Origin of the sequence: Paraburkholderia pallida (genome assembly GCF_004524855.1) — a bacterium.
Classification (GTDB): Bacteria; Pseudomonadota; Gammaproteobacteria; order Burkholderiales; family Burkholderiaceae; genus Paraburkholderia; species Paraburkholderia oxyphila.
Map to the genome: position 1 here is coordinate 991,893 of NZ_CP038150.1, position 230,686 is coordinate 1,222,578.

General features: G+C 63.9%; 201 protein-coding genes and 6 pseudogenes (2 of these 207 only partly in view). 67 read left to right on the forward strand and 140 right to left on the reverse strand.

From position 1 onward, the window contains the following. Positions 1-697 carry the end of a cytochrome ubiquinol oxidase subunit I gene (locus E1956_RS30960; protein WP_134757912.1) on the forward strand. It extends 698 nt beyond the left edge of the window, so only the last 697 of its 1,395 coding nucleotides appear in the window; its start codon lies off the left edge, out of view; the stop codon is at positions 695-697. 34 nt (positions 698-731) lie between these two features. Further along, the gene (locus E1956_RS30965) at positions 732-1,721 is read left to right on the forward strand and encodes a cytochrome d ubiquinol oxidase subunit II (protein ID WP_134756408.1); all 990 of its coding nucleotides are present in this window, start codon (positions 732-734) and stop codon (positions 1,719-1,721) included. A gap of 118 nt (positions 1,722-1,839) precedes the next feature. Here the strand turns inward: E1956_RS30965 and E1956_RS30970 are convergent, their stop codons facing one another. The 3 genes from E1956_RS30970 to E1956_RS30980 all read right to left on the reverse strand — a co-directional run bounded on the left by E1956_RS30970 (position 1,840) and on the right by E1956_RS30980 (position 4,949). After that, positions 1,840-2,625 (reverse strand): alpha/beta hydrolase, encoded by a 786-nt coding sequence (locus E1956_RS30970; RefSeq protein ID WP_134756410.1) that lies wholly within the window; start codon positions 2,623-2,625, stop codon positions 1,840-1,842. Between the two features lie 177 nt (positions 2,626-2,802). Continuing rightward, positions 2,803-4,275, reverse strand: coding sequence for a heavy metal sensor histidine kinase (locus tag E1956_RS30975; protein ID WP_134756413.1), 1,473 nt, complete (start codon positions 4,273-4,275; stop codon positions 2,803-2,805). Beyond that, positions 4,272-4,949: a heavy metal response regulator transcription factor gene (locus E1956_RS30980; protein ID WP_134756415.1), complete on the reverse strand. Its 678-nt coding sequence runs from the start codon at positions 4,947-4,949 to the stop codon at positions 4,272-4,274. The genes E1956_RS30975 and E1956_RS30980 overlap by 4 nt, the downstream gene beginning before the upstream one ends. A 562-nt stretch (positions 4,950-5,511) precedes the next feature. On the opposite strand from E1956_RS30980, the gene E1956_RS30985 reads away from it, so the two are divergent. Then, positions 5,512-7,242 (forward strand): alpha-keto acid decarboxylase family protein, encoded by a 1,731-nt coding sequence (locus tag E1956_RS30985; RefSeq protein WP_134756417.1) that lies wholly within the window; start codon positions 5,512-5,514, stop codon positions 7,240-7,242. A gap of 20 nt (positions 7,243-7,262) precedes the next feature. Here the strand turns inward: E1956_RS30985 and E1956_RS30990 are convergent, their stop codons facing one another. Together E1956_RS30990 and E1956_RS30995 are read right to left on the reverse strand one after the other, a co-directional pair. Continuing rightward, a complete protein-coding gene (locus E1956_RS30990; RefSeq protein WP_134756419.1) occupies positions 7,263-8,774 on the reverse strand; it encodes a M81 family metallopeptidase in 1,512 nt (503 codons plus the stop codon). Positions 8,775-8,855: 81 nt separating this feature from the next. After that, positions 8,856-10,145 (reverse strand): MFS transporter, encoded by a 1,290-nt coding sequence (locus E1956_RS30995; protein WP_134756421.1) that lies wholly within the window; start codon positions 10,143-10,145, stop codon positions 8,856-8,858. A 130-nt stretch (positions 10,146-10,275) separates the two neighbouring features. Here E1956_RS30995 and E1956_RS31000 point away from each other — a divergent pair, with 130 nt between their 5' ends. Together E1956_RS31000 and E1956_RS31005 are read left to right on the forward strand one after the other, a co-directional pair. Beyond that, a complete protein-coding gene (locus tag E1956_RS31000; protein ID WP_134756423.1) occupies positions 10,276-11,190 on the forward strand; it encodes a LysR family transcriptional regulator in 915 nt (304 codons plus the stop codon). 39 nt (positions 11,191-11,229) lie between these two features. Next, the gene (locus E1956_RS31005) at positions 11,230-11,433 is read left to right on the forward strand and encodes a hypothetical protein (RefSeq protein ID WP_134756425.1); all 204 of its coding nucleotides are present in this window, start codon (positions 11,230-11,232) and stop codon (positions 11,431-11,433) included. A 35-nt stretch (positions 11,434-11,468) separates the two neighbouring features. Here E1956_RS31005 and E1956_RS31010 read toward each other — a convergent pair whose 3' ends face one another. The 4 genes from E1956_RS31010 to E1956_RS31025 form a co-directional block, all read right to left on the reverse strand. Beyond that, on the reverse strand, positions 11,469-12,827 hold the full coding sequence (locus tag E1956_RS31010) for an MFS transporter (protein ID WP_134756427.1): 1,359 nt from the start codon (positions 12,825-12,827) through the stop codon (positions 11,469-11,471). Between the two features lie 166 nt (positions 12,828-12,993). After that, a complete protein-coding gene (gene leuD / locus E1956_RS31015; protein WP_134756429.1) occupies positions 12,994-13,647 on the reverse strand; it encodes a 3-isopropylmalate dehydratase small subunit in 654 nt (217 codons plus the stop codon). Next, positions 13,640-15,058, reverse strand: coding sequence for a 3-isopropylmalate dehydratase large subunit (gene leuC, locus E1956_RS31020; RefSeq protein WP_134756432.1), 1,419 nt, complete (start codon positions 15,056-15,058; stop codon positions 13,640-13,642). Before leuC ends, leuD begins: the two co-directional genes overlap by 8 nt. Before the next feature lie 55 nt (positions 15,059-15,113). Next, complete coding sequence (locus E1956_RS31025) at positions 15,114-16,037, reverse strand: alpha/beta fold hydrolase (protein ID WP_134756434.1); 924 nt, start codon at positions 16,035-16,037, stop codon at positions 15,114-15,116. Positions 16,038-16,153: 116 nt separating this feature from the next. Between E1956_RS31025 and E1956_RS31030 the strand changes: the two genes are divergently transcribed. From E1956_RS31030 to E1956_RS31040, 3 genes are all read left to right on the forward strand, one after another. Next, a complete protein-coding gene (locus E1956_RS31030; RefSeq protein WP_134756436.1) occupies positions 16,154-17,116 on the forward strand; it encodes a LysR family transcriptional regulator in 963 nt (320 codons plus the stop codon). A 567-nt stretch (positions 17,117-17,683) separates the two neighbouring features. Then, positions 17,684-18,394, forward strand: coding sequence for an SDR family NAD(P)-dependent oxidoreductase (locus E1956_RS31035; RefSeq protein WP_134756438.1), 711 nt, complete (start codon positions 17,684-17,686; stop codon positions 18,392-18,394). 76 nt (positions 18,395-18,470) lie between these two features. Continuing rightward, positions 18,471-18,707, forward strand: coding sequence for a tautomerase family protein (locus E1956_RS31040; protein WP_134756440.1), 237 nt, complete (start codon positions 18,471-18,473; stop codon positions 18,705-18,707). Between the two features lie 308 nt (positions 18,708-19,015). Here E1956_RS31040 and E1956_RS31050 read toward each other — a convergent pair. After that, positions 19,016-19,743, reverse strand: a pseudogene (locus tag E1956_RS31050) (aldehyde dehydrogenase family protein); the annotation flags it as partial. Between the two features lie 181 nt (positions 19,744-19,924). Then, positions 19,925-20,386: a MarR family winged helix-turn-helix transcriptional regulator gene (locus tag E1956_RS31055; RefSeq protein WP_134756444.1), complete on the reverse strand. Its 462-nt coding sequence runs from the start codon at positions 20,384-20,386 to the stop codon at positions 19,925-19,927. A gap of 379 nt (positions 20,387-20,765) precedes the next feature. On the opposite strand from E1956_RS31055, the gene E1956_RS31060 reads away from it, so the two are divergent. Together E1956_RS31060 and E1956_RS31065 are read left to right on the forward strand one after the other, a co-directional pair. Continuing rightward, a complete protein-coding gene (locus E1956_RS31060; protein ID WP_134756446.1) occupies positions 20,766-21,185 on the forward strand; it encodes an organic hydroperoxide resistance protein in 420 nt (139 codons plus the stop codon). An 89-nt stretch (positions 21,186-21,274) separates the two neighbouring features. Next, complete coding sequence (locus tag E1956_RS31065) at positions 21,275-21,559, forward strand: hypothetical protein (RefSeq protein ID WP_134756448.1); 285 nt, start codon at positions 21,275-21,277, stop codon at positions 21,557-21,559. A gap of 176 nt (positions 21,560-21,735) precedes the next feature. Here E1956_RS31065 and E1956_RS31070 read toward each other — a convergent pair whose 3' ends face one another. Further along, positions 21,736-22,068: a DUF4148 domain-containing protein gene (locus E1956_RS31070; protein ID WP_134756450.1), complete on the reverse strand. Its 333-nt coding sequence runs from the start codon at positions 22,066-22,068 to the stop codon at positions 21,736-21,738. A gap of 657 nt (positions 22,069-22,725) precedes the next feature. Between E1956_RS31070 and E1956_RS31075 the strand changes: the two genes are divergently transcribed. Beyond that, complete coding sequence (locus E1956_RS31075) at positions 22,726-23,931, forward strand: porin (protein ID WP_134756452.1); 1,206 nt, start codon at positions 22,726-22,728, stop codon at positions 23,929-23,931. Positions 23,932-24,126: 195 nt separating this feature from the next. Here E1956_RS31075 and E1956_RS31080 read toward each other — a convergent pair whose 3' ends face one another. From E1956_RS31080 to E1956_RS31100, 5 genes are all read right to left on the reverse strand, one after another. Further along, positions 24,127-24,492 carry a copper-binding protein gene (locus tag E1956_RS31080; RefSeq protein WP_134756454.1) on the reverse strand — a complete coding sequence of 122 codons (366 nt, stop codon included), beginning with the start codon at positions 24,490-24,492 and terminating at the stop codon, positions 24,127-24,129. After that, a complete protein-coding gene (locus E1956_RS31085) occupies positions 24,489-27,698 on the reverse strand; it encodes an efflux RND transporter permease subunit (RefSeq protein ID WP_134756456.1) in 3,210 nt (1,069 codons plus the stop codon). The genes E1956_RS31080 and E1956_RS31085 overlap by 4 nt, the downstream gene beginning before the upstream one ends. Then, the gene (locus tag E1956_RS31090) at positions 27,695-29,251 is read right to left on the reverse strand and encodes an efflux RND transporter periplasmic adaptor subunit (RefSeq protein WP_134756458.1); all 1,557 of its coding nucleotides are present in this window, start codon (positions 29,249-29,251) and stop codon (positions 27,695-27,697) included. Before E1956_RS31090 ends, E1956_RS31085 begins: the two co-directional genes overlap by 4 nt. Positions 29,252-29,262: 11 nt before the next feature. Further along, positions 29,263-30,555 (reverse strand): TolC family protein, encoded by a 1,293-nt coding sequence (locus E1956_RS31095; RefSeq protein ID WP_134756460.1) that lies wholly within the window; start codon positions 30,553-30,555, stop codon positions 29,263-29,265. A gap of 94 nt (positions 30,556-30,649) precedes the next feature. Further along, positions 30,650-31,018, reverse strand: coding sequence for a hypothetical protein (locus tag E1956_RS31100; protein ID WP_134756462.1), 369 nt, complete (start codon positions 31,016-31,018; stop codon positions 30,650-30,652). A 287-nt stretch (positions 31,019-31,305) separates the two neighbouring features. Between E1956_RS31100 and E1956_RS31105 the strand changes: the two genes are divergently transcribed. The 3 genes and pseudogenes from E1956_RS31105 to E1956_RS31115 all read left to right on the forward strand — a co-directional run. Then, positions 31,306-31,623 carry a DUF4148 domain-containing protein gene (locus E1956_RS31105; RefSeq protein WP_134756464.1) on the forward strand — a complete coding sequence of 106 codons (318 nt, stop codon included), beginning with the start codon at positions 31,306-31,308 and terminating at the stop codon, positions 31,621-31,623. Between the two features lie 228 nt (positions 31,624-31,851). Then, positions 31,852-32,556: a cytochrome c biogenesis CcdA family protein gene (locus E1956_RS31110; RefSeq protein WP_134756466.1), complete on the forward strand. Its 705-nt coding sequence runs from the start codon at positions 31,852-31,854 to the stop codon at positions 32,554-32,556. Positions 32,557-32,578: 22 nt separating this feature from the next. Next, positions 32,579-32,683 (forward strand): annotated as a pseudogene (locus tag E1956_RS31115) (thioredoxin); the annotation flags it as partial. A 46-nt stretch (positions 32,684-32,729) separates the two neighbouring features. Here the strand turns inward: E1956_RS31115 and E1956_RS31120 are convergent. From E1956_RS31120 to E1956_RS31180, 13 genes and pseudogenes are all read right to left on the reverse strand, one after another. After that, positions 32,730-33,233, reverse strand: a complete 504-nt coding sequence (locus tag E1956_RS31120; protein ID WP_232071908.1) for a 4-hydroxylaminobenzoate lyase — start codon at positions 33,231-33,233, stop codon at positions 32,730-32,732. Positions 33,234-33,273: 40 nt separating this feature from the next. After that, positions 33,274-34,275: an amidohydrolase family protein gene (locus E1956_RS31125; RefSeq protein ID WP_134756468.1), complete on the reverse strand. Its 1,002-nt coding sequence runs from the start codon at positions 34,273-34,275 to the stop codon at positions 33,274-33,276. A gap of 38 nt (positions 34,276-34,313) precedes the next feature. Beyond that, a pseudogene (locus tag E1956_RS31130) lies at positions 34,314-34,463 on the reverse strand (aldehyde dehydrogenase family protein); the annotation flags it as partial. A 151-nt stretch (positions 34,464-34,614) separates the two neighbouring features. Then, positions 34,615-35,577 (reverse strand): LysR family transcriptional regulator, encoded by a 963-nt coding sequence (locus E1956_RS31135; protein WP_134756470.1) that lies wholly within the window; start codon positions 35,575-35,577, stop codon positions 34,615-34,617. Between the two features lie 80 nt (positions 35,578-35,657). Beyond that, positions 35,658-36,197: a 3-hydroxyanthranilate 3,4-dioxygenase gene (locus E1956_RS31140; protein ID WP_134756472.1), complete on the reverse strand. Its 540-nt coding sequence runs from the start codon at positions 36,195-36,197 to the stop codon at positions 35,658-35,660. Between the two features lie 27 nt (positions 36,198-36,224). Beyond that, on the reverse strand, positions 36,225-36,659 hold the full coding sequence (locus tag E1956_RS31145; RefSeq protein ID WP_134756474.1) for a RidA family protein: 435 nt from the start codon (positions 36,657-36,659) through the stop codon (positions 36,225-36,227). Between the two features lie 193 nt (positions 36,660-36,852). Further along, on the reverse strand, positions 36,853-37,551 hold the full coding sequence (locus E1956_RS31150) for a flavin reductase family protein (protein ID WP_232071910.1): 699 nt from the start codon (positions 37,549-37,551) through the stop codon (positions 36,853-36,855). A gap of 18 nt (positions 37,552-37,569) precedes the next feature. Beyond that, entirely contained in the window at positions 37,570-38,661 is a 1,092-nt protein-coding gene (locus tag E1956_RS31155; protein WP_418789328.1) for a porin, read from the reverse strand. A 243-nt stretch (positions 38,662-38,904) separates the two neighbouring features. Beyond that, positions 38,905-39,708 (reverse strand): IclR family transcriptional regulator, encoded by an 804-nt coding sequence (locus E1956_RS31160; protein WP_134756480.1) that lies wholly within the window; start codon positions 39,706-39,708, stop codon positions 38,905-38,907. A gap of 38 nt (positions 39,709-39,746) precedes the next feature. Then, the gene (locus E1956_RS31165; RefSeq protein WP_134756482.1) at positions 39,747-41,048 is read right to left on the reverse strand and encodes an MFS transporter; all 1,302 of its coding nucleotides are present in this window, start codon (positions 41,046-41,048) and stop codon (positions 39,747-39,749) included. A 94-nt stretch (positions 41,049-41,142) separates the two neighbouring features. Then, positions 41,143-42,321 carry an alpha/beta hydrolase family protein gene (locus E1956_RS31170; protein WP_134756484.1) on the reverse strand — a complete coding sequence of 393 codons (1,179 nt, stop codon included), beginning with the start codon at positions 42,319-42,321 and terminating at the stop codon, positions 41,143-41,145. 127 nt (positions 42,322-42,448) lie between these two features. Beyond that, on the reverse strand, positions 42,449-43,429 hold the full coding sequence (locus E1956_RS31175; protein WP_134756486.1) for a fumarylacetoacetate hydrolase family protein: 981 nt from the start codon (positions 43,427-43,429) through the stop codon (positions 42,449-42,451). A 628-nt stretch (positions 43,430-44,057) separates the two neighbouring features. Further along, positions 44,058-44,900 carry an alpha/beta fold hydrolase gene (locus tag E1956_RS31180; RefSeq protein WP_167760181.1) on the reverse strand — a complete coding sequence of 281 codons (843 nt, stop codon included), beginning with the start codon at positions 44,898-44,900 and terminating at the stop codon, positions 44,058-44,060. A 459-nt stretch (positions 44,901-45,359) separates the two neighbouring features. Between E1956_RS31180 and E1956_RS31185 the strand changes: the two genes are divergently transcribed. The 7 genes from E1956_RS31185 to E1956_RS31215 all read left to right on the forward strand — a co-directional run bounded on the left by E1956_RS31185 (position 45,360) and on the right by E1956_RS31215 (position 51,669). Beyond that, positions 45,360-45,692: a BufA1 family periplasmic bufferin-type metallophore gene (locus tag E1956_RS31185; RefSeq protein ID WP_134756490.1), complete on the forward strand. Its 333-nt coding sequence runs from the start codon at positions 45,360-45,362 to the stop codon at positions 45,690-45,692. Positions 45,693-45,768: 76 nt separating this feature from the next. After that, positions 45,769-46,659 carry an MNIO family bufferin maturase gene (gene bufB, locus E1956_RS31190; RefSeq protein ID WP_134756492.1) on the forward strand — a complete coding sequence of 297 codons (891 nt, stop codon included), beginning with the start codon at positions 45,769-45,771 and terminating at the stop codon, positions 46,657-46,659. Next, complete coding sequence (locus tag E1956_RS31195) at positions 46,656-47,633, forward strand: hypothetical protein (protein ID WP_134756494.1); 978 nt, start codon at positions 46,656-46,658, stop codon at positions 47,631-47,633. The genes bufB and E1956_RS31195 overlap by 4 nt, the downstream gene beginning before the upstream one ends. 7 nt (positions 47,634-47,640) lie before the next feature. Continuing rightward, positions 47,641-48,537: an HvfC/BufC N-terminal domain-containing protein gene (locus tag E1956_RS31200; protein ID WP_134756496.1), complete on the forward strand. Its 897-nt coding sequence runs from the start codon at positions 47,641-47,643 to the stop codon at positions 48,535-48,537. Further along, complete coding sequence (locus tag E1956_RS31205) at positions 48,534-49,049, forward strand: DoxX family protein (protein WP_134756498.1); 516 nt, start codon at positions 48,534-48,536, stop codon at positions 49,047-49,049. The genes E1956_RS31200 and E1956_RS31205 overlap by 4 nt, the downstream gene beginning before the upstream one ends. Beyond that, positions 49,036-50,439 (forward strand): dihydrolipoyl dehydrogenase family protein, encoded by a 1,404-nt coding sequence (locus E1956_RS31210; protein ID WP_134756500.1) that lies wholly within the window; start codon positions 49,036-49,038, stop codon positions 50,437-50,439. Before E1956_RS31205 ends, E1956_RS31210 begins: the two co-directional genes overlap by 14 nt. Positions 50,440-50,685: 246 nt before the next feature. Then, the gene (locus tag E1956_RS31215) at positions 50,686-51,669 is read left to right on the forward strand and encodes a helix-turn-helix domain-containing protein (RefSeq protein WP_134756502.1); all 984 of its coding nucleotides are present in this window, start codon (positions 50,686-50,688) and stop codon (positions 51,667-51,669) included. A 99-nt stretch (positions 51,670-51,768) separates the two neighbouring features. Here the strand turns inward: E1956_RS31215 and E1956_RS31220 are convergent, their stop codons facing one another. The 3 genes from E1956_RS31220 to E1956_RS31230 form a co-directional block, all read right to left on the reverse strand. After that, positions 51,769-52,509 carry a 3-oxoacyl-ACP reductase family protein gene (locus E1956_RS31220; protein WP_134756504.1) on the reverse strand — a complete coding sequence of 247 codons (741 nt, stop codon included), beginning with the start codon at positions 52,507-52,509 and terminating at the stop codon, positions 51,769-51,771. A gap of 287 nt (positions 52,510-52,796) precedes the next feature. Next, positions 52,797-53,213, reverse strand: a complete 417-nt coding sequence (locus E1956_RS31225; protein WP_134756506.1) for an SRPBCC family protein — start codon at positions 53,211-53,213, stop codon at positions 52,797-52,799. A 24-nt stretch (positions 53,214-53,237) separates the two neighbouring features. After that, positions 53,238-54,260 carry an aldo/keto reductase gene (locus E1956_RS31230; protein WP_134756508.1) on the reverse strand — a complete coding sequence of 341 codons (1,023 nt, stop codon included), beginning with the start codon at positions 54,258-54,260 and terminating at the stop codon, positions 53,238-53,240. Positions 54,261-54,371: 111 nt separating this feature from the next. On the opposite strand from E1956_RS31230, the gene E1956_RS31235 reads away from it, so the two are divergent. After that, a complete protein-coding gene (locus tag E1956_RS31235; RefSeq protein ID WP_134756510.1) occupies positions 54,372-55,283 on the forward strand; it encodes a LysR family transcriptional regulator in 912 nt (303 codons plus the stop codon). A gap of 121 nt (positions 55,284-55,404) precedes the next feature. On the opposite strand, the gene E1956_RS31240 is transcribed toward E1956_RS31235, so the two are convergent. From E1956_RS31240 to E1956_RS31250, 3 genes are all read right to left on the reverse strand, one after another. Continuing rightward, the gene (locus tag E1956_RS31240; RefSeq protein WP_134756512.1) at positions 55,405-56,298 is read right to left on the reverse strand and encodes a pirin family protein; all 894 of its coding nucleotides are present in this window, start codon (positions 56,296-56,298) and stop codon (positions 55,405-55,407) included. 154 nt (positions 56,299-56,452) lie between these two features. Then, positions 56,453-57,574 (reverse strand): porin, encoded by a 1,122-nt coding sequence (locus E1956_RS31245; protein ID WP_418789329.1) that lies wholly within the window; start codon positions 57,572-57,574, stop codon positions 56,453-56,455. Positions 57,575-57,667: 93 nt separating this feature from the next. Continuing rightward, positions 57,668-58,306 carry a hydrolase gene (locus E1956_RS31250; RefSeq protein WP_134756514.1) on the reverse strand — a complete coding sequence of 213 codons (639 nt, stop codon included), beginning with the start codon at positions 58,304-58,306 and terminating at the stop codon, positions 57,668-57,670. 215 nt (positions 58,307-58,521) lie between these two features. Here E1956_RS31250 and E1956_RS31255 point away from each other — a divergent pair, with 215 nt between their 5' ends. Beyond that, on the forward strand, positions 58,522-59,418 hold the full coding sequence (locus tag E1956_RS31255) for a LysR substrate-binding domain-containing protein (RefSeq protein WP_134756516.1): 897 nt from the start codon (positions 58,522-58,524) through the stop codon (positions 59,416-59,418). A 112-nt stretch (positions 59,419-59,530) separates the two neighbouring features. Here the strand turns inward: E1956_RS31255 and E1956_RS31260 are convergent, their stop codons facing one another. The 3 genes from E1956_RS31260 to E1956_RS31270 form a co-directional block, all read right to left on the reverse strand. Continuing rightward, positions 59,531-60,469 (reverse strand): VOC family protein, encoded by a 939-nt coding sequence (locus tag E1956_RS31260; RefSeq protein WP_134756518.1) that lies wholly within the window; start codon positions 60,467-60,469, stop codon positions 59,531-59,533. A gap of 12 nt (positions 60,470-60,481) precedes the next feature. Then, positions 60,482-62,281, reverse strand: coding sequence for an FAD-dependent monooxygenase (locus E1956_RS31265; RefSeq protein ID WP_134756520.1), 1,800 nt, complete (start codon positions 62,279-62,281; stop codon positions 60,482-60,484). 97 nt (positions 62,282-62,378) lie between these two features. After that, entirely contained in the window at positions 62,379-63,230 is an 852-nt protein-coding gene (locus E1956_RS31270; RefSeq protein WP_134756522.1) for a fumarylacetoacetate hydrolase family protein, read from the reverse strand. 159 nt (positions 63,231-63,389) lie between these two features. On the opposite strand from E1956_RS31270, the gene E1956_RS31275 reads away from it, so the two are divergent. From E1956_RS31275 to E1956_RS31300, 6 genes are all read left to right on the forward strand, one after another. Then, positions 63,390-64,136, forward strand: a complete 747-nt coding sequence (locus tag E1956_RS31275; RefSeq protein ID WP_134756524.1) for a GntR family transcriptional regulator — start codon at positions 63,390-63,392, stop codon at positions 64,134-64,136. Between the two features lie 364 nt (positions 64,137-64,500). Further along, complete coding sequence (locus E1956_RS31280) at positions 64,501-66,195, forward strand: FAD-dependent oxidoreductase (protein WP_134756526.1); 1,695 nt, start codon at positions 64,501-64,503, stop codon at positions 66,193-66,195. A 91-nt stretch (positions 66,196-66,286) separates the two neighbouring features. Beyond that, positions 66,287-66,736 carry a nuclear transport factor 2 family protein gene (locus E1956_RS31285; protein WP_134756528.1) on the forward strand — a complete coding sequence of 150 codons (450 nt, stop codon included), beginning with the start codon at positions 66,287-66,289 and terminating at the stop codon, positions 66,734-66,736. Between the two features lie 61 nt (positions 66,737-66,797). Then, on the forward strand, positions 66,798-67,532 hold the full coding sequence (locus E1956_RS31290) for an SDR family NAD(P)-dependent oxidoreductase (protein ID WP_134756530.1): 735 nt from the start codon (positions 66,798-66,800) through the stop codon (positions 67,530-67,532). A gap of 149 nt (positions 67,533-67,681) precedes the next feature. Beyond that, positions 67,682-68,761 (forward strand): porin, encoded by a 1,080-nt coding sequence (locus E1956_RS31295; RefSeq protein ID WP_134756532.1) that lies wholly within the window; start codon positions 67,682-67,684, stop codon positions 68,759-68,761. 15 nt (positions 68,762-68,776) lie between these two features. Further along, on the forward strand, positions 68,777-69,169 hold the full coding sequence (locus tag E1956_RS31300) for a BON domain-containing protein (RefSeq protein WP_134756534.1): 393 nt from the start codon (positions 68,777-68,779) through the stop codon (positions 69,167-69,169). A 58-nt stretch (positions 69,170-69,227) separates the two neighbouring features. Here the strand turns inward: E1956_RS31300 and E1956_RS31305 are convergent, their stop codons facing one another. Then, a complete protein-coding gene (locus E1956_RS31305) occupies positions 69,228-70,130 on the reverse strand; it encodes a LysR family transcriptional regulator (RefSeq protein WP_134756536.1) in 903 nt (300 codons plus the stop codon). Between the two features lie 102 nt (positions 70,131-70,232). Between E1956_RS31305 and E1956_RS31310 the strand changes: the two genes are divergently transcribed. The 4 genes from E1956_RS31310 to E1956_RS31325 all read left to right on the forward strand — a co-directional run bounded on the left by E1956_RS31310 (position 70,233) and on the right by E1956_RS31325 (position 74,365). Beyond that, the gene (locus E1956_RS31310) at positions 70,233-71,471 is read left to right on the forward strand and encodes an MFS transporter (RefSeq protein ID WP_134756538.1); all 1,239 of its coding nucleotides are present in this window, start codon (positions 70,233-70,235) and stop codon (positions 71,469-71,471) included. Positions 71,472-71,577: 106 nt separating this feature from the next. Further along, positions 71,578-72,384: a 2,5-didehydrogluconate reductase DkgB gene (gene dkgB / locus E1956_RS31315; protein ID WP_134756540.1), complete on the forward strand. Its 807-nt coding sequence runs from the start codon at positions 71,578-71,580 to the stop codon at positions 72,382-72,384. 85 nt (positions 72,385-72,469) lie between these two features. Continuing rightward, positions 72,470-73,591, forward strand: a complete 1,122-nt coding sequence (locus tag E1956_RS31320) for an alkene reductase (RefSeq protein ID WP_134756542.1) — start codon at positions 72,470-72,472, stop codon at positions 73,589-73,591. 234 nt (positions 73,592-73,825) lie between these two features. Further along, positions 73,826-74,365, forward strand: a complete 540-nt coding sequence (locus E1956_RS31325) for a cupin domain-containing protein (RefSeq protein WP_167760182.1) — start codon at positions 73,826-73,828, stop codon at positions 74,363-74,365. Between the two features lie 118 nt (positions 74,366-74,483). Here the strand turns inward: E1956_RS31325 and E1956_RS47970 are convergent, their stop codons facing one another. The 7 genes from E1956_RS47970 to E1956_RS31360 all read right to left on the reverse strand — a co-directional run bounded on the left by E1956_RS47970 (position 74,484) and on the right by E1956_RS31360 (position 83,119). Next, positions 74,484-75,644 (reverse strand): methyl-accepting chemotaxis protein, encoded by a 1,161-nt coding sequence (locus E1956_RS47970; protein ID WP_269467645.1) that lies wholly within the window; start codon positions 75,642-75,644, stop codon positions 74,484-74,486. A gap of 401 nt (positions 75,645-76,045) precedes the next feature. Continuing rightward, positions 76,046-76,525 carry a carboxylesterase family protein gene (locus E1956_RS46720; RefSeq protein WP_335930022.1) on the reverse strand — a complete coding sequence of 160 codons (480 nt, stop codon included), beginning with the start codon at positions 76,523-76,525 and terminating at the stop codon, positions 76,046-76,048. Between the two features lie 900 nt (positions 76,526-77,425). Further along, entirely contained in the window at positions 77,426-78,490 is a 1,065-nt protein-coding gene (locus tag E1956_RS31340; protein WP_134756546.1) for a porin, read from the reverse strand. A gap of 925 nt (positions 78,491-79,415) precedes the next feature. After that, a complete protein-coding gene (locus tag E1956_RS31345) occupies positions 79,416-80,213 on the reverse strand; it encodes an alpha/beta fold hydrolase (protein WP_134756548.1) in 798 nt (265 codons plus the stop codon). A 149-nt stretch (positions 80,214-80,362) separates the two neighbouring features. After that, positions 80,363-81,322 carry a glutathione S-transferase family protein gene (locus tag E1956_RS31350; RefSeq protein WP_134756550.1) on the reverse strand — a complete coding sequence of 320 codons (960 nt, stop codon included), beginning with the start codon at positions 81,320-81,322 and terminating at the stop codon, positions 80,363-80,365. Next, positions 81,315-82,367, reverse strand: a complete 1,053-nt coding sequence (locus E1956_RS31355; RefSeq protein ID WP_134756552.1) for an Atu2307/SP_0267 family LLM class monooxygenase — start codon at positions 82,365-82,367, stop codon at positions 81,315-81,317. Before E1956_RS31355 ends, E1956_RS31350 begins: the two co-directional genes overlap by 8 nt. Positions 82,368-82,504: 137 nt before the next feature. After that, on the reverse strand, positions 82,505-83,119 hold the full coding sequence (locus tag E1956_RS31360) for an FMN-dependent NADH-azoreductase (protein WP_134756554.1): 615 nt from the start codon (positions 83,117-83,119) through the stop codon (positions 82,505-82,507). A gap of 218 nt (positions 83,120-83,337) precedes the next feature. Here E1956_RS31360 and E1956_RS47055 point away from each other — a divergent pair. Together E1956_RS47055 and fusA are read left to right on the forward strand one after the other, a co-directional pair. After that, positions 83,338-83,598: pseudogene (locus E1956_RS47055) on the forward strand (hypothetical protein); the annotation flags it as partial. A 597-nt stretch (positions 83,599-84,195) separates the two neighbouring features. Further along, on the forward strand, positions 84,196-86,244 hold the full coding sequence (gene fusA, locus E1956_RS31370) for an elongation factor G (RefSeq protein WP_134756558.1): 2,049 nt from the start codon (positions 84,196-84,198) through the stop codon (positions 86,242-86,244). A gap of 50 nt (positions 86,245-86,294) precedes the next feature. Here fusA and E1956_RS31375 read toward each other — a convergent pair whose 3' ends face one another. Together E1956_RS31375 and E1956_RS31380 are read right to left on the reverse strand one after the other, a co-directional pair. Beyond that, the gene (locus tag E1956_RS31375) at positions 86,295-87,272 is read right to left on the reverse strand and encodes a SphA family protein (RefSeq protein WP_134756560.1); all 978 of its coding nucleotides are present in this window, start codon (positions 87,270-87,272) and stop codon (positions 86,295-86,297) included. 355 nt (positions 87,273-87,627) lie between these two features. After that, a complete protein-coding gene (locus E1956_RS31380; protein WP_134756562.1) occupies positions 87,628-89,259 on the reverse strand; it encodes an MFS transporter in 1,632 nt (543 codons plus the stop codon). 208 nt (positions 89,260-89,467) lie between these two features. Between E1956_RS31380 and E1956_RS31385 the strand changes: the two genes are divergently transcribed. Continuing rightward, positions 89,468-89,935, forward strand: a complete 468-nt coding sequence (locus E1956_RS31385) for an MEKHLA domain-containing protein (RefSeq protein WP_134756564.1) — start codon at positions 89,468-89,470, stop codon at positions 89,933-89,935. A gap of 36 nt (positions 89,936-89,971) precedes the next feature. Here E1956_RS31385 and E1956_RS31390 read toward each other — a convergent pair whose 3' ends face one another. Beyond that, complete coding sequence (locus tag E1956_RS31390) at positions 89,972-91,039, reverse strand: purine-nucleoside phosphorylase (protein WP_134756566.1); 1,068 nt, start codon at positions 91,037-91,039, stop codon at positions 89,972-89,974. Between the two features lie 980 nt (positions 91,040-92,019). On the opposite strand from E1956_RS31390, the gene E1956_RS31395 reads away from it, so the two are divergent. Continuing rightward, positions 92,020-92,859 carry a GNAT family N-acetyltransferase gene (locus tag E1956_RS31395; protein ID WP_134756568.1) on the forward strand — a complete coding sequence of 280 codons (840 nt, stop codon included), beginning with the start codon at positions 92,020-92,022 and terminating at the stop codon, positions 92,857-92,859. Positions 92,860-92,902: 43 nt separating this feature from the next. Here E1956_RS31395 and E1956_RS31400 read toward each other — a convergent pair whose 3' ends face one another. From E1956_RS31400 to E1956_RS31425, 6 genes are all read right to left on the reverse strand, one after another. Beyond that, positions 92,903-94,072 (reverse strand): lipocalin-like domain-containing protein, encoded by a 1,170-nt coding sequence (locus E1956_RS31400; protein ID WP_134756570.1) that lies wholly within the window; start codon positions 94,070-94,072, stop codon positions 92,903-92,905. A gap of 4 nt (positions 94,073-94,076) precedes the next feature. Further along, positions 94,077-96,737, reverse strand: coding sequence for an FtsX-like permease family protein (locus E1956_RS31405; RefSeq protein WP_134756572.1), 2,661 nt, complete (start codon positions 96,735-96,737; stop codon positions 94,077-94,079). A gap of 3 nt (positions 96,738-96,740) precedes the next feature. Next, positions 96,741-97,427 (reverse strand): ABC transporter ATP-binding protein, encoded by a 687-nt coding sequence (locus E1956_RS31410; protein WP_134757916.1) that lies wholly within the window; start codon positions 97,425-97,427, stop codon positions 96,741-96,743. 30 nt (positions 97,428-97,457) lie between these two features. Continuing rightward, positions 97,458-98,438 carry a Vgb family protein gene (locus E1956_RS31415; RefSeq protein ID WP_232072152.1) on the reverse strand — a complete coding sequence of 327 codons (981 nt, stop codon included), beginning with the start codon at positions 98,436-98,438 and terminating at the stop codon, positions 97,458-97,460. Between the two features lie 30 nt (positions 98,439-98,468). After that, positions 98,469-98,948 carry a ferritin-like domain-containing protein gene (locus E1956_RS31420; protein ID WP_134756574.1) on the reverse strand — a complete coding sequence of 160 codons (480 nt, stop codon included), beginning with the start codon at positions 98,946-98,948 and terminating at the stop codon, positions 98,469-98,471. A 166-nt stretch (positions 98,949-99,114) separates the two neighbouring features. Continuing rightward, positions 99,115-99,594 (reverse strand): SRPBCC family protein, encoded by a 480-nt coding sequence (locus E1956_RS31425; RefSeq protein WP_134756576.1) that lies wholly within the window; start codon positions 99,592-99,594, stop codon positions 99,115-99,117. Positions 99,595-99,757: 163 nt separating this feature from the next. Here E1956_RS31425 and E1956_RS31430 point away from each other — a divergent pair, with 163 nt between their 5' ends. The 3 genes from E1956_RS31430 (at position 99,758) to E1956_RS31440 (ending at position 102,262) form a co-directional block, all read left to right on the forward strand. Then, the gene (locus E1956_RS31430; RefSeq protein ID WP_134756578.1) at positions 99,758-100,342 is read left to right on the forward strand and encodes a DUF1571 domain-containing protein; all 585 of its coding nucleotides are present in this window, start codon (positions 99,758-99,760) and stop codon (positions 100,340-100,342) included. A gap of 66 nt (positions 100,343-100,408) precedes the next feature. Then, a complete protein-coding gene (locus E1956_RS31435) occupies positions 100,409-100,981 on the forward strand; it encodes a cytochrome b (RefSeq protein WP_134756580.1) in 573 nt (190 codons plus the stop codon). A gap of 60 nt (positions 100,982-101,041) precedes the next feature. Continuing rightward, complete coding sequence (locus tag E1956_RS31440; protein WP_232071912.1) at positions 101,042-102,262, forward strand: AraC family transcriptional regulator; 1,221 nt, start codon at positions 101,042-101,044, stop codon at positions 102,260-102,262. Positions 102,263-102,301: 39 nt separating this feature from the next. Here E1956_RS31440 and E1956_RS31445 read toward each other — a convergent pair whose 3' ends face one another. Beyond that, positions 102,302-102,484 (reverse strand): helix-turn-helix domain-containing protein, encoded by a 183-nt coding sequence (locus E1956_RS31445; protein WP_154671437.1) that lies wholly within the window; start codon positions 102,482-102,484, stop codon positions 102,302-102,304. A gap of 194 nt (positions 102,485-102,678) precedes the next feature. Between E1956_RS31445 and E1956_RS31450 the strand changes: the two genes are divergently transcribed. Together E1956_RS31450 and E1956_RS31455 are read left to right on the forward strand one after the other, a co-directional pair. Beyond that, positions 102,679-103,920, forward strand: a complete 1,242-nt coding sequence (locus E1956_RS31450) for a cystathionine gamma-synthase family protein (RefSeq protein WP_134756584.1) — start codon at positions 102,679-102,681, stop codon at positions 103,918-103,920. A 350-nt stretch (positions 103,921-104,270) separates the two neighbouring features. Further along, complete coding sequence (locus tag E1956_RS31455; protein ID WP_134756586.1) at positions 104,271-104,669, forward strand: hypothetical protein; 399 nt, start codon at positions 104,271-104,273, stop codon at positions 104,667-104,669. A gap of 78 nt (positions 104,670-104,747) precedes the next feature. On the opposite strand, the gene E1956_RS31460 is transcribed toward E1956_RS31455, so the two are convergent. Beyond that, positions 104,748-106,106 (reverse strand): sensor domain-containing diguanylate cyclase, encoded by a 1,359-nt coding sequence (locus tag E1956_RS31460; RefSeq protein ID WP_134756588.1) that lies wholly within the window; start codon positions 106,104-106,106, stop codon positions 104,748-104,750. A gap of 350 nt (positions 106,107-106,456) precedes the next feature. Here E1956_RS31460 and E1956_RS31465 point away from each other — a divergent pair, with 350 nt between their 5' ends. Both E1956_RS31465 and purU read left to right on the forward strand, forming a co-directional pair. Beyond that, positions 106,457-106,951: a molybdopterin-dependent oxidoreductase gene (locus E1956_RS31465; RefSeq protein ID WP_134756590.1), complete on the forward strand. Its 495-nt coding sequence runs from the start codon at positions 106,457-106,459 to the stop codon at positions 106,949-106,951. 154 nt (positions 106,952-107,105) lie between these two features. Next, positions 107,106-107,984, forward strand: coding sequence for a formyltetrahydrofolate deformylase (purU, locus tag E1956_RS31470; protein ID WP_134756592.1), 879 nt, complete (start codon positions 107,106-107,108; stop codon positions 107,982-107,984). 770 nt (positions 107,985-108,754) lie between these two features. Here purU and E1956_RS31475 read toward each other — a convergent pair. Further along, positions 108,755-109,165 carry a hypothetical protein gene (locus tag E1956_RS31475; RefSeq protein WP_335930010.1) on the reverse strand — a complete coding sequence of 137 codons (411 nt, stop codon included), beginning with the start codon at positions 109,163-109,165 and terminating at the stop codon, positions 108,755-108,757. A 225-nt stretch (positions 109,166-109,390) separates the two neighbouring features. On the opposite strand from E1956_RS31475, the gene E1956_RS31480 reads away from it, so the two are divergent. Further along, the gene (locus tag E1956_RS31480) at positions 109,391-110,503 is read left to right on the forward strand and encodes a GlxA family transcriptional regulator (protein ID WP_134756594.1); all 1,113 of its coding nucleotides are present in this window, start codon (positions 109,391-109,393) and stop codon (positions 110,501-110,503) included. 39 nt (positions 110,504-110,542) lie between these two features. On the opposite strand, the gene E1956_RS31485 is transcribed toward E1956_RS31480, so the two are convergent. From E1956_RS31485 to E1956_RS31545, 13 genes are all read right to left on the reverse strand, one after another. Beyond that, positions 110,543-111,535, reverse strand: coding sequence for a GlxA family transcriptional regulator (locus tag E1956_RS31485; RefSeq protein WP_134756596.1), 993 nt, complete (start codon positions 111,533-111,535; stop codon positions 110,543-110,545). Between the two features lie 112 nt (positions 111,536-111,647). Continuing rightward, entirely contained in the window at positions 111,648-112,544 is an 897-nt protein-coding gene (choW, locus tag E1956_RS31490) for a choline ABC transporter permease subunit (protein WP_134756598.1), read from the reverse strand. Then, complete coding sequence (locus E1956_RS31495; RefSeq protein WP_134756600.1) at positions 112,537-113,706, reverse strand: quaternary amine ABC transporter ATP-binding protein; 1,170 nt, start codon at positions 113,704-113,706, stop codon at positions 112,537-112,539. The genes choW and E1956_RS31495 overlap by 8 nt, the downstream gene beginning before the upstream one ends. A 903-nt stretch (positions 113,707-114,609) precedes the next feature. Further along, positions 114,610-115,473, reverse strand: a complete 864-nt coding sequence (locus E1956_RS31500) for a glycine betaine ABC transporter substrate-binding protein (RefSeq protein ID WP_134756601.1) — start codon at positions 115,471-115,473, stop codon at positions 114,610-114,612. A gap of 284 nt (positions 115,474-115,757) precedes the next feature. Then, positions 115,758-116,906: an FAD-binding oxidoreductase gene (locus tag E1956_RS31505; RefSeq protein WP_134756603.1), complete on the reverse strand. Its 1,149-nt coding sequence runs from the start codon at positions 116,904-116,906 to the stop codon at positions 115,758-115,760. 13 nt (positions 116,907-116,919) lie between these two features. Further along, positions 116,920-118,173, reverse strand: coding sequence for an aromatic ring-hydroxylating oxygenase subunit alpha (locus tag E1956_RS31510; protein ID WP_134756605.1), 1,254 nt, complete (start codon positions 118,171-118,173; stop codon positions 116,920-116,922). 51 nt (positions 118,174-118,224) lie between these two features. Further along, positions 118,225-119,022, reverse strand: coding sequence for an electron transfer flavoprotein subunit beta/FixA family protein (locus tag E1956_RS31515; RefSeq protein ID WP_134756607.1), 798 nt, complete (start codon positions 119,020-119,022; stop codon positions 118,225-118,227). Beyond that, complete coding sequence (locus E1956_RS31520; protein ID WP_134756609.1) at positions 119,019-120,188, reverse strand: electron transfer flavoprotein subunit alpha/FixB family protein; 1,170 nt, start codon at positions 120,186-120,188, stop codon at positions 119,019-119,021. The genes E1956_RS31515 and E1956_RS31520 overlap by 4 nt, the downstream gene beginning before the upstream one ends. 4 nt (positions 120,189-120,192) lie before the next feature. Then, a complete protein-coding gene (locus tag E1956_RS31525) occupies positions 120,193-122,127 on the reverse strand; it encodes a (Fe-S)-binding protein (RefSeq protein WP_134756611.1) in 1,935 nt (644 codons plus the stop codon). A gap of 3 nt (positions 122,128-122,130) precedes the next feature. Further along, positions 122,131-124,194 (reverse strand): NADH:flavin oxidoreductase, encoded by a 2,064-nt coding sequence (locus E1956_RS31530; RefSeq protein ID WP_134756613.1) that lies wholly within the window; start codon positions 124,192-124,194, stop codon positions 122,131-122,133. 55 nt (positions 124,195-124,249) lie between these two features. Then, entirely contained in the window at positions 124,250-124,783 is a 534-nt protein-coding gene (locus tag E1956_RS31535) for a DUF5943 domain-containing protein (RefSeq protein ID WP_028223341.1), read from the reverse strand. A gap of 137 nt (positions 124,784-124,920) precedes the next feature. Further along, complete coding sequence (locus tag E1956_RS31540) at positions 124,921-125,892, reverse strand: dipeptidase (RefSeq protein WP_134756615.1); 972 nt, start codon at positions 125,890-125,892, stop codon at positions 124,921-124,923. A 96-nt stretch (positions 125,893-125,988) separates the two neighbouring features. After that, entirely contained in the window at positions 125,989-127,263 is a 1,275-nt protein-coding gene (locus tag E1956_RS31545; protein WP_134756617.1) for a serine hydroxymethyltransferase, read from the reverse strand. Positions 127,264-127,646: 383 nt separating this feature from the next. On the opposite strand from E1956_RS31545, the gene E1956_RS31550 reads away from it, so the two are divergent. Next, positions 127,647-128,720 (forward strand): GlxA family transcriptional regulator, encoded by a 1,074-nt coding sequence (locus E1956_RS31550; RefSeq protein ID WP_232072154.1) that lies wholly within the window; start codon positions 127,647-127,649, stop codon positions 128,718-128,720. Between the two features lie 949 nt (positions 128,721-129,669). Continuing rightward, positions 129,670-130,612 (forward strand): annotated as a pseudogene (locus tag E1956_RS31555) (IS110 family RNA-guided transposase). Positions 130,613-130,930: 318 nt separating this feature from the next. On the opposite strand, the gene fdhA reads toward E1956_RS31555, so the two are convergent. From fdhA to E1956_RS31590, 7 genes are all read right to left on the reverse strand, one after another. Further along, positions 130,931-132,127 (reverse strand): formaldehyde dehydrogenase, glutathione-independent, encoded by a 1,197-nt coding sequence (fdhA, locus tag E1956_RS31560; protein WP_028223770.1) that lies wholly within the window; start codon positions 132,125-132,127, stop codon positions 130,931-130,933. 175 nt (positions 132,128-132,302) lie between these two features. After that, positions 132,303-132,761 carry a dihydroneopterin aldolase gene (locus E1956_RS31565; RefSeq protein ID WP_134756621.1) on the reverse strand — a complete coding sequence of 153 codons (459 nt, stop codon included), beginning with the start codon at positions 132,759-132,761 and terminating at the stop codon, positions 132,303-132,305. After that, positions 132,758-133,393 carry a sarcosine oxidase subunit gamma gene (locus tag E1956_RS31570; protein ID WP_134756623.1) on the reverse strand — a complete coding sequence of 212 codons (636 nt, stop codon included), beginning with the start codon at positions 133,391-133,393 and terminating at the stop codon, positions 132,758-132,760. Before E1956_RS31570 ends, E1956_RS31565 begins: the two co-directional genes overlap by 4 nt. Continuing rightward, the gene (locus tag E1956_RS31575; RefSeq protein ID WP_134756625.1) at positions 133,383-136,391 is read right to left on the reverse strand and encodes a sarcosine oxidase subunit alpha family protein; all 3,009 of its coding nucleotides are present in this window, start codon (positions 136,389-136,391) and stop codon (positions 133,383-133,385) included. Before E1956_RS31575 ends, E1956_RS31570 begins: the two co-directional genes overlap by 11 nt. Further along, a complete protein-coding gene (locus E1956_RS31580) occupies positions 136,388-136,735 on the reverse strand; it encodes a sarcosine oxidase subunit delta (protein ID WP_134756627.1) in 348 nt (115 codons plus the stop codon). The genes E1956_RS31575 and E1956_RS31580 overlap by 4 nt, the downstream gene beginning before the upstream one ends. Before the next feature lie 28 nt (positions 136,736-136,763). After that, complete coding sequence (locus tag E1956_RS31585; RefSeq protein WP_134756630.1) at positions 136,764-138,008, reverse strand: sarcosine oxidase subunit beta family protein; 1,245 nt, start codon at positions 138,006-138,008, stop codon at positions 136,764-136,766. A 37-nt stretch (positions 138,009-138,045) separates the two neighbouring features. After that, positions 138,046-139,431, reverse strand: coding sequence for an L-serine ammonia-lyase (locus E1956_RS31590; protein WP_028223756.1), 1,386 nt, complete (start codon positions 139,429-139,431; stop codon positions 138,046-138,048). A gap of 656 nt (positions 139,432-140,087) precedes the next feature. Between E1956_RS31590 and E1956_RS31595 the strand changes: the two genes are divergently transcribed. Together E1956_RS31595 and E1956_RS31600 are read left to right on the forward strand one after the other, a co-directional pair. Beyond that, the gene (locus E1956_RS31595) at positions 140,088-140,552 is read left to right on the forward strand and encodes a DUF3592 domain-containing protein (protein ID WP_167760184.1); all 465 of its coding nucleotides are present in this window, start codon (positions 140,088-140,090) and stop codon (positions 140,550-140,552) included. Next, positions 140,512-141,657 carry a formylglycine-generating enzyme family protein gene (locus E1956_RS31600; protein ID WP_134756634.1) on the forward strand — a complete coding sequence of 382 codons (1,146 nt, stop codon included), beginning with the start codon at positions 140,512-140,514 and terminating at the stop codon, positions 141,655-141,657. The genes E1956_RS31595 and E1956_RS31600 overlap by 41 nt, the downstream gene beginning before the upstream one ends. Here the strand turns inward: E1956_RS31600 and E1956_RS31605 are convergent. Then, positions 141,654-142,481, reverse strand: coding sequence for a hypothetical protein (locus E1956_RS31605; protein ID WP_134756636.1), 828 nt, complete (start codon positions 142,479-142,481; stop codon positions 141,654-141,656). The two genes, E1956_RS31600 and E1956_RS31605, sit on opposite strands and share 4 nt — an antisense overlap. A 460-nt stretch (positions 142,482-142,941) precedes the next feature. Then, complete coding sequence (locus E1956_RS31610) at positions 142,942-144,084, reverse strand: porin (protein ID WP_134756638.1); 1,143 nt, start codon at positions 144,082-144,084, stop codon at positions 142,942-142,944. A 270-nt stretch (positions 144,085-144,354) separates the two neighbouring features. Between E1956_RS31610 and betI the strand changes: the two genes are divergently transcribed. The 3 genes from betI to betA are packed head-to-tail and all read left to right on the forward strand — an operon-like array spanning position 144,355 to position 148,235. Further along, entirely contained in the window at positions 144,355-144,966 is a 612-nt protein-coding gene (gene betI, locus E1956_RS31615; RefSeq protein WP_028223530.1) for a transcriptional regulator BetI, read from the forward strand. 16 nt (positions 144,967-144,982) lie between these two features. Further along, positions 144,983-146,452, forward strand: a complete 1,470-nt coding sequence (gene betB, locus E1956_RS31620; protein ID WP_134756640.1) for a betaine-aldehyde dehydrogenase — start codon at positions 144,983-144,985, stop codon at positions 146,450-146,452. Positions 146,453-146,483: 31 nt separating this feature from the next. Beyond that, on the forward strand, positions 146,484-148,235 hold the full coding sequence (betA, locus tag E1956_RS31625; RefSeq protein ID WP_167760185.1) for a choline dehydrogenase: 1,752 nt from the start codon (positions 146,484-146,486) through the stop codon (positions 148,233-148,235). 91 nt (positions 148,236-148,326) lie between these two features. Here the strand turns inward: betA and E1956_RS47060 are convergent. From E1956_RS47060 to E1956_RS31645, 4 genes and pseudogenes are all read right to left on the reverse strand, one after another. Continuing rightward, positions 148,327-148,461: pseudogene (locus E1956_RS47060) on the reverse strand (helix-turn-helix domain-containing protein); the annotation flags it as partial. Between the two features lie 451 nt (positions 148,462-148,912). Then, the gene (locus E1956_RS31635; RefSeq protein WP_134756642.1) at positions 148,913-150,559 is read right to left on the reverse strand and encodes an APC family permease; all 1,647 of its coding nucleotides are present in this window, start codon (positions 150,557-150,559) and stop codon (positions 148,913-148,915) included. 166 nt (positions 150,560-150,725) lie between these two features. Then, positions 150,726-151,676 (reverse strand): choline ABC transporter substrate-binding protein, encoded by a 951-nt coding sequence (locus tag E1956_RS31640; RefSeq protein WP_134756644.1) that lies wholly within the window; start codon positions 151,674-151,676, stop codon positions 150,726-150,728. 478 nt (positions 151,677-152,154) lie between these two features. Then, positions 152,155-152,457 (reverse strand): hypothetical protein, encoded by a 303-nt coding sequence (locus E1956_RS31645; RefSeq protein WP_134756646.1) that lies wholly within the window; start codon positions 152,455-152,457, stop codon positions 152,155-152,157. Between the two features lie 342 nt (positions 152,458-152,799). On the opposite strand from E1956_RS31645, the gene E1956_RS31650 reads away from it, so the two are divergent. From E1956_RS31650 to E1956_RS31670, 5 genes are all read left to right on the forward strand, one after another. Then, on the forward strand, positions 152,800-153,333 hold the full coding sequence (locus E1956_RS31650; RefSeq protein WP_134756648.1) for a PAAR domain-containing protein: 534 nt from the start codon (positions 152,800-152,802) through the stop codon (positions 153,331-153,333). Between the two features lie 2 nt (positions 153,334-153,335). Further along, the gene (locus E1956_RS46730) at positions 153,336-153,854 is read left to right on the forward strand and encodes a PAAR domain-containing protein (protein ID WP_197732925.1); all 519 of its coding nucleotides are present in this window, start codon (positions 153,336-153,338) and stop codon (positions 153,852-153,854) included. A 48-nt stretch (positions 153,855-153,902) separates the two neighbouring features. Then, positions 153,903-154,580: a hypothetical protein gene (locus E1956_RS31660; protein ID WP_134756650.1), complete on the forward strand. Its 678-nt coding sequence runs from the start codon at positions 153,903-153,905 to the stop codon at positions 154,578-154,580. A gap of 48 nt (positions 154,581-154,628) precedes the next feature. Beyond that, positions 154,629-155,192, forward strand: coding sequence for a lysozyme (locus E1956_RS31665; protein WP_134756652.1), 564 nt, complete (start codon positions 154,629-154,631; stop codon positions 155,190-155,192). A gap of 121 nt (positions 155,193-155,313) precedes the next feature. Continuing rightward, positions 155,314-155,628, forward strand: a complete 315-nt coding sequence (locus E1956_RS31670; protein ID WP_134756654.1) for a hypothetical protein — start codon at positions 155,314-155,316, stop codon at positions 155,626-155,628. Positions 155,629-155,656: 28 nt separating this feature from the next. On the opposite strand, the gene E1956_RS47065 is transcribed toward E1956_RS31670, so the two are convergent. Further along, a complete protein-coding gene (locus E1956_RS47065; RefSeq protein ID WP_134756656.1) occupies positions 155,657-156,145 on the reverse strand; it encodes a DNA-methyltransferase in 489 nt (162 codons plus the stop codon). Between the two features lie 156 nt (positions 156,146-156,301). Continuing rightward, positions 156,302-157,189 (reverse strand): LysR family transcriptional regulator, encoded by an 888-nt coding sequence (locus E1956_RS31680; protein ID WP_134756658.1) that lies wholly within the window; start codon positions 157,187-157,189, stop codon positions 156,302-156,304. A gap of 137 nt (positions 157,190-157,326) precedes the next feature. Here E1956_RS31680 and E1956_RS31685 point away from each other — a divergent pair, with 137 nt between their 5' ends. Further along, a complete protein-coding gene (locus E1956_RS31685; protein WP_134756660.1) occupies positions 157,327-157,809 on the forward strand; it encodes a YybH family protein in 483 nt (160 codons plus the stop codon). A 130-nt stretch (positions 157,810-157,939) separates the two neighbouring features. On the opposite strand, the gene iolG is transcribed toward E1956_RS31685, so the two are convergent. The 10 genes from iolG to E1956_RS31735 form a co-directional block, all read right to left on the reverse strand. After that, on the reverse strand, positions 157,940-158,962 hold the full coding sequence (gene iolG, locus E1956_RS31690) for an inositol 2-dehydrogenase (RefSeq protein ID WP_134756662.1): 1,023 nt from the start codon (positions 158,960-158,962) through the stop codon (positions 157,940-157,942). Between the two features lie 96 nt (positions 158,963-159,058). After that, positions 159,059-160,177, reverse strand: coding sequence for a porin (locus tag E1956_RS31695; RefSeq protein ID WP_134756664.1), 1,119 nt, complete (start codon positions 160,175-160,177; stop codon positions 159,059-159,061). Between the two features lie 207 nt (positions 160,178-160,384). After that, positions 160,385-161,182: a 5-deoxy-glucuronate isomerase gene (gene iolB, locus E1956_RS31700; protein WP_134756665.1), complete on the reverse strand. Its 798-nt coding sequence runs from the start codon at positions 161,180-161,182 to the stop codon at positions 160,385-160,387. Beyond that, positions 161,179-162,138, reverse strand: a complete 960-nt coding sequence (gene iolE, locus E1956_RS31705) for a myo-inosose-2 dehydratase (RefSeq protein ID WP_134756667.1) — start codon at positions 162,136-162,138, stop codon at positions 161,179-161,181. Before iolE ends, iolB begins: the two co-directional genes overlap by 4 nt. Then, entirely contained in the window at positions 162,135-164,048 is a 1,914-nt protein-coding gene (gene iolD / locus E1956_RS31710) for a 3D-(3,5/4)-trihydroxycyclohexane-1,2-dione acylhydrolase (decyclizing) (RefSeq protein WP_134756669.1), read from the reverse strand. Before iolD ends, iolE begins: the two co-directional genes overlap by 4 nt. Next, a complete protein-coding gene (locus tag E1956_RS31715) occupies positions 164,045-166,009 on the reverse strand; it encodes a bifunctional 5-dehydro-2-deoxygluconokinase/5-dehydro-2-deoxyphosphogluconate aldolase (protein WP_134756671.1) in 1,965 nt (654 codons plus the stop codon). Before E1956_RS31715 ends, iolD begins: the two co-directional genes overlap by 4 nt. Positions 166,010-166,050: 41 nt before the next feature. Continuing rightward, positions 166,051-167,073: an ABC transporter permease gene (locus E1956_RS31720; RefSeq protein WP_134756673.1), complete on the reverse strand. Its 1,023-nt coding sequence runs from the start codon at positions 167,071-167,073 to the stop codon at positions 166,051-166,053. 42 nt (positions 167,074-167,115) lie between these two features. Further along, positions 167,116-168,681, reverse strand: a complete 1,566-nt coding sequence (locus E1956_RS31725; protein ID WP_134756675.1) for a sugar ABC transporter ATP-binding protein — start codon at positions 168,679-168,681, stop codon at positions 167,116-167,118. Between the two features lie 89 nt (positions 168,682-168,770). After that, on the reverse strand, positions 168,771-169,691 hold the full coding sequence (locus E1956_RS31730) for a sugar ABC transporter substrate-binding protein (RefSeq protein WP_134756677.1): 921 nt from the start codon (positions 169,689-169,691) through the stop codon (positions 168,771-168,773). Between the two features lie 184 nt (positions 169,692-169,875). Next, a complete protein-coding gene (locus E1956_RS31735) occupies positions 169,876-170,721 on the reverse strand; it encodes a TIM barrel protein (protein ID WP_134756679.1) in 846 nt (281 codons plus the stop codon). 287 nt (positions 170,722-171,008) lie between these two features. Between E1956_RS31735 and E1956_RS31740 the strand changes: the two genes are divergently transcribed. Then, positions 171,009-172,073 (forward strand): LacI family DNA-binding transcriptional regulator, encoded by a 1,065-nt coding sequence (locus tag E1956_RS31740; RefSeq protein WP_134756681.1) that lies wholly within the window; start codon positions 171,009-171,011, stop codon positions 172,071-172,073. A gap of 6 nt (positions 172,074-172,079) precedes the next feature. On the opposite strand, the gene E1956_RS31745 is transcribed toward E1956_RS31740, so the two are convergent. From E1956_RS31745 to E1956_RS31770, 6 genes are all read right to left on the reverse strand, one after another. Beyond that, positions 172,080-172,943, reverse strand: a complete 864-nt coding sequence (locus E1956_RS31745) for a sugar phosphate isomerase/epimerase family protein (RefSeq protein ID WP_134756683.1) — start codon at positions 172,941-172,943, stop codon at positions 172,080-172,082. Between the two features lie 79 nt (positions 172,944-173,022). After that, a complete protein-coding gene (locus E1956_RS31750) occupies positions 173,023-174,264 on the reverse strand; it encodes an NAD(P)/FAD-dependent oxidoreductase (protein ID WP_134756685.1) in 1,242 nt (413 codons plus the stop codon). Positions 174,265-174,268: 4 nt separating this feature from the next. Next, complete coding sequence (locus tag E1956_RS31755; RefSeq protein WP_134756687.1) at positions 174,269-174,577, reverse strand: MocE family 2Fe-2S type ferredoxin; 309 nt, start codon at positions 174,575-174,577, stop codon at positions 174,269-174,271. Between the two features lie 91 nt (positions 174,578-174,668). Further along, positions 174,669-175,745 (reverse strand): fatty acid desaturase family protein, encoded by a 1,077-nt coding sequence (locus tag E1956_RS31760; RefSeq protein WP_134756689.1) that lies wholly within the window; start codon positions 175,743-175,745, stop codon positions 174,669-174,671. A gap of 243 nt (positions 175,746-175,988) precedes the next feature. Further along, positions 175,989-177,650: a hypothetical protein gene (locus E1956_RS31765; protein WP_134756691.1), complete on the reverse strand. Its 1,662-nt coding sequence runs from the start codon at positions 177,648-177,650 to the stop codon at positions 175,989-175,991. A gap of 239 nt (positions 177,651-177,889) precedes the next feature. Continuing rightward, positions 177,890-178,108, reverse strand: a complete 219-nt coding sequence (locus tag E1956_RS31770) for a hypothetical protein (RefSeq protein ID WP_134756693.1) — start codon at positions 178,106-178,108, stop codon at positions 177,890-177,892. 218 nt (positions 178,109-178,326) lie between these two features. On the opposite strand from E1956_RS31770, the gene E1956_RS31775 reads away from it, so the two are divergent. Together E1956_RS31775 and dapA are read left to right on the forward strand one after the other, a co-directional pair. Then, positions 178,327-178,662 carry a hypothetical protein gene (locus E1956_RS31775; protein ID WP_134756695.1) on the forward strand — a complete coding sequence of 112 codons (336 nt, stop codon included), beginning with the start codon at positions 178,327-178,329 and terminating at the stop codon, positions 178,660-178,662. Position 178,663: 1 nt separating this feature from the next. Next, positions 178,664-179,548, forward strand: coding sequence for a 4-hydroxy-tetrahydrodipicolinate synthase (gene dapA / locus E1956_RS31780; protein WP_134756697.1), 885 nt, complete (start codon positions 178,664-178,666; stop codon positions 179,546-179,548). Between the two features lie 95 nt (positions 179,549-179,643). Here the strand turns inward: dapA and E1956_RS31785 are convergent, their stop codons facing one another. The 8 genes from E1956_RS31785 to kdpF all read right to left on the reverse strand — a co-directional run bounded on the left by E1956_RS31785 (position 179,644) and on the right by kdpF (position 188,979). Beyond that, positions 179,644-180,051 (reverse strand): hypothetical protein, encoded by a 408-nt coding sequence (locus E1956_RS31785; RefSeq protein ID WP_134756699.1) that lies wholly within the window; start codon positions 180,049-180,051, stop codon positions 179,644-179,646. Positions 180,052-180,062: 11 nt separating this feature from the next. Next, on the reverse strand, positions 180,063-180,701 hold the full coding sequence (locus E1956_RS31790; protein ID WP_134756701.1) for a GNAT family N-acetyltransferase: 639 nt from the start codon (positions 180,699-180,701) through the stop codon (positions 180,063-180,065). A 97-nt stretch (positions 180,702-180,798) separates the two neighbouring features. Then, positions 180,799-181,497, reverse strand: coding sequence for a response regulator (locus tag E1956_RS31795; protein WP_134757918.1), 699 nt, complete (start codon positions 181,495-181,497; stop codon positions 180,799-180,801). Positions 181,498-181,535: 38 nt separating this feature from the next. Continuing rightward, entirely contained in the window at positions 181,536-183,686 is a 2,151-nt protein-coding gene (gene kdpB / locus E1956_RS31800) for a potassium-transporting ATPase subunit KdpB (RefSeq protein WP_134756703.1), read from the reverse strand. A 36-nt stretch (positions 183,687-183,722) separates the two neighbouring features. Continuing rightward, on the reverse strand, positions 183,723-184,739 hold the full coding sequence (locus tag E1956_RS31805) for a potassium-transporting ATPase subunit C (protein ID WP_134756705.1): 1,017 nt from the start codon (positions 184,737-184,739) through the stop codon (positions 183,723-183,725). 16 nt (positions 184,740-184,755) lie between these two features. Continuing rightward, positions 184,756-186,939 (reverse strand): potassium-transporting ATPase subunit KdpB, encoded by a 2,184-nt coding sequence (kdpB, locus tag E1956_RS31810; RefSeq protein ID WP_134756707.1) that lies wholly within the window; start codon positions 186,937-186,939, stop codon positions 184,756-184,758. Positions 186,940-186,993: 54 nt separating this feature from the next. Further along, positions 186,994-188,793, reverse strand: coding sequence for a potassium-transporting ATPase subunit KdpA (gene kdpA / locus E1956_RS31815; RefSeq protein ID WP_134756709.1), 1,800 nt, complete (start codon positions 188,791-188,793; stop codon positions 186,994-186,996). 75 nt (positions 188,794-188,868) lie between these two features. Continuing rightward, on the reverse strand, positions 188,869-188,979 hold the full coding sequence (kdpF, locus tag E1956_RS47755; RefSeq protein WP_134756711.1) for a K(+)-transporting ATPase subunit F: 111 nt from the start codon (positions 188,977-188,979) through the stop codon (positions 188,869-188,871). 345 nt (positions 188,980-189,324) lie between these two features. Here kdpF and kdpA (E1956_RS31825) point away from each other — a divergent pair, with 345 nt between their 5' ends. Together kdpA (E1956_RS31825) and E1956_RS31830 are read left to right on the forward strand one after the other, a co-directional pair. Further along, on the forward strand, positions 189,325-191,130 hold the full coding sequence (gene kdpA / locus E1956_RS31825) for a potassium-transporting ATPase subunit KdpA (RefSeq protein WP_134756713.1): 1,806 nt from the start codon (positions 189,325-189,327) through the stop codon (positions 191,128-191,130). A gap of 165 nt (positions 191,131-191,295) precedes the next feature. Further along, the gene (locus E1956_RS31830; RefSeq protein WP_134756715.1) at positions 191,296-191,580 is read left to right on the forward strand and encodes a hypothetical protein; all 285 of its coding nucleotides are present in this window, start codon (positions 191,296-191,298) and stop codon (positions 191,578-191,580) included. 93 nt (positions 191,581-191,673) lie between these two features. Here the strand turns inward: E1956_RS31830 and E1956_RS31835 are convergent, their stop codons facing one another. The 9 genes from E1956_RS31835 to E1956_RS31875 form a co-directional block, all read right to left on the reverse strand. Further along, on the reverse strand, positions 191,674-192,264 hold the full coding sequence (locus E1956_RS31835) for a PqiC family protein (RefSeq protein WP_134756717.1): 591 nt from the start codon (positions 192,262-192,264) through the stop codon (positions 191,674-191,676). After that, complete coding sequence (locus tag E1956_RS31840; RefSeq protein ID WP_134756719.1) at positions 192,261-193,883, reverse strand: PqiB family protein; 1,623 nt, start codon at positions 193,881-193,883, stop codon at positions 192,261-192,263. Before E1956_RS31840 ends, E1956_RS31835 begins: the two co-directional genes overlap by 4 nt. After that, complete coding sequence (locus E1956_RS31845) at positions 193,858-195,141, reverse strand: paraquat-inducible protein A (protein ID WP_134756721.1); 1,284 nt, start codon at positions 195,139-195,141, stop codon at positions 193,858-193,860. Before E1956_RS31845 ends, E1956_RS31840 begins: the two co-directional genes overlap by 26 nt. Beyond that, positions 195,138-196,634 carry an efflux transporter outer membrane subunit gene (locus E1956_RS31850; protein WP_134756723.1) on the reverse strand — a complete coding sequence of 499 codons (1,497 nt, stop codon included), beginning with the start codon at positions 196,632-196,634 and terminating at the stop codon, positions 195,138-195,140. The genes E1956_RS31845 and E1956_RS31850 overlap by 4 nt, the downstream gene beginning before the upstream one ends. 1 nt (position 196,635) lies before the next feature. Then, on the reverse strand, positions 196,636-199,854 hold the full coding sequence (locus tag E1956_RS31855; RefSeq protein ID WP_134756725.1) for an efflux RND transporter permease subunit: 3,219 nt from the start codon (positions 199,852-199,854) through the stop codon (positions 196,636-196,638). An 11-nt stretch (positions 199,855-199,865) separates the two neighbouring features. Then, complete coding sequence (locus E1956_RS31860; RefSeq protein WP_418789330.1) at positions 199,866-201,068, reverse strand: efflux RND transporter periplasmic adaptor subunit; 1,203 nt, start codon at positions 201,066-201,068, stop codon at positions 199,866-199,868. A 207-nt stretch (positions 201,069-201,275) separates the two neighbouring features. Beyond that, a complete protein-coding gene (locus E1956_RS31865) occupies positions 201,276-201,719 on the reverse strand; it encodes a YMGG-like glycine zipper-containing protein (protein ID WP_134757919.1) in 444 nt (147 codons plus the stop codon). 181 nt (positions 201,720-201,900) lie between these two features. After that, entirely contained in the window at positions 201,901-202,572 is a 672-nt protein-coding gene (locus tag E1956_RS31870; RefSeq protein WP_197732927.1) for a lipid-binding SYLF domain-containing protein, read from the reverse strand. 69 nt (positions 202,573-202,641) lie between these two features. Next, positions 202,642-203,028: a response regulator transcription factor gene (locus E1956_RS31875; RefSeq protein WP_134757921.1), complete on the reverse strand. Its 387-nt coding sequence runs from the start codon at positions 203,026-203,028 to the stop codon at positions 202,642-202,644. Between the two features lie 251 nt (positions 203,029-203,279). On the opposite strand from E1956_RS31875, the gene E1956_RS31880 reads away from it, so the two are divergent. Both E1956_RS31880 and E1956_RS31885 read left to right on the forward strand, forming a co-directional pair. After that, positions 203,280-204,443 carry a patatin-like phospholipase family protein gene (locus E1956_RS31880; protein ID WP_134756729.1) on the forward strand — a complete coding sequence of 388 codons (1,164 nt, stop codon included), beginning with the start codon at positions 203,280-203,282 and terminating at the stop codon, positions 204,441-204,443. 5 nt (positions 204,444-204,448) lie between these two features. Then, entirely contained in the window at positions 204,449-205,189 is a 741-nt protein-coding gene (locus tag E1956_RS31885; RefSeq protein WP_134756731.1) for an acetoacetate decarboxylase, read from the forward strand. Positions 205,190-205,222: 33 nt separating this feature from the next. On the opposite strand, the gene E1956_RS31890 is transcribed toward E1956_RS31885, so the two are convergent. The 15 genes from E1956_RS31890 to E1956_RS31960 all read right to left on the reverse strand — a co-directional run bounded on the left by E1956_RS31890 (position 205,223) and on the right by E1956_RS31960 (position 221,571). After that, on the reverse strand, positions 205,223-205,852 hold the full coding sequence (locus E1956_RS31890; protein WP_134756732.1) for a response regulator transcription factor: 630 nt from the start codon (positions 205,850-205,852) through the stop codon (positions 205,223-205,225). Further along, on the reverse strand, positions 205,849-206,937 hold the full coding sequence (locus tag E1956_RS31895) for a sensor histidine kinase (RefSeq protein ID WP_167760187.1): 1,089 nt from the start codon (positions 206,935-206,937) through the stop codon (positions 205,849-205,851). The genes E1956_RS31890 and E1956_RS31895 overlap by 4 nt, the downstream gene beginning before the upstream one ends. A gap of 969 nt (positions 206,938-207,906) precedes the next feature. Beyond that, positions 207,907-208,860: a dimethyl sulfoxide reductase anchor subunit family protein gene (locus E1956_RS31900; protein ID WP_134756736.1), complete on the reverse strand. Its 954-nt coding sequence runs from the start codon at positions 208,858-208,860 to the stop codon at positions 207,907-207,909. Positions 208,861-208,884: 24 nt separating this feature from the next. Further along, positions 208,885-209,631 (reverse strand): 4Fe-4S dicluster domain-containing protein, encoded by a 747-nt coding sequence (locus E1956_RS31905; RefSeq protein ID WP_134756738.1) that lies wholly within the window; start codon positions 209,629-209,631, stop codon positions 208,885-208,887. Positions 209,632-209,646: 15 nt separating this feature from the next. Next, positions 209,647-212,580 (reverse strand): molybdopterin oxidoreductase family protein, encoded by a 2,934-nt coding sequence (locus E1956_RS31910; RefSeq protein ID WP_134756740.1) that lies wholly within the window; start codon positions 212,578-212,580, stop codon positions 209,647-209,649. 183 nt (positions 212,581-212,763) lie between these two features. Beyond that, positions 212,764-213,147, reverse strand: a complete 384-nt coding sequence (locus E1956_RS31915) for a carboxymuconolactone decarboxylase family protein (RefSeq protein WP_134756742.1) — start codon at positions 213,145-213,147, stop codon at positions 212,764-212,766. Positions 213,148-213,233: 86 nt separating this feature from the next. After that, on the reverse strand, positions 213,234-213,605 hold the full coding sequence (locus E1956_RS31920) for a BON domain-containing protein (RefSeq protein WP_134756744.1): 372 nt from the start codon (positions 213,603-213,605) through the stop codon (positions 213,234-213,236). 30 nt (positions 213,606-213,635) lie between these two features. Further along, positions 213,636-214,760 carry a porin gene (locus tag E1956_RS31925; protein WP_134756746.1) on the reverse strand — a complete coding sequence of 375 codons (1,125 nt, stop codon included), beginning with the start codon at positions 214,758-214,760 and terminating at the stop codon, positions 213,636-213,638. 148 nt (positions 214,761-214,908) lie between these two features. Beyond that, entirely contained in the window at positions 214,909-216,219 is a 1,311-nt protein-coding gene (locus E1956_RS31930; protein WP_134756748.1) for an MFS transporter, read from the reverse strand. Positions 216,220-216,242: 23 nt separating this feature from the next. Next, positions 216,243-216,980 carry an SDR family NAD(P)-dependent oxidoreductase gene (locus tag E1956_RS31935; RefSeq protein ID WP_134756750.1) on the reverse strand — a complete coding sequence of 246 codons (738 nt, stop codon included), beginning with the start codon at positions 216,978-216,980 and terminating at the stop codon, positions 216,243-216,245. A gap of 50 nt (positions 216,981-217,030) precedes the next feature. Continuing rightward, positions 217,031-217,879 carry an SDR family NAD(P)-dependent oxidoreductase gene (locus E1956_RS31940; protein ID WP_134756751.1) on the reverse strand — a complete coding sequence of 283 codons (849 nt, stop codon included), beginning with the start codon at positions 217,877-217,879 and terminating at the stop codon, positions 217,031-217,033. Positions 217,880-217,956: 77 nt separating this feature from the next. Further along, complete coding sequence (locus tag E1956_RS31945; protein WP_134757922.1) at positions 217,957-218,619, reverse strand: RBBP9/YdeN family alpha/beta hydrolase; 663 nt, start codon at positions 218,617-218,619, stop codon at positions 217,957-217,959. Positions 218,620-218,624: 5 nt separating this feature from the next. Beyond that, positions 218,625-219,680: a beta-keto acid cleavage family enzyme gene (locus tag E1956_RS31950; RefSeq protein WP_134756752.1), complete on the reverse strand. Its 1,056-nt coding sequence runs from the start codon at positions 219,678-219,680 to the stop codon at positions 218,625-218,627. A 50-nt stretch (positions 219,681-219,730) separates the two neighbouring features. After that, complete coding sequence (locus E1956_RS31955; protein ID WP_134756753.1) at positions 219,731-220,579, reverse strand: TauD/TfdA dioxygenase family protein; 849 nt, start codon at positions 220,577-220,579, stop codon at positions 219,731-219,733. Positions 220,580-220,590: 11 nt separating this feature from the next. Further along, positions 220,591-221,571 (reverse strand): quinone oxidoreductase family protein, encoded by a 981-nt coding sequence (locus tag E1956_RS31960; RefSeq protein WP_134756754.1) that lies wholly within the window; start codon positions 221,569-221,571, stop codon positions 220,591-220,593. A gap of 393 nt (positions 221,572-221,964) precedes the next feature. Between E1956_RS31960 and E1956_RS31965 the strand changes: the two genes are divergently transcribed. Next, on the forward strand, positions 221,965-224,673 hold the full coding sequence (locus tag E1956_RS31965) for a LuxR C-terminal-related transcriptional regulator (protein WP_134756755.1): 2,709 nt from the start codon (positions 221,965-221,967) through the stop codon (positions 224,671-224,673). A 152-nt stretch (positions 224,674-224,825) separates the two neighbouring features. On the opposite strand, the gene E1956_RS31975 is transcribed toward E1956_RS31965, so the two are convergent. Beyond that, on the reverse strand, positions 224,826-225,668 hold the full coding sequence (locus E1956_RS31975) for a TauD/TfdA dioxygenase family protein (protein WP_134756756.1): 843 nt from the start codon (positions 225,666-225,668) through the stop codon (positions 224,826-224,828). Positions 225,669-225,932: 264 nt separating this feature from the next. Between E1956_RS31975 and E1956_RS31980 the strand changes: the two genes are divergently transcribed. Next, positions 225,933-226,958, forward strand: coding sequence for an AraC family transcriptional regulator (locus tag E1956_RS31980; protein WP_134756757.1), 1,026 nt, complete (start codon positions 225,933-225,935; stop codon positions 226,956-226,958). An 864-nt stretch (positions 226,959-227,822) separates the two neighbouring features. Here E1956_RS31980 and E1956_RS31985 read toward each other — a convergent pair. The 4 genes in view from E1956_RS31985 to E1956_RS32000 are tightly spaced (at most 53 nt apart) and all read right to left on the reverse strand, a layout consistent with a single transcriptional unit that may run on beyond the window. Then, positions 227,823-228,137, reverse strand: coding sequence for a Rieske (2Fe-2S) protein (locus E1956_RS31985; RefSeq protein ID WP_134756758.1), 315 nt, complete (start codon positions 228,135-228,137; stop codon positions 227,823-227,825). Beyond that, on the reverse strand, positions 228,127-228,795 hold the full coding sequence (locus E1956_RS31990; RefSeq protein ID WP_232071916.1) for a DsbA family oxidoreductase: 669 nt from the start codon (positions 228,793-228,795) through the stop codon (positions 228,127-228,129). The genes E1956_RS31985 and E1956_RS31990 overlap by 11 nt, the downstream gene beginning before the upstream one ends. Before the next feature lie 22 nt (positions 228,796-228,817). Then, entirely contained in the window at positions 228,818-230,119 is a 1,302-nt protein-coding gene (locus E1956_RS31995) for an MFS transporter (protein ID WP_134757924.1), read from the reverse strand. A gap of 53 nt (positions 230,120-230,172) precedes the next feature. Then, positions 230,173-230,686, reverse strand: the 3' portion of a protein-coding gene (locus tag E1956_RS32000; protein ID WP_134756759.1) for a universal stress protein. It continues 515 nt past the right edge of the window; the window shows 514 of its 1,029 coding nt (coding positions 516-1,029); its start codon lies beyond the right edge, outside the window; the stop codon is at positions 230,173-230,175.

Here is a 230,686-nt window from a genome sequence, read left to right on the forward strand (position 1 = left end):
GCTCTGGCTCGGCGACTCGAGCGGCGTCAGCGTGTTTGCAACTCAACCGGCGAAGGGCGCAGCCATCGAGGGGCACTGGGAGACCAACAAGCCCGGGACTGGCGCCGCATGGTCGCTCCTTGCCTGGCCTGATCAAAAGAAGCAGCGTAACGACTGGGCGATCGAAATCCCCGGGCTCCTCAGCATCATCGGGACTCATTCATTGCATGGTCAGGTGAAAGGACTCACGGACTTCCCGCGCGCCGACCAGCCGCCCATGCTGCCGCTCCTCTACTATGCATTCCGCTTGATGGCGGGCATCGGCTTCGCGTTCACGCTACTCGCGTTCTGGACCGCATGGGCGCTGCGTAAGGCGCGGGGCAGTCTCGCGCACCTCGTAGCACAGCGCAAGCTGCTGCTCGCATGGGCGCTCTGCATCCCACTGCCCTACCTGGCTGTCGAAGCCGGGTGGATCGTGCGCGAGGTGGGGCGTCAGCCGTGGGTCATATACGGGTTGCTGCGCACCAGTCAAGCCGTGTCCAGTGTGCCGGCGAGTGACGTTGCCGCGAGTATGGCGATGTTCTGCACGTTCTATCTCGTCTTGCTCAGCAGCTTTTTCCTTCTCGCACGACGTTGGCTGAAGAACGGACCCGACCTCACAGCCACGCCACCCGTGCCCTTGACCGCCTCGCCCCAGCCCGCGGCGAGCGGCTACTGAGCCCCCATGTCCCCTGTCAAAGTGAATTAGCGCAATGGATAACGTCACTCATTCCCTGCTTGCCCTCACGTGGTTCGGCCTGATTGGCCTGATGCTGGTCTTCTACGTCGTGACGGATGGATTCGATCTTGGGGTGGGCATGCTCACCCTGCTGAGCAAAGCGCGTGAAGACCGCGACGTCATGGTTCAGACCATCGGTCACGTCTGGGACGCGAACGAGACGTGGCTCGTCGTGCTCGGCGGCGCGTTGTTTGGTGCATTCCCCGCAGCCTACGCGATCCTGATGCAGGACCTCTATCTGCCCGTCATGGCGCTCATAGCGGGACTGATCATGCGTGGGGCGGCGATCGAGTTTCGCCATAGCCCTCACTACGGACGGCTATGGGACGCGGTGTTCGGTGCGGGCAGCCTCGTGGCGGCAACAGCGCAAGGCGTCGTGCTCGGCAAGGTGATTACGGGATTCCTGCCTGGCGAGTCCAGCACGTTGTTCATCGCCGTCACGGCATTTGGCGTAGTCACCGGCTACCTGTTGCTCGGCGCAACCTGGCTTGTGAGCAAGACCGTGGGCGCGCTCGCGAATTGGGCCCGCTGGCTGGCCTTGCTGAGCGCGGAGCTCACCGTCGCTGCCGCAGTCGTTATCAGTGTAGCCACCTGGTTTGACAGCGCGGCTATCCACGCACGCTGGTCCGATCCGCGCGTGTTTGCCGTGCTTTCGGGACTTTGCGCATGTGCCGTACTGGCCTATGTCTGGCTCGTCGCATCGCTTTCATGGGGACGAGAACGACAGCCATTCCGGGCTGCCGTTACGCTCTTCGTGGTGTCGTTCGCAAGCCTTACTATCAGTCTCTATCCCGACTTCGTGCCCGGAAAGCTCACAATCTTGCAAGCGGCATCGGATAGCAGGACCCTCGAATTCATGTTGACTGGGATCGGCCTGATGTTCCCGGTCATGATCGGCTACAACCTGTATCAATACTCGATTTTCCGCGGCAGGCAAGCTCCGGTCGATGCCATAAACCGTTGAAACACCCGACACAATGGCCACTTTCGTCCTCTGGAATCGGTGAATCGGGCGCCTCGCGATCGATTTCGAGTGCTCTGCCGCGTGGATGCGAACGGCTGCCGTTCGTGCGCTCATGCGTTCACTGCGTTTGCTGTCCCGCCGCTTCCAGAATCAGGTCGGCGACCTGCTGCGGATGCGAGATCAACGAGACATGACTCGCATTGATCTCGACCGTATGGGCGTTCATGCGCTTTGCCATGAACCGCTCGAGATCGGGGTTGATGGTGCGATCTTCAGTCGACACCGCATACCACGTGGGCTTGTCGTGCCATGCCGCAATCGTCGTTCTGGCGGTTGTGATCGCCCGGCCTGCCGGCTGCTGGACCGCATAGTAAGCCTGCGCTTCCTGAATGGGCAGATCGCCTGCGAAGTCTTGCACGAAGGCATTTTCGGAGAGTTTTCCGTAGCCATTCGCAGACCACTGGAGTCCCTTCGATGCGGGCGCGGCCGGGAACTTGCGGGTCAGCGCGGCGTAATCCTCGCCGGCGTCCGGCGCCCGGGCCGCGATATAGACGAGGCCGCTCACCTTGGGATCGTCGCCCGCCTGGCTGATCACCATGCCGCCATACGAGTGCGCGACCAGCAGCGTGGGCCCGTCTTGCTGGTCCAGTGCCCGCTTGACGGCATCCACGTCCGCGTCGAGCGACGTGGTCGGATTCTGGACCGAGGTCACGTGCAGCCCTTTGGCCTGCAGCAGCGGGATCACCTTCTCCCAGCTCGAACCGTCGGCATACAAGCCATGTACCAGCACGATATTGTGCACCGGCGCTGGCGTCTCTGACGCGTTGGTTTGTGCCCACGCCGCATTGCCTGCCAACGCGATGGAAAGTGTGGCCAGAGCCGCGCCAAGCTGTCGAACCTTCATTTGAATCTCCTTTGTTTCATACACGAAAAATCCGGTTGACAAGCAACAAGCACGAGAGCAGCCGGATCGATCTACGACTCATTCCAAATCACTATTCTTAATTAATTCGTATTCCTCTATATATAGATGACCACGAAGATGAATTAAATCCTGTGATGGAGAAAACTTCCAGGTTGCTCAGGACCGCCGGTCGCCCTGCGTGGTGCCCGCCGTCGCAGCGGACCCCGTGACGTTCGATGAGGGCCTGCCCGCACTGATCGCATCGTGCCGCGGAAACACGAGCGTAAAGCGCGTCACGCCGTTGCTGCTCGACGCGTGCCACGTTCCGCCGTGCAGCGACATGATGCTGCGCACGATCGAAAGTCCAAGCCCACTCGACTCCGATGACCGGTGCCGCGAGGGATCCGCACGATAGAAGCGGTCGAAGATTCGCTCGAGATGATGCGGCTCGATCGTTGGTCCATGGTTCTCGACGTGGAGCGTCGTTGCGTCGGGTCCCTGCTCCGCCACGGTCGAAATCGCCGTGCCCGGCTCGGCATATCGCAGGGCATTCGCGAGCAGGTTCCCCAGCGCGCGGCGCAGCAGCAGCGGGTCCGCCGACACATAGCCACCGCCGTGCCACTGGAGACTGACGTCGCGCTCGTCCGCGAGGCCTTCGAAATACTCCTGCAAGCGTTCGAACTCGTCTGCAAGCAGCAAGTCCTGGCGCTCGATGGCGTTGTCCGCGTGCTCGGTCCGGGCGAGAAAAAGCATGTTCTCCAGCATTTTGGACAGCCGCTGCAGCTCCTCGAAATTCGAGCCGAGGAGCCGCTGGTAATACGCGGTATCGCGCGTCTGGCTCAATCCCACTTCGGTCTGCCCCATCAGGTTGCCGATGGGCGTTCGCAGGTCGTGCGCCATGTCCGCCGACACCTGTTTCAACTGCGTGAAGCCGCGCTCGAGACGATCCAGCATGCCGTTGAATGCCGCAATCAGTGCGTCGAGCTCAGGCGGCGATGCGCGCTGTTCGATGCGGGTCGAGAGCGTATTGATGCCGATCGCCCCCGTCTTCGCCGCGAGGAGCCGCAACGGTTGCATGTTGCGGCGCGCGAGAAAGAAAGCGAGCAACGCGACGATGAGCGCTGCGGCCGAGGCCAGCAACACAATCTGGTTCCTGTACGCCCGCAATAACCGCGTGCGCTCGGACAGCAGCCGGCCGGAGATGATCTGCAGATCGTGCGGCCCGGCCACATCGTGCGCCGCAGCGGCGACGTAAATGAACGGCGTCCCATCAGGCGCGCGCGTATGCTGAACGGCGCCGGGCGTGAGCGGGACATCCGCGGGCACGGGTGTCATGTCGGGCACGGTCCTGTGCCCCGGATTGACCGCAATGAGCGGGGCTTCTCCGGGGAAGCGCACGATCAGCAGCGACTCCGTATTACCCAGCATGTTGGCAAAAAGATGGGGCTTGTCATGAATCAGCTCGCGCACGTCGGCGTCGTTCATCAGCGTGCGGAGCTGGTCGACGCGGGTCACAAGCGCGGCGTCGTCGCGCATGATCAGTTGCTGCTCCAGCCCCCTGTACAGGAGCGCGCCGAGCGACGCCATCGCGGTAAAAACGATCACGGCGTACAGCAATGCAAGCCGCGTGGTGAGCGACAGGCGCTTCATGCTTCGTGCTCGAATCGATACCCCACGCCGTGAACCGTGTGGATCAGGCGCACGGGGAAAGGCTCGTCGATCTTCTGCCGCAACCGCCGCACGGCGACATCGACGACGTTGCTGTCGCTGTCGAAATTCATGTCCCACACGCGGGACGCGATCAGGGCGCGGGAGAGCACCTGGTCCTGATGCAACAAGAAGAACTGCAGCAGGTTGAACTCCTTGTTGGTCAGCGTAATGCGCACGCCGGCCCGCTCGACTCTGCGCCTCGGCACGTCGACACGAAGATCCCCGACTTCGAACACCTCTTCCTCATGCTTCTGGGGCTGACCGCGGCGCAGGATGATGCGCACGCGCGCCAGCAGTTCGGCGAATGAAAAGGGCTTGACCAGGTAGTCGTCGGCGCCGAGATCGAGGCCCTTCAGCCGGTCTTCGAGCGTGCCGCGAGCGCTCAGGAACAGCACCGGCGTGTCACTGCGCGCACCGAGCTTCTTCATGACGGTCCAGCCATCCATCTCCGGCATCATCACGTCGAGCAAGACCAGGTCGTAGCGCATCTCCTGCGCGAGATGCAGCCCGTCTATGCCGTTCGCGGCGACGTCGACGACGTAGCCCGCTTCCGTCAAGCCGCTCTGCAGGTACGCAGCTGTCTTGGCTTCGTCTTCAATGACGAGGATTCTCATGTCGTCCGATTCCTGTGCATTCATCCGCATGAAGTTGACCGGAGAACTGACCGGAATGCCCGTTCTGTCCAGCGTGACCGCAGTCTAGGAGGCGGGCGCGAACAGGGCCGTTACCCATTCATTACAAGAAAATGACGCATGGACAGGCGGTGCCAATCGCGTCGTCATGGCGGACATGCCGATCAGGGACGCACGCCGCAGCTGATATTTTTTTGTAATAACTGGGTCACTTCCTCGTGCGAACCGGACACCTACACTGGCATCGCGCTGTATCACAAACTACTTTACTCAGCACAGGCTGACTCATCCAGACAACCCACGCTTTTTAGTTAGCAACGCAATACGAACCCGATGATCCCGGTACGTATTTTCGATTGCTCAGACCATTTTGGCCCTATCCGTTGCCAACGCCTGCGCGCAGGAAAGCGCCGCACCGTATTCACGTTGCCAGCAATCGTCAAGCCAATATCCGCGTGGGGTGTATCTGGCCGGGGTCCGATCCCTGCGATTCGATCCCTCACGATACCGCGCGTTCCTTCAACATCCCAATTCGGAGTCCTTTATGGAAAGCAAGCAAAACACAGGTGACCTCACCCAGCGCATGACGATCGGCGACTTCCTGCTTCGCCGTCTCGAGGAAGCCGGCATTCGGCATCTGTTCGGCGTACCAGGCGACTACAACCTCGCACTGTTGCAGCAGCTGCACGATAGCGGCTCGCTGGAATGGGTGGGCACGACGGGGGAGCTGACCTCATCCTATGCGGCAGACGGCTATGCACGCCTGAATGGGCTCGGCGCGCTGCTCGTCACGAACGGCGTCGGCGCCCTGAGCGCACTGAACGGTGTCGCCGGCGCCTACGCCGAGCATGTCCCCATCATCTGCATTTGCGGTTCGATCCCGCTGAGGTCCATCGACCGCGGCCTTGGCATGCATCACACCATGGCAGACGGCAACTTCGACCACTTCCTGCGCGCCTACGCGCCGGTGACCGCGGCACAGGCCAGGATCACCCCGCGCAACGCTGCCGTCGAGATCGACCGATTGATCCTCACCGCCTGGCGCGAGAAGCTCCCGGTCTACATGGAGTTGCCCTCCGACATCGCCTATCTGGAGATCGAGGTGCCTGCCCATGCACTCGTCCTGGCCGAGCCGCCCAGCGATCCGGAACGGCTGCAGTCGTGCATCGCTGCACTCGCGCAACGGCTCTCCGCCGCCACCGCGCCCGCGATCCTCGTCGATACGGACGCGGACCGGTTCGGCGTCGTCCCCGAGCTCATGGAGCTGGCAAGCAAGCTGCAGGCGCCGGTGGCCGCGATCAACGCAGCCAAGGGGGTGATCGACGAGTCGTTCGCGCATTACGCCGGCATCTACGGCGGCAAGGCCAGCGAGCCGCAGGCACGTGAAGCGATCGAAAGCAGCGACTGTCTGCTCGCCGTCGGCTATCGGCCGATCGAGGTCACCACGGGCGATTTCACGGCCACGCTGCCCGCCGGCACGATCCACGCGCGCGGGCACGCCGTGGACATCGGTGAGGAAAACTATCAGGCCGTCACACTGAAGGAAGTGCTGCGCGGCGTTATCGAAGCAGTCCCGGCGGTCACGAACCGCGCACCGCAGCCTGCCGCTGCAGCCGCGCCGGCCGCGCCGGCGGACAGTGCCGCTGCACTGACTCAGGCGGCCTACTGGCAGGCCATCGAGGGCTACCTGCGGCCCGGCGACGTCCTGTATGTCGACAATGGCACGTCATTCTCCCTGCTCGGCCTGAAGCTTCCGCCGAACTGCACCTTTATTGGGTCGATCAACTGGGGATCGATTGGGTTTTCCGTTGGCGCCCTGCTGGGTGCGCTCACTGCGGCACCCGAGCGGCGCCATATTCTGCTGGTGGGCGACGGCTCGTTCCAGGTCACGGCGCAGGAACTCTCGACCATTCTGCATCATGACCACAAGCCGGTGATCCTGCTGATCAACAACGGCGGATACACCATCGAACGCGGCTACCTCGGCAAGACCGAGCCTTACAACGACATCGCCAACTGGTCCTATGCCGACCTGCCGAAGGTGCTCCATCCCGGCGCGACGGCGCAATCGTTCGTGGTCAAGACCTGCGGGGATCTTCAAAGCGCCCTCGCCGCGCCGAACGACAGGCTGATTTTCGTCGAGTCGATCATGGACCCCTGCGATGCGCCCGCTCCAATCCTCCATAGCAGCAACGTGGGCGCCGAGCTCGACTACGGGCCGCGTGGCCCGCAGCATCGCGAAAACCTGCAGTTGCGGCCCGGCACTTTGAAGTGATCCGCTCGTCCGGAATGGGATCAAGCAGTCTGCGGTCTCAACTCGCGCAACGAGGCGCCGTTCGGGCGCAACCGCACCTGCGGATCGATCCGCTTCCAGGGCAGATCGGCCGGATCGGCGGCCATCGGGCCAGGCGCCTTCGCGACGAGATGGGCCTCCGCAATCGAGTCGAAGTCGGCGCGATAGTGGACCGAGCTCTTGTTCACGAGAATCTTCATACGTTCGGGCTCGATGCCCGCCACGCGATAAAGATTGCGATCGAAAATCTGCATCTTGACCGAGCAGACCGCAATGCGCACGCCACCGATACGCAGGCACGCGACAGGCCCGATATCCGTCCACATGCCATTCATCATCGGACCATCGAAACGCACGCGCCCGTCGGCCAGATGCTCCACCACGAACGCTCCCGCAAGCGGCGCGTCGCCGGGCACGCCCGTGCCGCCCGCGAGTGTCAGGTCGATGATCGCACCGACCCCCGCCTCGTGAGCCTTCGCGGCCGCGTGCAGGTCCCACACGAGGCCCACGGCGGCATCGTGCGCGCCCTGGCGCAACAACGCGCGCACGAGCCCCATCGTGTTCGAATCGCCGCCCACGCCGGGGTTGTCCTGGGTATCCGCAATCACCACGGGGCGCGTCGCGTGCCCTGCGATGCGCATGGCCTCGCGCACGGCTTCGTCAGGGTCGAGGAAATGCACGTCCCAGTCGCTTTCCCGAGAGACGATCGCCGCGGCGAGCGTCTCGACGGCAGCCGTCACCGCGGCCTCGTCGAACCCGTAGCCCCAGACGGCCGCCCCGCATTCGGGGAAATCGGCGGCTGGAAATCCCGGCGTAAACGAGAGTGACACGACCGGGTCGCGCTCGAGCGCCGCGAGACGCTCATAGAGGCTGCGCGCCGGGTCCGCGAGCGTGCACATGCCGTTCACGGGAATCAGGAACGGCATGCGCCGCACCACGTGCTTGAGGCCACGCTCGCGCGCGGACATCATCCGCATCAGGATGCGGGCGGCACGCGCGCCGGTCTCGGCCATGTCGACGTGCGGATAGGTGCGGTACGCGACCATCGCGTCGGCATGCCGGAACATCTCGCCAGTCACGTTCGCATGCAGGTCGAGCGAGACGACGATGGGCACGTCGGCGCCGACGATCGTCCGCACGCGCCGCAGCAATTCGCCTTCGCCGTCGTCGAGGTGCTCCGCGACCATGGCGCCGTGCAGATCGAGGTAGATCGCATCGTACCCGCCACGCCGGACCGCCTCGACGATCTCACCGGCAATGCGCTCGTAGGCGTCCTCCGTCACGTGAGCCGACGCGCTCGCGCCGGCCCAGATCACCGGCACCAGCGTATGGCCTTCCGCTTCCGCCATCGTGATGAAGCCGCCCGCAGGCACGTTCACGTCGCGCAGCGCGAGCACGTCTGCGCCGCGCGCGAGCGGCGGAAATCCTTCGCCCTGAACGAAGCTCTGCCAACTGGCCCTGGTTGGCGCGAACGTGTTGGTTTCGTGCTGGAAGCCGGCAATGAGAATGTTCATGATTCTGACCTCTGATGTTTTGGATAACCAGGAAAGCCGCTCGCGCGTCGCAGATTGCTGCATGCGCGGAAGCGGCGTGTTTCAGCGCTGCGCAGCCGGAAGGCTGATGCGCGCGATCAGGAGCGCCGCGAGCAGGCATACGCCCGCCAGCGCGTAGAGCGCCGGTTGCAGACTGCCGGTCGCGGTCTTGATCCAGCCGATGGCGGCCGGCCCCCAGAAGCCGCCCGAGAGGCCGATCGTATTGATGAGCGCGATGCCGCCCGCGGCGGCCGGCCCCTTGATGTACGCGGGCGGAATCGCCCAGAACACCGTATAGGCCATCCAGAGCGCCGCAGTGACGCAAGTCAGGAGGGTGAGCGAAACCCAGAGATGCATGCCGGCGAACGCACACGCCACGAGCAGCACCGCAGCCGCGGCGGCCGGCACCGCGCAGTGAAGCCGGCGCTCGCCCACGCGGTCCGAGCGCCGTCCCATATAGATCATGCCGAAGGCGGCGGCCACGTATGGAATGGACGCATACCAGCCCAGCGTGACGAGACTGCTCACGCCCTGCGCCTGCAAGATGGCCGGCAGCCAGAAGCTGATCGCATAGATCGATGCGATGATGCAGAAGTAGGCGAACGCGAGCCCATAGACCTTGCGGTCCTTCAGCACATCGCGAAACTGTGCCGGGTGCGCTTGCTCACTGCCGACTTCGGCTTCCAGCCGCCGCCGCTCCGTATGGCTGAGCCAGCCGGCATCCGCCGGGCGATCGGGCAGGTAGAAGAACACCGCGATCCCGAGCACGATGCAGGGCAGCCCTTCCACGAGGAACATCCATTGCCAGCCCGCGAGCCCCATCGCACCGGCGAGCGCGGTCATGATGCCGGCGCAGAGCGGGCCGCCGACGATACCGCCGATCGGTCCGGCCAGAAAGACGATGGCGATGGCGCGCGCCATGCGCGTGGGACCGTACCAGCGCGACAAGTAGAAGATCATGCCCGGCGCGAATCCCGCTTCGAACACGCCGAGCAGGAAGCGCATCGCATAGAAGGCCGGCACGCTCTTGACGAACAGCATGCAGGCCGAAGTGATGCCCCATAGCACGAGAATCCGCGAGAAGGTCCGGCGCGCGCCAACGCGCGGCAACATCAGATTGCTTGGCAGTTCGAACAGCACGTAGCCAATGAAGAAGATGCCGGCGCCGACACCGTAAGCCGCATCCGAGAACCCCAGGTCGGTTTGCATCTGCAGCTTCGCGAAGCCGACATTGACGCGGTCGAGGTATGCAAACAAATAGCAGATGAGCAGCAACGGCAAGAGCCGTGCATTGATCTTGCTGTACAGCGCCGAAGCGTTGCCGGCTTGCGCTGTGGGGATGATAGCCGCCATGCCTGTCTCCTGGAGATCCGTTATGTGAGTCTTGGCAACGACATCGTGACCAGGGCAAGCCGCGCTAGCAAGAGCAACAAAGTTCACATATCGTTCTCTCCAGGGCAACACACGCTCCGGCGAGGGTACGATGCGCGAAATCAATCAGCAGCGGTTGCGCTACTTTCATGAGGTGCTGAGCCACGGCACGATACGCGGCGCGGCGGACAGCCTGAATACCTCGCCCTCGGTCATCACGCGGCAGATCAAGCTGCTCGAGGACGAACTGGGTGCGCAGCTATTCGAGCGGCAGGCGCGCGGCGTCAAGCCCACCGAGGCGGCCGCGCACCTGCTCGAATTCTGGCGCGGCTATCGCGCCCAGCAGGAGAAGTTCGAGGACCAGTTGCACGCGTTGCGCGGCCTCCAGCAAGGGCGGGTGGAGCTCGCCGTGAGCGAGGGCTATGTCGATGCGCTGATCGCCGAAGTCATCACACCGTTCTGCGAGAAATATCCGAAGCTCGATATCGGCCTCAGCATGCTGCCCGTCGACGATGTGCTCAACGAAGTCGCCGAAAGCCGGGCCCATATCGGCCTGGCGTTCAACCCGCCGCCGCATCCGCGCATCGAGTACCGGGCGAGTTCCGCACAGCCGGTCATGCTGCTCGTGCGGCGAGACCATCCGCTTGCCCTGCGCGGCACGCACGCATCGGTGCAGGACCTGCTCGCGTGGCCGCTCGCGCTCATGCCGAGCACGTTCGGCATCGGACATCTCGCGAACATGCTCGCCTTCGCGGAGAACATTGCCATCCGCCCGACACTCACCACCAACTCGCTCACGGCGCTCAAGCGCATTGTGGCGGACGGGAACTTCATCACGCTGATCGGCGAATTCGCCGCGTCGCGCGAGATCGAGGCCGGGGAGCTCGTGACGGTGCCCATCGACCATGCGCTTTTTCTGGGCACGATGGCGCGGGTGCTGGTGAAATCCGGGCGGCCGCTCGTTGCTGCCGCGCACGAACTGCTGGACTGGATTCTTCAGCGCATGGCCATGTTCGCGCGAACATGAGCGACCGATGCGCGGGAGCGCAGCGACGCCCTCCCTGTTTTGCGCTGCGAAACCGACGCCCACGTCCTTGAAGTCCCGTCGATCCTGCGCGACCGAGAACGCAAGGCATCGATCGAAGGCGAGCATATCGTCGAATACATGCTCAGCCGCGTGCGCGCCCATGGGCTGGACGATACCGTGCACCGTCTTTGCGGGATCAACCTGCAGACGTACAAAGTGCGGCGGGCTGCCGGGCGGCTCTGAGCCACCCGGGAGACCACGTCCGCGCCGCATCCCGCTTACCGCTCTTCCCGCACTGCCGCGGCGGGCGCGGCTGTCGAGGCCGTCGCGTACGCGGCGCGCCGCGCGCTCCGCCCGAACACATAAGACAGGAGCGCCGAAACCAGCAACGTCGCACTGACAAAATACAGCCCGAGCGAATAGTCGCCGCTGAGGTCACGCAAGCGCCCGATCACCATCGGGCCAATCGTGCCGCCAATCAGGCTGCCCATCGCATTGATGAGCGCGATGCCAGCAGCTGCCGCGGAACCCGAGAGAAACTGTGTCGGCATGCTCCACAACGGCGGCTTCGCTGCGTTGATACCGAAGTTCGCGATGGCCAGTGCAGCGACGAGCACGACCGCGCTCGAGGCATGACCGGCCATCAGCATCCCGATTCCGGCGGCCAGGCACGCGATCGCGACGTGCAGCCGCCGTTCGTTCGTGCGATCTGAATTGCGTGCCCACAGCACCATCGTGACGACCGCGAACAGATTCGGGATCGCGTTCACGAGACCCAGCTCCAGATAGCTGAAGCCAAACCGGTGGATGATCATCGGCGCCCAGATGCCGATCGCGTACAGACCGGTCGAGGTTCCCGCGTACACGAGCGCGAGCAACAGCACGCGCGGGTCCTTGACCGCCCCCCAGATGCTCGACTTGCTTTGGGCGGCCTTCGCGTCGCGTTCGCGCTGCATCTCGTCGGCGAGCCACTTGCGCTCGGTGGCCGTGAGCCAGTGCGCGCCCTCTGGCCGGTCCGTCAGGTAGAACAACGCAACGATCCCGAGCAGCACGGTTGGCGCCCCCTCGACGAGGAACAGCCATTGCCAGCCATGCAGATGCGCGACGCCGTCGAGGCCCAGCAGCGCACCCGAGATCGGCGAGCCGATCATGTTCGACAGCGGCGCCGCCGTCATGAACATCGCCGTGACGAAGGCACGGTGGCGCGCCGGAAACCAGTAGCTCAGATACAGGATGATGCCGGGAAAGAAGCCCGCTTCCGCGAGACCGAGCACGAAGCGCAGCGTGTAGAAACTGTACGGGCCGCTCGCCAATGCCGTGGCCGCCGAGAGCAGCCCCCACACCACCATCAGCAACGCGATCCAGCGCCGCGCCCCGACCCGCTGCAGCGCGAGGTTCGACGGCATGCCGGCCGCGATGTAGCCGACAAAGAAAATCCCCGCGCCGACACCGAACATGGCCTGGGTCAGCCCGATGTCGTGATTCATCGTGAGGCCGGCGAAGCCGACGTTCACGCGATTCAGAAAGCTCAAAAAGTAGAGGACGATGATAAACGGCGTGATGCGCCGGGAAACTTTGCGTATCACGCTGGTTTCCAGAGCGGCGGCGTCGTGAGAACGAACTGCGGCTACGGTCATGAGTGTCTCCTGTCGACCAGAGTTCGAACTTGTGCTGTCGACCAGAGTTCGCGCTTTAGCGCGTTACTCTGGTCCCATGCAACGCTCGCTACTCTGGTCCCATGCAAGGCTATCGACCCGAGTTCGAGCTTTGTGTCGTTACTCTGGTCCCATGCAAAACTCTGTGTTAAATCGTGCGCGCCGATGCGCGCTGCTGCTGCGCCGGCAGATCGATACGGCACCAGGGCTCTGCCGCCCAGTGGCGCGCTTCAAAGGCTGCAATCGCGTCCTCCTCGCGCAGCGTCATGCCTATCATGTCGAGGCGCTCGACCAGCATGCGTTTCTGGCGTGCCGGCAGCGAAAACGCAAAGCGCTGCCCCGAAGGCGTCAGCACGACCTCGTGTTCGACGTCGATCGTCACCCGCTTGTCGCTGCCGCTTTCGAGCTCCGCCACCAGCGCCTCGATCTGCTGCGCCGGCAGCGTGACGAGCAACAGCCGGTTGTTCGCCGCGTTGAAGTAGAAAATCTCGCCGTAGCTCGGCGCAATCACGGCCTCGAAACCGGCCTGCTGCAGGCCCCACACCGCATGTTCGCGGCTCGAGCCGCAGCCGAAGTTCGCCCCGCCGATGAGGATCTTTGCGCCGCCATACTCCGCGCGGTTGAGCACGAACGACTCGCGCGGACGGCCGTCGCCGTCGAAGCGCAGGTTGTACAGGAGCCCGCGTGCGAGCCCCGACTTGTCGATGCCGAGCAGGAACTGCTTCGGCATGATCTGGTCGGTATCGAGGTTGTTGACAGGCAGCGGCGCGGCAATCCCCGCGATCACGAATGACTCAGACATGAGCGAACTCCTTGCGTACGTCGACAATGCGGCCCGCAATCGCAGCGGCGGCGGCCATCGCGGGGCTCATCAGATGGGTTTTGCTGTCGCGGCCCTGGCGACCTTCGAAGTTGCGGTTCGTCGTCGATGCGCAGCGCTCGCCGGGCGCCAGCACATCGTCGTTCATCGCGAGGCACATCGAACAGCCCGGCTGCCGCCATTCGAATCCCGCGTCGATCAGCACCTGCGCCACGCCCTCGCGCTCCGCCTGGTCGCGCACCATGCCCGAGCCCGGCACAACCATCGCGCGCACCGTCGACGCCACCTTGCGGCCGCGCACGACCTTCGCCACCTCGCGCAGGTCCTCGATCCGGGCATTCGTGCACGAGCCGATGAACACGCGGTCGATCGGCGTGCCCGCGACAGGCGCACCGGCCGGCAAGCCGATGTAATCGAGCGCCTTGTTCATCGTCGCGGCATCGAGACCGGAGCCATCGGCCGTGTCGGGAATGCGCCCGTCCACCGGCACCGCCTGGTCGGGACTCGTTCCCCATGTGACGTAGGGCGCGACCTGGGTCGCGTCGAAACGGTGCTCGATGTCGAAATGCGCATCGGCATCCGAGCGCAACTGCGACCACGCGTTGCACGCGGCGTCGAGTGTCTTCGCATCGAGGTCGCGCACTTTGCTGCGGACGTAGTCGAGCGTCGTGCGGTCCGGCGCGATCAGCGCCGCACGCGCGCCCGCCTCCACCGTCATATTGCAGAGGGTCATCCGGGCCTCGGCGGACAACATGGCAATCGCCTCGCCCGCGTATTCGACCGCATAGCCGCGCGCGCCCTGCGCGCCAATACGCGCGATGATGTGCAGCACGAGATCCTTCGACGTCGTGCCCGCCGGCAGCGTGCCGTCCACGACGATGCGCATGTCCTTCGCGACGCGGTAGACGAGTGTCTGCGTGGCGAGCACATGCTCGACCTCCGAGGTGCCGATGCCGAATCCGAGCGCACCGAGTGCGCCGTAAGTGGTCGTGTGGCTATCGCCGCACAGCACGACCATGCCGGGGCGGATCAATCCGATCTCGGGCGCGACGACGTGCTCGATGCCCTGAACCGGGTCGTCGACATCGAATAGATGAATGCCTTGCTCCACGCAATTGCGCGTGAAATTCGTGGCCTGCTTCGCGGCATCGACAATCTCGATCGTGCGCTTCGAGACCGGCACAGGGCGGGTGGGAATCACGTGGTCGACGACGCCCATCTGCTGACGCGGACGCCGCACGAGCAGGCCCTTTCCGCGCAGCCCGGCGAACGCCTGCGGGCTCGTGTACTCGTTCATGATGTGCAGATCGGCGTAGAGCAGAACGTGCTCCGCGTCGATAATCGATACGCAGTGCGAATCGACCAGCTTCTGATAAAAAGTGCTTGAGGACATGGTGAAGCCCTTCTGGGAAGAATCCGGCGAGCGGATCAAATCAGGTCGAATCGGGTCAGGACTGAAGAAACGGCAGCACGCGTTCGAGCAGCAGCGCCGGCGCTTCTTCCGCAATGTAGTGGCCGCACGGGAGCGCCTCGCCGCTCACTTCGGCGCTCCACCTGCGCCACTCGGCCAGCGGGTCGAAGCACTGGCCGACCGCGCCATGCGCCCCCCACAACGCGAGGAACGGGCACACGATGCGCTTGCCCGCCGCGAGGTCCGCGCGGTCGTGCTCGAGGTCGATGGTGATCGAGGCCCGATAGTCCTCGCAGATGCCGTGTGCCGTAGCCGGGTCCGAAAGGCAGCGCAGGTACTCCGCGTACGCCTCGGGCGTGAATGGCTTCAGCCCGGCGCTACGCGCGCCCATGGTCTGCTTCAGATACAGGTCGGGGTCGGCGCGAATCAGCGTTTCCGGGAACGGCGCCGGCCGCACGAGAAAGAACCAGTGCCAGTAGGCGCGCGCGAATTCGAACGACGTCTGTTCGTACATCGCGACGGTTGGGGCCACGTCGAGCGTCACGAGCCGTGTCACGGCCTCCGGATGATCGAGCGCCATGCGCGCGGCGACCCTGCCGCCCCGGTCGTGACCGATTACGTCAAACGAAGCGAAGCCATGGCTGCGCATGAGCTCCACGAGGTCCTGCGCCATGCGGCGCTTCGAATAGCTGGAGTGATCGGCGGCGCCCTGCGGCTTGCCGCTGTCGCCATAACCGCGCAGATCGGCGGCGATCACCGTGTAGTGGCCGGCGAGCGTGGGCGCGACCTCGTGCCAGATCGCGTGCGTTTGCGGATGACCGTGCAGGAGCAAGAGTGCCGGGCCGCGATCGGTCGGGCCGCGATCGGTCGGGCCGCGATCGGCCGGGCCGCGTCCGCCCTTGATTGCGTGAATTCGAATGCCGTCGACATGCGCCGACGCATCCGTGAAGCCTTCAAACATGATTGCCTCCCGAAGTTGCATGTAGTCTAATTGATGCCGTCAACGATTGGGTTTCCGAAAAAGCAATCTAGTCGTAACTCAAAGGAACGAATCGCACGAAGCAAGGGAGCCCCGCCATGGACGCTTTTTCCGATCTGAATCTGTTTGCGCTGGTGGCGCTCAAGCGCAATCTGGCGGCGGCGGCGCGAGAGCTCGGCGTGACACCGCCCGCTGTGAGCAAGCGGCTCGCGCAACTGGAGCAACGCCTTGGCGTACGGCTGATGAACCGCACCACGCGGCGGCTCTCCCTCACGCCGGAAGGCGAGCTCTATCTCGCGAACGGCACGCGCATTCTCGACGAGCTTTCGGAGCTGGAGCAGCTCGTCACGCGCAGCCGCGGCGAACCCACTGGCCTGCTGCGCGTCAACGCGTCGTTCGGCTTCGGCCGGACCCATATCGCGCCTGCGGTGTCGCAGTTCGTCGAGCGCTTTCCGTCGATCAAAATACAGCTGCAACTGACCGAGCGGCCGCTCAGTCTTCAGGAGGAAGGCTTCGATCTCGGCATCCGCTTCGGCGAGGTGCCGGACGCGCGCATCAACGCGCGCCTGCTGCTGAAGAACCGCCGCATCGTGTGCGCGTCGCCGGCCTATCTGAAGCAGCATGGCAAGCCTTCCGTGCCGCATGACCTCGTGCATCACGCCTGTATCGTGCTTCGCGAGAACGATTCGGCGTACGGGTCGTGGCACTTCTCGCGGGGCAAGCGCGCCGAGACCGTGAAAGTCGACGGCGCGCTCTCGAGCAACGACGGCAGCATCGTGTTGAAGTGGGCGCTCGACGGACAGGGCATCGTCGTGCGCTCGCAGTGGGAAGTCGGCGGCCACATCGAACGAGGAGAACTGGTGCCCCTGCTCGCAGAGTGGGCGCTGCCCAACGCCGACATCCACGCTGTCTATCTGGAGCGCAACAAGCTGTCTGCCAAGCTGCGCACGTTCATCGACTTTCTGGGTGCGTACCTGGACGACACATTCAATGGCGGCTCGCGTTCCAGGGCTTCAGCGCCGCACGCCCACCCTTCCGGCGACGATCACCGCGGACCATAGCGCGGCCGACCGCTCAGTTCAGCGCCTCGGCCGGACCGAAGAACTCATACCGGCTTCGTTCTTCCGCGAGACCGAGATCGCGCAGCGTCCGCTTGAGAAACGCCATGAACGGCTTCGGACCCACGAAATACACGCCGCAGTCGAGCCCGACCGGCAGCCACCGTGCGAGGTGCCCGAGGTCCGGGCGGCCGACCGCGTCCGTGCGATTTCGCTCGCGCTACCCGGGCCCGCCGCTTGCCGTGCTCTGGACAATAGGTCGATCCGACGATCGCAACAAATGACGATTCGTGACGGGTGCGATCGCTATGAGTGAATCGTCGGAAGTGCGCTGCGCCACGTGCGCGGACCAATACCAAGGTCCTGGTGTTTTCGCGCCTGAATCCCGGCTAAATCACTAGCAGCCGCCCCCACCAGCCTCCGCCAGATGCCGATTTGTGACAGCCAGGTAAAACTGTTTGATCGTGGCGGGTATTCGAACTTTGCGGTGGCGGCTTTAGATTTCGTATCCATCGGAGCCGCCGAACCCAACGGCGGTTGATCCGAAAACCATTAGCCAGAGGATTCGTCATGAGCACAACGCAGAAAGTCGTCGTCGTTACCGGGGCATCGCAAGGCATCGGTGCGGAGCTGGTCAAAGCATTCCGTCAACGTGGCGACCGTGTGGTCGCAACCGCGCGTTCCATCAAGCCCACCGACGATTCGAACATTCTCGCGATCGCCGGCGACATCGCCGATCCGGCCACCGCGCGCCGCGTGATTGCCGAGGGCGTCGCCCGCTTTGGCCGCATCGACACGCTGGTCAACAACGCGGGCATCTTCATCGCCAAACCCTTCACGAACTACACGGCCGAGGACTACGCGGCCATCACGGGCGTCAACCTCGCCGGCTTCTTCAACATCACGCAACTCGCGGTGGCCGAAATGGAGAAGCATTCGAGCGGCCACGTGGTCAGCATCTCGACGAGCCTCATCGATCATGCGAACAGCAACGTGCCGTCCGTGCTCGCCTCGCTGACCAAGGGCGGCCTGAACGCGGCCACGAAGTCGCTCGCGATCGAATACGCCAAGCGCGGGATCCGCGCGAATGCCGTCGCGCCCGGCATCATCAAGTCGCCGATGCACCCGACGGAAACGCACGAAGCGCTCGGCGCGCTGCATCCCGTGGGCCACATGGGCGAGATGAGCGATATCGTCAACGCCGTGCTGTTCCTCGATTCGGCGCCGTTCGTGACGGGCGAGATCCTGCACGTGGACGGCGGCCAGAGCGCGGGTCACTGAGCACTGCCAGGCATTGCCGAACGAATCGGGCGCCGCAGCGTGGCGCCTGGTTTTAACCAACGAAACGGAGAGCGATATGCCTATCGTGACGATACAGGTCACCCGCGAGGGTACGAAGCCGGGCGCGACGTCGGTCACGGCGGAAGAAAAGGCACAGTTGATCAAGGGTGTGAGCAACGTGCTGCTCGAGGTGTTGAACAAGCCTCTCGATTCCACTTTCGTCGTCATCGAAGAAGTCGAACTGGACAGCTGGGGCTGGGGCGGACTGCCGGTCCCCGAGTTTCGCCGGCAGCGCGCGCAGAAGCCGGACTGAGCGGCCGCGGTGGATCTTCGCAAGAGATCGCCCTGTCGAGACTAAGCGGGTATCGGCTCCGCTTTCGGTTGCCAACCCAACGTCAACCTGGTGGTGTCGATCCACGACGGCCCGGTGAACCTCTATGACGGAAAGTTCGAGCTGGCCGTGCAGTTGCCGGACGTCGTCGAGCAGTCGGCAATCATCCGGCGCACCCTGCTCAGCTCGTCGCGCATCATGGTCGCCACGCCGCGCTACCTCGAACGTCATGGCACACCAGCACGGGCGGGCGATCTGGCCCAGCATCTGTTGATGCTGCCCTCGCACACACCGGTTTCGTAGATGTAGTTCGCAATCGGCGTGGAGCCGACGAAGCTGACCGCCTTGACCGCCGGATGCGTCAACAGTGCGTCGACCACCACCTTGTCGCCCTGCACTACGTTGAAGACGCCGTCGGGCAGGCCCGCCTCCTTCAACAGTCCGGCCATGAACACGGCCGCGGACGGGTCGCGCTCGCTGGGCTTCAGGATGAGCGTGTTGCCGGCGGCAATCGCAACCGGGAACATCCAGCAGGGCACCATGCACGGGAAGTTGAACGGCGTGATGCCGGCCACCACGCCGAGCGCCTGGCGCGTGGTCCAGTTGTCGATGCCGGTGGAGACTGTTCGGTGTAGTCGCCTTTGAGTAGTTGCGGAATTCCGCAGGCGAATTCGATCACGTCGATCCCGCGCGCGACCTCGCCCTGCGCGTCCGAGAACGCCTTGCCGTGCTCGGACGTGACGATCGCCGCGAGTTCGTCGCGGTGCTTGTTCATCAACTCGAGAAAGCGCAACAGGACACGGGCGCGGCGGATCGGCGGCGTGTTGCTCCATTTCGGGAACGCCGCCTTCGCACTGGCGACCGCCACCTCCACATCGGCGGTCTCGCCGAGCAGCAGCGTGCGCGCCCTGGCGCCGATTGCCGGATTGAACACAGGCTGCGAGCGCGAACCGCTGCCGCGCGTGCGTTCGCCCTGTATGAAATGCCCGACGTCGGCACTGTCATTGAACGCTTTCATACCCACTCCTTTGCAATGATTCGATTGGCAATGGAACGAGTGTAGAAAGGACACAGCGCCGGGAAAGACGCCGGCGCTCACAACAATGTTTCTTGCGCGGAAAAGGTTAGGGCCTGTTCACGCCAATGCGGGAACAGGCCCCAGGTGCCCGTACGGCGCAGCAGGCGCGCCGGGTGCCGCCTTACTCGTGCTCTTCCATCGAGCGCACGAGGTTGTTGCGCAGGCTGACGATGCCCTTTTGCATCCGCGCAAACTCATCGGGCTTCAAGCCCGTCGCTTCGACGAGGTCCATCGTCAAGCCCTTTTCGCGCAGCCTGCGGCCGTTTTTCGTGAGGCTGACGAGGACCTGGCGCTCGTCGGCGGCATCGCGCCTGCGCTCCAGGTAGCCCATGGCTTCGAGTTTCTTCAGGATGGGCGTGAGCGTATTGGATTCGAGGAACAGCTTCTCCCCCAGACTGCCCACGGTCTGATTGTCTTGCTCCCACAGCGCAATGATCGTGATGTACTGCGTGTAGGTGAGGCCGAGTTCATCGAGAATCGGCTTATAGGCCTTGCCGAACGCAAGGTTCGCCGAATAGACGGCAAAGCAAAGAAAGTCCGAAAGCTTCGGCGCGGCGGCAGCGGGTGAGTCGGTCGGCTTCATGAGCATAATCCTCGACGCGAAATGGCTCCTCAGGCCGAACAGTATATATCGCGCGCGATTTAATCGGAAGCACTATTTCGATGGCGCGCCGGGGCACGATCTGCCCCCGAGGGCTGCCGGCCCCCGATTAGACGCCGCCGTTGGCGCTTCAGTTGTTACATGAGGTAAAACGGCCGGCCCAGAAACCGTCCCCGCCCACTACCGACAAGGCTTGCGCCCGCGTACACCGGCTCTCGTCTCCCTCACGCGCCATTAATATCGCACACGATTTAATCGTTACCGCTTGACATAACACAGCGATCAGTCCACTATCCGTCTCACGCGATTCGATCGCACTCGATGCAAACTGCATCTCCCCCTTTACGCTAAGGAGTTCATCATGACCAGAATTGAAAATGTCCTGTACACGGCCAAGACCCACACCTCGTCCGGCGGCCGCAACGGCACCGCGCGCAGCTCGGATGGCCGCCTCGACATCAAGCTTTCGTCGCCGGGCTCGGCCGGCAACGGTACGAATCCGGAACAGCTGTTCGCGGCCGGGTGGTCGGCCTGCTTCATCGGCGCGATGGGTCTCGCCGCCAAGAAGTTGAACGTCAAGCTGCCGGACGACCTCGCGGTTGACGCCGAGGTGGATCTCGGCACTGCCGGCGACGCGTATCTGCTCCAGGCCCGCCTGAACGTCAGCGTACCGGGCATCCCGGTCGGTGTCGCCGAGGAACTCGTCGATCAGGCGCACCAGACGTGCCCGTACTCGAAGGCCATTCGCGGCAATATCGACGTCGTCATCAATCTTGTTTGATCCGCAAGTCCCCTTGAACCGGCGCGCCGGCTGAGCAGTCGACGCGAACGGTTCGTGAATTCGTGAATCTCTTTTGGAGTATTGTCATCATGAAGAAGCCCTACCTCGCCCACCTGATCGTCGCAGCCTCCGCCGTTCTCGCCTCGCAGGCCTTCGCCAGCGGCTATGGCCCCGCACCGTTCAATGACCCGCTCGCGGGCGCACCGGCATCGCAACGCGGTCAAAGCGTGCAAACCGTCGCCGCCGAGCGCAGTGAAGCGGTCGAAACCAACTATGCACAACGCGCGTATGGCGGTGTGGCCTACGAGCACTCGCATGCGGGCGGCCGGTCCGCGACGTTTGCGCCGGCCGGCGGCCTGTTCACCCATCATTGAGCCGGCGGATTGCCGGAATCGGTCTCCACAGTGAGAAATGCAGCTTGCCAAGTTGGGAAAGTGACCGTCAACAGCTCCTTGCCTGAACCGGCGAACGCACTACGTAAATTCATTTAGCGATGCTTATCAGGCGAGCCCGATGGCGCACAAAGCCACGGGCTCGCGGACCGCCGTACTCATTGACCGAAATAGACCGGCTTCAGGCCCGGGATTGCCGCCTCGGGCGCGGGCACCGCACGCGAGCCGGATGCCGACGAACCCGCCGCCACGCCGCCGTACCCGTTCGACACGGCAGACTCACGCGCAACGCGTGCTTCGGCCTGCTGGATCGGTACCGGATAGGTCGTCTGGTCGCCGTCTCCCGGGCGGTATCCGGCTTGCTCGAGCTGCACGAGCTGCTGCCGAACCTGGGCGCGCGTCACGGGACCGTTCGACTGAGCGAACGAAACGGCGGGTGCGGCGAGCGCCGCAGCGATGGCAATGGCCTGAACGAATGCTTTGACTTTCATGATCCACCTCGATGGCTGTGATGTGCCGCGAACGGTTGTTTGCAGCAGGTGGAGTCATCGTAACTATGCCCGTACTTAATATGAACACATGCGCAGTAACAACATTTGTGTCCGTCGAGAATAAGCCGCGCCCGAATCTGGCCTCCTCGCTTCTCCCTTCGCATGCCGCCGCGCGCTCGCGCAACCACGCGTGTCCGACTGTCGATTCCCCGGGCGCCACGGCGCGGACATCGTCGCGATTGACGCCTCGATTTCGTGAGGATACCTGTATGACTGCATCGGACAGTCCCGTTCCAATTGATGCCACGCCGGAAAAGCATTTTTCCCCGTGGGATCACGTATGAAGAAAGGCACGCCAGAACAGTATCAAGTGCCTCCGGCGTGATCCGTCGTTAAAGCCGTGCCGGCGCCGGGCCATCCGGCATGCCCCTGTCTGTCGCGTAAATGCAACCCGTCGAGGCCATTCGATCCACTGGAGGCCCGCCGCATAACGCTCGCAGAACATGAATGATTGATGACGGTCTTCGCGATTTCTCGAACCAGCGATATTTTTTTCCGTGCGGTATCGTCCCTTCCGTTTCACTCACGCCATTCGTCCATTGCGCAATCGCCGGAATCGCAGCGCAAACGCATTCAAATGAATATCGGAGAAATCGGATGAAATATCGGGATATTGCCCTCGCCACTTCGTTGCTGGTCGCGGGCACGGGCGCGGCGCACGCGCAGAGCAGCGTGACCCTGTTCGGCTTGATCGACACGAGCCTGCTCTATAGCAGCAACGCCCGCTCGAACGCCGCGAAGCCCGCGGCCGGCGGTGGGACGCAGTGGCAAGAGTTCGCCGGCAGTATATATACGCCGCGCTGGGGCCTGCGCGGGATCGAGGACCTGGGCGGCGGACTGAGCGCGGTATTCTGGCTCGAAAACGGCTTTAACTCGACGAACGGCACTTTCAAGAACGGCGGCGATCTGTTTGGCCGCCAGGCGTGGGTCGGCCTCAGCGCGCGCGAATACGGCACGCTCACGCTGGGCCGCCAATACGATCTCATGGTGACCTACGTGGCGCCGCTCAGCGCCACCGGCTCCGGCTTTGGCGGCAACCTCGCCGAGCACCCGTACGACAACGACAACCTGAACAACGACATGCGCCTGAACAACGCGGTGAAGTTCACCAGCGTATCGTTCAACGGTTTCAAGTTCGGGGCGATGTACGCGTTCTCGAACGCGGCCGGCGAGATTGCCAACAACGCGGCCTATAGCGCGGGCCTCAGCTACACCTACGGGCCGATCAACCTCGCGGCCGCGTACCTGCAGATCAACCGCGATCCGAACAACCCGAATGCGAGCGGCGCGGCCAGCACCGGCGACGGCGACGCACTGACGACCGGCGGCCTGCAAAGAATGTACGGCGTGGGCGCGCAATACATGTTCGGCAAGTCTTCGGTCGGCCTCGTGTGGACGCACTCGTCCACCGACAGCGTGTCCAGCCTCTGGTTCGGCGGCAGCACGAGCAACGGCGCGCTGCCCGGGCCGTCGAACGGCGCCGGCAACTACATCAAGTTCGACAACTTCGAAATCAACGGCCGCTACTTCGTGCTGAACAACCTGAGTCTCGGTGCGTCCTACACTTACACGATGGCGACGTTCAACTCCGCGCACAGCGGCGCGAACCCGCACTGGAACCAGGTCATGGCGCAAGCCGACTACCTGTTCTCGCCGCGCACCGACGTGTACATCGAAGGGGTCTATCAGCGTGTCGGCGGTGGCAATGGCATCGGCGCGTTCGACGCCGGCGTCTATACGCTCACGCCCTCGACCAACAACCAGCAGGTGGTGGTGGCGGTCGGGCTCAAGCACAAGTTTTAAAGGGCAGGCGCAGCGCCGCTGCGCCGTCACGCCGCCCTTGGGCGCCTGCACAACAGGTTTCGCAATGCCAGGCAAGGACAGTAAGGCTCGATTGTCAGTGCGGCCGCTGGACGTCGACAGTTGCCGCACACGGGTCGTCACGCTGGACCGAACGCGCGACAGACGCGTCGCTGCGCGCGTGATGCACTGCCCGTATTACTGCTTTTCGAGCTTCACGATCGTCAGCGCGCCGCCCACGTTTTCAACGCGCACCTTGACCTTATCGCCTTCGTGAACCCGCTTGACCATGCCGGTGTCCTTCGTCTTGAACGCCATCGTCATCGGCGGCATGCCGACGTTTTCCAGCGCGCCATGCTTCAAGGTGACCATGCCGCTGGCGGCATCGACATGCATGACCTGGGCATCCGTCAACGCGGCATTCGTCGCGGATTTCGTGGCCGACGGCTGCGCGGACATGTCCATGCCCGCCATGTCGTCGGCGGCCAATGCGGGGGTGGACACAACGGTCGCAACAGCAGCCACGGTTGCAACAGCGGTGAGAGCAGCAAACATCTTCTTCATCGGGTTTCTCCAGTTTCGGTAGCGGGCACGTTCATGCCCGGAGTGACGGCTTCGGAAAGCTGCGCGCGGTCCTGCCGCCTGATGCGGCGGCGTTGCAACAGGAACCACGCAGCGGGGATAACGAACATCGACAGCATCGGCGCAGTGATCATCCCGCCGACCATCGGCGCGGCGATGCGCTGCGTGACTTCCGAGCCGGTGCCGTGACCGATCATGATCGGAATCAGGCCGGCCAGGACCACGGCAACCGTCATCGCCTTGGGACGCACGCGCAACACCGCGCCTTCGCGAATCGCGTCGATCAGCGTGGCTTCGGTCATGGGTTCACCCAGTTCGAGCCGCCGGGTGAGCGCGCCCTTCAGGTACAGCAGCATCACGACGCCGAACTCGGCCGCGACGCCCGCGAGCGCGATGAACCCGACCGAGGTCGCGACGGATACCGCATGCCCGAGGATCCAGATGAGCCAGAAGCCGCCCACGAGCGCGAACGGCACCGTCGACATCAGCAGCAGCGCGTCGGCCGCGGAGTTGAACGTGAGAAACAGCAGCACGAAGATCACGACGAGCGTCACGGGGACGACCGTGCGCAGCTTCGCTGCCGCGCGCTCGAGGTACTCGAACTGTCCCGACCAGGCAATCGAATAGCCGGGCGGCAGCTGGACCTTCGCGGCCACGGCGCGTTGCATGGCTTTCACGGCCGTCTCCAGGTCCACGTTACGGATATCGACGTAGACGAAGCCGGCGAGGCGCGCATTCTCGCTGCGGATCGATGGCGGTCCGTCGTCGATCCGGATGTCGGCGACATCGCCCAGCTTGATCTGCGCGCCACGCTCCGTCACGACGGGCAACTGGCGCAGCCGCTCCAGCGAGTCGCGATACTCGCGCGGATAGCGAATGTTGATCGGAAAACGCTCCCGGCCCGCAATAACCTCGCCGACGTTCTCGCCGCCGACCGCCGACGAAACGACCGCCTGGATATCGGCGACGGAAAGCCCATAGCGCGCAGCGGCCTGCCGGTTGATGTCCACGTTGATATAGCGGCCACCGTTCACGCGCTCGGCCAGTGCCGAGGAAACACCGGGCACCGTTTTCAGCACCTGCTCGACCTGGGTGGCGATCCGCGCGATCTGCGCCAGGTCGGGGCCGGAGACCTTCACGCCCACCGGCGACTTGATGCCCGTGGAGAGCATGTCCAGGCGGTTGCGGATAGGCGGAACCCAGAGGTTGGACAAGCCCGGCACTTTCACCGTGCGGTCGAGTTCATCCTTCAGCTTTTCCGGCGTCATGCCGGGCCGCCACTGGCTGCGCGGCTTGAACACGATCGTGGTCTCGAACATTTCGAGCCCCGGAGCGGGGTCGGTGGCCGTCTCGGCCTGGCCCGCCTTGCCGAAGACCGTGGCCACCTCGGGCACCGTCTTGATCAGCCGGTCGGTCTGCTGCAGCAGTTCGGCCGCCTTGTCCGCCGAGATGGTGGGTAACGCTGTAGGCATGTAAAGCAGGTCGCCTTCGTCGATCTGCGGCAGGAACTCGCCGCCGAGCCGCGAGATCGGCAGCGCGGTCAGCACGAGCGCGACCACCGCCAGCCCGATGGCAAACCACGGACGCCGCAGCGTGGCTTCGAGCAACGGCCGGTACAGGCGCACCAGCACGCGATTGATGGGGTTGGACGTCTCATGCGGGATGCGCCCGCGTATCAGGTAGCCCATCAGGATCGGCACGAGCGTCACCGAGAGCCCGGCAGCAGCGGCAATCGTGTACGTCTTCGTGAAGGCCAGCGGCGCGAACAGCCGCCCCTCCTGCCCCTCCAGCGAAAAGACCGGGATGAACGACAGGGTGATGATGAGCAGCGAGAAAAAGAGCGCCGGCCCGACCTCGGCCGCCGAGGCGGCAATCAGCTCCCATCGCTGCGGCGTCGTGATGGGTTTGCCCGGATGCGCATGCTCGTATGCCTCCAGGTGTTTGTGCGCGTTCTCGATCATCACGATGGCCGCGTCGATCATCGCGCCGATGGCAATCGCAATGCCGCCCAGCGACATCAGGTTCGCATTGACGCCCTGATAGCGCATCACGATGAAGGCGGCCAGCACGCCGATCGGCAGCGACAGGACGGCGACAAACGCGCTGCGCAGATGAAACAGGAACACGGCGCACACGATGGCGACGACGATGAACTCCTCGATGAGCTTGTCCTTCAAGTTGTCCACCGCGCGTTCGATGAGCTGCGAGCGGTCGTAGGTCGTCACCACCTCGACGCCGGGCGGCAGCGAGCGCTTCAGGTCGGCCAGCCTGGCCTTGACCGCCTCGATGGTCGTCAACGCATTCTTGCCCGAACGCATGACCACGACGCCGCCCGCGACTTCCCCTTCGCCGTTGAGCTCCGCCACGCCGCGTCGCGCCTCTGGTCCGATCTGGATGCGCGCGACATCGCCAAGCAGCACCGGTGTGCCGGCGTCATTGGTTCGCAGCACGACATTGCGGAAGTCGTCCGGCGAGTGCAGATAACCCGACGAGCGCACGACATAGTCGGACTCCGCCAGTTCGACGACCGATCCTCCGGACTCCTGATTGGACTTGCCCAGCGCATCGGCCACCTGCGCCTGCGTGAGGCCGTATGCGCGCAGCTTGTCCGGATCGAGCACGACCTGATACTGGCGCACCATACCGCCGATGCTCGCCACCTCCGAGACGTCCGGCACTGCCTTCAGCTCGAATTTCAGGAACCAGTCGTTGAGCGCGCGCAGTTGCCCCAGGTCGTGCTTGCCCGTGCGGTCGACCAAAGCATACTCGTACACCCAGCCCACGCCGGTGGCGTCCGGTCCGAGCGACACCGTCGCGCCCTGCGGCAACCGGCTTTGCACCTGGTTCAGGTATTCGAGCACGCGCGAGCGGGCCCAGTACTGGTCGGTCTTGTCGTCGAACAGCACATAGACGAACGCCTCGCCGAACGATGAATACGCCCGGATGGTTTTCGCGCCCGGCACGCCGAGCAGGGTCGTCGTGAGCGGGTACGTGACCTGGTCTTCGATCACCTGGGGCGCCTTGCCCGGATAGGACGCCTTGATGATGACCTGGGTATCGGAGAGGTCCGGCAAGGCGTCGAGCGGCGTCTCCTTGAGCGAGTAGACGCCCCATGCCGTGATGAGCACGGTGGCGAGCAGCACCAGGAACCGGTTGTGAATGGACCAGCGAATGACGCGCGCAATCATTGGGCACCTCCCGCCGGTTCGACCTTCGTCAGCAGGTAGCCGCCATCTGCCTTCGTAAACACGAAATGCACGGTCTGACCAGGCTTCACGTCCGCGAACGCGTCGGGCGCGGGCTTGTTGAACGACATCGTCATCGCGGGCCAGCCGAGTGCCGGCACCGGCTGGTGCGAGAACGTGATATCCGCGGCGCTCACTTGTTCGACCTTGCCGGTGGTCTCATAGGTCGGGGCCGACGGCGTTGACGACGCGGTTGACGACGCTGGGGCTGCCCCGCTCGCTGCGCCCCGTGCACCGCCCTCGAGCCTCGGCAGGATCGATTTCAGGCTGGCCTCCGAGTCGATCAGGAACTGCCCGGACGCCACGACCGTCTCGCCGTCGTTCAGCCCGCTGACGATTTCCGTCTCGTTGCCGAAGTCGCTGCCAATGGTCACCTCGACCGGTTGCAGGCGCCCGTCCGCATTCTTGACGATGACGAGCGAGCGCTTGCCGGTGGTGATCACCGCCTCGGACGGCACCAGCAGCCGCGAGACCGGCTTCTGCGCCGCGACGCGCACGCGCATCAGCATGCCGGGGGTGAGGCTCGAATCAGCGTTGTCGACTTCGAGGCGCGCTTGCAGCGTACGGCTCGTGGTGCTGATGCCCGGCAGGATCTCGCGAATCTGCCCCTTGTAGTGCCGGGACGGGTCGCCGCTGAAGGTCGCGTCGACGCTCATCCCGGGTCGAACGCTCAACGCCAGGTTCTCCGGAATATCGACGATCAGCCAGAGCTTCGAGAGCCCCGAAATCTTTGCCAGCGTCTGCCCCGGCACCACCTGCGCGCCGTCGCGCACGTTCAGCTCGCTCACGACGCCGGTTTCCGCTGCGGACAGCACGTAATGGGTCTGCACCTTGCCCGTGCGGTCGAGACTGTCGATCACGCCCTCGGGAATCGAGAGGGCCCGCATGCGCGCGCGCGATGCCTCGATCAAGCTTCTGTCCATCCCGCCATGCCTGAGCGCGAGGTATTCCTCCTGAGGCGCCAGCCAGTCGGGGGCGAAGAGCGAGGCAATCGGCGCACCCTTCGTAATCCTCTGCATCGGCGCGCCTGCATACAGGTGGTCGATATAGCCTGTGACGCGCGATTGCACGACATCCGTCTGCGATTCGTCGAACTGCGTCGTGCCGACCGCGTCGAATCCTTCCGTGGTGTCTTGCCGGCGCACGCTCGCGTAACGGATGCCCAGGTTCTGCTGCAAACCCGGGTCGATCTTGACGCCGCTCGATCCGCCGCCGTCGTCGTCGGCGTAGACGGGCTCCAGCTGCATCGCCATGAACGGCGACGGGCCCGGTTTGTCGAAGTGCTGGCCCGGCACCATCGGATCGTGCCAGTAGAGCACGCGTTTCCCGGTCTTCGGATCGACCTTGCCGGCCGGCGCCTTGATTGCCGCGAGTTTGCCGGCCGTGCCGGCTGCTTCGGTCGCGGCATGGCGCGCACCCACGAAATAGCCGGTGCCGAGCAGGCACGCCCCCGTGAATACCAGCAAGGCCGCGCTGACCATGGGTTTAATCGTCATCTTGTTCTCCTTCACTGGGCGGCGGCCAGCGTTTGCGGCACCACCTGATATTCGAGCTGGGCCCACGTCTGCGAAACTTCGCGCTTGAGGTCGAGCAACTGAAGCCGTGCATCGACCTGGGCGCGGCGCGCGGCGAACGTGTCGGCCAGCGACCCGGCGCCGGAACGATACGCGGCGCTCGCCAGCTGCACGCGCTGGTCGACGGCGGGCAAGAGCGATTGCGTCAGATTGTCGATACGCTCGCGGCCGCTTGCGAGCGTGGCCGATTCCGTGCGGATATCGGCCTGCACCTGTCGAAGCGTGTCTTCGTACATCAGGCGCGCCTTGGTCGCCAGCTCCGACTTCTCGGCGACGTCGCGGTCTTCGATGTTCTTGCGGTTCAGCGGCAGCGGGATGCGCACGCCTACCGACACGAACTTCGAATTATTTCCGCCTTGCGCAAGCGAAACGTTCCACGTCCAGTTCGGCTTGCGGTCGCTTTCGGCCACCGCCGTGTCGGCGTCGGCCACGGAGATGTCCCTCGCCGCCGCCACGAGCGTCGGCTGGACATCGCGTAGCTCATCCGGTGGCAGCGAAGACACATAGGATTCCGGAGCAGGCGGGTCGCCTGCCACCTCGGCAACCGGCGCCGCGGTCCAGCGAGACAGTCCGATCAGCGCGGTCCGGTACGTTTGCGTGGCCTTGAGCATCTGGTCCTGCGTCTGCGCCAGCATCGCCTTCGCCTGCACTACGTCTCCGGCGCTGGCTCTCGCGCCGCGATACGAGGCCTGCGTCGCCTCGAGTTCGTGGGTCATATGGTCGAGCAGTTCCTGCTGCAACGAGAGCGCCTGCTTGGCATAGATTGCGTTCAGCCACGCCGTGGCCGTTTGCTGCCGCACGTTGACGAGTTGCTGGAGGTAGCCGGCGCGTTCGCGGTCCACCTGTTCGTCCGCCAATGTCGAGCGCAGCCGCCGCTTGTCGCGGGACACCCACTCCTGCTCGACGCCGATGCGGCGCATCGTCAGGATGTTCTGGCCAATCGTGAAGCCGTCCTGACCGTTGATCGGCAAATCGTCGATGCCCGCCGAGAGCACGGGCTCCGGCAACTGGCCCGCCTTGACGGCCGCCTCGGAACTGGCCCGCACGGAAGCCTGCGCGGCCTGCGTCGCGGTGGACTGATCGGTGGCGGCCTGCAACGCCGCTTCAAGCGTCATGGCCGTCTGCTGGGCGCGCGCAACGGAGCAGACGAGGAGAAGCACTGCGCAGACCAAAGGCACGCGCAGGGACGCACGCCGCGTCGACGGCGCGCTAAAAGAGAGAGGCATTTTCTAACCCCGAAGGCGGTGTGCCATAGGCACACCCTGTCCTGAACGCAGGACAACACCTCGCCGCGAATGCGGCGAACCGGTCAGATGGGGGTTAGACGGCTCGGGGAGGTCGCCAGAGGCCGGCGGGGGCGCGGCCCGTGAACGCTCCGGTGTAGTGGAAGACCACCGGACTGCCGCGCGTGACTGGACGGCTGACGGTTACGGGCACTGCGGGGTAATAGATGCTGGCGAACTGGCACTGGGCCGTTGCCTTGCAGAAGACGCCCTTGGCCTTGCCCGGCGACGATGACTTCGCCATGTCGCAGCCTGGCATGGAGACGGATGCGGCGCCGTCGCCGTGCATGGGCATGGACATGGACTGCTGCATCGGACAATCACCCGCCATGCCGGTCGCTGCCAGCCCGCTCAGGGGCAGCACCGCGCACAGCAACAGGAGGATGAGTGTCCGAAGGAGTTTCATGGCAATCGTAAAGGGTCGCGACATTCTACCGGGTTGCACATCGTTCTGCACAGGTCGGACGCATCCGGATGGAATGGATCCGGTGGCGCGCACTTGTTACATCGTGTCAGTGCACGATCCGGGACGATTTCTCCGGATACATTGGCATACAATAAATCGCACGCGATTTAATCTAACGCGATTGACATGCCGAAAGTCTTCCGGCAGACTGCATCGCATGCGAGTTAATCGCACTGGATGCAAATTCGCTCCCCTACTCATGCCGTCATTATTTGTCGAGGTACATCATGAAGACCCCATTGATCGCCGCCCTGCTCGTCGCCGTTTCTGCAGCCGTCGCCGCGCCGGCGTTCGCGGACGCGAACGACGCGCCACTGACCCGCACTCAAGTGCGTCACGAGCTGGTTCAACTCGAAAGCACTGGCTATGCGACGACGCGCCTGAACGGTTCGTCCTACCCGGACAACGTCCAGGTAGCCCTCGCACGCGTACATGCCAATGACGGAAGCGACGCCGGCTATGGCGGCACCGCCGACGGTGCGTCGCAGGCGGGCAGCAAGATCGCGATGGGCGCCGCGACGCCATCGCTGTTCGCCCACCACTGACCGGATCGCTCTCGTGCGCCGCGCTGATCGCGCCCTGCTCATCGAGTGAGGCCTGCCGATAGCGCGGCCCTTGACGTGGCCCTCAACGCGGCCCTTGGGCCGGCTTGTGTCCCAATGTATCCAACGCCGGCGCAGACACAACACCTTACGTGCGGCGCGGTTCGCGAACACACACCCGATACACGCAGGTATTCCAATACGACTATCCCCTGCCAACCCGAGTCCGACATGCACAATCTGCTCGAACCGCCGCTCGCGCTGCTCGCGGGCCTGTTTACGATCGCTTCGCCATGCATCCTGCCCGTGATGCCAATCCTGCTCGGCACCTCCGTTGAACGCTCGGCCCGCACGCGTCCGCTGTTCGTGATCGCGGGATTCATCCTGACTTTCGCGTCGTTCGCGCTATTACTCGGGGCGGTTTCGCATGCGGTGCACATCGCGCAGCAGGCTTTGCGCGATACCGCGACCGCCATGCTCGCGCTGTTCGGCTTCCTGCGTCTGTGGCCGCGTCCGTTCGAATGGGTGATGGCGCGCCTGCCCTGGCCGTCGTCGTTCGGCCCCGCTGCAAGCGGGCCCGGCAACGGTAATGCGGGGGGCTTCGTGCTCGGCATGTCGCTAGGTGCGGTATGGACGCCATGCGCGGGACCGGTGCTCGCCTCGATTCTCGTGCTCGTCGTCAAGGCACAGGATTTCCAGTGGTCGGCGCTGCTCCTCGCGCTGTACGCGGTTGGCGCGGCGATCCCGATGCTCGCCGTGATCTATGGCGGACAGGCCATGGTCCGCCAGTCGAGGCTGATCGCGCGTCACGCGCACCGGCTGCAACAGCTGTTCGGCGTGCTGGTTATCCTGACGGCAGCCGCAATTTATCTGCAGTACGACACACTTTTGTATGCCGCACTCTCGTCTTTCTTCCCTTCGTTCAAAGGGCTTTGATATGTTCTCGAAGCTCAAGAACGCGGCGCCGGAATTCACGGGCATCAACACCTGGCTCAACACCGCAACGTTGACCATGCAGAAACTGCGCGGCAAAGTCGTGCAGATCGACTTCTGGACCGTCACGCCAAGCGCGTAGAGATCGCCGCGCGCATCGATCGACGGCGCTGCGCTCAGTCGCGATCGGCCGGCGGCGGCCGGTACTCGATCTCGCCGCCCGGCAAGAAGTACAGAATCAGCGCTCGCTTCGTGACCGTCGGGAAATGCTCGCTGAGCGGAGCGAACACGCGCCAGCCCGCGCCATGACCACAGAACTGCGCGCCCGCTTCGAGCGGAATGATCATGTTGATCTCGCCGTTCGTGTGACAGTGGTACTGGCCTTTTACATCGCGCAGCAATCCGCTTTCGATGCTCATTCCGGCCGTCTCTGGCGACGGCTCTGCAATGCGCCCTCGCCGGTAATCCGTACCGTCGATCTCGATGTATGCCGCCCAGCCTTCTTCGACACCGGCCTTCATCAAGCGCGTGAGGCTCGCATACGATTGCGTGCCGACGCCAAATTCGCGATTCAACTTCGATTCGAGGTCGGCGTCCAGCGCATGTCCGCGGATGCCATCGCACACTGCATGCAGCAGTGCCAGCATCTCGCCCTTGTGTGTTCCTGTCGGCAACATCATGTCTCCCTCCTCGTTAATCGTGGACCGGCCTTGTCTCGCACTACGACAGGCCGAAAAACTCATGGGCGTTTGCGCCGAGCATTCGCGCCTTCGAACGCGAGTCGAAACCGGCGTGCTCCTCGATCAGCGAACCGATGCGTTTTTCGCCGAGCGGAAACGGATAATCCGAGCCGAGCATGACACGCTCCTCGCCCATCACCTCCACGAGCAGCGTCAACGCCTTGGGGTCGAACACGGCGCTGTCGACCGAGAATCGATCCACATACGACGACGGTAGATTCGGGCAATCCTTGCGAACGATATCGCGCTCGCGCCATGCGTTGTCGACTCGCCCGAGCAGGAACGAGAAGCTGCCGCCACCATGTGCGAAGCATAGCTTGAGTGAACGGGGAATGCGTTCGAACGCCCCTGAGAGAATCAGCGAGAGGATGCTCAGTTGCGTTTCCGCCGGCATGGCGACGAGCCACGGCAGCATCCAGTGCTTCATGCGCGCGTCCGTCATCATGTCCCACGGGTGAACGAGGACCGGGATGCCTTCATTCGCGCAATGGGTGAGGAACTGCACGAGCCCCTCATCGTCGAGGTCTTTCGGCCCGACATGGTTGCCGATCTGCACACCGCGATGCCCCGCCGCGAAAGCGCGTGACGCCTCCTCGCAGGCAAGATCGATGTCCTGCAGCGGAACTTGGGCGAGGACCATCAACCGGCTGGGTGCAACCGAGCACATCTCGAGTGCCCGGTCGTTCATTGCCCGCGCCCACTGAAGCGTGACGTCCCCGCGATAGCGATAGCCGAACATCACCGGCGTCGCGCACATCAGCTGCACGTCGACGCCCAGTTTATCGAGTTCCTCGATCCGCCGCTGCGGATCCCAAAGCGCGCGTGTCACCGGACGGAAGGCCTGGTTGCCGCTCATGATCATGCCCGTCTCGCCGCCCGGGTCGATCGCCAGCCAGGGGGCCTGCGCGGCGTCGAGCCGTGCAGCCTCCTCGCGGGTAATCGCGGGGAAGAAATGCGAATGCATGTCGATGCGAAGTGTCATCGCTGAGTCCCCCGCGATCGAGCAGATCAGCTCGACGCAATCAGGTTGAATACGCCGGGCGGCAGCCCGATATCGCGCATCACTTCCGCAAGCAGCGTGGCCGATGTCGGCGTTTCCTCCGAGGGCTTGGCCACCACGCAATTGCCCATCGCGAGCGCCGGCGCGACCTTCCAGGTGAACAGCAACAACGCTCGGCAACGAATCACGCGCTCGAGTGTTCGAAGTCATGTGTTCTCCCGCTGACTGGATGGGTGAGAACTAGTCTATGAACAGGCGGCCACGTTGAATAATCAATAATTCCCGTGCGGCTATAAAGAATCGGAATAGCCAGGCTCAGGCTCACAGCGCCCGGGAGGCCTCAGCGACTTCCCGCAGGCATTCCACGAACGCGTCGCCCGCCGGGCTCAGATCCTTGTTGCTTCGCACCGAATAGCCAACCGTGCCGAACGAGCCGGTTTCCGGGAGATCCACGATGCGCAGCAAGCCCGCGTGCACGAACTGCGCCGCGGCCACGCGAGGCATCAACGCCACGCGCGGCGTTTCGAGCAACAGGCCGAGGTTCGTCAAGACCGAGAGCGACTCGATCAGATCCTCCGGCAATGCCAGATTGGCATTGCGGAACATGCGCTCGATCGAGATCCGCAAGGGAGATTCCGTGGTGGGAAAGATCCATGGCGCAGTAGCCAGATCGCGCAAGGAATGAACGGACGCAATGTCCAATGCGTGACGCGCCCCGACCACGATCGACAGCGAGTCTTCAAACAACGCGTGATGCTCCAGAGGGAACGCATCGGCGATCGGTAACTCGAGTTCCGGAAGCCGGCCGACGACGATGTCGAGCTCTCCGGTCGCCAGCGCCGGGAACATCTGGGCGGTGGGCCCCTCGCGCACCGTCACCCTGATCGAAGGCGCGCGCTCCTTGAGCCGGCTGATCGCCATGGGCAGCAGGCGCGCGGACGCCGAGATCAGCGTGCCCACCACGATATGACCCGCCCGCCCGAAACGAAATTGATCGAGTTCCTGACTCATATGACGAAACTCGGAGAGCAGCGACTTGATGCGCCGCCCAACGACCATGCCGAGGTCGGTCGGAACGACACCGCGATTGGTGCGGGCGAACAGCTCGCCCTCCAGCGCCGCTTCCAGCTCCTGAATCACCTTGGTCACCGCCGGCTGGGTCAAGCCCAGATCATGGGCGGCACGCAGAATCGAACCGGTCTCCACGACACGATCGAAGATCAGAAGCTGGCTGAGCTTCAGGTTCCGGCTCAGCCCAATCTGGCTGATGGGATGGCGACGCATGGCACGCCCCTCTTATGCGGCAGGATGGTAGGCGAACATTATCAGCATCGCGGGCCAGGCGCGAATCAACAGCAGCAGACTCAGGTCGATTTCGGCACGGCAGCTCGTCCCGGATGAACGGTTCCGCAGTGTGGGCAGCGCCGTTTCTCTTCCGATTCGTAGAACGATGCGAACAGCGGCGGCAGATCGTCGACGATGCTGTTCAGCTGGACTTCGACACGATGAACCCGTTGATCGCAATGCCCGCAGTACCACTCGAAGCCGTCGATCGCACCCGGTGCGCGTTGCCGCTCGATGACGAGGCACACGCTGCCGGCTTCCGGGCGTTGCGGGGAATGACGCACATGAGCCGGGAGCAGAAAGATATCGCCTTCCCGCAGGTCGACGCGCTCCCGCTTCCCGTCGTCGATGATGTTCACATAAGCGTTGCCCTTGAGCTGATAGAAGAACTCCTCATGCGGATCGTCGTGATAGTCCGTCCGAAAGTTCGGGCCTCCGACGATCGTGACGATCATGTCGCTGTCTTTCCAGATCTGCTGATTCCCCACCGGGGGCTTGAGCAGGTGCGCATGCTCGTCGATCCATCGGCTGAAGTTAATTGATTTTCCGTATTTCAACATGCCTCTCTCCTCTCGACGGGCTCGGGCTCAGTGCGCCTTGTCGAGCGGAAACCAAGCGATACCCTTGATTTCGATGACCAGCAGCGGGTGAGGCAACTGGTGGGCCGCGACCGTTGTCCGGGCCGGACCGTTCTCGTCGAAGTACTCGCCATAAGCCTCGTTGTAGCCGCCGAAGTCGTTCATTTTGACAAGAAAAGTCGTGACCTCGACGAGGTTCGACAGATCGGCACCCTGCGAACGAAGAATGTCCTGCATGTTTTCGATCACCGCGCGCGTCTGCTCGCGAATATCGACCCTGGCCGTGCCGAGACCATCTGCCGTCGCGCCTACGAACGTGTTATCAGGACGCCGCGAACTCGCTCCCGAAACGAACAGGAAATCGCCGGCCCGCACCCCGTGGGGAAAACGTCCGCGGGGCTTGGCCTTTCCTTCTACGACTCGACCTTGAGAGAGCTGAGACATATCTGTGTCCTGTGAGGGTTCCGTGCTCAGGCAGCGCGATCCATGCCGGCGCAGCCGTGCGTAACACGCTCTACTCTAGACAGCCGGCAGCAGCCCGGACAATCAAACTTTTCCGTTCTGGTATGCGATATTGGAATAGCTGGGTCGTGGACGCAAGACTCGTACCAACGGGGCACCACCGCCTTTCAACACGTCACGTCGCAGTCCCATCCGTGCCAGTTTGAGCTCCCGCAGCCTCGCCCGAGCCATTTGCGGTCTCTGCCTGGCCCGCAAACCAGTCCTCCACGCTATCGATACGCATTGCGAAGCAATCGCGTTGCCGCGCGTAGGTGGTTGCACCCATGCGCCCGACTGGCCGATAGGCCCGCTCGTCCACATACATCCGTGCGGGGTCGACAAGGCCCTCGCGCGCATGAAAACGCACCACCTCGCCGACGATCAGTTCGCCCCGCGGCCCCAGCACGAGTGACGCGACGCGCCGGCATTCGAGCGAGAACGGCGCCTCTGCGACGCGCGGCACCGCGATGTCGACACCATCGACCAGCGTCAGTCCCGCCGCAGTGATTTCACTGTGCCCAGGCGGAAAGTCGATGGCCGCGATATTGACCGCTTTCACCAGATCCTCGTCGACGAGATTGACGACGAAGACACCCGTGGCAGCGATATTTCTGGCCGTATCTTTCACGCCACCGTCGAACCGCTTCTGAACACCGAGGACAACGATGGGCGGGTCGGGCGAGAACACATTGAAGAAACTAAACGGAGCCGCATTGACCGAGCCATCCTCGCCAACGCTCGTCACAAACGCAATGGGCCGTGGCACCACGCTCGCCGAAAGCAGCTTGTACCGATCACGAGGATGCATTGACGCCATCGAAGCCGAAAAAGTCATGAAGCTGTCTCCGTTACGCTAGAACCGATGCCGGATACCGATGTTGACGGCCGTCGTACTGCCGGCAACCTCGTGGGGAAGCGCTGGCCCGGCGATGAATCCGGTCGTCATCTTTCCGTGATTGTTCACGAAGCCCACCTGGGCATAGAGCGCTGTTCGCTTGGACAACGAGTAACTGGTCCCCACTGCCGCCAGGATCGAGTGATCCGCCGAATTATTGCCATTGCGCGTGTACCATGTTCCGGCATTGAGATTCCAGAACGAATTCACATCGTAGCTCAATCCTGTTCCGTACACCTGACTCGAGAATCCGCCGGCGACCTTGTAGAGCGAGTAGGCGACGCCTAGAGCAAGACTGCCCAGGTAAAATTTCGCCCCCAACGTTCTGCCCGCGAAGGCCACCGTGCTCGGTACCGGGGTGCTGGCGGCCGTTCCGCCGCTGTCGCCGTTATACATGGCGGCGTCCAGATGCACGAAAGCGGCATCGTACGAGAGCCGCACGGCATATTGGCGTCCGGCTGCAAAATCGCCGGCCTCCCCGCCCAGCGCCATCATGGCACTTCCCGAGAATCCCCCCACTTTCGGGCTCGTGTACGTAATGGCGTTGGAATTGAACATCCCGGTCACCGCCACATTGTCGACGTACAATGTCTCGCTGGATCCGAAGAAATACGAGTTTCCTCGCGGGTCGGTCGAAATCACGGAGAGCAAGAACGGCGAGTATTGCAGCCCCGCGGCCACCGTTCCGTAGCCATTCTCCAGAGCCACATACGCCTGGCGGCCAAATTCATTCTTGTTCGAATTCGCCAGCGCTCCAGTTCCGGTGCTGAAACCGCTTTCCAGTTTGAATTTCAGCTTCATCCCGCCGCCAAGGTCTTCGATTCCCTGCATGCCGAAGGAGCTCGCCGACACCCCGCTGTCATTGAAAGCATAGAGCGGTCCGGCGTTTGCGCCATGAGCGTTCGGATAGTGCGACGCATAAAGCAACCCCGCATCCAGCACACCGTAGAGCGACACATTCGATTGAGCATGAGACTGAGCTGCGTACAATAGCGCAAGCGCAACTAGCGCTTGAGAACAGTGTGTCCGGTTGATTCTATTGAGCTTCAACACAATGATTGTCTCCGTATTATTCGTATTCTTATTTCGCATACCTATCTATATGATGCGAATCTCATTTGTCGATCTACCTCATTCTCACGCCGTTCCCGAATGACACCTCCCGCCTGACCGGCTCACCTTCCATGCCGTCGATCTTAGGCTGCGTAGCGCAACCCCTTCGCGTCTCTGTCCAGCAGGCGAACACCAATAGCAGAGGGCCGATCCGCGCAGGCGGACCGCCTCGTTCTTGCGTCAGGGTTGGCCAGAGAAGCCTCGCAACGCTTCCTGAATGGTGGACACCGTCGCCTGAAGCCGGCGCGACAGCAGTTCGATACGCGGCGCCGACATGCGGCTATCGACGGCGGCGACACTAACGGCCGCTACCGGATTGTTGAGCGTATCGAGAATCGCGACGCCAACCGCCGTCGTGCCGAGCGTGACCTGACTGTGAATCAACGCGTAGCCGCGTTGATGGCAGGCGTCAATCGCGCTACGCAGCTCGCGGGGGTGCAACGATTTGATCTCACTGTGGCGTCGCGCGAGATTCCCAATCGTGAATTCGCGCTCATCCGCCGGAATCGCCGCAAGAATCGCAAGACCGCCGGCGCCGAGGCCGAGTGGACGCCGGCTGCCCACTTCGATCGTGACCACGCGGATGGGTGATGGTCCCTCAAAGCGATCCGCACACACTGACTCGCTGCCGCTGCGCACAGTGAGGTAAACCGTGTCGCCGATCTCCTCGGCGAGGCGCGCGAGGATTGGCCGGCACGGGTCGCGCACGTCGTAGATCAGCGAGGCGGCAAAACCGAGTTCCATGCTCATCGGGCCCAGCACGTACCGCTTGTCCGAATCGCGCTGCACCACCATGCGCTCGGCGATCAAGCGGTGCAGCAGGCGATGCGCGCTCGGGTGAGGCAGTTCCGCCGCGCTGGCTATCTGCGTCAGCGCGAGCCCGAACCGCCCGGCCGTGGCCAGCACGCGCAGCATGGCAATGGTGCGTTCGACGGTGCCATAGTCGGCGCGCTCGGGGCTGACGGCTTTCACTCTCGCATTCATTGGTACTCCGTATTTTGTCTCGATCTTGCTTGTCGACGTTAATACTGCGCGAGTCCTTCGGTACGCGGTACAGCGCTCGACGCGCGCCCGGCCCGCGCGAGTGCACCGAGCGTCAGCATGGCCGCCACGGCTGGCACGATGGCGATCAAAACGATCGCGCGCGCTGACCAGCCAAGCGACAGCAACTCGCCACAAATCGCCGGGCCGACAAACGACCCCATGCGTCCGATCGCGTGCGCCCAGCCGAGACCGGTTGCGCGCATCTGGAGGGGATAACGCGCGACGGCCATCGCGGTCAGCCCCATCATGGCGTTCACGAGACCCGCCCCGATCACGCCGATCATCAACAGAACCGCAGCGGCGCCCAGCGGCGCCCGACCGAGCGCCACAAAGCCGGCGATGACGAGAACGAACCCGACGGTCAGCGCCAGCTTCAGGCGGACACGGCCCGCCAGCGCCATCAACGCGACGATGAGCGTCATCAGGATGTTGCCGCACAGGCCGCCGAAGCTGAATGCAGCAATGCCTACCGATGCGCGGGCCGGTGCTATGCCGAACGACGGCAATAGCGTTGGTATCCACGACAGCATGGCGAAGACATCGACGAATACCAGGAACGCGAAGAGCCACAACAGCGACGTGAAAATGGCAAGGTCGCCCCGGAATAGCACCTGTGGCCTGGAGGCGGCGCGCTGTGCGGGGTCACGGGCGCCGTTGGCCATCAAGTCCGCGCAACGTGCCGGCGACAGCACCAGGAAAAAAGGCAGCGCGATGACGAGTGGCAGAATCCCGCCCAGGACGAAAATGGCGTGCCAGCCCAGATGCTGCATGAGCGGGCCGCCGATCATGCCCCCGGCGACCGAACCGACCGACATGCCGGTCGTCATGATCAGCGACGCGGCGACTTTGTGCTTAGGCCCGATGATGCTCGCGGACGCCGTAATCGCGATCGGCAATACCGCGCACAGCCCGACGGCCGCGAACAGCCGCAGTGCAGAGAGCGTGGCGATGTTGGTTGCGAACGTCGCCGCCAACGTGAAGCCGGCGGACACCACGACGCTCGCGCTGCCGGCAAAGCGATAGCCGAACCGCCGCGCGACCGACCCGACGCACACGTAGCCGAGCACGGCGCCAACGTTGGTCGCGACGAAAACCGACGTGAAGCGCGCGGGCACCAAGCCCCATTCGTGTGCGAGAGGCGGCACGACGAACGCAAACGAGGTCGTGTTGAAGCCATCCAGCACGATCACGAGAAAACACGTGATGAGCGCGAGCACGCTACCGGCCCGGACGGTCCCGCCCTTGACGTCGCCGCCGGGCTCGTTCGACTTTTCCGTCATCAGATCTGCTCCTTGCGTGAGGCAGCCCCGGTGGCCCCGGCGGCTCCCCGTGAACGTTGAGTGAGTGGTCCTGGATGGGCTTGCTGGCGGGCCGTTAGCGCGCGGCGTTTGCGCTAGCCAGCCTGGCGACGAACCAGTCCGCGATCCGGCTCAGCGCCGGCTCGGGGCGATCCAGCTGGACGTGCGCAGCGCCGCCTTCCTCTCGCGTATAGACGCGCAGTTCCTTCGACTTCGATCCGATGGCCGCGTAGAGCTGCTCCGCCTCGGCCAGAGGCGTCTGTTTGTCGTCCTCGCCTTGCACAAGCAGGACGTCGCAGGTGATCTGGCTTGCGACGTTCACCAGACTGAACTTCTCGAGCTTGGCGAGCGCCTCGTCGTAGCTCGACACGCCCAGGATCCGCAGCAGATGTGTTCCCGTCGTGCCGAGCGCCGCGCCCGTATCGACGCTGACGGGCTCGCCGGGCCGGACCTTCATGCGGCGCACCCAAATGCCGTGATAGTCGTAAATCGCTCCCCACGCGACACATGCCTTGAACCGCTTCTCGAACGCTGCTGCACGCGGCGCGTAGTAGCCGCCCATGCTCGCAGCGCAGATGCCGACCCGATCGGCATCCACGTCGAAGTGCTTCACGAGATAGTCGAAGGCCACGCCGGCCGCCACCTCGGAATCATGACGCGCCGTCAGCTTGCCCAGGCGCAGCGTCGCCCCTTGACCGGGATGGTCGATCGCGAGACAGCTGATGCCGCGCGCAGCGAACGCACGCGCCATGTAGAACATTTCTTCCTTCGTGCCGTCGAGTCCGTCTGAAATCATGACGGCGGGAGCAGGTCCCTCGACACCCTGGGCCGGAACAAAATACGCGGAGATAAAGCTATTCTCGAACGGGATGTCGAACGTCTCGACGCGCGGGTTCATCAATTCGGCAGCGCGCGCGAAGGTGTCCATATGCCGTGCAAAGGTAGGCTGCGCCCGGTCGTCGTCGGGCGGAAGAAATGCCTCGGCCCACTGATAGTATTGCGCCGCGCGGAAATACGCGTCGCAGGCCGTGACTTCGGTGCCGCCCTTCAGCGCTTCGTCGCCCACCGCCTCGACCTGCTGTGCGAGCTTCATCCACGCATGGTGCCAGGCTTGCGCGTCGCCCCACGGACCGGTCTTCGCGGCTTCCTGCAGATCCTTGCAGGCCCAATGGATTTCGCCGAACATGCCGCCGCTTGCCAGACAACGATTGACCGCAAGCGACCACATATAGTTACCGGGAAAATATTCAAACATCTTCGCTCTCCTTATTGCCTTACGTCTTGATAGTGCAGTGCAACGCGTGCTGCGACGACTGCCGTCTGGTTACCCTTAGCCTGCTGAACGACGTCGGAAACCGCTGGTCTCCCGATCGCCGCGCATATCAGTCATTCGAAACGAAGCGTTGATCGATTGCACCAAAAACGCTGCGCCCTGCCCGGTCGAAGTGTTCGATGCGAACGCGATCGCCAAATTTGAGGAACGGTGTGACCGCCTGGCCATCGCGCAGCGTTTCGAGCGCCCGAATTTCGCCGATGCATCCACACCCGGCCGCTTCGTCTTCGTTCGACACGGTCCCCAAGCCGATTACCGTGCCCGGCTCGAATTTGCGTGTCTGCGCGACGTGTGCGATCAGATGGCCATAGTGGAACGGCGTATCGATGCCGGTTTCGATCCTGCCGACCTGCTCGCCGCGAAGCCAGCAACGCATCTCGCCGCTCACCAGCGCCCCATCCCACAAGTCGCCCAGCTCATCGGGCGTGACGGCGATGGGCCCCATGCTCGAAGCGGGCTTGCCCGTCAGGAAGCCAAACGAGCGCTTCAGTTCGCCGGGAATCAGGGCCCGCAACGAGACGTCGTTCAGCAGCACGAACAAATGAATGTAAGCACCCGCCGCGTCCGCCGATACGCCCATCGGGACATCTCCGGTCAGCGCCGCGATCTCGGCCTCGAAGTCGATTCCGAATTCGTCCGACGGTACCGGCACATCCTCGCTCCAGCCCATAAAGCCGTGGGAAATGCCTTGATAGACGAGCGGACGATCGTAGAGGTCGTCGGGAAGCGCCTCGCCGCGCGCTGCGCGATTGCGGCAAATGTGACTCAGGTAGGCCGCACCGTCGAGATACTGATAAGAGCGCGGCAACGGCGCCCCCAGATGCTCCACCACGAGATCGAAAGCGTGCTCCGCCCTGCCCTCGTTCAGCGCCTCGTAAATCGCCTGTAGCGCCGGCGCTCGCTCTGCCCAGTTGTCCAGCGCCTCCTGCATCGTGGCCGCAACCGTCCCTGCGCTGACCGCCCGACTCAGGTCCCGGCTCACGACGATCAATTCTCCGTCTCGGCCATGTTTCAACGAAGCCAGTTTCATACCGCATTACTCCTAGTGATTGGAATGTGCATTGAATCGCCATCCAGTGAAGGCGATCTTAGCCCACCCTATACGGGCCCCCGGGGGCGCTTGTTCACCAGGTGGACACGTTTATGCAGGGAGGACGGCACGCGCTTCCCCCGCCGTCTCGCGCTCGAATCGGCACGGCGAATCTTGCCGCGCCGCGACGGTCCCAAACAGGGTCCACCGGCTGAAACGCGACGATGAATCATGGAAGCGAACCGGGCAGTCGCGAGCACTGTGACGCAATCGTCACGAGTTCATGTTCGCGTCATGGCCGAAAATGAAATGTTTTACGTTCCATTTCGCTTTTTAGACCATATTCTTGGACTTAAAATTTATGAATGGTCTTTAACGACAGAAATGGACGGACTCACCCGTCAGGAAAGTCGAGTGCACAGGGTCGGTGCTTGAGCAATACGCAGCAGGTGGATCGCCCATGAAGCGAGATGGCCGGAGCCCGGCCCCCGGCGCGATTGAAGAGATGTGCAGCCTTGCAGTTCAGCGCATGGCGCAAACCGGGTGCGGCAGCAGCGCCTGATTGATACGCAATCGTCGGCGACCCAAAGAATTCGCGCCGACTACCGCCGCCACGCCAAAGGCGAATTTACTTGCTGGCCGCGGCAATGGCCTCCTCGACCACCCTGGCCACCACGAAGGGCTGCGCCGCCGGAACATCATGACCAGACTTTGTTCTGACGATCTTGGCGCCGGCCCGATTTGCCATGAATTCCTGCACCTGAGTAGGCACTGCATGGTCCTGAGTCGCGACGATTTCCCACTTGGGAACAGACGCGGGCGCCGCCAGCGTGACCGCTTCCGCGAAGGCCGCCGCGGCAAGTGGGCGTTCGCCAGCCGCAGCGACGGTTATGTCGGGCTGGCTGAGTCCACCGGCATAGACGGTGCCGTACTTGTCCTGGTTGATGTACACGTCGGTCTGCCCGCCAGGGGCAGCGACGGAATGCAGGTTCGCCGAGACCAGTTCGGAGCCCTGAAACTTCGTGACCAGGTCATTGGTGCTCTCGCCCACCACGGGGATCAGCGCGGCAACGTATACGAGCGCCTTCACCGACGGCTCCTGGGCGGCGACCTGGCTGACCACCATGCCCGCGTACGAGTGACCCACCAGCACCACGGGACCGTTGACGGACTTGACCAGCGCGTCCAGGCCCGCCGCGTCATTGGCAATGCCACGGAGCGGGTTCGCATAGGCAATCACGGGATACCCGGCACTGCGTAGCACGCTGATCTCCACGTTCCAGCTCGATGAGTCGGCGAAAGCCCCATGGACAAAGATCACTGTGGGACTGGCCTTGCCAGGATCGTGGGAACCGTCGGCCGCCGTTGAGGCAGGTGTGATGGCGGTGTCCGCGGAAATGGGCGCTGCGCAAGCGCTGAAGCTGACGCTGGCGGCAAAAAGTATGGCGATGAGGCTGCTTGACTTGTTCACGGGAATACCCCTTCTGAGTCATTTTTCACGGTGTTTGCACATGGCGCGTTCGCTGCGACATTCGAAGTCACGGCTATCCGTTGCCTGAGCCGCATGGCGGTCGATAGCCGCTCGTATGCTGACTTCCGAAAGCGATTTCGTCTTGAAGGCCCTTGCTGACCATGGAACCTTGTTGCGCACGCGATGATTCAAACATCGGACGGGGTTCAAAGCCGCGTTACATGCGAGGTGGCGATGGCAGCCGCAATGGCGAGCCCATTCGCAATCGCAGACCAAATCGCACAAGACCCTGCAATCTTTGCGCAGACCGGCTTTGTATCCTGACCGTGCGGTGACGATTGATCGCCAGCAAGCGGAGGCGCAACCCGCTCATAACCGCCTCCAACACTTACTTCGGAACAGCGTCGCAGCTATCACGCTCTGGCAGTTCGCTGTTCCCACACAACTCGGAGAACCCGCATGGCCGACTTCAACATGAACACGCTGGTTGCCGGCGCAGTCGCAACAGCCCTTGCCGCCATCGCAGCCGCCCCCGTGAGTGCGCAGCAATTCACCGAAGCGCAGAAGAAGATTCAGGCTGAGCACACCGCGCTCGTCAAATCGGGCAAAGTCGAACCGTGCTTCGGCACCGCGCTGAAAGGACATAACGACTGCTACGCGGGCGCGGGAACGACCTGCGCGGGAACCAGTACGGAAGACTACCAGGGCAACGCATTCCGCCTCGTGCCGACGGGCACCTGCGTGAGCATCGCCACGCCGAAGGGTCCAGGAAGCCTCTCGCCCAAGGCCTGATCCGGATCGAGGTCCCGGTCCCGGCCGGGGTCTCGCGCGGCCTCGACCTTCCGTTCCCTTCTTCATCACATCGGCCATGTGCGACGCATCGCATCGCTACGCCCTTCACCGTGCGCCGCCGCGCGCCGGCGTGGGCCTCAAGGCGGACCACTACCGCACGATTCTCGAGACGAGGCCGGACGTCGGCTTCTTCGAAGTTCATGCGGAGAACTTCATGGGCGCGGGTGGCCCGCCTCACCGCGTCCTGAACGCGATCCGCGACGCGTACCCGCTTTCGCTCCATGGCGTCGGTTTGTCAATCGGCGGGGACCGTCCGCTCGATCCGGCGCATCTGCAGCGCCTGCGGGCACTCGTCGACCGCTACGCGCCCGCGCTGTTCTCCGAGCACCTCGCGTGGTCGGGTCATCGCGGCGGCTTTCTCGACGACCTGCTGCCGATGCCGTACACCACCCGAAGCCTCGCGCGCGTCGTCGAACATATCGACCAGGTGCAGCACGCGCTCGGACGTCAAATGCTGCTCGAGAATCCGTCGACCTACCTGGCCTTCGATGAAAGCCGTTATGCCGAGGTCGATTTCATTGCCGCCGTCGTGCAGCGAACGGGTTGCGGTCTGCTGCTGGACGTGAACAACGTGTACGTCGCTTCAATCAACCAGCAGTGGAATCCGCTCGCGTACATCGACGCATATCCGCTCGACGCCGTGCAGCAGATCCACCTGGCAGGCCACGCGCCGCAGACGGACGGTCAGGGCCGCCCGCTGCTGATCGACACGCACGACCGCCACGTTGCCGGCGTCGTATGGGATCTGTACGCGCATACGATCCGCCAGACCGGACCGCTGCCCACCTTGATCGAATGGGACGCGAACCTGCCCGACTGGAGCACGCTCGCCGCGCAAGCCGCGCACGCCGAATTCGTCATGCAGGCAGCCACAATTCATCAGCCCAGCGAGGTACTCATGCCATGAGCGACCGAAAAGTCCTTGTCTACTACGCATGGAGCCGGCCCGGAGAGCGCGGCGCCCCGCTCCACGTGATCGAAGATCGCTTCCCTGCGCTGTTCGAAAGTCGCCGGATGGGTTTTCCGAGGTTTCATGAATACGCGGACCCGGTCCGCTTCGACCAGAGCATCGCGGGCTTCCTCGATCACATCATGAAGCGCAACTTCACCGCGTTCGTCGACCTGGCGACCGCGCTCACCGGGCAGCCCGTCACGGAGATCGAGCGCGTCGCGGATGACGGTACGCTCACCCCGCTCGACGCCCGCACGCTCGCAGGCGTCGATACCCTGATCGTGATCAGCTTCGATTCGCTGCGCACCGGTCAATGCGCCAGCAGCGCGGAGATCGAAGCGATGCGGGCATTTCTCGCACAGCCCGACCACCTCGCCTTCATCTGCCCGCATCACGATATCGGCGATGTGGAGGGTATCGACGAAGACGACCGGCTGCGCCGCCAGCTTGCGGAATTCGATCACCACGGCGACCGGAACATTCCGCCGCGGCAACAGTTCGGCGGTCTTGCGCGCTCGTTGCTCGCTGGCCTCGGCGTGCCCGTGGAGAACCGCTTTGGACTGCGGCCCGCGGCCGCGGCGGATGGCTCGCCTTCGCCCGTCGAAGCCGATGCGAATCTAGACCGCTTAGGCATCCTGCACAACGTGACCACGTTCAACTTGCACCCGCATCTGCCACAGCTCGAACGGCTCGGCGACGCGGCTCACCGGCTCGACGTGCTCGCCCGCCAGCACATCGATCTCGCTGCGCCACCGCATCCGTTCGCACTCGAACGGCCGACCTTCGACGCGCTGCTGCAATCGCGCCCGGATGCGTTCGCGGGCACGCTGCTCGTGAGTGATACGACGCTCTGGAGTTCGACGGCGGGCGGCGTGGAAAGCCTTCGCCAATTGTGGACGAATGTCGTGCAACGGCCGTCCCGTTCATGAGGAAGTCATGACACGCCAATCATCCTGCCGAACGTTTCCGCCATCGCCGGGCCGCGCCGCGCAGGGCATGCGCACCGGCAACCTGCACGATCGCCAGCGGGACTTCGCGGCCGCGCTGCTGGACCCGACCCTGCCGATGCCGCCCGGCCTCGTCGGCCCCGACCGGAAGCCGGACGTCAAACGCTTCAACATCTATCGGAACAACGTCTTCACCGCCCTGATCGACGCGCTGCGTGCGGCGTTCCCGGCAGTACGGCGCATCACAGGCGACGCGTTCTTCACGGCGATGGCGCGCATCTACGTCGTTCTCGATCCGCCCCGCTCGCCTGTCATGCTCGAATACGGCGAGACGTTCCCGCGCTTCATCGAAGCGTTCGAGCCGGCGAGCAGCGTGCCGTATCTGGCCGATGTCGCACGTCTCGAACGCGCCTGGGCAGAGGCCTATCACGCAGCCGAATCCGTGCCAATCGCGCTCGCGGAACTCGGCGCCGTCGCGGCGCCACGCCTTGCTCACGTCTGCTTGAAGCCGCATCCGTCGCTGCGGGTGGTGCACTCGCCCTTTCCCGTCGTGGACCTGTGGCACATGAACATCGACGGCGGCACCCCGGTTGCCACCGACCTCTGCGGCGGCGGCCAGCATGCGCTCGTCGTGCGTCCGCATGCCGACGTCGAAGTGCGTCAGGTGACGAACGGCGCGGCAACGTTCGTCCAGTGTCTCGTTGCCGGCCGCTCGCTTGCCCTGTCGACCTCGCTCGCGCGTCACGACGACCCGGGCTTCGACCTCGCTCGTGCGCTCGTCGAATTGTTCGCGATCGGTGCGATCGTCGGATGGAGCCTGAGAGACGACGCGGATGCGCCGCCCGGGGCACAGCGCGACGCGCCACCCACCACGAGGCGCGCATGAATCCCAGCACCCTGCCGGCGAAAGGCCGCATCGAACGGCTGACCCGTGCCGTGCTGGAGCGGCTTCAGGAGATCGCGTGGTGCGTCGCGCCGCCGTTGCTGCGGCTCGCGCTCGCGCTGCCCTTCCTGCGCTCCGGCCGCACCCGATGGGACAGCTTTCTCTCCCTCTCGCCGGCAACGCTCTATCTGTTCGAGAACCAGTTCAAGGTCCACCTGTTCGGCGCGGCGTTCGGCTTCCCCGCGCCGGACACGATCGCGCTGGTCGTGGCCATCGCCGAGATCACACTGCCCATCCTGCTTATCCTCGGGTTCGCGACGCGACTGGCGGCGCTCGCGCTGCTGGTGATGACCGGCATCATTCAACTCGTTTTTCCGGACGGCTGGGCGAACTTCCATCTGTACTGGGCATCCCTGGCTGTCGGGATCATGGCGATCGGTCCGGGCGCGCTGTCGCTGGACCGGCTGATCGACCGCGAGTCGTATCGGCGCGGTCGCGTTGATGAATCGCTATGACGTCATCGTCATTGGCTGCGGCCCGGGCGGATACCACACCGCCATTCGCGCCAGCCAACTCGGTTTCGACGTCGCCTGCGTCGAGCGCGCGGCGCAGCCAGGCGGCGCCGGCATCCGCTCCGGCTGCTTCCCGTCGCAGCTGCTACTCCATGCGTCCGCGCTGTACGACATCGCGCGCACGGCAAAGCACGCCGCGCGCGGAATCGACTGCGTGGCGACGCTGCATCTCGCGCGAATGATGGACCACAAAGCGGCCATGATCGACCGGATGTCGAGAAAGACGCACGGCCTTTTGCGCGCGCAGCGGGTCCGGCTGATTTCCGGGCACGCGCGGCTCGCCGGCGCTGGCACGGTGATCGTCACCCGAACCGATGGGACGCAGCAGACCCTGTCCGCCGCCGCGATCGTGATCGCTACGGGGTCCGAACCGATTCCGCTTGCCACCGCCGCATTCGACCACGCCCGCATCATCGATTCGGCCGACGCGCTGTCGCTCGACCGGATTCCGCGCCATCTGGTCATCGTCGGCGCGGGGGCGGCCGGGGTCGAGCTTGGCTCGATCTGGCATCGTCTGGGGTCGCGCGTGACCCTGATCGAGCGCAGCGACCGGATCTGCAACTGGCTGGACGCGGAGCTCGCGGCCACGCTGCAACGGGCACTGATACGCCAGGGCATCCGGATCCGGCTGTCGACCGAAGTGGTCGGTCTGGACCGGCGGTCCGACCGCGTGTCCGTCCAGCTTCGCAGCGCCGAAGCCAGCCGCACCACGTCGACGGTCGATGCGGACACCGTGCTCGTCGCGATCGGCCGCCGGCCGTCGACTGCCGGCTTGAATCTGTCGAGCGTCGGCATCCAGCCCGATGCGCCCGGCGCGTTGCCGCAGCGCAAGCCGCAGGGTGGCAGCCGCGGACTCTGGGTCGTTGGCGACGCCGCCGGCGGGCCGATGGTCATGTCGAAGGCCGAGGACGAAGCGATCGCCTGCGCCGAGCAGATCGCCGGCCTGCCCGGGTTCGTCAACTATGCGGCGATCCCGCAGGTGCTCTACACGAGCCCCGAAGTCGCGACGATCGGCAAGACCGAGCAGGAGCTTCGGCTGGCGGGCGTGCGCTACAAGATCGGCCGCTATCCGCTTGGCGCGAATGCGAACGCGATGATCCGCGATACCCCGGAGGGATTCGTGAAGCTGCTGGTCGACGCCAGCACGAATCTCATCGCGGGCGCCCATCTCGTCGGCACGGGATCGGCCGATCTGATTTCGCAGGTCGCCATCGCGATGGAAGCGTCGATGATCTGCGAAGACTTCGCCCGGATCTGCCATCCGTATCCTACGGGGTCGGAAGCGCTGCGCCAGGCCGCGATGGCTGCGGGTGGATGGATGATGCACGCTTAGGTAGCGCTGCCCGAATCGAAAGCATCAATCGTCCAATTCGAGCAAGAAGCGGCAAGCCACCGAACCGCGAGCCGCGTATCTTCATGTTGCGGAAGCCTCTGGCGGCCGTTTGTGCCACACTACGCGTTGCTACGCTCGATGTGCGATGTGCGAATCCGGCCCCGCTGAACAGAGGCACCGATGATCACCGCGTTCGAATCCCCTCGGCGGCGGAGTGACGGCAACGAAGCCGTCGCGCCGAATCACATGAAGTCCGCGCAAGCCGCCCCGCAAGCGCGGGATTGGCCCCGGCTGATCACGATCGACGAAATCCTGCATGCAAGGCCGCAGCAGCCGGTTGCCACGACCCGCGACCGCGGCTGGAAGGGCGTCACCGTCGACGTCCATCGTCCCTATTTCGGTTGCTCCGAACGCTACGGCGGGCTCGACCATCACCTGATCGGCTACTGCCCGTCGGGCAGCGCGCGACTGGTGCAGACGCGAGCCGGCGTGGTCCATAGCGGCGCGGTATCGGCCGGCACCGCGTACATCATGCCGGCCGGCTGCGACTCGGTGTGGGAAGGCGATTCCGGGCAATCCGTGCGCCTGCGCGTGCCCCCTTCGCTCGTTGCGCTCGCGGGCGAGCAGCTTGGCCGGCAGAACGTTCCGGTCGAAATCCGCAGCGTGTTTCTGGTGCGTGACCCTGTCATCGAGCGCATCGCGCAGAGCCTCGTCGCCGAGATCGACATGAAAGCGCATCCGGCTCAGGTGTTGCTCGTCGACGCGCTTTCCGCCGCGCTGGCGGCGCACATGCTGCGCAGCTACAACGCGTTCGAACCGGTCGAGCCCCCGCCGGAGCGCTCACTCGGCAAGCTCGAAGTCGCGCGGCTCACGGCGTTCATCGAAGACAATCTCGGCCGGCCGATATGCCTCGAAGACCTGGCTGCACTCGTGAACGTGAGCCGGTTTCATTTCAGCCGGCTCTTCAAGCGGACGATCGGGGTCACCGCCATCAGCTACGTCGAGCAATGCCGGATTCGTCGCGCGAAATCGCTGATACTCGAAACCGGCCTGCCGCTCGCGGAAATCGCGCTGGCGACAGGCTTCGCGGATCAAAGCCATTTCACCCGGCGCTTCCAGCGTCATGTCGGTTGCACGCCGGCCGCTTACGCGCGCGAGCAGGGACAGCGCCGGACCGCCCCACGCCCGGCGCGTCCGGCGCTGCTGAACAAAGGCTCGATGACCGAGTGATGCGCCGGCGCGCATCCGCATCCTGCGCGCCGCCTGGGTCCCGTCCGTCCAGCGACACCACCGGGACGGCCAGAGGGATGGATTCTGGCCGCCATGCACTCAGGCATTCATGCCGCCATCCACGGTCAGGTTCGCGCCGGTGACGTAGGAGGATTCCGGACCGGCGACAAACGACACCGCCGCCGCGATCTCCTCCGCACGCCCATAGCGATCGAGGGCGGTGGCAGCCTTCTGCGGTACGGCCCAATCGCCGGAAGCGGGATTCAGATCCGTATCGATGGGGCCCGGCTGCACGTTGTTGACCGTGATGCCACGGCTGCCGACTTCTCTCGACAGCGCCTGCGTGAACATCTTCACGGCGGCCTTGGTCGCGGCGTAAGGCACCAGCCCGGGCGCAACGGCACGCTCGCCCACTGCGGAGCCGATCATGATGATGCGTCCGCCGTCGTTCATGTGCTTGAGCGCAGCCTGGGTGGTCGCGAACACCCCGCGCACATTGATGTCGAGGACGCGGTCCATCTCCTCGAGCGTAGCTTCCTCGAACGGCTTCGGAATGGCCGTGCCGGCATTGTTCACCAGCACATCGAGCCGGCCGAGGTCCGCAACCGTCTTTTCGACCGCACGCTTGACGGCGGCGACATCGGCCGCGTCGGCCTGAATCGCCAAAGCCTTGCCGCCGCCGAGCTCAATGGCCTTGACCACTGCCGCGGCCGCGGCCGCGTCCCTCGCGTAGGTGATGGCGACGCTTGCGCCATCCGCGGCGAGCCGCCTGGCAATCGCCGCACCTATGCCCCGCGAGCCGCCCGTCACTAACGCCACTTTGTTCGTCAACTTGTTCATTGCTCTGCTCCTGGTGATCGATCTTTCGAAAAAATATCGTTTAGGATCAGCAGCTTGTCGATCGACACGCTTGCTTCCATGGCAGTCAATGTAGGCCTCTGGAGCGGTACTGAAAAATACCTTGTGAGCTGGGGGGCATACGCGCAAAGCATGGGTTGACGATGGAACTCAGGCATTTGCGGTGCGTCGTCGGCGTTGCCGGAGAAGGCATCTGCAAGCGCCCGGCTGGCCAATGTCTGGCGACAGCCGGGCGCCAACCACGCGCAGGGCGGTTTTCAGGCGCGGCCCTACTTGGCAAACGACGCCGCCAAAGCCTGCAAACCATCGCGATAGATGCCCTCGAAGAACCGCGATGCTTCTTCGTCCTTCACGCCGTTCGGCGTGAACTCGCCGGACCAGTCGACCTGCGATGCACGGCCCCCCTCGATCTCCCGAACCTGCAACGTCGAGCGGTATCCCGTGACCGGGAACGGCGCTTCGAGGATCGAATAGGTGTAGCTGCGCGCCAGGTTGTCGAACGCTTCCAGACGCTCGACGATCACTTCGCCATTCGGATTGGCGAGGCGCCGCACGCGGCCCCCTTCGCTCAACTCGCTGGACGGGATGTAGGGCAGCCAGTCCGGCAGTGAGTTGAAGCCGCCGATCAGTTGCCACACGGCGTCGGGTGAATCAGGAATCCTGATGGATGCACTCGCTTGTGCCATATCGTTCTCCTTGGACGTTGCCGATCAGGCCTTGTCGATGGGCAGCGGCGCGTTCGCGGCAACCAGGCCCTGTTCGCGCAGATCGCGCCAGAAAGCGGCCGGAATGGCTTCCTTCACCGCAGCGTGGTCTTCCGCGATGCGTTGCGGCTTGCTCGCGCCCGGGATCACCGCGGCAACAGCGGGGTTGGCCAACGCGAACTGCAACGCGGCGGCCTTCACGCTCACGTTGTGGCGCGCGGCGATGCCCTTGATGCGCTCGACCTTGGCGAGAATCTCCGGCGAGGCCTTCTGGTACTCGAAGTTCTGCCCGCCGGCGAGCACGCCCGAGCTGTACGGACCACCCACGACGATCTCGGCGTTCTGCGCGAGCGCGGCCGGCATCAGGCGCTGCAATGCGCGCTCGTGATCGAGCAGCGTATAGCGGCCCGCCAGCAGGAAGCCATCCGCCTTCGTTTCGCTGAGATCGAGCAGCAGTTCGACCGGCTCGCCGCGGTTGACACCGAGGCCCCACGCCTTGATGACGCCTTCGTCGCGCAGACGGCTCAGCGCACGGAACGCGCCCTTGCGTGCCGATTCGAACACCGCGAGCCATTCGTCGCCGTAGAAGTCCTGCGCGACGTCGTGCACCCAGACGAAATCGAGGCGATCGGTCTTCAGGCGCTTCAGGCTGTCTTCGACCGAGCGCAACGTGGCGTCCGCCGAATAGTCGTTGACGATCTTGTTGGGGCGGCCAAACGCGAACACGCCGCCTTTCTCCCCCAGGTCGCGCGCAGCCACGTCCTCGATCTCGTCGAGGATCACGCGGCCCACTTTCGTGCTCAGCACGTAGTCGTCGCGCTTGTAGCTCGCGAGCGCCTCACCCAGACGGATTTCCGAGAGGCCCGCGCCGTACAGCGGGGCCGTATCGAAGTAACGCACGCCCTGGTCCCAAGCCGCCTTGACGGTTGCCAGCGCTTCTTCTTCGGGGATATTGCGGAACATGTTGCCAAGCGGCGCCGCGCCAAAGCCCAGTTGGGTGCCAGCGGGCAGTTTGTCTTTGATACTCATCGACTTGCTCCTTTGGTTGAGTCGGTAGTGCAAGTCTAGGTTTGCAAGTTAAGTCTGTCCAAGACATAATTCGACAAACTTGAGTCCATCAAGGTCTTAACGAGGTCTTATATGCTGGACATACGCCAGTTGCACTATTTCGTGGCGGTCGCCGAAGAGGAACACGTCGGCCGCGCCGCCGAACGGCTGCATATCTCGCAGTCGCCGCTCAGCCGCCAGATCGCCCAGCTCGAGGAAAACCTTGGCCTGTCCCTGTTTGAGCGCTCGCAGCAGCGCATTCGTCTGACCACGGACGGGCGCACCTTCCTTGCCGAAACGCAGGCGTTTCTCACGCATGCGAAGCGCCTGGAGTCGCTGGCGCGACGGCTCGGGCGCGGCGACGAAGGCGGGCTGTGCATCGGCTATCTCGAGAACGCCATGCACTCGGGCGTGCTGCCCAACGCGCTGCGGCGGCTGCGGGGAGACAAGCCCGACGTGCATATCGCCCTCTACAACTACCGCTCGGCCGAGCAGCTCACGGGGCTGCGCCAGCGCAGCCTCGACATCGCGCTCGTCTGCGAGCCGCCGGCGGCCGACGACCCGGACCTCGAAGCCGCGCAAGTGCTGGATGACCCCATGCTGCTCGCGATTCCGGAGGGTCATCCGCTCGCGAGCGCGACGCACCTCACGCCCGAGGACCTCGCGGCGCAAAAGTGGATCGGCGTGATGCACGAAGAAGGCGCGCTGCGCCACGACAACTTCATCGCGGCATGCGCGAAGGCCGGCTTCACGCCCGACATCGCGATGGAGGCGACCGAGCCGCTGGCCGCGCTCGGTCTCGTCGCGGCCGGCCTCGGGCTCACCATGATCCAGCAAAGCCTGCGGCGCCAGGCACCGGCTGGGGTCGTGCTGCACGAGCTTGCGTGGTTCAGCTACCGCACCGCCCTGTGGGCCGCGTGGCACAAGGTCAATCTGAGGCCGCTGGTCGGGCATTTCCGCACGACGCTACTGGATTCAAGCCGGCCACAATACGCCGAAACCTGACGAAGGCACTTCGCACACCATTCGTGCCATTGCCGACGGTCGCCGATCTGAGTACGTGAGGCAGTTGCCTACCGCTTCGCCGCCATTCGCAAAAGGCGCACTTCTGATGGTTCGGCGGCGCTTACTGCGCCACAGTGCGTTGGTCCGCCGCCGCCATCCGTCCAAACCGCCCGCTGTTGAAGTCTTCTACCGCCTCGCGAATTTCTTCGGTCGTGTTCATGACAAACGGGCCATGCGCAACGACGGGTTCGTCGATGGGTTCGCCGCTCAACACCAGAACGATTGCATCGCTGATGGCGTCAAGCTCGACGTCGGTGCCTTCTTGTGCAAGCAGCACCAGTTGAGCGTCGCTGATGACTCGCTCGTCGCCGTTGACGCGGACCTGACCGCGCAGCACGACGAGCGCGAGCGTCCGGCCCGGCGGCAGCGTCAACGTTGCACCACGTCCTGCGTTGAGCCGCACATCCCAGACATCCATCGGCGTGAAGGTATGCGCCGGCCCCACCTTGCCTGCGAAGTTGCCGGCGATCACCCGCACGTGCCCTGCGCCTTCCGGCAGGTCGATCGACGGAATCTGGCTGGCCACGATGCTCTGATAGCCGGGTGCCGTCATCTTGTCCTTCGCGGGCAGATTGACCCAGAGTTGGACCATCTCGAGCGTTCCGCCTGCTTTCGCGAACGTGCGCGAGTGGAACTCTTCATGCAGAATGCCGGCGCCCGCCGTCATCCACTGCACGTCGCCGGGACCGATCTGGCCGCCGCTACCGGTTGAATCGAGATGCTCCAGTTCGCCCTCGTACACGATGGTCACGGTTTCGAAGCCACGGTGCGGATGCTGCCCAACACCCAGCCGGCGGTCCGTCGGCGAAAAGCTTTTCGGTCCCGCGTAGTCGAGCATCAGGAACGGGCTCAGGTGGCGGCCCATGGTGTGATGCGAGAACAGGGTGCGAACGGGAAAGCCGTCGCCGACCCAATGCGCGTTGGGGTTGCTGTAAGCGCCGAGAATCTTTTTCATCGTCAAATGTTCCTGTTGAACGGCCAGCGGCCGTGGTTGTATGGATACAGGGTAGTCGCGCGACGATGAGGGCGGTAGAGCGTGGAAGTTGTCCTCTGTGTCTCATGGGTAGAACAATGGACCGCGTTCAATGCAGCCGTTCCGGGCGGGCCAATCAGAATTTCGTCTGCAACCCGATGCGCGCCAGCGTCTGTGAACGGTTGCTTGCTGCCGCGCCGGGTTCAAGCAAGCCGTTGATCCATGCTTGCGTCGTTTCGGCATCGCCGCTCGCACGCTGATAGACGGCCTCGACGTATGCCATCGTCGTCTTCGAAAAGTGGTATTGCAGCGCTGCGGTGACCTGGTGAGCCTTGTTGTTCTCGAGCACCTCGTTTCCCTTCATGTACTGGTAGTCGAGTCCCGTCGACCAGACGCGTGAGATCGTCCAATATGCGCCCGCCTTGTAGACATCGATCTTTGCCCCGCTCGCCGTATTCTTTGTATTCGTGTACAGCAGCATGGCCAGCACGCTGCCGAACTGGTAATGCGCGCCGGCCCCAAAATTTTGGATTCCTTCATGACCGTTGCCGAGCTCGGGATATTTGGCGTCGATATACGCGATCCCGGCTGCAAGCGGGCCGTTCTCATAGTTCATTCCCGCGCTGATCGTCGAATTGGCGGAAAACGAACCTGCAATGCCGCCAAAACCGTACAGCGCGCCAAAACTGAATCCAGCGAAGGATGGGCTGCGATACTTGACCGCGTTCGCCACACGCGTCGCGCCGGCCAGGCGGTCAAAATCAAACGAGCCGGTCGGATTTTGCGGGATGCCGAGCGCGCTGAATGGTCCCTGGCGAAAATCATAGAGCCCGCCAAACAGGAACGCACCGTCGAAGAGACCGAGCGTCAACGTGTCGAACATGAAGTCGTACTGGTTGCCAAACGTAATGGCACCCAGCCGCTCATCGGACAGTCCCACGTATGACGTGCGATTGAAGATCTGGCCAGCGCCCGGAATGGTCGCGCCGCTGCTGAGATCGAACTGCGAAGTCAGATTGAATATGGCCTTCGTTCCACCGCCGAGATCCTCGTTTCCGCTGAACGTCAAAACGTTCGGCGCGAAGATCCCGCTGTCGAACTGCGTCACCGAGCCGCCATGCTGGTTGTTCACCCAGGTCACACCGCCATCGATCATGCCCTGCAATGTGACACTCCCCTGGGCGTACAGGTTGGCATGCAAGAATGCCGTGGTCAGGCAGACTGCCAGACCTGGCAGCGCGCCTTGTCTCTTCATGATGACCGATTCCCCGTCGTCGGCGATGGCCCGACCTTCGCCGGACATCGCAGATGCGCGCGGACGGGTACCGCAACCGGCCGCGCGCGTGTTACATCAGCTCTTGTCGTACGAGAACTGGATGCCGGCCGTGCCCCCGGTTTCAATGAACAGGTCAATGAATGCCGGGACGGTTTCGCTGCGCGCCCAGTCGCGTTGCAACTCGCAGAACAGTTGGGCGACGCTGATCATCTTGCCGCCTGCCTGTTCGATACGGCGCAACGCGGCTTCGTGCGCAGCGACCGACGTGCCGCCAACCGCATCGACGACCACATAGACCTCGTAGCCGGCCTTCAGCGCATCGAGCGCGGGGAACGTCAGGCAGGCTTCCGTCCAGAGCGCCGTCATGATCAGCTTCTTGCGGCCGGTTGCCTCGACAGCCTTGCGGAATTCGACGTCTTCCCACGAGTTGATGCTCGTGCGATCGTAGGTCGGATAGTCGTCAAGCGCGGCGCGCAGTTGCGGGATAGGCGGCTTGTTCAGGCCCGTCTTCACGTTGACCGTCGAATGGACGATGGGCAACTTGTAGGCGACTGCGGCCTTGGCGGCGCCCACAATGTTGTTGACCAGCAATTGGCGATCCATCGACGCGATGGAATTCACCTGGACCGGTTGGTAATCGATGACGATGAATGCTGCGTTCTGCGGGGTGAGCAGATGATCGTTCGCGGGGTCGCGAATGGGTTCGCTTGCCATGGTTGCCTCCAGAAACAGTGCAGGAAGTGAAAAGTGGGATCCCGAGGATCGATGCGGGTCGCATCGGATCTGCATGCGCTGTCAATCCTATGTGGGCAACAAGCTGGCTTCCAGTCCCCGAAAAATGCCGACTGTGTTCTATGGGATGAACAACGACGAACCCTGGCAACCTGATTGCCTTAAGATGTCTCGATTGTTCTGCCAAAGGAACAGTCATGGACGACCTGAACGACATCTTCTATTTCGTGAAAGTGGTCGAAAACCGCGGTTTCACGCAGGCGGGCCGGGCGCTCAACATGCCCAAGTCCAAGCTGAGCCGACGCGTCGCCGACCTTGAAGCCCGCTACGGCGTTCGCCTGCTCAACCGTTCCACACGGCATTTCTCGGTAACGGAGACGGGACAAGAGTTCTACGAGCGCTGCATCGCGGTGCTCGTGGAAGCCGATGCCGCCCGCGAGGTCATGGAGCGCAGGGTTTCGGAACCCCAGGGCGTGGTGCGCATGAGTTGCCCGACGACGCTGCTTGAATACCGCATCGGCGGTCTCGTGGCCGACTTCATGATGCAATACCCGAAGGTGCGGATCCTGCTCGATGCCACCAATCGCCGGGTCGATGTTCTCGGCGAAGGGTTCGATCTTGCGCTACGCGTGCGTTTCCCCCCGCTCGAAGACAGCGGACTCGTCATGCGTGTGCTCTCCGGAAGTCCGCAGCGCCTGGTTGCCGCTCCGGCGCTCGTGAAACAGCACGCGAGGATTGCGCATCCTGCGGATCTCGCCGGCATGCCCAGCCTCGATTGGGGACCGCAGCGCGATCACGCCTGGGATTTGGTGGGCCCGGACGGAGCCGAGGCGCGCCTGCCTCACGCACCTCGCTACATCACCGACGATATGACCGTGCTTCGCCAGGCCGCCCTGAAAGGCGTGGGCGTCGTGCAGTTGCCCTGCATGGTCGTCGAGAACGAGCTCGAAAACGGCACGCTGGTTGATGTGGTGCCAGGCTGGACGCCCAGGGGCGGACTGGTTCATGCCGTCTTCCCGTCTCGCAGGGGCCTCCTGCCAGCCGTGCGGCTGCTGATCGACTATTTCGCCACGAACATTCAGAAGGATGAGTGAGCGCCTTGCGCACCCGCCAGGGCGATTGCGTCTTCTTCATGGGCAAACCTTGCGCGGGTGAATCGGTTTTCGCCCGCTCGAGCGCTTACAGGCTTGCCCATGGAACACGGCATCAGGACGCTTCCGTGTTCTCGAAGAAATAGTCGGGCACGTCCGGGCCCCACAGATATAACGAATCCTCCGGCGGATGGTCGCCGCCGGGCCATTCGGTCCCGGCGCCCACGTAGTCGATATCGGCCGAATATTCCCAGTACGATCCCCACGGATCGCGCACGTACTGGAAGTAGTTCGACCCGAGCACATGACGCCCGACGCCCCAGCCCTGCTTGTACCCGGCGTGCGCCATCTGCATCTTGCCAAGCCCCACCTCGTCGACCGTGGGCACGTCCCACGCGCTGTGGTGCCAGCCCTTCGCGCTGCCCTGGGCAAACGCGACCATGTGATGATCGCTGCCATGCCTCGCATGGAGGAACGCGACGATGCCCTCGGAGCCATCGGAAAGCCGCAGGCCGAGTGCGCGCTCGTAGAAGGTGACGGCGCGCGATACGTCCGGCGTGAACATCAGCACGTGTGAGAGACGCGTCGGGCGGGCCTGCCCTGCTTGCGCCCTGAAGCTCGCTCCACGGAGTTGGGGCAGCTTCGCTTGCTGGCGCACGGCCGGCTTGCAGCCGGGCGAGGTCTTGATGCCAGGCCTCACCTGGAGCAAATTGCCGTCCGGATCCTCGAACCAGAAACCGTCCTGGGGCGCGAGCGCCGGCGCCGCAGCCTGCCGCCCTCCCGCGCCCAGGATCTGTTCGCGCAACGGCTCGAAGTCGTCGGCAAAGCCGTTGAACGACAGCCAGGCGAGCCGCTTGCGCGCACCCTGTCGAACCTTGGCCCAGACATGGTCGCTCGCCGAAGCGCGCAGCAAGAGCTGCTCTGCCTGGGTTTCAATCGCGAAGCCGAACGCGGATAGAAAGCGCCGCGCCTCGGCCAGGTCCGGCACCTCGAGCGCGAAGTGGTCGATGCTATGCACGCCAAACGCAGCGCGATCCGTTGCTGACGATGTCATGAATACCCTCCTTCACGCGCCGGCCGTTGCTGCGGCGGCCTGGGTCGCGCCCTGCATTTCCGTGCCAGGCGCCTTGCCGAGTATCTGCGAGAACACGCGCCGCAGCTCGCCCACGGGATCGTCGGCCAGCGTCTCGGAGCGCCACGCCACGAAGCGGTCGGGCCGCACCAGCAGGCAGCCATGATCCTCTATCTCGCGCTGTCTTGCCCAGTCGCCATAGGCGTCGAATGTCCCGGTGCCATGCGCAATGGACACCGCGCTCACATCGACGCCAAACTCCTCGCCTATCTGCTTTGCCGCGTCGATCCATGCCTCGCCGCCAGCGCCGGTGAGCACCGTGAACGCGCCGTGCCCGACCAGATCGAGCGTCGAGACGAGCTCGCGCTCACGCTGTATCCATGCGTGCGGGATCGAGGCGCCCGGCGTGGTCGTGGCGTGATAGTACAGCTCCGGGTCACGGCCCGGCGCGGGGAACGTCGCGCCGTCGCGCACGATCGCCGGCGACGTATAGCGCTGCCCCAGCTCGACGCCATGGCAATTGAATTGATAGTTCTGCAAATCGATGGCGACGGCCAGCGCCTTGCGGCGCGCGCGGCCGGTTGCGCCATCGGAATGCAGCTCGTCGAGCGACTTCCATCCGTCCGCGGCGCTCTGCCCTTCGGCGAAACCGAGCGCCTTCGCGATCGGCAGCATCTCGCCCACCGACTTGATGGCGCGCTTCACCACGCCCTCGGCAACCGGCTGGCGCTCGTCCGAGTAGGTCTGCAGCAGCGCGGGCGACGCCTGGCCCTTGACGATCATCGCCAGCTTCCACGCGAGATTGAAGCCGTCCTGGACCGAGGTGTTCGAGCCGAGCCCGTTGGCCGGCGGATGGCGGTGCGCCGCATCGCCCGCGATTGCGACGCGCCCCTTGACCATGGCGCGCGCGTGCATGCGGTTGATCGTCCACTTCGAGACGGCCTTCACGCGGATGGGCACGTCCGGGTCGCCGATGGTCGCGCGGGCGCGCGCGATCACGGCTTCTTCGCTGAGGTCCGGCTCGCCGTCCTTCGGGTTGTACATGAACAGCAGCACCCACTCGTTCCATGGCCGCACGCAGATCCACGTGCCGCTGCCCACCCAGTAGTCGCTGCCGGGCTGGCACATCCAGTACAGCACGCCGGGCCGATGCGCGGTGTACTTCGTGAGGTCCGCCTCGATCCAGCAATTGACCGCGCAGCCGAGGCCCATCTCGCCTTCCAGCTCGAAGCCGAGCTGCTTGACGACGAGGCTCTGTGCGCCATCCGCGCCCACGGCGTAGTCGGACACGATCTCGAACTCCTCGCCCGTGAGCCGGTCGACCACGCGCGAGTACACGGCTTCGTCGGTCTGGCGGATCGACACCAGCTCCGTGTTGAACAGCATCTTCGCGCCATACTCGCGCGCGGCCGTCAGGATGACGGGCTCGAGCAGATGCTGCGGCGCATTGCACATCTGCGAGGGACTCGCAGCCTCGTAATCGGACTTGCGCTTGATCCCCGTGCCCCACGTTTGAAGGCGCGCGAATTCGGTGCCGGCGAAGCTCGTCGCCCACACGTTGTTGCTCATCAGCTCGTGCGGGGTCGCCAGCGCGCGCACGCGGTCCTCGATGCCGAGATCGCGAAACACCTCTACGGTGCGCTGATTCGTAATGTGCGCGCGCGGCGAATGCGCGGTGCCCGGATAGCGCGTGATGGCCAGCACTTCAACGCCGTATTTCGCCAGCAACGCGGCGGTCGTCAGTCCGGCGGGACCGGCCCCCACCACGAATACGGGTACGCGAATCTGTCTCATGTCTGCTCCTGTGTCCTCTGCTCTTTCTGGGCCGCTCGTGGCCGCCCGTGCGATCTGGTGCGATCTGTTGCGATCCCTTGCTGTTGCGCCCGCGCGCTCAGCGCTGCGGGGCTTCGTCGCGCACGACGTTGCGCAGCACGCCAAGGCCTTCGATCTCGACCTCGCACACGTCGCCCGCGCGCATGATGAGCTTGGGCTCGCGGGCCCAGCCGATGCCGGCCGGCGTGCCGCTCACGATCACGTCGCCGGCTTCGAGCGTGATGGCTTCGCTGATCACGGCAATCAGGGTGGCCACATCGAACAACATGTCGTCGGTGTTGGCCGCCTGCACGACCTTGCCGTTCAGGCGCGTCTCCAGCTTGAGCCCCTTGCCGCCTGCCGGCACCTCGTCGGCGGTCACGAGCGCCGGTCCGAACGCGCCGGTGCCGTCGAAGTTCTTGCCGACCGTCCATTGCGGCGCCTTGAACTGGTACTCGCGCACGGAGCCGTCGTTGAATACCGAGTAGCCGGCCACGCAATCGAGCGCTTTCGACTGCGGAATGTGGCGGCCGCCGCTTTTCAGCACCACGGCCATCTCGCCTTCGAAGTCCAGCGAATCGGACACGAGCGGGCGGATCATCGGCGCGTCGTGCGCAATCAGGCTGCTATTGAAGCGCGGAAACAGGGTCGGATATGAGGGCTGCTCGTACGGGCTTTCCTTCGTATGATCCGCGTAGTTCAGACCCACGCAAATGATTTTCCCCGGCTGCGTGAGGGGCGGCAGCAGCGTGACGTCGCTGAGCTTGTATTGCGTGCCGGACGGCCGCTGCGCATTTGCCCAGGCAACCAGATCCACGCCTTGCGCCAGCAACCGCTCCAGCGTGGCATCGCCCAGCGACACGATCGCCGAGCCTTCGAGCAAGCCCAGCAGACGGGTCTTTCCATCGGGCGAAAAATTCACGTAATGCATGACGACTCCAGTTCAGTTCAGGTGAGGGGCGACGATTGGTGCGCCGCCGTTGGATACAAAAGTACAAAATATATATATTTTCGTCTTTGATCGTTAACCCTGAGTTCTGCATACATACGCGTTTCTGAATATAATCAAGCCCACATGCAGGAGAACCTTGTGGACATCACGCTCGAGAACGCAGACACCGGCGCATCGCGCACCATGGCATCGGTGCTGGCGGACGCCATTCTTCAGGACATCGTCACGGGTGCGCTGCCGCCCGGATCGAAGCTCAAGATCCGCGAGCTGGCTGACCGCTACCAGGCGGGCGTCATTCCGTTGCGCGAGGCCGTTTCGCGGCTCGCGATGAGCGGGTTCGTGGAGGCGGAGGACCAGCGCGGCTTCCGGGTCACGCAGGTTTCGCGCGAGGATCTCGAAGACGTGACTTCGGTGCGCCAGTGCATCGAGTCCGAGGCGTTGCGCGATGCCATCGAAAGCGGGAATCTCGAATGGGAAGGCGCCGTGCTCTCGGCGTTCCATCAGGTGAACAGCCTGCCGACGGTGATCGGCGACCCGCCGCGCATGAACCCGGCGTGGGAGCGCGCTCACGACCATTTCCACACCACGCTGCTCGCGGGGTGCCGCTCGAAATGGCTCAAGCATTTCGCGGCCACACTGCGCACCCAGACGGCGCGCTACCGCCATATGTCGTTGCGCAGCGTGCATGCGGTGGAGCGCAACGTTGCCAAGGAGCACGAAGATATTGTGAAGGCCGTGCTCGCGCGCGACCCGGATCTCGCCTGCCAACTGCTGAGCCAGCATTTCGCCGTCACGACCCATCTGGTGCTCGAGCGCTCGGCCGAGTCCCCCACGCCCCGCAAGAGCACGACGGCCACCGCCCGCAAGCGCCGCACGGCATCCTGAGCCCCGTATGACCGGGCGCTGCGGCGCCTGAAGCACCCGTACCCTGCCCCGTGCCCCCGGCGCTCGCCGGCGGCCTCTTTTTGCGCACGTGCATTCATCGCACCGGTGTGCGCGTGCTCCCTCGCATCCTCTCTCATCGACGTTCTTCGCCATCGCGGCGCGTAAGCCTTCGCTTGCGCGCCGCGATGCGCTGCACCCGGCGTGATCTCTGCATCGCCTCGATTCAGGCCTCTGCATACATCCCTATCACTTCAATAGTTTTTATCTTTTTGTATATTTTTATTTCTAACGTATATTCTTCGGCAGATCGGAGCCGACCTTCGGGACGCTCCATCCAACACCGAAAAACATACGGAGGAAGACGATGCATCACAGCTTGAAATGGGCTGGACGTGAGACGGCCGCACCCGTGACACAGCCGCCGGCTTGCGACGGCGAATACGATGTGATCGTGGTCGGCGCGGGCGGTGGCGGCCTGCCTGCCGCGCTCTTTGCGCGCTGGCTCGGGAACTCGGTGGCGCTGGTGGAGAAAGCCGAAGTCGTGGGCGGCACGGCGCGCAAGGCTGCGTTCTGGTACTGGGTGCCGAACAACCGGCCGATGCACGAAGCCGGCCTCGTCGACGACAAGGACGACTGCCTGCGCTATATGGCGCGGCTCGCGCGCCCCGAACGCTACCAGCCCGATGCGCCGCTGCTCGGCCTCGAACCCTGGGAATACGAAGCCTTCGAAGCCATCTACGAAAGCGCCTCGCCGGCCGCGCAGGCGCTTCATGAGCGCGGCGCGCTGCTCTACCGGCATTGCGCCGACGTCACCGACTACTGGGCCGAGATGCCGGAAAACAAGGCGCCGCGCGGCCGCGTGCTGCTACCCGCGGATGCGTGCGAGTCGATGTCCGATGGCGGCAAGGTCGCGGTCGAGTCGATGCAAGCCGCGGCGCTGCGTGACGGCGTGCAGATCATGACGGGCGTGCGCGTGCAGCGGGTCATGCGCAACGGCAAAAGCGAAGTCGCCGGCGTGCAAGCCACGCGTGCGAGCGGCGAGACGCTCACGCTCGGCGCGCGCAAGGCCGTGATCTTCGCAACCGGCGGCTTCACGCACGATCCCGCGCTGCGCGCGAATTTCCTGCATGCACCGTTCGTTGGAGGCTGCGCCGCACGCAGCAACGAAGGCGACTTCGTGCGCATCGCCAGCGCTGCCGGCGCCCAACTACGCAACATGAACTACGCATGGATGTGCCCGGTCGCGCTCGAACGCGTGGCGGCCGGCGGCGACGACTTCACCGGCACCTTCTCGGTGGGTGGGGACTCGATGCTGTGGGTGAACAAGACCGGACAGCGCGTCGTCAACGAGAAGCTCGCCTACAACGAAATCGCCCAGACGTTCTTCGAATGGGACCCGCAGCGCGCCGAGTATCCGAACTTCGTCCAGGTCGCCATCTGGGATCAACGCAGCCAGCAACATAGCGCGAGCACCGAGTATGGCCGGCTGATCCGTCCATCGGCAGGCAACGAGGCGTTCGAGTTGCGCGGCGAAACGCTCGATGAGCTAAGCGACGCGATTCGCGAGCGCTTGCAGAAGTACGCTCACCTGACTGGAAACGCCCAGCTCAGCGACGACTTCGCAACGAATCTGCGTGCATCGATCGCGCGCTTCAATACGTTCGCGCGCGAAGGCAAGGACCACGATTTCCGCCGCGGCGAGCGCCTGGTCGAGCGCATGTTCAACGGCCCGACAGGCGAGCCGCTCGAACACGGCAACCCGACCCTGTACCCGCTCTCCGACACGGGGCCCTACTACGCGGCATTGGTGGCCGGCGGCACGCTGGACACGAAGGGCGGGCCGCTGACCAACGCCAGCGCACAGGTGCTGGACGATCTTGGCGTGCCGATTCCGGGCCTCTACGGCGTGGGCAACTGCGTCGCCTCCGCCTCCGCGCGCGCCTACTGGGCCGGCGGCGGCACGCTGGGGCCAATCATCGCGTTCGCGTGGCGCGCGGCTCACGCGGCGCACGACGAAATCATCAAGCAGACCGCGCCTGCCGAAGCCGCCCTCGGCTGAGCGCGAGCCCGTATTACGACACCTTCGAGCCGTTCATATCACCCCGCCGCAGCGGCAATTGCCGGCCGCTGCGCATATCAAGGAGACACCCATGCAAATCCAGTCGATGACCGATGAGCAACGCAAGGCCGTGGCACTCGAATACTTCAAGCGCATGGATCGCGGCGACGAGATCCTGAGCCTCTTTGACGAGCACGCCCAGGTCTATTTTCCGAAGTGGGGCATCGCCAGCGGCCGCGCGGAGATCGCCAGGCTGTTCGACGACCTGCTCGGCATTCTTGCCGAAATCGGCCATGACGTGACGTATGCGAATTTCATCCAGCAGGGCGACCTCGTCGTGGTCGAAGCGACCTCGCACGGCCGGCTCAAAAGCGGCGAAACGTGGCGCGCGGGCACGTCCCACGCGGGACGCTGGTGCGATGTGTTCGAGATCCGCGACTTCAAGATCCAGCGCTGCCACATCTATCTCGACCCGGACTATGCCGGCGCCGACACGGCGCGCTACCCGTGGCTCGCGAAAGACAGCGTGCGCCGCTACTGATGCACGCGCGGGTCCGGTGTTTTCACTTAACGCGAAAGAACATGGAGCAAGGAGCACGATCATGAATCGATTCGAAGGCAGGACTGTCGTCATTACCGGCGCCGCTCGCGGCCAGGGCGCGGCCGAGGCGAAACGCTTTCATCGCGAAGGCGCGAACGTGGTATTGACCGACCTGCTCGTGGAAGACGGCGAGGCCCTCGCGCGCGAGCTTGGCGATCGCGCGGCCTTCGTCGAGCACGACGTCACCGACGAGGCGTCGTGGATACGCGTCTTCGAGCGCACCGCGAGTCTGTTCGGGCAATGCGACGTGCTCGTCAACAATGCGGGCATCTACCGGCCGGCGGCGCTCGGCGATACGACGGCGCAGTTGGCCGAGCAGCATTTTCGCGTCAACCAGCTTGGCACGCTGCTCGGCATGAAGCATGCGATCAAGCCCCTGAGCGCGAGCGGACGAGGGGCGATCGTCAATATATCGTCCGTTGCCGGGCTGCGCGGTTTCGCCAATGCCATTTCATACGGCAGCACCAAATGGGCCGTACGCGGCATGACCAAGGTCGCAGCGGCGGAACTGGCGCCGCACGGCATCCGCGTGAATTCGGTTCATCCGGGCTTTATCGCCACCGAGATGCTCAAGGAGAACCCGGACGAAACGAACCGGATTGGCGCCGAAGCCGCACCGCTGAAGCGTCACGGCACGCCCGACGAAGTGGCGGCTCTGGTCGCCTTCCTGTCGAGCGACGAGAGCGCGTTCATCACAGGGGCCGAGATCGCGATCGACGGCGGCTGGGCGATCTAACGGCGGCATGCGGACACCTGCGCATCGCGCGCCGGTGTCCGCCACCGCAACCCGCGAATCAAATCGTCTTATTTAATTAGTATTCCATATATTTAAATCCATTGACTTCTTGCAATTCGCGCAGACGAAGACGTAAGGGGAGACACTTCATGCTGCAAGATAGAAAGCGCGCGTGGCGCCTTGCCGGATGGGCGGCAGGCATGCTGATCTGCGGATCGGCGCACGCGCAAAGCCAGGTCACGCTGTTCGGCCTCATCGACGGCGGCCTGCTGTACACGAGCAAGACGCTCGATGCCACCACGGGCGCCAACGCCGGCAAGCAGTTCTCCATGATCGACGGCGGTTCGTCGTACTCGCAGTTCGGGATACTTGGCACCGAGGATCTCGGCGGCGGACTGCAAGCCAAATTCAAGCTCGAAAGCGGGATCAGCATTGCCAACGGAGCGCTCGCGCATTGCGACGGCAACCTGTTCGGCTGCGAGGCGTGGATCGCGCTCGACAACCGCTACGGCGAAGTGAAGGCCGGCCTGCAATTCTCGCCGTTCTTCCTCGCGCTCTACGCATCCGACCCACGCAACATGTCGTTCTTCGGCAGCGGCGGCGTCAATCTCGTCGACAACCTGCTAGGCACCAGCATTTTCAGTGCAAGCTCGGTCTCGTACACGAGCCCGGCGCTCTGGGGCCTGCAAGCGAGTCTCCTGTATTCGTTCGGCGGCAAACCCGGCGATTTCCAGGCGGGCCGCCAATACTCCGCCAGCGTCAAATATGAGTATGGCGGCCTGATGGTCAATGCCGCGATCTTCGACAGCAACAGCGGCAGCGCGAATCCCACGCCTACCCCGATCGACTTTGCCGCCGAGGGCCGCACGCTGGGCGCGGCGTTCAAGTTCGGCGCGGTCACGGTGAAGGCGTCGTTCGTCAACTACAAGGTCGCCGGCTCGTTCGACAACAACGTCTATGGCGGCGGCCTGTCGTGGTATGTCACGCCCGCGCTGGACCTCGACGGCGGCGTGTGGGTCACCAGCGACCGCAATCACACGGCCAATCATTCGCTGCTGGCCGCGCTGGGGGCGAGCTATTTCCTTTCGAAGCGGACCACGCTCTACGCGCAAGTCGCCTCCGTGGACAACCACGGCGCGATGAACACAGGCTTGTCGGTCAATGGGGCGCTCTATGGCGTATCCGGCAACACGGTGGGCGCCACGGTCGGCATCCGTCACTCGTTCTGATCAGGGAGAAATCGATTGAAATCCGCTTATCCGGCCATTTACACGGTTGCGCTCTGCATGGCCTTTCTCACAGTGGCAAGCGCAATCGACGCGCATGCGCAAGCCGCAAACGACAACTTGCCGATGGCGTCGCAATCCAGTGCAGCGAGCAACGCCGTAATTCCCCAGGACGCGAAGGCCGCGAAGGCTGCCAACCGCGCGCTGCGCAAAACCGTCATGCGCCAGCTTTCGCGCACGCGTGGGCTCGTTGCCGACGGCATCAACGTCACGGCTGCCGGCGGCGTCGTGACGCTGCTGGGCACGGTCCCCGACACCGACCAGATCGATCTGGCGGCCGATGTGGCGCGTGACATCGCGGGCGTACAGGCGGTACGCAACGGCCTGACGCTGCAGGCGAACGGAAAGTGAGCTCGCGAGCAGCGCCGCGACGACCCAATCCGGCGCCTCGATGAGGGCGAGCCGCCCGCTAGCGCTCGAACTCCGTCCCGCGCACCGCCTCGATCAGATGATCGACAAACGAGGCAATGCGCGCCGAAATCGCGGTATTGCGGTAGTAAACCGCATTGATCGGCTGCCGGACATCCTGGGTCTGGCGCGTGAAAAGCTGCACGAGCGCCCCCTCGCGCCGGTCGCGCGCCGTCATGAAGTCGGAAAGGCACACGATGCCGGCGCCTTCCAGAGCGAGCTGGCGCAACGTCTCGCCGCTCGACGACCAAATGGCCGGGGCGATGCGATACGGCTCGTTGTCCGGCCCCGATATCGGCCAGACGTTGAGCGCCTCCGGCTGATTGAACCCCAGCAGTGCATGCTTCGCGAGGTCCTCGACGCGCCTGGGGTGCCCATGGGCTTCCAGATACGCGGGGCTCGCGAGAATGCGCACGCGGCTGCGGCCCACGGGCTTGCTGTGCAGCGTGGAGTCCTTCAGCGCGCCGATCCGGATGGCCACGTCCGTGCGCCGCTCCAGCAAGTCGATGATCCCTTCGTTGCTATTGAGTTCCAGCTCGACCTGAGGATAGCGCTCCCGGTAACCCTGCACGAGCGGCACGATCACATGGAGCATGAACGGTGTGGCCGCATCCACGCGCAGCCGGCCCGATGGCCGCTCGCGGCGCGCGGCCATTTGCTCTTCCGCGCCCTCCACCGAAGCGATGATCGCCCGCGCGTCGTTCAGAAATGCCCGCCCCTCCTCGGTCAACTCCAGACGGCGTGTCGTGCGGCGCAACAGCGTGGTCTTGAGCTTCTCCTCCAGCCTTCCCAAGGTCCGGCTCGTAGCCGAAATCGTGAGGTCGAGCTGCTGCGCGGCGGCCGTGATGGAGCCGCTGTCGACCACGCTCACAAAGGCTTGCAGCTCATCTAACGTGATTTTCATTTTTGATTTCAAATCAAAACATATTCGTTTATAGGCTAGTTTTTAATCAAAAGTAAAGGGCGCACACTCCCATCTTCATCAAAACAGGACGGAGCAGACAGCATGAGTCACGCTCAATTATCGAAGCCGGATCAGTCGGATCAAGCCGGTAGTGCATGGCTTTCGTTGCTGGCGCTCGCCATGGGCGCGTTCAGCATCGGCACGACGGAATTTTCGCCGATGGGGTTGCTGCCCGTCATCGCCGAAGGCGTGCACGTTTCCATCCCGACCGCCGGCATGCTGATCACCACCTACGCGATTGGCGTGATGGTCGGCGCGCCGCTGATGACGCTCGCCTTTTCGCGCTGGTCGCGCAGAACGGCGCTCATCGCGCTCATGAGCATCTTCACCGTCGGCAACCTGCTCTCGGCGGTCTCGTCGAACTACACGACGCTCTTGCTCGCGCGCCTCGTCACGAGCCTCAATCACGGCGCGTTCTTCGGGCTCGGCTCGCTCGTCGCGGCGAGCGTCGTGCCCCGTCACAAGCAGGCCAGTGCGGTCGCCACCATGTTCATGGGGCTGACGATCGCGAACATTGGCGGCGTGCCCGCCGCGACGTGGCTCGGCCAGACCATCGGCTGGCGCATGTCGTTCGCCGCGACCGCGGCGCTCGGGGTCGTCACGATGCTGATCCTGCGCGTGGCGCTGCCGAAGGGCGAAGCCGGAAAGGTGCCGCACGTGCGCGGCGAGTTGAAGGTGCTCACCCGCCCCGTGGTGCTGATGGCGATGGCCACGACCGTGCTCGGCGCCGGCGCGATGTTCACGCTCTACACCTATATCGCGCCGACACTCGAACACCTCGCCGGCGCCTCGCCCGCCTTCGTGACGGCCATGCTCGTGCTCGTGGGCGTGGGCTTTTCGATTGGCAACGTGGCGGGCGGCCGGCTCGCGGACCGCTCGCTCAACGGCAGCCTGATCGTCTTCCTGATCCTGCTCGTCGCCATCATGCTCGCGTTCCCGCTGCTCGCGAAGCATCAGATCGGCACCGCGATTGCCGTCGTGGTCTGGGGCATCGCCACCTTCGCCGTCGTGCCGCCCCTGCAGATGCGCGTCATGCGTGCCGCTTCCGAAGCGCCAGGGCTGGCGTCCTCCGTCAACGTGGGCGCCTTCAATCTCGGCAATGCCGTGGGTGCGGCCGCGGGCGGCGCGGCGATTTCAGCGGGCTTCAGCTATGCCGCGGTGCCCATCGTCGGCGCCATGATCGCCGCTTCCGGTCTCGCGCTCGTATTCGTGCAAATGGCCTTGCAGCGCCAGCAGCCGCAGCACAGTTCGGCACACGATCTTCCACCGGGAAATATTTGATTCAGATTCAAATGTATTTCGCGTTTACTGCCGTTTTTCGCATAGATCGAAATCGGCACAATGACTCCATCGACCTCTCCTTTCCCTCACTGACACGGAGAACATCATGAGCAACATTCCCGCATTCGGCCTCGGAACCTTCCGCCTGCAAGGCCAGGTCGTCATCGACTCGGTGCGCAATGGCCTCGAAGTCGGCTACCGTGCGATCGACACCGCACAGATCTATGGCAACGAAGCCGAAGTGGGCGAAGCGATCGCCGCTTCGGGCGTCGCGCGCAAGGACCTGTTCCTGACCACGAAAATCTGGGTCGACCACTACTCGCGCGACAAGCTGATCCCGAGCCTCAAGGACAGCCTCAAGAAGCTGCGCACCGACGAAGTCGATCTCACGCTGATCCACTGGCCCGCGCCCAACAACGGCGTCCCGCTCGAGGAATTCATGAGCGCGCTCGCCGAAGCGAAGTCGCAAGGCCTCACGAAGCAGATCGGCGTTTCCAACTTCAACATCGAGTTGACGAAGCAGGCAATCGCCGTGGTCGGCAAGGAGCACATCGCGACCAACCAGATCGAGCTGAGCCCGTATCTGCAAAGCCGCAAGCTCGTGGGCTTCCTCCAGCAGGAAGGCATTCACGTCACGTCGTACATGACACTCGCCTACGGCAAGGTGCTCGGCGACCCGGTCATTCGCGCGATCGCGGAACGGCGCCACGCGACGCCGGCCCAGGTGGCGCTCGCCTGGGCGCTGCGCCTCGGCTACTCGGTGATTCCTTCGTCGACGAAGCGCGAAAACCTCGCGAGCAACCTGCTCGCCCAGACGCTCCAACTAACCGACGAAGACATGGCGGATATCGCCGCGCTCGAACGCAATGGTCGCGAAGTGAGCCCCGAGGGTCTCGCCGCGCAGTGGGACTGACGCGGGACTGAAGCGAGACTGAAGTCCCGAAACCGTTTTGAACGTTCGCGGCCTGCGCGCCGCGAACCCGAACAGGAACTATCCCGTGAAACATGATCCGCTTTTCCAGCCTCTCAAACTCGGCTCTCTGACGCTGCCCAACCGCATCGTGATGCCGCCGATGACGCGCTCGCGCGCGAGCCAGCCCGGCGACGAAGCCAACGACCTGATGGCCGAGTACTACGCGCAACGCGCCGACGCCGGACTCATCGTGAGCGAAGGCACCTATGTCGCGCCGCTCGGCAAGGGCTACGCGTGGACGCCCGGCATTCACACGTCCGGCCAGATCGAAGGCTGGCGCAAGGTGACGGATGCGGTTCATGCCAGCGGCGGCCGTATCTTCGCGCAGCTCTGGCACGTGGGCCGTCTGAGCCACACGAGCCTGCTCGGCGGCCAGCAACCGGTGTCGTCCTCGGCGCTTCAAGCCGGCGGCGTGAACGTGTTCATCGCCAGCGGCAACGACGGCGTGCCGGGATTTGTTCAGGCCTCCGAACCACGCGCACTAACCGTCGGCGAAATTCACGAAATCGTGAACCAGTACCGCACGGCGGCGCGCAATGCGATCGAAGCCGGTTTCGACGGTGTCGAGTTGCATGCTGCGAACGGCTATCTCGTCAATCAGTTCATCGATTCCAGCGCGAACACCCGCACCGACGAATATGGCGGCTCGCTCGAAAACCGCCTGCGCTTCCTCGACGAAGTCACGCGTGCGCTGATCGAAGGCACGGGCGACGCGCAGCGCGTGGGCATCCGTCTCGCACCGCTCACGACGCTGAACGGCTGCGAAGACGCCGACCCGGAAACGACCTATCTCGCAGCGGCCCAAAAGCTCGGGGAGATCGGCGTGGCCTACATTCATATCGCGGAAGCCGACTGGGACGACGCGCCCCACATGCCGCTCGAATTCAAGCGCAAGCTGCGCGCCGTTTATCCCGGCGTGCTGATCTACGCGGGCCGCTACACGGGTGAGCGCGCACGCGATGCCATCGACGCAGGCTGGGCGGATCTCATTGCGTTTGGCCGTCCGTTCGTGGCCAACCCCGATCTCGTGCAGCGTCTGCGCGCCGGTGCGCCGCTTGCGCAGCACCAGCGCGAAACGCTGTTCGGCGGCGGCGCGAAAGGCCTCACCGACTACCCTGTGCTCGACGGCACCGCGGCTGCCGCCTGAGCGGCGTGCATATGCACATCTGCGGCACCTCCGCGCGCCGCTAGTTCCGCTCCACCATTCGCGCCGGCCCTGCAATCCGGGCAGTCGCCGTGAGCGATCCGCCCGCTGGTTGTCGGCACGACAACCGCGAACTGGGCGACTTCGATGCTCCTGTACCGCGGCGATGGGTGGTGTTATCGTCCGTCCACCAGACGCGTTGACTTTGTCCCTCGACTAACCACGCAAGGAGCGAACATGGAGCATGAAAAAGCAACCGCGCAAGACGTCGTGCCCAATGTCGTGAACGTCGATACCGTGAAGGAAATCGAGCAGCTCAATGGAGACCATTGGGGCAGTGCGAGGAAGCCCTTGACGCCTGCCATGGACGCGATGCCCGGCCGGCTCGGTGCGAATGTCTCGCGCGTTCCTCCTGGCCGGACAGCGTGTCCATTTCACACTCATGCGCGAGCCGACGAAATATTCTATGTGCTCTCGGGGCGCGGGGTCTTCCGCTATGGAGAAACCATTCAGGAGATTCGCGCCGGTGACTGCATTTCGTGCCCGGCGGGAACAGGGATAGCCCATCAACTGGCCAATCCATTCGATGAGGACCTCGTGTACTTTGCTGTCGGGTTCAACGACCCTCATGAGGTCTGCACCTATCCCGACAGCGGCAAGGTCATGATTCGCAGCCTGCAAGCCATTGGGCGGCTGACCAAAGCGCCATACATGGACGGAGAAACGGGTGAGCCGAAGGTGTTCGAGCTCGCACGGCACGCGGCGCACGGGCGTTGAAGGCACACGCCCCGCACGAGCCGGGGTTTCAACCCGGGCAGGAATCGGACATCTCCAATGCGCCGCTCCCCGAATTGGACACTACAACTTGGCCGTTACAAGCGCCCGCCTGCTTGCACTATGCATCGAACGAGATCGCGAGTCGCGTCGTATCGGAAAGCTTGAATGACGACACCGTCGATTTCAGTCTCCCGGCCTGCTCCTCGAGCGAGCCCGCGGCCGCTGCCGCCTGCTCGACGAGCGCCGCATTCTGCTGCGTCACCTGGTCCATCTGGATGACGGCCTGATTGACCTGCTCGATACCGCGGCTTTGTTGTTCCGACGCGCTGGCGATCTCGCGGACGATTGCCGAAACGCGCTTGATGGCGCCCTTGATCTCGCTCATCGCGGTGCTGACTTCGCTCGCCTGCTGCGAGCCCGCCTCGACGGTCGCGACGGAAGAGGCAATCAGGTCCTTGATCTCCTTGGCCGCAGTGGCCGATCGTTGAGCGAGGCTTCGAACTTCGCTCGCGACCACAGCGAAGCCTCGCCCCTGTTCACCGGCGCGAGCGGCTTCGACTGCAGCATTGAGCGCGAGAATGTTCGTTTGAAACGCAATGCTCTCGATCACGCCCGTGATCTCGGAGATCTTGTTCGAACTGCCGGATAGCTTGTCGATCGTAGCCACCATCGCCTGCACGACGTCGCTGCCCATATCGGCGATGTCCGTCGCGTCGGCGGCAAGGCCGCTCGCTTCACGTGCACTGTCGGCGTTCTGCTTCACGGTCCCGGTCAGCTGCGTCATGCTCGAGGCGGTCTCCGTCAGCGACGCGGCTTGCTCCTCCGTGCGGGCGGACAGATCGAGGTTGCCGGCGGCGATGTCGCGCGTCGCCGAGGTCACCAGCTCGGTCGAGGAGCGGACGGACAACATCGTCTCTTCCATGCGTCTCATCCACTTGTCGAACGCAACGGCGGAGCGGCCAAACTCGTCCATGCGCCGCGGTGAAGACCGCGCCGACAAATCGAGCGTCACCGCGATGTCCTCGAACTTACTGGCGATGCGATACAAGCCGCCGCATACCACGGCCTGCAGATGGAGGCCGGCGTAGAGCGCGACAGCAAAGCCCACTGACGCGAGTGCAACCAGACTTGTCATCGCCCAGCGGTAAAACGGAGCGGCATGGGCATCAAGGTGCAATAGGCCGACTATTCCGATGAGTCCGACGGCCAGCATCAAAGTGGCAATGACGCCGAACGCGAACATGAACGTGAGTCTGATCGTGAGCGCAGATTTTGGCACTTCGTTTCCCTGGTGAATAAGCAAGACGCGGCGGCGTCATGAAGACGAAAGCGCGGCGAGCTGTGTGGCATTGACGGGCGCTTTTTGCGCGCAATGTCGCCGTGGCCGCAGCTTTGCGACTACACGCTGCCCCCTCGTTTACGGCCCGAGATCTGGCGTCGACAGGGGTGTTTACCCCCCAATCCCTGTTCACGCCGACCCGCGAATGCTTGCAAAACGATTAAAGACCTTAGGGCAAACAGGCACCGTACTGCAACAGCCCCCATGGCCGCGCCCAGCGCGTGTGCGAGCTTTTCCCCCTGCTCCTCGGCGGCCCCGAGCGTCAGGAGACGATCGAACAGGCCGCTGTGGCGGCCCGGCGCGGCCATGAACGCGCCGCTTCCGCCAATCGCCCGATGAAACTAGCCACGGGAGAGCGGCGACGCCATATGAAGCGAACAAGTCGCCGAACCGGCGGAGACACCGAAGATTGTGACGTTCTCCGGATCGCCGCCGAATTGCTCGATGTTCTCGCGCACCCACTTCAGCACGGCAACCTGGTCGAGGAAGCCGTAGTTGCCCGAAGCGTTATGACCGCTCTCGGCACCGAGTCCGGGAAGCGAAAGAAAGCCCTGCCTGCCCAGCCCGTAGTTGACCGTGACTACGACCGCGCCAAGCCTCGCGAGTGCGGAGCCGTCAAATAGCGGGCTGCCATTGGCATGACCGCTCCATGCGGAAGAACCGAAGATGAACACGCCGAGATGAAAGCAAACCATCACGGGCCGGCGCTCCGATTTGTGCCGCGCCGCGCTCCAAAGATTGAGCGTCAGACAGTCTTCGCTTTGCGCATGCTCGTCAGGCGAGTAGAGGGACTTCGCCGAAGGAAGATGCTGGATCGGCACGGCGGACAACGGGTCCGCTGCTCGCGTTCAGCTCCAACTCGGAGCCCGATGCGGCGGCCGCCAACGAAGGTCTCTAGTCGGTGCAGCGTAGCGCAAGCCGAGGAAGGCGGTGCATCCATTTCCTGCCTTGCCGTTCACGACGCCCTCTCGCGTTACTGCGATTTCGATCATTGCTTTGTCTCCGAAGAATGTACTGGCTCAATGGGTGTATTACCGCCCTGGTCATTGACCAGCCAATTGATTTGATGCGAGGAGACAAAATACCGGTGGTCGGCGAATTCCGGCGATGCAAGTTTTGCAGATCCGATATGCACCGGGTGAATGGCTAGACGGAAAGGCCTCTCGACACTTCCGATCAATCCATCGCACAAGGACATCGCGCGCGTGAAGGCGACGAAGATGCGCCGGTGGAGCTACGACGCGCAGATCGGGTGACGCAGGTTGCCGTGGGCGCAATCCATGACGTTGAAGCCACGCGGACCGGTCTGCCGCTTTCTTTTCCGGGGCGAAACGGCACGAAATGCTGCACGCAATCCGTGAGACCTCCCTGCCTGATTATTGCGGCGCAGCGAACACGCGCCTCGCTAGCGCCTTAAAAGCCGCTGTCGTCCAGTAAAACGCCCATCGCACACCCATGCTGCGCGCGCTCGCACACAAGCCATACACGCCTGTATTTGGCAGACGGGCAGAAATTCGCCAATCATTGTCGAACCTTCACTACTGGACGATGGCGATCATGGATCCGTCTCGAAGGCTGATATATCCGCTAAAACCTTTGCGCGAAGTCGATGCATAGAAATCGGCGCCAAGGTTTCGGCGACCCATCGTCTGGCGCGATATGCTCGGCTGCCTACAAGAAGGGGCTAAGCCTGCACGGACACAACTCTGTGCATACCGTAACTAGAATATGTGCCGCACCCCGACCGTTGCGCCAATAGACGTTCCCTGAACCCCATAGAACGCACCCGTGTAGGACACAGACAAACCGGTATTCGCGGCGCCGTGGTTATTGACTACGCCGACCTGCGCGTATAGCGTTGTCGATCCCGACAAAAAATAATATGTACCAACAGACGCTAGCAGTGAGTGATTCTTGGTATCGTTTCGATCGCTCATCACCCAGATACCGGCATTAATCTCCAGTTGCCGCAGCGCGGCGTAATCGAATCCGCCTCCATAGACATAGTTGTTGGCCGATCCAGCCACCTTGAAGTTGGCCACCACGGCCTTGGCGGTCAGCGATCCGAATCGGTATCCCGCACCCAGCATGCGACCTATGAATGCAACAGTGCTGGGAACCGGTGTGTTGACAGTACCACCACTGTTGCCATCAAAAATGGCCGCATTGACCATCAGTGTGCCATTGTCATATTTCAGGCTTGCAGCGTACTGTCGACCTGCCTGGAAATCACCTGGTTGCCCCCCAAGCGCTAGCATTACGCTGCCCTCGAATCCCGCAAGCTTGGGGGAGGTATAAGAGATCGCGTTTGAATTGTATACGCCCGTCAAGAACACGTTGTTGCCATAGAGGCTTTGTATATCTCCGAAATCCGCAAAACCACGCGCGTCGGAATCGTATACCGCATTCACGAATGGCGAGTATTGCACGCCCGCCTTGACCTCCCCATATTTTCCACCCAACGCGACCCAAGCCTGGCGACCGAAAAAGTTCCCAGTTGAGTTGTTGAAGCCGCCATTGGCTGGACCGAACCCGCTTTCAATTTTGAACTTCGCCTTTAGGCCACCACCCAAATCCTCCACCCCAGATAGCCCGAATAGCGACGGTGACAGCTCGCTATCCGCAAGGGCAAATGTTCGGCCAGCGTTTTGACCCGCTGCGTTTGGCGTCTTACTTGTGAACAAAAATCCTGCATCTACGATGCCGTAGAGCGTTACGCTACTTTGAGCATGACAAATGGCAGGAAAAATTCCAAGCAAAACGACCGATAAAATTGAACGTTTCATTTCTCACCTTCTCATGCTTGTATGATGCGACAAAGCCGTATCGTCGGCTTAGGGGATAGCCGATCCGCTGCGCACTTTATGGCGAATATTTCAAAGAAATTTATTTCAGATCCTCTGCAGAGATCTGTACAAAAAAATTCAATCTCGTCGCCTCGACGAAAGATCCTCTCTAAACGATGTGTAATTCACGAGTAGTATTCGGTGGGACAGGTCGTGACCCGCCAAAGCAGACTAACCAGGGCATATTTTCGAGCGCCTGCAGGATGAGAATCCACGACCTTTCCCGTGACCGGCCTCAGACTGCCTCCTGCTTCAATCTCCCATTTACCAAGCATAGTGCTATACTTTTCAAACGTAAAGTTTTGCGTTGAGAGTACTTACCCTGGCAATTAATCAATATGGAATCCATATTATTTTTCGTAAAGCAATATTGAACCGCTTGCCTGAGCAAGCAGGAGAGATAGAAGCCTGGACAACGAGCTATGGCTCCTGATCGAAACGCTACTACCGCGGCCCGCTCTTCGCGAAAGAACCGCTCTGGGCGCCCGCACGTGTCAGATCAGGCGGCATCGAATAGCATCCTGTTTGTGATGAAGGCAGACTGCAGCAGTACCACTTGCCAATCCAATTGGCTTCGCTTCGGACGCAATCGGCTGGCGACGCCTGAGCGACTGACAAAGCGCCGGCGCATGATGCGGGAGCTACTCACTGCGGCTCGACAAGTTGCGCGGCGTATCCCACTGCGGGATCACATTCCATTTTGGTTGGCTATGAAGGACAAACGGAGCGCCATCAAGATGTGCCCGGCGGGGGGTCTCGTTCACACACCCCATCGCCTGGTTCATGGTCGTCATTTTGCGTTCCGGAACACACGATGCCAAAGCGTAGCCGTTCTCGAGCGCGTCGGCTGGGTATCATGCAATCGTCAATCAAGGAGGCTTGCTTTTCGGATGTGATCGGCCAGTAGTCCGGGAATGCTTACCTGTGGGTAGTGTTTGCACGGGAGGAGGCCGATATCGAGGCCGGCTCGTTGAGCAAGTTGCACGTTGCCAAAGAAGAGACGAACCTCAAACAGACCACCGATAGTCCAGGTAATGGGTTTCCCGGCCAGGGTCCCGGGATCATATGGCTCGTGCTTTGGGCCTGCGACGTAACGACGTATCCACGTTGGATAGTTTCTCGCAAGGCGTTGATGAAAGTGTTCTCCAATTGCTCTCCATGCCGCTGGATCTTCGTTCATCATATTCTCGAACAGGCTCGCGCAGGTTGCAGCGATCCCCGAGTCATCCATTGCAGCAAGTTTGACGATCTCCGCGTCTCTATCATCCCCTGGAAGCGCTGCCTCGTGAACAACTGCACGGCGCACAAATTTCGGGTACACAGAAACCAGATCAAGTGCAGCAAGACCCGCTGAGCTGCACCCATAGATCACAGCATCCTCTATCGCCAGCGCAGAAAGAAGATTTGCCACCTGGTGGCCTAGAGACACCATCGAAACATCGACATTCACGCCCGCTACACTCCGAGAAAATCCAGGCGTGTCAAATGTAGTCACTGTGAAGTCGCTCGCCAGATTTTCGGCGACTTTATCGAAGGATCCGCAATCCCCCTCTCCCGAGGGAATGAGCACAACATGCGGTCCATTGCCCCGACGCTCGACGTACCAGACGATTTCACCTCGCGCGCCCTCCGTCCGGAGTGTGTCACAGGTAACTTTCTTCATAGCTGCAAGGTCTCCTTAATATTTGATTCGCTCTCGAACCACGCTTCCATTAACATGCCGCGTCTGCCGAAATCCGGCGCCAAGATACGCGCGCCGTTTTCTGCCAAAATTCACGTCGATCCTGCGGCCACGTCATTCCGATTTGCGGATTAAAGTACAACGTCGAAACTCACATCCGGTCCGACAGGCACAATTCCGTTCGGGTTCAGCCACGGATGACTACCGTAGTAATGACCCTTGATGTGCTTGAAGTCGATCGTAGGTCGAATTTTTGGGTGCCTGGCCAAAAGGTGAGTGTGTGCCCACAAGCGGGGATAGTCCCTGAGTGGCCGACGGTTACATTTGAAGTGACCAAAATAAACAGCATCGAAACGAACTAGCGTTGTGAAAAGCCGAATGTCTGCCTCTGTCAACGCGTCGCCAGCCACGTATTCCCGGTCCTGAAGCCGTGTTTCGAGCCAATCCAGAGTTTCAAAAACCTCAGCGACAGCCATCTCGTAGGCGTTCTGCTGCGTGGCAAATCCGGCTCGATATACACCGTTATTAAGGCCTTCATACACGCGCGCGTTTATCGCATCGATCTCTTCCCGCAAGGCCATCGGATAGTAGTCGCCCGGCAGCGCTCCGAGATTATCAAACGCACTATTAAACATACGCATGATCTCGGACGATTCGTTCGACACGATCGTCCCTTCGACCTTATCCCAAAGGACTGGCACACTCACGCGCGACGTGCAATCTGGATCGGCCAAGGTATAAAGTTCGTGAAGCCTGGTGGCATTGTTGACGATGTCCGGGACGACGCCGATCCCGGACTCGAAAGTCCAGCCATCAGCCCCCATGTGCCAGTGAGCCACCGAAAGGCCAATCATATTCTCAAGACCTTTCAGGTTCCGCATGACCAGGGCGCGATGAGCCCACGGGCACGCGAGCGACACGTAGAGGTGGTATCGATCCGCCGCCGCCTGAAAGCCTCTTTCGTTGCCGCGTGATGAACCATCCGGCGTGACCCAGCGCCTGAAAACCGATGGCTTTCGTTGCAGGGTCCCATTGGAAAGTGCGGTTTCGATGCCGGTCCGGTGCCACTGTCCGTCGATTAGCTCACCCATGTCTCGTCCCTCTGTTCGCACTTCTGCGAATGATTGGAGCGACTTCGGTTCCCAGGAGCTCGATCGAGCGCAGCATGCTCTCGCTTTCGAGCGACGCGGAACTCATCTGAAACGTCAGTCGCGAAATGCCACCAAGTGCATGGCTGGCATGCAATACCTTGGCCGCCACGGTCTCAGGATCGCCCACAAGAAGTGGGCCATTTCGCCCACACATTGCCTCGAACTGAGCGCGCGTTGTCGGCGGCCAACCACGCTCGCGCCCAAGTTCGGTGAACATATACGACCACCCCGGAAAGAAGGCGTTTTTTGCGGCTTCCGTCGTTTCCCCCACAAAGCCGATAGCGTGGATGCCAACCTTCAGGGCAGCCGGGGAATGTCCTGCCTGAATTCCGGCTTGGCGATAAAGGTCAATGAGCGGCCGAAAGCGCCTGAAGTCACCACCAATGACGGCCACCATAAGCGGGAGCCCGAGCATACCGGCACGCACAAATGATTGCGGCGTGCCCCCGGCCCCCATCCATATCGGCAAACGAGGTTGGTGTGGACGCGGGAATACTCCGACTCCATCAAGCGCCGGACGGAATCGCCCCGTCCATTTCACATGCGTGGATTCCTGCAACTTCAGAAGCAGTTCCAGTTTCTCGCCAAACAACGCGTCGTAATCCTCAAGCTGGAAGCCGAAGAGCGGATAGGCTTCAACGAATGACCCTCTACCGACCGTGATTTCCGCGCGCCCCCTGGAAATGAGATCGATCGTTGCGAACTCCTGGAAGACCCGGACAGGATCGCTGGCGCCCAACACAGTAACCGCGCTGGCGAGGCGAATGTTCCTGGTTCTTGCTGCCGCGGCAGCGAGAATTACAGCCGGGGCAGCGTCAAGGAATTCCTTACGGTGATGCTCTCCGATACCAAAGATATCGAGTCCCACGCGATCCGCCGCTTCCACCTCCTCAATCAGCGCTTCCATCCGATCGGCTGGGGACGGTTGGCGTTCCCCGCCGGCCTCGGGAAAAATTGCCGCGAAACTATCGATGCCGATTTCCATTGCTGCTCGCTTTACAGATGTTATGCACGCTGCGCGGTGCGATCAAAAAACCTATGAACGGCCACGGCTGTCCCACAGCGGCGAAATTATGAGAATTTCTGTGCATTGGCTGGGCCTTCGTGGTTGAGGGATAACCATCAAGCCATGATTGCCGCAATCTCGGCGCGCGCCCGGGTTATAGCGACGTCTCTACTTCCTGAACCGAACGCGAGTCCCTCAACTCTCACAAACGTTACGTTATGCAGCCCGAGGAATGACAACACATCTTGCAGGTAACTTTCGTGGTGTTCGAATGCGGCAGTTGGAGATCCAGATTGATAGTTGTTGCAGCGCGTCAAAGCAACGATAATGCTTTTGCCGGGGGGGAGAAGCGCCTTGAGTTTTCCGGTCTCGCTGTACTCAAAAGTCCGGCCACGCACCAGAATGCGATCAATCCACGCCTTCAAGTGCGGCGATACACTGAAATTGTGCATCGGCGTGCCGATCACGACGATATCTGCTTCGGATACCTCATCAACGTGTGCATTCCCGGTATCGGACTGTGTAGCAAGCTGCGGTTGCCCTATGTCCTGCCCCTGCCGCGCCGCGAGGTATGCACCGGATAGATGCAGAGCCGGGTCATTCGCAAGATCGCGGTACCGCACCCGGATGCCCGGATACAGCACGGATTGGCGTTCAACGATCTCCGAGGAAAGAATACGGCTGGCAGAAAAGGCGCCAAGATTACTGGAATCGAGATGCAAGAGTTTCATTGCAACGGCCTCAGCGGATGCTTATTCGATGGCGATGCGTCAAGAGCGAGAAAACCATCAACTCGCGGTAACGGTAATGTCGCATGCTTGTGCCGCTACTGAATAGCCGGTATTTTTCGATAGCTTTCATCGGTCAAGCGGATAGAGCTATCGCGCCAATGCCGACTGGGAAAGACATCTCACTCTGAAGGACCGAACACCAGGGCCGGTATGTCGTGCGGTGGCCCAAGGATTACGCGCGGCGGCCGCCTTCGATCAGTAAGCGCGTCGCGCAACGATCGCGCAGGCTGGAAGCGGCCTGCTTCATGCGTCACGCGCTGAGTTCTGCAACCGTTCAGCTGCTATCGATGCTGCGTCGTTGGATCGGGAAGGTGGTCAACGACGCGACGCGCGAGGTCGAATCAATTGCATTGGATCCCAATGGGAGACTCCGCGAATTCGCATCAGCTGTGAAAACGGTCGCACTTGACGCAGCGTTGCCCGATACTCCGGCACGCGTGCATTGGAAGTCGACGCTGTTGCCTTCCCTGGGTCCAGCCTTGACGGACGTGCGAGGCTATGGCGCGCCGGAGGTGGCCACGACCTCCACCCGCGTGCTGGCGTTGTGTGAGCAGACCGCTCGGTGGCTCGCCAACAGGGCGCGAGATCGCTGGAATTGCGCGCGGCGTTAAGCCTGGCCCGGATGTGGCAGTGCGAGGGCAAAATCACGGAGGCCCAGGCGGATGAGGTGCCGTGCCATAGCGGCTCGAAGAACGCGGACCGCGCTGTCATGGACATAGGCATATTCCTCACGCGCGTTGAAGCCACGCAAACCGGTCTGCCCCTTTCTTTTCGCGAGTCGAGGCGAACCGATACGAAATGCTGCACCGCAATCCAGGAGACCCTGCTACCCGGATATTGCGGCGCAGCGAACACGCGCCTCGATAACGCCTCAAAAAACCGCTGTCGCCCGGTAAAACGCCCATCGCGCACCCATGCTGCGCGCGCTCGCGCACAAGCCATACACGCTTGTATTTGGCAGACGGGCAGAAATTCGCCAATAATTGCCGAACCTCCACTACTGGACGATGGCGATCATGGATTACAGTCCCGAAGCCATCCGCACAGTCGCGCTTGTCGGCCACGCCGGTTGCGGCAAGACCTCGCTCGCCGAAGCGCTGCTGCATCAGGGCGGCGCGCTGCACGCACCCGGCAGCGTGAGCCGCGGCACCGCCCTGTGCGATTTCGACCCGCTCGAGCGCAAGTACCATCACTCGCTCAGTTCCGCGGTCGCGCATGTCGACTACCAGGACACGCGCATTTATCTGCTCGATACGCCGGGCTACCCCGACTTCGCGGGCATGTCGATCAGCGCGCTGGAAGCCGTGGAAACGGCGGCCATCGTGATCGACGCGCGCACCGGCATCGAAATGACCACCAGCCGCATGATGGCCTGGGCGCAGCAGCGCAAGCTGTGCCGCATGATCGTCGTGAACGGCATCGACGGCGAAAAGGTCGATCTTCCCGGCCTGCTCGCGCAGATCCAGGAGATGTTCGGCAAGCAGTGCCTGCCCATCAATCTGCCCGCGAAGGGCGGCACCGATGTGGTGGACTGCTTCTTCAATCCTGCGGGCGAGGCCGATTTTTATTCGGTGGAGGCGGCGCACAATGCGCTCGTCGACCAGGTCATCGAATTGGACCCCGAATTAATGGAGCTGTATCTGGAGCAGGGTGAAGCCATCCGCCCGGAGCAGCTGCACGAGCCCTTCGAGCGCGCGCTGCGCGAGGGGCATCTGGTGCCCGTCTGCTTCGCATCGGCGGCAACGGGAGCGGGCATTACGCAATTGCTCGACGTGTTCGTGCGGCTCTTGCCCAATGTCACCGAAGGCAACCCGCCGCTCTTCTATCGCGAGACCGAGGGCAAGGCCACGCCCGTGCGCGCGGAGCCGGACCCCAACAAGCACGTGCTCGCGCACGTCTTCAAGATCGTGGTGGACCCGTACATCGGCAAGGTGGCCGTGTTCCGCATCCATCAGGGCACGGTCTCGCGCGACAGCCAGCTCTATATCGGCAACGGGCGCCAGCCGTTCAAGGTCGCGCATCTGTTGATGCTGCAGGGCAAGGACCACACGGAGATCCTGCGCGCCGGCCCCGGCAATATCTGCGCGGTGGCGAAAGCCGACGACATCAGCTTCGACGACGTGCTGCACGACGCCCCCGAGGACGGCAATATCCACCTCACCCCGTGCGAGTTTCCCAATCCGATCTATGGCCTCGCCATCGAGCCGGCGCGGCGCGGCAACGAGCAGCGCCTCTGGGAAGTGCTGCAAAAGCTCGCCGCCGAGGACCCGTGTCTCCTGATCGAGCATCCCGTGGGCACCAACGAGACCGTCGTGCACGGGCTGGGCGAGCTGCATCTGCGCTATATGCTCGAGCGGCTCACCGACCAGCACAAGCTCGAAGTCATCACGCGGCCGCCCACCATCGCGTGGCGCGAGACCATCGGCGGCAAGGCGGAAGGCCATTGCCGCCACAAGAAGCAGACGGGCGGCGCGGGCCAGTTCGGCGAAGTCATGCTGCGCGTGGAGCCGCTGCCGCGCGGCGCGGGATTCGAGTTCGTCGATGCGGTCAAGGGCGGCGCGATCCCCTCGCAATTCATTCCCGCCGTCGAGAAAGGCATTCAGCAGGTGATCGAAAGCGGGCCGCTCGCGGGCTTCCCGATGCAGGACGTGCGCGTGATCGTGTACGACGGCAAGAGCCATCCGGTCGACTCGAAGGAAGTGGCGTTCGTCACGGCCGGGCGCAAGGCCTTCATCGATGCGGTGCTCAAGGCGCAGCCCATCGTGCTCGAACCGATCGTCGACATCGAGGTGATGACGCCCGAAGCGGCCATGGGCGACATCATCGGCGACCTCTCCTCGCGGCGCGGCCAGGTGCACGGCACGCGCACGGCGAGCGGCAACGCGATGGTGATTGCGGGCAAGGTGCCGCTCGCCGAGCTCAACGACTACCAGTCGCGCCTGAATTCCCTGGCGGGCGGGCACGGCAACTACAGCATCCAGCTAAGCCACTACGATCCCGTGCCGCCCGCGCAGCAGGACAAGCTCGCGGCCCAGCACCGGGCGCGCGGCGAAAGCGCGGAATAAGTCTCGCGGGCGGGGTGCTGCGGATGCGTTCGCTTTCCCGCCGCGCGCGATCAGAACGCCATCGTGGCCGTCGCTTGCACGGTCGCCGTGCTCTTGAGGCGATTGGTGCTGGCGAGGGTGGGCACCCAGCGCAGGCTCGCGGAAAGCGGATGCTTGCCGTTGATCTTCGTGTCGTAGGTGATGATCGGGCCCATGGCGAAATCGCGCCCGACAAAGCCATCGAGCTTGTCCGCGGTCGGGCCGCTGTCGTTGCCGAGCTGTTGAACCGTGCCCATCACGAGGCCCACGCCAAAGCCATTGGCGAACTTCTTGAGGCCCATGACATCGAGCGTCAGCAACGGCGCGTTCTGGTAATCGGTTGCGGAATTGCGCGTATAGAACTGAAGCCCAAGCACGGCGTCGAATTCGAGCCCGTATTTGGGCACGAGCTTCGTGTACGCAACCTGCGGCACGAAGGTCCAGTTATTCAGGCTGGCGTTGGCGAGATCATGGGGATTGTATTGGCCCGTGGGCGCCCAGAAGTTGAAGCTCAACGCAATGTGGTCGGTCTGGCTGAAATGGTAGCCGGCGACGATCGGCGTGAAATACATGTCATAGAGGTTCGAGACCCGGTCGCTCGTGGAGCTCGTCACGCGCCCCACGGAGAAGGTGCCTGTGACCTCTTCCCACACATAGGGCAGCGTGAAGGCCGACGCAAAATCCCAGCCGCCGATGCCACCCCAGACGTGCTCGACCGTTGCAAGCGTGAGCGCGAGCTTGCCTTCGGCGCCAAGCGACGCTTTACCGGCAATCGGCACGCTGCGGCTCGCGCCGATCGACCCGTCGAGATAAACCTGTTGCAGGCTGACGATAGTCATCGGGTCCGGCGGCACGATGCCGATGCCCGATAGCACACTCGTGCCGGCCACGGGCCGCCCGAGCGCGCCCTCCGTCGCCCCGGCCACACCCGGCCCGAACACGAAGGCGGCAGCGAGGCTGGTGGCGGCGTAAACCTTGAGGCAGTTTCCAACGCGCTTCGGACTGGTCATAGGTGCGTTTATTCTTGAGAAGAGCAACTTATTTATTAAGGGTTTTTATTTCGCCCGGCTGAAACTGCGGCAATTATTAGACAATGAAAGCCATAGTTTTTCAAACAAAACAGTCATTAAGCATAAATTCGAGATTATTTGACGGAGCCGTCGGGATGTGCCGGAAGGACAGGGCGGTCGTTATTCGTGTGTGCGAAACCCGCTAAAAGAATGAGCAGGGATATAAGACTTTCCGCGGCCAATCGCATCGCCGAATACGGCGCTCAGAGCGGTTTGTGGCATTGACCTAAAACCAACCTGCCTGGCCACCCTGGCAGGTATCGATCGAACCCAGCGAGCCCCTACTCTTCTGCCACTAGATTATTCCCCGCCGCTGCCGGGGCTCGATCGTCGCCATCGCAAGCCCCGCCGCAGCGAACGCGCACGCGGCGGAGACGAGCGCGACGGCGCGCAGCGCGTCGGTGATGGCATCGGCTTGCGCGCGCGCCACGGCTGTCTGGCGCGGCGTGTGGGCGGCGCCCGATGCCGTCCCGGCCTGCTCATCCGGCTCCAGCAACGGCGCCGTCTGGCGAGCGTCCTGCGGCACGTGCAGCGCGTCGAGGCGCGCCGCTAGCGACGCCTGGTGCGACCACACGAACACGATGCCGAGCACCGCGATCGCCAGCAGGCTCGCCACGCGAGCAACCGCGTTGTTGATGCCGGACGCGACGCCTGTGCGCTCGCCCGGCACGGAGCCCATCACGGTCGTGGTCAGCGGCGCGACGGTGATCGTCATGCCGAGCCCGAGCACGGTGAGCGCCGGGAAGAATCCGCTCCAATAGCTGCCGCGCGCGAGCGGCAGCGCCAGCAGCGCGAAGCCGATTCCGGCGACCGCCGGGCCCACCGTTAGCAGCGCGCGCGAACCGAAGCGGCTTGTCAGGCCGCCGGTAAAGCGCGAGAGCAACCCGATAATGACGGGCACGGGCAGCAGCGCCCCACCCGCTTCGGTTGCGGTGTACCCATGCGCGCGGATCAGCGTGAACGGCAGGAAAAAGAACGCCCCGCCGAGGCCGAAATAAAGCAGCAGCGTAACGAGATTAGCGCCCGTGAAATCGCGCGAGTGGAACACGTCGAGCGGCACCATCGGGTTGCGGCTATGCGCTTCGATCATCACGAATACGGCGAGCACGAGCACGCCGGCGCCGATCGCACCCAGGACGAACGGATGCGCGAAGCCGCGCGCCGACGCCTCGGTCAGGCCGAAGGTGAGCGCCGCGAGCCCCGCTGCCGCGCTCAGCGCGCCGGGCCAGTCGAGCTGTTCGGGCGCATCGGGCTTGTGGCTGTTGGGCACCGACGCGATGGCGAGCGCGATCGTCACCGCTGCGAGCGGGACGTTCAGGAAGAAGATGGCGCGCCACGACAACGCGTCGACGAGCCAGCCGCCCGCCACCGGCCCCACCGCCGACGTGATCGCCCCCACGCCCGCCCAGGTGCCGATCGCGCGGCCGCGCGTCTCATCGTCGAACACCGCGCCGATGATCGCGAGACTGCTGGGCACGAGCATTGCCGCGCCGATGCCCTGCACCGCACGCGCGCCGATCAGCGCCCCCGCATTCGGCGCGAACCCGCAAGCGGCGGACGCGAGCGTAAAGAGCGCGATGCCCGCGATGAACACCGTGCGGCGGCCCAGCTTGTCGCCCATCGATCCGCCAACGAGCACGAGCGAGCCGAGAAACAGCAGATACGCGTTGACGACCCACTGCATGGCTGCGACGCTCGCGCCGAGCTCGCTCTGAATGGACGGCAGCGCGACATTGACGACCGAGCCGTCGATGAACGCCATGCTCGAGCCGAGGATCGTCGCGGCGAGCGCGAGACGCCTGCGCCGGCATGGGCGATCGACCGCGGTGGGCTGCGTGCGGATGACGAGCGCGTCGCATGGGCTCGCCTGCGCGCCAACGACGTGCGCGGCCTTCGGCTCGCTATCGGGAAGATCCGGGTTGGCCAAGTTCGCTCCGCCACGGATGGAAATCGACGTTACGGTGCTCAGTCGATCGGTGGACAGTCGATATTAAACAGGGAGTTGCATGGATTGGCCAGCTTTCAAGCGGATTTCAGCCATCATGCAGATACAGTGGGCTTTATTTGTTGCCGTCCGCAGATACGGTATCGTGAGCGCCTGCGCCGTTGCACAGCCCCCACGATCTCCATCGAAGATGTCCCAGACGATCCCACTCCATAGCGATCCTGCTTTCTATCAGCTCCTTGCCGACAGCTACGCGCGCCTGCTTGGCCGTCCGCTGGTGCCGCAGGCCATGCCTCTCGCCGAATCGACCGAATGGCTCTATGAGCATGCTCCGTTCGCGGTACTCGCGCACAACACCGATCCCGACCCGGTCTTCATTTACGGCAACAAAGCTGCGCAGCGCCGCTTCGGATATAGCTGGGATGAAATCACCCGACTGCCCTCCCGGCTCTCGGCCGAGGCGCCGGATCGCGAGGAGCGGCGGCAATTTCTCGCCCGCGTGCAGCGGCTCGGCTACGAGGCGGGCTACAAGGGCGTGCGTATCACGAAGTCGGGTCAGCGCTTCATGATCGAGGAAGCCACGCTGTGGCAGCTCCTTGACGCGGGCGGCACACTGCACGGCCAGGCCGTTGTCATCCCGCGCACGCGCGAACTCTGAGCCGTTCACCGGAACGCGCGCCACACCGCGAACGCGTTACCGTTGCGGGACGCCGTCGCGCCACTCGCCCCAATGCTTGACGATGTCCTGCACGAGCGGATTGCCCGCAAGGAACAGATTGTCGATCGCGATCGTGAAGCCGCCCTGCGACGCGTAGTTGAGCAGATTATCGGCGCTCGACTGGCCCGCGTACGGCCGGTCGAAGTCCGAGCCGGCGCGCAGCACCGCGACGCGGTTCAGGTCGACGCGATGCGCGCTCGCGGCGCGCGTGAGCGCCTCGAAGGTGGCGTTGTCTTCCTGCTGCGTGGTGCAATAGGTGCCCTTGCCGTCGGTCATGATCTTGGTCCATTGGCGCGCGCGCTCGCCGATGTCGGTGCCCGACCACCAGGTGTCGCCGGCCAGGGTATCGCACTGGATCACGGTTGGAGGACGATTCGCGGGCGCGTAGTTGTATTTGGCGCGGGCCGCCTGCGCCTGGGCGTTGTCGCTCAGCGTTACGTTGCGCGAGAGCGCGAAGGCCGCGTTCGACAGCGCCGGATTGAGCTGGAACACTTCGGTGCGGTAGTCGAGCGGCGGCTTTTGGGTCGGGCCCGTCGTATTGATGCCGAGATAGCCGGTGTTCCAGCCCGGTGGAATTTCGCGGCCGTCGATTTCCCACTGGATGCCGAAGTCGACGAGCCAGTTTGCCCAGGCGGCGGAACCGACGGTGCCTTGAAGCGGGTCGATGCCGGCGATGCCTGCCACCATGAAGTAGGTATGGCGCAGGTCGAAGCGCGGTGAGAATGTGAGCGCCATGATCGATGCGGCGGCATTCGCGTGGCCCATGCCGGTTGTCATCACGCAGATGTCCTGGCGGTTGCAGTGGACAGTTGGGTAGTCAGGGGACAAGCCCGCTACGGTGATGTCCTGCCATGGGCCCAGGTGGTCGAGCCAGACCTGGCCCTCCGGGCCGAACATCGAAATGATCATCACTTTGATTGGACGGCCGTGGGGTGTGGCTTCGTCTTGTGCGAAGGTGTCTGTCGCATGCGTTAGCGCTGGGGCAAGAGCTGTGCCCGCCGTCAGCAATGATGAAATCATTATGCGAATTGCACGATTTGGCATGAGAGGGTCCGCCTTTCATGTGAATGTGTTTGGGGATTGTAGTGGGTGGTCGCTATTTTTGCGTGCCGCTCGTGCTTTGGACTTAACTTGTTTTCATGGTGACCCATGCTTTGGCCTTAACTTGTTTTCGCGGCGGGCCGCAGGCGTTGCCCCTGTGCGGGGCGGCACCTACTTTTCTTTGCAGCCGCAAAGAAAAGTAGGCAAAAGAAAGCGGCTCACACCGCCAGTGTGACGCAGTCCCCCACTGCCCTGTATATCGGAGCGGCTCCGGAGCATCCGTCTCCTCGCACACTCCGCCTTAGTGACAAAGGACTCATCCTTCCCGCCACGCGCTACGCGCGGGCGGAAGGGTATGCAAGGAAAACCGCGCGGGCTGGCCGGCGATTGCGCTAGGGGTGCCACCCGGTAAATGCGCGGCGGTGCTGACCGGTGAATGCACTGGAGTATTATTCGGCGAATGCAGTGGGGTGATAATCGGTGAATGCGTTGGGGTGCTAACTGGTGAATGCACGGGCGTGCTGGCTGGCGAATGCGTGGGCGATCCGCCGACCGAATAGACTGGAGTCCTACGAAAACGCGTGCATCCCACTCGTTTTGGTTATACCCCACGGCGCGCGGAGCGCCGCCGGATGGATGAGCCCTTAGTCACTCCGTTATACGCCGCGTGGTGACAGACGCTCCGGAGCCGCTCCGACATACAGGGCAGTGGTGAACTGCGTCACACTGGCGGTTTGAGCGGCTTTCTTTTGCCTACTTTTCTTTGCCGCGGCAAAGAAAAGTAGGTGCCGCCCCGCACAGGGGCAACGCCTGCGGCCCGCCGCGAATACAAGTTAAGGCCAACTTCAATAAACCACACGATAAGCATAATATCGACTTAAACAGGTTAGCTAACCTGAAAAGCGCCACCACTACGCTCACCCTTGCATCGAAAATACCCACCACCTAAAGTAAAGAGTTCTGCTCTAACAACGGCCCACCCCATGAATCACGATTTCATGGTACGCACCATGTCCCCCATCGAGATATCGATCTCAATCGACTGGGCATCCACAGAAGGCTGGAACCCTGGCCACCACGACTCACCCTGCTTCAGGGAAGCAGACCCAAACGGCTTCTTCATCGGCCTCCTCCACGGCGAACCTGTCGCCTGCCTCGCCGCCGTCGCCTACAACGACCACTTTGGCTTCATCGGCCTGTACATCGTAAAACCCGAATATCGCGGCCATGGCTTCGGCATGCGAATCTGGCAGCATGGCATGCATTACCTGGGAAACCGCAACATCGGCCTCGACGGCGTAGTCGCCCAGCAACCGAACTACAGGAAGTCCGGATTCCAGCTCGCATACCGCAACATCCGCTATCAGGGCCACGTGAATGGCATCGGCTGCGCACATGTGACGGCAGCATCCAACGTGCCATTCGACCCATTGCTCGCCTACGATCGCCAATGTTTTCCCGCGGCGCGCGAACGTTTCATCTCCGCCTGGATATCACAACCCAATGCCGTTGCGCTCGCAACAGTCGACGCGGGCCGCATCGCCGGATACGGCGTCATACGCCGCTGCAAGACGGGCTGCAAGATCGGCCCGCTCTTCGCCGATGACGCAGACGTCGCCACGGGCCTGCTGCGCGCGCTGGCCGCGCACATGCCCGGCGAGGTCATCGTGCTCGACGTGCCGGAAACGAATCCTGCCGCCGTCGCGCTGGCAGAACGCCATGGCATGACGAGCGTCTTCGAAACCGCGCGGATGTACACGAAAGACGCGCCAGCGATAGCGATCGATCGCGTGTTCGGCGTGACGTCGTTTGAGCTGGGGTGACAAGGGCCGCACGGGGTTGAACGTTACCGCTCAGCTTCTAAAACTAAAGCGCAAGTCGCTCGACATATCCCGTGAGCTCGAGATAGCCGCGCCCTACCGGCTTCACAGCGGGTTTTGCACTGCTCGCGCCCACCGCACCCGCCTGAAACGCCGTCACCGCCCCCTCCCAATACACCGCGCCGGTGCTCGCGCGGCCATCGAATTCCTGATCGTCCATGAGCGGCACGAGCGTCAGGTGCAGGTCCTGCGCATCGACGCGCATCGCCACCGGATAAACCGCGCCCGTATGAGGCGAGCGCCAGCGGCGCAGCGGCGTGAAGCTCACGCTATCGGGCGATAGCGCATGCGTGCTGCCATCGCCTGCGCGCAGCGTGCCGCCCGCCCAGAACTTGCGCCCCGCCTTGTCGCGGATCTGAAAGGCCATCAGCGCGCCGCCGTCTTCAAGGTCGATGCCGATCCAGTCCCAGCCCACCGCAACGTCCGCGAGCGGCGACGACGACCATTCATGATCGAGCCACGCCTGACCCAGCACGTGCTCATCCTTGCCGGCCGATTGACCACCGCGCCTGAGCACGCCGTCGACTGTCAGCCCCGGCTCGCTGTAGTAGTAGCTCGCCTCGCTCGCAAGCGGACCTTTGCGGCTATAGCCGCCCGCACCGTTGACGAGCATCGGCTGCGTCGGCCGCAACGTGAAGGCAAACGCAAAACCGGGCGTGGCGACGTTCAGGCGGTAGAGGCCGTCCAGGTTGCGCTCCAGCGACCAGTCGTCGATGTGGACCGCCGTGTCCGTCTCGCTCGCTTCGGCCAGGCCAAAGCCGCGGCGCGCGGCGCGCTGGCCGTGCTGCAGGCTGCCCGCGTGCGGATCGCTCAGCGCCACGTTGGCGAACAGCAATTGATTCGGCGCGAAGCGGCTCGGGTTCGCGTCGTCGATGGCGAGGCGCGAGCGGAAAAACGTCGCCTCGAAGCCCAACGATGGCTCCGCAGCGGCGCCCGGCGTGGCGCCCGCTGCCGCGCCGGCATCCGCTTGCAGCCAACCGGTCACGTACCACCATTCGTTGCGATAACCCGAATGCGCGCCATAGTCGCGCGGGAACGCAAGCGGCTGTCCGCTCGCCACCGTTGGAAAATCCGGCGTGCGCGCCCACGCAGCGCGTTGCGTCAGCGCGGCTAGCGGCCATAGCAGGAGACTACGCAGGAAGGTTCGCCGTCTCATCGCGTCACCAGTCGTCGCGCACGGCGCGCACCGCATCGACCGACATGGCCGCGCGCGAGCTCAAGAGCGCCGTGAGCGCGGCGGCAATCACGACCGCCGACGCCAGCGCCGCCAGCAATCCCCAAGGCATATGCACGCTCATCGTCCAATGAAACGACTGCGGATTGACGACATGCACGAGCACCATCGCGAGACTCAAGCCCAGCGTGAGGCCGGCGAGCACGCCGAGCAGCGCCACGAGCGCGCCTTCCATCGCCAGCATGAGCGCAATCTGGCGGCGCAGCACGCCGATGTGCCGCAGCATGCCGAACTCGCGCGTGCGGGCAAGCGCCTGCGAGCCGAAGCTCGCGCCAACGCCGAACAGTCCGATGATCACCGCCACCGCTTCCAGCAGATACGTCACGGCGAAGCTGCGGTCGAAAATCCGCAGGCTCGCGGCGCGGATCTCGCCAGGCTGCGCGAATTCGAGTCGCTGCCCGCCGGGCACGCTGGCGCGCAGGCGCGCGATCGCTTGCGCCGGCGCCACGCCCGGAGCGAGCCATAGGGCAGCATCGGTCACGCGCGTGTCGCCAGTGAGCCGGCGATAGTCGTTCGTGTCGATCACGATGGCGCCGAACTGACGTGCATAGTCGCGCCAGATGCCGGCCACCGTGAACGGCAGGCGCTGGCCCGCCAGCGGCAGCGTGATGCGCTGACCCGTGTGCATCCCATACAGATCGGCGGCCGCCTCGCTGATCCACACCGGCGGCGGGTCGCCGGCTTGCGGCACGAGCGGCGCGGTCGTCAGCGGCAGGCGCGCGCCGGGATCGCGTGCATCGATGGGCCGCGCGAGCAGGCTCACGGGCGGCAGGCGCGCGTCGAGCGAGATTTGCGTCGCGCGCAGAAACTCGGTGCGCGCCACGCCAGGCGTGGCCGCGATGGCTGCCTGGTCGCCCGGCGTCAGGAACGCGCTGTCGCCGCCGGGCGCCGCGCGCAGGTAGAGCGGCGCGGGCAGCAGCAGTTGCAGCCAGTCGTCGACGGCGACGCGAAAGCTCGACACCATGATCGCCATCGCCGTCATCAGGCTGAAGCTCGTGACGATGCCCGCCAGGCCGATCGTCGCGCGGCCGGGGGCATTGGCGAGCTGCGCGAGCACGAGCTGCGGCAAGGCATGGCGCGAGCGGGGCAGCACGGCGAACACGGCGCGCGCGATGGCCGGCATCGCGAGCACGCCGCCCAGCAGCAACAGCGCGATCGCGAGGTAGCCGAACACCGGCAAGCCGGCCACCGGCGGCAAGAGTGCCGCTACGAGCCCGGCGCCGATCGCGAGCAACGCCACGGTGACGGTCCGCCTGGTAGAGAGCCTTGCAGTCGGCGCCTCCTCGTCGCCTGCCTTTAGCGCCCGCGCGGGTCGCGCCCGCGCCGCTTCGAGCGCGGGCGCGAGGCTGCCGAGCACCGAAGCGGCCACCCCCAGCGCAAAAAAACTCGCCGCGGGCAGCGCGTCGAAATGCACACGCGGCTGGACGCCTTCGAAATAGCCGCCGCCGAGATCGCCGCCCGCGTAGCGGAGCACGGCGGCCGCGAGCGCGAAGCCGATGGCGAGACCCACGGCGGCGCCGAGCACGCCGAGGATGGCGCCCTCCGAAACGACGAGCCACAGCACGCCACGCTGCGTCACACCGATCGCGCGCAGCAGCGCGAACTGCGCGCGGCGCCGCAGCACGGCGAGCGCCTGCATCGTGAAGACGAGGAACGCTCCCGTGAACAGCGCGACGAGCGCGAGCACGTTGAGATTCGCGCGATACGCGCGCGAGAGCATCGACGTGCGGTGCGCGTTGTCGCCCGGCGTGACGGCGGCGACGCCCGCGGGCAAGCGCGGCGCGAGCGCATGCGCGAACACTTCGGCGTCGACGCCCGGCTTGAGCTTGATGTCGATGCGCTGCAGCGTGCCGAGCCGCTGCAAGCGCCACTGCGCGGCACCGATGTCCATCACGCCGACGCGCACCGCATCGCCCGAAGCCGGCAGCACACCCGCGACGCGCAGCACGACCGAAGCGAGCCCGACCTGCACCGTCAGCGAATCGCCGGGCTGGAGCGCGAGCCAGCTCAGCGCGGCGGGCGAGAGAAATACCGTATCGGGGTCGAGCAGCGCGAGGGGGCCGCCGCTTGGGGCGCTTGGGGCGCTTGAGCCATTCACGCCATGCGCGCGACTGGCGCGATCCGTCTGCTCCACACGTCCAACGAGATTGGGCGTGACATACCCGGCGCGAAACACATCGACGCCAAGCAGCTTCAACGACGCGTCACGCCCCGCGACGCGCGCATCCACCTCGACCACCGGGCTCGCCGCCGCGACCTCGGGCAAGCGCGCAATGCGCGGGTACAGCGCTTCATCGAAGCCCGCGCGCGGGCCGCGCAGCTCGAGATCGGCGTTGCCCATCAGCGAATTGACGGTGGCCGACAGCTCAGTGAGCGCCGCGCGGTTGATCAACTGCACGGCATAGCCCATCGCAACGCCCAAGGCGATCGCGAGAATACCGATCAAGGTGCGCAGCGGATGCGCGCGCATTTCGCCGCCGATGAGCGCCGCGCCAACGCCGCCAGCGGGCATCCGATCGCCCGCGCGGCCCGAGGCGCGTGATGCAACCGAATCGAGCAAGGGACGCACGGCGTCGAGCCAACGCATCGCCTACACGCCGCCTGTGCCCGGCGCATACGGCTCGAGCCCGTCGGGCGTGAGCCGCAGCACGCGGTCGGCGGCCGCCGCCACGGCCGCCGAGTGCGTCGCGAGCAGCACGCCCGCGCCGTTCTTTTGCGCCAGCTCGCGCAGCAGCGCGAGGACGCGCATCGCCGTGTCGTGATCGAGATTGCCGGTGGGCTCGTCGGCCAGCACGAGGCGCGGCTGATGCACGAGCGCGCGCGCGATCACCACGCGCTGCAACTCGCCGCCCGACAATTCGCGCGGCAGCGCGTGCTCGCGCCCGCCGAGCCCCACCGCCAGCAGCGCGAACGACACCCGCACCGTCACGTCTTTCGCGCGCATGCCGTTCAGGAGCAGCGGCAGCGCGATGTTCTGCGCCGCCGAGAGGTTCGGCAGCACGTGGAACGCCTGGAACACGAAGCCCATTTTCTGGCGGCGCTGCAGCGTGGCCGCGTCGTCGTCGAGCGTGGCGAGGTCGTGTCCGTCGAACATGATCTGTCCCGCATCCGGCCGGTCGAGGCCGGCCGCGAGATTGAGCAGCGTCGATTTGCCGACGCCCGATTCGCCCATGATCGCGACGCACTCCCCCGCCCGCAGTTCGAGATTCACGCCGCGCAGCACGTTGCGCGACGTGGTGCCGTCATAGTGCTTCGATACGTTGGCGAGCGTCAGCATCATCGGTCGTCTATTCCTCCATCGCCGTTCTCATTCGCCCTGCTGGGCCGCGCCGGACCGGTAGCGCAGCAGGTGATCGGTACCCGATTCGGAGAGCCAGAGCTCGCCCGGCCGGCCCATCATCTGGCGCACGTTCGCGTGCTGGCGCGGCAGCGCGAAGACATCGAAGCGCCCGCTGCCCGGATCGAAGCGCACGAGCGCGTTCGTGCTCCATTCGCTGAGCCAGACGATGTCGTGGCCGTCGACAAAGATCGCGTACGCGTGCGGGTCCTTGCCCGGCAGACGCCATTCGCGCCATTGCTGCGTCGCCGGATCGAATACGCCAACCTTGCCGGCGTTCCATTCGCTGATCCACACGCGGCCCTTCGAATCGGCCCACGCGCGGCGCGCGCCCTGATCGGGCGTCGGCGGCTCGATCACTTGCACCGTGCCGCTCACGGGGTCGATGCGGCCGAGATAGCTGCCCGCGAGCGACGCGAAATACAGGCTGCCGTCCGGCGTCAAGCAAATGCCATAGGGACCGCGGCCGCGCGGCGCATCGAAGACGCGCAGGGTGCCGTGCTGCGGATCGAGCTCGCCATAGATGCCGTTTTGCCCCGTAAACCACAGGTGCCCTTGCTTGTCGAACACGGACGTGTTCAGGTTGGCGTCGGGCCGATTCTGCGGCAGCGCAAAACGCGTGACGGCCAGCGTCTTCGCATCGACGCGCACGATCGCGTTCAGCCCGCCGTCGGTGACCCACGCCGCGCGGTCCGGGCCGACGATCACGCCGTGCGGCGCCGATCCGCTGCCAAGCGGCACCCGCACGATCTTGCCGGTCTGCGGGTCCAGTCTGCCGAGCTCGCCCTGCGCCTGCGCCGTGTACCAGACCGTGCCGTCGGGCGACGGCGCGACGTCATGCGGCGCGCTGCCTCGCGGCACCGCGAAGCTGTCGAAAGGCGCTGGCTGCTGCGCGTGCGCGATCCCGCCAGCGAGCGCGGCGCAGACGAGCGCCGCGCTGAGCCATATCATCTTCATCGCATTGTTCCGACAAACGCGGCACTACTCGGCGGCGGTGCCCATGCCGCGCTGCGGCGAAGTTGTGGTCGAACCGGGGCGGCGCAGCATCTTGTCGACCTCGCCCACGTGCAGCTCCTCGACCTGGATCATCTGGCGCGCGTACTCTTCGAGCGCGACCGCGCGGCCTTCCACGAGCGAGAGCAGCTCGCGGTAATGACCGAGCGCGATCTGCTCGGCTTCGAGCGATTCGCGCAGGATGGAGCCGATATCGAACGTATGGGAATCGAGCAGCGGCCCGATGGCGAGCGACGGATACGCGCCGAGCGTCGTGATCCACTCGCCGGCCTGCTGCGCATGCACGAGCGATTCGTCCGCCTGCTGCCGCAGCCATGAGACGATCGGAATGCGGGCGAATCCGAACACCAGGAACGAATAGTGCGTGTACCGCACCACGCCGGCCAGCTCGGATTCGAGGATCTTGTTCAGCACTGCGACGACCGGTTCCTTCTCGATCTCAGTCATGTTGCCTCCCGCCTCGGCAGCGTAAGAAAGTGAGCATGGGGACGTTCATCACACCCCCGTCTCGCAGAAAGCGTTTGCCAGTGCGCTGATGGATCCGATTGTTGCACTTATCGCGGTTCGACGCTGTGCGTCGTGCGCTGTATGTCGTGGATTGTCGCCCGCGCCGCTATTCGATATCGACAAGACGCGCCTCGAGCAGGCGCGCGAGCGCGAGACCGCCCTCGCGCATGATGGCATCGTGATTCCAGCGGAACGCCAGCCGCGCGAGCGGCGCAAGCGCGAGCGCGTTCATCCAGGCACTCGCCGTCCTGACGTGCCAGTCGTAGCGCACCACCGTGCGGTCGCCGTCCGCTGCGAAGTGCCAGCGCCCCACGCCTTCCAGCGCGCCGCTGGCCTCTCCCTCCAGCGCAACGAGCGGCGCGACGCGCGTCACGCGCACGTCGATGATCACCCGATAGGGCAGCACCCCCTTCCACGTGTAGCGATGCACGGCGCCCAGGCCGTCGGTCCCGCCCGCCTGCAACTCGCGCACCGCTTCGACATTCTTCCACCAGCCCGGCCAATGAAGCGAATCGTGGATCGCGTCCCACACCGGCTGCACCGGCGCCTCGATGCACCACACGGTGGTCAAGCGGAATTCCGCCATCGCGCTGTTCTCCTTGTTTGCGATACGGCTACGCGTGCTTGCAGGGTGGCGCCGTGTGTGCACGTGCACTCGCGCGAGCATTGCGTGGTGCGTAACAGTGCGCCAAAATCATCCCTCATCGACGGCCGGTACGTGGGAATACGTTCGAGTATAGGAGGCGGCGATGCGCGATCTCGTTGCCGATGCGCAAGCACGCTTCGATGCGCTCGCAAACTATCAGGTCCGGCTGATATCGACATCGGCGGGCGCGGAACCGGTCGAGGTGCTCTACGCCTACCGCAAGCCGGGCTTCGTGCGGATGGACTTCATCCGTCCCCATGCCGGCGCGACACTCGTCTACAGCCCGGCATCGCGGAAGGTCATGCTTTGGCCATTCGGTTTCGACACGTTTCCGCGGCTCGTGCTGAGCCCCGACAGCCGCATGATCCGCAGCCCGCAGGGGCATCGCGTCGACCAGTCCGATATTGGCACACTGCTCGTCAATGTCCAGGCGCTTCAACAGCATGGCGACACGCAGGTTGCCGGTACGGATATAGTCGGCACGTGCCAGGCGTCGCACGTGATCGTGACATGCGGGCCCGGACACGTTATGACCCACGTGTCCCGCTATGAGTTATGGTTCGATACCAGCGAAGGGCTGCCCGTCAAGGTCGTGAGCGAGAGTGCCTCGCGCGAGCCGATAGAAACGGTGCTCATGGAGGACCTGCGCATCGACGTGCCGGCGTCGCAGCTCAGGCCGTTTGCTTAGGCCCGCGCAATCGTCCCTTGAAATGAAATTAGTTGAGCGAACAACCATCATCTCACTGGAAACGCCATGATAAAAACCCCCGTCACACGCTACGGCCAGGTAACCCAGTTCCTCCACTGGTGCACGGCAATTCTCGTTCTCGTGGCGTTTATCTATGGGCCTGGCGGACCGGAGCAGCGTGTCTACTCATCGGTGCACGAGTTCGACCGGCGGCTTCACGAGACACTGGGTTTGTGCGTGTTCACGCTGACACTCATCCGCCTGCTGTGGCGGGCCGCCGATACGCGCCCCGAGGCCGTCGCGTCTCCGCGCTGGATGGTTGTTATGGCAACGATCGTTCAGGCGGCGCTGTATCTGCTTCTGCTGGCACTTCCGCTGACCGCCATCTCGGGCGCGTGGCTCGAAGGGCATCCGCTGACGCTCCTTGCCGGAAAGGACATTGCGCCTTTGCTCGCGCCTTCACATGATGCCGGTGCAAGGCTCGCGTCGGTCCACAAGTTGCTCGGCGATGCCATCATGTGGCTTGCGGGACTTCACGCCCTCGCGGCGCTTTTCCATCATGTCGTCCTCAGGGACAACGTGCTGACGACCATGCTTCCTCGCTGGTTTCCCGTAGGGAAAGCGCGATCGGGCCAATAACCGGCCGTTGCCTTTCAAAACCTTTTCGATAACCCGGCGGTCCGTTGCAGGCATTCAAAAATGCAAGGCCGCCGCGGCAATCTCCGCCGCCCTGGCCCGGCGTTTGGCGCCACTAGCTATGCCGCGTTTCCCAGTAGAATGGCCCGGTCAGATCCCGTCAAGGCGCCCAGCATGCCGCAAAGGCAAAGCTATCCCACCGTAAGCCCCGAGTCCGGGAGCAGGATCCTTCATGTTCCTTTCGATGTGCAAGCGGAACCGGTGCACCAGCAACTGCTGGCATGGCGCGAGCGTATCGGCAAGGTCCTGGACGTGGTGCCGACGCGTGCGCAAATCGAGCGGCCTTTTCGCGGCCGGATCGACACATACTGGCTCGAAGAATTGCTCTTTGCCAATGTCTATACCGATGCGTTGACACTCGAACGCTCGATTGCCCGAATCTCGCAAGACAACGCGCGCTCCATCGCCTTTCACATCGTCATGGACGGCGACGCCGCGACACTCGTTACGCGACCAGGGAAGCGCGTGGACACACCGCTCGACGTCGGTGTGCTCGCGGTCGATTTCGATCAACCTCTGCATGTGCTGCGGGGTGCATGCCGGCACGTGACGCTGTTTGTGCCGCGTACCGCATTGCAGGAGGTCTTCCCCGACCCCGGCACGCTGCACGGTCGCGTTCTGGGCGCGAACGAGCCTGCCGCGCAGCTCATCAGGGAGCGCTTGAACGTGTTCGCCGCGCACATCCCGCAGATGTCGCTGGAACGCGCAATTCTGCGCCTGCGTGAAATCGTTCAATTGATTGTCGATGCATTCGGCGCACAGGCCGGGGTACGCGGGAGCAAACCCGCCGTTGCCCGCGCCATCGCGTTCAACACCGCACGCAGGTTCGTGCAGGCCAATCTGGCCGAGTCCGACCTGTCTCCGGAGAGCGTGGTCGAATCGCTCGGGCTCTCGCGGGCGACGATTTACCGGATGTTTCAGCACGAAGGCGGGCTCCACGCGTACATCCGGCACCTCCGGCTGCGCGCCGCGGCGGACGATCTCGTGCGTTTCCCTGCCGCGCCCATTGCCGAGATTGCCTGGTCCGTCGGCTTCAACAGCGCGTCGGACTTTACGCGCGCATTTCGACGCGCTTATGGCTTCGCGCCGCAGGAGGTGCGGACGTACAAGGACTGGTTTCCGGGCGAGCGACTCGATGCGGACTTGCAAGGACTGGATCTGGAGGAAGCGGCGCTGGTGCGGGCGAGCTGGTCGGGCCGTCCGGAAGGCCACCGCGCCGCCTGACCCGGGGCTCACGACTCAGGCAAGATCCGAAACCGTCCATCAGGGCAATCGATCACGAATGGCGAGCAGGAGATCGAGGTGCCTTTCGACAAGCAGCGGAATGGCCGATTCCCCGCGGGTCCATCGACCGATGGTCCGGCGGTCATAGCCCGAGTATTCGGCGAAGGTCACCTGGGTCCAGCCGAGGCGCGCCAAAGCATAGGAAAGGTCGGCAGGCTTCATTGCGATATTGACAAAATGTCCCATGTCTTCGAGGGTCGGGGGGACATTTTGTCATAACCGATCGCGATTGAACCCCGAAATCGGCGAGTTGTGAACAGGAAGGATCGAGTGCGCCGGCGCCAGTCGAGATTTCGCGACCCAACGGTTACAGGAGATAATCACCGGACGCAATCGACTTGAGCAACGGAGACGGAATGAGCAAGCAAGGCTTCACCACGGATATCGTTCACGGCGACAGAATCACGGGCTCTGAGCACGGCGGCGTGCATCAGCCGATTCATACGTCCGTGCAATATGGTTTCGAGCGCGTCGAGGATCTGATCGGCGTGTTCCAGGGCACGAAGAAGGGCGGCTTCAATTACGCGCGGCAGGGCACCCCCACCACCGCCGCGCTCGAGCGCAAGATCACCCGCCTGGAAGAAGGCGCCGGCACGATCTGCTTCAGCACCGGCATGGCCGCGATCACGGCAACCTTCCTCACGCTGCTGCGCGCGGGCGATCATCTCGTGTCGAGCCGTTACGTGTTCGGCAACACCAACAGCCTGTTCGGCACGTTGCGCACGCTCGGCATCGAAGTCACGACCGTCGATGCCTGCGACGTCGAGAACGTGAAGCACGCCATCCGCCCGAATACGCGCATGGTGTTCGTCGAAACCATCGCGAATCCGGGCACGCAGATTCCCGACCTGCAGGGCATCGGCGACGTGTGTCGCGAGCACGGCATCGCGTACGTCGTCGACAACACGATCACCTCGCCCGCCCTGTTCAAGCCGAAGGCAGTTGGCGCGAGCCTCGTCATCAACTCGTTGACGAAGACCATCGCGGGCCATGGCGCCGCGCTTGGCGGAGCGGTGACCGACACGGGGCTGTTCGACTGGAGCACGTATCCGAATATCGCCGACGACTACCGGCGCTCGGCGGCGAAGGAGCAGGGGCTGTTGCAGATTCGCAAGAAAGGCCTGCGAGACATGGGTGCATCGTTGTCGTCCGAGCAGGCGCACACGATCGCGATGGGCGCGGAAACGCTCGCCTTGCGTGTGAAGCAAAGCAGCGACAACGCGCTCGCACTGGCGCAGTTTCTCGAAGGGCACGAAGCCATTGGCAAGGTGTTCTACCCGGGCCTGAAGAGCCATCCGCAATACGAGGTCGCGCAGGCGCTGTTCAAGGGCGCGTCATGGCTGCTGTCGTTCGAATTGCTCAACACGGAGCGCATGATCGAGGTCGTCAACGCGCTCAAGCTGCCGATCAAGGCAACCGGTCTCGGCGACACCCGCACGCTCATCATTCCCGTTGCGCCGACGATCTTCTTCGAAGCCGGCGCGGAAACGCGCAAGACGATGGGCATCTCCGACGGCATGCTGCGGCTGTCCGCGGGCATCGAGGATATCGACGACCTGATCGAGGACTTCTCGCAGGCGCTCAAGCTGGCGGCGTGAGGTTCACGTCATTGATCTTGTGAATGGGGCTGGCGTGGCGGTGCGGTGTTGCATTCGGACTGCCCCCGGGCCCTTCTATGCCAAGCTTTTAAAACATCTCGTTCTTGATTGATATAGACGCCGCTCACGCTGGTGCGAGAGCGGGTTTCATTTTGGTGCGAAGTCCGCAAGGGTAAGCACAATTGAAAAATCGTCCAAATAATCTATTCTAGCTTGAAGCAACACCGTATCTTCGGCCTTCACCCGTTGATCTTCGCATAGACACGACTTGCATCTGGCTCTGAAAATGCACGCGCTCGCGTTGCGTTTGCTTACCTCTCGTCGATCATGCATTTACTTAGGAATCCAACATGGATGAAAAATATTGGCCTATGTTCGCGCATCAACTGGATGCTGCATGGATTAAATACATCTGGTTGGCGATACATGCAGGTGACCCATCCGTCGAAGTCGGTGGCGACGCGATTGACCTGACCATCGCGGCACTTGTCGCGCAACTGCGCGAGACGACTCCCGCCGTAGAACCGGCCGAGATGATCAAACGCCTGAAATCGTTCGACTTGACCGTAATGATCAAGACGGCAGACGGCAAGCATGAACCCGCCAGCGGTATCGAGCACTATTCGCTTGTTTCGGGAAACCAGCCAGGTAGTCTCCCGGAGATCTGCCTGACGAACGGGTATAACGGGGAAATCTGCCGAAGGACCCATCCGAGGGTTGGCGGCCCTACTGACGCGCAATCTGATTGAGCCAGCGCGAGCACTCGCTTGCCCTGATGGCTGCGAGCCGGGCGATCCGTTCCCGCGGCGAGGCGCATCGTTGCGTCCTCAATCCGGTTCGCGTGGCTGCTGACGGGTTGACGCGCCTTCAACCGGCCGATGCTGGCTGGCGTCCGCCGTCAGCCCGTTGACCTCTACGCGATTTCGACCCGCGTTCTTCGCCCGGTAAAGCGCTTCATCCGCGCGCCGGAGGATGGCATCCAGGTCGCTTTCGCCCGGGGCGCGTGTCGCGACACCGATACTGACGGTAAACGCGGGTATCTTGCCAATCTGCCAGGTGTGCGCGAAGTCCTGATTTTCGAAAATCGACCTCAGTTTTTCTGCAATCTCCCGCGCTTGCTCCGCATCCGTCCCCGGCAGCGCCGCGACGAATTCCTCGCCGCCCCATCGCGCAAAAATATCCATCTGGCGACTGGTCGCCGTCCCTGCCTTTCCGAGGGCACGCAGCACTTCGTCCCCGCCGTCATGACCATAGGTATCGTTAATCTTCTTGAAATAATCGACATCGAGTATAAACACGGACAGTATTTCATCCGACTCCATCATCGCCCGGGTTGCGTCGATAAATTGCCTGCGGTTTGGCAAACCCGTTAATTCGTCCGTGATGGCCTGCTTCTGGAACAAGTCCATCAAACGCATGCGATCTGTGATGTCCCGGATCACCGCGGTAAATTCGATCACCCCATCGACATTTATTTTGGAAATTGCCGCTTCGGCCGGCAACAACGATCCGTCGCGATGCAACCCAAACACACGATTGCGCTCATCCATCTCTCGCGAACGAATAGGCGAACGTGCAAACTGATCGACATACTGAGCGTGATTGGGCCGATATTCCTCTGGAATGAGGCGTTCAATATGCTCTCCAATCATCTCGGATGCCTCATACCAGAAGAGTTTCTCCGCAGCGTGATTGAATAAAGTAATATTATGTCGCTGATCCATCGTGATGATGGCGTCATAAGCCGCATCGACAACAGACCGGAAGCGCGAAGTGCTCACTTCCAGCGCACGCATCAACTCCATTCTTTGCGTGATATCGAGACCCGTGACAAGGATTTGCGGCGCCACATAGCCTTCTTCCGCATGCCGCAATGGCTTCAATGACAAACGCCACCAGCGGGTTCCGCCTTTCAGATCGTAGACCTGCTCCAGTTCTTGCGCAGTGCCCGTAGTAAAGCACTGCCGGAGTTTTTCCCGAAACTCGGAGCGCGCGTAGCTCGGTATCACCGCATCGAACGCCACGGGAGAACTGTGGGTCCACTGGCGCCGTATGCCTGTCATGTCAAGGAAGCTGTCATTGCAGGCCGTCACGATGAGTTCACCCGCCGCGTTGTAAGCGATAACGGCGACACTCGCGGCAATTTCGTTGACAAAATCCTGAACCGAGCCTGGCCACTTATTCATCTTGCTCATTCCTCGAAATTATCAGGATCGAGAGAAAGCGGTCTGTAAAACAGCGGCATCGACTTGCGCGAAACCGCATCGAGTGACGATATCTTTCGCCTATTCTTCTGCAAGCCGGAACGACGATATATAGGGTTCTTCCGAGCATACCGAACAGCGCCGGCGTCATCCATCAAGACCCATTTGTTTCCCGAAGTTCCGGCCCCCATAAGCCAATAAGCGGAGGGAAATAACCGCCATGATCCCGCGGGCATGGGAAAACCCACGCCCGATACCGTAGTATACGTGCGATCATATCGACCCAGCTCCCGATCCGCCTGTTGGCCGCATTCCGGCCCGGAGACCCGACGATGGACCTCGCACACCCCACCGCCCCGCCCGCCCACGCCGCGGACGCTTCTGCCACGTTGCGGCTCACGGGCAGCGTGCTGCGCCCTCTGACGCTCTCGCTCGACGCGTTGCGCGCGTATCCGGCCGTGACGAGCGCGCCGTTCGATCTGCGCTGCTACACCACCCAGCGCTTCATTCGCACCATCGAGCCTTACCGTGGCGTCCTGCTCACGGAACTGCTCGGCGACGCGGGGCTGCGCTGCGAAGCGCACGGCGACTTCAAGCGCATGGTCTTCGTGGCCAGCGGCCATGACGGCTACGCCGTCCCCTTCACGTGGCACGAGCTGTTCAACACACCGGTGGGCAAGCAGGTGATAGTCGCCTACGAATGCGGCGGCGCGCCCCTCGCCGAGGAAGACGGCGCGCCGGTGCTGTTTTCGGGCGCGGACCTCGTGCCCGCGCCGCGCCACGTCAAGCGCCTCGCGCGCATCGACGTGCGGGTGCTCGCGCCGTAAAGCGCACCCCGCGCAACGGTTGGCGTTTCCGTACCCGCAACATAGCGCGTGCGTTCTATGTGTGCGCGCCCAAGAAATGGCTTACTCCAGGCATCGCCCCAATGCGCGAATGACACGCCGCATGAGGGGCTTTACGACACCTGGAGACTCTCGCATGTCCAACGATGTTCGCTCACACCAGTACGTCCTGACCCTGTCCTGCCCGAGCGCCGCCGGACAGGTGGCCGCCGTCGCCAGTTTTCTGGACGGGCATCGTTGCTATATCGACGAGCTGACCGTCTTCGACGACGACATCAGCTCGCGCTTCTTCCTGCGCTGCGTCTTTCACGAAGTGATTCCGGGATCCAACGGCGAGCTCGACCTCGCGAGCCTGCGCAAGCAATTCGAGCCCACGGCGCGCACGCATGAGATGACGTGGGCGATCCACGATCTGCAGGTGCGGCCCAAGGTGCTGATTCTCGTCTCGAAGCTCGAGCACTGCCTGGCCGACCTGCTGTTCCGCTGGCGCATGGGCGAGCTGCCGATGGACATTGCGGCCATCGCCTCGAACCACCCCGATTTCGAGCCGCTCGCGCGCCAGCACGGGCTGCCGTTCCGGCACTTGCCGGTCACGCCGGAGACGCGCCAGCAACAGGAAGCCGCGATCCTCGATCTGTTCGAGTCGAGCGGCTCCGAGTTGCTCGTGCTCGCGCGCTACATGCAGATTCTGTCCGACGAAACGAGCAAGCGCCTCGCTGGTCGCGCGATCAACATCCACCATTCGTTCCTGCCTGGCTTCAAGGGCGCGCGCCCTTATCATCAGGCGCACGTGCGCGGCGTGAAGCTGATTGGCGCGACGGCGCACTTCGTTACCGACGATCTCGATGAAGGCCCGATCATCGAGCAGGAAGTGCAGCGCGTGGATCACACGTGCGATCCGGAACGGCTGCTCGCCGTGGGCCGCGATGTGGAGTGCGTGACGCTCGGGCGGGCCGTGAAGGCGTTTTTGGAGCGTCGCGTTTTCATTAATGACGGGCGCACGGTCGTGCTTTGATTTTTTTTTGCGGCGTTGGCCTTAACTTGTATTCGCGGCGGGCCGCAGGCGTTGCCCCTGTGCGGGGCGGCACCTACTTTTCTTTGCAGCCGCAAAGAAAAGTAGGCAAAAGAAAGCGGCTCACACCGCCAGTGTGACGCAGTCCACCACTGCCCTGTATATCGGAGTGGCTCCGGGGCATCCGTCTCCTCGCACACTCCGCCTTAGTGACAAAGGGCTCATGCTTCCCGCCGCGCGCTACGCGCGGGCGGAAGGGTCTGCAAGGAAAACCAGGCGGGCGGGCCGGCGAATGCGCTGGGGAGCCACCCGGTAAGTGTGCGAAGGTGCTGACCGGTAAATGCACTGGGGTTCTGACCGGCAATTGCGTTGGCGTGCTGATTGGTAAATGCGCCGGTGTGCTAACCGGTGAATGCACGGGCATGCTGGCTGGCGAATGCGTGGGCGAGCCACCGATCGAATACGCTGGAGTCCTACGAATACGCGTATATCCCATCGGTTTTGGTTATGCCCCACGGCGCGCGTAGCGCCGCCGGATGGATGAGCCCTTAGTCACTCCGCTATACGCCGCGTGGTGACAGACGCTCCGGAGCCGCTCCGATTTACAGGGCAGTGGTGAACGGCGTCACACTGGCGGTTTGAGCGGCTTTCTTTTGCCTACTTTTCTTTGCCGCGGCAAAGAAAAGTAGGTGCCGCCCCGCACAGGGGCAACACCTGCGGCCCGCCGCGAATACAGGTTAAGGCCAACACCCCCAGAAAAACCGCACACCAAACTAAAGCTGTTCCTGGCACCCCAGATGGCGGCGCTGCGCCTCCTGCGCGAGCCCGGCGAGCGCCACCTCGCTGAGCCTCGCCGTCACGCGCTGCGCATAGTCGTGATGCCGCCCTTCCAGCGCGGCGCCCAGGCAGCGCGCCCGCAGATAGCGCAGCAAGCCGATGCGCTGGTGCCCCCGCGCCATGCTTTGCTCGAGCAGCGCAAGCGCGGCGGCGGCGTCGCCGAGACTGGCGCGCTGATTGAGATCGACGGTTTTGGCGCGCGGCACGTGCGACACGGTGGAGGACCTTTTCGCGTGAATCAGCTGGATTCGGCTCAATTCGGCCTGGAGTGGCCTGGAGTCGGCTTGAAGCGGCCCTGAGCGGCCGGCGCGCGGCACCCGCTGCCACGCCTCGCCGAGTGTCGCCAACGCGGCGCCAAGCCGATAGAACAAATGCGCCGTGGCCGCGGAACGCCCGCGCCACGGGCCGCGCCGGCGCCCCGAAATTTCGCTTTGACGCAGATACCTGACGCATAATCACAAGTGAGCGCACGCCGGATCGGCGACGCTTGAGCGAACTGCATCGCCGCGGGTTTTGCGCATGTCCGGGCCGCAGACGTTCCTCGCATGCGTATTCCTGAGCCAGCCGCCGCCATGTCCGACCCGCTACCGATCGTTCCCTCGCCCGATGCCCAGCCCAAGGAGCGCATCCGCTTCGGCATCGTGCTGCTGCCCAATTTCACGCTCACCGCGTTTTCGGGCTTCGTGGACATGCTGCGCCTCTCGGCCGACGACGGCGACTACAGCAAGCCCGTGCGCTGCTCGTGGCGCGTGATCGGCGAGACGCTCGCGCCGGTGCGCGCGAGCTGCGGCATCCAGATCACGCCATGGGAGACCTTCGAGGATGCCGAGCCCGTCGACTACCTCGTGGTGGTAGGCGGCCTGCTGCATTCGGGCCCGCAGGCGAGCGAGGAAACACTGCGCTACATCCGCCGCGCGGCCGCGGGCAACACCACGGTCGTGGGCATCTGCACCGGCGTGTTCGCCTTGATGCGCGCGGGCGTGCTGGCCGATCACCGCATCTGCGTGAGCTGGTTCCACTACTGGGATTTCATTGAACGCTTTCCCACCGTGAATGCCGATGCACTGGTTGCCGACCGGCTCTTCGTGATCGACCGCCGCCGCATCACCTGCTCGGGCGGGCGCGCGTCGATCGACGTGGCCGCCGCGATCCTGCTGCGCCACTTCGATCACGCCACCGTGCAAAAGGCGCTGCGCATCCTGCTGGTGGGCGAAATGCAAAAGGGCAACGCGCCCCAGCCGCATCCGCCGGGCCTCGAGCCCGCCACGCATCCGAAGGTCAAGCGCGCGATCCTGCTGATGGAGCAACAGGTTGGACGCAACATTCCGCTCGAAGAGCTGGCCTGCAAGCTCAATCTCTCGCCGCGCCAGCTCGAACGGCTCTTCAAGGCGGAGACGGGCAAGAGCCCGCGCGCGTTCGCCAACGTGCTGCGCCTGCGCACGGCCGCATGGCTGCTCACGAGCTCGGACCGCACCGTGGCCGATATCGCGTCGAGCTGCGGCTTCGCGGACGCCTCGCATCTCGGACGCGAATTCCGCAAGCAGTTCGGCGTGCCGCCGATCATGTTCCGCGAGCAGCGCAGCGGGCAGGAGCCCTCGCAGATGGCGGACCTCGACGCGTTCTTTCGCAACGACCCGCTCGTGGCGGGCGAAACCAGCACGCCTGCCTCTTCTTCGTTGCACTAACTAATACGCACACTCGCCGCGCACCACGCGGCGAGCTTCTCATTCCGCCCCACGCCGCTCGTGGCTCGGCGCATGGCCGAATTGCACGCGATACGCCTTGCTGAAATGGCACGGTGAATTGAACCCGCAGACTGCCGTCACGCGCGCGATCGACGCATCGGTCGTGCGCAATAGCTCGCGCGCGCGCTTCAGGCGCAGCGTGAGGTAGTAGTGCGTGGGCGACACGTTCAGATAGGCCTTGAACATGCGCTGCAAATGCCGCTGCGAAAGCCGCACGAGGCGCGCAAGCTCTTCGAGCGAAAGCGGCTCGCGGATATTGGCCTCCATCAACCGCACGACCTCGACCAGCTCCGCGCGCGAGAAGCCCACGCGTGCGTCGACGGGAATCGGCTGCAAGTCGGTCGCGCCGCGAATGCGCTCGAGAATGAACTGCTCCGACACTTTCGCGGCCATCTGCTGGCCAAAGCGCGCGCCCACCAGATCGAGCATCAGGTCCAGCGGCGCCGTGCCGCCCGTGCAGGTCAACCGGTCGCGGTCGACCACGAAGAGCTCGTCGGCGAATTGCACGTGCGGAAAGCTTTCGTGCAGCGAGGAGAGATTCTCCCAATGCACGACGCAGCGGTAGCCGTCGAGCAGGCCGCTCGCCATCAGCGCGTAGGCGCCCGTGCAGATGCCGCCGAGTGGAATGCCCTGCTCAGCGAAGCCGTTCAGCGCGGCGCGCACGTTATCGTCCACGGCTTCCTGAATGCGAATGCCGCCGCAAACGATCATCACGTCGGGCAGATCGGCCGGGTCCGGCGCCTGGGCCGGACGCACCGAAATCCCGTTGCTCGCGCGGGCGGGCGCGCCGTCGAGCGTGTAGACCGACCAGCGGTAGAGATCACCGCGCCCGATGTAGTTGGCCATGCGCAAAACTTCGACGGCGCTCGAAAACGCGATCATCGAAAAGTTCGGTAATGTAAGGAACCCGAAATGCTGCAGCGAAGAAGCCGCCCTTGGTGCTTCGGCGGCCACGGCGGTGCCGGACGTCACATTGCGCCCCTATGGAGACAAACCTGCACAGACTGAGAACGAAGAACCGGCCCGCTGGCGCGAGCCGGTCCACCCGATAAGACAACTGCGATTACGGCAGATGCTGCGCCGTTCAGGCCTGCGCCACTACGGCGCGCGGACGAAACAACTGCTTGACGCCCGAGAACAGCGGCGCCTTCGCGGCACCCGGCGCGCGGCCGAAGCTCTCGGTAATGCGGTCGAGAATGATGGCGAGCAGCACCACCGAAAGCCCGCTCTCGAAGCCGAGGCCGATGTCCAGACGCTGAATGCTCGCGAGCACGTCGTTGCCGAGGCCGCCCGCACCCACCATCGAGGCGATGATCACCATCGAGAGCGCCATCATGATGGTCTGGTTCACGCCCTGCATGATTGACGGCAACGCATTGGGGAACTGCACCTTGTAGAGCAGTTGCCACGGCGTGCAGCCGAAGGCATGGCCCGCTTCCACGATCTCGCGGTTCACGTGCTTGATGCCGAGGCTCGTGAGACGCACGGCGGGCGGCATGGCGAAGATCACCGTCGAGAGAATGCCGGGCACGCGGCCCAGACCGAACAGCATCGCGGCCGGGATCAGGTAGACGAAGGCCGGCATCGTCTGCATCAGGTCGAGAATCGGCCTGACGATGGTATGCACGAGCTTGTTCTTGGCCGTCCAGATGCCGAGCGGAATGCCCAGCACGAGGCTAATGAGCGTCGACGAAAGCGTGAGCCCCAGGGTGACGATCATCTGGTCCCAGAAGCCAGTTGCATAGATGAGCAGCAGCGAAGCGGTGACAAAGATTGCGAAGCGCCAGCCCACGCGCCAAAGCCCGAGCGCGATGAAAAACGCCATCATGGCCCACATGGGAACGATTTGCAGGCCTTGTTCGATGAGCCTGGCGAAGCTTTCGATCGTCCGGCCGATGGCATCGAACGTGTTGGCATCGTGGTCGAGCAGATAATGAACCGACTGATCGACCCATTGGCCGAGTGGAATGAGCTCAGACATGGGCACCCCTGTTACGCGTAATGACCTTGAGGACGGCGGCCTGATCGATGGAACCGCAATAGCGGCCTTCATCGTCGACCACGGGCAATGCGGTGTTGGTCGCGCACACGCGTGAGACGACCTGCTCGAGCGGCGCGGCGCGCGAAATGCATTCGACCTTGCGCAACGAGGGCTTGTCCACGCCGATAGCATCGCGCGTGACGAAGCCGCTGATGCGGCGCTGCGCGTCGAGCACGAACGCGTATTCGTTGCTGCCGTTCAGCGAGGCGGCCACGCTCGTCTTGTCGAGGGTGCGGATGAGCGGCACGGCCTCGCGCTGCATCAGGTCGCCTGCGGTGAGATAGCGGCTCGTGTCGACGCCGTCGAAGAACGCGCGCACGTATTCATCAGCAGGATTGCTGATGATTTCCTGCGGGGTGCCGATCTGGACGATGCGGCCGCCTTCCATGATGGCGATGCGGGTGCCGATGCGCAGCGCCTCTTCCAGATCGTGCGAGACGAACATGATCGTGCGGCGCTGCTCCTTTTGCAGTTGCAGCAGCACGTTCTGCATTTCCTTGCGCTTGAGCGGGTCGAGTGCCGAGAAGGCCTCGTCCATGATCATGAGCGAGGGATTGACCGAGAGCGCCCGCGCGAGACCGACACGCTGCTGCATGCCGCCGGACAGCTCGGCGGGCAGCTTGTGCGCGAACTGCGCGAGGCCGACCTGTTCGAGCACCGTGAGCGCGCGCTGCTCGCGCTCCTTGCGCCCGACGCCGGCCACTTCGAGGCCGAAGGCCGCGTTCGAGAGGACCGTGCGCTGCGGCATGAGGGCGAACGACTGGAACACCATGCTCATGTCGGTGCGGCGCAGCGCGACCAGCTCGCGCTTCTTGACGGCGGCGATATCGCGGCCATCGATCACGACCTTGCCCGCGGTGGGCTCGACGAGACGATTGATGAGGCGAATGAGCGTGGACTTGCCGGAGCCCGAGAGCCCCATCAGCACGAAAATCTCGCCTTCGTTCACCGAGAACGAGGCGTTATTCACGCCAAGCACATAACCGGTTTTCGCGAACATCTCGTCCTTGGTGGCGCCGCTCGTAAGCAGCTCGCGTGCCACTTTCGGGTTCGGCCCGAAAACCTTGCATAGTCCATCGACTACGATCTTTGGCGATTTCATCGACTCCATCTCCTCGTCATGCAGGCGCCCGCCCGCTCTGTGTAACTACATAGTTGCCAGAAAAAACCCCGCCGGGATGGCTATTTGCGACAGGAGCTTATGAAAAAACGACACGATCGATGGGGGCTGCTGATCGTGCGCTTTTGCGCTTTCATATAGATTTCAGCGCATTCGCGATTTTTTGCGCTTTCGCGCCTTTGCATGTTGGCCTTAACTTGTTTTCGCGGCGGGCCGCAGGCGTTGCCCCTGTGCGGGGCGGCACCTACTTTTCTTTGCCGCGGCAAAGAAAAGTAGGCAAAAGAAAGCCGCTCACACCGCCAGTGTGACGCAGTTCACCACTCGCCTTATATCGGAGCGGCTCCGGAGCGTCTGTCACCACGCGACGTCACCCGGAGTGACTAAGGGCTCATCCATCCGGCGGCGCTCCGCGCCCCGTGGTGCATAACCAAAACCAGTGGGATTTATGCGTATTCGTAGGACTCCAGCGTATTTGGTCGGCAGAATTGCCGCGCATTCGCCGGCCGGCACGCCCGGTTTTCCATGCAGACCTTTCCGCCCGCGCGTAGCGCGTGGCGGGAAGAATGAGCCCCTTGTCACTAACGCGGAGTGTGCGAGGCGACGGATGCCCCGGAGCCGCTCCGACTTACAGGGCAGTGGGGGACGGCGTCACACTGGCGGTGTGAGCCGCTTTCTTTTGCCTACTTTTCTTTGCGGCTGCAAAGAAAAGTAGGTGCCGCCCCGCACAGGGGCAACGCCTGCGGCCCGCCGCGAATACAAGTTAAGGCCAAATCAAAAGGCGCAAAAGCACAGACCAGCAATCAAGGGCGGCCCGCAAAGCGCGCTATTCCACGCCTGCGAAGGGCGGCGCCGCCCTCATTACTGAAAGACCTTAAAGTCAGGCCCTCATTGGGCCCCCTGCGCCCAATCATTAACCCGATCGCCATGCGCGGCGATCCAAGTATCCGCTGCAGCCTCAGGCTTAGCCCCATTCTGAATAGCGAGCATCACGCTATCGATCTCACCCGGCTTCCACTGAAACTTCTTAAGAAAGGCGACCACAGGCGCCGCCTTCTTCTCCAGATCCGGATTCACGACACTATCAACGTGTTCCGCCGCGCCATAGACGTCCTTGGGATCCTCAAGAAAGCGCAGCTTATACTTGGCGAACATCCAATGCGGCGTCCAGCCCGTCACAATAACGGGCTTCTTGGCATTAACATCGCGCGCCAGCTCAGCCGTCATGGCACTCCCCGAACTCGGCATAACCGAATAATCAAGCCCATACTGCTTGACCGCCTCGTCGGTCTTCCTCATCACGCCTGCGCCAGCATCAATCCCAACAATGCGCCCACCAAACGCACTCTTCTGCGCATTGAGATCGTCGATACTCTTGGCATTCACGTAATCAGGCACCACAAGCCCAATCTTCGCACCCGGGAAGTTCGTCCCGAGATCGACCACCTTGTCCTTGAACTGCGCCCAGTACGCGCCCTGCGTCACAGGCAACCACGCGGAAAGCGTCGCATCCAGATCGCCGCGCGCCACGCCCTGCCACATGATGCCCGCCGCCACCGGCACCAGCTGCACCTGGTAGCCATAGCGCTTCTCAATGATGCGCGCCGCCACGTTCGACGTGGCCACGCTGTCGTCCCACCCCTCCACGTAGCCAATCTTCAGCGTCGGCTTGCTGTCCGCGAACGCCGAACCACTCAACGTCACCATCGCCGACATCACGCCGGTCCACAACAGTTTTTGCAGCAGCTTCACGGTCGATCTCCTCTAATTTGGACACGCACCCGTCGTGCATCTCCAGATTCCCCCGCCACAATCTGTTGTTATCGATGATTTGCGACGCTAACTTGTCGTTCTGCGACATGCGCTTAGGTGCCATGCGCGTTTTGCGACATGCGCGTTTTGCGACATGCGCGTTTTGCGACATGCACGGCGCCGACATGCGCGTCGGCGACATGCGCGTCGGCGACATGCGCGCACCCAGCGCGCGCCCGGACGCCACGCGCCGGGCAACGTGTTCGTCTGGTCCTTGCCGTGCGTTACTTGTCGATCACGAGATCGGACAGCGGCTTCGAGCAGCACATCAGCGCCATGCCCTGATCGATTTCGCGCTGCCGGATGCCGCCGTTATGCTTCATCTGCACCTGGCCCGAGACCAGCTTGACCTTGCAGGTCCCGCACATGCCCTGCGCACACGACGAAGGCAGCCGTACGCCGGCCTGGCGCGCGGCCTCCAGCACGTGCTGGTTCGTGCCGCACTGGATCTCGCGATTGCTCTTCGCAAACGTGACCTTGAACGTCGCGGCTTCATCGCCCGTTTGCGCCGGCGCTTCGGCCAGCGCCTCGGCCTGCGTCTCGGGCTCGCTCGCGTTGAGCGTCTCGAACGAGAAGCTCTCTTCGTGATAGCGCTCGCGCGGGAAGCCGGCTTCCTCGAGCAGGTCGCGCACGGCCTTCATGTACGGTGCGGGCCCGCAGGTGAAGATCTCCCGCTCCATGAAGTCCGGCGCAATCAGCTTCAGCAGCGGCAGCGTGAGAAAGCCAGTCACGCCGGGCCATGCGGTGCGCGCGCCCACCCGCTCGCAAACGAACGAGGTGCGGAAGTGCGTATGGCTAGCTGCGATCAGCTCGAGCTCGCGCGCGAAGATGATGTCGTCGGGCGTGCGCGCGCTATGCACGAACACGATGTCGCGATCCTCTGCGAGATCGTGGTGCGCGCGGCTCATCGACATCAGCGGCGTGATGCCCGAGCCCGCGGAAAGGAACAGGTACTTGTTGGCCGGATGGCGCGCGCAGGTGAATTCGCCGCCCGGCCCGAGCACGCGGATCGACGCGCCCGGCTGCAGGTTGTCGTGCAGCCAGTTCGACACCTTGCCGCCCGGCACGCGCTTGACTGTGATGGAGATCGTGTGCGGCCGCGCCGGCGACGACGAAATCGTATAGCACCGGTTCACCGGCTCGCCGTCGATCTCCAGTTCGAGCGTAACGAACTGTCCCGGCTCGAACGAAAAGGTGCGTCCTTGCGGCGAACGAAAGAAAAAGCTCTTTACGTCGTGCGTTTCCTGCCGCACATGGCAGCACACGAGCGTCTCCTCGGCATCGCTGGTCCAGCGCTCCGCCAGCGTGCCCCAGAAGGCCGGGCGCGTCACCCGGCTGTCCGTGGGATCGAATTGGGCCGCATCTCGCATCATGTCAAACTCCGCTCTACTCGCGCACCAGGGCGCCGATCTTTTCGGCAAGACGGCCGACATACCAGGCCGTGAATTTTTCTACGAGACCCTCGGTGTACGGCGAGTACGGGCCCGGCTCATAGGCGCTGCTACCCGCGCCGCGCTGCGAATACTCCACCAGCGTGCGGTCCTGGTCGTTGGTCGCGTTCCAGACGGCGGTGAGATTCGCCACGTCGTAATCGACGCCTTCCACCGCGTCCTGGTGCACGAGCCAGCGCGTGCGCACGAGCGTTTCGCCAGCCGAGAGCGGAATCACCGAGAACGAGACGATATGGTCACTCATGAAGTGATGCCACGAGTTCGGCTGCGTCCAGAACGAGAGGCCGCCGAGATCGGCCGTGCGGAACTCGCCGAGCAGCTTCTTCGATGCGACCTTGGCGTCGAGCGTCTGCGATTCGCCGCTGCGGTCGAGCGGCAGGCGCTGCGTGCGAAAGCCGGTCACGTCGAGCAGCTTTTCGACTTCGACGGACGGCAGGTTCAATGCTTCCCACTGCTTCGCGCGTTCGACGCAGGTGCGCTCGAAGGCGTCCATGCCTTCCGCGTTCGCGTCCGAGCGCTGATAGCCGAAGCCGTATTCGTAGAGCGAGATCGTCAGCTCGGGGTGGTTCGCGACGCAGTGATAGCACTCGCGATTGTTCTCCATCACGAGCTTCCAGTTGCCCTTCTCGACGATGTCGATCTGCGCGGCCACCTTGCAGTTCGGCAGATCGTGCGGCAGCAAATACGGCTCCATCGCGGCGCGCATCATCTCGAAGTCGGCGGGCGGCTCGTCGGCGAGGCAGATGAAAATCAGGCCTGCCAGGTTCTGTACGTGGACCTGCTTGAGGCTGTGCTTGCAGCGGTCGAACTGCTCGCCCATGTGCTCGGCGAACATCAGCTCGCCGGTCAGGTTGTAGGTCCAGCTGTGGTACGGGCAGACGATGTTGCCCACCGTCCCCTTCTGCTCGTTGCACAGCCGCGCGCCGCGATGGCGACACACGTTATGAAACGCGCGCACTTCCATGTCGTCGTCGCGCACGATCAGGATCGACTCGCCGGCCAGCTCGACCGTTACGTAGTCGCCCGGCTCCGGAAGTTCCGGTTCCGTGGCCACCTGAATCCAGTGTTGACGGAAAATCGCCTCCATGTCGAGCGCGAAAATGTCCTCGCTGCGGTAAAAGGGTGCCTCGAGGCTGTAACCCGCCTGGCGCCGCTCAACCAGCGCGCGAATGTCTGCCGATACGTTCATCGTTTGCTCCGGATTTTTCATCCCTGGTTCTTGCCAACAGATCAGCAAATATCAGTAATCGATGAGTTGATGCTCGCGCAAATACGCAAGGATCACTTGTGCTTTTTCGACCGAACTCCCCTCAATTACGACGCTCCCGCCGCGGCTTTCGGTCGTCACCGCAGAGAGCATCCGGGCATGCCCGGAGCGCTTCTCGGGCGCGGCGAGCTTGACCGGCTTGCGCTCGACGGGGCCGACCTGCCAGGCGGCGGCTTCGTCGCTCGCAAAGCGCGTGGCGCGTTGGGGCCGGATCGTGCCCGCGCGCAGCCGCGCATAGGCGTACTGCGGCTCGGCGTTGGCGAGCGGATGCACGGCGATCACCGCCGGCAGCGCCGTTTCCACGCGGCGGCGCAGCCCCTTGGGCAGGAACTGGCGGACCGTTGCGCGGCCTCCTTTTGCGTCCACTGCGACGTCGATGTCCACCGCGCTGCCCACCAGCGGCGAGCCTAGTGCAGCGGCCACGCTGTACGGCAGCATGCCGCTGTCGTGGGCGCCTTCGGCGCGCGTGCCGGTCAGCACGAGGTCGTAGCCACGCACACGCTCGGCGAGCGCGCGCGCCGCGTCGTCGCCTGGCGCGCAGGCGAGCACTTCGACTTCACGCGCGCCCAGCGCGAGATATTCGGTCAGCGCCGGTTCGTTGGCGTCGCCCGCGTGGATCACGTCGAGTTGCGCGCCATGCTGGCCGGCGAGCTTGCGGCCGATCTCCAGCGCCTGCGCATCGTTGCGGCTATAGCGCGGCGCGCCGCTCACGGGATGGCGGCCCGCGGAAACCAGCACCGCGATGCGTTCTAACTGTCGTTGCGCGCTCATGCGGCCACTCCTGCGGGTTGACGTTGTTCGGCGGCGGCCGGGGCTTGCCCGCGCGTCGCGCGCGCGCTCTGCACCTGCTGGATCAGCGCGGCGATGGTCTGCTGCGCGTCGCCCACCACGGTCAGGTTCGCGCGCTTCGCGATCGGCGCGCTGCCGTCGAGATTCACGGCAATCACGTGGCGGCAGTCCTTGATGCCCTGCAAATGCTGGACAGCCCCGGAAATGCCGAACGCGATATACACGCTCGCCTCGACCGTCTTGCCGGTCGCGCCCACCTGCTTGTCGCGCGTGAAATGGCCGTTGTCCACGGCCACGCGGCTCGCGCCAATGGCCGCGCCGAACGCGCCCGCGAGGCGTTCGAACGAGCCGATGTCGGTCACGCCGTTGCCGGCCGAGACGATGAAGTCCGCTTCTTCGAGCGCCACCTGGGCGGCGTCGATTTCCTCGAGGCCCAGATCGCGATAGGGTTGCCCGATATCGCCGGCCGGGCGAATGAAGTCGCCCGCGAGGCGCTCGCCCGCGCCCACGAACGGCAGCTTCGCGTCCACCGCGTTGGGCTCGAGCAGAATTACATCGGGCAGCGCGCGCGTTGCAAAAGCGCGCTTCGCCTGTTCGTATGCGCCCACGTGCTTCGCATCGATCTCGACCACGTGCGTCGCCACGCTCGCGCCCGCTGCAGCCGCATAGCGGCGGCCCAGGTCGCCGCCGCCGGTTGCGTTGTCGGGCACGAACACGTGCCTGGGCGCGAGCGCCGCGGCGCAGGCCTGCAACGCGCGCAGCTCGGTTTCGGGCGCGAACACGCGGCGCTCGAAGCCCGGCAGCTCGATCAGCTTGTCCACGCCGAGCGCCGCTGCATCGTCCTTCAACTCGCCGAACACGAGCAGCGCCACTTCGGTTTGCGCATCGGCCAGCAGCGCCGCTGCAGCGATGGTCTGGCACGTGTGGTCGTCGAGCGCGCCGCGCTCGGCATGCGCCACCACCAGCATGATTTGCTTCGGATCGCTAACCTGACGGCGTGGCTTCGCAGCGGCGGCGCCATGCGCATGGCTGCTCCAGTGCGCGGCGCTTTCATCCGCGCTGCCGCTCTCGCCAAGCGTGATGCGCCTGAGCCCGGCCGCCGTAATGATGAAGGGGCGGCGCGGATCGATTCGTTTGATCGCGTTCATCGGTTCACTCCAGCGAAGCAGCAACGAGTTCGGCCACGTCGAGCACCTCGGGGCGCGGACCCACGACGCCTTCGAGCATTGCCGTGCAGTTCGGGCACGCCACGGCGACCACTTCGGCGCCCACCGCCTTCGCATCGGCGATGCGGATATCGGGAATGCGCTGCTTGCCCGGGATATCGGTCAGCGGCGCACCGCCGCCACCGCCGCAGCAGCGTCCGCGCATGCCGTTGCGCTCCATCTCCACCACCTGAATGCCGATGGTCTTGAGCAGCTTGCGCGGCGCTTCGGTCTCGCCGTTGTAGCGGCCGAGATAGCAAGGATCGTGATACGTGGTGCGCTTCTCGCGCAGCGCCTCGACGGCCTTCGGCGCGATCTTTCCGCTCGCGGCGAGCTCGGCGAGGAAGGTCGTGTGATGCAGCACCTCGTAACGCGTGCCGAGCGCGCGGTATTCGTTGCGCAGGCTGTGCATCACGTGCGGATCGGCGCTCACGATGCGCTTGAAGCTGAGCTTCGAAAGCGTGCCCATCATTTGCTTGGCCATGCGCTGGAACGTTGCCTCATCGCCCAGACGGCGCGCCACGTCGCCCGTATCCGTTTCCTGGCCGCCGAGCACGGCGTAGCTCACGCCCGCCTTGTTGAGCACCTTCACGAGCGCACGCAGCGTGCGCTGATAGCGCATGTCGAATGCTCCCTCGCCCGCCACCAGCAGCACGTCCACGGGCTTGCCCGGTTGCGCGATAGGCGCGTTCAGGTCCACCGACCAGTCGTAACGCGCGGCCTTGTCGTAGCCGCCCATCGTGCCCGTCTCGCGCAGGTTCGCGAGCACTTCGGGGCCCTTGCCCGGCACCGTGCCGTGCACGAGCGTCTGGTTGCGGCGCATGTCGACGATGGCGTCCACATGCTCGATCAGCATCGGGCACTCCTGCACGCAGGCGCGGCAGGTGGTGCACGACCACAGCGTTTGCGCTTCGATCAGGCCCGAGACGATCGGGCCGCCGGGTGAGCCAGCATGCTGGCCGACCTTGATGCCAGGCGTCGGGCTGCCCGCGTAGGCCGCGTCGGTGCCGCCCGCCATGCCCACCACGAGATCCTGAATCAGCTTCTTCGGATTGAGCGGCTGGCCTGAAGCGAAGGCGGGGCACGCGGCTTCGCACTTACCGCACTGCACGCAGGCGTCGAAGCTCAGGAGCTGGTTCCAGCGAAATTCAACGGGTTTCGCAACGCCATACTCCTGCTGCTCGATATCGGGCAGCTTGAGCGCCGTGGGCGGCGTGGCCGTGCCGTTGCCGGTCCAGCCGTCACGTGTGGCGGCGAAGCGCTCCTGGCGCGGATGGAACGCGAGGTGCAGCAGGCCCGCAATCGCGTGCTTCATCGGGCCGCCCTTGGCCGCGCCGAACGTCATCGCGAACGCGCCCACGCCAATCAGCAGCGCGCAGAGCACCGCGAAGCCGCCCGACATCGCGCCGGTCGGCACGAGCATGAACAGCACGAGGCCGAGCGCGAACGAGCCGAGCACCCAGGGCAGCGTATTCCACGGTCCCTTCGACAGACGCGCGGGCACGTTCTTCGCGTGACGGCGGCGCCACACGAACACCACGCCAACCAGCATCGCGAGCGCCGCGAGGAAGATCAGCTTGTCGAGCCACGGCGAGTAGATCGCGAGCCCGTAGTTCACGAACACGAGAGCGAGCGCCGCAATCGCGCCGCCCGCAGTCGCCACGTGCGTCTTCGCGATATACGGGTCGCGCGCGACCACGTGGTGCAGATCGACGAAATAGCGTTTCGGAATGCTGAACAGCTTGGTGAAACCGAAAGCGCCGAACGAGCCAGGCGCCGCAGCGCGCCCGACGCGCCAGTAAGCGGCCCGCTTCGCGACGGCGAACGCGAGGCCCGCCATCGACAACCACAGCAGTGCGGTAATGAGCCAGGTCGGGTTCATGGGTCAGAAGTCCTTCACGAGCCGCAGCGCGTCGTAGATCGCGCCGTGGATGTTGTGCATCGAGATGCAGTCGCCAACGCGGAACAACAGGAAGCGGCCATTACCGAGCTCCTCGGAAAGACACGGCTGCGCTTCCGAAGCGAACAGCTTGTTCACGTCGACCTGGCCGTGATTCACCGATTCGTTCTTGAGCTTCCAGTACAGCTCGTCGTTCGGCCGCGTGCCGTTCTCGACCACCACCTGGTCGACCGCGCGCTCCTCGAGCTCTTCCGTGTACTCGTTGCGCAGCACCGCGATCTTCTTGTCGCCCTCTTCGTAGACGCGATCGAGCCAGTAGTTCGGCGTCAGCACCGCGCCTTGTGCGTACAACCGGCGATAGAAGATCGGGAACGTCGTGCCGCCGACGTCGTCCGCCACCTTGACGTCCGGCGTCACGATTTCGACCTTCGACCCGCGGCTCGCGAGGAAGTCGGCCACGCCCGAGCCCGCATGCGTGCTGATGCCGTCATAGACCAGCACGTTCTGCTTCGGCTCGACCTTGCCGTTCAGGATGTCCCACGCGCTGACCGCGAGACCTTCCGCCACGCCCCAGCCCGGCACCTCTTCCGTGTAGCTGTGGCCGCCCGTCGCCAGCACGATGATGTCCGGCTTTTCGGCCATGATCATCTTCTCGTCGGCCGCGACACCGAGCCGGCGATCCACGCCCAGGCGCTTCGTCTCCATGTCGAACCAGCGCACGATGCCGGCCATCTGCTCGCGTTGCGGCGCCTTCGCCGCGATCATGATCTGGCCACCGACTTCGGCGTTCTTCTCGAACAGCACGACGTCATGGCCGCGCGAGCGCGCGACACGCGCCGCTTCCAGGCCCGCCGGGCCCGCGCCCACCACCACCACCTTGCGCTTCGGGCCGCGCGACTTCTCGATCACGTGCGGCATCGTTGCTTCACGCGACGTTGCCGCGTTCTGCACGCACAGCACGTCGAGGCCGTTGTACTGGCGGTCGATACAGTAGTTCGCGCCGACACACTGCTTGATTTCGTCCTCGCGCCCGTCGCGGATCTTGATCACCATGTGCGGGTCGGCGATCTGCGCACGCGTCATGCCGACGAGATCGATCATCCCGTTCGCCAGCAGGCGCTCCGCCTGGCCCGCGTCGCGGATGCTCTGCGCGTGCATCACCGGCAGCTTCAGCACCGACTTGATGCCCGCGGCGAGGTGCACGAACGGTTCCGGCGGCAGCGCCATCGGCGGCATGCAGTTCACGAGCGTGTTGTGCGTGTCCGCGCCCGAGCCCACCACGCTGATGTAGTCGATCAGGCCGGTCGCTTCCATCGCCTGGGCGATTTCCTTCGCGTGCTCGTGGTCGATACCGTTCTCATGGAATTCGTCGCCGCACATGCGCAGACCGACGCAAAAGTCACGGCCCACGGCTTCACGCACCGACTTCAGCACTTCGATGCCGAAGCGCAGACGGTTCTCGAAGCTGCCGCCCCATTCGTCGGTGCGGAAGTTCGTGCGCGGGCTCCAGAACTGGTCGATCAGCTGCTGGTGCGCAGCCGAAATTTCGATGCCGTCCATCCCCGCGCTCTTCACGCGGATCGCGGCGGCCGCGAAGTCCTTGATGATGCGCTTGATTTCCTCGACTTCGATGATCTTCGCGTTGCCGCGGTGCACCGGCTCGCGCACGCCCGAGGGCGTCACCAGGTGCGGCCAGTGCTCGCCGTGGTAGGCATTGCGGCGCCCCATGTGCGTCGCCTGGATCATGATCTTCGCGCCGTGACGGTGCATCGCTTCAGCGAGGCGCGACAGCGGATCGATGACCTTGTCGGTCGTCAGGTTGACCGACTTCCACCAGCCCTGCGGGCTATCCATCGACACCGGGCTCGACCCGCCGCAAATCGCCAGGCCGACGCCACCCTTCGCCTTTTCCTCGTAGTAGCGGATATAGCGGTCGCCCGGCAGGCCGCCCGGCTCGGCATAGACCTCGGCGTGCGCCGTGCTGACAATGCGGTTACGCAGCGTCAGCTGATTGAGCTGGAGGGGTTTGAACAGGTTGGGATAGCGCATCGCAAGCGACCTCTGGCGTTCGTATGTCTCGTGTTACTCGGTGTAGTTCTTTGTGTCAGTGGGCGATCGGCGACACTTCGAAGACGCAGTGATCGTGGTTTTCGGCCGCGCACTGCACTTCCTTCGATTGCGAGCGCGGCGCGCCCTTGCCTTCCGGCGTCGTGTCGTTGACCCAGTCCATTGCGCCGGCGAACCAGCCCGCGAACATGTAGCAGAGCTTGCCCTCCTTGCCCGGCTGCTGGAGCACGAACGACGAATGGCGCAGCTCGATCTTCGCGTGCGCGCTCGACGGATCGGCCTCGATGATCGAGAACAGACCCCAGCCGCGCTGCGACAGGCGCTTCAGGTAATGCTCGAACACCGCCATGCCGGTCAGGCCGTGCAGCTTCGCTTCCTTGTCGCACCAGTGATACGCGGACTTGTAGCCGGCCTTGTAGAGAATTTCCGCATACGCCTCGACGCCGAGCGCTTCCTCGACAGCAACGTGATTGTTCGTGAAGAAATGGCGCGGAACATACAGCATCGGCAGCGCGTCGGTGGTCCAGACACCGGTTTCGGGATCGACGTTGATCGGCAGTTGCGGTTGCATCGTGGTGACTCCGTGAGGGGAAAAAAGCCGATTGCGTCGTTGCGCAGGCGCGGCATCGCCCGTGTGCCCGCGCGGCTTGCGCGGGCACGTCCCATGTTTTGTTTGCTGTTTGTTCGCTGGCTCGACTGCTCTGCGGCTTACGCGCCCCAGACGTCCTTGTACACACGCACCCAGTTCTCGCCCATGATCTTGCGGATGCGCGACTCCTTCCAGCCGGCGCATTCCATCGCGGCAGTCAGGTTCGGGAATTCGCCGATCGTGCGAATGCCTTCCGGATTGACGATCTTGCCGAAGTTGGTCAGCTGGCGATAACGGCCCTTGTCATGCGTGAGCATGTCGAAGAACTCTTTCGCGTAATCCTGCGTGAAGTCCGTGCCGATCCCCACCGTGTCTTCGCCGGCGATGTTCACGACATAATCGATCGCCTCGATATAGTCCTCGATCGTGGATTCGATCCCGCGCTTGAGGAACGGCGCGAACATCGTCACGCCAACGAAGCCGCCCGCGTCCGCGATCTCCTTGATCTGCGCATCGCTCTTGTTGCGCGGATGGTCTTTCAGGCCCAGCGGCAGGATGTGCGAATAGCACACCGGCTTCTTCGAAAACGCGATCGCTTCCGACGACGTGTTGCCGCCGACGTGCGAGAGGTCGACCATGATCCCCACGCGGTTCATCTCGGTGATCACTTCGCGGCCGAAGTCGGACAGCCCGCCGTCACGCTCGTAGCAGCCGGTGCCGACCAGGTTCTGCGTGTTGTAGCAAAGCTGCACGACGCGCACGCCCATGTCGGCGAACGCTTCGATATAACCGAGGTTGTCTTCGAACGCGTGCGCATTCTGGAAGCCCAGGATGACGCCGGTCTTGCCTTCCTTTTTCGCGCGGAAGATGTCTTCGGTCGTGCGCACCAGCGTCAGCAGTTCGCTGTTCTCGCGAATCTGCTTCTTCATCACGCCGATGTTGTCGACCGTCTTCGTGAAGTTCTCCCACACCGACACGGTGCAGTTCGCAGCCGTGATGCCGCCCTTGTGCATGTCTTCGAATACCGGCCGCGCGAACTTCGAAATGTTCAGGCCGTCGATGATGATGCTGTCCTGATGCAGCGTGCTCATGTGTCTTTACTCCAGTATTGTCTGACGTCGATGCGGGTCGAATCGGGTCGATGTTCTTGGGCGACAGGCCCGGCACGCTGCCGGGCCCATGGATCATCAATAGATCGGGAAGCGTTCGCAGAGCGCGAAGATCTCGCGGCGCACGCGCTGCTCGGTGGCGGCGTCGCCTTCCGGATGCTCGCGCAGCGAATCGAACACTTCGAGGATCAGGCGGCCGATCTCGCGGAACTCCGCCACGCCGAAGCCGCGCGTCGTGCCCGCCGGCGTGCCCAGGCGAATGCCCGAGGTGACCGTGGGCTTTTCCGTGTCGAACGGGATGCCGTTCTTGTTGCATGTGATGCCGGCGCGCTCGAGCGCCTGCTCCACTTGCGCGCCCTTGAGGCCCTTGGGCCGCAGGTCCACGAGCAGCAGATGGTTGTCGGTGCCGCCGGTGACCAGATCGACGCCGCCCGCCTTCAGCACCTCGCCCAGCGCCTGGGCATTGGCGAGCACGTTGTCGATATAGGTCTTGAAGCTCGGGTCGAGCGCTTCGCCGAACGCCACCGCCTTGCCGGCGATCACGTGCATCAGCGGGCCGCCCTGCAGGCCCGGGAACACGGCCGAGTTGATCTTCTTGGCGATGTCTTCGTCGTTGGTGAGGATGAAGCCGCCGCGCGGACCGCGCAGCGTCTTGTGCGTGGTGGACGTAACGACGTGCGCGTGCTCGACCGGGTTCGCATGACGGCCGGCGGCGATCACGCCCGCGATATGCGCCATGTCGACCATCAGCTTCGCGCCCACGCTATCGGCGATCGCGCGGAAGCGCGCGAAATCGAGCTGACGCGGATAAGCGGAGAAACCGGCGATGATGAGGCTGGGCTTGTGCTGCTGCGCGAGCTCTTCGACCTGGTCGTAGTCAATGCGCATGGTTTCGCGGTTCACGCCGTACTGCACCGCGTTGAACCACTTGCCCGAAAGCGCGGGCTTCGCGCCGTGCGTGAGGTGGCCGCCCGCGTCGAGCGACATGCCGAGGACGGTGTCGCCGGGCTTGGCCAGTGCGAGCATGACCGCGCCGTTGGCCTGGGCGCCCGAATGCGGCTGGACGTTGGCGAAGCCGGCGTTGAAGAGTTGCTTGATGCGCTCGATCGCCAGCGACTCGATATCGTCCATGAATTCGCAACCGCCGTAATAGCGCTTGCCCGGATAGCCTTCCGCGTACTTGTTGGTGAGCACCGAGCCCTGCGCCTCCAGCACGGCGCGCGACACGATGTTTTCCGACGCGATCATTTCGACCTGCGACTGCTGCCGCTCGATTTCTTTCAAAATGCTTTTACGCACCGCGGAGTCGCGCTCGGCTAGCGGCTGCGAAAAGAAAGCTTGAGTATTCGACATAGAGCATCCGTGACGATGTGAGATGAAAGGCCGGCACCGCTTCAGGCCCCGCCCCGCCTGGGTTTCCCGCTGGTGGGGACGGTGGCGGTTGACGGCTCTATTCTTGTCGTTCGGATTTATGGTCGATGTATGAATTCAGACGCGTTCTTTTCCTTTTCCGCCATCGGCGTCCATTTTTCACAAGTAAGCCCGGACGCTGACCATAGGTGGAATGGTTTCCGATCCAAACAATCGTCATACGTATTCGTGGTGAATAAAAAGGCCCCCGGAGTTGCCACGGATTGGGTGTCCTCCGGAAATACCGACCTGTATTTTTGACTGGCTTGAATTAGGGTTTAGCCGCATGGCACACTGGACCTGCCAGATTCCAGAATTGCGGTAGCCTGGCCCCGGCTTCCGGCCCACGGCTTCAGAATGAAAGGAATCGTCCCCCCATGTTGCCCGACCGATCGGCGTCACTGGCGCATTTCGCGTTCATGCCGCTGCCCAACTTCACGATGATCGCGTTCACGAACGCCATCGAAGTCCTTCGTATGGCTAACTACCTGAGCGGCCAACCGCTATACAGGTGGTCGATCATCAGCCCTCAGGGCGGACAGGTCATGGCGAGCAACGGACTCTCTATCGATACCGGCCCTGCCGAATGTGCGGGCCAGCCCGATATCGTGTTCGTGTGTGGCGGCGTGGATGTGCAGCGTGTGACCACGCCGGAGCATCTTTCCGCGTTGCGGCGCTTTGCGCGTATGGGGGTCACGCTCGGGAGCCTGTGTACCGGTACGTATGCGCTTGCCAAGGCGGGCTTGCTGGCCGGTTATGCTTGCGCGATTCACTGGGAGAACATGTCGGCGCTGAAGGAGGAGTTTCCGTCCACGCGGTTTCTCAAGGAGCTCTTTGTGGTCGATCGCGACCGCGTGACTTGTACCGGTGGCGTGGCTCCGCTCGATATGATGCTCAATCTCATCACGCCGCGTGTGGGCACCGCGCGTGTTACGCAGATTGCCGAGCAGTTCGTGGTCGAGCATGTGCGCGATACCAGTGCGCAGCAGCGCATGCCGTTAGTCGCGCGGCTTGGGTCGGCGAACAAGTCGCTGTTCGAAGTGATCTCGCTCATGGAGAACAATATTGAGGAGCCGCTGTCGCGGGAGGAGCTCGCTCGGCTCGCGAATATGTCGCAACGGCAGTTGCAAAGGCTCTTTCATGAGCATCTTGGGATGACGCCTACGCATTACTATCTGACCTTGCGGTTGCGGCGGGCGCGTGAGCTTTTGCTGCAGACTGATATGTCGATTATGCAGATCACCATGGCGTGTGGGTTCCAGTCTGCGTGTCACTTCAGCAAGAGCTATCGTGATGCGTTTGGGAATGCGCCTACTGGGGAGCGACGGAAGCGCATCGCGCCGCTTTCTGGGGTGGATACGCCGGTGTTGACTAGCGTCACGTCGCTTTCTACGCATTAAATTGCGTTTTTTTGTTTGGCCGGTGGCCTTAACTTGTATTCGCGGCGGGCCGCAGGCGTTGCCCCTGTGCGGGGCCGCACCTACTTTTCTTTGCAGCCGCAAAGAAAAGTAGGCAAAAGAAAGCGGCTCACACCGCCAGTGTGACGCAGTCCACCACTGCGCTTCCAATCGGAGCGGCTCCGGGGCATCCGTCTCCTCGCACATTCCTCCTTAGTGACAAGGGGCTCATCCTTCCCGCCACGCGCTACGCGCGGGCGGAAGGGTCTGCAAGGAAAACCGAGCGGGCCGGCCGGCGATTGCGTCAGGGGTGCCGCCCGGTAAATCCGCGGCGGCGCTAACCGGTAAATACGCTGGGATGCTAACCGGTGAATGCGTTGGGGTGCCACCGGGTAAATGCGCGGCGGTGCTGACCAGTAAATGCGCTGGCGTGCTAACTGGTGAATGCGTTGGGATGCTAACCGGTGAATGCACCGGCGTGCTGACTGGCGAATGCGTGGGCGAGCGGTCAAGCGGTCAAGCGGTCAAGCGGTCAAGCGGTCAAGCGGTCAAGCGGTCAAGCGGTCAAGCGAATATATTTGAGCGCGACAAACGCGTGTACATCCCACTGGTTTTGGATATACCCCACGGCGCGCGCAGCGCCGCCGGATGGATGAGCCCTTAGTCACTCCGCTATCCGCCGCGTGGCGACAGACGCTCCGGAGCCGCTCCGAAGGACAGGGCAGTGGTGAACTGCGTCACACTGGCGGTTTGAGCGGCTTTCTTTTGCCTACTTGTATATTCCCTTCTGTGACGTCGACCTGATCAGTTGCCGTCACAGGGACAGTCAGCTCGTCTGCCTACCGTGCCTCGAGCACGCAGAAAAGCTTGAGCGACTGTCCTTTTCATCCTCCTAGCCCGAACAGTTGACTGAGCCCCGAGCTCGTATTTTTCTGCAAGTATGGGTACCGTGATGAACCACTCTCATTCCGTTTATATCGGCATCGACGTCAGCGGCACCGCGCTCGATGTTGCCATTCATGACACCACCGAACATTTTCGTGTCGACAATGAGCCCCGCGCCATTGAACAGCTGGTGCAACGCCTGATCGCGTTGAACCCCACGCTGATCGTCCGGAAGCCACCGGCAAGCTTGAACTCGCCCTGCTCAGGGCCCTGTGCGAAGCCGGCCTGCCCGCTGTCGCGGTCAATCCCCGGCAGGTTCGCGACTTCGCCCGCGCAACCGGCACGCGCGCTAAAACCGATCGCATCGATGCCTTCGCCATCGCTCATTTCGCCGCGGTCCTCAAGCCCGACGTGCGCCCGCTCAACGATCTGCAGACGGAGCAGTTACAGGCCCTGCTGCTGCGCCGCGCCCAGCTCATCGAGATGCTTGTGGCCGAGAAAGCTCGTCTTGAACGCGCCCATGCTGCTGCGCGGGACAGTCTGAACGAGCACATCAAATGGCTCAAGCTGCAGATCAAGATCGCCGACAATGACATCGATTCATTCCTGCGCTCCTCGCCCGCGTGGCGCCAGAAGGAAGACCTGCTACGCTCTGTGCCCGGCATCGGTCCCGGCGCCGCCGCGACGCTGATCGCCTTCATGCCCCAGCTCGGGTCCCTGAACCGCCGCGAGATCGCTGCGCTCACCGGCGTCGCCCCCTTCAATAGCGACAGCGGCAAGCACATCGGCAAGCGCCGTATCCGGGCGGGCGCGCTGTCGTGCGGCGCGCCCTCTATATGGCCTGCGTGCCCGCGCTGCGTTTTAACCCTACCATCCGGGCGTTCTATGACCGGCTACGCAAGGCTGGCAAACCGTTCAAGGTAGCTATCACGGCCTGCATCCGCAAGCTCGTCGTCACGCTTAATGCAATGGTTCGTAACGCCACGCACTGGAGTCCGCCGCTCAACTGAGTTTCATCACGCATTGCCCCGTTGGCGGGCAGTCCGGGCGCGATCATCAATCGTGCGGTATGCGCTCGCCTATGCATTGCTGATAGACGTGTCGGCAATCCAGCCTCTGCCAGCCAGCAACCGCTTGACTCCCAATACGGTTGCTTTTCTTTGCCGCGGCAAAGAAAAGTAGGTGCCGCCCCGCACAGGGGCAACACCTGCGGCCCGCCGCGAATACAAGTTAAGGCCAACGCCATAAAAACCGGCAACAAAAAAAGGCGGCCCAAAAGCGCCGCCCGCTTCCATCACACGCTATCGCGCAGTATCAACCAACCGCGCTCAAGCGGCCAGCAACCCATGCGGATCGATCACAAATTTCCGCGGCGCACCGCCATCAAACTTCTTATAGCCTTCCGGCGCATCATCCAGCGAGATCACGGAAACATTAACGATCTTCGCGATCGGCAAACGATCAAACAAAATCGCCTGCATCAGATTCCGGTTGTACTTGAGCACGGGCGTCTGCCCGGTATGGAACGTGTGCGACTTCGCCCACCCAAGCCCGAAGCGGATGCTCAAGCTACCATGCTGAGCAGCAATATCCTTGGCACCCGGATCATCGGTCACATAAAGCCCCGGAATCCCGATCATGCCCGCAGGGCGAGTAATCTCCATGAGCGAGTTGAGCACCGTAGCCGGCGCCTCTTCCGAATGCCCCGAAGCACCATGCCCGTGCGCCTCAAAACCCACGCAGTCCACCGCGCAATCAATCTCCGGCTTACCCAGAATCTGAGCAATCTGCTCGCCCAGCGAAGCATCCTTCGAAAGATCCACAACCTCGAACCCCATCGCCTTGGCGTGCGCGAGACGCTCCGCATTCATGTCGCCAACAATCGTGCATGCCGCGCCAAGCAAACGCGCCGAAGCAGCCGCCGCCATCCCCACAGGACCCGCGCCAGCGATATACACCGTCGAGCCCGGCTTGACACCCGCCGTCACCGCGCCGTGATAGCCGGTAGGCAAAATATCGGAAAGGCAAGTCAGGTCGCGGATCTTCGACATCGCCTGATCCTTGTCCGGGAACTTCAGCAGATTGAAATCGGCATACGGCACGAGCACATACTCGGCCTGCCCGCCAATCCAGCCTCCCATGTCCACATAGCCATACGCGCCGCCCGCGCGCGACGGATTCACGGTCAGGCACACGCCCGTGTGCTGCTCGCGGCACATCGCGCAACGTCCGCACGCAACGTTGAACGGCACCGACACCAGATCGCCAATCTTCAGCGTCTCGACGTCCTTGCCAATCTCGACCACTTCACCCGTGATCTCGTGACCCAGCACGAGACCGACCGGCGCCGTGGTGCGGCCGCGCACCATATGCTGGTCCGAGCCGCAAATGTTCGTGCTGACCACCTTGAGAATCACGCCATGGCCGATCGCGCGCCCGCTCGGATCAACCATCTTCGGATAGTCGATCTTCTGCACTTCGACTTTGCCCGGTCCTTGATACACGACGCCACGATTGCTCATCAGCTTGTCTCCTGTCGATTCGAAGTGAGTTAGCACTGCGTTGCGCTTGCAATGCCGCGCATGCAGCGATATCTGGAGCGTAGCCCGCCGCACCTACCCCGCGATGTGCAAAAGCCGACGCGCGCTTGCACGGCGCCGACATCGGCTGGGGCTATCATGCGATGCGGCGCACTACGCGTTATGAACGTCCCGCCGCGCTCCATTGCAGATAGTCGGCGCGCGTCCAGTCGAGCGACACGCCGATGCGCCGCGTGCCCGGCCGGATCTTCGGCTTGTGCACTTCGATCGTCAGCGAGTCCAGCGCCGGCCACTCGCGAAACGAGAGCGCCGCAATATCGGCCACCAGCGTTTCCAGCAGCCGCGTATGCGGCTTCTTCGCGAGAAACTCGGCTATGCGTGTGCAATAGCTCTCATAGTCGATCCAGTCGCTCTCTTCTTTCGGCATCGAGCGGTAACCGAGCTGCGCATCGATCACGAGCGGCTGCGGTTGCCCGTGCTCGTGCGGATGAATACCGATGCGCGCGGGCACGCTCAAGCCCTCGACGAACACGCTCCAGCCGCGCCCGCGCGCGGGCGGCGCGTCGAGCGCGGAGTGCGAACCCGGCGCCGGATCGAACGTTCCGTCGACGATCTTCATGATGCGAGCGACGCGGCGGCGTCGAGCATGATGCGGCAGAAGTAGTCGGCGAAGCTGCGGCGCACGACGATCTCGAAGCGGTCGCCGCCGGTGGGGATCAGCACGATCGAGGCCTTGAAAAAGACGCTCTGCGCGCATTGCCCCTCTTTGAACAGACGCGGATGCAGATCGAGCGGGCAACCGCGCGAAAGCAGCTCGCGCGTGCGCGCGCCGTCGATCTCCACCACCGTGTAGCCGCTGCCCACGTCCACCGCTGCGGCGTACGCCTCGCCGAATGCGGGGGCGAGCTTCGCCTCGAGCTCGCCCGCCTGAACGGCCGCGTTAGAGCGCACGAACCATTCGTCGGGGCCGAGCCACAGCACGTCGTAGCCGTTGCCACGCGCGACCGTGTTGGGCTGCGCGGGCGGCTGGCAGCCCACCACCTGGGCGAACGCGTCGACGAAAGCGGGGTCGCTCAGGTCGCCGCGCACGTTCACGAGATCGCGGAACGGCAGCTCGCGCATGGCGAACCCCTTCTGGCCGCGGCCCTCCTGGGCCTTGATTACACCGGCCACGCTGACGCAAGGCGACTCGAGCCGCACCGCTACCGTACGCTCCGCAAGGGGCATCGTATCCATCGTTTCATTCAACATGCTGACGCACCCCTTCAGTGTCATAGAAAATCGGGCTGGTGATCTTCGCCTTCACGCGCCGGCCATCGGCCAGCGAGATCGCAACGTATTCGCCCGTCTTGTTCAGGCCGCCCTTCACCACGGCAAGCGCGATCGAGCGGTCGAGAATCGGGCTGTAGTAGCTCGACGTCACGTGGCCGAGCATCGGCGTGGTGCCGTCCGCCTGCTGGCGTGCATCCTCGGCAACGATCTGGCCGCCTTCGGGCAGCACGAACTTCGCGTCATCGGTTAGCAGTCCGACGAACTGCTTGCGGCCATCCTTCGCGGTGTCCGAGCGCTTCAGCGAGCGCCGGCCAAGGAAGTCCTTGGTCTGCGAAACCAGGCCGCCCATGCCCAGATCGAACGGCGTGACCGAGCCGTCGGTGTCCTGGCCGACGATGATGTAGCCCTTCTCCGCACGCAGCACGTGCATCGTTTCCGTGCCGTACGGCGTGATGTTGAACTCGGCGCCCGCGGCCATCAGCGCTTCCCACACGGCGCGGCCCGCGTTGGCCGGCACGTTCACTTCGTAGGCCAGCTCGCCCGAGAAGCTGATGCGCATGACGCGCGACTTCACGCCCGCCACGGTGCCGTTGCGATACGACATGAACGGGAACGCGGCGTTGTCGAAGTCGATGTCCTTGCACACCTTCTGCAGAACCTTGCGGCTCTTCGGGCCCACCACGGCGAAGGTCGCCCAGTGGTCGGTCACGGAGGCCAGGCGCACCTTCATGTCGGGCCACTCGGTCTGCAGCCAGCGCTCGAGCCACGTGAGCACGCGCGCGGCGCCGCCCGTCGTCGTGGTCATCATGTAGTGCTGCGGTCCGAGGCGCACGGTCACGCCGTCGTCGAACACCATGCCGTTCTCGTCGAGCATCAGACCATAGCGGCACTTGCCCACTTCGAGCTTGAGCCACGGGTTCGTGTAGACCCAGTTGAGCAGCTTCGCCGCGTCCGGGCCCTGAATGTCGATCTTGCCGAGCGTCGAGGCGTCGAGAATACCCACGCCGTTGCGCACGGCGAGGCACTCGCGCTTCAAGGCCGCGTGCATGTCCTCGCCATTCTTCGGGTAGTACCAGGGGCGCTTCCAGTTGCCCACGTCCTCGAACAGCGCGCCATGCTGCTCGTGCCATTCGTGAATGCAGGTCTTGCGGATCGGATCGAGGAAATCGCCGAGCTCGCGGCCCGCCACGGTGCCGAACGTCACGGGCGTGTAGTTCGGGCGGAACGTGGTCGTGCCGGTTTCGGGAATCGTCTTGCCGAGCGCATCCGCGAGGATCGCCATGCCATTGATGTTGCCGAGCTTGCCCTGGTCGGTGCCGAAGCCCATGGCCGTGTAGCGCTTCACGTGCTCGACCGATTCGAAGCCTTCGCGCGCCGCGAGCAGGATGTCCGATGCGGCCACGTCGTTCTGGAAGTCGACGAACTGCTTCGGGCCACGCGGCGCGGCCTTGCGGCTGCCCACGAGCCACAGCGCCTGCAACGGCGTTTCGGCGACCTCCGCGGCCTTCGGCACTTGCGGGCGCGTGGCCGCCAAGCCGAGCGACTTGGTGGCGTCGATGCCCGCATCGACAGCCTGGGTAAGGCCGCGCGCGAGGCTGAATTCGCCCACCGCCGCGCCCACGCTCACTTCCTGCTGCACGCGCTTGCCCGGCATAAAGCAGGCCTTCGCGTCGTTCCAGTGTGCCTTGCCGCCCGATTGTGCAAACAGGTGCAGCACGGGGCTGAAGCCGCCCGACATCGCCACCAGATCGCAGGGCAGGTCCGCCTGCTTCGCGCCGGTCTGGCCGTTCGTGTACGCGACCACTTCGACCGAGCTCACGCGCAGCTTGCCGTGTGCAGCCATGATGGCCGCGTTGTTCATGATCTTCACGCCCTGGCGGCGCGCGGCTTCCTGCAATGCGCCTTTGCCCTGCGCACGCGAGTCCACCACCGTCACGTTCGCACCGCAAGCCTTGAGGTCGAGCGCGCAGCGATAGCCCGCGTCATTGTTCGCGAACACCACGGCATTGCGGCCAGGCAGCACGCCATAGCGGTGGATATAGGTCGACACCGCCGACGCCAGCATGATGCCAGGCAGGTCGTTATTGCCGAACACGATCGGCCGCTCGTGCGCGCCGGTCGCGAGAATCACGCGCTTCGCACGGATCTTCCAGAGCAGCTCGCGCGTGCCCTTGCGCGTCGAGACCGGCAGATGCTCGGTCAGGCGCTGCGTGACAGTCACGAGATTGTGGTCCTGATAGCCGAACGCCGTGCTGCGCGAGAGGACCTTCACGTCCGGCATGGCCGCGAGCTCCGCCTCGATCTTTTCGACCCACTGGATCGCGGAGCGGCCATCGATTTCGGTCTTGCACGACAGGAGGCTGCCGCCCAGTTCGCGCTGGTCGTCGACGAGAATCACGCGTGCGCCGGCGAGGCCCGCCGTATGCGCAGCCAGCAGGCCCGTGGGGCCGCCGCCGATCACCAGCACGTCGCAATGCGCGAAGCACTTGTCGTAGCGGTCGCCGTCGCGCACCTCAGGCGCCTTGCCCAGACCCGCGGCCTCGCGAATCTTCTCTTCATACTTCGGCCACCATTTGCGCGGCCACATGAAGGTCTTGTAGTAGAAGCCCGCGGGCAGGAAGCGCGAGAACTTCTGGTTCACGGCCATGCGGTCGTGCTCGAGGCTCGGCTCCGCGTTCACGCTGGTCGCGATGAGTCCCTGATAGAGCTCGATTTCGGTGGCGCGCGCGTTCGGCACGGTGTAGGCGCCGCGCTCGAGCTGCACCACGGCATTCGGCTCGGCCACGTCGGCCGTCACGATGCCGCGCGGACGGTGGTACTTGAAGCTGCGCGCGACGAAGTGCACATCGTTGGCGAGCAACGCCGAGGCGAGCGTGTCGCCCTGATAGCCCTGATACGTGCGCCCGTTGAACGTGAAGGTCAGCGGAATCGCGCGGTTGATGCGCCCGCCGGCGCCGAGTCGGTTCTTCTGGCTCATCGCTGCTTGCTCCCTTGCGTGCTCTTTTGCGTCCCGTTTTGTGCGCCGTTATGTGTCCTGGCCTGTGCGTTCACCGACGCATTGGCCTTGCCAAACGTTTCGTATCCCTGAATCTCATAGGTGACCGTGTCGCGCGTGGCCATGAACCAGCGGCGGCAGCCCTGCGTGTGCAGCCATTGCTCCTTGTGCACGCCGCGCGGGTTATCGCGCATGAACAGGTACTCGCCCCATTCGCGGTCGCTCAGCGCGTCGGTGTCGAGCGGGCGCGCGATCTCCGCTTCGCCTCCGCAGGTGAATTCGATTTCGGCGCGCGGCCCGCACCATGGGCATTCGATCAGCAGCATGTTGTGTTCTCCAAATCTCGGTGCGTAATCAGTGGGCCACGGCAGCTGCGCCGTGTTCGTCGATCAGATGGCCGCTGTAGAAGCGGTCCAGCGCGAACGGCGCATTGAGCGGATGCGGCTCGTCGTTCGCAATGGTGTGCGCGAACACCCAGCCCGAGCCCGGCGTCGCCTTGAAGCCGCCGGTTCCCCAGCCGCAGTTGAAATAGAGGCCCTTCACATCGGTCTTGCTGATGATCGGGCAGGCGTCCGGCGAGACGTCGACGATGCCGCCCCACTGGCGGTTCATGCGCACGCGCGAGAACACCGGGAACATTTCGACGATGGCCTGCAGCGTGCCTTCGATGATGTGATAGCTGCCGCGCTGGCCGAAACCCGTGTACTGGTCGACGCCCGCTCCGATCACGAGGTCGCCCTTGTCGGACTGGCTGATATACGCATGCACCGCGTTCGACATGATGACCGAGTTGACCACGGGCTTGATAGGCTCGGACACCAGCGCCTGCAGCGGATGGCTTTCGATCGGCAGGCGCACGCCGGCCATGTCGGCAAGCGTCGTGGTGTTGCCGGCCGCCACCACGGCGACCTTCTTCGCCTTGATGAAGCCCTTCACGGTATCCACGCCGGTCACGCGGCCGCCGTCACGGCGGATGCCCGTGACCTGGCAATTCTGGATGATGTCCACGCCGTGCTGGTCCGCGCCGCGCGCGAAGCCCCAGGCCACCGCGTCGTGGCGCGCCACGCCGGCGCGGCGCTGAATGGAGGCGCCCAGCACCGGATAGCGGCTGTTCAGGTTGATCGTGGGCTCAATCTCCTTGATCTGCTCGGGCGTGAGGAACTCGGCGTCCACGCCGTTCAGGCGGTTCGCGTTCACGCGTCGCTCGGTGTCGCGCACGTCCTGCAGCGTGTGCGCGAGATTCATCACACCGCGCTGGCTGAACATCACGTTGTAGTTGAGATCCTGCGAGAGCCCTTCCCAGAGCTTCATCGCCTTTTCGTAGAGCGCCGCCGACTCGTCCCACAGATAGTTCGAGCGCACGATGGTGGTGTTGCGCGCCGTATTGCCGCCGCCGATCCAGCCCTTCTCCAGAATCGCGACGTTCTTCACGCCGTGCTCCTTCGCGAGATAGTAGGCGGTTGCGAGACCATGCCCGCCGCCGCCGACGATCACCACGTCGTACTCCTTCTTCGGCTCAGGGCTCCTCCACTGCCGCTCCCAGTTCTCGTGATACGACAACCCGTTGCGGAACAGACTGAATATCGAATAGCGGCTCATCTTGCGGACCCCTTGCTCGTTGCCTTGCTCGTTACCATTAGCATTCGATGACGTTCACGGCCAAACCGCCGCGCGACGTCTCCTTGTATTTCGTTTTCATGTCGGCGCCGGTCTCGCGCATCGTCTTGATGACGTTGTCGAGCGTGACGTAGTGCTGACCATCGCCCTTGAGCGCCATGCGCGAGGCGTTGAGCGCCTTGATCGCGCCCATGGCGTTGCGCTCGATGCACGGAATCTGCACGAGGCCGCCCACCGGATCGCAGGTCATGCCCAGGTTGTGCTCCATGCCGATCTCGGCGGCGTTCTCCACCTGGGAGGGCGTGCCGCCCATTACGGCCGCGAGCGCCGCCGCGGCCATCGAGCAGGCCACGCCCACCTCGCCCTGGCAGCCCACTTCGGCGCCGGAGATGGAGGCCGTTTCCTTGTAGATGATGCCGATGGCCGCTGCGGTGAGCAGGAAGTCGACAATGCCCTTCTCGTTCGCGCCCGGCACGAATTTCACGTAGTAGTGGAGCACCGCGGGAATCACGCCGGCCGCGCCATTGGTAGGCGCCGTGACCACACGGCCGCCGGCGGCGTTTTCCTCGTTCACGGCCATCGCGTAGAGGTTGACCCAGTCGAGCATCGAGAGCGGATCGCGCAGCGACTCCTCGGAGCGCGAGCGCAGGTGCACCGAGAGATCGGCGGCGCGGCGCTTGACCGCCATCGGGCCGGGCAGCTCGCCGTGCATCTTGCAGCCGCGCTCGACACAGGCGGCCATCGCGCGCCAGATGCCAAGCAGTCCTTCGCGTACCTCTTCGGGCGTGCGCGTGGCGCACTCGTTGGCGAAGGTCACTTCCGCGATCGAGAGGCCGCTTTCCTGGCACACGCGCAGCAGATCGTCGCCGGTGCGGAACGGATACGGCATTTCGCGGCCGCTGCGCACGCCGTTCACGCGGTCGCCCTCGCGGTTGACGACGAAGCCGCCGCCCACCGAGTAATACTCTTTCTCGACCAGCAGTTGGCCGTTCTCGTCGAAGGCCTGGAAGCGCATGCCATTGGAATGCAGCGTGTTCGCGCCGCCCATGGTCTTGCGATAGAAGCCGATGCCTTCCTTCTCGTCGAAGCGGATCGACTGCTTGCCGAGCAGCACGAGCGTTTTTTCCGCGCGGATGGCGGCGAGGCGCGGCTCGATGCGGTCGGGATCGATCGTGTCGGGCAGGTTGCCTTCGAGGCCGAGCAGCACGGCCTTGTCGGTGCCGTGGCCTTTGCCCGTTGCGCCGAGCGAGCCGTAGAGCTCGATCTTTACGCGACGCACGAAGGCGAGCAGATTGGCGTCCTCGATATGGGACACGAAGCGGCACGCGGCGACCATCGGGCCGACCGTATGCGAGCTCGATGGACCGATCCCGATCTTGAACAGGTCGAAGACGCTGACGTTCATCTGACTTCCCTCACCTGGGGTTAGGGGTGCAATGGTGTGGAGTTGCACCGTTGACGGTAGACGCTAGTAGATCAAAGAGGCCCATGCGCCTGATAGAACAAAACCGCCATTGCCGTTGGATGGCGCCGCCAGCAGCGCCTTCAGGCGGGTTGGAAGTGCGGTTTGGCGGTGATTTGCGGCGTAAAAACGCAAGTGGGGAAGGGGATCACGGTTGTGGCCGCCTCACCGATGCCCCAAGGCGATTGCTGCGCTGCAGCGCGAATGCGCGAACAACGCCCGGAGACGCGCGGAACGGGTTTTAGATTGACTCGGGTGCCGGCGTGAGAAGGGTTAGTGGTTTGGGGTGCAGGTTATGGCGCTTTGGCGTTTCGCTGCTGCTCCCCCAACCCGTTAGCAGCCTCCTCGATCAAAAAAGCGGGAATCGCCCTTTTCTCCATACCCGGAACACTTCATTTATTGAAAGGTAGTTCCTGCGTCGGGCGCTTATAATGCTTCGAATTTCGGGCCGTGGAATCATGATTTCATGGCACGTTACCGATCAGTTACCCACTCGCAGCAGCAAATTCAGCCGTGGCGCTCCTGACCTTATGCCTGCCCGCCTGTCCAGGTTGTGTTGACCACTCTTAATTGCTAACGATCCCATGCAGGAGGCGGAAGTGAGAACCACGACAATAATCGGTGCGCCATTTTTTGTGTTCGGCATCGGCTTCCTGTCGTTAGGCATCTGGCTTTGGCACTCTGATGCAAGATTTGCAGAGCATGCGGTGCGTACGCAAGGAAAAGTGACCGATTTAATAGCGGGTCGCGACAGCAAAGGGAATCTCTCGTATCACACGCAATTTGAGTTCACCACTCCCGATGGTCAGCGCTTGCGTGCCACTGGCTCGGCGGGCACGAGTTCTCCGGACTATTCACTCGGCGATACTGTGCCCGTGCTCTATGATCCGGCCGACCCCGAGGACGCCGAAATCGACAGCTTTCTCGAGCGTAGCTTCGGCGCCCTGATAGTCAGCCTGCTCGGCAGCATCTCTGCCCTGGTTGGCGGCGGCCTGCTTGCCGCGTCTATATACAGTGATTCTCATGGGCGCCGAAGCTCGCGTAAAGCGCGGCGAGCCCAATAAAACGAAGGAGTGCGGTGCCCGGTTGTTTCCTCCGGGTCGGGAAGAAGCCGACCGGGCCAAGCTGTGGCGATATCTCTGGGAGAAGCGGGAAATCAGGCACCGGACGCTTATAATGTTTCAACTTTTTGGCACGTGGAATAGGGAGTTTATGGCACGCCTTTCGACTAGTCGCCGATTCACCGCAATGACGTCAGCTGCGATTTGGCTGACCTTCTGCCTGCCGGCCTGCAGCCAGCAAAACAGCCAAACGCCAGATGTCAAGGCGCTGGTAAAAAAGTCGTTGGCGGATATGGTATTCGTGAAAGGCGGCACTTTCATGATGGGTGATTTTGGACCATCGGCAACGCCGGAGAAATTACCGTACACGGCGCAACACGAAAACAAGCCCGCGCATCAAATCACACTCGACAGCTTTTCTATTGGCCGATACAAGGTCACCTATGCCGATTTTGATGTCTATACGAAGGCGACCGGAAAACCATCGTGGCCCCAGGACGCAATAGACATCACGTACAAACGTCCGGACTATCCCGTCGGCGTCCCCTGGCAAATGGCCAAAGATTATTGTCAATGGCTAGGCCAGCAAAGTGGTTTGCCAATCGACCTGCCGACGGAAGCCCAATGGGAATATGCGGCTCGCTCGGGAGGAAAGCCGCTCATCTTCGCAACCGACAACGGAAAATGGGAGCCGGATCGCAACTTCCCGTCTGGCGATACGGTTGCGAACAAGCTGGCGCCGGACTTCGGTTACGGCGGTGTCTCGATGGGCACGTACCCGATTGGAAAATATCCGCCGAACCCGCTTGGTCTTTATGACATGGGTTTCGATGGCCGTGACTGGGTCAACGACTGGTTCGCTCCCGACTACTACGACCACTCGCCCGAGAAGAATCCCCAAGGGCCGGCTACCGGAACAGAGAAGGTCATTCGTGGCGAAGAAGGGGGCAGCGACGAGACAGCGATGACTATTTATCGATACAAGAAAAAGCCTGCACCCTATGCATTGAAGACGTTGATAGCCGGCAAGCCCGTTATGGCCACATTCGTTACCGATACATTTCGCTGCGCCGTGCAGAACACGTCGAAGGTACCCCAAGGCAACTAGGCAAGCCTCGTGTCGGGCAGGCTCTCGTACATTGGGTGCTCACCCGCCGCGGCTTGAAAGCTGTACGCCTGTGAAGCGACTTCGACAACTGCATAACCCGGCGTCGGATCGACCTTCAGCATCGCCTGAAGGCTATCGTAGTAGTCGTCCATTTCCTGTGCGTCACTAGCCGGAGTGCCAGTAAGTGACATGCTCAGGAAATTCTTCAACGCAATCCGGTTTTGTGTGAGATCGCCTTTGGTGCCACCCCGATTCATATGTTGCACGACGTTATCGAGATCGTGACGCGTGTGAGACCATTGCAGGATCTGCTTGACTGCGTCCTTGCGACGACCGTAATAGCGCCCGAATGCGTGATTCTCCGGATCCGGACCATCTGTGAAGGCCCAATGGCGCGTCAACTGATAAAGCATGATGCCCTTTGATTCGGGTGTCGCATACTGCAACATCCATGGATTTGCCAGGATGTTGTTCATGAGTTGAACGCGCTGCTGTTCTTGCTCATACGAGAGGAGCAGATCAGCAAATGAACGTTGCAGGTCAGCGATGTCAAGGTCAATTGAGTCGGTTAGCTTTTGAGCCCCCTGAATCACTGTGACCTGAATATACGTCATTGCCTGAAATGCTTCGTTCTGTATGTATTGCAGGTGTTTGAAATTCGCATGATACAGTTGATAGAAGAACCACGCAACGAAATCCGCGATACAAAGCGCATCGACAGAAAGTTCGATTTCCCCCTTGGCACCAACCCCAAGACACAGCCCTGCCTTCATCTTCAATCTGAAGCGGCCCGCCGCATAGCTGACGTCGAGCAGGCAGGCCAATGCGCCAACCTCGAACAGGTGTATACGGGTATGGTAGACATTACCGATCCGCCATCTCGCACGCTACCCGCCGGTGACAAAGGATTCGTGCATTCCACGACGCGCATCACGGTCGGATCTGCGAGGGAAACAGGCCGGGCGGTCAGGCGCATACGCGGAAGTTCTCCGAATAGGCGTGCACCCACCGGTTTGGGTTATGCCCCACGGCGCGCGGAGCGCCGCCGGATGGATGAGCCCTTAGTCACTCCGCTATACGCCGCGTGGCGACAGACGCCCCGGAGCCGCTCCGATTAAAAGGGCAGTGGTGAACTGCGTCACACTGGCGGTTTGAGCGGCTTTCTTTTGCCTACTTTTCTTTGCCGCGGCAAAGAAAAGTAGGTGCCGCCCCGCACAGGGGCAACGCCTGCGGCCCGCCGCGAAAACAAGTTGGGGCCAACCAGGGCCCCCAGAGATTCCGAAATCAGAACGAATGCCGCATCCCGATACGCACATCGGCCTGCGTCGTAGTCGACGACGGCGTGAAGCTATACCCGATCACAGCATCCACCCCTTGCGAGGCATGGAGCCAGTCTCCCGAGAGATAGACCTCGGTCCGCTTGGAAAGCGAGTAATGCACCCCTGCCGAAAGCTGATTCCAGTGATTCCCATCGAAATGGGTGTACTGATACCCGCCGATCAGGCTCAGGGAAGGCGTGATTTGCCAGTCCGCGCCGCCTTCGCCCACCTGCATATGCTCGCTTTGGCCAAACGCCTTGATCTGCGTATAAGTGAAGTCGCCCATCAACGTAACAGGGCCAATCACATAGCTGGCCCCCACACCGAACGCCCCTTGCTTGTCCACCGGAAACGCGTTGTTCGCATAGAGATCGGTAACGGCGCCGGTGGCGGGATCAACACTCACCGTAGGCTGCCCAAAGAACGAATGCACACCGATCATCGCGTAAGGATCAAACGCATAAATCCCCGACGGGTTATTCAACTGCGTATACGCCGTGCCCGCCGAGAAGTTGCCGTTCTGATACTGCGCGCCCACGCTCCACGCACTCCCCGTATGGAATTCCCCAGGCGTATTGCTGAACGAATACATGCCACCGAACTGGAACCCGCCATACGTATTCGACGTGAACTTCACGGCATTCGGCAAATGGTCGCCATTCATGCGGTCGAAGTCGCCCTGGTTAATGGCGTAGCCGCTCGCCCAAGCGGAGACGTTGTACTGGTAAACCATGTCCTGCGTCATATCGGACTGGTTGCCGAACGTGAGCGTTCCCCAATCGCTCTGCAGACCTACATAAGCCACACGCCCAAACAACGAGCCGCCATTGGCGATTTCGCCATTACCCAAATGAAAGCCGCTTTCCAGTTCGAAGATAGCCTTGTTGCCGCCGCCAAGGTCCTCGGTGCCTTTGATGCCCCAGCGGTTCGCATACGAAACACCGTCGTCGAACTTCACCTGATGCGAACCGCCCGCATTGGTGACGTAAGTCACGCCCGCATCGATGATCCCGTACATCGTCACGCTGCTCTGAGCCTCGCTCTCGGTGGAGAGCGCTGCCAATGCGAGTGCGATGCCAGTCAGTGCCGCCACTTTCACTTTCTTCATGGTCCAGGTCTCTCTTCTCTTGGGATACGGTTGATGGGCCGCATAAAGGACGTCCCCTGAGACGTACAAATCGCGTGCAAATCGGTGAGCCCGCTGCACGCCTTATGCGGATCGTGAGAACGTACAAATCCAAATCTCGCGTGACTTTCGCGAACGCGACGCACACTTGGGAAAAAGCGCCGCCCCGCCAATCGGGCGTTTTTCTTGATTGATCGTTCAATAAAAAAAGAATAGAGTGAGGGCCTTCCAGCTGCGCCTTGAAGAATCGCCATGCCCAAGATCGGAATGCGCGACGTCCGTCGCGCGCAACTTATTGATGCGACCCTGCAATCGATCGACCAGTCCGGGTTGTCGGGCACGACGCTTGCAACGGTCGCGCAGCACGCGAATATCTCGACCGGGATCGTCAGTCACTATTTCGGCGGCAAGGACGGCCTGCTCGAGGCCACCATGCGCCACATCCTGCGCGATCTCTGGGAAGCCACCATGCGCCGCCGTACGGCGGCCAGGGACGAGCCGCGCGCGCGCTTGCGTGCCATCGTCGCTGCGAATTTCGACGTTTCGCAGGTGAATACGCCGGTCATGAAGACCTGGCTCGCGTTCTGGGCCGAGAGCATGCATCAGCCCGCCCTGCGCCGCCTGCAGCGCGTGAATACGCGCCGGCTCTATTCGAACCTGTGCGCCGAGTTCGAGAAGGTCTTGCCGCACGCAGCCTCGCGGCGCGCCGCCAGCGGCCTCGCCGCCATGATCGACGGCCTGTGGCTGCGCGGCACCCTGACCGGCGAACCGTTCGACACCAAGGCCGCCCTGCGCGTCGCCAACGAATACATCGATCTCATGCTCGAAACGCGCGCCAAGGCACGCTCGAGCAAGTCCGCCTAGCCTGGAGTCACCCACCATGTCTGTTTATCCGCTCGAACGCCTCTTCATTGACGGCGCATTCACCGACGCCACCAGCGGCGAGACCTTCGAAACGCGCGACCCCGCTACCGGCGAATTGCTCGCGACGGTGCAGCAAGCCAGCGCCGCCGACATCGATCGCGCCGTGCAATCGGCGCGCGCCGGCCAGCGCGTGTGGGCCGCCATGACGGCCATGGAGCGCTCGCGCATCCTGCGCCGTGCCGTCGAGCTGCTGCGCGCGCGCAACGACGCGCTCGCCGCGCTGGAAACGCGCGACACCGGCAAGCCCATCGCGGAAACGAGCGCCGTGGATATCGTCACGGGCGCCGATGTGATCGAGTACTACGCCGGCCTTGCCACCGCCATCGAGGGCCAGCAGATTCCGTTGCGCCAGGATTCGTTCGTCTATACACGCCGCGAGCCGCTGGGCGTGACCGCGGGCATTGGTGCGTGGAACTACCCTATTCAGATCGCGTGCTGGAAATCGGCGCCCGCGCTGGCCGCCGGCAATGCCATGATCTTCAAGCCGAGCGAGGTCACGCCGCTGTCCGCCTCGAAGCTCGCCGAAATCTATCTCGAAGCCGGCGTGCCGCCGGGCGTGTTCAACGTCGTGCAAGGCGACGCACGCGTGGGCGCGATGCTCAGCACGCATCCCGACATCGAAAAGATCTCGTTCACGGGCGGCGTGGAAACGGGCAAGAAGGTCATGGCCGCGGCCGGCGGCTCGTCGCTGAAGGAAGTGACGATGGAGCTGGGCGGCAAGTCGCCGCTGATCGTCTTCGAAGACGCCGATCTCGATCGCGCCGCCGATATCGCCGTCACCGCCAACTTCTTCAGCTCGGGCCAGGTCTGCACCAACGGCACGCGCGTCTTCGTGCACGCGTCCTTGCTCCCGGCGTTCGAGGCGAAAGTCGTCGAACGCGTGGCGCGCATCCGCGTCGGGCATCCCGGCGACCCCGCCACCAACTTCGGCCCGCTCGCCAGCGCGGCGCAACTCGACAAGGTGCTCCGCTATATCGAGAGCGGCAAGCGCGAAGGCGCGCGGCTCGTTGCAGGCGGCGCGCGCCTCGCGGAAGGCGAATTCGCGCGCGGCCAGTATGTGCAGCCGACCGTATTCGCCGATTGCCGCGACGACATGAAGATCGTGCGCGAGGAAATCTTCGGCCCGGTCATGAGCATTCTTTCCTTCACTGAGGAATCCGAAGTCATCGCGCGCGCGAACGACACCCTCTATGGCCTGGCCGCGGGTGTCGTCACCGAGAATCTGTCGCGCGCGCATCGCGTGATTCACCGGCTCGAAGCGGGCATCTGCTGGATCAACACCTGGGGCGAATCGCCCGCGGAAATGCCCGTGGGCGGCTACAAGCAATCGGGCGTGGGGCGCGAGAACGGTATCACGACGCTCGAGCACTACACGCGCATCAAATCCGTCCAGGTCGAACTGGGACCGTATCGGCCCGCCTTTTGAGGGTATTTAAGGGTATTTGAGGGAGCACGGCATGGCAGCGCAAGAGTACGACTACATCATCATCGGCGCGGGATCGGCGGGCAATGTGCTCGCCACCCGGCTTACCGAGGATCGCGACGTCACGGTCCTGCTGCTGGAAGCGGGCGGTCCCGACTACCGCTTCGACTTCCGCACGCAGATGCCCGCGGCGCTCGCCTATCCGCTGCAGGGCCGCCGCTACAACTGGGCCTACGAGACCGATCCCGAGCCGTTCATGGACAACCGGCGCATGGAATGCGGGCGCGGCAAGGGGCTGGGCGGTTCATCGCTCATCAACGGCATGTGCTATATCCGCGGCAATGCGCTCGACTACGACGGCTGGGCCGAGCGCAAGGGGCTGGAGGACTGGAGCTATCTGGATTGCCTGCCCTACTTCCGCAAGGCGGAAACGCGCGACGTGGGCGCGAACGACTATCACGGCGGCGAAGGCCCCGTGCACGTGACCACCAGCAAGCCCGGCGTGAACCCGCTTTTCGAGGCGATGGTGGAGGCTGGCGTGCAGGCCGGCTACCCGCGCACCGACGACCTGAACGGCTACCGCCAGGAGGGCTTCGGGCCGATGGACCGTACGGTGACGGCCAAGGGCCGGCGCGCGAGCACCGCGCGTGGCTACCTGGATCAGGCGAAGCAGCGGCCCAACCTAGATATCGTCACGCACGCGACCACCGACCGTATCCTGTTCAGCGGCAAGCGCGCGAACGGCGTGGTGTTTCTCGACGGCAATGCCCAGGTGAAGCGCTACGCGCGCCGCGAGGTGCTGGTGTGCGCGGGCGCGATTGCCTCGCCGCAACTGCTGCAGCGCTCGGGCGTGGGCCCCGGCGCGTGGCTGCGCGAGCTCGACATTCCGGTTGTGCTCGACCTGCCCGGCGTGGGGCAGAATCTTCAGGACCACCTGGAGATGTATATGCAGTACGAGTGCAAGGAACCCGTTTCGCTCTACCCTGCCCTGCTCAAGCACAATCAGCCCGCCATCGGGCTCGAATGGATGCTGCGCGGCACCGGCAAGGGCGCGAGCAATCATTTCGAGGCGGGCGGCTTCATCCGCACGCGCGACGACGACCTGTGGCCCAATATCCAGTATCACTTCCTGCCTGTTGCGATCAACTACAACGGCAGCAACGCGATCAAGATGCACGGCTTTCAGGCGCATGTGGGCTCGATGCGTTCGCCTAGCCGCGGTCGCGTGAAGCTGCGCTCGCGCGATCCGCGCCAGCATCCGTCGATTCTCTTCAACTACATGTCCGAAGCGCTCGACTGGCGCGAGTTCCGCGACGCCATCCGCATCACGCGCGAGATCATCGCGCAGCCGGCGCTCGACCGTTACCGTGGCCGCGAGCTGAACCCCGGCGCCGACCTGAAGACCGACGCGCAGATCGACGCCTTCGTGCGCGGCCGCGCGGAGACGGCCTTTCACCCGTCGTGCTCGTGCGCGATGGGCTACGACGACATGGCCGTTGTGGATGCGGAGGGCCGCGTGCACGGCATCGAAGGCTTACGCGTGGTGGACGCCTCGATCATGCCGCTCATCACCACCGGCAACCTGAACGCGCCGACGATCATGCTCGCCGAGAAGATTGCCGACCGCATTCGCGGCCGCCAGCCGCTCGCGCGCTCGACGGCACAGTATTACGTGGCCAATGGTGCGCCGGCGCGCGGCGGGGATTTGCCGCTGCGCCCGACGGGGGGCAAAGGAATGAAGGCGGCGCCGAGCGGAGCGAAGCGGAAGGCGCACGCGGTATCGTAATTATGGAAGTTCATCGGATACCTGAATAATTGGGTATCCGTTGCGGGCCGGAATCGAAGCGCGAAGCGCGGCGAATCCGGCCCGCTTGTATTTATACGAGTGAAATTCTCAAGGATTTTCCGCAGGCAGCGGCGTACTTGCGCAGCGTTGCCAGAGACGGAGAATGTTTTTCGCTCGCGAGCGACGATTCCAGACGGGATACTGCGGAGGTGGTGGTGCCCATACGAATGCGCGCGCATACCATCGGTTCTGGTTGTGCCCGACGGCGCGCGCAGCGCCGCCGGATGGATGAGCCCTTAGTCACTCCGGGTGACGACGCGTGGCGACAGACGCTCCGGAGCCGCTCCGAATAAAAGGGCAGTGGTGGACGGCGTCACACTGGCGGTTTGAGCGGCTTTCTTTTGCCTACTTTTCTTTGCCGCGGCAAAGAAAAGTAGGTGCCGCCCCGCACAGGGGCAACGCCTGCGGCCCGCCGCGAATACAAGTTAAGGCCAAAACCTCAATCCCCACGAGAAAAGCGCCCATTGCAAGAAAATGATGGACACCCTCACGCCGGCGAAACAGCCAATCGCCGAGACAGCCGAGGCAGACACAAAGCAAAAACGGCGTCACGCGGCACCCGCAATCCGAATGCCAACATGACGCCGTGAAATCCAAAGCGGAATAAAACTGCCCGATTACACCGCCGCAGCCAACCGATACGAAATCGCAATCGTCAACGCCGCCGCAATCAACGCAGCATACGGCAACATATCGCGCCACTTGCTGCGCGCAGGAATCTCCACCTCCATATCGAGCGCGCTGCCCGCGGGAAAGTGACCACGATCCTGCCAATAGTGGCGATAAGCGAACACCGGCACGATCAACAGCATCGCGATCAAGCCATCACGCAGCGTGTTAGCACCTTGCAAATTCGCACCCGCGCCCACAAACACGAGATTCGCATAACCGCACAGCGCGCCAAGCGCGAGCAGCCACGTCGGGCAGCGGAACGGCCGATCCCACGACGGCCGATCCATGCGATGAATCCACCCCGATTGCAGGTTGAGAAACACGAACAGCATGTAGCACACGTTCGAGATGGACAGCACCGTCATGTAGTCGGACATCGCGAGCAACACGAGGTTGAAACCCAGATCGGTCCACATGGCCGCGGTAGGCGCGCCGTGCTCGTTCACACGCGAGAGATAGCGCGGCAGCCAGCCATCCACCGAAGCCTGATACAGCGTGCGCGAGGACCCCATCATCGAAGTCATGACGATCAGCAGAATCGAGAGCATCAGCATCACGACCACCGCGTTGCCGACCCATGCGCCGCCGCCCACGATGGACGCCATCGCCATGCCAACGCCGGTGCCGTCACCAATGCGCGGATCGAGCATCGCCTGCATGCCGAGCGATCCCTGGAACGCGAGCGGCACGAGCGTCATCACGACGAGGCAGAGCGCGCCCGACCAGAAGATCGCCCGCGCGGTATCGCGGCGCGGATCGCGGAATTCGCGCGTGTAGCAGACTGCGGTCTCGAAGCCATACGACGCCCAGCCGGCCATGAACATGGCGCCCAGCGCCATCACCACACCCTGGCCGTTCCATGCGCCGAAGCGCGAGGCGGTGAGATTGCCCTGCGCGTCGTGGCCGAGCGGCAGCAGCGGGAAGAGATGCTTTGCGGGCACGTCGCCAGTGAAGAACGGCACGAGACCGACGATCAGAAGCGGCGTGAGCGAGGCGATGCCGAGTATCTTCTGCGTTTTCGCGGCCTTCGATGCGCCGCTATGTTGAAGCCGGAACGTAATGAGCAGGAACGCCGCTGCAATCATGAAGGTGGCGTTGATGCGCAGCGTGAGTCCGGGCTTGATGAAGTCGAGGTTCGCCAGCGTCCAGTGCCATTGCAGGATGGCCGCATCGGGCGAAAACAGCGTGGCGAGCGCGTAGTTTGCGGCCAGCCCGCAGCCGAGCGCCAGCATGGGCGACCAGGCGAGCCAGTTGCACCACACGGAGACCGGCGCAATCATCTTGCCGTAGCGCACCCATCCGATCGCGCCATAGACCGACGCGCCACCCGATTTGTGCGGAAAAAGGCCGGAAATCTCGGCATAGGTCGCGCTCTGCATGAGGCCCATCGTGATCGAAGCGATCCAGATGGCCCACGCCGGCTGGCCTATCGTGGCGCATACGCCACCGATCGTGAAAAGCACACCCGCCGGTACGCCGCTCGTGACCCAAAATGCGTCTTTCCAGGTAAGGCCACGCTGCAACGCATGGCCTTGGTCGCCTCGGGCGCCAACATCGTCGGCACCCCGCGTACGTATTCCAGCTTGCTCCATCCAATTCCTCCTGAGGTCTAACGCTAATCAACCAAAATTGCCGCGCCAATTGGGGCGATCAGGGATCGCCAAGGACGTGCCGTGCATACACACAGTTCGCCCCGGGCGCCCCGGCCGTCCGCAAGAGGGTGCGAACGGCGGCCACAACCTGTCGCTGCAAGACGCGTCAATGCACGCCCAGATACGCGCGCACAGCGGGCAGGCCCGGCTTGCCGTCGAGGGTTGTCACGCCGGCGAGCCACTTGTCGAGCATCTGCGGATTGGCCTTGAGCCAGTCGGCGGCCGCCTTGTTGGGGTCTTCCTTGGCCGCAATGGGCACCATCAAATGGTTCTCGATGGCGGTCGTGAACTGCAGGTTGGAGACGAACTTCGCGACGTTCGGGCAACGCGCGCTGTAATCAGGCGGTTCCGCCGTCAAGACCTTCGCCGCGCCGTAATTGGGTCCGAAGACGTCGTCGCCACCCGCGAGGTAGTCGATCTTCATCTGCACGTTCATCGGATGCGGCTCCCAGCCGAGGAACACGATCCACTGCTTGTCGCGCTCGGCGCGGTTCACCTGCACCAGCATGCCGGCCTCGCTCGACTCCACGAGCTTGAACTTGCCGAGGCCATACTGGTTCGAGCTGATCATCTTTTGAATCAGCTGGTTGCCGTCGTTGCCGGGTTCGATGCCGTAGATCTTGCCCTGCAATTTATCCGCGTACTTTGCAATGTCCTGGAACGAGTGCAGGCCGCCCTGGTACACATAGTCGGGCACCGCGAGCGTGTATTTCGCGCCGGTGAGATTGGGGGTCGGCAACACCTTGATCGCGCCCGATTTCGTGAACGGCTCGATCATCGGGTCCATCGTCGGCGACCAGTAGCCGAGGAACACGTCAATCTGCTTGCTCTTCAGGCCCGCGAACGTAATGGGCACCGACGCGATGGTCTTCGTCGGCTCGTAGCCGAGTCCGCTCAGTATGGTGGACGCAACGCCCGTGGTCGCCGCGATATCGGTCCAGCCGACGTCGGCAAAACGCACCGCCTTGCATTCGGCGGGATCCGCCGCATAGGCGCTGGAGCAGGCAGCGGCGGCAAACAGCAATGCACAGGCCTGCAGGGTCTGGAATCGGCACATCTTCGTCTCCTCGAGATTGCACAGCGTCGATCGGTTCCGCATGGAAGGGATGGCGGCAAACTCGCGGACAAACTGCGGGTTGGCCAGCGCAAGACGCGTGCCCGCCCCTGTTCCTCTGCCCCGGTACCCCTTGTGGCGGGGCTGACGGGAAGAAAGGCGGCGAGGACGCGCATCCCACGGTCAATAGTCGTTTGGCAAAAAGCGGATCAACGTAGCAATTGCGACGAGCACTTGCGCATTTGCGACACCTCGACGCCGCGAGGTCCGAACGACAAGGTTTTAAGTTGATTGAACGATCAATCGAAAAACGGAATGGGTCGCCGTACGACGGCTTTCAAAGACACTTCATCCGCATGCGTTTTGCTTTCGTTTTCATTGCATTTGCGGCTGCAGGTGGGGTTGTGGAGCGCAGATTCGATTCATAAGGAGTTCGATTTATTTCCCTTTACCGCTACACGTGTGAGCGACGGCGCGAGCGTTATGCACATGGCTTCGCCCATTCGGGATTCGGATAACTGTCCGCGCAGCACCGCGAGCCGCACGAGCATTTGAGCGTGCGCGGCGCGTAGGCGATGACAAGTAGCGCGCGCGGCACCGGCGCGAGGCTTTCGAGTTGGCGACGAATCCGGGCCGCCTGAGCGGTCGCATCGGTGCCCGTGAGCGTGGAGGCGGACGGCACGCCTTGTTGCAGCACGCCCAGCGAAGACATACCGCCACGTTCGACGGCATGGCGTAGCGCGTCGCGCAAGGCGGCGGCGTGACTCGTGTACAGGTCGCGCATGGTGAGCCTTTACGGGAATTGTGCGGTCCAGAAACGCAAAAGCCCGCATTGTGCGGGCTAGTCAAAAATTCGGTGCACAGTTAAAGCATTCGAATTAATCGCCATATTCTAGAGAAATTGTCGAATGTCAAATTGTGAGCACGCCACAATGCGCCGCGAATCGTTCATCCCCCTATTCGGACACGTCTGATTTCGCGCCATCGGGAGCAGCGGCAGCATCGCCTGAACGGGCGAAATCCAAGCCCGCGCGTAACCGGTCGCCGTGCCGGCCGGTTGTTTTCATCGACTCCCTGGAGGTATGGAAATGGTAAAGGGACAAAGGCGAATTCTGTGGAGCGCGGTATGAGGCGATCCCTGCTAAGACTGGGCGACAAGTCCACGGCGGGCGGCGTCGTTATCGAAGGCGAAGAAAGTTGCACGCACCACGGCCGTTCCTTGACATTCACCGGTGCAAAGGTCTTGTGCCCTGTCTGCAATACGACGGGCGTAATCGGGTGGAAAGGTCCGCATCGAAAGTCCACGATGAAGGGTAAGCAGCAAGCCCTGGAGGGCGACTTGTGCCTCTGCAATTGCGATCCGCCGCCCGTCATGATCGCGTCTCAAGACACCGCCTGGCATGAATTTACGGCGAGCGAGTTGGAAGGCACGGCATACGGAATCGCGAACGAGCCGCGTTCCAGTCCGACTCAAGGTGTCTACGACGAACAATTCACACTCAAAGACTCAACCGGGAAATCCCTTCCCGATACCTATTACACCGCCTGGTTACCTTCTGGCGCACGCGTACACGGCATAACCGATTCACAGGGCCGCACCGGGCGATACGCTACCGAAGGCGCACAACACGTCAGCATCTATCTCGGACACAGGGAGTAAGCATGTTCGATCGACTTGTAGCAGACGGAGACCGCACCACCACGGGCGGCGAAGTGATTGGCCGCAGCGACTTCTATAACGAAGCAGGCAAGATGTACGCGCGCAAGGAGAATCACGCGACGTGCGGAAACTGCAAAGGTGGATGGCCGATCTACGGCACCGCTGGCACCTGGATGGATAACGGCAAGCCTTACGTGAAAGACATGGATCGCGTTCTGTGCCCATGCGGTAAAAACTTTGTTCTTGCGTCCAGCGGTTCGAATACGTTCTATTCGGAAAGCAAGGGAGAGGCAAAAACCGAAAAGCCCGTTGCGCCGACGAGGGCCGATACATACGACGAACAGTTCACGCTTCGCGACGTAAAGGGCTCGCCGCTCGCAGACACGTACTACACCGTTCGCATGCCTTCGGGTGAATTAGTCCACGGCATAACAGATTCACAGGGGCGAACACGTCGCTACCCGACGGACAACGCGCAACGCGTTGTTATTTACCTTGGCCACCGTGAAATCGTGGAATAATTTTCAAATAAATTACATATAAATATTCGATCAACAGATAGCTATAACATGAAAATCAAAACGCAATACATCGCGCCGTTGTCTCTGTGGCTTGTCGTCCGAAAGCGCTTTTCGAGTAATGGCCTATTCGTTGAACCCGCATGGATCGGGAACGGAAAACAGAACGGACCGCTCATATTTACGTCGCGTATTCTTGCGTCGTTCTACGCGTACGTTCGCAACAAGTACCACCAGAAGGATGATTCGGATAACTGGCGCGTTATTCCCATGCACGAATTCGATTTGCTCCAGCACGTTCGTGATTGCGATGGGGAACTCTGGTGCATGATGGGATTCGGCGTGACGCTGGAGGAACCTGGATCAATCATCGTGACAACGGGTGCGCCACGTACCCGATATGCGCCGCTGTACTTCGCGCCGCCCACTGATAATGACGACGTAACGCTTCTATTCAGTCAATGGGTTTTCGATTTCATTGCGGACGAATTTAAATCAATCGGCCTGCCGAAGTACGACGAAGAACTAGAAAGTATCGATGAAATGGACGACGCGACGTTCGCGGCGACGCTAAACACTGCGATTGGACGCGCGAACATATGCCGCGAGCCTACGGCACGAGATCGCGCGCTATGGGGAGTCTATAGCCCGCTCCGCGACGCGTGGATATCCGGCGAGGACGCGCGTTGCGATAACCCCGCCGAACGCGCAGCACGCACGATGCACTAGGGCGCGTATGCGCGGAAATCCATCCGACGCACAGTTACAGGAGATTTTATGTCAGACGCACTTGCGACAGCAGTAACAAATACCAATCCGAATTCCTGTGTAACCGTACAAACGGCGAGGCTTTGCAAGCCGTGGCACGTCTCGCAACAGGGGATAGATTTTGTTGCTGATTGGGAAGCCTTCCGTGCACATTTGTACGATAACGATGGCGCTGGCGGCGGCGGTAATACGACTATCGGCTTCGGGCACCTGGTTCATATGGGGCCAATCTCGGGCGCTGCATCTGAAGCCCCTTTTCACGCAGGGGTCACGATCGCCCAGGCCAGGCAACTACTACTGCAAGATCTTAGAGACCCTGAGCACATAGTAAATAAAAAAATCCATGTACCACTTTTCCAATACGAATATGATGCGCTTGTTGATTTTGTCTACAATCTTCGCCACCATAACGACGCTCTATTGAATCTTGTAAATTCCGGCCACTATGATCGCGTGCCGGCGAAATTTATGGAATATACATGGGCCAGCGGCGCACAACCGAGTGGTCTAGTGAAGCGCCGGCGTTCAGAGGGAAATCTCTTCAGGGATGGAAACTATGATTCGAGTCACTAAATTCTGCTTTGCCACTATGGCTATCGTCATATCGGTGTCGGCACTCGGAAATACCGCCTGCGAACAAAATGCAAAGACTAGAGACGATTCTCTTTCTTGTTCGAAAACGGATACGGCACGAATGCTTGCCGACTCCGTAAAATTATACGCGTATATCCGGAAAATTTCGTCCGGAGATAAACGAATCGCACTTGATGCGAACTATAAATTATGGGGAGAAAAGATTAAATCTGATTGCAACCTAATCGGCTTCGCGTTCAATGAGTGGAAAAACGAATATTCGCCCGATACAGATTTCCAGATTGCAGCGTGCCGGCAGAAGGTAGCGGCGCAAGAGTTTGAATTCTATAAGTCGCTAACATGCCCTGATGATATGGAAACTTCAGCGGCTCCGAAGTGCGCCGCGATCCAGAAAGTTCTCGGCGCTGGGCGATAGGACAAGTCCCCGCTTCGGCGGGGTTTTTTCATTCGAGCGTCAATCGCGCCTGTTCGCTGGCGTTGTCGGCATGAACGAATAGCGCGCCTTGGCGATGCGCATTGCTGATTCGCTCGCACGCACATTCGAAATGCACGGGGTCCAGCTCGATGCCGACGAAGCGGCGGCCCGTTTGCACGCATGCTACGCCCGTTGTCCCAGAGCCCATGAACGGATCAAGCACGGTCGCGCCAGGCGGCACGATCCGCAATAGCTCGCGCATAAGCGGCAATGGCTTTTGTGTGACGTGGACACGATCGCGGGGCGCGACGCACTCATAAAACCCCGGTATCACTTCGCCCGATGGATTCGCGGACATCGAGCCCGCCGTGCCCCATATGACGTATTCGCATTGCGCCGTAAAGCGGCCCAGCTGCGGGCGTGCATCCGGCTTGCACCAGGGCACGACTCCACGCCATACCCCCCGGCCTGCATATAGTCGGTTGACGGGGAAAGTTACCGCCAGTCCGTAGAACATACCTACCGCGCTGGGCCTGCACGCGCGCAGCGCCGCCGACCATAGCGCGGCCCAGTAGGCGAACGCGCGCTGGTCCCGGTTGTCAGCGCAATGCCATTTTCCGCAAGCTGGATGAGGTCTTGGCAATCATGCGTGACGACAAACGTCGCCCGCCACCTAAGCCGCCTTAACCTTCCCGCGCGCCGCCCCCTCCGCCATCTCCAGAAACGCCCCCAGCGCGCTCGAAACATACCCATCGCGCCGCCGAATAAACAGCGTCTGCATACGCGCCAGCTCCGCCGGCATACGATGCACGCTAACCTTCCCCTCAAGGGCCGCTTGCGCGACCACACCCTTCGGCAGCAACGTCACCCCAACGCCCATCGCCACGCAGCTCAAAATCGCATCGAGTGAACCGAACTCCAGCGGCTTGGCCACAACGAGCCCGCGCCCGTAGAGAAACGCCTCCAACCGCTGCCGATACGAACACCCAAGCTGAAACACCACGGTTTTAAGGTCGGCAATCTTCACCAGATCCTTCAATGACGACACCGCAGGACTGGCAACAAGCACCAGCTCCTCGGTAAAGACGCGCGTCTGCTCGATCTCGGGATGCTCGACAGGGCCCGCTACAAACGCGCCGTCCAGTTTGCATTCCACAACGTCGCGCACCAGCTTCGCCGTATTGCCGGAACTGACCACCAGTTGCACCTGCGGCCACTTCCTGGCAAAGCCCGCCAGCAGAGTAGAAAGACGCAGCGCCATGATGGTCTCCAGCGAGCCGAGCACCAGTGCACCGGCCGGCGTGCCGTCGTCTCGTGCCGCTGCGCGAGCGTCCTCGACGAGCTTTGCGATGCGCCCCACGAACGGCATCATGCGCTTGCCCGCGGGCGTAGCCACGACGCCGCGCGCGTGGCGCTCGAACAGCGCGAGCCCCAAGTCTTCCTCCAGCGCCCGAATGCGCGCCGTGACGTTGGACTGCACGGTGTGGAGTTCGGCTGCGGCCTTGTTCATGCTGCCCAAACGCGCAACAGCCTCGAATGTCTTCAAGTCGGTCAGATCCATCGGCGCCATCCTGAGCGTAGATGAATGCAGACTAGCACATATCGAAAATACAGATTACTGATATCAAAACAATTCAGTTCTATAGATCAGTAATCGCGCGTAGTCTGCACTCAACCACCCCAACGGAGCAAACCGACATGAACACCCCCATTCTTCGCGTGACCGGCAATGAACTCGCACCCCAGGGCAGTCCCCTGGAAGCGCTGGTGGCCTTCTATCGCGCCTTCAACACGGGCAATCTGGACGCGCTCGCGGCCAACTGGGCGCCAGGCGAGCGTCCGAGCATGGACAATCCCATCGGCGGGATCCGGCGCGGCTGGCCCGCCATTCGCGCGGGTTACCAGGCGCTCTTTGAAGGTCCGGCGCGCGTGCAGGTCGCGTTCCACGACTTCACGTCGGATGGCGGCGACGACTGGCACTTGTTCGTCGGCCGTGAAGAAGGGACATGCGCGCTGCCCGATCGCACGATCCCTTTGCGCATACGCACGACGCGCTGGTTCGCGAAGATCGATGGCGAATGGCGGCAGCTTCATCATCATGGGTCGATCGAGGAACCGGCGCTGCTCGCCGAGTATCAGACCGCGATCTTCGGCGCGCCGCTCGAAGCGCCAATGGCCTGAGCCTCGCTAGCGGTTGATGGATGCATGCAAATCGTACATGCATCCACCGTTGCCGATTGTCCGCATGCCTGTGAAAGGCGACATGCTCCGCACGCCGCCCTGCTTCGTCATTCTGGACACAAACTCGCCGCTATAGCGCTTCGGCGACACTCGCCTCTTCGCTCGATGGCAGGTCCACCGCGGCCCCGCTGCGCCACGACGACATGGCCAGCTCGGCCAGCTCGAGCGCCTTGACGCCGTCTTCGATCGTCGTGCGCACTGGTGTTCCCTTCGTGACCGCCTCGACGAAATGCGCCATTTCCGCCGCATAAGCCTGACGATAGCGCTCCAGAAAGAACGGCTCCGGCACATCCGTCGAGATGCCCCCCGCCAGCCAGGCCGTCACCTGCGTGGGCTGCACGTTGCCCGCCTGCAGCATGCCCTTGCTGCCGAGCACCTCGAAGCGCTGGTCGTAGCCGTAGGCCGCACGCCGCGACGTGTTGATTTGGCAAAGCAGTCCTCGCTGAGTGCGGATCGTGACGGCAGTCGAATCGATGTCGCCGGCGGCCGCCACGGCCGGGTCGGTGAGGCAACTGCCCGTGGCGTGCAAACTCTGCGCCTCGTCGCCCATGATCCAGCGGAACACGTCGAAATCATGGATCAGCATGTCCTTGAAGATCCCGCCCGAACTCTTGATGTAGTCGACGGGCGGCGCGCCCGGGTCGCGGCTGGTGACGATCAGCATCTCAGGAACGCCAATTTCGCCGGCCTCGATGCGCGCCTTCAGTGCCGCAAAAGTGGGATCGAAGCGGCGTTGAAAGCCGATCATGCAAACCACGCCATTGCGGCTCACGGCCTCGGCGCTCTCGCGCGAGCGGGCGATGGTCAGATCGACGGGCTTTTCGCAGAACACCGCTTTGCCTGCGTTCGCGGCGGCAATGATCAGATTCGCGTGCGTGTCCGTGCTCGAGGCGATCACCACGGCGCCCACCGCGGGATCGGCCAAGGCCTGCTCGACGCTAGCCACTTGCGCGCCGTGCGCCTGCGCGAGCGCCTGTGCCGAAGGCGTGTGCATGTCCACCACATACTTCAGGCGCGCGCCCGCTTGCCGCACCAGATTCGACGCGTGAATCTTGCCGATGCGCCCTGCTCCAAACAATGCAAATTCAATCATGCTCTTCTCCGGTTTCAATGCCTTCATCAAAATACGGCCCATGCCTCGCGGCATGAGCGGCCAATCGCTTGGGGGCGCACTCAACGCCCCGAACGCTCAAAAGGAATGATTCACGCCGAGATACGCGCCCGTTTGCGAGCGCCCCGGCAATGGGTTGTCGAGATTGTCGTTATTCGATCCCGGGTTATTGTTCGCCACCGAGAAGCTCGATCCACTCGCGTTGCGCACATGCGCAACCGTCGCGTAAAGCAGCGTGCGCTTCGAGAGGTTGTAGGTCGTGCCCAGCGCGAACATCGTCGCGTGGCCCGAGGGATCGTGCGTCGCATCGCCCGCACCTGCGCCCACGTGCACGTAATAGACGGCGCCATCGACGCTCAGCGCTGGCATCACGCGATATTTCGCGCCCGCCCAGTAGTGGTCGGCGTTGCTCGCAAGCCCTGCCGGCGTGTCCGGTGCATTGAGGTGCGTGTACGCGGCCTGCAGTTCCAGCGAGCTCAAATAGAGGTTCGCGCCGGCGAAGAATTCGCGCGAGCTCACGAAGACATTGCTCATCTTGCCGTTCGTGTCGCGAATCTCGTCGTACATGCCGCGCAGCATGAAGAGCGAGTTCGCGTAGGTGATCTGAATGCCGTCGCTGCGGCCCACTTCGTTCGGCGCGCCCAGATTGAACCCGCCCGCCTGGTTGCCAAGCGTGTATTGCGCGTGAACGCTGAATCCCGCCCACGAGGGCGACTGATATTCGATGTTGTTGCTCGTAATCGGCACGTTGCGGCTGCGCACCAGCGCCGTCGACGAATAGGCCTGTTGCAGCATCGGGTCGAAATCCCACTGGTCATTGGCGATGAACAAGTTGCGGCCCATCGTGAACTTGCCGAACTGGTCGTTCTGCACGCCAACCAGCGCCTTGCGGCTGAACAGCCGACCGTTGCCATCGCCGGCCATTCCGGACATCAGGTTCGTGCCCGATTCGAGATTGAAGATGATGCCGTAGCCGCCGCCGATATCCTCGCGGCCCAACAGCCCGAAGCGGCTCGCGCCCCAGTCGCTGCTCTCCGCACGAAAGCGCGACGCCGTGGTGCCGGTGCCCGTCTGCACCTGGCTCAGGTAGTCAAAACCCGCATCCGCCACGCCATAAAGCGTGACCGAGCTCTGTGCGTGGGCTTGCAGCGTCGCAAGGCTCATTGCGGCCACTCCGATCTGTACTGCCTTTTTCATCGCGTCTCCAAACGTGTTTTCGTTATTGCATTGAGTTGTCCCCTCACGCGACAGACGGCGAATTCGTCGTCCGCAGCGTGAGGGTGGTACGTTTCATTGCTTTTTTATTCGCATGACTAAATACATAAAGCTTGAATGCTCGACTGCAACTGCTACTAACTCCATCTGCGGACCGCGCTATTGCGGGTTACCGGCCCGCCATCCCGCTCAGATGCCCGCGAGTATCCACTCGTGGGCCAGATCGTTTTTGAAATGCCACACGCGCTTCGGCCCGGCCATCACGTTGAGGTAATAGCCGTTGTAGCCATGCGGCATCACCACCGGGTGATAGCCGCGCGGCACCATCACCACGTCGTGGTCCTCGACGGCCAGCGTCTCGTCGAGGTCGCGCGCGTCGGTGTAGACGCGCTGAAATCCGAACCCTTGTGGCGGATCGATGCGGTGGTAGTAGGTCTCTTCAAGAAAGCTCTCGACGGGAATGTCATCGGCATCGTGCTTGTGCGGCGGATAGCTCGACGAATGCCCGGCTGGTGTCAGCACCTCGACCACGAGCAGCGATTCCGCTGGCTCGGTTTGCGGGAGGATGTCGCACACGTAGCGCAGGTTCGCGCCGCGGCCCCGCGTCGAGCGCGTCATCGTGCCCGGCTCGATCAGCCGTGCCTCCAGACGGCCTTGCGCCGGCGCGCTGGCGAGCCCGACCTCTGCGGCGTCGTGGGCCTCGATCGACACCGCCGTTCGAGGCGGCAAATAGACGGCATAAGGCGACTTCGGCTCGAACACGCTGCGGCGCGAGCCGATCTCGCGCCACGCCTGCGCGGGCGTCGTCACGCTCACGACGCCCGTGAGCACGACCACGCAGATTTCCGTTTCGCCCGTGTCGAACGAGAGCGTGTCGCCGCGCGTGAAGCGGTGAGCCGCGAAACCCACATGGCGCCACTGCGCGCTTTCCGGCGTGACCTGGGCAATGAGGCGCCCGCTCCGGCTTCCCTTCACCAGCAGACTCATGCGGCCTCCGCGCGGGCCTGCACGCCCTCGACGAGCGCCTGCAGATGCCGGAATCCCGCTTGCGCGAACGCATAGCTCGGCGCGACGGCGGGGTCCTGCTCCGCCTCCACCACGAGCCAGCCGCGATACCCATGCGCGCGCAGTTGCTCGATCAGCGGCGCAAAATCGATCGCCCCATCGCCCGGCACAGTGAACGCGCCGTTGATGACCGCATCCAGAAAGCTCCAGTCGCGGTTGCGCGCTGTCTCGACGATCTCTGCGCGCACGTCCTTGCAATGGACGTGGCAAACCCGCCCGATGTGTCGTGCCAGCAGCGCGGCCGGCGCCGCCGCGTCGAATCTCGAGCGGCTTGCGCCGAAGGCCGCGTGACCGCTGTCGAACAGCAGGCCGACGTCGTGCGAGGTCAACGCCATCAGCCGGTCGACGTCGTCGGGCGTTTCGACGTAGGCGCCCATATGGTGGTGATAAGCGAGGCGCACGCCGCGCGCGAGCGTAAAGCGCGCAAGCGTATCAAGGCGCTTCGCATAGGCGCGCCATTGCTCGTCCGACGTGAAGCGCGGTCGCGCATACAACGGCGCGCCGCGATCGCCCTGAATCGAGCCCGATACTTCGCCGTACACCATCACCGTCGCCCCGCCTTGCGCGAGCAATTCCAGATGCGGGACGACCGCAGCGATTTCCTCGTCGGCCGATCGTTCGACGAGACGCCCCGAGTACCAGCCCGAGACCAGCTCCAACCCATGACGCGACAGCACCTCGCGCAACACGCGCGGCTCGCGCGGAAACTTGTTGCCGAGCTCGAAGCCCTGATAGCCAATCTCGCTGCCCTCGGTCAGTGCGACTTCGAGCGGCGTCTCCCCGCCGAGCGTCGGGAGGTCGTCGTTGAACCAGGAGATCGGATTGATGCCGATTTTCACGTCGAAACGGTGTACTGCGATGTCATGTGCGATCGTCATGGCAAGACCTTTTGCATCTGTTTGTTCCGTTCATAATCGGCACGCGCCAAGCGCACCGCTTCGCGATCTGAAACCTCCGGCACCGCCACCTCCCACCAGCAGCCGCCTTCCTTCGTGGTGCGCGCCGGGTCCGTATCGATGCAGACCACATAGGTGCGATCCGAGGCCCGTGCCCGTCGCATCGCTGCTTCGAATTCCTCAATATTTCCGGCATGCTCCGCGTGCGCACCCAGTGCGGCCGCATGAGCCGCGAAGTCGATTGGCGGTGCGCCAAGCGGGCCCTGCAGACAGTCTTCGAGCAGATTGTTGAACGGCGCGCCGCCACATGCCTGCTGAAGCCGGTTGATGCATCCGTAGCCACGGTTGTCGAGCACGACCACGATGAGCTTGCGGCCGAGCATGACCGAGGTGGCGATCTCGCTGTTCATCATCAGATAACTGCCGTCGCCCACCATCACGATCACCTCGCGATCGGGCCGCGCCATCTTCGCGCCCAGCCCGCCCGCGATTTCATAGCCCATGCACGAATAGCCGTATTCCACGTGGTATCCACCGGGATGACCTGTGCGCCAGAGCTTGTGCAGCTCGGCGGGCAGTGTCCCGGCCGCGCACACGACAATGTCGTGCGACGGCGAATCCCCGCGCGAGCGCTGCACGGCGCCGATGACTTCGGCGTCGTAGGGCAGCACGCCTTGCTCGAGCGTTCGCGTGCCCGTCAATTCCGCCACCGTCGCGCGCCAGCCGCGCGCCGCCATGCGGGCCTGCTCGTGCCACGCCTCATCGCTTTGCCATGCGGCGCGCCCGCCTGCTTCGTATTGGCCGCCGCCCCCCAGTTCGCGCGAGAGCGCATTGAGCGCGAGCCGTGCGTCGGCGATCAGCTCGACGCCGCCGGCCTTGCCCGCGTCGAAGCCGTTCACGTTGATGGCAAGCGCCGCTGCCTGACCGAAGAGCGAGTGCGAGCCGGTGGTGAAGTCCTGCAGGCGCGTGCCCACGGCGATCACGAGATCCGCTTCGCGCGCCATCGTGTTGGCCGCGGGCGAGCCCGTCACGCCCACGGAACCCAGCTGCAAGGGATGGTCCCATGCGAGTGCGCCCTTGCCCGCCTGGGTTTCGCAGACGGGCACGCCGTGCCGCTCGCAGAATGCGCGCAGCGCGGCGGACGCTTTGGCGTACAGCACGCCGCCGCCCGCAACCATCAACGGACGCCTCGCGGCGCGCACCGCCTCCGCGGCCGCGGCGAGCTGATCCTCAGCCGGTTGCGGTCTGCGCAGCGTGACGACCTTCGGCTCGAAGAACGCCAGCGGAAAATCGTACGCATGCGTCTGCACGTCTTGCGGCAGCGCGAGCGTAACGGGCCCGCACAGCTCGGGATCGGTCAGGACGCGAATCGCACGGGGGAGCGCGTTCAGCAACTGTGCAGGCGCGACGATCCGGTCGAAGTACCGCGACACGGGCTTCAGGCTATCGTTGGCCGAGATGCCGGCGTCGTGGGGGTCCTCGATCTGCTGCAGCACAGGGTCCGGCGCGCGCGACACGAAGGTGTCGCCGGGAAGCAGCAACACGGGTAAACGGTTCACGTGCGCGAGCGCCGCCGCGGTGACCAGATTCGTCGCGCCCGGGCCGATCGACGTGGTGCACGCCATCATGCGCCGGCGCATGTGTGTCTTCGCGTAGGCGATGGCCGTGTGCGCCATGGCCTGCTCGTTGTGCGCGCGCCAGGTCGGCAGCGCGTCGCGATACTGATGCAGCGCCTCGCCGATCCCCGCCACGTTGCCGTGCCCGAAGATCGCGAACACGCCGCCGAACAGCGGCTCGGGCGCGGAACCGGGCGCCTCTTCGTCGGCAACGCGCAATGCCGCGAGATAGCGGACGAGCGCTTGCGCCACCGTGAGTCGAATCGTCTGGCTCATGCTGCACACTCCTCGCGTGCGGCCTCGGCCGCATTGCGGCGTGTCTTGCGCCAGACCTGGATCAGGTATTCGAAGTTGCTGCGCACTGCGCCAATCAGTGTAGCGTCGTCGATCTCGCCGGCAAGCCACGCGCGCGCCGGCTCATGAAAGATCGTGCGCCCCACCGTAAAGCCCCGGCAGGTGCGGCTCGCGCTCGCCGCCTCGAAGCCCTCGGCAAGTTGTTCGGCCGGTGCGTTCAGGCCCAGCAGCACCACGCCGCGGCAGTACGGGTCGCGCGCTTCGATCAATGCGTCCACCTCTTGCCACGCGGCGGCGCTCATCGGCTCGAGCTTCCACCAGTCGGGATAGATGCCGATGTTGTAGAGCCGCTTGAGCGCACGCACTACCGTGTCCGGCGCGTTGGCCCCGCGTCTGGGCGGAATCACTTCGAGCAGCAACTCATGGCCGCTCGCCTGGGTCGCCTCGTAGAGCGCGCGCAACTGGCTCTCCTGTTCGAGCCGCAGCGCCGGCGCGTCGTCCGGGTGATACTGGACGAGGCACTTGACGATATGCTCCGCGGGCCAGCTAACCAGCGCCGAGCCGATCGAGCGCCCATGCTCGAACACCAGGGGGTTCGATCCCGGCAGCTCGACGGGGCGGCCCACCCACCAGCCACGCCCCGTGGCTGCGTTCAGTGCGTCTTGCCCGTAGCGGTCGTCGATCAGCACGGCCATCTTGCCCGTATGGCCGCCTTCGCTTTCCGTCTGCTCCACCGCCTGCACGAACAGTTGCTTGAGCGCTGCGATGCGTGACTGCGGCGCGCCACTTTGCTGCGCCAGTTCGAAGAGCTGATTGCGATGGTCGAACGCGAAGCCGAGCACTTCGTCGCGTGGCTTGCGCGGCACGCTCACGCGGTGCAAGCGCTGCAGCGCCGCGTCCCGGTCAGGCCGTGCGAGGCTGGCCGCGTTGGCGAGGAAATAGTCGAGCTCGACCGGCGTGGGCATCGCGGGCGCACACGCGTGGCGCGAGACCACCAGGGCGCCGCACGCATTGGCATAGGCACAGCAGCGAGCGTAGTCTTCCTGGCGCAGCCAGCCTTTGAGGAAGCCGGAGAGAAACGCGTCGCCGGCGCCCAGCACGTTCAGCACCTCGACCTGCACGCCGCGATAATGCGCGTCGCCGTCCAGATCCGCGGGAATGTCACCGTCGATCACGGTGCAGCCGAGCGGCCCCCGTTTCACCACGAGCGTCGCGGCGCTCACCTCGCGCACGCGGCGCAGCGCGCCGAGCAAATCGTCCTCGCCGCCTGCAATGCGGAACTCCTCCTCCGTGCCCACGATCAGGTCGAACTCGGGCAGGATGGCGCGCAGGTGTGCACTGACACCGCCATCCGCGATAAAGCGCGTTTCACCGTCGCCCTTGCCGGCGAGGCCCCACAATACCGGCCGGTAGTCGATATCGAGCACGGTGCGCACATTGTTGCGCCGCGCGTAGCGCAACGCCGTCATGCTCGCGCGATGCACGCCCCCGGTCGAAAAATGCGTGCCCGTAATCAGCAGCGCCTTGCTCGACGCGATGAACGCTTCGTCGAAATCCGTCTCGTCGAGCGCCATGTCCGCGCAATTCTCGCGATGGAACACCAGCGGAAACGTGTCGCGGTCTTTCAGGCCGAGCAGCACCAAAGCCGTGAGGCGCTCCATGTCGGTCTTCACATGGCTCACATCGCAGCCTTCGCGCTCGAGGGCTTCAACCAGGAAGCGGCCCATGTGGTCGTTGCCCACGCGCGAGAGCATCGCGCTTTTCAGGCCGAGACGCGCGCAGCCGAATGCGATGTTGGCCGAGGAGCCGCCCAGGTAGCGCGCGAAGCTCGTGACGTCTTCGAGCCGTGCGCCCACTTGCTGTGCGTACAGGTCGACGGCGAGCCGGCCGAGACAGATGATGTCGAGCGGGCGTTGCGCAGCGAATGCAGTGTTTCGGTTCATGAAGAATGATGTCCGTAAGGGAATCGGTTGAGCATCCGGCTTCAGCGGGCGCGCCGCTTGCGGTATTGATCGGCGACCACGGCGGCAACGATGATTCCGCCTTTGACGATCTCCTGGATGTACGAGTCGATGCCGAGAAAGATGAAGCCACTCGAGATCACGCCGAGGATCAGCGCACCGATCACCGTGCCGGTGATACGGCCCATGCCGCCCGCGAGGCTCGTGCCGCCGATCACCGCCGCCGCAATAGCGTCGAGCTCATACGAGAGGCCCATGCCCGACTGGCTGGTTTGTGCACGCGCTGACACCACCACGCCCGCCAGCCCGCTCAGGAGCCCCGCGATCGCGTAGACGGCAACCAGGTTGCGCCCCACGCTGATGCCCGAGACGCGCGCCGCCTGCACATTGCCGCCGATCGCGTAGAGGCACTTTCCGAAGCGGGTGTAGCGCAGCACGATATGAAAGATCAGTGCGGCGGCAAGAAAGATCGCGACCGGGCGCGCGCCGGAGCCGATGGCCGAATAGGCGTCGGTGAACATGCTGATCGGCTGGCCGTGGGTGTAGTAGCGGGCGAGGCCGCGAGCCGACACCATCATGCCGAGCGTGACGATGAAAGGCGGCACGTTCGAGCGCACGATCAGCGCGCCGTTCAGGAGCCCGCAGAGGCCGCCCACCAGCGTGCCCGCCAGCACCGGCACGAGCACGGGCAAATCGGCCACGCCGGGAAATACCGTCGCGCCGAAGCCGCCGGCCTGCGCGAAACTGCCCGCCACCATGGCCGACAAAGCCACGAGCGAGCCGGACGACAGGTCGATCCCGCCCGCGATGATGACCATCGTCACGCCAACGGCAATGAGGCCGATCTCCGAGACCCTCAGGACCATGATCAGCAGTCCTTGCGGGTTATACAGGAACGACTGCCCGCGCTCGATCCAGCCGATCGCCTCGAACACGAGCGCGATCGCGACGAGCACGACCAGAATGCTGGTCTCCTGGGGCAAGCGCCACTTGCGCGGCGCACTGGCCGCCGCTTCGGCGGCGCCATTGATGGTTGATGCACTCATGTCCGTCTCCTTGCCGATGGTCGGCTTCAAATCTCTGGATACTCAGATGTGCTCGCCCGAGGCGAGTGTCATGATGTTTTCCTGCGTGGCCAGCTCGCGAGGCAGGATGCCGCTCACCCTGCGCTCGTGCATGACCACGACGCGGTCGCTCATGCCGATGACCTCGGGCAGCTCCGAGGAAATCATGACGACCGCCACGCCGTTTCTGGCCAGTTGCGTGATGAGCGCGTGAATCTCGGACTTCGCGCCCACGTCCACACCGCGCGTGGGTTCGTCGAGAATGAGGATCTTCGGCTGGTTGAGCAGCCACCGCGCGAGCAGCACCTTTTGCTGGTTGCCGCCGCTCAGGTTCTCGATGATCTGCGCGAGCCCCGGCGTCTTGACCTTCAGGCTCCGGCACAGCGCCTCGCATTCCTCGTTCACGCGCTGCTGCCGCACGAAGCCGAGCGCGCTATGGCGCCTGAGCGCGGTGATTGCCATGTTCTCGCCCACGGAGAGCTGCAAGAACAGGCCCGTGCCCTTGCGGTCCTCGGTGAGGAACGCGACACCTGCGCGAATGGCGTCCGCGGGCGAGCGGATCGTCTTCGGCTTGCCTTCGAAAAGGATCTCGCCGCTGTGAGCCGGATAAACGCCGAAGATGGCTTCCATGACTTCGGTGCGCCCCGAGCCCATCAGGCCCGCTACGCCGAGAATCTCGCCGTAGCGCACGTCGAAGCTCACGCCCGAGAACACGCCGCGTCGCCCCAGATCGCGCACGGCGAGCGCCACCTCGCCGATCGGCACCGTTTCCTTCGGGAACACCTGGGTGAGTTCGCGGCCGACCATGGCGGCGATCAGCGACTGCTTGTCGAAGCGGCTCGCCTCGCGCGTGACGATGTGATGCCCGTCCCGGAAGATCGAGATGTCGTCCGCGATCTGGAACACCTCGTCCATCTTGTGTGTGATGTAGATGATCGCCTTGCCGCGCGCCTTGAGCTCCGCAATGATGCGAAAGAGGTGCTCGACTTCCTTGTCCGTGATGGCCGAAGTCGGCTCGTCCATGATCAGCAGATCGGAGTCGAACGAGACGGCCTTCGCGATCTCCACCATCTGCCGATTCGCGATGCTGAGCCTGCCGAGCGGCGTTTGCGGATCGATCTCGATGCCGAGCTGCGCGAACAGCTCGCGCGTTTGCCGGTTCAGCGCGCCGTGATTGACGAGACCCAGCCGGCCGCGCGGCTCGCGGCGAATCCAGATGTTTTCGGCCACCGTCATTTCCGGCAGCAGATTGAGCTCCTGGTGAATCATCGCAATGCCGCGGTCGAGCGCGTCGCGCGGCGACTTCAGTGCGATCGGCTCGCCCTTGAAATGCAGCGTGCCGCCGTCGGGCGTATACACGCCCGCGATGATCTTCATCATCGTGGACTTGCCAGCGCCGTTTTCGCCCATCAGGGCATGAACGCGCCCCGCCCGGATCTCGATGGACACGTCCTGGAGCGCGATGACGCCCGGAAACGCCTTGCGTACATGCCGCGCCGCCAGCAGCGGCGCGGCATGGCCGTGAAACACAGGGGGCAGCGCGCTGCGCCGCTCGGCTGGACGCGATGCGGTGAACGTCGAATCTTGCATGGTTACCCTCGCCTGACCTGGCAAATGAAGCGATGGAAGCAATCGAAGCCATCGGACGACAGGCGTCGTCCGCCACGAAGCCGCGTGAGTCAGCGGTTCACGAAGCCCTTGTAGTTCTCCGGCGTCACGAGCTGATAGGGAATCCAGGCCTCGCTCTGCACGCTCTTGTCGCCGCCGGCCAGCTTCGCGGCCATGTCCACGGCCGCCTTGCCCTGGCCCTTGCCGTCCTGAAACACGGTCACGGCGAGGTCGCCCTTCGACATCGCAAAGAGCGCGTCCTTCGTCGCATCCACGCCGCCCACCAGCACCGCCTTCGGCGAGACGCCGGCCTGGCGCATCGCGATCAGCGCGCCCAGCGCCATCTCGTCGTTATTGGCGGCGATGGCGTCGAACTTCTTGCCCGCGCTCAGCCACTGGCTCATCAGGTTGATGGCCTGGCTGCGATCGAAATTGGCGGTCTGCTCCGCAACCACATGAATGCCGGGGTTCTTCGCCACGATGTCCTTCACGCCGCGAGTACGGTCACGCGTGGCGTCGGTCGAGAGCTCGCCGAGCATGAGCGCGATATTGCCGTGGCCATTGAGCTTCTTCGCGAGGTACTCCATTTGCAGATGGCCCGCCACGAGGCTATCGGAGCCCACGAAGTACGCGCCGTTGCCAAGCGGCTCGTCGGGCTTGCGGTTGACGTAGACGATGGGGATGCCGGCTTTGCGCGCGGCGTCCGTCATGCGCTTCGTGGCCGATGCGTCGGCGGGGTTCACGATGATCGCGGCCACGTGCTGTGCCACGAACGCTTCGACCTGGCTCACCTGGCGGCCGACGTCGCCCTGCGCGTCCTCGAAGTCGAGGCTCACGTTCTTCGCCTTGCCTTCGGACGCCATGGACTCGCGCACTGTCGTGAGGAAGTTGTCGTCGAAGTGCGCCATCGAGACGCCTATCGTCGTGCCTGCATAGGCGGCAATCGGAAGGGCTGTCGCGAGCGCGAGCAAGGACCGGCTGAGGAAGTTCATGATTGTCTCCATCCAAGTGTTTGCGGCTCTGCCTTTTTTGGGCGCACAGAGCCTTTCAAGCCGTGCGGTGCACGGTCTGCCACTGCTTCGTTGCGACTTGTTTGCCGGCGCGTTTGCCGACTTGTTTGCCGGCCCCGCACCGCGCCCGAATGGCGCGGCGTCTCCGTGGCCCGGATGCCAGGTATCAGGCGGCCTGGCGCAGGCTCGCCGCTTCGAGGGCCTCGCCGATATAGGCGATGCTTGCGGCAAGGCGCGGCTCGATGTCGGCGGCTTCGGCAATTTCCTCGGCGAACGGCTCGAACGAGGCGTAGCCGCGATAGCCGCGCGCACGCAGCGTCGCGAGCTGGCGCACGTTGCCGAGACGGTCGTCGCGGCCCACGAGCACGCGATGGCCGTCACGCATTTCGCCCACCGTCACCGCACTCGCCTCGACGCCCGAGATGTGCACGAGCCCCGTGAGGTCGGGAAAGAAGATGTCTTCGCCAGACAGGTGATGATGGAACGTGTCGTGCACGAGCCTGAAATGGCGCTCGCCGGCCGCATCGTAGATGCCCTTCACCGCATCGGACTTGCGGCGCAGCGCGCATTCCTCGAAGCCGAGCGTCTCGACGAGACCGAGCAGGCCGTGGTCGTCGAGGATCGGCTTGAGCTGCGCAAGCGCCTTGACCAGATCGGCGTGACGCTCGCTCGCCGTGCGCTTGTCGAGCATCGAGTTGGTCGGGCACATCACGAGCGCCTTCGCACCGCAACCCGCCGCGTACTTCGCGAGCGCCAGCGCTTCATCACGGCGCGTGGCGTCGAACTGCTCGAAGCGCTGCAACGCGTTGATCGAGAGAATCGTGAGACCCGCGCGCTCGCATGCCTCCTTGATCTGGCCGGCGGGCGTGCCGTCGGTGATCTCGACGCCAGGCAGGTCGTTGCGGATCTCGATGGCGTCGATACCCAGACGCTGGCACAGCGCCACGTAGTCCGGGAACTTCAATTTCGGCGCGCTCATTCGGTTGAGGGAAAACTGCACTGCCTCGCTCATCGTTGTCTCCAGTGAATGCAAATCGAAAGTTTTATTTGCGGTCTACCGACCACTTCTAGCCGTTTGATTACGTCCCGGTTCAGCATGACTTGGCGTTGCCGATGTGAGAAAGGTAAGTGACCCATTGACTCGCCTCAACGAAAAGATTGATGATTTTTCGTCAGCACGAATACGCGGGAAGTCGCCCAGTCGTGGTGCAATTCGTTCTGCGATTCGAGCTGCAATGCGAGCGCGCCAATCGACCATGCCGCGCGCATCGAAATCGACAAAAAATACTGGAGACACTCATGGCCGCAGCCCCCCCACCGCGCCGCAAACGCAGCGCGCGTTTCGTTGAAATTGCCGAAGCGGCGGGCGTCAGTCCCGCGACGGTCGATCGCGTGCTCAACGAGCGCGGCAGTGTGTCCGCGGCCATGCGCGAGCGCGTCGTGAAGGCGGCGCAACAGCTCGGCGTGCCGCGCGTCTTGCCGCAAACCAGCCATGGCCTCGTGCATATCGACGTCTTGCTGCCGCAGAACAGCACGCCGTTCTTCCAGCGCCTGACACGCGGGCTCGAACGCTCGATGCAGATGCTCGACCCGCGCATCGTGCTGCATCGCCAGTTCCTTCCTGAAGCCGACGACGACGTGATCACGCGCGCCATCCTCCGCCCGAACTACAAGCGCTCCGGGCTGATCGTCACGACGCACGACACGGCGCCTGTGCGCGACGCGCTGCGCACGGTCATCGCGCAAGGCGAGCCTGTGATCACGATGGTCACCGATATCCCGGAGGTCGAGCGCGTGCATTACGCCGGCATCGACAACGCCAATGCGGGGCGCACGGCGGGCTACTTCGTCGGGCGGCTCGCCACGCAGCCGGGCCGGGTTCTGCTGATCTGCTCGCGCAAGGACTATCGCGCGCATATCGAGCGCATCAGCGGCTGCCGCACGCAACTGGCCGAGGCGTTTCCCCATCTCGTCTGCGATGCGGAGGCGGTGGAGACGCTCGACGACGTGGACCAGTGCCATCGCGCGGTGCTCAAGGAGCTCAAGCGCGGCGGCGTGGTGGGCATCTACAACAGCGGCTATGCGTCGGAGGGCATCGAGGCGGCGCTACGCAAGGTGGGGGCGGCGGGGAAAGTCGTGTGGGTGGGCCATGAGATGCTCGACCGGCATCGCGAATACATCGAGCAGGGCACCATGGACATTGCAATCGACCAGGACCCGGACGGGCAAGTGATATCCGCATTGCAGCACGCGCTCAATGCGTGCGGCGTGGTGCAGACGCCCGCGCCGCTCGGGACCGTCGAGTTCCGGATATTCTGCTCGGCGAACGTGAGGCGCAATCCCTACCTTGCCGCCGGGCATTGAGCCGCGCTACGCCGTAGCGGCGTCGCGCGCCGTTTGCGTTTCGATCTCGCACCAGAGCTCGCGTATCCAGGCCTGCATCTGCAGCGACTCGGCCCAGCGGTCGGTGGTGTCATTGCCATCCGCGCCTATGATCGCGTAGGGCTGCGGGCCCAGCTCGCAGGTGAACGCAAGCGTATCGTTTTCGCCCGCCCGGCGTCGCCACGAGCGAAAGCCGTAGCCCCACCAGCCGAGAAATAGATCCACCCACTTGCGGTGCGGTGCAAACGAGAGCTCGATCTGCACCTGCTCGCGGCTCGCCACGCGTCCATGAAACGCCCATGAATGGTCGAGTATGCGATGCATGAGCGCATGATTCTCGTCTGAGACGGGCCACGCGAACTCGCGCCCGACGAGAAAGTGCGAGATGTCGCCCAATAGCCTGAGATCGGGCCGCGCGTCGAGCAAATCGAGCGTGAAATACAGATCCGTCGTCATACGGTCGCGATGCGTCTCGATGTAGACGGGCATATCCACCTGCTCCGCAAGTCGACGCCAGCCATCGAGCAAGACCAGCGCCTCGCGAACAGTTCGCGGCCGCACGTCGGGTTGCAGATCGACGTGATGCAGGCCGAATTCGGTCGCGAGCTCCAGCACGGGCTGCAGGTCGTCCACGGTTTGCGGAAAGCACTGGCCTTCCGCTGCCAGTCCGTATTCGCGCCGCAACCCGGCCAGACGCTTCACGTCCTCGCGGTTCGTGCAGTGTGCGCTCACGCCGTCGAAGCCGGCCTGCGCGATCATGCGGACGTTCTCTTCGAGCGAGCGCTCGTAGCCATCGGTGTGTCGGCGCTCCATCGCCCAAAGCGACTGGAACACCAGTAGTCGTTGCGCCATCGTGTCTCCGTGTTGCCGCGTCGGCGCCTCGCCATGCGGGCGTCGTTCACGCAGCGGGATGTTTCGCGTTGCCCTGCATTCAGAGCAGGCTTTTTAGCTTCACTTCGGGGTTCGCCAACTGCTCCCCGTCTATAGGCGCGCCGCGCTCGACCAGCATCCGCGCGAGGCGCATTTCTCTCGCGAGTGCGCTCGCGAGGCCAAAGCCGCTTGCACCAACGAGCCGCCCTTCGCCATCCAGATCGAAATGAATCTGGGCACCGCTGTCCAGCGTGCGCACGATCGAGCGGCTGCCCAGCGCGGGCTCGCCGGCGACCTGCAGTTGATGGTCGTACTGATCGGACCAGAACCACGGCAATTCACCGTACGCGTCGCGCGCGCCGAGCATGTTGCGCGCCGCCACCCTCGCCTGGGTTTCGGCGTTGTGCCAGGTCTCCTGGCGAATGCGATGCGCGCCGAAGCGGCTCGGAAACACCGCCACGTCTCCCGCTGCAAAAACACCGCGTGCCGAGGTTTCGAGCGTCTCGTCCACGAGAATGCCGCGCTCGACGTCCAGACCCGCTGCGCGCGCGATCTCATCGGCGGGCTCGATGCCGATGCCGACGATCACGCTATCGGCATGCAGGACGTCGCCGTCGTCGAGCGTCACGGCCAGCGTGCCGCGCGTGTCCCCGTCGCGCCGCTCGAACGCGCGCGGCGCAGACTTGAGCCGGATCGTCACGCCATTGCGTGCATGCAAGTCTTGCGCGCTCGCCGCGATCGGGGCGGGCACGGCGCGCCCCAGCAAGCGTGCGCCCCCCTCCACTACGGTGACTTCGCATCCGCGCACGCGCGCCGATGCAGCCACTTCGAGGCCGATAAACCCGCCGCCCACCACCACGACATTCGACCCCGGCGTGAGCCGCCCGCCCAGCGCCGCCGCGTCGTCCAGCGTGCGCAGGCATTGGACGCCCGGCTCGCTTGCGCCCGGAATCGAGAGCCGGCGCGCATGGCCGCCCGTCGCGAGCAGCAGCGCCTCGTATTCGATGGTCCGGCCATCGGCCAGATACAGCACGCGCGCGACGGGATCGAACGATTGCACGGTGGCCACCACGTGCTCGATCGCGTCCTCGCGCCATGCCTCGGGATCGCGCAAGCCGCATTGCACCGCGGCGCGCTCGCCCGTCAGCAATCCTTTGGAAAGCGGCGGCCGTTCATAGGGCAGATGAGGCTCCGCGCCGATCAGCGCGATACCGCCGCGCCAACCCGCTTCGCGCAGCGTCTGCGCGGCGCGGCCGCCCACATGGCCCGCGCCAACGATCGCCATGACCCGTTGCGTCACCATGATTTCAGATCTCGATCAGGATGCGCCCGGCCTCGACCCGCGCCGGGTATGTCGTGAGCTTTTCGCACACGGGCGCGCACAGCGCGCGGCCATCGCGCACGTCGAAGCGGCCGTTGTGCTTCGGGCATTCGATCGTGTGGCCCATCACCAGACCATCGCACAAGTGCACTTGCTCGTGCGTGCACAGGCCGTCGCTGGCGTAGACGGCGTCGTCCACGCGGTAGATGGCGAAGGTGCGGCCTGCGTGGTCGAAGCGCATGACGTCTTCGTCTTCGATGTCGTTCAGCGCAGCCGCGTCGATCCATTGCGTCATGTCGTGTCTCCTTCGGTTGTGTATATGTCCATCAGTGTTCGTTCGCGAGCGTCTCGCCCGCGCTGCGCTCGCGGGTGGGCCTCGGGTAGCCTCAGGTGGCATCCGGCACGGGCCGGGTGACATGCCAGGCCGGGTCGCGCGTCTGGCGCACTAGCGCGGGGATGATCTCCGCATAGGCCGCGAGGCTGCTCGAATACGAAGGCGGCATGTCCGTCTTGACGGTCTCGTGCAGGCGCGGCAGCGCATGGAACGGCACCATCGGAAACATGTGGTGCTCGATGTGATAGTTCATGTTCCAGTACAAGAAGCGGAACACCGGATTCATCATCACGGTACGGCAGTTCTTGCGGTGGTCGAGCACGTTCTCCGGCAGGCCCGCATGCTGCGTCAAGCCGAAATAGAGGTAGAGCCAGGCGCCGTAGAGACTCGGCAGGCCGATATAGAGGAGCGGCAGCACCGAATGACATACGATGCACGCGGCGATCACGGCCATATAGACGAGCAGCGTCAGACGCGCCTCGCGCACCACCTTCGGCCATTCGGACTCGGGCACGAAGGTCTTTTCTTCCGTGCCGATGTTGCCGCATGCCGCTGCGACGATCTTCGGCACCTCGGTCGCCACGTGCTTGAGCGCGAAAATATTGAGCAGGAGTGCAACCCAATCGGTAGGCCTCGGCGCGGCGATCTCGGGGTCGCGGCCGACGATGAGCGTGTCGGTATGATGCCGCGCGTGCGTCCAGCGCGTGACCGTGGGACGGCGGAACACCTGGAACGAAGCGAGCTGGTAGACCACGCTGTTCATCCAGCGCGTCTTGAACGCCGTGCCGTGGCCGCATTCGTGCCAGCGCGAATCGGCCGGGCTGCAGTAGAGCGTGCCGTACAGGAAAAAGGCGGGAATGGCCCACAGCGAATTTGCGCGCCATGCGAACCACGCGAGCACGCCGCTGGCAACGATCGCCGCATACCAGATCAGCGTGTCGCGGATCGCGCGCGCATCGCCGCGCTGCATCAGCGCTTTCATCGTGGAGCGCGGCACCGGGCACTTGTACCACTGCGCATTGACGAGTCCAGCGGCGTACGCCCGTTCACCCGCACCGCCGATGAGCCGGTAAGCCTGCCGCCCCGTGACGGCGGACGCCGTACGCGAGCCTGTTTGCGTGTTCGACACCTATGTCTCCTTGATCCGGTTCGCCGCGCCTCGTGCGGCGTGTGACTTTCGTTGGATCAAACATAAGCGCCGGGCCCGCGGCGCTCAACGGAAACATTGATGAAATATCGTCAACAGGGCGGCGCGGGATGTGAAAACGGCAGGGCGGCGTGCCGCCCTGCCGTGCTTGTCCCCCGCTTGTACCCCTCGCCACCGCGTGGCTCAGGGGGCCTGCTCACGCAACCGGCAGGCCCTGCCCCGTGCTCAGAACCACTTGCCGTTGATGGCACCCGGCGCGAGCGAAACACCGCGCAGCACTTCGCCGAAACCGGCATTGCGCACCGTGACGAAGTGCTCCTGCGCCGCGCCGCTCAACTGGGTGTTGTGCAACACGTCGCGGATCGCGACGAGGCGGTTCGGGTCCGCGCCCTGGTCGCCGTTGCCGCTCACCGTCGAGGTGATGGCCCAGAGCGTGACCGTGCCGTCGGCATCGACATGTCCGGTGAGATTGCGCAGGCCATCGGTGGCCGGCGCCCACGGCAGGCCAGTCACGCTGTTCGTGCCGCCCGGATAGCCCGGCACCGTATAGGGCGCGCCCAGGCCAAGGCCGTTTTGCAGCGTGTAGGCCAGCTTCCACGACTTCGTGTTCGCGTTGTACACCCACTTCTGCAGGCCCGCGGTGGTCTGCGCCGCAGCGTGCGTGTCCAGGTCGGTGCCGCCCGCGTAGCCATCGCCTTCGTCGGCGACATAGAGCGTGTTCGCGTCGGCGAACCAGACGCCGAACGGATAGGCCGTCGTGGTGGCCGTTTTGTTCGGCGTAGTCGGGAAGCCCGCGAGCACGCAGACGTTGCTCGGCAGGCCGCTCGCCTGCACCGTCGCCGGGTTATAGGCGAGCGGTTGCGTCGGCAGCTTCGCGCCCTGCGCCGGCACGCCCACGCCCGAGGGGCAGGCGGTGCCCGTCGTATCGACGAAGTACACCGTATTCACGCCATTGCCGCCGCTGCCCTTCGTGAAGTACACGACGTTGTTGAACACGGTCAGGCCGCGGAAGTTGTCATCCTTGCCCACCTTGTCGGCCTTCGCGCCAAGCTCCGTGACGGAGAAGCTCGCGAGCGGCGCGGGCGTGCCCGGCGTTTGCTGCGCTTCGTGCTCGTGCGTGGCCGTGATGAACTGCGAGCCCGCGCCGAGAATCACGTTCGTGGGCTGCGGGTTCGAGCCGTTGCCCGCGTTGCCGACCGTGTAGTAGAAGCCGTCGCCATTGCCGTTCGCGTTGCTGTTGTTCAGGATCGCGGCGCGGCCGTTGTTGCCGCTATAGGCGTTGGTCTCGGTGAAGGTGAAGTGCCCTTCGCGGTCGACGCGCGCAACGGCGCGGTAGTACGCCACGCCATCCGGATTCGTCGGATCGTTCGCGCCCGGCGTGTTCGAATTCGACACGTCGATGGCGTTGACCGGCGCGACGTAGCCCATGAACGTCAGGTAGCGGCCGTCCGCCGAGAGGTTGAGCGCGAGCTCCGACTTGGAGCTGAAGCTCGTCACGAGCTGGTCGTGACCGTCGCCGGGATGCAGGCTGTTCGGCACTTCGAGCGAGTGAACGACTTCGCCGCCCGGCGTGATGGCGTCGAGAAAGACGCGCGCCGTGACGCCGAAGCTCGCATCGTAGAGCGCGTTGTTCCAGACGTACGGGTAGGTGCCGTCATTGGTAGCGCCGTTGCCGGAAGGGCAGCCGGCCTGCGTGCTTGCGCATTGGGGCGGCAGCACCTCGCCGGTCTGCACGTTGCTGGACAGGTTGTCGTAGACACTGCGGCTCACGACCAGCATGCCCGGTCCGCCGAAGTCGGGCTGGGCGATGGCGCCGGTGCTGGCGCAGGCGATGGCAAGAGCCAGAAGCGTGGGACGAAATGCGGAACGATCGATTGCGATGGCCATTTGTAACGTCTCCGTAAGGAATTGAATGCTTCTTGTTCGGACGAACTCGAGGTCAATCGACGCTACCGTATAGGCTCTTCGTGAAGGATTTGTTGCAGGGATGTGGGCTTGTGCACATTTGAGGCGCCACCTGCATTGCGATGGGCCTGATTAAAGATCGCGGCGTGATGCGTCGCCTGGCAAGCGATGCGAAGCCCGGCTGGATACGATTAGTATCGCAAACTATCTATTCTCCCGGTTCACCATGAAAGAATGATCAGCGGCGCGAGCGATGCAACGTAAGCGGCAAGGCCCGCGACAGCCCAGCCCGACGCGACCGCGACGACAGCAACGAGCGCCCCGGCAATGACGAGCGTGCGCATGAACCGCACACGCGCGCGCCTGCGCTCGACTCTTGCTCCGATATCGTCCAGCTTCCGAAGGCCGATTCGATGTGTGAAATACGCCAGATGAGACATACGGCAGTCCTGTTGAAGCATGGTGACTTTCATGCTTCAAGCCTAATGGATTCAATCTAAAAGTCGCGTAAAAGGGCATCAGCAATTCATAAACGCCTCGTTTTATCCTGCGCGCGATGACACACGTTATATCGGTTCAGGCATTTTTTTAACACTTCCCTTATGCATTTGAGGCTACGCTGGTTTTACCTCGACAAACTTCAAGGCAAACCCTGGGTATGAACACAGCACAACTCATCGCCCTGCGCGACGGCATTCCGGATAACGCCCGCCTGTTGCGCGCCGGCACCACGTCTTCGCATGCACAGCGCGCCGAACTCGACGTCTGCCTCACGGGACTCGCTGCGGAAGTCCCACGCACTCATCTCCGCACCCTTCTACATTCGCCGCTCGGCGTCTACGTCACCCACACCGAAGTCTTGCGCGACCGCGTGCGGGTACGATTCGACATCGCGCCCGAGGACCTCGCTTTCACCTTGCACACGCTGTTGGCCACTTTGCCCGAAGCCGTCATTGGCTCCGTTCAATACCACGAATGCGAAGAGGCCTGCTGATATGTATTCCGGAGTCTGGCTCCCGCTGGTGACCCCTTTTCGCAGGGGCAAAGTCGACGTCGCAGCCCTGCAGGCGCTCACGGACCATTACGCGCGCAGTGGCATTGCCGGTTTCGTTGCGCTGGGCACGACGGGCGAGGCAGCGCTGCTGTCCGATCTCGAACGCGCGACCGTGCTCCAGGCGATCACGGACGTCGTTGCGCAACGCTTGCCGGTGCTGGCCGGCGTCGGAGGCATCAATACCCGCGATTTCGTGCGCGAGATTGAGCGGCTCGAACGCTGGGACGTGTCGGGCTTTCTCGTTTCCGCACCGGCTTACGTTTGCCCCGGTCAGGCCGGGATTGAATGGCATTTCCAGCAGATCGCGCGGGCCACGCACCGACACATCGTGCTCTACGACGTGCCGCACCGCACGGGCGTCGCGATCGATCCGGACACGGTGCGCCGGCTCGCCGAACTCGATAACGTCGTCGCCATCAAGGCATGTGCGAGCCAGCACTTCAGTGCGCTCGGCGATGTCCCTGTCGACATGCTATGCGGCACCGACGAGGCGTTCACGGAATGTCTCGTCGCCGGGGGACGCGGCGGGATTCTGGCAAGCGCGCACGTCTGCGCAGATCTGCTGATCGAGGTGCAAACGCTGATGGAGGCGGGCAAAGCCGCCACGGCCTGCCGAATCTTCGCGCAACTGCGTCCGGTGCTGAAATTGTTGTTTGCCGCGCCCAATCCTTCGGCGATCAAGGCCATGCTTGCCCTCGAGGGACGCATTACACCGGAAGCCCGCATGCCCATCACACCGGTCCACGACGAACTGCGTGAGCGGCTGGTGCAAGCGCGCGAAGTGTTGCAAGCGCTGCGCGCGGAATTGCCGATGGCTATCGCGTGACTTTGGCGTGACTTTCAACCGAACAGCCGGCGCGACACAGCAAGCGTCGGTTGTTCGAGGCACCGCACGATCATTGGAAACAAGATTTGCTGAAATCAGGCGATCTCAGCGAGTTCCGGGTTCAACTCGATGTGAAGCATGACGAGCCAGCGCCGCGGGCAGGCATCGGCGATATTGAGTTCGCGGCCACCGGAACCGGAGCGCGTCGTTGCAACGTGCCCGTGTTTCTTCGCATTGTCCCAAGCCGCGCGCGCATCGCTAACCAGCCAGTTGCTCACGAACACGCAGGTCAAACAGCTAAAGACCAGCGATTCGATCCCCGCCATGGCTGGATCGATCATCTGACCAACGTACGTAAACACTGCAGTCAGGACCTGGTCGACGCATATCGTGAAGATCACGATCTTCAGCCAGGCGCGCGAACGCATCAATGTCTTGAGACGTGCACGTTCCGCTTCGCTCAATGGATCGGGATTGTTGGCGTCTCGCTCAGGTTCGTGCATGCCATTGCCCCTCATGCCGCAAAGCGCACAAACCGCGAACGCGGCAGAGCGATCTGGTGCGTCCACGCCGCCAGCGTCCGGGCCACGACGGGCGCCTTGCTGAGAATCGCGCTGTCGTAGACCTTGCCTGGAAACCGCAGCGTGTCGACAATGCGATAACCCTGCGAACGATAAAAGGCAACCAGATGCGCAGCAGGATAAGGCGTATCGAGCGCGAGCTCCGCATAGCCGCGCGTTGCGGCCCAGTGCTCGGCGAAAGCCAGTAGCGACTTGCCGATGCCGCGGTTTTGCCACGAAGGATCGATCGCCAGTTGGCGAACCGAAGCGATGTCACGCTGTCGATAGTGCTCGCAGCGCGACTCCGCATCGCGCGAATACAGTGTCATCGTACCGATCAGCTTGCCGTTGCCCACGACAACAAAGCAGTCGCCAGCCTGTGCGCGGCGTTGCGTGAGCGCCGCGTCCTGATCCACGCACGTGCAGTTCAGCCCCATCATCCCGAGACGCGCGAAAGCGCGATGCAGCAGCACCGTGAGCTCCTCATAGGAGTCGTGCAATGGGTCAAAGCGTCTTAGCACGACATTGCCCACACCACGCCCAGTCTGCCGGTGCACCTTATGCCCGGACCGCGACAGATTTCGCTTCGACATGACCACTCCCTTGCATCGTCGTTTATTCAAGTCTAGGGACGGCCAAGATACGCAGCAAGAAAAAATGTCGTAAAGAATCGGGCGGCGCGGGCCCGCTCTACTTGACGCCCAGGAGCCGGTAACCCACCCCGGTCTCCGTCACAATGTGTTCGGGCTGAGCCGGATCGCTCTCCAGCTTGTGGCGCAAATGAGCCATATAGGTCCGCAGATATTGCGAGCTTTCCGCATGCGCGGGTCCCCAGACCTCCTGCAGAAGCTGACGATGCGTGAGCACACAGCCGGCGTGACGCACGAGTGCGATCAGCAGGCGATACTCGATGGGCGTCAGATGCACGACTTCACCGTTGACCTGCACTTGCCTCGCCGCCAGATCGACGGTGATCGAGCCGAAGGACACCGTCGCCAGGTCCGCTGCCACGGATCGGCCATGCCTGCGCAGCAGTGCCCGGATGCGCGCCATCAATTCAGCCATGCCGAAGGGTTTGGTCAGGTAATCGTCGGCGCCTGCATCGAGCGCCGCGATCTTGTCGTCCTCCCGCGTTCGGCCCGAGAGCACGATGATCGGAATAGCGGACCAGCCCCGCAGTTGCCGGATCACGTCCAGGCCGTCCATATCCGGCAAGCCGAGATCGACGATCACGAGATCGGGTCTGGCGGTGGCCGCCAGGGCGAGACCCTGCAGCCCCGTTTCCACGTCGAACACACGCATCGCCTCGCTCTCCAGCGAAGCGCGCACGTACCGGCGAATGGACCTGTCGTCCTCGATCACGACAACGCTGGCCATTGGCTCGCTCATGACAATACCGGCACGGGCCGCAACGAATGCCTCATGGTTCAGCCCCATCCGAGCGCGGTGAGCACCATGTCGATGAGCTTGATGAACGGAAATGGCAAAAGGATTCCGCCAAGGCCGTAGATCAGCAGGTTGCGGCGTAACAGCGACGCGGCGCCGAGCGCACGATAGCGCACGCCCTTGAGCGCGAGCGGAATTAGCGCGACGATGATCAGCGCGTTGAAGATCACCGCCGACAAAATAGCCGACGATGGCGACGAGAGGTGCATCACGTCGAGCACACGCAGGCTCGGATACGTCGAAGCGAATGCAGCCGGAATGATCGCAAAGTACTTCGCAACGTCGTTGGCAATCGAGAACGTCGTGAGCGAACCGCGTGTCATGAGCATCTGCTTGCCGATCTCGACGATCTCGATCAGCTTGGTCGGGTTCGAGTCGAGGTCGACCATATTGCCGGCTTCCTTGGCGGCCTGCGTGCCCGTGTTCATCGCCACCGCGACGTCGGCCTGGGCGAGCGCGGGCGCATCGTTGGTGCCATCGCCGGTCATCGCGACGAGACGCCCTTGCGCCTGGTGCGAGCGGATCATCGCGAGCTTGGCTTCCGGCGTCGCTTCGGCAAGGAAGTCGTCCACCCCGGCTTCGGCTGCAATCGCGGCAGCAGTCAGCCGGTTGTCGCCCGTGATCATCACGGTCTGGATGCCCATCTTGCGCAGCTCGGCAAAGCGCTCCTTGATGCCTCCCTTGACGATATCCTTCAGCTCGATCACGCCAAGCACGCGCGCAGGACCACTATCCACGCTGTCATGGCCGCCCGGCTTCTGCGCCACCACCAGCGGCGTGCTGCCGCGTCGCGCGATATCGGTTACCGCGTTGATGACTTCCGCCGGATAGTGGCCGCCGTGCGCCTCGACATAGTGCTTCACCGCATCGGAAGCACCCTTGCGAATTTCGCGGTTCGGCAAATCGACACCGCTCATGCGCGTTTGCGCCGTGAACGCGAGGAACGTGGCGTGCAGCGCGCTCATGTCACGCTCGCGGATATTGAAGCGCTGCTTGGCCAGCACGACGATACTGCGGCCTTCCGGTGTTTCATCGGCCAGCGATGCGAGCTGTGCCGCATCGGCAAGGTCGTGCTCCGAAACGTCCGGTGCGGGCACGAATGCCGACGCCTGCCGGTTGCCGAGCGTGATGGTGCCGGTCTTGTCGAGTAGCAGCACGTCGACATCGCCGGCCGCTTCGACCGCGCGGCCCGACGTGGCGATGACGTTCGCCTGCAACATCCGGCTCATGCCCGCGACGCCGATCGAAGACAGCAAGCCGCCGATCGTGGTCGGAATCAGGCATACGAGGAGCGCAACAAGAACCGTCACGGTCACGACATGTCCGGCCCTGGTTGCCTCGACAGCGAAGATCGAGAACGGCAGCAGCGTCGCCGTGGCGAACAGCAGCACGAGCGACAAGGCCACCAGCAAGATGGTCAGCGCGATCTCATTCGGGGTCTTCTGCCGCTTGGCGCCCTCGACCATCGCGATCATGCGGTCGAGGAAGGCCTCTCCCGGATTGACCGAAACCCGCACGACGATCCAGTCCGACAGCACGCGCGTGCCCCCTGTCACCGCGGAAAAATCACCACCGGATTCGCGGATCACCGGCGCTGATTCGCCCGTGATGGCGGACTCGTCAACGGACGCGACACCTTCGATCACGTCGCCGTCCGCCGGAATCGTGTCCCCCGTTTCGACCAGCACGACATCGCCCTTGCGCAGATCTTTCGAAGCCATGACCTCCACGGCCGCTTTCGGATGCGGTGCGCCGAGCCGCTTGGCCATCACGTTGTGCTTCGCACTCCGTAGCGATGCCGCCTGCGCTTTCGAGCGCCCCTCGGCCAGCGCTTCGGCAAAGTTGGCGAACAGCACGGTGAACCACAGCCACAGGGCAATCGCGAGGATGAAGCCGGCCGGCGCCTCGGCCTGGCCGGCAAGCGCGGCCACCCACAGAATCGTCGTCAGGAGGCTTCCCACGTACACGCAGAACATCACCGGATTGCGCAGTTGCGTGCGCGGCGCAAGCTTTCTGAACGAATCGACAATCGCGGGCTTCACGAGCACCGGATCGAACATCGAGCGTGCTGCCGTGCGTGTCTGGCCAAGGTTCCCGGGACGATGGACAGGTGGTTGAGCGGAAGTAGTCATGCTTTCCTCGTATTCAACGGCCGGCGACTAGCATCGTCATGCCGGCGCCCCAAACCTGCGGCGCAGCTCGAGATTGACCTGCAGCACGTTGACGAACGGATCGCCCACCAGCCCGTTGAGCGGCGCCTGCGTCGCATCGTGCAAGATCCCCTCGACCTCGGTGCGAACCTGCGCGGGATCGCGCTTCGTGTCCTTCGCCCACGCCGCCGCGACACGGTCCAGCTGGAACATCGCGTTCGCGAGCGTGATGTCGGGATCGAGACCCGAAGCCGACGTCGTCACGAGGTCACCCGGCACGTTTTGCAGCGCGACGTCGGGATGGTCCTGGCGCCACATGTCGAAAAACATCGACTGGATATCGCTGCCCGTGCTCACCGGTTCGATCGTGGTCACGTCCTTGCCGTTGCTGTCCTTGTGCGTGACCGCCGAAGGGAACTTGCCCGGATGCTCCGTCGAAAACGACGCGAAGAAAGGCACCGCGAGATCGGCTGCCTTGGGCTGCGGCATGCCGGGATTCGCTGCAATCCACTGCTTCACGTCGTTCGGGTGCTGCTTCACCCATGCGTCGACGTAGGCCGCATGTGTGGGATCGGCGTTCACCCACGCTTGCGCCAGGCTGTTATGTGCGTTGGCCCATTGCGCAACGATATGCGGCTGGCCGCCGAAGCGGTCCGCCTGGAACCAGGCTTCCACGTCGGGCGCGACGGGCTTGCCAGCGTTCGGTCCGCCAGCATATTGAGCGATCGGTCCGATCGCGCGCGCGACGCGGTCGCGCAACGCGTAGTTCGCGGCACCCAGCCCGGACGATCCCGACGACGTGGCGTCGTACGACACCGCAGACGGCCGCGGCTGGAAGTACTCGTCCTTCGTGAACGGCTGCGCGATCAGGAGCGAGCCAACGGGCTTGCCGTCGGGGCCCTTGACCACGCTGCCATTGGCCTGGAACGGAAAGGCGGTCTGGCCGATCACCCACAGGATGCCCGGGTAGATGCCGCACACGAGGACGACGGCAAGACCCAGCAGCCAGAGACTCTTTGAAATGTGGCGTAGCATGACTTTCCCCTTGGCGTCAGGCAACGAGGTGCAGCGCGGTCATCACGACGTCGATCAGCTTGATGCCCGCGAACGGCACGATCACGCCGCCCAGCCCCCAGATCAGCAGATTGCGGCGCAGCAGCGCGTCGGCGCCGAGCGCGCGATAGCGCACGCCTTTGAGCGCAACCGGAATCAGCAGCGGAATGATCAGTGCGTTGAAGATCACCGCGGACAAGATCGCGGACGTAGGCGAATGCAGATGCATCACGTCCATCGCGCCAAGCCACGGCAGCGTGCCCGCGAACAGCGCCGGCACGATGGCGAAGTACTTGGCCACGTCGTTGGCGATCGAGAACGTCGTCAACGCGCCGCGCGTCATCAGCAACTGCTTGCCGATCTCCACCACCTCGATCAGCTTGGTCGGGTCGCTGTCGAGGTCGACCATGTTGCCGGCCTCCTTCGCGGCCTGCGTGCCCGAGTTCATCGCGAGGCCCACGTCGGCCTGCGCGAGCGCGGGCGCGTCGTTGGTGCCGTCGCCCATCATCGCGACCAGCTTGCCCTCGGCCTGCTCAGCGCGCAGGTAGCCGAGCTTGGCCTCCGGCGTGGCCTCGGCAATGAAGTGATCCACGCCGGCGAGCCGCGCGATCGTGGCGGCGGTCAGCGCGTTGTCGCCCGTGACCATGACCGTGTAGAGCCCCATCGCGCGCAGCCGCTGGATACGGTCGCGGATGCCGGGCTTCAGGATGTCCTCGAGCAGCACGACGCCCGCGATCTCGTTGCCGTTGGCCACGGCGATCGGCGTCGCGCCCTGCGCGCCCGCATGCTTGAGGATGGCCTCGAGCCCGTATGGCACCTCGCCGCCGCGCTCGTGCACCCACGCGATCACCGCGTCGGGCGCGCCCTTGCGGATCGAGCGGCCGTCCGCGAGATCGACGCCGCTCATGCGCGTTTGCGCCGAGAACGGAATGACCCGGGTGTTCGTGTCCGTCATCGCACCGGGAATGCCGTGGCTCGCATGGCCGGCATACGGCGCGAGCGGGGAGCCGCCGGCAGCGGCAATGCTCTTGCCTTCGGGCGTGATGTCGCCGAACGACGCCATCGCGGCGAGACGCTTGAGCTCGTTTTCGTCCGCGGTGCCCACCGGCATGAACGCCGTGGCGCGGCGGTTGCCCATGGTGATCGTGCCGGTCTTGTCGAGCACGACGGTGTCGATGTCGCCCGCCACTTCCACGGCCTTGCCGCTCTTGGCGATGATGTTCGCACGCAGCGCGCGGTCCATGCCCGCAATGCCGATCGCCGCGAGCAGCGCGCCTATCGTGGTCGGGATCAGGCACACGAGCAGCGCCACGAGCGTGGGCACGTCGGTGCCCAGGCTGTGCAGCGGCTCGGAAAGGCCCAGGTAGCTCGTCATGTACTGCTCGGCGTTGAACGCCATCGGCCACAGCGGCACGACCACGATCAGGAAGATCAGCGTGAACGCGGAGAGCACGAGCGTCAGCGCGATCTCGTTGGGCGTGCGCTGGCGCACCGCGCCCTCGACGAGCGCGATCATGCGGTCGAGAAAGGTCTCGCCGGGATCGGCCGAGATGCGCACCGTGATCTCGTCGGAGAGCACCGTAGTGCCGCCCGTGACGCCGGAGCGGTCGCCGCCCGCGTCGCGAATGACCGGCGCGGACTCGCCGGTGATCGCCGATTCGTCGACCGAGGCCGTGCCTTCGATCACCTCGCCATCGCCCGGGATGACTTCGCCGGAGCGCACGATCACGAGATCGCCGCGATGCAAACTCACGGACGGCACGGTCTCGACGGTCCCGTCGCGGCGCACGCGGCTCGCGGACGTATCGCGCCGCGCGCGCTTGAGCGTGTCGGCCTGCGCCTTGCCGCGCTCTTCCGCGATCGCGGTCGCGAAGTTCGCGAACACCACGGTCAGGAACAGCCAGGCGTCGAGCGCAATGAAATACGTGAGCGGCGCGGCACTATGGGCAATGCCGAAGGCGATCTCGAGGATGAACACGAAGGTCAGCACGGCGCCGATTTCGACGACGAACATCACCGGGTTCTTCCACTGGATATCCGGCCGCAACGAGATAATCGACTGCCTTAGCGCAAGACGCACCAGTTCGCGGTCGAACAGCTGATCACGATGCCCGTGGTGCGGCGGCTGAGGACCGCTCGAAACCGGTTTTACCGCATCGGGAACGGCATGAGTGGAGTTCATGATTCGCCATCCTGAATACGTTGTCTACAAGGGAAACGGTTTTTTCCTGCTTCGTCATCCGCCGAACGGCAGCGGTCCCAAATGGTCCGCCAGCGGCCCGAGCGCGGCGACCGGCAGGAACAGCAGCGCCCCCACGATCATGATGGTCCCGAGCAGCAGGAAGCCGAACGTGGCCGTGTTGTCGCGCATCGTGCCGAGCGTGACGGGCGCCATCTTCTTGCGGCCGAGGAACGCGGCCATGGCGATCGGCGCCACGATCGGCAGATAGCGCGAGAACAGCATCACGAGGCCCGTCGCGGTATCCCACTGCACGGCCGTGGGCGCGGGGTTCGGATTCGCGTTCAGGCCGTAGGTGGTCGAGAGTCCGTCGAACGCCGAGCCGCTATTGGCGGACGCAGACGAGAACTGATAGACGATCTCGCTGAAGCCATGCGCGCCCGGATTCGCCTCGGCCTTCGTGCCCCAGTCGGTGGCGGAAAACAGGCCCGTCGGCCCCAGAATCAGGATCGGGTGCACGAGCAGCGCGATCATCGCCAGCTTCATCTCGCGCGCCCCCACCTTGCGGCCCAGATACTCGGGCGTGCGCCCGACCATCTGGCCGGCGAGGAACACGCCGACGATCAGGAACAGCAGCAGGTTGATCATGCCGACGCCCTTGCCGCCGAAGACGCAGTTCAGCCACATGCCGATCATTGGCGAGAGCCCCGCGATCGGGTTCAGGCTGTCGTGCTCGGCGTTGACGGCGCCGCAGGTCACGTCGGTGGTGATCGCGGCGAAGGTGGCGCCGGCCGAGGTGCCGAAGCGCAGCTCCTTGCCTTCCAGATTGCCCAGATGCTGATCGACCGGCAGCGCCGCCACGGCAGGGCTCGTCACGTCATGGTGCGTGCCCGCGAGCGCATAGGTGCGCGCCGGATGCGCGGTGAACGCGGGATTGGGCTGCAGGGTGTCCCAGTACACGGCCCAGACGATAAGCCCGATCATCATCGAGAGCATCACGCTGTAGATCACCACGGCGTGCCGCATGCGCCCGAGCATGCGCCCGTACATCAGCACGAGCGAGAACGGGAAGATCATCATGGCGAGCGTCGTGACGATATTCGAGAGCGCCGTGGGGTTCTCATAGGGCTGCGCGCTGTTCATGCCGTAGAAGCCGCCACCGTTGGTGCCGAGCATCTTGATCGGAATGACGGCGGCAACCGGGCCGACGATCAGCGTCTGCGGCTTCGCCTGGCCATGGTCGTCGGTGCCCATCGCGGCGGGCTCGAGCGTCGTCACCTGCACGTCGCTCGCGTAGGTCATCGGCATGCCTTCGTGAATGAAGATCGTGCCCACCACGAGCGCGACCGGCACGAACATGTAAACGACCACGCGCCACATGTCGACGAAGAAGTTGCCGATCAACGGCTGGCCGCGCAGCGCACGGATGATCGCGCTCAGCGCGCACACGCCCACCGCCGCCGAAAGAAACATGTTCGGCAGGATGAAGAAGATCTGGCTGAAGTTGGAGAAGTGCTGGTCGCCCGAGTAGTGCTGCAGGTTCGTGTTGGTCATGAACGAGATGACCGTATTGAAGATCGTCGAAGGCGCCAGCATGCCGCGGCCGAGCGGATTGAGCGGCATGAGCGGCTGCAGCGAGAGCACCACGAAGCCGAAAATGAACAGCGCCACGTTGAAGACGAGCAGCGCGACGGTGTACTGCTTCCAGTCCTGCTCGCCGCTGTCGAGCCGCGCTTCGAACCAGCGCAGCAGGCGCGGCGCATGCAAATGGCCATCCATGATCCCGGCCATGTAACGGCTGAGCGGAATCGATATCGCAATCGCGATGACGAGAATGATGATCGGCAAGGTCCACATGGACAGCCCCTTTCAAGCCGGAAAAGGCAATCGATTGAGAATGAGCGCAGTAGCAGCGTTCGCGCGCGAGGCGCGTCAGAACCATTCGGGGCGGATGAGCGCCACGAACAGATACACGAAGGTCAGTGCGGATATCGCAGCGGCAAGCCAGGCCATGGCGTTCTCCCTAGATACGCTCGCAGGCATCGACAAACAGCAGGCACAGGACGAGGCTCACCAGCCCAAGCCCGAACAAGAGCGGCATCCAGACGACGAGGTTCATTGCGCCTCCCCAATAAGCATGTTTCGGCAAAACGTTGCCGCTGCGCCCGAGCGCGCAGTGTGCCCCCCGTGTTCTGCGGGGTGCTTAAGGTATAGGAGGCCCCGGATAAAAATTCCGTAAATCCGGAAAGGGTTTGTGCATAGACGGGATATACGACGCGACCTTGACCACATTTTTATACGGGAGCACGGGTTCTTTGCATTGAATTGATATTGCACGACGTGAAATAGAGGGGCACGTTGGCGCTTGGGCATTGCGCAGGAGTGGAAATGGTTGCTGGCAGCAGTTTTCAGATCGCCCTTTTTCTTGCTGTATTGATTGCGCTGGTGAAACCGCTGGGCCTTTACATGGCGCGCGCGATCGACGGCAATGCGCCGTTGCTCGGCTTCGTGGGGCGGCCGTTCGAACGTGTGCTCTATCGCGTCGCGGGCATCGACGCGGGCGCCGAAATGAGCTGGTCGACCTATGCAGTCGCGCTCATTCTGTTCAACGCCGCCGGCACCCTGTTCCTGTACGCGCTGCAACGCGTGCAGGGCTGGCTACCCCTCAATCCGCAGGCGCTCCCCGCCGTTAGTCCGGACTCCGCATGGAACACGGCCGTGAGCTTCGTCACCAACACGAGCTGGCAGGGCTACGCGGGTGAGACGACGCTCAGCTATCTCACGCAAATGCTCGGCATCACGGTGCAGAGCTTCCTCTCGGCGGCCAGCGGCATGGCCGTGATGTTCGCGTTGATGCGCGCGCTGGCAAGACGCGACGCGCAGACGGTCGGCAACCTGTGGGTCGATCTCACCCGTTCGACGCTCTATGTGCTGCTGCCGCTTTCCGTGCTGTTCGCCGCGGCGTTCATGAGCCAGGGCGTGATACAGAGCTTCGCCGCCAACCCATCCGCTCATACGCTGCAGCTCGCCACATGGCAGCAGCCGAAGCTCGATGCGCAGGGCCAGCCGGTCCGCGATGCGGCCGGGAATGCCGTTGTGCAGACCATGACGTCGCAACGCCAGGACCTGCCGATGGGCCCGGTGGCGTCGCAAGAATCGATCAAGCTGCTGAGCGGCGACGGAGGCGGCTTCTTCAACGCGAACTCCGCCCATCCGTTCGAAAACCCGACTCCACTGTCGAACTTCCTGCAGATGCTCGCGATCCTGCTGATCCCCGCGGCCCTCTGCTACACGTTCGGCGTGATCGTTGGCGACCGGCGCCAGGGCTGGGCGCTGCTCGCGGCCATGGCCGTGATGTTCGCAGCGGCCGCCGCCTTCACGATCCACGCCGAGCAATCGGCCACGCCGGCACTCACCCATGCCGCAGGCGCGCTGAACGGACCGGCGCTCGCGGGCGGCAATATGGAAGGGAAAGAGACGCGTTTTGGCGTGGTATCGTCGGCGCTCTATGCGGTCGTCACGACCAGCGGCGGCGATGGAGCCGTCAATGCAATGCACGACTCGTTCTCGCCACTGGGCGGGCTCGTGCCGATGGTCCTGATGCAAACGGGTGAAGTCGTCTTCGGCGGGCCCGGCTCGGGGCTCTTCAGCATGGTGATCTACGCGATGCTCGCGGTGTTCGTCGCCGGGCTGATGATAGGCCGCGCGCCCGAGTATCTCGGCAAGAAGATCGACGCCTACGAGATGAAAATGGTGGCCATCGTGATTCTCGCCACGCCCATGCTCGTGCTGGTCGGCACGGCCATTTCCGTGCTCGTGCCGGCCGGCGTTGCGGGCATTGCGAACCCCGGCGCGCACGGCTTCAGCGAGATCCTTTACGCGTTTTCGTCGGCGGCAAACAACAACGGCAGCGCGTTCGCCGGGCTTTCCGCGAATACGCCGTACTACAACTGGATGCTTGCCATCGCGATGTGGTTCGGCCGGTTTGCCGTCATCGTGCCTGTCCTCGCGATTGCCGGCTCGCTCGCCTCGAAGCGCAAGCGCGCGGCAGGCACGGGCACGCTGCCCACGCATGGTCCGCTGTTCGTCAGTTTGCTGATCGGCACGGTTGTGCTGATCGCCTCCATCACCTATCTGCCTGCGCTCGCGCTCGGCCCGATCGTCGAACAACTCGGGGCGTGGCTGGGCCACTGAGCGTAGCGCTCGATGAGAAAAACAAGTCGCTCCAGAAGAAAAACGCATGGCGACGACCTAGACTTGTAGGTACCGAGTCGCCTCGATCTCCACTGCTTTGGCATCGTGATTCGGTCTGCACAACCAGGCTTTCTCGATGGATTCAGCGCTTGCAGGAGAACTTCCATGAAGACCCTGATGATATTGGTATGCGCATTGCTCAGCGCCCATGCGTATGCGGAATGCGCGACGAACGCCCGTGGCGAGACGGTCTGCGGCAACGGTCAGACCGCTGGGGGCTATAACCGCAATACCGGCACGGCGTGGACATCCCAGGTGAACCAGAATGGCGTGCGCACGACCCAGACGAACCGGGGCGGCGAAGCCAAAACGATGAATGGCAAGGGCGTGGTCAAGGGGCCCGGCGGCACCACGTGTTATCGAAGCGCCAACAGTCACGGCTGCAATTGAGGGCACTTCTCGCTACCCCGCTGCCTCTCGATCAACACGTGTGAAGCCGGCACGGAAGACTGCAACGACACCCCAGAGCCGCGCCTGCGCAGGTCACCGCGGCAAGTCCGCCTGAATGGCCGCCGCGATATCGCGGCTCACCGAAGCCAGCGCCCGATCGTGCGCGGCCACGAGCGCGTCATAGCCCTGCCCTTGCACCTGCTCATGCGCGGAGGTGTGCCCGAGGATCGGCTTCGTGTCCTTCGGCGGCCAGATCGTCCACTGCGCGTCGACGCTCGCCGCCTCCCCCACCACCGAATCGAAGCGCATCACGTCGACGCGCACGCGCCACACTGGCGGCCCGCTGGAGTCGGCACCAAAGATGCTCACGTGCTCGGACCCGAGCAGCGCCGCGAGGTCGCCCGCGATTGTGCGCTGGATGCCGCTTTTCAGCGGGTCGGCCCAGCGCTGAAATTCATTGGGCGACACCTGGTTGCCGGCGAGCGTCACCACGATCTGCGGGCGGTCGACCAGCTCCGGAATGGTCACAGGGTTCACCACGACATACAGCGGCGCGGCGGGGCCCAGGGCCGTGAGCGTGGCGTCGGGCTTCAGGCGATAGAAGCTGGAGGTCGGCGAACTACTGCAGCCGCCGGCCAGGCCGGCGATCAGCACGACAGCGGGGAACAGGAAGGTGCGCTTCACGGCTGGGTCTCCTGCGGCTTTCCGCGAATCAACGCTTCCGGATGCCGCTCCAGATAATCAGCAAGGGTGCGGAAGGACGCGGCCGTGCGCGCCAGCTCCTGCATCGCGTCCGCGGTGTTCTGCTGCAGCGCCGAGTTCGGCTGCAACGCGTTGGTGGCGGCGCCGAGCGCCGCGTGCGCCGCCACCAGCGTGCCCTGCGCCTCCGGGACGATCTCGGTATCGAGATGGTTGAGCAGCGCGTTGGCGCTCGCGAGTGTCTGCTGCGTGTTCTTACCGATCGACTCGAACGGGATCTTGTTCAGCTTCGCCACGAGTTGCGCGACATCGTCCTGCAACCGTTGCAGGTTGCCGGGGATCGTGGGCAGCGCTGGAGGCGACGAGTCCCAGTCGACCATGGCCTTCGGCGCGTCGGGGAAGAAGTCGACGGCCAGGTACAGTTGCCCGGTCAGCAGGTTGCCGGTTCTCAGCTGCACGCGCAGTCCCTTCTCGACGAGGCTGTCTGCAAGTGCGTGAGGCTGGTCGGTCAAACGGCCGTTCGGGTTGGTCGCCGCACGGTTCCGGTAGCGGGACGTGAAGAGTGCCGGATAGAGATTGAATTCCACCGGAATGCTGAATTTTTCCAGCTTCGGATCGAAGCGCGTATAGATTGCCGTCACTTCTCCAATCACGATGCCGCGGAAATCGACGGGTGCGCCCACCGTCAGGCCTCGCACCGATTCATTGAAGTTGGCCACATACTTCACGACGATGCGGTGATGCGCCTTCATCGCCTCGGTCCGGTCCGGGAACAGCGTGAAGGTCGAGCCGCTCGTGGCAACGGTCTTGTCGAGTGGGTCCGGCGGCGCTTCGAAGGCCACGCCGCCGATCATGATCGACACCAGCGACTGCGTGTTGACCTGAATGCCATTGGAGCCGACCGTCACGTCGACGCCGCTCGCGTGCCAGAAGCGCGTGTCCGCCAGCACGAACTTGTCGTACGGCGCGTTGATGAACACGCGCAGCGTCACGCCGCCGCCATCGGGATCGAGCTTGTAGCCCGAGACCTGCCCGACCTGCAGACGGCGGAAGTACACCGGCGAGCCGATGTCGAGCGAGCCCATGTCCGCGCTCTTCAGGACGAATTCGCGGCCGGGCACGTCGCTCGCGATCACGGGCGGCACTTCGAGGCCGACGAAGTCGCGCCGCTCGGCCTTGGCGTTGCCGACGTCCATGCCGAGGTACGAGCCGGACAGCAGCGTGCCGATCCCCGACACCGTGCCGCCTGAAATGCGCGGACGCACGACCCAGAAGCGCGTGTTGTCGACCAGCATGTCGGTCGCGTCCTTGTTGATGTCGGCGGTCGCCACCACGCGCATGTGGTCGGGCGTGAGCGTCACCGACTTGACGATGCCGATATCGACGTTCTTGAACTTGATCTTGGTCTTGCCCGCCTCGAGCCCTTCGGCCGTCGTAAAGCTGATGGTGATCGTCGGCCCCTTTTCGATGACCGCCTTGAGCGCGAGCGAGCCGCCGATCAACACTGCCAGGATCGGCACGAACCAGATGAGCTGCAGGCGCCAGCGCGAGCGCGGCACCGCCTCGGCGTCGGGGAAATCAGGCTTGGGGTCCTGTGCTGGCATGATCTTGCTCCGCTTCGTCCCACATCAGACGTGGGTCAAACTCCATCGCCGCGAACATCGTGAGCACCACCACCGCCCCAAACGCGATCGCCGCGTTGCCGGCCTGGATCGTTGCGAGCGCCTGAAACTGCACCAGCGCGACGAGCATCGTGATCACGTAGATGTCGAGCATCGACCAGCGCCCGACGAACTCGACGATCCGGTAGATGCGCGTGCGCTCGACCGGGTACCACCGCGAGTGCAGCTGCGTCGAAAGCGCGAGGTAGCAGAGCGCGAGAATCTTCAGCATCGGCACCGCGATGCTCGCGACGAACACGACGATCGCGAGCGGCCATGAGCCCGAGGTCCAGAGGTAGACGACGCCGGAGAGGATCGTGTCGTTCTCGGCGCCGAACAGCGAGCTCGTGTACATCACCGGCAGCATGTTCGCCGGGATGTACATCACCATCGCGGCGATCAGCAGGGCCCAGGTGCGCGACAGGCTCGCGGGCTTGCGCAGGTGCAGCGTCGCGCCACAGCGCGGGCAATGGTGCCCATGCTGCCGCGCGCTCGCGAGCAGTCCGCAGTCGTGGCACAGCGCGAGACCGCATTGCGCGGCGGTAATCGTGCCTGGCGGCAACGGCTCGTCGAGCGTGGGCGGCCCGCCCTTGTGCTCCACCGCGGCCACGCGCAACCACAGGATGTGCGTATCGAAGGCGGCCGCGGCCGCGGCGAGGACCAGCATCAGCGCGCCGAACGACCAGAGCGCCGGGCCGACCACCACGCCCGCGATCTTCGAGAGCTTCACGAGCGCGACCAGCAAACCGAGGATCAGGACTTCGGTCATCCCCCACGGCTGGCACAGATGGCACAAGCGGAACACCCATGGCCCACCCCATGGCGCGCGCTCGTACTTCAACGGCAGCAGGATCCACAACATGCCCGTGGTCTGCAGGATCGGCATGAGCACCGTGGTCGCGAACACGAGGCTGGCGAGCGGCCACTTGCCGTCCCGATACAGCACCCGCACCGCGCCCATCAGCGTCGTCTCGACGACCGTGCCATTGACCGAGAGTCCCACGATCGGATACACGTTCGAGATGACGAACAGCACGACCGCGGCAAGCGAGAGCGCGAGCGCACGCTCGAGGCTGTCAGGAAGGTTGCGGTAGAACTCGGCGTGGCAGCGGCGGCAGCGCAGCACCCCACCCTCCGGCACGGGCACTTCACGCTGCAGGAGGTCGCATTCGTGGCATGCAATGAGCTTGCCGGCTGTCATTGCGGCACCTGCGCGGCGGGTTGTGACGCGGCCGGTTGCGCAGCCTGCGCCTGTCCGGGCGCCGGCGCGGGCACGCTCATGCGCTCCGCCTCGACGACCCAGCCGCCGCCCATCGCCATGTAGAGGCTGACGAGGGTCGTGAGCGTCGCGGCCTGCGTCTGCGTGAATTGAAGCTCCGCGCTGAACAGATTGCGCTCGGCGTCGAGCACCTCCAGGTAGCTCGTGTAGCCTCCCTCGTAACGCAGCCGCGCGAGCCGCAGATAGGTGCGCAGCGAGTCCACCTGGCGGCTCTGGATCGCCACTTGCTCGCGCGACTTCTGCACCGCGATCAGCGCGTCGTCGACCTGCTGGAACGCCACCTGGATCGCGTTTTCATACGCGAACAGCGCCTCTTGCTGGCGCGCGTCGGCCTGCTTGTTCTGGCCGTAGATGTTGCCGCCCGTGAAGATCGGCAACGTTGCCGAGCCGGCAAACGACCATACCCGCGCGGGTCCGGTGAAGAGGTTCGAGAACTGCGTGCTGACCGAGCCAAACAGCCCCGTGAGCGAGATCTGCGGGAAATACAAGGCCCGCGCCGCGCCGATCAGCGCGTTTTGCGCGACCAGGTTCTGCTCGGCCTGCAACAGGTCGGGCCGGCGATCGAGCAGGTCCGACGGCATGCCCGCGGGCACGTCGGGCGTAGCGAGATCCGCGAGCGCGCGGCCGCGCAGGATCGGCTTCGGATTGCTGCCGAGCAGCACCGATAGCGCATCTTCCTGCTGTCCGATCTGCTGCTCGAGTTGCGGGATGGTCGCCGCCGTGGCCTCATAGTCGGACTCGCTCTGTGCCAGCTCCATCTCCGAGGTCTGGCCGAACTGCCGGCGCAGCGTGAACACGTGCACGGAATCGGCGCGGCTCGCCAGCGTGCTCTGGGCAATCTCGAGTTGCGCGTCGAGGCTGCGCAGCGTGATATACGACGTCGCGACCGACGAGACGAGCGTGAGGATCGTCGCGCGCCGGCTCTGCTCGGCCGCGTTCACATTGGCACGCGCCGCCTCCGTCTCGCGCCGCACCTGGCCGAACAGATCGATATTCCAGAAGGCCGAGACGCTCGGCTGGAACTCGTTGAACACCGGCGAGACGCCGGCCGGTATCGGCGTCGGCCCATCCTGCGAGGCGCGCTGGCGCGACGCGCCGAAGCCGACGCTCGCCTGCGGGAACAACGCCGAACGCGTGCTCACGAACTGGCCCAGGAACTCGTCCACGCGCGCGGCCGCCTGCTTCACGTTGAGGTTGTTCGCGAGCGCGGTCTTCACGAGGTCGTTGAGCACCGGGTCCTGGAACTGCTCCCACCAGGGGGTGTTGGCGACATCCGCCGCGTTCGCGTACGGGAAGCGGTAGGTGTCGGGCACGGCCACCTTTGGCCGCTCGTAGTTGGGGCCGAGCAGGCAACCGTGCAGCAACCCTAAGACGAGGAGCGGCGCAGCAAGGCGCGCGAAGGCGGCGGGACGCATCTCAGTCATCCTCATGCCGCGCGGACGGCGTGACATGCGGCGAGCCCGAGCCGCCCGACCCTGCCGGCGGCGTCCCGCTGCCCGACTCGGGGTTTGCCTTGCCGCCGCCCTTGCGCGAGCCGAGCGACTCGATCCCCCAGTAGAACATCGGGATGAAGAACACGGCGATCGCGGTCGCGCCCAGCATCCCGCCGATCACGCCCGTGCCGATCGAATGGCGGCTGTTCTGCGATGCGCCCAGCGCGATGGCGAGCGGCACACAGCCCAGGATGAATGCGAGCGAGGTCATCACGATCGGCCGCAGACGCTCTTCGGCGGCAACGAGCGCCGCGTCGTACGGCGACTTGCCCTCCTCCCGGTTCAGCACCGCGAACTCGAAGATCAGAATCGCGTTCTTGGCGGCGAGCGCGATCAGCATCGTCAGGCCAATCTGGAAGTAGACGTCATTGTTCAGGCCGCGCAGCAGGATCGCGAGCAGCGCGCCGAACAGCGCGAACGGCACCGCCATCAGCACGCCGAACGGCAGCGACCACTTTTCGTATTGCGCGGCGAGGATCAGGAACACCATGATGATCCCGAACACGAACACGAGGCCGCCGGTCGAGCCCGACTTGATCTCCTCGAATGCCTCGCCGCTCCAGCCGACGGCGTAGCCCGGCGGCATCTGCGCGGCGAGCTCCTGCAAGGTCGAGATCACCTGGCCCGAGCTGTAGCCCGGCGCCGCGTTCGCGGTGATCTTCACGGCCGGGAAGTTGTTGAAGCGCGTGATCAGGTCGGGGCCCGTGACGTACTTGTAGGTCATCACCGCCTTGATCGGCACCATGTTGTTGGTCCGGCTGCGCACATAGATCTGGTCGAGGTCGGCCGGCGTGAGCCGGTAGCGGGGATCGGCCTGCACGATCACCTGCCAGAGCCGCGCGTCCTTGTTGAACTGCGAGACATAGAGCGAGCCGAACATCGTCTGCATCGCGCTGTACACCTCTTCGACCGGCACGCCGAGCGTCTCCGCCTGATCCCGGTCCACGTTCACCAGCAGTTGCTGCGAAGCCGCGTTGAAGGTCGAGGTCACGCCGGAGAGTTCGGGCCGCGCCTTCGCCTTGACCACGAAGTCCTGCACGACGGCCGCGAGTTGCTGGATCGATCCATCCCCCTGGCTTTCGATCCACATCTCCGTGCCGCCCGTCGTGCCAAGGCCCGGAATGGAGGGCGGGTTCACGGGCACGACAATGCCTTCCTGGACCTTCGATAGCGTCTCATAGGCCTTGATCAGCACCGCGCGCGCGTTTTGCTCCTTGATGTTCGAGAATTTGTAGCGCTCGTCGAATCCCTTCAGGCCGACGAAGAACGTGCCCGCATTGTTCTTGTTCTGGCTGTCGAGCAGGCTGTAGCCATTCACGATCGTGACGCTGCTCACCGCGGACTGCTTCATGAAGTAGTCGGTGACCTTGTCTCCCACGTCCGCGGTCCGGTCGAGGCTGGCTGCGTCCGGCATGATGATCGCGCCGAGCAGGTAGCCCTGGTCCTCGGGCGGCAGGAAGCCGCCCGGAATCGTCTTGCCCATCAGCACCGCGAGCACGATCACGCCCACGAACACGACGAGGCCGATGACATAACGCTTGATGATGAACTCGACCGCGCGCCCGTAGCTGGCCGTCATGCGTGCGAACCGGGTGTCGAACCACAGGAAGAAGCCGCGCTTTTCGTGGTGCGTAGCCTTGAGCAGGATGGCGGCCAACGCGGGCGACAGCGTGAGCGCCACGATGCCCGAGAACACCACCGAGATCGCGATCGTGATGGCGAACTGCTTGTACAACTGCCCCGTGATCCCGCCCAGGAACGCAACCGGCACGAACACCGCGCACATCACGAGCACGATCGCGACCACCGGGCCCGACACCTCGTCCATCGCGCGCTTGGCCGCGTCTTTCGGGCTCAGCTTGTGGACGGTCATGTTGCGCTCGACGTTCTCGATCACGACAATCGCGTCGTCCACGACAATACCGATCGCGAGCACCATGCCGAACAGGGTCAGCATGTTGATCGAAAAGCCCAGCGCCGCCATCCCCATCGCCGTGCCAACGATCGACACTGGCACGGCCAGCACGGGAATGATCGTCGCGCGCAGGCTCTGCAGGAACACGAACACGACGATCACCACCAGTACGAGCGCCTCGAAGAACGTGTGGATCACGTCGGTGATCGACGCGCGCGTGAAGTCCGTCGTATCCATGGCGATCTTGTAGTCAAGCCCCTGGGGGAACGCCTTCTTCAGGTCCGCGAGCGTCGCGTGCACCTGCTTCGAGACGTCGAGCGCGTTCGCGCCCGGCTGCTGGTAGACCGCAATGATCGTGGCCGGCTTGCCCTGATAGGTGGTGCGGTTCGAATAGCTCTTCTGGCCCAGCTCGGCGCGGCCGATGTCCTTCAGGCGGACAATGGCCGCGCCGTTGCTCGCCGCGCGGATGATGATGTTGTCGAACTCCTCGGCCGTCGCGAGCCGCCCGGTCGTCGTCACCGCGAACGACTGCTCGACCGGGTTGCCGGTTGGCGCCTGGCCGACGGTGCCCACGGCAAACTGCTGGTTCTGCGCGCGCACCGCGTTCTGCACGTCGCCCGCGGTAATGCCGAGCTGCGCCATGCGGTCCGGCTTCAGCCAGATCCGCATCGCATAGTCTGGAGTACCGAAGATCGCCGACTGGTTCGCGCCCGGGATCCGCTTGAGCGTGTCGAGCACATAGACGTTCGCGTAGTTCGCGATATAGGTCGGGTCGAAGCGATCGTCTGGCGAGTAGATCGCAATCACCATCATGAACGCGTTCGACTTCTTCTGGACCTGGACGCCCTGCGACTGCACCTGCTGCGGCAGTTGCGGCAGCGCGAGGTTCACGCGGTTCTGCACGTCGACCTGGGCGAGCTCCGGATTGGTGCCGATCTCGAAGAAGACGTTGAGCGTCACATTGCCGGTCGACGAGCTGGACGAATACATGTAGATCATGTTGTCCGCGCCGTTGACCTGCTCCTCGATCGGCGCCGCCACGTTGTTCGCTACGACGTCCGCGCTCGCGCCCGGGTAAGTCGCAGAAACCGTGATCTGCGGCGGCGTGACATCCGGGTACTGCGCGATCGGCAGCGAGAACAACGTCAGCGCGCCACCCAGCGTGATGACGATCGAAATGACGGACGCGAAGATCGGCCGGTCGATGCAGAAGTGGGAGATGTTCATCGGATCCGCCCTTACTGCGACGCGCCGCTGGCCGCGCCCTGCGCCATCGGGCGGGCGCCCTCGGGCGCCTCGGGCGCAGAAGCGCCGCCCTTCTCGACAATGGTCTTGCCGCCCGATTGCGTCGAAGCGAGCGTGCCGGCGATCTTGAGCGCCACATCGGGCACGACGCGGATCGCGCCATCGACGACGATGCGCTCGCCGGCCTTCAGGCCATCGGTGATGAACCAGTTGTCGCCGTTCCAGTCGCCCACCTCTACGACGCGCTGATGAGCCTTCGACTCGCCGTCGACCACCCATACGAAGTGGCTCTTCGCACCTTGCAACACCGCGCGCTGCGGCACGAGGATCGCATCCGGCCGCACCGCGCCCGACACGCGCGCGCGCACGAACTGTCCTGGCCTCAGCGTGCCTTTCGGGTTGGCGAGGACGGCCCGCACGAGGAAGGTCCCGGTCTCGGTGCTGAACGCCGGGTTCGCAAAACTGATGGTACCGTGCTGAGGAAACTCCCTGCCATCGGCCAGCACGACCGAGACGACGAACTCGCTATTGGGCGGAAAGACCAGCTTGCCCGCCGAGATCTGATCCTGAAAGTGCAGCATTTCGTTTTCCGAAATGCTGAAGTTCACCCACATCGGGTCGAGTTGATAGACGTACGTCAGGAGCCCCGATGCGTTCGCGATCAGATAGCTGCCGTCCTGCTGCCGCGCATAGCTCGCTAGACCGTTCAGCGGCGACTTGATCGTCGTGTAGCCGAGGTTGATCTGCGCCGTGTCGACCTGCCCTTGCGCGGAGATCACCGCGGCTTGCGCCTGCTTCTCGTTGCCGATCGCATCGTCGAGGTCCTTCTGGCTCAATGCCTGCTGTGCGGCGAGCGGCTTGACCCGCGCGAGGTTCTGCTGCGCAACCGTGAGCCGCGCCTGCTGTTGCGCGAGCTGACCGCGCGCCGTCTGCAGTGCGGCCTCGAACGGCTTCGGGTCCATCTGGAACATCGTCTGACCGGCCCTCACCTCCTCGCCTTCGGTGTACATCCGCCTGTCGAGGAAGCCGTCCACGCGCGCGCGAATCTCGACTTCGCGCGAGCTCTGCGTCTGCGCCGTGAACTCGAGATCGACGGGCGTGTTCTGGGCGACGACCGTCATCACCGTCACCTCTGGCGCGCCGAGCGCCGGCGGGCCTGACGCCTTCTTGCAGCCCGCGAACAAGGCCATCGCCATGACGACGAGGATCGGCGGCAGGAGGCTCCCGAGAGTCGCAAAGCCACGTAACCGTCGAGGGTTGGGAAACAACGGGTCGCTCATGAAAGACCTCCCGCAGCGCGTCACAAGTGGGCGGCGCAGGCATCCTGCGACTGCGCGATACAAGCGGCGAATGCCGCTGTGACCCAGCTCTTCATGGCCGCAATCCTCCACCCGCATTCGATGCTACTGGCTCGTATAGCCTCGCCCGTTCATGCAGGCCGTCACGGCGCGATTGAACGTTGCGAGCTGGCTCTGCGTGTTCTGCTGCACCGCCTGCTCCTGCTGGTTGTAGGCCTGCGTCTCGCGCCGCTGGCGCACGCCCCCGGCCACCGTGCCAGTGACCGCGCCGATCGCCGCGCCCTTGCCCGCGTCGCCGCCGATCGCGCCAGCCGCCGCGCCCAGCGCGGCGCCACCGGCCGCGCCTCTGAGCCGCTGGCCTTGCGGACCCGGCGGCGGTGGCTGGTTCGCCGAGCGCTGCGCGAGCGCGACGGGGTCGACACCCGTGGTCTGCTTCGCCCAGCCCTGGCACTGCGTCATGTCGTTGTGCTGCTTTTGCGCACTCTGGCCTTTCGCCGGGTAGAAAATGGGCTGCTGCTGCGCCCATGCGAACGCCGCGAACGTCAACATCAGCGCGCCCGCCGCGCGCCTGCCGATGCCCGGCAGGCCGCCCACGGGCTGGACGCCCGCTCGCGCACCGTTCGACGGTTTTGACGGCCGCTTCATGTATCGCCTCTATCGCCTTACAACTTGATTCGTCATCCGAATTTATTCACACTCACACACGACTCTCAGGCAGCTGCGGGTTTCATCACGACGGTGAAAAATCCCTGATCTTGGTGATCTTCGACCCTTCCAGGCCCAATCCGGCCATCAGTCCCTTCTGATTGAAAATAAACGCATAGATCTCGGACTGGAGCGTTGTGGTGTTCAGGTTCCTCGCCGTACCCTGGTCCGCAATCACGATCGTCGGAGCAACACCCACGCTAAAGCCAGGGTTCGTTTTCACGTCGTTCAGTTCCTTGTCCGTCATGAAGAACATGGCATACCCGTAAGTTTGAATGCCAGCCTGCATCCCGAACGTGCCCGAGGTCGTGGCATACGAGCCCGTGGCCTTGCCGTTCTCATACAGAATGCCCGCGCCGTGCGCGACGCCGCCGATGAATCCCGCCCTGATGACTTGCGGAAAGACCAGGATGCCCTTCGCCTCCTTGCCAAGGTCCTGCGCATGCGGCGTATTCGCATACAGTGACGCCAGCGCCGCCTTGCAATCGGCGTCGAGCGTCGGATCGGCCTGCGCGACAGTCTGCGACGGACCACCCGAGTCAATCATGGACGTCTGCTGCGTGGCGCCGCACGCTGCGAGCAGCGTGAAGAGAGAGAGGATCGCCAGCTTGTGAACAGGTTGGATCATGATGCCGACTCCCGTTGCGATTTCAAATGAACAGGACCCCGAATGGCTTGCACGGCCCTTCGTGGTCAAGTCTGGTAGCTGTTAGTGGCAAACTCAATGGGACTTTGGTCCCATACCCAGCCGCCCCTCTCTCCCGGTTCATGGCGCCGGCGCAATGCCTAGCGCCGCTTGCACCGTCTTGATCAGCAGCGAATCGTTAAAAGGCTTGCACAGATAGCCGAACGCCCCCGACGCAAGCGCCTGCGCGCGCACGCCGACATCGTCGTGAGCGGTGATCAGAATCACGGGGATGCCGCTGCCGCCAAGACGCTGCTGCACTTCCAGCCCATTGAGCCCCGGCATCTGGATGTCGAGGATCACGCAGTCCGGCCGGTAAGAGGGCATTGAAGACAGCGTGTCCAGAAACTCCTCGCCGCTCAAATACGCGTCCGCACCGATCCCGGCGGAGCGCAGCAGACGCCTGATCGCCCGGCCCACCGATTCGTCGTCGTCGACAATGGCCACAAATGGATCTGGATCACCCATCATGCGAAGTCCAGACTCGGCAGTTACCCATGTAACCGCGATCCTTGAGATTCAGGCTATGCGGCCCGAGGCACAACCGGTATAGGCCTTTGGTCCAACACGCAAGCGACAGGCCCCTCATGGGTACGACCAAGGTCCAATTGTCCGCGCGGCCTGAGCGACATACGCTTTACGGACCCTCTCGATCACAGTCGCGACGCGCCGCCCCATGCGCGCCGCACAGGCAGGATTGCCCACCGCCGGGGACAGCCATGGCCCGTACACGCAAAGCGGAATCGTCCATCCCCACGCTGCCCGCGGGCAGGTTCACCAACACGGTCCTCGTGCTGCAAGGCGGCGGCGCGCTCGGCGCGTATCAGGCTGGCGTCTTCGCGGGGCTCACTGAAGCGGCCATCGCTCCGAACTGGGTTGCTGGCGTGTCGATCGGCGCCATCAACGCGGCGCTGATCGCGGGCAATCCGCCCGAGCGCCGCGTCGAGCGGTTGCGCGAATTCTGGGAGCGCTCATCGGCATGGGCGCCTGTCACACTGCTTTCGTCGCTCGACACGATGCGTCCGCTCTTCAACCTGTATAGCGCCGCCTCGGCGATTTCATTCGGGGTCCCAGGATTCTTCACACCCCGCATGCTCTCTCCGCTGCTCGCGCCCGAGGGCTCGCCCGGCGCGCTGAGCTTCTACGACACGGAGCCGCTGCGCGCAACACTTACCGAGCTTGCCGACTTCGATCTCATCAACAGCCAGGCGGTGCGCCTGTCACTCGGCGCGGTCAACATCTGCACCGGGGAATCCGTGTATTTCGACAACACGAGGATGCGTCTCGGGCCCGAGCACGTGATGGCGAGCGGCGCGCTGCCGCCCGGCTTTCCGCCCGTGCAGGTCGACGGCGCATGGTACTGGGACGGCGGCATCTCGTCGAACACGCCGCTGTGGTACGTGGTTGACGAGGCCTACCGCGAAAGCGGCCTCGTGCTGCAGATCGATCTGTTCAGCGGCGCGGGCCCGTTCCCGCAAAACATGAATCAGGTCCAGGAGCGCATGAAGGACCTGCAGTACGCGAGCAAGGTGCGCTTCAACGCGGCGCGGGTCAAGCAGCAGGAGGAGCTGCGCGCGTCGCTGCGGCACGTGCTGGCGATGCTGCCCGCCAATGCGCAATCCGATCCCGACGTCGAGCGGCTGGCCGCGATCAGCACGCGCGGCGAGGTGCTGCTCGTGCGCTTCACCAACCGCCACGACACGCGCTCGTCCGACTTCAAGGACTACGAGTTCTCGCGCGCCACCGTGCTGGAACTATGGGAAGGCGGTCATGGCGACGTGCGCCATGCGATCGCCACCGAGGCGTGGCGCAATGCGACGGAGATGGCGCAAGGCATTCACGTCTGCGACCTCACGCCGATGGAACACGCTCAAAAGGAGTAGCGACGATGACTGAATCCGAAGTGAAGGAGCGCGCATTCGCGATGCCACTCACGAGCCCGGCGTTTGCGCCGGGTCCGTATCGTTTCGTCGATCGTGAGTTTCTGATCGTGACCTACCGGACCGACCCGGACGCGCTCGCCGCGGTGATCCCCGCGCCGCTGGAGATGACTGATCCAATCGTCAAGTTCGAATTCATCCGGATGCCCGATTCGACCGGCTTTGGCGACTACACCGAGAGCGGGCAGGTGATCCCGGTACGGTTCAACGGCGAGTCCGGCGGCTACGTGCACGCCATGTATCTCGACGACATGGCACCGATAGCGGGCGGACGCGAAATCTGGGGGTTTCCGAAGAAGCTTGCGTCGCCCCAGCTGCGCGTCGAGAAGGATACGATTGGCGGCGTGCTGCGCTACGGGCCGGTGCCGATCGCGGTTGCCACGATGGGCTACAAGTATCGCGCCCTGCCGCACGACAAGATACTCGCGTCGCTCTCGGCGCCCAACTATCTGCTCAAGATCATTCCGCACGTGGATGGCACGGTGCGGATCTGCGAACTGGTTCGCTACTTTTGCGAAGACATCACCATCAAGGGCGCGTGGGACGGCCCCGCCGCACTCGAACTGTTCCATCACGCGCTCGCGCCGGTCGCGGCGCTGCCCGTGCTGGAGGTGATTTCCGGCGTGCATATCCTGAGCGACCTCACGCTCGGGCTCGGCACGGTGGTGCACGACTATCTCGCAGCGTGAGGGTGACGGCGCGCAACGCGGGCGCGCGTGGGCTCAGTGCACCGCGTATGCGATCCCGGCGGCACTCGCTTTGTCGGCGAGATGGATCAGGTCGGCCAGCGAGTCCGCTTTCATTTTCTCCATCACGCGTGCGCGATGCACCTTGATCGTCTTCTCGGCGATGCCAAGGTCAAATGCAATCTGCTTGTTCAGGCGCCCCGTGACCACAAGCGCCATCACTTCGCGCTCGCGCGGCGTGAGGGTCGCGAGCCGCTGCTCGATCTCCGCGAGCCCACGCCGCTCTTCGTGCATCTGCCTCGCGCGGGCGAGCGCGCGCTCCACAACGTCGAGCAGTTCGGTATCGTTGACCGGCTTGGTCAGAAAATCGCTCGCGCCCGCCTTCATGGCGTTGACGGTCGTGCCTATATCGCCGTGACCGGACAGAAATACGATCGGCAGGCTCTTGTTCAGTTCGCGCTGCAACTCGAGCCCGTTCACCTCCGGCATCTGCAAATCCAGCACGAGGCAGGCGGGCTCGCTCGTGAAGTCCGCATCGGCCAGGAACGAGCGCGCGGAGGCAAAGACTTCGGCGCGATACCCGGCGCAGCGCAGCAAGCGCCCGAGGGCGCGGCAAACGCCATCGTCGTCATCAACCACAAACACGCGGGGCGACGAGTCAGTCATGGCCGTGAGCCTGCGGAGTTCGCTCCGCTCGCGCGACCGGCGGGCAGCGAAACATAGAAGGCGGCGCCGCCCTCGGCGTTGTTCTCGGCCCAGACGCGCCCTCCGTGCGCGCCAACGATGCTGCGGCTGATCGAGAGCCCGAGCCCGAGGCCATGCGGCTTCGACGTGAAGAATGGCTGGAAGATCTTGTCCATCTGGTCCACCGTCAATCCACGGCCGCAGTCGCGCACGCAAAGGCGCACGTCGCCGCCTGGCTCGACGCCCGCTTGCACCGTCACGAGGCGGCATCCGGCCGGACACTCCTGCACCGCGTCGAGCGCGTTGAGCATCAGGTTCAGCAGCACCTGCTGCAACTGCACCTTGTCGCCGAGCACCGTGGGCAATGCGCCGGCGATCTCGATCGTCGTGCGCACGCCGCGCACGATGGCGTCGCTGTGCATGAGCGAGACCACGTCGCGCACGACGCCGCCCACGTCGACCGGCTGCCATTCCATGTCGCACTTCCTGACGAGTGCGCGCATCTTCCGAATGATCTCGCCCGCGCGGCGATTGTCGGCGACGATATCTTTGAGCGTCTCGCGCACTTCGCGCAAGTTGATCGGGTCCGCTTCCATGAAGCGCTGGGCGGCCTGCGAGTTGGACAGGATCGCGGTGAGCGGCTGATTCAGTTCATGCGCGAGCGAGCCGGCAAGCTCGCCGAGCGCGGAGACGCGCGTCAGATGCGCGAGCTCCTGGCGGTTGCGGTGCAGTTCGTTGCGCTCGCTGCGCTCCACGACCACGGCGAGCAGGGTCGGCACGCCATCCACGCGGCAGGGACGCGTCGTGACCTCGGCGGGAAATTCAGCGCCGTCGTGGCGGCGCGCAATCACGGTGCGCAGCGCCGAGTCGGCTGACGCGTGCTTCGCCGCCACCGCGTGCGAGCCCTGCGCGCGCCATTCGGGAATCAGCAGGCTCGCGCGCGCGCCGCTCAGTTCGTCGCCGTGGTAGCCGAACAGCTCGGCCCCCTTCTCATTGACGAACATGATCGTGCCAGCCTCGTCGATGGCGAGAATCGCGATCGGCACGAGTTCCAGTGCTTCGCGCATGGGCGTACCGGCGAGGAACGGGTCGACGCCCCCGAGGTGCTGCCTGTGTGCGCGGTTTTGCGGTGCGAGCGCCCTCCGTGCTTCGGGCGCCCAGTGCCTGCTCAAGCGCCGAACGGATCGAGTCACCCCGGTCAGGACAGCAAGAGGACGGAACCGCGGACGCTGCGATGCGCGGCACCACGTGATCATGGCAGCGAGAACTGTCGGCACCAGTCCGCAATCTGACATGCCGTTCTGCATGGCGAATAGCTCCCGGTCTGCAAACATGCGCCGCACTCATCCCGATCGTTCAGGATGCACGTTCGCGGCCGCAACGTTCGAAGCGAGCTCAATGACGACCTGCAAGGCAACCGCTCATTCGCGTCATGCTTTTGCGGCGCTCGACCTGCTACCGGGCGCGAAAAGCTGATCGAGACGATCCACATGACAGCAACATCGCTGCAACGCGATCGTCCATCACCTGCGGTCACCATGAAGGCAATACTAGTAGATCATAGACATTTTTAACTTACCGATAGAAAATATTTCGGTACTTGTTACAGCACCCGCATGAGCGGCAACACTGTCTGGCTAGATTATAGTTTCGCTTAATTCAGATTAATGCCGCGCACAACGATTCGATTCGATCTCCCTGGAAATCGACCCATCGCATTAATAGTGCACTCACATCAAAGTCGCTTCATGCGCGCGATTGAATGCTCATCGCGGAATCTCTGCCAGAGGTAATCAAACAATCATCGTTGCCTGCTCGCACGCGCACGCAGCGTGTGCGAATCGAGGCTATCGTACAGGCACTTCGTGAAGGATTTATGCCGGCGCGGGGCGCGCACTGCAAGGCGTCTTCAGCACCCCAAACAATAATCAGGATATCTATTTATTTACCAGAAAATGAAAACCGCCTGAACCAGAACCCTCGGTCTGGTCAGGCGGCCTTGCCAATATCCTCAGCGTTCGATTCGAGCGTGCCCACTACGCCTGACGATAATAGAGATTCTGCGGATGCCGCGCCTCGGCGAAGAAGAACCACCGCTCCGCTACGAGCCCCGCGTACTGAATCAGGGCGGCGGCACACAGCAAGGCCAATGAAGCCCCCACCGGCCGCACGTTCGCACCGAACGCCACGAGCACGAACGGCACGGCGAACGCGGCCACGAGGAACGTCCACTTGATGCGCTTGAGCGTGGCCGGCGTCTTGCCGTGGAAGAACTCGCGCAGATTGAATGCGCCGGCCGTGAACCCGCGCGACTTCTGCTCGACGCGTGCGCCACGAATGCCGGTTGCGCTCTGCACCGTCGATTTGGGTCGCAGCCGCGCATTGCGCTTGAGCGAGGCGACACGCGAGGCACATCCACCGAGCGTCAGCAGGCAAGCGAGCAGCGCGAGCGGCCCGACCAGCCCAGGCGCCAGCCACGCGGCGCAGGCGGTCGCCAGCGTGAAGCCCGAGGCGCAGCCGAGCAGCGCGAAATTGACGAGCGTGAGCGGCGTCGCCCATTCCTGCAGAAAGCGCAGGCAAGCGTAGATCATGCCGGTGCAGACGAACAGCAGCCCACTCGCCACAACGGCAACGGCGCCGATCGCGAGCGTATAAGGCAAGCCGCACAAATGCGCGACGCCGTAGGCGAACGCGCAAGCGAGGAACAGCGGCAGGCACAGGCATTCGCGCGAGAGCCACGACGTGCGCCACATCGCAATGGCCCGCCACGCGCGCTCGGGATGCCCGAGGTGGAAGAACGACGCAACGAGCCCCGCCGCGCCGAGCACGCACGCCAGCGCCGCCCCGACCACATAGAAGAGCTGCGGCACCGCCGCCCCAGCGCCGAGGCCGAGCTGGCCCGCCGCTTCCACGCCCACGAGCGCGATCACGAGGCCCTGCGCCGCGCCAATCAAGGTGGTGAGAAACACCACGGAAAATGCCGGATTCATGTTGGTTCCTTTGTCCGCGGGAGGTTAATGCGTTGCGGGACGCGAGGCAATGGAAGCGAGGTGCAGCTCGCCGCGTTCAACCTGCGATTCGAGGGAAGCCGGCGCATCGTCGGCGGACTCGCCCTTGCACGAGCACGATCCGCTGCCGCACGACGACACCTTCTGGCGCGGCAGATAGTGATTGGCGGGCCGGGTGCCCCATTCGGGCATCAGCTGATAGCCGCCGCGCTCGCGAATCGCCTTCGACACCACCGAGTCCGGGTCGTGGATGTCGCCGAAGAGGCGCGCCGAGGTCGGGCAGGCGAGCACGCATGCGGGCTTGCGGTCGCGCTCGGGCAAGGCCTCGTTATGGATGCGGTCCAAGCAGAGCGTGCACTTGGTCATCTCCTTGCGCTCTTCGTCCAGTTCGCGCGCGCCATAGGGGCAGGCCCACGAGCAGTACTTGCAGCCGATACAGCGGTCGTAGTCGACCAGCACGAGGCCGTCTTCCTTGCGCTTGTAGCTGGCCCCGGTCGGACAGACCGGCACGCACGGTGGATCTTCGCAGTGCAGGCACGACTTCGGGAAGTGAATCGTGTCGGTGAGCGGGAACACACCGGCCTCGAAGGTCTGCACGCGATTGAAGAACGTGCCGGAGGGATCCGCATCGTAAGGGCGGATGTCCGAGAGGCTGCCGGCCTCGCCCGACGTGTTCCACTCCTTGCAGCTCGTCACGCAGGCGTGGCAGCCCACGCAGACGTTCAGATCGATTACGAGCGCCATCTGTGTCATAGCGTGCTCCTTGCTTCAATGGTCTTGTGTGGTTTTGCGCAGGCGACGCGCGAACTCGCCGCGTCCCGCGAAATAGGTCTGCACGACGCGCTGGAGCATGCCGCCCACGCCCGTGCCGGTCACGCCGGGCAAGGCCTGCATGGGCGCGAACTGCGGCAGCGTGTGATCGGCGTCGTGCTCGGCGGGATAGATGCGCACGCGCACGTCGTACCACGCGGCCTGCCCCGTGATGGGATCGGAGTTCGATACGCGCCCATTGCGATTCGCCGCGGGAATCTCGTCCGAGATCAGGTGATTGAGCAGGAAGCCGCGCTGCGACTCGTTGGCGTCCGGGCCGAGGTTCCATGCACCGGCCGCCTTGCCGATCGCATTCCACGTCCACACCGTGCCCGGCTCCACCGCCTCGCTATAGCGCGCCATGCAGCGCACCTTGCCCCATTGCGATTCCACATAGATCCACGCGCCGTCCTCGATGCCCTGCGCGGCGGCCGTGCCCGGATTCATGTATAGATAGTTCTCCCCATGAATCTGGCGCAGCCATGCGTTCTGCGAATCCCACGAGTGATACATCGCCATCGGGCGCTGCGTGAGCGCCGCGAGCGGGTACTTCGCATGATCGGTGGCGGCGTGCTCGAGCGGCGCATGGTAGAACGGCAGCGGATCGAAATACTGCTCCACGCGCGCGCGCAGATGGTCCGGCGGCTGGCGTCCTTTGGTCTTGCCCTGAGCGGCGAGGCGAAACTTCTGCATCACGTCCGAATAGAGCGCGATGACGATCGGCTCATTGAACTTGCGAAAGCCCTTCTCAACGGCGAAGTCCAGATACGGCCCGTTGCAGTTGCGCATGTATTGCAGGGTCTCGGGCAGCGTGTAGTGATAGACGCAGTTGTGCTTCGCGTACTCCTCCCACTGCCGCGGATTGGGCTCGCCCACCAGCGCGTCCTTGCCGTCCTTGCCGCGCCAGCCGATCAGGAAGCCCACGCCCGAGCCCGGCGCCGTCTGGTGATTGACGATGAAGTCGGGATAGTCGCGATACTTGCGCCCGCCCTCCGGCGTGGTGAAGGCCGGCAGCTTCAGGCGTCCCGCGAGCTCGACCAGCACTTCCTGGAAGGGCTTGCACTCGCCCGTGGGCGGCACGACGGGCACGCGCACGGAATCCACGGGGCCGTCGAACTCCGAGATCGGGCGGTCGAGCATCGACATCGCGTCGTAGCGCTCGAGGTAGGTCGTATCGGGCAGGATCAGGTCGGCGAAAGCCGTCATCTCCGACTGGAACGCATCGCAGACGACGATGAACGGGATCTTGTACTCGCCGTTCTCGTGCTTGTCCGCCAGCATCTTGCGGACCTCCACGGTATTCATCGACGAGTTCCACGCCATGTTCGCCATGAAGATCAGCAGCGTGTCGATCGGATACGGGTCGCCGCGCCACGCGTTCGTGATCACGCTGTGCATCAGGCCGTGCACGGCGAGCGGATACTCCCACGAGAACGCCTTGTCGATGCGCACCGGGCCGCCGTTTTCGTCGATGAACAGGTCGTCGGGCGCGGCCGGCCAACCGAGCGGGCCACTGGCGAGCGGCGTGTTCGGCTTGACGTCCTCGGGCTTGTTGGGCGGTTTCGCCGAGGGCGGCACGGCACGCGGATACGGCGACTTGTGGCGGAAGCCGCCCGGCCGGTCGATCGTGCCCATCAGCGACATCAGCACGGCCAGCGCGCGGATCGACTGAAAGCCGTTCGAATGCGCCGCGAGGCCGCGCATCGCATGAAACGCGATCGGCACGCCCGTGACGGTTTCGTGCGTCTCGCCCCACGCGTCGGTCCAGCGGATCGGCAGCGTGATCTTCTGGTCGCGCGCCACCTCGGCCATTTCGCGCGCGAGCCGGCGGATCGTATCCGCGGGAATGCCGGTGATTTCCGCGGCCCATTCCGGCGTGCACTCGGCCATGCGCTCGCGCAGCAGCGTGAACGCGGGCGCGACGCTCGTGCCGTCCTCGAGCGTATAGCGCCCTTCCAGCGCCGGGCGTGCGCCCGGCGTGTGATGCGGCACGGCACGCTGCGTTTCGAGGTCCCACCACAGGTGGTTCTGCGGGAAGAGCGCGTTGCGCTCTTCCACCCCGGGGTCGCGCACGAAGAGGCCATACGCGTCGCTTTCCGCGCGCAGGTCGAGCAGTTCCGCGCCGTTCGTGTAGCGCGCGACGAACTCGTGATCGTAGGCGCCGTTTTCGATCAGCTCGCGCATCAGCGCCATGAAGAGCGCGCCGTCCGTGCCGGGACGGATGGGCACCCATTCGTCGGCAATGGCCGCGTAGCCGGTGCGCACCGGATTGATGGCGATGAAGCGGCCGCCGGCGCGCTTGAACTTCGAAAGCGCAATCTTCAGCGGATTCGAGTGATGGTCCTCCGCCGTGCCGATCATGAAGAACAGCTTCGCGCGGTCGAGGTCGGGGCCGCCGAACTCCCAGAACGAGCCGCCCATCGTGTAGATCATGCCGGCCGCCATGTTCGCCGAGCAGAAGCCGCCATGCGCCGCATAATTAGGCGTGCCGAACTGTTTGGCGAAGAGGCCGGTCAGGGCCTGCATCTGGTCGCGCCCGGTGAAGAGCGCGAACTTCTTGGGGTCGGTGGCGCGCAGGTGGGCAAGGCGCTTCTCCAGCACGTCGAACGCCACATCCCACGAGACCGGCTCGAATTGTGCGGTGCCGCGCTCGGCGTCGCGCTTGCGCATGAGCGGCTGCGTGAGACGCGCGGGCGAATACTGTTTCATGATGCCCGACGAGCCTTTCGCGCAGATCACCCCCTGGTTGAGCGGGTGCTCCGGATTGCCGTCGATGTAGCGAACCTCGCCGTCGCGCAGATGAACGCGAATACCGCATCGGCAGGCGCACATGTAGCAGGTCGTGGTCTTGATTTCGAGCTGCTCATTCTGGGTGCGGGCCTTGTGCTCCATCGTTCCTCCCGGTCCGCCTGCGATGGGGGCGGCATGTGTGTGATTGCCCTCTCATCGTATAAACCCCGTCAACATAATAAAAGTCGCGATTCGCGATCTGTTCTATCGGCTGGCCTTATGGTTGCCGTTTGGGTCGCATTGGGGCCGGGCATCCGGCCCCGGGGAAAGACCTCCTTGCGCCTCTTATGGCCGCTGGCCGCGCCGTTCGAGCTCTTCGAGCAGGATAGGCGCGCCGAGGCTCATGCTATGGATGCCGAGTGTCACGACGCCTTGCAGCACCGCAACAATTTCCTCGGGCGTCGCGCCCAAATCGAGTGCGCGCCGCATATGCCGCCGCACGCCCGGTGCGTACATGTGCGTGCAGGCGGCGTTGACGGCGATGGAGATGAACTCGATTGTCTTGGGGTCGAGCACCGCCTGCGGCACGACGGCGAGCGCCATGAACTTCTCGGTCCATGCCGCGTCGAGCTGGGCGAACGGATCCCAAAGCGGGTTCCATGCGCCGCGCTCGCGCATCGCGTCGCAAACCGGCGTGGCCGGTGCCTGGGATTCAGTGTCTGGGGTCATGCGGATGTCCTCGTTCGGGCGTGGGTGCTCCGGCGCGCGAGCGCGCCGGCTCTTCGTCTGAAGAAAGGCTCTGCTCGCCCGCCGGGCTACTCGCCCATCGGCCGCTGCACCGATAGCCGGTTGGCCACCGATTTCACGCCGGGCACGGTCTTCGCTATGGCCGCCACGCTGTCGATCTGGGCGGCGTCCGTGACCGTGCCGTTGAGCGTCACGGCGCCGTCACGCGCCACGACGCTGATGTTGCCGGCATCGATCTCCTTGTGCTTGGCCAGCGCCGCATAGACCTTGCGACTCAGCGCGCGGTTCGCCTGTCTCACCTCCTTGGCCGTGGAAGCGGCAGGCGCCGCCGATGCGCCCGCCGTCTCGCTACCCTGGGCCCAGACGGCCACCGACCCGCTTGCCAGCAACGCAGCGACCGTGGCAGTCGCAGCAATACGCAGGAATCCTTTTTTATTCATGGGAATGCTCCGGTTAGCCGAACTGCGGGATCAGAAGGTATGGCGAATGCCGAGCATCGCCGCGGTGGTCGAGACGCCCGGTGCGACGGGCTCGCCGTAGGTGATCGTCTGATTCATCGTGCCGTGGTTCGCCACGTAGCCCACCTGAGCATATAGCAGGGTGCGCTTGGACACGCCGTATTCCGCCCCGAGCGCGTATTCGCTCGAATGGTTCGCCGAGTTGTTGCGGTCCTTCAGATAATAGAAGCCCGAGGTGATTTTGAAGAAGGGCGTGAACTGGTAGCCAAGGCCGCCCGAAATCATCTCATAGTCGGACTGCCCGGTATTCGACGGATTCTTGCCGATGCCATAGGAAGCCGACACCGAAACCGAGTGGAACGTGTATTTCGCGCCCAGATAGTAGAAGCGGTTGTTGTCGAGCCCGGTGGCCGGCGTGGTGGCAGGCAGGTTCGTATCGTGGGCGTTGTAGTAGACGGCGGCCAGGTTCAGGCCATAGTTCGAATACCTGAGCACGGCCGACTCGCGCGTGCCGCCCTGGATTTGCCCCGGCACGCCGCCCGGCGCATATTCGAGCCCGACCGAAGCGCCGTAGAACTTCGGCGACTGGTAGACGATCGCATTGCTGTCGTAAAGCGCGCCAATCGGCACGTTCGTGTTCGTGCCGCTCCACCCTCCGGCCTGATTGAGCCCGAGCCACGCGCTCAAGATGCTGCCGAAGTACTGCGCGGCGCGCACGTCGGTGTCCGCCATCGCGTAGATCATCGGCGTGTACTGCCGCCCCAGGTCGATCGAGCCGAACGGCCCCGACACGCCAACGGTCGTCTGCTGGTTGAAGATGGCCGTGCCGCCGGTCGTGTCCGCGAGGCCGAGCTTGCCCGTGCCGCTGTTGAACACGCCTTGCAGCCGGAAATTGACCTTGTAGCCGCCGCCGATGTCCTCGGTGCCCTTGATCCCCCAGAAGCTTGCATAGATGCCCGCGTCCTTCAACGCGTAGACGTGGCCCAGGTTCTTCGCGTTCGACGCGAACGAAGTCGCGCCCGTGCTTTGATAGAACAGACCCGTATCGATGGCGCCGTATAGCGTCACCGACGATTGCGCGTGCGCCGCGCCGGCCATGACCGCGAGTACGGCCAGGACGCTCAACTTCCGTTTCATGCTGTCTCCTCCAAACTATTGTCAAGGCCGCCTGTTTCTTTTGGGCCCGCTGTCTTCCTTCTAATCAACGGCTGTTTCTTATTGTTGTCTTGTTGTGGTTCTTTCCGATCGATCACTGCCGTTTGTTTCGGCTTGATAGCGGCAGCATTCAAGGCTCGCGCTGCGCCGCCCCGATCCGTGCAAGATCGTCCGCGTAGCGGCGCTTGCCGAGCACGAACAGCAGCGCCGAGCCGATCGCCGCGAACGGGATCCATTCGAGCGCCACGTGCAAGCCCATGCGGTCGGCGATCATGCCCGCGATGACGGGGCCCGCGGCGAGGCCGAGCAGGTTGTTGGCGAGCGCCCAGAGCGCCATGGCCGTCGCGTGAATCGAGGGCGGCGTGAGCTCGGCCACCAGCGCGCCGGTCGGGCCGCACACGCCCGAGGCGAGGAACATGCCGATGCCGATCAGCGTGAGCTGCAACGGCCCCGGCGGCAGGTGGAACGCCGTGGCCATGGCCACGCCCACCAGCACGCAATAGGCCACCGCCATCGTCCATTTGCGGGCCGGGTTGCGGCGGCTGATGCGGTCGGTCAGCACCCCGCACGTGATCATGCCGATCCCCGAGGTGAGCACGAAGGCGGCGGCCAGCACGCTCGCGTGGTCGATCCGCATCGCATAGGCGCGCACGAGATAGCTCGGCAGCCACGCGAACATGGCGCCGGGCAGGATCAGTTGCACGCCGCAGCCCAGATAGGCGAAGACCACCGATTTCGAGGCGAACAGCGCAAGCGCGAGGCCGCGCGGCGTGAAGCGGGTCCGCGCGGCACGCGCAACGCCGCCGGACGCGAGCGCGCGTTCGGGCGCGAGGCGCCGCTCGGTCACCACGAGGCGATAGATCACGGCGAGCACGAGGCCGAACACCGCCATCGTGGCGAACGACCAGCGCCAGCCGAAATGCGCGGCCACGATGCCGCTCAACGCCATCCCCAGCATGGAGCCGAAGGCGCCGCCCGCGAGGAACGAGCCCGAGAGCGTGGCGCGCAGGTGCGCCGGGAAGACGCTCAGCACGACCGCGAGGCCGACGCTACCGTAGGCGGCCTCGCCCACGCCCACGAAGAAGCGCGCCGCGAACATTTGCCCATAGTTCGCGGACACCGCGCAGCCGAGCGTGGCGAAGCTCCACAGCACGGCCATGAGGACGAGGCTTCTCACGCGGCCCCAGCGGTCCGCGAGAATCGAGAACGGGAAGGTGAGCAGGCCCACCATCACCGAGACCACACTGCTCAGCGATCCTAACTGGGTATCGGTGAGCAGCCATTCGACCTTGAGCAGCGGAAAGACGGCGTTGAGCACCTGACGCGACATGTAGTCGGCGAGCAGCAGGCCGAAGGTCAGTGCGAAGACAGTCCAGGCATAAGCCCGGGATACGGACGGTGCGCCCGCGTGGGCGTCTCCCAGCGCGGCGGTCACATGCATTCCCACTTTCGTCTCCTTAATTGTCAAGCATCGCGGCGCATGAGGCTGAAGCTCTGCGCGGTCGGTCCCGGCTCGGGCTGCGCGGCAAGAAACACCGCGAGCGGCGCGACGTCCTCGGGCGACTTGGCCCACTCGCCTTCGTAAGTGTTGCGCGCCAGCAGGTCGCCGGTCATCTCCGTGAGCACGGGGCCCGGAATCAGTTGATTGACGCTGATGTTGTGGGGCGCCAGCTCCTGGGCCAGCACGCGCGTGAGCATCCAGAGTCCGGCCTTCGAGCAGGCGTAATCGGAAATGCCGGCTCTGCCGCGCTGCCCTTGACCGGACCCGATCGCAATGATCTTGCCGGCGCCGCGCCGCTTGAGCGCCGGCACCGCGGCCTTCGCGCAGTAGTAGGCGCCCACGAGGTTCACCTCGATGGTCGTGCGCCACGTTTGCGGGTCGCTCGCCTCGACCGTCTGCTGGCCGCCACCCACGCCCGCATTGACCACGACGATGTCGAGCCCGCCGAACGCCTGCTCGGTTTCGTTCACCATGCGCTCGACGCTCGCGAAGTCGGTGACGTCCGTGATGAGCGCCAGCGCGCGGCCGCCCTCGGCCACGATCTGCGCGGCCGTCTCCTGCACCTGCCCCAGCGAGCGCGCCGCACAGCACACCGCCGCGCCCTGGCGCGCGTAGGCGAGCGCGATGGCCCGGCCGATCCCTCTGCCCGCGCCGGTCACGATGGCGACCTTGCCGCGTAGCTGCGGTTCTTGCGTCTGCATTGTTGTCTCCGAATGTGTCTTTTATTGTTTGATGCTATAGCGGGCGAGCGTCAACCCGATTTTGCCGCGGCTGTTGCCTGAGGCTGCGCTGCGGCCCGGGTTTCGCTCACGCGTGTGCGCAGCACCGCGCGCAAGTCCTCGCCGTATCCCGTGAGCGCGCCGCCGTCGACGGCGAGCAATTGCCCCGTGATGAGATCGGCGCGCGCGCTCGCAAGAAAACACACGGCTTCGCCGATGTCCTCCGGCGCGCAGAAGCGTCCGAGCGGCACGACGCGCTCGACGATCGCCGCGCGACGCTCGGGCGTGGCATAGGTCTCGATGGCGGGGGTGAGGATGCCGCCGGGACACACGGCGTTGACGTTGATGCGCAGGTCCGCGAGCTCCCAGGCGAGATGGCGCGTGAGCCCTGTGACCGCGTGCTTCGAAGCGGTGTATTCGACGCTGCTGAAGAACGCCATGCGCATGCCCGCAATCGAATCGATGTTGACGATCTTGCCCTTGCCGCGCGCCGTCATGGCCGGCAGCACCGCCTGGCAGCAGAACAGGATGCCTTTGGCGTTCACGTCCATCACGCGGTCCCAGTTTTCCTCGGTGACGTCGCGCATGAATGAAGCCGTGCCGCCCACGCCCGCGTTGTTCACGAGGATGTCGATGGCGCCGAATGCCTCCTGCGTTTGCTCGGCCATCGCTTGCGCATCGGCCTTCTTCGAGACGTCCGCGCGAATCGCGAGCGCCTGTGCGCCAGACGCGACGAGCGCCGCCGCCACCTGCTGCGCCGCGTCGAAGTCGCGGTCCACGACGGCGATGCGCGCGCCCTCGCGCGCCATGACGCGCGCGATGCCAACGCCTGCGCCACGGCCGGCGCCGGTGACGATTGCTGCCTTTCCTTCCAGCTCCATCGCGTTCTCCTCGCGAAAGTGCAGCGGGTCCGGCGTCCGCTTACGCGCGTTATAGCAACGCGTGTAAGCGGGCGGGGTCAGGCGCGGCGCGACGCGTCCAGCGCGTCTTGCAGCTCGCCTTGTCGGGATGCCTCGTTTGCCAGGTCGCGCGCCTGCGCGCGACGCTCGAGCGCGTCGATCAGGTCGTCGGCGCCGGGCCACTCGCCGAATCCGCTGGCCGGATTCAGGTGGCCGACGTTGCCGAGATCGACCACCTCGCTGCGCCACACGCGCGCGAGTTCGAGCACGCGTTCGTAGCGGGCGAGCGGGTCGTTGCGGCTCGCCGCGACGATCGAGGCGAACGGCAGCGGCGCGCGCGGCACCGGCAGCCATCCGCTCGCATCGAGCGCTTCGAGCGTGGGATAGCCGTCGGGCATCGGCGCCTCGAAGTCCGGCGGCGCCGCCAGCAACACACCGGCGATCGCACCGCCAGGCGCACGCGGATAGCGTTGCGCCCAGTGCGCGATCATCACGCAGCCGCCACTGTGCGCCACGATGATCACGGGCGTCTCGATGCCCGCGACCACGGCTTCGATCGCCTCCACGCGCGCGGCGCAATCGAGATCGTCGCGGCCCATGGGCGGCACGACGGCCACCGGCCGGTTCTGCGCGCGCAAGCGCGCTTCGAGCAGCGTTTGCCAGTGCTGCGCGACGTGGTCGCGCAGCCCCGGAACGATCACGATGGTGGGCTCCTGGCGCATGATGCTCACGCCGCCGACTTCACGAGACCGAGACCCGCCGGCTTGCGGTTCGGCAAATAGCCGTTGGCGGCGAGCGTTTCTTCGGCATCCTCATAGAACGTGCCGATGCGGTAGATCTCGCGCGCCTCCTTGCCCGACGCCACCTCGCGCCCGAGCTCGTGCGCCACGCGCACGCACTGCTCGATCTGCTCCACCGAGGTCATGCGCTGGCCATGCTGGCCGATGATCGTGTCCTCGATACCACAGCGCGGATGCAGGCCCATCGACATCGCCATCATGTTGAACGGCAGCACGTTCTTGAGCAGCGACTCCGCCGTGAGCGTGCAGCCCTGGGGCGCGCGATGCACGAAGTTGAAGAAGTTGAACGGGTTCGGGCCGTCGAAGCCGCCGCCGATGCCGATCCACGTGAGGTTCAGCGGCCCGCGATAAGCGCCCTTGCGCACGAGGCGCTCGAGCGTTTCCAGCGCATGGATGCCCGTCAACTGGAAATGCGGCTGGATGCCCGAGGCCTGCAGGCGGCGCAGATGCTCTTCCAGCCACTGCGGCCCCGCGGGCACCGTCATTTCACTGTAGGCGGCCTGCAGCGCCGGGTTCGCGAGCGAGGTGCCCTCCAGATACTCGGGGTAGAGCAGCTCCATGATGTTCATCTGCGTGGTGTTGATCGCCACGGTCACCTGGTCGGGCTTCGGCTCGAGCTCCGCGAGCATGTGGCGCGTGTCGTCAGAGAGCCACTTCGCGGCCTGACCGTCGTCTTCCGGCGCGAACGAGATCGAGCCGCCCACCTGGATGATCATGTCGGGCACCGCCGCGCGCACGCCCGCAATCAGTTCGTTGAACTTCGAGAGACGCTTGGAGCCCTTGCCGTCCAGCTCGCGCACGTGCAGGTGCAGCACCGTCGCGCCCGCGTTGTAGCAGTCCACCGCCTTTTGCACCTGCTCATCCATCGTGACGGGAATGTCCTCGGGGAAGTCTTCGGGCATCCATTCGGGGCCGTACGGCGCCACCGTGATGACCACCTTCTCCATGTTCTCGGGGTGCAGCGAATCGTCGAAAAATTGCATGTCTTCCTCCAGTGTCGGGTTCTGATTTCGCGTAGCGGCCAATGGGCCAATCAATAAGGCACGTCGCCGATGATCCCCGCGCGCTCCATCTTGCGGTGGCACGGGGGGTAGTCCATGACCGCGTAATGCTGGGTGCTGCGGTTGTCCCAGATCGCCACGCTGTCCGGCCGCCAGCGCCAGCGCACCTGGTACTCGGGGATGTACGCCTGGCTGATCAGGTATTGCAGCAGTTGCGCCGCGCCCGGATTGCCGTCCTGGCCGTAGCGCACGCGCGCGGGCGTGTGATAGTTCACGAAGTGCGTGGTGAAGCCGTTCACGAACAGCACCTTTTTGCCCGTCTCCGGGTGCGTGCGCACCACCGGATGCTCGGCGTCCGGGTATTGCGCCTTCAGTGCGAGACGTTTTTCGATCGGCATGACCGCGCCGAAGCTCGCCTGGATGCTGTGGCTCGCGCGCAGGTCCGCGATCTCGTCCTTCACGTGCTGCGGCAGGTTCTCGTAGGCGAGCACCATGTTGGCCCACATGGTGTCGCCGCCCACCGGCGGGCATTCCACGCAGCGCAGCACCGCGCCCATCGGCGGCGCGGCGCGCCAGGTGGCGTCGGTGTGCCAGGCGTTCTCGTAGCGGTCGTTCGGCTGCTCGGGCGTCTTGTAGATCTGCACGAGGCCCGGATGCTCGGGGTGGCTACCCGCCACCGGATGATCCTCCAGTTCTCCGAAACGTCTCGCAAAGGCCACGTGCTCGGCGCGCGTGATCTTCTGGTCGCGCAGGAACAGCACCTTGTGCTCGAGCAGCGCGGCCTTGATCGCTTCGAACAAACCCTCGTCGTGCACCGCATCGCCCAGATGCACACCCACCAGTTCCGCGCCGATGGCGCAAGTCAGTTGCTCGACTCTCATGATGGGCGGCCTCAGATCGTGAAGACGGACGAGCCCGTCGTCCTGCGCGCTTCGATATCGTGGTGCGCCTGCACGGCGTCCTGCAGCGCGTAACGCTGGTTGATCTCGATCTTGATGCGCCCCGCCGCGACGTGGCCGAAGATCTCTTCCGCGAGCTCGGCCTTCTCCGCGGGATCGGCGATATAGTCGGCCAGCGCGGGGCGCGTGACGTAGAGCGAGCCCTTCATCGCGAGCATCTGCGGCTCGAACGCGGGCGCCTTGCCCGAGGCCGTGCCCACGCACACGAGCAGGCCGCGGCGCTTGAGCGAGTCGAGCGACATCGCGAAGGTGTCCTGGCCGACGCTGTCGTAGACCACCGAAACGCCCACGCCATCGGTCAGCTCGCGCACGCGCTTCGCGACGTCTTCGCTGCGGTAGAGGATCACGTGATCGCAGCCGTGGGCGCGGGCGATGGCCGCTTTCTCCTCGGTCGAGACCGTGCCGATCACCTTCAGCCCGAGCAGCTTCGCCCATTGGCAGACGATCAGGCCCACACCGCCCGCGGCCGCGTGCACGAGGATCGTCTCGCCGGCTTGCAGCGGCCAGATGCGGCGCATGAGGTAGGCCGAGGTGAGGCCGCGCATCGTCATGGCCGCCGCCGTTTCGCAGGCGATGGCGTCGGGCAGCTTGATGAGGGACGCCGCCGCAATCAGCCGCTCGGTGCTGTAGGCGCCCAGCGTGTTCACGAAGCCGGTGTAGGTGACGCGGTCGCCCGGCGCGACGTGGGTCACGCCCGCGCCCACCGCCTCCACCACGCCCGCCGCCTCCACGCCCATGCCCGCCGGCAGCGGCACCGGATAGAGGCCGGAGCGGAAATACGTGTCCGCGAAATTCAGGCCGACCGCTTCGTGGCGCAGCCGCACCTCGCCCGGGCCGGGCGCGCCCACGTCCACTTCTTCCCAGCGCATCACTTCCGGCGCGCCGGTCTCGTGGAACCTGATCGCATGTGCCATCTTCTGTCTCCTTGTTGTTCCTGCTTGCTGCTTGACCTTTGCTGCTTGCCCCGTCGAAATCCCGTGGCGGCGCACGTGTTGCTGCACGGGCGGCCCCATGCATCGGGATGGGGTGTCTGAATTCATCGTAGGACGGGGCGGCGCGCCGCGCGCCCTCCTTGCAGGAGGGGGCGGCCCCTTCCATCCCGCCTTGAGCCGCTTCCGACTCGCTTCTGAGTCGATCCTTACCCGGCTGTCACCGGATTGTCAGGGATGGCCCTGCCATGCCTATAATCTTCCGATCGATTGCCCGCGCCGCCCGGTCCTGCCACGCGGCGCGACTTCAAGCGCCTGCGCCGGTGCGCGCAGCTTTAGATCACCTCGCCAGCCCCACGGCCTATTCCGATTCGTCAGATGACCTCCGCGAACCGCGGCGCACTGCCCGCGTATTCCGAACTCGCGCTCAAGACCATGCCGCCGCGCGCGCCGCGTCACCTGCTTGCGCGCGAGCGCCTGAATCTCGCGAGCGAGCCCTTGCGCAATCAGAGCGCGATCGTCGTGCAAGCGCCTCCCGGCTTCGGCAAGACGCTGCTGCTCGCGCAATGGCGGCGCGAGCACCTCGCGCACGGCGCCGCCGTCGCCTGGGTGTCGGCCGATGCACACGACGACCCGCAACGCTTTTTGCACAGCCTCGTGCTCGCCGTGCGCGTGGGCGGCGCGCGCCCCGAGTTCGGGCGCACGCTGCTCGAAAGCAGCTTCGCCACGCCCGGCGAGACCGAGGGCCTGACCGGCTGGCTCGCCGAAGTCGCGCAATCGGCGCTCGATCTCGTGCTCATCGTCGACGAAGCCGAGCGGCTCTCGCCGGTGGGCAGCGCGGCGCTGCTCTACCTGCTGCACAACGCGCCCGCGAACCTGCGCATCGTCGTGGCGGCGCGCAGCGGCTTCGAGACCGCCGTGGACGACCTGAGCGCATACGGCCAGTGCGTCTGCCTCGGGCCCGAAGCGCTGCGCTTTCGTCTCGAAGAAACGCTGGCGCTCGTGCGCCGGCGCTTCGGCGACCGCGTGGACACCGACAGTTGCGCGCGCCTGCACGAGCTCACCGACGGCTGGCCGCTCGGCCTGCAGCTCGCGCTTGCCGCGATGGAAAAGAACGGCGACCCGCGCGGCGTCATCGACGCGATGTCGGGGCAGCGAGGCGTTCAAGGCGAGCATCTGGTGAGCAGCCTGCTCGCGCGGCTCGCGCCGGACGATCTCGCGTTCCTCACGCGCCTCGCGCTCGTCGACATGCTGCATCCCGACCTGTGCCGCGCGCTGCTCGACGATTCGCAGGCCCCGGCGCAACTCGCGCGGCTCATGCGCGATACGCCCATCTTCATGATCAGCGACGGCAGCGACTGGTGCCGCCTGCATACGCTCGCCCGCGCGGCTCTCGGCGCGCGTCTGGCCGAGCTTGCGCCCGATGAGCTCGCCGGCCTGCACCGGCGCGCGATGCACTGGCTCGCCGCGCATGGGATCCATGAAGTGGCGGCGCGCCACGCACATGCGGCCGGTGAGCGCGACGTGGCGTTCGAACTGGCGGGCCGCTCGCTCTACGGTGCGGTCATGCAAGGGCGCCTCACCGCCGCGCTCGAATGGCTCGAGTTGCTGCCCGAGGACGAGCTCGACCGGCAGCCGGACTTGCGCCTCGCCGCCGCCTGGGCGCTCGCGCTCAGCGAGCGCCACGCCCAGGCCGGACAGCTCGTCGCGCCGATGGCCGAGGCGCCCGACTGCACGCCCGAGCGGCGCTACGAATGCGCGCTCATCCTGAGCGTGGCGGCCTGGTACGCCGACGAGCCCGACCGCTTCCTCGCGCTCCTTGCGCCGTGGCGCGAGCCGCCGCCGCTCGCTGAACCGCGCCGGCTCCAGACGCACGCGAACCGCCTCGCGATGGCCGCGCTGCTGCAGGGCGAGCCCGCCAACGCGCGCCGCCATTTGCAGCTCACGCCACGCGGCGAGTTCGGCAAGGCGCACCGCTACGCCGCGCACTGGGGCGAATTCGTGACCGGCCTGAGCTACCTGAGCGAAGGCCAGGCCGTGCTTGCCGAGACCGTGCTGCGCCCCGCGCTGACGAGCGCCGAAGCCGAGCTGGGCCGCCGCCATCCGCTGCCCTGCATGCTCGCGGCCGTGCTGGCGGCCGCCCTGTTCGAGCGCGACTGCGTGGAAGAAGCCGATGCGCTGCTCGCGAACCGGCTCGACGTGCTCGAGCGGGCCGGCTCCGCCGAGACTTCGCTGATCGCTTATGTGTGCGCCGCGCGCGTGGCGCAAGCACAGGGCGTGGAGCGGCGCGCGCTCGATCTGCTCGAAGCGATGCAGGCCGCCGGCACGGCGCGCGAACTGCCGCGCCTGTCGATCGCGAGCCTTGCGGAGCGTGTGCGCATCCACGCGGGCCACGGGCGTGCCGAGACGTGCCGTGCGTTGAGCGCGCAGCTCGACGCACTCGTCGAGCAGTCCGAAGGATCGCATGGCCCACTCTGGCGTCGCGATGTGGCGTTGCGCCGGGCGATGACCCATGCGTACACGACGCTGGCCCGGCACGACGGCGCGCGAGCGCTCGAGCAGCTTGCCCAGGCGCAGGCACTGGCCGACGCAATGAAGCTCGGCCGCGAGCGCATCGAGATCATGGGACTGCGCGCGCTCGCCAGCAAAGCCCAAGGCGAAGACGGCTTGGCGCTGCTGCGCGAAGCCATCGGGCTGACCGGCACCTATGGCCTCGTGCGCGTTTTCGCCGACGCGCATCCGGCGCTGGCCGACTGGGTGCGCAGCCTGGTGGCGCAAGACGGCGGCGAGCAGACCGCCATCGCGGCGGCGCGACCTGCGCGCGCGGCCGAGCCCGCCGGGCGTCCCCCGCGCGCGCAGGGCGCGCCACGCGCGGTGCCGAGCATGGTGCTCACACCCAAGGAACGCGAAGTCCTCGAATTGCTGGCGCGCAATCTCTCGAACAAGGAGATCGCGCAGGCAATGGGTGTGGGGGAAGTCACCGCCAAGTGGCATGTGAAGAACCTGTTCGGCAAGCTGAGCGCGAGCAACCGCAAGCATGCGGTGCTGCGCGCTCAATTGCTGGGGTTGCTGGAAAGCGGCGATTGAGGCGCTTGAGGCGCTTGAGGCGCTTGAGCCGATTGTGCCGATTGTGCCGATTGTGCCGATTGTGCCGGTTGTGCCAATCGATCTGATCGAGCCGCTGCAACGCGGCTGGCTGCGCGGCGCGATCGGATGCCATCGAACACGATGGCCTGAACTCAGAAAGGCCGGTCGCCGACCATCGCCGTGCGCTCCATCTTGCGCGGCGCGGGCCAGTAGTCCTGCACGGCATAGTGCTGGGTGCCACGGTTGTCCCAGATGGCGACGCTATTGGGCTTCCAGCGAAAGCGCACCTGATACTCGGGAATGTAGGCCTGGCTGATGAGGTAATTGAGCAGATGGCTCGCGCCGGGCGTCTTGTCCTGCCCGTAGCGGACATTCTCCGGCGTGTGAAAGTTCGCGAAGTGCGTGGCGAAGCTGTTCACGTAGAGGATCTTCTCGCCGGTCTCGGGGTGCGTGCGCACGACCGGATGCTCGACCATCGGGTTCTCGGCCGCGAGCTTCGCTCTCGCATCGGGCGTCATTGCGGCGCCGAACGAATGCTCGATGCTGTGCTTCGCGCGCAGTCCGCCGATGCGCTGCTTGATGTCCTCGGGCAGATGTCGATACGCGGCCGCCATGTCGACCCAGATGGTGTCGCCGCCCACCTCGGGGCATTCGATACAGCGCAGCACCGCGCCCATCGGCGGGCAGGGCCGCCACGAGCCGTCGGTGTGATAGCTGTTTTCGTAGTGCTCTTTCTTGTCGCTGCGGTAGATCTGCACGAGGCCCGGATGCTCGGGATCGCTGCCCGCGACGGGGTGATCCTCGAGATCGCCGAAGCGGCGCGCGAACGCCACGTGCTCGGCGCGCGTGATGTGCTGGTCGCGCAGAAACAGGACCTTGTGCGTGAGCAGCAGCGCCTTGATTTCGGCGAACAGCGCGTCGTCGCGCGCGGCATCGCCGAGATGAACGCCCGACACCTCGGCGCCGATGGTGCAGGTCAGTCGTTCGATTTGCATGGGCGGTCTCCTTTGAACGGGTTTGCGCGCGCCTCACCGGCGTGATCTGCTTGATGGACTTGTCGGCGCCGCCATGACTGGCATTGTGTGAAATGCACGGCCCGCGTGCTTGACCCTGCGCGCCACGACCTGACGCGTGACGACATGCGCACGCACTGACGGTCACTCATGGTTATTCCTCACAGACGATGCGCCGTCGCGGCGTTACGCTTGGCTAACGGCACCTGCCCGTCCGATCGTCATTGAAGCCCTCCTTGTGACCCCATGCCCATCCTGGTTCGAAGCGCGTCCCTGACCAAATTTTCGGAGATCGCCGCCCATGCGGGCATCGATCCGGTCCGTGCGCTGCGTGACGCCGGGCTCGATCTGTCGTGCCTCACGACACCGGACTTGCGCATTCCCGAAACGAGTCTCGCGCGCGTGTTCGAGGTCTCGCTGGCGGGCGGCGCTGGGCAGGCCGAGTGCCGCACACTAGGCGCACGCATTGGCGAGGCATGGCGGCTCTCCGACTTCGGCTCGCTCAGCCTCCTGCTGCAACACCAGCCCACGCTGCGCGAGGCGCTCGCGCGCATCGAGCTCTATCGGCATTTGCTCAGCGATTCCGTCTCCGTTCAGGTCGAGGAGATCGAGGACACCGCGGTGCTGCACGTCGCGCTTGTCACGGCGCGCCCGGATCCGGGGCCGGAGATCGTGGAGCTCACAGTTGGCGCGGTGCTCAGTCTCGTGCGCGCCATGCTCGGTGCCCAGTACGCGCCGCGTGGTGTGCATTTTGCGCATGCGGCGCCCGAGCGGCTGCAGGTGCACCGGCGGTTCTTCGGGGCGCGAATCGAATTCGATAGTGAGTTTGATGGGATCGTGATGGCGCGCGGTGATCTTGATCGCGCGAATCCGCTTGCGGATAGCCATCTTGCGCGGTATGCGCAGGAGCTGATCGATTTGCAGCCGCGGTATGGCGAGGCTTCGCTTGCCGATAACGTGCGTCGTGCGATTCATCTGCTGTTGCCGCGTGGCGCGGGTACGATCGAGCCAGTTAGTGCGCGGCTCGGGCTCACGCCGCGGACGCTGCAGCGCCAGCTTGAACAGGATGGTGAGAAGTTCTCTGCGCTCGTGAATGAGGTGCGGGGCTCGCTTGCGGTGCGGTATTTGGCGCAGCCTCGGCATGCTGTGGCTGATATTAGCGATCGGTTGGGGTTTTCTGAACCCAGTGCGTTCTCGAGGTGGTTTAGTGCGGAGTTTGGGCAGCCGCCTAGTCGGTGGCGAGCTGAGCAGGGTGCTCGTGGTGGGCACTGAGTGCCCTGGTGGTGGTGTTGGTGGTGTTGGCCTTTCCTTGGCCTTAACTTGTTTTCGCGGCGGGCCGCAGGCGTTGCCCCTGTGCGGGGCGGCACCTACTTTTCTTTGCAGCCGCAAAGAAAAGTAGGCAAAAGAAAGCGGCTCACACCGCCAGTGTGACGCAGTCCCCCACTGCCCTTCCAATCGGAGCGGCTCCGGGGCATCCGTGTCTTCGCACACTCCGCGTTAGTGACAAAGGGCTCATTCTTCCCGCCACGCGCTACGCGCGGGCGGAAGGGTCTGCAAGGAAAACCGGCGGCGGGCCGGCGATTGCGTTAGGGGTGCCATCCGGTAAATGCGCGGCGGTGCTGACCGGTAAATGTACGGCAGTGCTAACCGGTAAATGCACTGGGGCGATAATCGGTAAATGCGTTGTGGTACTAACCGGTGAATGCACGGGCGTGCAGGCTGGCGAATGTGTGGTCGAGCCGTCGAGCGAATATATTTGAGCGCGACAAACGAGTGTACATCTCACTGGTTTTGGATATACCCCTCGGCGCGCGAAGCGCCGCCGGATGAATGAGCCCTTGGTCACTCCGGCGTGTAGCAAGTGATGGCAGACGCCCCGGAACCGCTCCGCTATAAGGCGAGTGGTGAACTGCGTCACACTGGCGGTTTGAGCGGTTTTCTTTTGCCTACTTTTCTTTGCCGCGGCAAAGAAAAGTAGGTGCCGCCCCGCACAGGGGCAACGCCTGCGGCCCGCCGCGAAAACGAGTTAAGGCCAACATCGAACCGAAACAACCCTCAAACATACAAAGAGCGCAATAGCGCGCGCCCAGACGCAATACCAACCGCGTCGTGACGCGAACGCACCACCGTCACTCATTACACGTCAATCGTGATCATCAGTTGCCCGTCCAGGTCCCTAATCGGCAAGAAATCCAGACACAATTTCCCCACCCCGGGCGTGCAGCCCGCATCCAGATCGAACTGCAACCCATGCGCCGGGCAAGTAAGCAAACTGCCATCAAGACGCCCATTAGCGAGCGACGCCCCGTTGTGCGGACAACTATTCTCAATCGCATGAAGACGCCCGTCCACGTTGAAGACAACCACACTGCGACCGCCGCCGATAAACACGAGCTTGCGCTGGCCCGCTTCCAGGCTGTCCGCATCGCCAATTGCAATTTCATGCGCCATGGGACTGTGCCTCCATCAGATCTACCGCACGCAGCATCGCATCGAGCAACACACCAGGCGGCTGTGCACCCGACACTGCGTAGCGCCCACCGAACACGAAGTAAGGCACGCCTTCGATTTGCGCCGCAGCGCTTTCCGGCCGCCGCGCGGGAGCCGTATCGCCGATGCCGCAGGCAAGCGCGATCCGCGAGAGCGTGCCAACATCGCCAATATCTTCGCCCTCGCAAAAATAGGCCATGAAGAGGCGCTCGATCAGGGCGGCCTGCCGGCCGCTATCATGTCCGCATGCCTTATCAGTTGCGCACGCAACCAGTTCATGCGCCGCCGCAGTATTCGGAAACACACGAATACGCTCGAACGCTAGCTCCACGCCTGCGCCGAGCGCCGCCTGCATGACCTGCGCGCGCCGCTGCGCCACGGCCTGCGCGCTGCCGAGACGCGCCAGATAGAACGCCTCATAAGGCACGCCGCCCACGGGCGTATGCGGCAGCAGCTCGACCGGGCGCCATACGATCTGCACGTTCATGCGAGGCTGCCGCGCTTCGAGCGCGCTAATCGCCGCTTCGAGGTTGCGCTTGCCAATCAGGCACCACGGGCATACGAAGTCGAAATAAAACTCGACGCGCAACTCCCGTGCGGGAGAATGCAGGGTATTCATCGATGAATGCTCCACGGCTCGGTCATTGAAGCGCGGCTACCGCCTGGCGCTGGCGCACGGCCCGCAGTCCCGCGCCATAGCGGCGCTTGCCGAGCGCAAACGCGAGGGTCGCCACGAGCGCCACCAGTGGAGCGGCCTGCAACGCGCCGAGAAGGCCAATCCGGTCCGCGATAAAGCCCGTCACGAGCGGCCCCGGCGCGAGTCCGACCAGGTTGTTCACGAGCGTGAGCGTGGCGAACGCCGGCGAGTGAATCGACTCGGGTGTGAGATTGGCGACCATCGCGCCGGCCGGCCCCGACGTGCCAGCCACGACAAAGATGCCGCCGCCCAGCAACACAAGTTGCAGCGGGCCGGGGCCCGCGTAGAAGCCGCAGCCGAGCAATGCGAACGACAGCAGCGAGAAGACGATCGCCATCGTCCACTTGCGCCCGGGTGCGTCACGGCTCACGCGGTCGGTCAGCGCGCCACACACGATCATGCCGGTCCCGCCCAGCAGCACGAACACCGCCGCCGACACCGCCGCACGGTCGGGCGGCATGCCGTAATAACGGTTCAGGAAACTCGGCATCCAGGCCACCACGGCGCCCATGATGAAGAGCTGCAGGCCGCTGCCGAGATAGGCGCAGATCACCGAGACCGACGAGAACAGTCCCGCGAACACGTTGCGCAGGCCGGGACGTCCGGCGTTATTCGCCACGCCGCGCGCACGGGCGCGCGCGCCGTGGCCCTGCGCAATGCGCGCTTCGGTGACGATGAGGCGAAACGCAAGCACGAGCACGAAGCCAAGGCACGCCATCGCGCCGAACGCGGCGCGCCAGCCCATGTGCACTGCGAGCATGCCGCCCGCCGCCATGCCCAGCACCGACCCGAATGCGCCGCCGGCCATGAACGCGCCGGTGAGCGTCGCACGCAGGCGCGCCGGGAAGATGCTGAGGATCAGCGCGACGCCGACGCTCCCGTACGCCGCTTCGCCCAGCCCCACGAAGGCGCGCGCGAGCAGCATCTCGCCATAGCTAGCCGCGGCGGCGCAGCCGAGCGTCGCGAGGCTCCAGAGCGCCGCCATGAGGACAATGCTGCGCACGCGGCCCCAGCGGTCGGCGAACACGGAAAGCGGAAACGTGAGCACGCCGACCATGAGCGCGACGATGCTGCTCAACGAGCCGAGCCGCGTGTCCGAGAGCCCCCATGTCGCCTTGAGGAGCGGGAAGACCGCATTGAGCACCTGGCGCGACATGTAGTCGGACAGCAATAGCGCGAACGTCAACGCGAACACGACCCACGCATAGGCTCGCGGGGAAGAATCGGCCGCGCCTTGCGCGTGCATGCCGGCCTCGATGGAATGCGTATGCAACTGTGTCTCCTCCGATATTCGTCTTTTCAGGCTCGCCGGCCCTGCGGCCCGCGAGTCGTCTCCTTGGGCTGCGGCCGGCCTGTGCCGGCAAGCGTGGCGGCAGTGGCCAACGCCGCCTCGATCTCGCGCCAGTCGGCCTCGCGCAGATAGCGCTGCGCGGCGGGCACGATCACGCCTTCCTTGCGCCCGAAATATTCCCAGACAAACTGCGCGTAGCCGTTCAACGCCTCTGCAACACGCTCGGGCGGCGCGTCGCCGGCGGAGCTGGCGGCGGCTACACGCTCGAGCTCCTCGAAAAGCACCTTGCCACGCTGATGCTGCCGCTCGAGCTCGCCAAGCTCGGCATCGACCACGCTCGTACGCCCACGCAGCAGCGAAGAGAGCAGGCACGCGTCTGCGGTGCCGAAGCGCGGGATGCGCAGGGCGTCGAGTCCGGGATGGGGCGACCCGTTATGGGCCAACCGCTCGCACAGCGCGACGGCCGTGGCGCGATGGGCGCTGTAGAGCGCCGCCACCACACGCGCCGCAGCCGGGCTGCGC

What these genes read in the sequence shown, in the direction of transcription:
- E1956_RS30965 (WP_134756408.1), top strand. Translation starts at nt 732, where the DNA reads ATGGATAACGTCACTCATTCCCTGCTTGCCCTCACGTGGTTCGGCCTG.
- E1956_RS30970 (WP_134756410.1), bottom strand. Translation starts at nt 2,625, where the DNA reads ATGAAGGTTCGACAGCTTGGCGCGGCTCTGGCCACACTTTCCATCGCG.
- E1956_RS30975 (WP_134756413.1), bottom strand. Translation starts at nt 4,275, where the DNA reads ATGAAGCGCCTGTCGCTCACCACGCGGCTTGCATTGCTGTACGCCGTG.
- E1956_RS30980 (WP_134756415.1), bottom strand. Translation starts at nt 4,949, where the DNA reads ATGAGAATCCTCGTCATTGAAGACGAAGCCAAGACAGCTGCGTACCTG.
- E1956_RS30985 (WP_134756417.1), top strand. Translation starts at nt 5,512, where the DNA reads ATGGAAAGCAAGCAAAACACAGGTGACCTCACCCAGCGCATGACGATC.
- E1956_RS30990 (WP_134756419.1), bottom strand. Translation starts at nt 8,774, where the DNA reads ATGAACATTCTCATTGCCGGCTTCCAGCACGAAACCAACACGTTCGCG.
- E1956_RS30995 (WP_134756421.1), bottom strand. Translation starts at nt 10,145, where the DNA reads ATGGCGGCTATCATCCCCACAGCGCAAGCCGGCAACGCTTCGGCGCTG.
- E1956_RS31000 (WP_134756423.1), top strand. Translation starts at nt 10,276, where the DNA reads ATGCGCGAAATCAATCAGCAGCGGTTGCGCTACTTTCATGAGGTGCTG.
- E1956_RS31010 (WP_134756427.1), bottom strand. Translation starts at nt 12,827, where the DNA reads ATGACCGTAGCCGCAGTTCGTTCTCACGACGCCGCCGCTCTGGAAACC.
- leuD (WP_134756429.1), bottom strand. Translation starts at nt 13,647, where the DNA reads ATGTCTGAGTCATTCGTGATCGCGGGGATTGCCGCGCCGCTGCCTGTC.
- leuC (WP_134756432.1), bottom strand. Translation starts at nt 15,058, where the DNA reads ATGTCCTCAAGCACTTTTTATCAGAAGCTGGTCGATTCGCACTGCGTA.
- E1956_RS31025 (WP_134756434.1), bottom strand. Translation starts at nt 16,037, where the DNA reads ATGTTTGAAGGCTTCACGGATGCGTCGGCGCATGTCGACGGCATTCGA.
- E1956_RS31030 (WP_134756436.1), top strand. Translation starts at nt 16,154, where the DNA reads ATGGACGCTTTTTCCGATCTGAATCTGTTTGCGCTGGTGGCGCTCAAG.
- E1956_RS31035 (WP_134756438.1), top strand. Translation starts at nt 17,684, where the DNA reads ATGAGCACAACGCAGAAAGTCGTCGTCGTTACCGGGGCATCGCAAGGC.
- E1956_RS31040 (WP_134756440.1), top strand. Translation starts at nt 18,471, where the DNA reads ATGCCTATCGTGACGATACAGGTCACCCGCGAGGGTACGAAGCCGGGC.
- E1956_RS31055 (WP_134756444.1), bottom strand. Translation starts at nt 20,386, where the DNA reads ATGAAGCCGACCGACTCACCCGCTGCCGCCGCGCCGAAGCTTTCGGAC.
- E1956_RS31060 (WP_134756446.1), top strand. Translation starts at nt 20,766, where the DNA reads ATGACCAGAATTGAAAATGTCCTGTACACGGCCAAGACCCACACCTCG.
- E1956_RS31065 (WP_134756448.1), top strand. Translation starts at nt 21,275, where the DNA reads ATGAAGAAGCCCTACCTCGCCCACCTGATCGTCGCAGCCTCCGCCGTT.
- E1956_RS31070 (WP_134756450.1), bottom strand. Translation starts at nt 22,068, where the DNA reads ATGAAAGTCAAAGCATTCGTTCAGGCCATTGCCATCGCTGCGGCGCTC.
- E1956_RS31075 (WP_134756452.1), top strand. Translation starts at nt 22,726, where the DNA reads ATGAAATATCGGGATATTGCCCTCGCCACTTCGTTGCTGGTCGCGGGC.
- E1956_RS31080 (WP_134756454.1), bottom strand. Translation starts at nt 24,492, where the DNA reads ATGAAGAAGATGTTTGCTGCTCTCACCGCTGTTGCAACCGTGGCTGCT.
- E1956_RS31085 (WP_134756456.1), bottom strand. Translation starts at nt 27,698, where the DNA reads ATGATTGCGCGCGTCATTCGCTGGTCCATTCACAACCGGTTCCTGGTG.
- E1956_RS31090 (WP_134756458.1), bottom strand. Translation starts at nt 29,251, where the DNA reads ATGACGATTAAACCCATGGTCAGCGCGGCCTTGCTGGTATTCACGGGG.
- E1956_RS31095 (WP_134756460.1), bottom strand. Translation starts at nt 30,555, where the DNA reads ATGCCTCTCTCTTTTAGCGCGCCGTCGACGCGGCGTGCGTCCCTGCGC.
- E1956_RS31100 (WP_134756462.1), bottom strand. Translation starts at nt 31,018, where the DNA reads ATGAAACTCCTTCGGACACTCATCCTCCTGTTGCTGTGCGCGGTGCTG.
- E1956_RS31105 (WP_134756464.1), top strand. Translation starts at nt 31,306, where the DNA reads ATGAAGACCCCATTGATCGCCGCCCTGCTCGTCGCCGTTTCTGCAGCC.
- E1956_RS31110 (WP_134756466.1), top strand. Translation starts at nt 31,852, where the DNA reads ATGCACAATCTGCTCGAACCGCCGCTCGCGCTGCTCGCGGGCCTGTTT.
- E1956_RS31120 (WP_232071908.1), bottom strand. Translation starts at nt 33,233, where the DNA reads ATGATGTTGCCGACAGGAACACACAAGGGCGAGATGCTGGCACTGCTG.
- E1956_RS31125 (WP_134756468.1), bottom strand. Translation starts at nt 34,275, where the DNA reads ATGACACTTCGCATCGACATGCATTCGCATTTCTTCCCCGCGATTACC.
- E1956_RS31135 (WP_134756470.1), bottom strand. Translation starts at nt 35,577, where the DNA reads ATGCGTCGCCATCCCATCAGCCAGATTGGGCTGAGCCGGAACCTGAAG.
- E1956_RS31140 (WP_134756472.1), bottom strand. Translation starts at nt 36,197, where the DNA reads ATGTTGAAATACGGAAAATCAATTAACTTCAGCCGATGGATCGACGAG.
- E1956_RS31145 (WP_134756474.1), bottom strand. Translation starts at nt 36,659, where the DNA reads ATGTCTCAGCTCTCTCAAGGTCGAGTCGTAGAAGGAAAGGCCAAGCCC.
- E1956_RS31150 (WP_232071910.1), bottom strand. Translation starts at nt 37,551, where the DNA reads ATGACTTTTTCGGCTTCGATGGCGTCAATGCATCCTCGTGATCGGTAC.
- E1956_RS31160 (WP_134756480.1), bottom strand. Translation starts at nt 39,708, where the DNA reads ATGAATGCGAGAGTGAAAGCCGTCAGCCCCGAGCGCGCCGACTATGGC.
- E1956_RS31165 (WP_134756482.1), bottom strand. Translation starts at nt 41,048, where the DNA reads ATGACGGAAAAGTCGAACGAGCCCGGCGGCGACGTCAAGGGCGGGACC.
- E1956_RS31170 (WP_134756484.1), bottom strand. Translation starts at nt 42,321, where the DNA reads ATGTTTGAATATTTTCCCGGTAACTATATGTGGTCGCTTGCGGTCAAT.
- E1956_RS31175 (WP_134756486.1), bottom strand. Translation starts at nt 43,429, where the DNA reads ATGAAACTGGCTTCGTTGAAACATGGCCGAGACGGAGAATTGATCGTC.
- E1956_RS31185 (WP_134756490.1), top strand. Translation starts at nt 45,360, where the DNA reads ATGGCCGACTTCAACATGAACACGCTGGTTGCCGGCGCAGTCGCAACA.
- bufB (WP_134756492.1), top strand. Translation starts at nt 45,769, where the DNA reads ATGTGCGACGCATCGCATCGCTACGCCCTTCACCGTGCGCCGCCGCGC.
- E1956_RS31195 (WP_134756494.1), top strand. Translation starts at nt 46,656, where the DNA reads ATGAGCGACCGAAAAGTCCTTGTCTACTACGCATGGAGCCGGCCCGGA.
- E1956_RS31200 (WP_134756496.1), top strand. Translation starts at nt 47,641, where the DNA reads ATGACACGCCAATCATCCTGCCGAACGTTTCCGCCATCGCCGGGCCGC.
- E1956_RS31205 (WP_134756498.1), top strand. Translation starts at nt 48,534, where the DNA reads ATGAATCCCAGCACCCTGCCGGCGAAAGGCCGCATCGAACGGCTGACC.
- E1956_RS31210 (WP_134756500.1), top strand. Translation starts at nt 49,036, where the DNA reads ATGAATCGCTATGACGTCATCGTCATTGGCTGCGGCCCGGGCGGATAC.
- E1956_RS31215 (WP_134756502.1), top strand. Translation starts at nt 50,686, where the DNA reads ATGAAGTCCGCGCAAGCCGCCCCGCAAGCGCGGGATTGGCCCCGGCTG.
- E1956_RS31220 (WP_134756504.1), bottom strand. Translation starts at nt 52,509, where the DNA reads ATGAACAAGTTGACGAACAAAGTGGCGTTAGTGACGGGCGGCTCGCGG.
- E1956_RS31225 (WP_134756506.1), bottom strand. Translation starts at nt 53,213, where the DNA reads ATGGCACAAGCGAGTGCATCCATCAGGATTCCTGATTCACCCGACGCC.
- E1956_RS31230 (WP_134756508.1), bottom strand. Translation starts at nt 54,260, where the DNA reads ATGAGTATCAAAGACAAACTGCCCGCTGGCACCCAACTGGGCTTTGGC.
- E1956_RS31235 (WP_134756510.1), top strand. Translation starts at nt 54,372, where the DNA reads ATGCTGGACATACGCCAGTTGCACTATTTCGTGGCGGTCGCCGAAGAG.
- E1956_RS31240 (WP_134756512.1), bottom strand. Translation starts at nt 56,298, where the DNA reads ATGAAAAAGATTCTCGGCGCTTACAGCAACCCCAACGCGCATTGGGTC.
- E1956_RS31250 (WP_134756514.1), bottom strand. Translation starts at nt 58,306, where the DNA reads ATGGCAAGCGAACCCATTCGCGACCCCGCGAACGATCATCTGCTCACC.
- E1956_RS31255 (WP_134756516.1), top strand. Translation starts at nt 58,522, where the DNA reads ATGGACGACCTGAACGACATCTTCTATTTCGTGAAAGTGGTCGAAAAC.
- E1956_RS31260 (WP_134756518.1), bottom strand. Translation starts at nt 60,469, where the DNA reads ATGACATCGTCAGCAACGGATCGCGCTGCGTTTGGCGTGCATAGCATC.
- E1956_RS31265 (WP_134756520.1), bottom strand. Translation starts at nt 62,281, where the DNA reads ATGAGACAGATTCGCGTACCCGTATTCGTGGTGGGGGCCGGTCCCGCC.
- E1956_RS31270 (WP_134756522.1), bottom strand. Translation starts at nt 63,230, where the DNA reads ATGCATTACGTGAATTTTTCGCCCGATGGAAAGACCCGTCTGCTGGGC.
- E1956_RS31280 (WP_134756526.1), top strand. Translation starts at nt 64,501, where the DNA reads ATGCATCACAGCTTGAAATGGGCTGGACGTGAGACGGCCGCACCCGTG.
- E1956_RS31285 (WP_134756528.1), top strand. Translation starts at nt 66,287, where the DNA reads ATGCAAATCCAGTCGATGACCGATGAGCAACGCAAGGCCGTGGCACTC.
- E1956_RS31290 (WP_134756530.1), top strand. Translation starts at nt 66,798, where the DNA reads ATGAATCGATTCGAAGGCAGGACTGTCGTCATTACCGGCGCCGCTCGC.
- E1956_RS31295 (WP_134756532.1), top strand. Translation starts at nt 67,682, where the DNA reads ATGCTGCAAGATAGAAAGCGCGCGTGGCGCCTTGCCGGATGGGCGGCA.
- E1956_RS31305 (WP_134756536.1), bottom strand. Translation starts at nt 70,130, where the DNA reads ATGAAAATCACGTTAGATGAGCTGCAAGCCTTTGTGAGCGTGGTCGAC.
- E1956_RS31310 (WP_134756538.1), top strand. Translation starts at nt 70,233, where the DNA reads ATGAGTCACGCTCAATTATCGAAGCCGGATCAGTCGGATCAAGCCGGT.
- dkgB (WP_134756540.1), top strand. Translation starts at nt 71,578, where the DNA reads ATGAGCAACATTCCCGCATTCGGCCTCGGAACCTTCCGCCTGCAAGGC.
- E1956_RS31325 (WP_167760182.1), top strand. Translation starts at nt 73,826, where the DNA reads ATGGAGCATGAAAAAGCAACCGCGCAAGACGTCGTGCCCAATGTCGTG.
- E1956_RS31340 (WP_134756546.1), bottom strand. Translation starts at nt 78,490, where the DNA reads ATGAAACGTTCAATTTTATCGGTCGTTTTGCTTGGAATTTTTCCTGCC.
- E1956_RS31345 (WP_134756548.1), bottom strand. Translation starts at nt 80,213, where the DNA reads ATGAAGAAAGTTACCTGTGACACACTCCGGACGGAGGGCGCGCGAGGT.
- E1956_RS31350 (WP_134756550.1), bottom strand. Translation starts at nt 81,322, where the DNA reads ATGGGTGAGCTAATCGACGGACAGTGGCACCGGACCGGCATCGAAACC.
- E1956_RS31355 (WP_134756552.1), bottom strand. Translation starts at nt 82,367, where the DNA reads ATGGAAATCGGCATCGATAGTTTCGCGGCAATTTTTCCCGAGGCCGGC.
- E1956_RS31360 (WP_134756554.1), bottom strand. Translation starts at nt 83,119, where the DNA reads ATGAAACTCTTGCATCTCGATTCCAGTAATCTTGGCGCCTTTTCTGCC.
- fusA (WP_134756558.1), top strand. Translation starts at nt 84,196, where the DNA reads ATGGATTACAGTCCCGAAGCCATCCGCACAGTCGCGCTTGTCGGCCAC.
- E1956_RS31375 (WP_134756560.1), bottom strand. Translation starts at nt 87,272, where the DNA reads ATGACCAGTCCGAAGCGCGTTGGAAACTGCCTCAAGGTTTACGCCGCC.
- E1956_RS31385 (WP_134756564.1), top strand. Translation starts at nt 89,468, where the DNA reads ATGTCCCAGACGATCCCACTCCATAGCGATCCTGCTTTCTATCAGCTC.
- E1956_RS31390 (WP_134756566.1), bottom strand. Translation starts at nt 91,039, where the DNA reads ATGCCAAATCGTGCAATTCGCATAATGATTTCATCATTGCTGACGGCG.
- E1956_RS31395 (WP_134756568.1), top strand. Translation starts at nt 92,020, where the DNA reads ATGAATCACGATTTCATGGTACGCACCATGTCCCCCATCGAGATATCG.
- E1956_RS31400 (WP_134756570.1), bottom strand. Translation starts at nt 94,072, where the DNA reads ATGAGACGGCGAACCTTCCTGCGTAGTCTCCTGCTATGGCCGCTAGCC.
- E1956_RS31405 (WP_134756572.1), bottom strand. Translation starts at nt 96,737, where the DNA reads ATGCGTTGGCTCGACGCCGTGCGTCCCTTGCTCGATTCGGTTGCATCA.
- E1956_RS31410 (WP_134757916.1), bottom strand. Translation starts at nt 97,427, where the DNA reads ATGCTGACGCTCGCCAACGTATCGAAGCACTATGACGGCACCACGTCG.
- E1956_RS31415 (WP_232072152.1), bottom strand. Translation starts at nt 98,438, where the DNA reads ATGATATGGCTCAGCGCGGCGCTCGTCTGCGCCGCGCTCGCTGGCGGG.
- E1956_RS31420 (WP_134756574.1), bottom strand. Translation starts at nt 98,948, where the DNA reads ATGACTGAGATCGAGAAGGAACCGGTCGTCGCAGTGCTGAACAAGATC.
- E1956_RS31425 (WP_134756576.1), bottom strand. Translation starts at nt 99,594, where the DNA reads ATGGCGGAATTCCGCTTGACCACCGTGTGGTGCATCGAGGCGCCGGTG.
- E1956_RS31430 (WP_134756578.1), top strand. Translation starts at nt 99,758, where the DNA reads ATGCGCGATCTCGTTGCCGATGCGCAAGCACGCTTCGATGCGCTCGCA.
- E1956_RS31435 (WP_134756580.1), top strand. Translation starts at nt 100,409, where the DNA reads ATGATAAAAACCCCCGTCACACGCTACGGCCAGGTAACCCAGTTCCTC.
- E1956_RS31440 (WP_232071912.1), top strand. Translation starts at nt 101,042, where the DNA reads ATGCAAGGCCGCCGCGGCAATCTCCGCCGCCCTGGCCCGGCGTTTGGC.
- E1956_RS31445 (WP_154671437.1), bottom strand. Translation starts at nt 102,484, where the DNA reads ATGAAGCCTGCCGACCTTTCCTATGCTTTGGCGCGCCTCGGCTGGACC.
- E1956_RS31450 (WP_134756584.1), top strand. Translation starts at nt 102,679, where the DNA reads ATGAGCAAGCAAGGCTTCACCACGGATATCGTTCACGGCGACAGAATC.
- E1956_RS31455 (WP_134756586.1), top strand. Translation starts at nt 104,271, where the DNA reads ATGGATGAAAAATATTGGCCTATGTTCGCGCATCAACTGGATGCTGCA.
- E1956_RS31460 (WP_134756588.1), bottom strand. Translation starts at nt 106,106, where the DNA reads ATGAATAAGTGGCCAGGCTCGGTTCAGGATTTTGTCAACGAAATTGCC.
- E1956_RS31465 (WP_134756590.1), top strand. Translation starts at nt 106,457, where the DNA reads ATGGACCTCGCACACCCCACCGCCCCGCCCGCCCACGCCGCGGACGCT.
- purU (WP_134756592.1), top strand. Translation starts at nt 107,106, where the DNA reads ATGTCCAACGATGTTCGCTCACACCAGTACGTCCTGACCCTGTCCTGC.
- E1956_RS31480 (WP_134756594.1), top strand. Translation starts at nt 109,391, where the DNA reads ATGTCCGACCCGCTACCGATCGTTCCCTCGCCCGATGCCCAGCCCAAG.
- choW (WP_134756598.1), bottom strand. Translation starts at nt 112,544, where the DNA reads ATGTCTGAGCTCATTCCACTCGGCCAATGGGTCGATCAGTCGGTTCAT.
- E1956_RS31495 (WP_134756600.1), bottom strand. Translation starts at nt 113,706, where the DNA reads ATGAAATCGCCAAAGATCGTAGTCGATGGACTATGCAAGGTTTTCGGG.
- E1956_RS31505 (WP_134756603.1), bottom strand. Translation starts at nt 116,906, where the DNA reads ATGATGCGAGATGCGGCCCAATTCGATCCCACGGACAGCCGGGTGACG.
- E1956_RS31510 (WP_134756605.1), bottom strand. Translation starts at nt 118,173, where the DNA reads ATGAACGTATCGGCAGACATTCGCGCGCTGGTTGAGCGGCGCCAGGCG.
- E1956_RS31515 (WP_134756607.1), bottom strand. Translation starts at nt 119,022, where the DNA reads ATGAGCGCGCAACGACAGTTAGAACGCATCGCGGTGCTGGTTTCCGCG.
- E1956_RS31520 (WP_134756609.1), bottom strand. Translation starts at nt 120,188, where the DNA reads ATGAACGCGATCAAACGAATCGATCCGCGCCGCCCCTTCATCATTACG.
- E1956_RS31525 (WP_134756611.1), bottom strand. Translation starts at nt 122,127, where the DNA reads ATGAACCCGACCTGGCTCATTACCGCACTGCTGTGGTTGTCGATGGCG.
- E1956_RS31530 (WP_134756613.1), bottom strand. Translation starts at nt 124,194, where the DNA reads ATGCGCTATCCCAACCTGTTCAAACCCCTCCAGCTCAATCAGCTGACG.
- E1956_RS31535 (WP_028223341.1), bottom strand. Translation starts at nt 124,783, where the DNA reads ATGCAACCGCAACTGCCGATCAACGTCGATCCCGAAACCGGTGTCTGG.
- E1956_RS31540 (WP_134756615.1), bottom strand. Translation starts at nt 125,892, where the DNA reads ATGAGCACGCTGCATCAGGACAGCATCATCATCGACGGCCTGAACATT.
- E1956_RS31545 (WP_134756617.1), bottom strand. Translation starts at nt 127,263, where the DNA reads ATGTCGAATACTCAAGCTTTCTTTTCGCAGCCGCTAGCCGAGCGCGAC.
- E1956_RS31565 (WP_134756621.1), bottom strand. Translation starts at nt 132,761, where the DNA reads ATGAAGATCGTCGACGGAACGTTCGATCCGGCGCCGGGTTCGCACTCC.
- E1956_RS31570 (WP_134756623.1), bottom strand. Translation starts at nt 133,393, where the DNA reads ATGTTGAATGAAACGATGGATACGATGCCCCTTGCGGAGCGTACGGTA.
- E1956_RS31575 (WP_134756625.1), bottom strand. Translation starts at nt 136,391, where the DNA reads ATGAGCCAGAAGAACCGACTCGGCGCCGGCGGGCGCATCAACCGCGCG.
- E1956_RS31580 (WP_134756627.1), bottom strand. Translation starts at nt 136,735, where the DNA reads ATGCTGCTGATCGAATGCCCATGGTGCGGGCCGCGCGCCGAAATCGAA.
- E1956_RS31585 (WP_134756630.1), bottom strand. Translation starts at nt 138,008, where the DNA reads ATGAGCCGCTATTCGATATTCAGTCTGTTCCGCAACGGGTTGTCGTAT.
- E1956_RS31590 (WP_028223756.1), bottom strand. Translation starts at nt 139,431, where the DNA reads ATGAACGTCAGCGTCTTCGACCTGTTCAAGATCGGGATCGGTCCATCG.
- E1956_RS31600 (WP_134756634.1), top strand. Translation starts at nt 140,512, where the DNA reads ATGGGCGCCGAAGCTCGCGTAAAGCGCGGCGAGCCCAATAAAACGAAG.
- E1956_RS31610 (WP_134756638.1), bottom strand. Translation starts at nt 144,084, where the DNA reads ATGAAGAAAGTGAAAGTGGCGGCACTGACTGGCATCGCACTCGCATTG.
- betI (WP_028223530.1), top strand. Translation starts at nt 144,355, where the DNA reads ATGCCCAAGATCGGAATGCGCGACGTCCGTCGCGCGCAACTTATTGAT.
- betB (WP_134756640.1), top strand. Translation starts at nt 144,983, where the DNA reads ATGTCTGTTTATCCGCTCGAACGCCTCTTCATTGACGGCGCATTCACC.
- betA (WP_167760185.1), top strand. Translation starts at nt 146,484, where the DNA reads ATGGCAGCGCAAGAGTACGACTACATCATCATCGGCGCGGGATCGGCG.
- E1956_RS31635 (WP_134756642.1), bottom strand. Translation starts at nt 150,559, where the DNA reads ATGGAGCAAGCTGGAATACGTACGCGGGGTGCCGACGATGTTGGCGCC.
- E1956_RS31640 (WP_134756644.1), bottom strand. Translation starts at nt 151,676, where the DNA reads ATGTGCCGATTCCAGACCCTGCAGGCCTGTGCATTGCTGTTTGCCGCC.
- E1956_RS31645 (WP_134756646.1), bottom strand. Translation starts at nt 152,457, where the DNA reads ATGCGCGACCTGTACACGAGTCACGCCGCCGCCTTGCGCGACGCGCTA.
- E1956_RS31650 (WP_134756648.1), top strand. Translation starts at nt 152,800, where the DNA reads ATGAGGCGATCCCTGCTAAGACTGGGCGACAAGTCCACGGCGGGCGGC.
- E1956_RS46730 (WP_197732925.1), top strand. Translation starts at nt 153,336, where the DNA reads ATGTTCGATCGACTTGTAGCAGACGGAGACCGCACCACCACGGGCGGC.
- E1956_RS31660 (WP_134756650.1), top strand. Translation starts at nt 153,903, where the DNA reads ATGAAAATCAAAACGCAATACATCGCGCCGTTGTCTCTGTGGCTTGTC.
- E1956_RS31665 (WP_134756652.1), top strand. Translation starts at nt 154,629, where the DNA reads ATGTCAGACGCACTTGCGACAGCAGTAACAAATACCAATCCGAATTCC.
- E1956_RS31670 (WP_134756654.1), top strand. Translation starts at nt 155,314, where the DNA reads ATGCTTGCCGACTCCGTAAAATTATACGCGTATATCCGGAAAATTTCG.
- E1956_RS47065 (WP_134756656.1), bottom strand. Translation starts at nt 156,145, where the DNA reads ATGTTCTACGGACTGGCGGTAACTTTCCCCGTCAACCGACTATATGCA.
- E1956_RS31680 (WP_134756658.1), bottom strand. Translation starts at nt 157,189, where the DNA reads ATGGATCTGACCGACTTGAAGACATTCGAGGCTGTTGCGCGTTTGGGC.
- E1956_RS31685 (WP_134756660.1), top strand. Translation starts at nt 157,327, where the DNA reads ATGAACACCCCCATTCTTCGCGTGACCGGCAATGAACTCGCACCCCAG.
- iolG (WP_134756662.1), bottom strand. Translation starts at nt 158,962, where the DNA reads ATGATTGAATTTGCATTGTTTGGAGCAGGGCGCATCGGCAAGATTCAC.
- E1956_RS31695 (WP_134756664.1), bottom strand. Translation starts at nt 160,177, where the DNA reads ATGAAAAAGGCAGTACAGATCGGAGTGGCCGCAATGAGCCTTGCGACG.
- iolB (WP_134756665.1), bottom strand. Translation starts at nt 161,182, where the DNA reads ATGAGTCTGCTGGTGAAGGGAAGCCGGAGCGGGCGCCTCATTGCCCAG.
- iolE (WP_134756667.1), bottom strand. Translation starts at nt 162,138, where the DNA reads ATGACGATCGCACATGACATCGCAGTACACCGTTTCGACGTGAAAATC.
- iolD (WP_134756669.1), bottom strand. Translation starts at nt 164,048, where the DNA reads ATGAGCCAGACGATTCGACTCACGGTGGCGCAAGCGCTCGTCCGCTAT.
- E1956_RS31715 (WP_134756671.1), bottom strand. Translation starts at nt 166,009, where the DNA reads ATGAACCGAAACACTGCATTCGCTGCGCAACGCCCGCTCGACATCATC.
- E1956_RS31720 (WP_134756673.1), bottom strand. Translation starts at nt 167,073, where the DNA reads ATGAGTGCATCAACCATCAATGGCGCCGCCGAAGCGGCGGCCAGTGCG.
- E1956_RS31725 (WP_134756675.1), bottom strand. Translation starts at nt 168,681, where the DNA reads ATGCAAGATTCGACGTTCACCGCATCGCGTCCAGCCGAGCGGCGCAGC.
- E1956_RS31730 (WP_134756677.1), bottom strand. Translation starts at nt 169,691, where the DNA reads ATGAACTTCCTCAGCCGGTCCTTGCTCGCGCTCGCGACAGCCCTTCCG.
- E1956_RS31735 (WP_134756679.1), bottom strand. Translation starts at nt 170,721, where the DNA reads ATGAGCGAGGCAGTGCAGTTTTCCCTCAACCGAATGAGCGCGCCGAAA.
- E1956_RS31740 (WP_134756681.1), top strand. Translation starts at nt 171,009, where the DNA reads ATGGCCGCAGCCCCCCCACCGCGCCGCAAACGCAGCGCGCGTTTCGTT.
- E1956_RS31745 (WP_134756683.1), bottom strand. Translation starts at nt 172,943, where the DNA reads ATGGCGCAACGACTACTGGTGTTCCAGTCGCTTTGGGCGATGGAGCGC.
- E1956_RS31750 (WP_134756685.1), bottom strand. Translation starts at nt 174,264, where the DNA reads ATGGTGACGCAACGGGTCATGGCGATCGTTGGCGCGGGCCATGTGGGC.
- E1956_RS31755 (WP_134756687.1), bottom strand. Translation starts at nt 174,577, where the DNA reads ATGACGCAATGGATCGACGCGGCTGCGCTGAACGACATCGAAGACGAA.
- E1956_RS31765 (WP_134756691.1), bottom strand. Translation starts at nt 177,650, where the DNA reads ATGGCCATCGCAATCGATCGTTCCGCATTTCGTCCCACGCTTCTGGCT.
- E1956_RS31770 (WP_134756693.1), bottom strand. Translation starts at nt 178,108, where the DNA reads ATGTCTCATCTGGCGTATTTCACACATCGAATCGGCCTTCGGAAGCTG.
- E1956_RS31775 (WP_134756695.1), top strand. Translation starts at nt 178,327, where the DNA reads ATGAACACAGCACAACTCATCGCCCTGCGCGACGGCATTCCGGATAAC.
- dapA (WP_134756697.1), top strand. Translation starts at nt 178,664, where the DNA reads ATGTATTCCGGAGTCTGGCTCCCGCTGGTGACCCCTTTTCGCAGGGGC.
- E1956_RS31785 (WP_134756699.1), bottom strand. Translation starts at nt 180,051, where the DNA reads ATGCACGAACCTGAGCGAGACGCCAACAATCCCGATCCATTGAGCGAA.
- E1956_RS31790 (WP_134756701.1), bottom strand. Translation starts at nt 180,701, where the DNA reads ATGTCGAAGCGAAATCTGTCGCGGTCCGGGCATAAGGTGCACCGGCAG.
- E1956_RS31795 (WP_134757918.1), bottom strand. Translation starts at nt 181,497, where the DNA reads ATGAGCGAGCCAATGGCCAGCGTTGTCGTGATCGAGGACGACAGGTCC.
- kdpB (WP_134756703.1), bottom strand. Translation starts at nt 183,686, where the DNA reads ATGACTACTTCCGCTCAACCACCTGTCCATCGTCCCGGGAACCTTGGC.
- E1956_RS31805 (WP_134756705.1), bottom strand. Translation starts at nt 184,739, where the DNA reads ATGCTACGCCACATTTCAAAGAGTCTCTGGCTGCTGGGTCTTGCCGTC.
- kdpB (WP_134756707.1), bottom strand. Translation starts at nt 186,939, where the DNA reads ATGAACTCCACTCATGCCGTTCCCGATGCGGTAAAACCGGTTTCGAGC.
- kdpA (WP_134756709.1), bottom strand. Translation starts at nt 188,793, where the DNA reads ATGTGGACCTTGCCGATCATCATTCTCGTCATCGCGATTGCGATATCG.
- kdpF (WP_134756711.1), bottom strand. Translation starts at nt 188,979, where the DNA reads ATGCCTGCGAGCGTATCTAGGGAGAACGCCATGGCCTGGCTTGCCGCT.
- kdpA (WP_134756713.1), top strand. Translation starts at nt 189,325, where the DNA reads ATGGTTGCTGGCAGCAGTTTTCAGATCGCCCTTTTTCTTGCTGTATTG.
- E1956_RS31830 (WP_134756715.1), top strand. Translation starts at nt 191,296, where the DNA reads ATGAAGACCCTGATGATATTGGTATGCGCATTGCTCAGCGCCCATGCG.
- E1956_RS31840 (WP_134756719.1), bottom strand. Translation starts at nt 193,883, where the DNA reads ATGCCAGCACAGGACCCCAAGCCTGATTTCCCCGACGCCGAGGCGGTG.
- E1956_RS31845 (WP_134756721.1), bottom strand. Translation starts at nt 195,141, where the DNA reads ATGACAGCCGGCAAGCTCATTGCATGCCACGAATGCGACCTCCTGCAG.
- E1956_RS31850 (WP_134756723.1), bottom strand. Translation starts at nt 196,634, where the DNA reads ATGCGTCCCGCCGCCTTCGCGCGCCTTGCTGCGCCGCTCCTCGTCTTA.
- E1956_RS31855 (WP_134756725.1), bottom strand. Translation starts at nt 199,854, where the DNA reads ATGAACATCTCCCACTTCTGCATCGACCGGCCGATCTTCGCGTCCGTC.
- E1956_RS31860 (WP_418789330.1), bottom strand. Translation starts at nt 201,068, where the DNA reads ATGGCGATGGCCTTGTTCGCGGGCTGCAAGAAGGCGTCAGGCCCGCCG.
- E1956_RS31865 (WP_134757919.1), bottom strand. Translation starts at nt 201,719, where the DNA reads ATGTTGACGTTCGCGGCGTTCGCATGGGCGCAGCAGCAGCCCATTTTC.
- E1956_RS31875 (WP_134757921.1), bottom strand. Translation starts at nt 203,028, where the DNA reads ATGGGTGATCCAGATCCATTTGTGGCCATTGTCGACGACGACGAATCG.
- E1956_RS31880 (WP_134756729.1), top strand. Translation starts at nt 203,280, where the DNA reads ATGGCCCGTACACGCAAAGCGGAATCGTCCATCCCCACGCTGCCCGCG.
- E1956_RS31885 (WP_134756731.1), top strand. Translation starts at nt 204,449, where the DNA reads ATGACTGAATCCGAAGTGAAGGAGCGCGCATTCGCGATGCCACTCACG.
- E1956_RS31890 (WP_134756732.1), bottom strand. Translation starts at nt 205,852, where the DNA reads ATGACTGACTCGTCGCCCCGCGTGTTTGTGGTTGATGACGACGATGGC.
- E1956_RS31895 (WP_167760187.1), bottom strand. Translation starts at nt 206,937, where the DNA reads ATGCGCGAAGCACTGGAACTCGTGCCGATCGCGATTCTCGCCATCGAC.
- E1956_RS31900 (WP_134756736.1), bottom strand. Translation starts at nt 208,860, where the DNA reads ATGAATCCGGCATTTTCCGTGGTGTTTCTCACCACCTTGATTGGCGCG.
- E1956_RS31905 (WP_134756738.1), bottom strand. Translation starts at nt 209,631, where the DNA reads ATGACACAGATGGCGCTCGTAATCGATCTGAACGTCTGCGTGGGCTGC.
- E1956_RS31910 (WP_134756740.1), bottom strand. Translation starts at nt 212,580, where the DNA reads ATGGAGCACAAGGCCCGCACCCAGAATGAGCAGCTCGAAATCAAGACC.
- E1956_RS31915 (WP_134756742.1), bottom strand. Translation starts at nt 213,147, where the DNA reads ATGACCCCAGACACTGAATCCCAGGCACCGGCCACGCCGGTTTGCGAC.
- E1956_RS31920 (WP_134756744.1), bottom strand. Translation starts at nt 213,605, where the DNA reads ATGAATAAAAAAGGATTCCTGCGTATTGCTGCGACTGCCACGGTCGCT.
- E1956_RS31925 (WP_134756746.1), bottom strand. Translation starts at nt 214,760, where the DNA reads ATGAAACGGAAGTTGAGCGTCCTGGCCGTACTCGCGGTCATGGCCGGC.
- E1956_RS31930 (WP_134756748.1), bottom strand. Translation starts at nt 216,219, where the DNA reads ATGCATGTGACCGCCGCGCTGGGAGACGCCCACGCGGGCGCACCGTCC.
- E1956_RS31935 (WP_134756750.1), bottom strand. Translation starts at nt 216,980, where the DNA reads ATGCAGACGCAAGAACCGCAGCTACGCGGCAAGGTCGCCATCGTGACC.
- E1956_RS31940 (WP_134756751.1), bottom strand. Translation starts at nt 217,879, where the DNA reads ATGGAGCTGGAAGGAAAGGCAGCAATCGTCACCGGCGCCGGCCGTGGC.
- E1956_RS31945 (WP_134757922.1), bottom strand. Translation starts at nt 218,619, where the DNA reads ATGCGCCAGGAGCCCACCATCGTGATCGTTCCGGGGCTGCGCGACCAC.
- E1956_RS31950 (WP_134756752.1), bottom strand. Translation starts at nt 219,680, where the DNA reads ATGCAATTTTTCGACGATTCGCTGCACCCCGAGAACATGGAGAAGGTG.
- E1956_RS31955 (WP_134756753.1), bottom strand. Translation starts at nt 220,579, where the DNA reads ATGAGAGTCGAGCAACTGACTTGCGCCATCGGCGCGGAACTGGTGGGT.
- E1956_RS31960 (WP_134756754.1), bottom strand. Translation starts at nt 221,571, where the DNA reads ATGGCACATGCGATCAGGTTCCACGAGACCGGCGCGCCGGAAGTGATG.
- E1956_RS31965 (WP_134756755.1), top strand. Translation starts at nt 221,965, where the DNA reads ATGACCTCCGCGAACCGCGGCGCACTGCCCGCGTATTCCGAACTCGCG.
- E1956_RS31975 (WP_134756756.1), bottom strand. Translation starts at nt 225,668, where the DNA reads ATGCAAATCGAACGACTGACCTGCACCATCGGCGCCGAGGTGTCGGGC.
- E1956_RS31980 (WP_134756757.1), top strand. Translation starts at nt 225,933, where the DNA reads ATGCCCATCCTGGTTCGAAGCGCGTCCCTGACCAAATTTTCGGAGATC.
- E1956_RS31985 (WP_134756758.1), bottom strand. Translation starts at nt 228,137, where the DNA reads ATGGCGCATGAAATTGCAATTGGCGATGCGGACAGCCTGGAAGCGGGC.
- E1956_RS31990 (WP_232071916.1), bottom strand. Translation starts at nt 228,795, where the DNA reads ATGAATACCCTGCATTCTCCCGCACGGGAGTTGCGCGTCGAGTTTTAT.
- E1956_RS31995 (WP_134757924.1), bottom strand. Translation starts at nt 230,119, where the DNA reads ATGCACGCGCAAGGCGCGGCCGATTCTTCCCCGCGAGCCTATGCGTGG.